This window comes from uncultured Comamonas sp. (assembly GCF_964277875.1).
Classification (GTDB): Bacteria; Pseudomonadota; Gammaproteobacteria; order Burkholderiales; family Burkholderiaceae_C; genus Comamonas; species Comamonas sediminis.
In genome coordinates, this window is record NZ_CAXYJV010000047.1 from 1 (window position 1) to 230,686 (window position 230,686).

The 230,686-nt window shown below is 62.9% G+C and carries 185 protein-coding genes, 1 tRNA gene, 3 pseudogenes and 1 riboswitch (1 of these 190 cut by a window edge); of the genes and pseudogenes, 110 read left to right on the top strand and 79 right to left on the bottom strand.

The genetic code is table 11. The features are described 5' to 3' along the window. The first annotated feature begins 31 nt into the window (after positions 1–31). Positions 32–116, top strand: a tRNA-Leu gene (locus ACHWUQ_RS18945). A gap of 189 nt (positions 117–305) precedes the next feature. Here ACHWUQ_RS18945 and ACHWUQ_RS18950 read toward each other — a convergent pair. Together ACHWUQ_RS18950 and ACHWUQ_RS18955 are read right to left on the bottom strand one after the other, a co-directional pair. Continuing rightward, on the bottom strand, positions 306–3,059 hold the full coding sequence (locus ACHWUQ_RS18950) for a DUF349 domain-containing protein (protein ID WP_394682065.1): 2,754 nt from the start codon (positions 3,057–3,059) through the stop codon (positions 306–308). Between the two features lie 390 nt (positions 3,060–3,449). Then, positions 3,450–7,418 (bottom strand): DUF748 domain-containing protein, encoded by a 3,969-nt coding sequence (locus tag ACHWUQ_RS18955; RefSeq protein ID WP_394682066.1) that lies wholly within the window; start codon positions 7,416–7,418, stop codon positions 3,450–3,452. Positions 7,419–8,609: 1,191 nt separating this feature from the next. On the opposite strand from ACHWUQ_RS18955, the gene ACHWUQ_RS18960 reads away from it, so the two are divergent. The 3 genes from ACHWUQ_RS18960 (at position 8,610) to nrdR (ending at position 11,684) form a co-directional block, all read left to right on the top strand. Further along, on the top strand, positions 8,610–9,581 hold the full coding sequence (locus ACHWUQ_RS18960) for a lytic transglycosylase domain-containing protein (RefSeq protein ID WP_239811586.1): 972 nt from the start codon (positions 8,610–8,612) through the stop codon (positions 9,579–9,581). 126 nt (positions 9,582–9,707) lie between these two features. Next, positions 9,708–9,870, top strand: a riboswitch (ZMP/ZTP riboswitch). 57 nt (positions 9,871–9,927) lie between these two features. Continuing rightward, entirely contained in the window at positions 9,928–11,172 is a 1,245-nt protein-coding gene (glyA, locus tag ACHWUQ_RS18965; protein ID WP_239811585.1) for a serine hydroxymethyltransferase, read from the top strand. A 20-nt stretch (positions 11,173–11,192) separates the two neighbouring features. Continuing rightward, positions 11,193–11,684 carry a transcriptional regulator NrdR gene (gene nrdR, locus ACHWUQ_RS18970; protein WP_313335543.1) on the top strand — a complete coding sequence of 164 codons (492 nt, stop codon included), beginning with the start codon at positions 11,193–11,195 and terminating at the stop codon, positions 11,682–11,684. Between the two features lie 77 nt (positions 11,685–11,761). Here nrdR and aroC read toward each other — a convergent pair whose 3' ends face one another. Together aroC and ACHWUQ_RS18980 are read right to left on the bottom strand one after the other, a co-directional pair. Further along, a complete protein-coding gene (gene aroC / locus ACHWUQ_RS18975) occupies positions 11,762–12,865 on the bottom strand; it encodes a chorismate synthase (RefSeq protein ID WP_239811583.1) in 1,104 nt (367 codons plus the stop codon). Between the two features lie 48 nt (positions 12,866–12,913). Continuing rightward, positions 12,914–14,389: a CoA transferase gene (locus ACHWUQ_RS18980; RefSeq protein ID WP_394682067.1), complete on the bottom strand. Its 1,476-nt coding sequence runs from the start codon at positions 14,387–14,389 to the stop codon at positions 12,914–12,916. Positions 14,390–14,501: 112 nt separating this feature from the next. On the opposite strand from ACHWUQ_RS18980, the gene ACHWUQ_RS18985 reads away from it, so the two are divergent. Continuing rightward, the gene (locus ACHWUQ_RS18985; RefSeq protein ID WP_394682068.1) at positions 14,502–15,848 is read left to right on the top strand and encodes a citrate synthase family protein; all 1,347 of its coding nucleotides are present in this window, start codon (positions 14,502–14,504) and stop codon (positions 15,846–15,848) included. Positions 15,849–15,947: 99 nt separating this feature from the next. Here the strand turns inward: ACHWUQ_RS18985 and ACHWUQ_RS18990 are convergent, their stop codons facing one another. Further along, positions 15,948–16,400 carry a CBS domain-containing protein gene (locus tag ACHWUQ_RS18990; RefSeq protein ID WP_230771119.1) on the bottom strand — a complete coding sequence of 151 codons (453 nt, stop codon included), beginning with the start codon at positions 16,398–16,400 and terminating at the stop codon, positions 15,948–15,950. 139 nt (positions 16,401–16,539) lie between these two features. Between ACHWUQ_RS18990 and ACHWUQ_RS18995 the strand changes: the two genes are divergently transcribed. From ACHWUQ_RS18995 to ACHWUQ_RS19010, 4 genes are all read left to right on the top strand, one after another. Beyond that, positions 16,540–17,838 carry an O-acetylhomoserine aminocarboxypropyltransferase gene (locus ACHWUQ_RS18995; protein WP_394682069.1) on the top strand — a complete coding sequence of 433 codons (1,299 nt, stop codon included), beginning with the start codon at positions 16,540–16,542 and terminating at the stop codon, positions 17,836–17,838. After that, positions 17,838–18,260 (top strand): GNAT family acetyltransferase, encoded by a 423-nt coding sequence (locus ACHWUQ_RS19000; RefSeq protein ID WP_394682070.1) that lies wholly within the window; start codon positions 17,838–17,840, stop codon positions 18,258–18,260. The genes ACHWUQ_RS18995 and ACHWUQ_RS19000 overlap by 1 nt, the downstream gene beginning before the upstream one ends. A 17-nt stretch (positions 18,261–18,277) precedes the next feature. Continuing rightward, positions 18,278–19,111 carry an alpha/beta fold hydrolase gene (locus tag ACHWUQ_RS19005; RefSeq protein ID WP_394682071.1) on the top strand — a complete coding sequence of 278 codons (834 nt, stop codon included), beginning with the start codon at positions 18,278–18,280 and terminating at the stop codon, positions 19,109–19,111. Between the two features lie 231 nt (positions 19,112–19,342). Beyond that, positions 19,343–20,206, top strand: coding sequence for a PoNe immunity protein domain-containing protein (locus ACHWUQ_RS19010; RefSeq protein WP_239811578.1), 864 nt, complete (start codon positions 19,343–19,345; stop codon positions 20,204–20,206). A 106-nt stretch (positions 20,207–20,312) separates the two neighbouring features. Here the strand turns inward: ACHWUQ_RS19010 and ACHWUQ_RS19015 are convergent, their stop codons facing one another. Further along, entirely contained in the window at positions 20,313–21,710 is a 1,398-nt protein-coding gene (locus tag ACHWUQ_RS19015) for a YihY family inner membrane protein (protein WP_312455892.1), read from the bottom strand. 20 nt (positions 21,711–21,730) lie between these two features. Between ACHWUQ_RS19015 and ACHWUQ_RS19020 the strand changes: the two genes are divergently transcribed. Beyond that, positions 21,731–22,174: a DUF2069 domain-containing protein gene (locus ACHWUQ_RS19020; RefSeq protein WP_239811576.1), complete on the top strand. Its 444-nt coding sequence runs from the start codon at positions 21,731–21,733 to the stop codon at positions 22,172–22,174. Positions 22,175–22,206: 32 nt separating this feature from the next. Continuing rightward, positions 22,207–23,628 (top strand): FAD-binding oxidoreductase, encoded by a 1,422-nt coding sequence (locus ACHWUQ_RS19025; RefSeq protein WP_312524919.1) that lies wholly within the window; start codon positions 22,207–22,209, stop codon positions 23,626–23,628. Between the two features lie 69 nt (positions 23,629–23,697). On the opposite strand, the gene ACHWUQ_RS19030 is transcribed toward ACHWUQ_RS19025, so the two are convergent. Further along, positions 23,698–24,171, bottom strand: a complete 474-nt coding sequence (locus ACHWUQ_RS19030; RefSeq protein ID WP_313332493.1) for a hypothetical protein — start codon at positions 24,169–24,171, stop codon at positions 23,698–23,700. Positions 24,172–24,512: 341 nt separating this feature from the next. On the opposite strand from ACHWUQ_RS19030, the gene ACHWUQ_RS19035 reads away from it, so the two are divergent. Then, positions 24,513–25,493 carry a thymidylate synthase gene (locus ACHWUQ_RS19035; protein WP_394682072.1) on the top strand — a complete coding sequence of 327 codons (981 nt, stop codon included), beginning with the start codon at positions 24,513–24,515 and terminating at the stop codon, positions 25,491–25,493. A gap of 51 nt (positions 25,494–25,544) precedes the next feature. Here ACHWUQ_RS19035 and ACHWUQ_RS19040 read toward each other — a convergent pair whose 3' ends face one another. The 11 genes from ACHWUQ_RS19040 to ACHWUQ_RS19090 form a co-directional block, all read right to left on the bottom strand. Next, positions 25,545–25,961, bottom strand: coding sequence for a DUF4124 domain-containing protein (locus ACHWUQ_RS19040; RefSeq protein ID WP_394682073.1), 417 nt, complete (start codon positions 25,959–25,961; stop codon positions 25,545–25,547). A gap of 70 nt (positions 25,962–26,031) precedes the next feature. Continuing rightward, positions 26,032–27,012, bottom strand: coding sequence for a tripartite tricarboxylate transporter substrate binding protein (locus ACHWUQ_RS19045; protein ID WP_394682074.1), 981 nt, complete (start codon positions 27,010–27,012; stop codon positions 26,032–26,034). 111 nt (positions 27,013–27,123) lie between these two features. Then, complete coding sequence (locus tag ACHWUQ_RS19050) at positions 27,124–28,113, bottom strand: Bug family tripartite tricarboxylate transporter substrate binding protein (protein WP_394682075.1); 990 nt, start codon at positions 28,111–28,113, stop codon at positions 27,124–27,126. A 120-nt stretch (positions 28,114–28,233) separates the two neighbouring features. Beyond that, positions 28,234–29,226, bottom strand: a complete 993-nt coding sequence (locus ACHWUQ_RS19055; protein WP_394682076.1) for a Bug family tripartite tricarboxylate transporter substrate binding protein — start codon at positions 29,224–29,226, stop codon at positions 28,234–28,236. Between the two features lie 29 nt (positions 29,227–29,255). Then, positions 29,256–29,957: a carboxymuconolactone decarboxylase family protein gene (locus ACHWUQ_RS19060; protein WP_394682077.1), complete on the bottom strand. Its 702-nt coding sequence runs from the start codon at positions 29,955–29,957 to the stop codon at positions 29,256–29,258. Beyond that, positions 29,950–31,224, bottom strand: coding sequence for an SDR family oxidoreductase (locus ACHWUQ_RS19065; RefSeq protein WP_394682078.1), 1,275 nt, complete (start codon positions 31,222–31,224; stop codon positions 29,950–29,952). Before ACHWUQ_RS19065 ends, ACHWUQ_RS19060 begins: the two co-directional genes overlap by 8 nt. Positions 31,225–31,236: 12 nt before the next feature. Beyond that, the gene (locus tag ACHWUQ_RS19070) at positions 31,237–32,007 is read right to left on the bottom strand and encodes an SDR family NAD(P)-dependent oxidoreductase (protein WP_394682079.1); all 771 of its coding nucleotides are present in this window, start codon (positions 32,005–32,007) and stop codon (positions 31,237–31,239) included. After that, positions 32,004–32,975 carry an acyl-CoA dehydrogenase family protein gene (locus ACHWUQ_RS19075; protein ID WP_394682080.1) on the bottom strand — a complete coding sequence of 324 codons (972 nt, stop codon included), beginning with the start codon at positions 32,973–32,975 and terminating at the stop codon, positions 32,004–32,006. The genes ACHWUQ_RS19070 and ACHWUQ_RS19075 overlap by 4 nt, the downstream gene beginning before the upstream one ends. A gap of 4 nt (positions 32,976–32,979) precedes the next feature. Further along, positions 32,980–34,179, bottom strand: coding sequence for an acyl-CoA dehydrogenase family protein (locus ACHWUQ_RS19080; protein ID WP_312525034.1), 1,200 nt, complete (start codon positions 34,177–34,179; stop codon positions 32,980–32,982). Positions 34,180–34,216: 37 nt separating this feature from the next. Next, entirely contained in the window at positions 34,217–36,352 is a 2,136-nt protein-coding gene (locus tag ACHWUQ_RS19085; protein ID WP_394682081.1) for an acetate--CoA ligase family protein, read from the bottom strand. 2 nt (positions 36,353–36,354) lie between these two features. Beyond that, the gene (locus tag ACHWUQ_RS19090) at positions 36,355–37,125 is read right to left on the bottom strand and encodes an enoyl-CoA hydratase/isomerase family protein (protein WP_394682082.1); all 771 of its coding nucleotides are present in this window, start codon (positions 37,123–37,125) and stop codon (positions 36,355–36,357) included. 305 nt (positions 37,126–37,430) lie between these two features. Here ACHWUQ_RS19090 and ACHWUQ_RS19095 point away from each other — a divergent pair, with 305 nt between their 5' ends. Further along, on the top strand, positions 37,431–38,309 hold the full coding sequence (locus ACHWUQ_RS19095; RefSeq protein ID WP_394682083.1) for an SMP-30/gluconolactonase/LRE family protein: 879 nt from the start codon (positions 37,431–37,433) through the stop codon (positions 38,307–38,309). Here the strand turns inward: ACHWUQ_RS19095 and ACHWUQ_RS19100 are convergent, their stop codons facing one another. Then, positions 38,310–39,233 carry a LysR family transcriptional regulator gene (locus ACHWUQ_RS19100; protein ID WP_394682084.1) on the bottom strand — a complete coding sequence of 308 codons (924 nt, stop codon included), beginning with the start codon at positions 39,231–39,233 and terminating at the stop codon, positions 38,310–38,312. Positions 39,234–39,337: 104 nt separating this feature from the next. Between ACHWUQ_RS19100 and ACHWUQ_RS19105 the strand changes: the two genes are divergently transcribed. The 3 genes from ACHWUQ_RS19105 to ACHWUQ_RS19115 are packed head-to-tail and all read left to right on the top strand — an operon-like array spanning position 39,338 to position 42,093. Next, the gene (locus ACHWUQ_RS19105; protein WP_239811534.1) at positions 39,338–40,402 is read left to right on the top strand and encodes an LLM class flavin-dependent oxidoreductase; all 1,065 of its coding nucleotides are present in this window, start codon (positions 39,338–39,340) and stop codon (positions 40,400–40,402) included. A gap of 12 nt (positions 40,403–40,414) precedes the next feature. Then, positions 40,415–41,209, top strand: a complete 795-nt coding sequence (locus ACHWUQ_RS19110; RefSeq protein ID WP_312525043.1) for a flavin reductase family protein — start codon at positions 40,415–40,417, stop codon at positions 41,207–41,209. Next, a complete protein-coding gene (locus tag ACHWUQ_RS19115) occupies positions 41,209–42,093 on the top strand; it encodes an SDR family NAD(P)-dependent oxidoreductase (RefSeq protein WP_394682085.1) in 885 nt (294 codons plus the stop codon). Before ACHWUQ_RS19110 ends, ACHWUQ_RS19115 begins: the two co-directional genes overlap by 1 nt. Positions 42,094–42,099: 6 nt before the next feature. Here the strand turns inward: ACHWUQ_RS19115 and ACHWUQ_RS19120 are convergent, their stop codons facing one another. Genes ACHWUQ_RS19120 through ACHWUQ_RS19130 form a run of 3 tightly spaced genes read right to left on the bottom strand, consistent with a single transcriptional unit; the run spans position 42,100 to position 45,495 of the window. Next, positions 42,100–43,032, bottom strand: a complete 933-nt coding sequence (locus tag ACHWUQ_RS19120; protein WP_394682086.1) for an N-carbamoyl-D-amino-acid hydrolase — start codon at positions 43,030–43,032, stop codon at positions 42,100–42,102. Then, positions 43,029–44,465: an amidohydrolase family protein gene (locus ACHWUQ_RS19125; RefSeq protein ID WP_394682087.1), complete on the bottom strand. Its 1,437-nt coding sequence runs from the start codon at positions 44,463–44,465 to the stop codon at positions 43,029–43,031. The genes ACHWUQ_RS19120 and ACHWUQ_RS19125 overlap by 4 nt, the downstream gene beginning before the upstream one ends. A gap of 46 nt (positions 44,466–44,511) precedes the next feature. Beyond that, entirely contained in the window at positions 44,512–45,495 is a 984-nt protein-coding gene (locus ACHWUQ_RS19130) for a Bug family tripartite tricarboxylate transporter substrate binding protein (protein WP_394682088.1), read from the bottom strand. Positions 45,496–45,509: 14 nt separating this feature from the next. On the opposite strand from ACHWUQ_RS19130, the gene ACHWUQ_RS19135 reads away from it, so the two are divergent. Further along, on the top strand, positions 45,510–46,595 hold the full coding sequence (locus ACHWUQ_RS19135) for a LysR family transcriptional regulator (RefSeq protein ID WP_394682089.1): 1,086 nt from the start codon (positions 45,510–45,512) through the stop codon (positions 46,593–46,595). A gap of 53 nt (positions 46,596–46,648) precedes the next feature. On the opposite strand, the gene ACHWUQ_RS19140 is transcribed toward ACHWUQ_RS19135, so the two are convergent. Then, on the bottom strand, positions 46,649–46,882 hold the full coding sequence (locus ACHWUQ_RS19140) for a hypothetical protein (protein ID WP_239812669.1): 234 nt from the start codon (positions 46,880–46,882) through the stop codon (positions 46,649–46,651). 281 nt (positions 46,883–47,163) lie between these two features. On the opposite strand from ACHWUQ_RS19140, the gene ACHWUQ_RS19145 reads away from it, so the two are divergent. After that, positions 47,164–48,555: a PLP-dependent aminotransferase family protein gene (locus ACHWUQ_RS19145; RefSeq protein ID WP_394682090.1), complete on the top strand. Its 1,392-nt coding sequence runs from the start codon at positions 47,164–47,166 to the stop codon at positions 48,553–48,555. Between the two features lie 341 nt (positions 48,556–48,896). Beyond that, complete coding sequence (locus ACHWUQ_RS19150) at positions 48,897–50,426, top strand: FAD-dependent monooxygenase (RefSeq protein ID WP_394682091.1); 1,530 nt, start codon at positions 48,897–48,899, stop codon at positions 50,424–50,426. Between the two features lie 28 nt (positions 50,427–50,454). Here the strand turns inward: ACHWUQ_RS19150 and ACHWUQ_RS19155 are convergent, their stop codons facing one another. Together ACHWUQ_RS19155 and ACHWUQ_RS19160 are read right to left on the bottom strand one after the other, a co-directional pair. Continuing rightward, complete coding sequence (locus ACHWUQ_RS19155; protein WP_239811526.1) at positions 50,455–50,853, bottom strand: hypothetical protein; 399 nt, start codon at positions 50,851–50,853, stop codon at positions 50,455–50,457. Between the two features lie 35 nt (positions 50,854–50,888). Then, positions 50,889–51,407, bottom strand: a complete 519-nt coding sequence (locus tag ACHWUQ_RS19160) for an O-acetyl-ADP-ribose deacetylase (protein ID WP_312409452.1) — start codon at positions 51,405–51,407, stop codon at positions 50,889–50,891. A gap of 593 nt (positions 51,408–52,000) precedes the next feature. On the opposite strand from ACHWUQ_RS19160, the gene cobW reads away from it, so the two are divergent. From cobW to ACHWUQ_RS19180, 4 genes are all read left to right on the top strand, one after another. After that, positions 52,001–53,077 (top strand): cobalamin biosynthesis protein CobW, encoded by a 1,077-nt coding sequence (gene cobW, locus ACHWUQ_RS19165; protein WP_394682092.1) that lies wholly within the window; start codon positions 52,001–52,003, stop codon positions 53,075–53,077. Next, positions 53,077–56,895, top strand: a complete 3,819-nt coding sequence (gene cobN / locus ACHWUQ_RS19170; protein WP_394682093.1) for a cobaltochelatase subunit CobN — start codon at positions 53,077–53,079, stop codon at positions 56,893–56,895. The genes cobW and cobN overlap by 1 nt, the downstream gene beginning before the upstream one ends. Continuing rightward, a complete protein-coding gene (locus tag ACHWUQ_RS19175) occupies positions 56,892–57,992 on the top strand; it encodes an ATP-binding protein (protein ID WP_394682094.1) in 1,101 nt (366 codons plus the stop codon). The genes cobN and ACHWUQ_RS19175 overlap by 4 nt, the downstream gene beginning before the upstream one ends. Positions 57,993–58,123: 131 nt before the next feature. Continuing rightward, a complete protein-coding gene (locus ACHWUQ_RS19180) occupies positions 58,124–58,630 on the top strand; it encodes a VWA domain-containing protein (RefSeq protein WP_394682095.1) in 507 nt (168 codons plus the stop codon). Between the two features lie 367 nt (positions 58,631–58,997). Here ACHWUQ_RS19180 and ACHWUQ_RS19185 read toward each other — a convergent pair whose 3' ends face one another. Further along, positions 58,998–60,827 (bottom strand): AAA family ATPase, encoded by a 1,830-nt coding sequence (locus ACHWUQ_RS19185; RefSeq protein ID WP_394682096.1) that lies wholly within the window; start codon positions 60,825–60,827, stop codon positions 58,998–59,000. A 683-nt stretch (positions 60,828–61,510) separates the two neighbouring features. Between ACHWUQ_RS19185 and ACHWUQ_RS19190 the strand changes: the two genes are divergently transcribed. The 3 genes from ACHWUQ_RS19190 to ACHWUQ_RS19200 all read left to right on the top strand — a co-directional run bounded on the left by ACHWUQ_RS19190 (position 61,511) and on the right by ACHWUQ_RS19200 (position 68,648). Beyond that, positions 61,511–63,658, top strand: coding sequence for a TonB-dependent receptor family protein (locus ACHWUQ_RS19190; RefSeq protein ID WP_394682097.1), 2,148 nt, complete (start codon positions 61,511–61,513; stop codon positions 63,656–63,658). 91 nt (positions 63,659–63,749) lie between these two features. After that, positions 63,750–65,933, top strand: a complete 2,184-nt coding sequence (locus ACHWUQ_RS19195; protein WP_394682098.1) for a TonB-dependent siderophore receptor — start codon at positions 63,750–63,752, stop codon at positions 65,931–65,933. 42 nt (positions 65,934–65,975) lie between these two features. Then, positions 65,976–68,648: a PepSY domain-containing protein gene (locus ACHWUQ_RS19200; RefSeq protein WP_394682099.1), complete on the top strand. Its 2,673-nt coding sequence runs from the start codon at positions 65,976–65,978 to the stop codon at positions 68,646–68,648. Between the two features lie 151 nt (positions 68,649–68,799). Here the strand turns inward: ACHWUQ_RS19200 and ACHWUQ_RS19205 are convergent, their stop codons facing one another. Further along, a complete protein-coding gene (locus ACHWUQ_RS19205; RefSeq protein WP_239811515.1) occupies positions 68,800–69,732 on the bottom strand; it encodes a LysR family transcriptional regulator in 933 nt (310 codons plus the stop codon). Between the two features lie 160 nt (positions 69,733–69,892). Between ACHWUQ_RS19205 and kduD the strand changes: the two genes are divergently transcribed. The 8 genes from kduD (at position 69,893) to ACHWUQ_RS19245 (ending at position 76,689) form a co-directional block, all read left to right on the top strand. Further along, positions 69,893–70,669 carry a 2-dehydro-3-deoxy-D-gluconate 5-dehydrogenase KduD gene (gene kduD / locus ACHWUQ_RS19210; protein ID WP_394682100.1) on the top strand — a complete coding sequence of 259 codons (777 nt, stop codon included), beginning with the start codon at positions 69,893–69,895 and terminating at the stop codon, positions 70,667–70,669. A 28-nt stretch (positions 70,670–70,697) separates the two neighbouring features. Further along, the gene (locus tag ACHWUQ_RS19215) at positions 70,698–71,684 is read left to right on the top strand and encodes a Bug family tripartite tricarboxylate transporter substrate binding protein (protein WP_394682101.1); all 987 of its coding nucleotides are present in this window, start codon (positions 70,698–70,700) and stop codon (positions 71,682–71,684) included. Positions 71,685–71,722: 38 nt separating this feature from the next. After that, complete coding sequence (locus ACHWUQ_RS19220) at positions 71,723–72,475, top strand: SDR family NAD(P)-dependent oxidoreductase (RefSeq protein WP_394682102.1); 753 nt, start codon at positions 71,723–71,725, stop codon at positions 72,473–72,475. Positions 72,476–72,535: 60 nt separating this feature from the next. Further along, positions 72,536–73,153 carry a glutathione S-transferase family protein gene (locus ACHWUQ_RS19225; protein WP_394682103.1) on the top strand — a complete coding sequence of 206 codons (618 nt, stop codon included), beginning with the start codon at positions 72,536–72,538 and terminating at the stop codon, positions 73,151–73,153. Positions 73,154–73,156: 3 nt separating this feature from the next. Beyond that, on the top strand, positions 73,157–73,939 hold the full coding sequence (gene pcaD / locus ACHWUQ_RS19230) for a 3-oxoadipate enol-lactonase (RefSeq protein WP_394682104.1): 783 nt from the start codon (positions 73,157–73,159) through the stop codon (positions 73,937–73,939). Positions 73,940–73,977: 38 nt separating this feature from the next. Next, positions 73,978–74,745: an enoyl-CoA hydratase/isomerase family protein gene (locus ACHWUQ_RS19235; protein ID WP_369458720.1), complete on the top strand. Its 768-nt coding sequence runs from the start codon at positions 73,978–73,980 to the stop codon at positions 74,743–74,745. Between the two features lie 130 nt (positions 74,746–74,875). Further along, entirely contained in the window at positions 74,876–75,682 is an 807-nt protein-coding gene (locus ACHWUQ_RS19240) for an alpha/beta fold hydrolase (protein ID WP_394682105.1), read from the top strand. Positions 75,683–75,720: 38 nt separating this feature from the next. Continuing rightward, a complete protein-coding gene (locus ACHWUQ_RS19245) occupies positions 75,721–76,689 on the top strand; it encodes a Bug family tripartite tricarboxylate transporter substrate binding protein (protein WP_394682106.1) in 969 nt (322 codons plus the stop codon). Positions 76,690–77,137: 448 nt separating this feature from the next. On the opposite strand, the gene ACHWUQ_RS19250 is transcribed toward ACHWUQ_RS19245, so the two are convergent. Continuing rightward, positions 77,138–77,332, bottom strand: a complete 195-nt coding sequence (locus tag ACHWUQ_RS19250) for a hypothetical protein (protein ID WP_312525120.1) — start codon at positions 77,330–77,332, stop codon at positions 77,138–77,140. Positions 77,333–77,629: 297 nt separating this feature from the next. Between ACHWUQ_RS19250 and ACHWUQ_RS19255 the strand changes: the two genes are divergently transcribed. Both ACHWUQ_RS19255 and ACHWUQ_RS19260 read left to right on the top strand, forming a co-directional pair. Next, the gene (locus tag ACHWUQ_RS19255; RefSeq protein WP_312834557.1) at positions 77,630–77,818 is read left to right on the top strand and encodes a DUF3606 domain-containing protein; all 189 of its coding nucleotides are present in this window, start codon (positions 77,630–77,632) and stop codon (positions 77,816–77,818) included. 250 nt (positions 77,819–78,068) lie between these two features. After that, positions 78,069–78,215 (top strand): hypothetical protein, encoded by a 147-nt coding sequence (locus ACHWUQ_RS19260; RefSeq protein WP_394682107.1) that lies wholly within the window; start codon positions 78,069–78,071, stop codon positions 78,213–78,215. Between the two features lie 185 nt (positions 78,216–78,400). On the opposite strand, the gene ACHWUQ_RS19265 is transcribed toward ACHWUQ_RS19260, so the two are convergent. Further along, positions 78,401–78,991, bottom strand: coding sequence for a hypothetical protein (locus ACHWUQ_RS19265; protein WP_394682108.1), 591 nt, complete (start codon positions 78,989–78,991; stop codon positions 78,401–78,403). A 430-nt stretch (positions 78,992–79,421) separates the two neighbouring features. On the opposite strand from ACHWUQ_RS19265, the gene ACHWUQ_RS19270 reads away from it, so the two are divergent. Further along, on the top strand, positions 79,422–79,595 hold the full coding sequence (locus ACHWUQ_RS19270) for a hypothetical protein (RefSeq protein WP_394682109.1): 174 nt from the start codon (positions 79,422–79,424) through the stop codon (positions 79,593–79,595). 894 nt (positions 79,596–80,489) lie between these two features. Beyond that, on the top strand, positions 80,490–82,301 hold the full coding sequence (locus ACHWUQ_RS19275; protein WP_312525129.1) for a hypothetical protein: 1,812 nt from the start codon (positions 80,490–80,492) through the stop codon (positions 82,299–82,301). A 544-nt stretch (positions 82,302–82,845) separates the two neighbouring features. On the opposite strand, the gene ACHWUQ_RS19280 is transcribed toward ACHWUQ_RS19275, so the two are convergent. Further along, positions 82,846–84,771 carry a delta-60 repeat domain-containing protein gene (locus ACHWUQ_RS19280; protein ID WP_394682110.1) on the bottom strand — a complete coding sequence of 642 codons (1,926 nt, stop codon included), beginning with the start codon at positions 84,769–84,771 and terminating at the stop codon, positions 82,846–82,848. A 603-nt stretch (positions 84,772–85,374) separates the two neighbouring features. Here ACHWUQ_RS19280 and ACHWUQ_RS19285 point away from each other — a divergent pair. The 4 genes from ACHWUQ_RS19285 (at position 85,375) to ACHWUQ_RS19300 (ending at position 91,767) form a co-directional block, all read left to right on the top strand. Next, positions 85,375–85,902 carry a sigma-70 family RNA polymerase sigma factor gene (locus ACHWUQ_RS19285; protein WP_394682111.1) on the top strand — a complete coding sequence of 176 codons (528 nt, stop codon included), beginning with the start codon at positions 85,375–85,377 and terminating at the stop codon, positions 85,900–85,902. A 1-nt stretch (position 85,903) separates the two neighbouring features. Then, positions 85,904–86,965 carry a FecR domain-containing protein gene (locus tag ACHWUQ_RS19290; protein WP_394682112.1) on the top strand — a complete coding sequence of 354 codons (1,062 nt, stop codon included), beginning with the start codon at positions 85,904–85,906 and terminating at the stop codon, positions 86,963–86,965. Positions 86,966–87,180: 215 nt separating this feature from the next. Beyond that, on the top strand, positions 87,181–89,685 hold the full coding sequence (locus ACHWUQ_RS19295; RefSeq protein ID WP_394682113.1) for a TonB-dependent siderophore receptor: 2,505 nt from the start codon (positions 87,181–87,183) through the stop codon (positions 89,683–89,685). Positions 89,686–90,375: 690 nt separating this feature from the next. Beyond that, complete coding sequence (locus tag ACHWUQ_RS19300) at positions 90,376–91,767, top strand: IPTL-CTERM sorting domain-containing protein (protein ID WP_394682114.1); 1,392 nt, start codon at positions 90,376–90,378, stop codon at positions 91,765–91,767. 211 nt (positions 91,768–91,978) lie between these two features. Here ACHWUQ_RS19300 and ACHWUQ_RS19305 read toward each other — a convergent pair whose 3' ends face one another. After that, positions 91,979–92,335 carry a PRC-barrel domain-containing protein gene (locus ACHWUQ_RS19305; RefSeq protein ID WP_239811495.1) on the bottom strand — a complete coding sequence of 119 codons (357 nt, stop codon included), beginning with the start codon at positions 92,333–92,335 and terminating at the stop codon, positions 91,979–91,981. Positions 92,336–93,156: 821 nt separating this feature from the next. On the opposite strand from ACHWUQ_RS19305, the gene ribA reads away from it, so the two are divergent. Further along, the gene (ribA, locus tag ACHWUQ_RS19310) at positions 93,157–93,708 is read left to right on the top strand and encodes a GTP cyclohydrolase II RibA (RefSeq protein WP_312807712.1); all 552 of its coding nucleotides are present in this window, start codon (positions 93,157–93,159) and stop codon (positions 93,706–93,708) included. Next, a complete protein-coding gene (locus ACHWUQ_RS19315; protein WP_394682115.1) occupies positions 93,705–95,387 on the top strand; it encodes a hypothetical protein in 1,683 nt (560 codons plus the stop codon). The genes ribA and ACHWUQ_RS19315 overlap by 4 nt, the downstream gene beginning before the upstream one ends. A 213-nt stretch (positions 95,388–95,600) precedes the next feature. Here the strand turns inward: ACHWUQ_RS19315 and ACHWUQ_RS19320 are convergent, their stop codons facing one another. Further along, entirely contained in the window at positions 95,601–95,738 is a 138-nt protein-coding gene (locus ACHWUQ_RS19320) for a hypothetical protein (RefSeq protein WP_369458736.1), read from the bottom strand. A gap of 124 nt (positions 95,739–95,862) precedes the next feature. On the opposite strand from ACHWUQ_RS19320, the gene ACHWUQ_RS19325 reads away from it, so the two are divergent. After that, positions 95,863–96,378, top strand: coding sequence for a hypothetical protein (locus tag ACHWUQ_RS19325; RefSeq protein WP_394682116.1), 516 nt, complete (start codon positions 95,863–95,865; stop codon positions 96,376–96,378). Positions 96,379–97,548: 1,170 nt separating this feature from the next. Here the strand turns inward: ACHWUQ_RS19325 and ACHWUQ_RS19330 are convergent. After that, positions 97,549–97,788: a hypothetical protein gene (locus tag ACHWUQ_RS19330; RefSeq protein ID WP_394682117.1), complete on the bottom strand. Its 240-nt coding sequence runs from the start codon at positions 97,786–97,788 to the stop codon at positions 97,549–97,551. A gap of 370 nt (positions 97,789–98,158) precedes the next feature. On the opposite strand from ACHWUQ_RS19330, the gene ACHWUQ_RS19335 reads away from it, so the two are divergent. From ACHWUQ_RS19335 to ACHWUQ_RS19355, 5 genes are all read left to right on the top strand, one after another. After that, positions 98,159–98,746 (top strand): hypothetical protein, encoded by a 588-nt coding sequence (locus tag ACHWUQ_RS19335; protein WP_394682118.1) that lies wholly within the window; start codon positions 98,159–98,161, stop codon positions 98,744–98,746. Positions 98,747–100,402: 1,656 nt separating this feature from the next. After that, positions 100,403–102,556: an autotransporter outer membrane beta-barrel domain-containing protein gene (locus tag ACHWUQ_RS19340; protein ID WP_394682119.1), complete on the top strand. Its 2,154-nt coding sequence runs from the start codon at positions 100,403–100,405 to the stop codon at positions 102,554–102,556. Between the two features lie 107 nt (positions 102,557–102,663). Continuing rightward, the gene (locus ACHWUQ_RS19345; protein WP_394682120.1) at positions 102,664–104,589 is read left to right on the top strand and encodes an autotransporter outer membrane beta-barrel domain-containing protein; all 1,926 of its coding nucleotides are present in this window, start codon (positions 102,664–102,666) and stop codon (positions 104,587–104,589) included. 1,254 nt (positions 104,590–105,843) lie between these two features. Further along, the gene (locus ACHWUQ_RS19350; protein WP_394682121.1) at positions 105,844–107,805 is read left to right on the top strand and encodes an autotransporter outer membrane beta-barrel domain-containing protein; all 1,962 of its coding nucleotides are present in this window, start codon (positions 105,844–105,846) and stop codon (positions 107,803–107,805) included. Between the two features lie 289 nt (positions 107,806–108,094). Further along, positions 108,095–108,841: a hypothetical protein gene (locus ACHWUQ_RS19355; protein WP_394682122.1), complete on the top strand. Its 747-nt coding sequence runs from the start codon at positions 108,095–108,097 to the stop codon at positions 108,839–108,841. A 14-nt stretch (positions 108,842–108,855) separates the two neighbouring features. Here the strand turns inward: ACHWUQ_RS19355 and ACHWUQ_RS19360 are convergent, their stop codons facing one another. Further along, the gene (locus ACHWUQ_RS19360) at positions 108,856–109,008 is read right to left on the bottom strand and encodes a hypothetical protein (RefSeq protein ID WP_394682123.1); all 153 of its coding nucleotides are present in this window, start codon (positions 109,006–109,008) and stop codon (positions 108,856–108,858) included. 1,063 nt (positions 109,009–110,071) lie between these two features. On the opposite strand from ACHWUQ_RS19360, the gene ACHWUQ_RS19365 reads away from it, so the two are divergent. The 3 genes from ACHWUQ_RS19365 (at position 110,072) to ACHWUQ_RS19375 (ending at position 115,736) form a co-directional block, all read left to right on the top strand. After that, positions 110,072–113,683, top strand: a complete 3,612-nt coding sequence (locus ACHWUQ_RS19365) for a response regulator (protein WP_394682124.1) — start codon at positions 110,072–110,074, stop codon at positions 113,681–113,683. Positions 113,684–113,690: 7 nt separating this feature from the next. Further along, positions 113,691–114,533 (top strand): CheR family methyltransferase, encoded by an 843-nt coding sequence (locus ACHWUQ_RS19370; RefSeq protein WP_312525820.1) that lies wholly within the window; start codon positions 113,691–113,693, stop codon positions 114,531–114,533. Positions 114,534–114,605: 72 nt separating this feature from the next. Next, positions 114,606–115,736 carry a hybrid sensor histidine kinase/response regulator gene (locus tag ACHWUQ_RS19375; protein WP_312834581.1) on the top strand — a complete coding sequence of 377 codons (1,131 nt, stop codon included), beginning with the start codon at positions 114,606–114,608 and terminating at the stop codon, positions 115,734–115,736. A gap of 140 nt (positions 115,737–115,876) precedes the next feature. Here ACHWUQ_RS19375 and ACHWUQ_RS19380 read toward each other — a convergent pair whose 3' ends face one another. After that, positions 115,877–116,245, bottom strand: coding sequence for a response regulator (locus tag ACHWUQ_RS19380; protein WP_239811484.1), 369 nt, complete (start codon positions 116,243–116,245; stop codon positions 115,877–115,879). A gap of 498 nt (positions 116,246–116,743) precedes the next feature. Between ACHWUQ_RS19380 and ACHWUQ_RS19385 the strand changes: the two genes are divergently transcribed. The 4 genes from ACHWUQ_RS19385 to ACHWUQ_RS19400 all read left to right on the top strand — a co-directional run bounded on the left by ACHWUQ_RS19385 (position 116,744) and on the right by ACHWUQ_RS19400 (position 121,747). Further along, the gene (locus ACHWUQ_RS19385; RefSeq protein WP_133855691.1) at positions 116,744–117,376 is read left to right on the top strand and encodes a response regulator transcription factor; all 633 of its coding nucleotides are present in this window, start codon (positions 116,744–116,746) and stop codon (positions 117,374–117,376) included. A 153-nt stretch (positions 117,377–117,529) separates the two neighbouring features. Continuing rightward, entirely contained in the window at positions 117,530–118,042 is a 513-nt protein-coding gene (locus tag ACHWUQ_RS19390) for a sigma-70 family RNA polymerase sigma factor (protein WP_394682125.1), read from the top strand. A gap of 4 nt (positions 118,043–118,046) precedes the next feature. Beyond that, a complete protein-coding gene (locus ACHWUQ_RS19395; protein ID WP_394682126.1) occupies positions 118,047–119,066 on the top strand; it encodes a FecR domain-containing protein in 1,020 nt (339 codons plus the stop codon). Between the two features lie 95 nt (positions 119,067–119,161). Then, positions 119,162–121,747, top strand: a complete 2,586-nt coding sequence (locus tag ACHWUQ_RS19400; protein WP_394682127.1) for a TonB-dependent siderophore receptor — start codon at positions 119,162–119,164, stop codon at positions 121,745–121,747. A gap of 162 nt (positions 121,748–121,909) precedes the next feature. Here ACHWUQ_RS19400 and ACHWUQ_RS19405 read toward each other — a convergent pair whose 3' ends face one another. Continuing rightward, positions 121,910–122,305 (bottom strand): hypothetical protein, encoded by a 396-nt coding sequence (locus ACHWUQ_RS19405; RefSeq protein ID WP_394682128.1) that lies wholly within the window; start codon positions 122,303–122,305, stop codon positions 121,910–121,912. A gap of 1,403 nt (positions 122,306–123,708) precedes the next feature. Here ACHWUQ_RS19405 and ACHWUQ_RS19410 point away from each other — a divergent pair. Continuing rightward, positions 123,709–124,254: pseudogene (locus ACHWUQ_RS19410) on the top strand (Ig-like domain-containing protein); the annotation flags it as partial. A gap of 91 nt (positions 124,255–124,345) precedes the next feature. Here the strand turns inward: ACHWUQ_RS19410 and ACHWUQ_RS19415 are convergent. Further along, positions 124,346–124,522: a hypothetical protein gene (locus ACHWUQ_RS19415; protein ID WP_394682267.1), complete on the bottom strand. Its 177-nt coding sequence runs from the start codon at positions 124,520–124,522 to the stop codon at positions 124,346–124,348. Between the two features lie 446 nt (positions 124,523–124,968). On the opposite strand from ACHWUQ_RS19415, the gene ACHWUQ_RS19420 reads away from it, so the two are divergent. Next, positions 124,969–125,067, top strand: coding sequence for an IPTL-CTERM sorting domain-containing protein (locus ACHWUQ_RS19420; protein WP_394682268.1), 99 nt, complete (start codon positions 124,969–124,971; stop codon positions 125,065–125,067). A 137-nt stretch (positions 125,068–125,204) separates the two neighbouring features. Here the strand turns inward: ACHWUQ_RS19420 and ACHWUQ_RS19425 are convergent, their stop codons facing one another. Next, a complete protein-coding gene (locus ACHWUQ_RS19425) occupies positions 125,205–126,182 on the bottom strand; it encodes a LysR substrate-binding domain-containing protein (protein WP_394682129.1) in 978 nt (325 codons plus the stop codon). A gap of 187 nt (positions 126,183–126,369) precedes the next feature. On the opposite strand from ACHWUQ_RS19425, the gene ACHWUQ_RS19430 reads away from it, so the two are divergent. From ACHWUQ_RS19430 to ACHWUQ_RS19445, 4 genes are read left to right on the top strand one after another with little or no spacing between them, the layout of a single operon-like run. Beyond that, positions 126,370–127,044, top strand: coding sequence for a cupin domain-containing protein (locus ACHWUQ_RS19430; protein WP_394682130.1), 675 nt, complete (start codon positions 126,370–126,372; stop codon positions 127,042–127,044). Then, a complete protein-coding gene (locus ACHWUQ_RS19435; RefSeq protein WP_394682131.1) occupies positions 127,038–128,177 on the top strand; it encodes a flavin monoamine oxidase family protein in 1,140 nt (379 codons plus the stop codon). The genes ACHWUQ_RS19430 and ACHWUQ_RS19435 overlap by 7 nt, the downstream gene beginning before the upstream one ends. Continuing rightward, on the top strand, positions 128,174–129,199 hold the full coding sequence (locus tag ACHWUQ_RS19440; RefSeq protein ID WP_394682132.1) for a zinc-binding dehydrogenase: 1,026 nt from the start codon (positions 128,174–128,176) through the stop codon (positions 129,197–129,199). Before ACHWUQ_RS19435 ends, ACHWUQ_RS19440 begins: the two co-directional genes overlap by 4 nt. Further along, entirely contained in the window at positions 129,196–130,377 is a 1,182-nt protein-coding gene (locus ACHWUQ_RS19445) for an MFS transporter (protein WP_394682133.1), read from the top strand. The genes ACHWUQ_RS19440 and ACHWUQ_RS19445 overlap by 4 nt, the downstream gene beginning before the upstream one ends. A 16-nt stretch (positions 130,378–130,393) precedes the next feature. Here ACHWUQ_RS19445 and ACHWUQ_RS19450 read toward each other — a convergent pair whose 3' ends face one another. After that, positions 130,394–130,786: a hypothetical protein gene (locus ACHWUQ_RS19450; protein WP_394682134.1), complete on the bottom strand. Its 393-nt coding sequence runs from the start codon at positions 130,784–130,786 to the stop codon at positions 130,394–130,396. 197 nt (positions 130,787–130,983) lie between these two features. Continuing rightward, entirely contained in the window at positions 130,984–131,850 is an 867-nt protein-coding gene (locus ACHWUQ_RS19455; RefSeq protein WP_394682135.1) for a response regulator, read from the bottom strand. Between the two features lie 585 nt (positions 131,851–132,435). Between ACHWUQ_RS19455 and ACHWUQ_RS19460 the strand changes: the two genes are divergently transcribed. Together ACHWUQ_RS19460 and ACHWUQ_RS19465 are read left to right on the top strand one after the other, a co-directional pair. Beyond that, positions 132,436–134,358: a DUF11 domain-containing protein gene (locus ACHWUQ_RS19460; RefSeq protein ID WP_394682136.1), complete on the top strand. Its 1,923-nt coding sequence runs from the start codon at positions 132,436–132,438 to the stop codon at positions 134,356–134,358. A 120-nt stretch (positions 134,359–134,478) separates the two neighbouring features. After that, the gene (locus ACHWUQ_RS19465; protein ID WP_394682137.1) at positions 134,479–135,147 is read left to right on the top strand and encodes a DUF4375 domain-containing protein; all 669 of its coding nucleotides are present in this window, start codon (positions 134,479–134,481) and stop codon (positions 135,145–135,147) included. Between the two features lie 63 nt (positions 135,148–135,210). Here ACHWUQ_RS19465 and ACHWUQ_RS19470 read toward each other — a convergent pair whose 3' ends face one another. Then, positions 135,211–135,732 carry a hypothetical protein gene (locus tag ACHWUQ_RS19470; protein ID WP_394682138.1) on the bottom strand — a complete coding sequence of 174 codons (522 nt, stop codon included), beginning with the start codon at positions 135,730–135,732 and terminating at the stop codon, positions 135,211–135,213. 371 nt (positions 135,733–136,103) lie between these two features. Between ACHWUQ_RS19470 and ACHWUQ_RS19475 the strand changes: the two genes are divergently transcribed. Continuing rightward, entirely contained in the window at positions 136,104–137,351 is a 1,248-nt protein-coding gene (locus tag ACHWUQ_RS19475) for an MFS transporter (RefSeq protein ID WP_312834597.1), read from the top strand. 63 nt (positions 137,352–137,414) lie between these two features. On the opposite strand, the gene ACHWUQ_RS19480 is transcribed toward ACHWUQ_RS19475, so the two are convergent. Beyond that, on the bottom strand, positions 137,415–138,980 hold the full coding sequence (locus ACHWUQ_RS19480; RefSeq protein WP_394682139.1) for a hypothetical protein: 1,566 nt from the start codon (positions 138,978–138,980) through the stop codon (positions 137,415–137,417). Between the two features lie 201 nt (positions 138,981–139,181). On the opposite strand from ACHWUQ_RS19480, the gene ACHWUQ_RS19485 reads away from it, so the two are divergent. Continuing rightward, positions 139,182–141,371: a TonB-dependent receptor gene (locus ACHWUQ_RS19485; RefSeq protein WP_394682140.1), complete on the top strand. Its 2,190-nt coding sequence runs from the start codon at positions 139,182–139,184 to the stop codon at positions 141,369–141,371. Between the two features lie 98 nt (positions 141,372–141,469). Here ACHWUQ_RS19485 and ACHWUQ_RS19490 read toward each other — a convergent pair whose 3' ends face one another. Both ACHWUQ_RS19490 and ACHWUQ_RS19495 read right to left on the bottom strand, forming a co-directional pair. Next, on the bottom strand, positions 141,470–141,766 hold the full coding sequence (locus ACHWUQ_RS19490) for a hemin uptake protein HemP (RefSeq protein WP_394682141.1): 297 nt from the start codon (positions 141,764–141,766) through the stop codon (positions 141,470–141,472). A 239-nt stretch (positions 141,767–142,005) separates the two neighbouring features. Beyond that, on the bottom strand, positions 142,006–143,664 hold the full coding sequence (locus tag ACHWUQ_RS19495; protein ID WP_394682142.1) for an ATP-binding protein: 1,659 nt from the start codon (positions 143,662–143,664) through the stop codon (positions 142,006–142,008). Positions 143,665–144,161: 497 nt separating this feature from the next. On the opposite strand from ACHWUQ_RS19495, the gene ACHWUQ_RS19500 reads away from it, so the two are divergent. Then, positions 144,162–144,308, top strand: coding sequence for a hypothetical protein (locus ACHWUQ_RS19500; RefSeq protein ID WP_394682143.1), 147 nt, complete (start codon positions 144,162–144,164; stop codon positions 144,306–144,308). A 44-nt stretch (positions 144,309–144,352) separates the two neighbouring features. Here the strand turns inward: ACHWUQ_RS19500 and ACHWUQ_RS19505 are convergent, their stop codons facing one another. After that, a complete protein-coding gene (locus ACHWUQ_RS19505) occupies positions 144,353–144,673 on the bottom strand; it encodes a type II toxin-antitoxin system RelE/ParE family toxin (RefSeq protein WP_394682144.1) in 321 nt (106 codons plus the stop codon). Then, positions 144,670–144,936: a YlcI/YnfO family protein gene (locus ACHWUQ_RS19510; RefSeq protein ID WP_312463064.1), complete on the bottom strand. Its 267-nt coding sequence runs from the start codon at positions 144,934–144,936 to the stop codon at positions 144,670–144,672. Before ACHWUQ_RS19510 ends, ACHWUQ_RS19505 begins: the two co-directional genes overlap by 4 nt. Before the next feature lie 126 nt (positions 144,937–145,062). On the opposite strand from ACHWUQ_RS19510, the gene ACHWUQ_RS19515 reads away from it, so the two are divergent. The 3 genes from ACHWUQ_RS19515 to gudD all read left to right on the top strand — a co-directional run bounded on the left by ACHWUQ_RS19515 (position 145,063) and on the right by gudD (position 148,707). After that, entirely contained in the window at positions 145,063–146,109 is a 1,047-nt protein-coding gene (locus tag ACHWUQ_RS19515; protein WP_394682145.1) for a LacI family DNA-binding transcriptional regulator, read from the top strand. Between the two features lie 174 nt (positions 146,110–146,283). Continuing rightward, on the top strand, positions 146,284–147,279 hold the full coding sequence (locus ACHWUQ_RS19520) for a Bug family tripartite tricarboxylate transporter substrate binding protein (RefSeq protein WP_394682146.1): 996 nt from the start codon (positions 146,284–146,286) through the stop codon (positions 147,277–147,279). 75 nt (positions 147,280–147,354) lie between these two features. Then, positions 147,355–148,707 (top strand): glucarate dehydratase, encoded by a 1,353-nt coding sequence (gudD, locus tag ACHWUQ_RS19525; protein ID WP_394682147.1) that lies wholly within the window; start codon positions 147,355–147,357, stop codon positions 148,705–148,707. Between the two features lie 66 nt (positions 148,708–148,773). Here gudD and ACHWUQ_RS19530 read toward each other — a convergent pair whose 3' ends face one another. Then, positions 148,774–149,622 (bottom strand): IclR family transcriptional regulator, encoded by an 849-nt coding sequence (locus tag ACHWUQ_RS19530; protein ID WP_394682148.1) that lies wholly within the window; start codon positions 149,620–149,622, stop codon positions 148,774–148,776. A gap of 141 nt (positions 149,623–149,763) precedes the next feature. Between ACHWUQ_RS19530 and ACHWUQ_RS19535 the strand changes: the two genes are divergently transcribed. The 8 genes from ACHWUQ_RS19535 (at position 149,764) to ACHWUQ_RS19570 (ending at position 157,732) form a co-directional block, all read left to right on the top strand. Next, positions 149,764–150,768 carry a Bug family tripartite tricarboxylate transporter substrate binding protein gene (locus tag ACHWUQ_RS19535; protein WP_394682149.1) on the top strand — a complete coding sequence of 335 codons (1,005 nt, stop codon included), beginning with the start codon at positions 149,764–149,766 and terminating at the stop codon, positions 150,766–150,768. 256 nt (positions 150,769–151,024) lie between these two features. Continuing rightward, positions 151,025–151,711 carry an RraA family protein gene (locus ACHWUQ_RS19540; RefSeq protein ID WP_394682150.1) on the top strand — a complete coding sequence of 229 codons (687 nt, stop codon included), beginning with the start codon at positions 151,025–151,027 and terminating at the stop codon, positions 151,709–151,711. Continuing rightward, positions 151,708–152,637, top strand: a complete 930-nt coding sequence (locus tag ACHWUQ_RS19545) for an NAD(P)-dependent oxidoreductase (protein WP_394682151.1) — start codon at positions 151,708–151,710, stop codon at positions 152,635–152,637. Before ACHWUQ_RS19540 ends, ACHWUQ_RS19545 begins: the two co-directional genes overlap by 4 nt. Before the next feature lie 140 nt (positions 152,638–152,777). Beyond that, complete coding sequence (locus ACHWUQ_RS19550) at positions 152,778–153,785, top strand: tripartite tricarboxylate transporter substrate binding protein (protein ID WP_394682152.1); 1,008 nt, start codon at positions 152,778–152,780, stop codon at positions 153,783–153,785. A 15-nt stretch (positions 153,786–153,800) separates the two neighbouring features. Further along, a complete protein-coding gene (locus ACHWUQ_RS19555) occupies positions 153,801–154,793 on the top strand; it encodes a tripartite tricarboxylate transporter substrate binding protein (protein ID WP_394682153.1) in 993 nt (330 codons plus the stop codon). A 47-nt stretch (positions 154,794–154,840) separates the two neighbouring features. Next, positions 154,841–155,797, top strand: a complete 957-nt coding sequence (locus ACHWUQ_RS19560) for a tripartite tricarboxylate transporter substrate binding protein (RefSeq protein WP_394682154.1) — start codon at positions 154,841–154,843, stop codon at positions 155,795–155,797. Positions 155,798–155,857: 60 nt separating this feature from the next. Beyond that, positions 155,858–156,757 carry an amidohydrolase family protein gene (locus tag ACHWUQ_RS19565; RefSeq protein ID WP_394682155.1) on the top strand — a complete coding sequence of 300 codons (900 nt, stop codon included), beginning with the start codon at positions 155,858–155,860 and terminating at the stop codon, positions 156,755–156,757. Positions 156,758–156,814: 57 nt separating this feature from the next. Beyond that, entirely contained in the window at positions 156,815–157,732 is a 918-nt protein-coding gene (locus ACHWUQ_RS19570) for an SMP-30/gluconolactonase/LRE family protein (RefSeq protein WP_394682156.1), read from the top strand. Between the two features lie 57 nt (positions 157,733–157,789). Here ACHWUQ_RS19570 and ACHWUQ_RS19575 read toward each other — a convergent pair whose 3' ends face one another. The 3 genes from ACHWUQ_RS19575 to ACHWUQ_RS19585 are packed head-to-tail and all read right to left on the bottom strand — an operon-like array spanning position 157,790 to position 161,527. Next, the gene (locus ACHWUQ_RS19575) at positions 157,790–158,731 is read right to left on the bottom strand and encodes an alpha/beta hydrolase (protein ID WP_394682157.1); all 942 of its coding nucleotides are present in this window, start codon (positions 158,729–158,731) and stop codon (positions 157,790–157,792) included. Positions 158,732–158,738: 7 nt separating this feature from the next. Continuing rightward, complete coding sequence (locus ACHWUQ_RS19580; RefSeq protein WP_394682158.1) at positions 158,739–161,231, bottom strand: TonB-dependent siderophore receptor; 2,493 nt, start codon at positions 161,229–161,231, stop codon at positions 158,739–158,741. Then, the gene (locus tag ACHWUQ_RS19585; protein ID WP_394682159.1) at positions 161,228–161,527 is read right to left on the bottom strand and encodes a hypothetical protein; all 300 of its coding nucleotides are present in this window, start codon (positions 161,525–161,527) and stop codon (positions 161,228–161,230) included. Before ACHWUQ_RS19585 ends, ACHWUQ_RS19580 begins: the two co-directional genes overlap by 4 nt. 29 nt (positions 161,528–161,556) lie before the next feature. On the opposite strand from ACHWUQ_RS19585, the gene ACHWUQ_RS19590 reads away from it, so the two are divergent. The 3 genes from ACHWUQ_RS19590 (at position 161,557) to ACHWUQ_RS19600 (ending at position 164,759) form a co-directional block, all read left to right on the top strand. Then, a complete protein-coding gene (locus ACHWUQ_RS19590) occupies positions 161,557–162,483 on the top strand; it encodes a restriction endonuclease (RefSeq protein ID WP_394682160.1) in 927 nt (308 codons plus the stop codon). 81 nt (positions 162,484–162,564) lie between these two features. Continuing rightward, positions 162,565–162,993 carry a DUF4124 domain-containing protein gene (locus tag ACHWUQ_RS19595; RefSeq protein WP_394682161.1) on the top strand — a complete coding sequence of 143 codons (429 nt, stop codon included), beginning with the start codon at positions 162,565–162,567 and terminating at the stop codon, positions 162,991–162,993. Between the two features lie 50 nt (positions 162,994–163,043). Next, complete coding sequence (locus ACHWUQ_RS19600; protein WP_394682162.1) at positions 163,044–164,759, top strand: DUF4041 domain-containing protein; 1,716 nt, start codon at positions 163,044–163,046, stop codon at positions 164,757–164,759. Positions 164,760–164,779: 20 nt separating this feature from the next. On the opposite strand, the gene ACHWUQ_RS19605 is transcribed toward ACHWUQ_RS19600, so the two are convergent. The 3 genes from ACHWUQ_RS19605 to ACHWUQ_RS19615 are packed head-to-tail and all read right to left on the bottom strand — an operon-like array spanning position 164,780 to position 167,061. Continuing rightward, on the bottom strand, positions 164,780–165,700 hold the full coding sequence (locus ACHWUQ_RS19605) for a PDR/VanB family oxidoreductase (RefSeq protein ID WP_394682163.1): 921 nt from the start codon (positions 165,698–165,700) through the stop codon (positions 164,780–164,782). A 7-nt stretch (positions 165,701–165,707) separates the two neighbouring features. Next, the gene (locus ACHWUQ_RS19610) at positions 165,708–166,640 is read right to left on the bottom strand and encodes a pyridoxamine 5'-phosphate oxidase family protein (RefSeq protein ID WP_394682164.1); all 933 of its coding nucleotides are present in this window, start codon (positions 166,638–166,640) and stop codon (positions 165,708–165,710) included. A gap of 49 nt (positions 166,641–166,689) precedes the next feature. Then, positions 166,690–167,061, bottom strand: coding sequence for a hypothetical protein (locus ACHWUQ_RS19615; RefSeq protein WP_394682165.1), 372 nt, complete (start codon positions 167,059–167,061; stop codon positions 166,690–166,692). 134 nt (positions 167,062–167,195) lie between these two features. Here ACHWUQ_RS19615 and ACHWUQ_RS19620 point away from each other — a divergent pair, with 134 nt between their 5' ends. Next, complete coding sequence (locus ACHWUQ_RS19620; protein WP_394682166.1) at positions 167,196–168,116, top strand: LysR substrate-binding domain-containing protein; 921 nt, start codon at positions 167,196–167,198, stop codon at positions 168,114–168,116. Positions 168,117–168,139: 23 nt separating this feature from the next. On the opposite strand, the gene ACHWUQ_RS19625 is transcribed toward ACHWUQ_RS19620, so the two are convergent. Further along, a complete protein-coding gene (locus ACHWUQ_RS19625) occupies positions 168,140–169,054 on the bottom strand; it encodes a LysR family transcriptional regulator (protein WP_312834625.1) in 915 nt (304 codons plus the stop codon). A 136-nt stretch (positions 169,055–169,190) separates the two neighbouring features. Between ACHWUQ_RS19625 and ACHWUQ_RS19630 the strand changes: the two genes are divergently transcribed. Next, complete coding sequence (locus tag ACHWUQ_RS19630) at positions 169,191–169,946, top strand: SDR family oxidoreductase (protein WP_394682167.1); 756 nt, start codon at positions 169,191–169,193, stop codon at positions 169,944–169,946. Between the two features lie 130 nt (positions 169,947–170,076). Here the strand turns inward: ACHWUQ_RS19630 and ACHWUQ_RS19635 are convergent, their stop codons facing one another. From ACHWUQ_RS19635 to ACHWUQ_RS19650, 4 genes are all read right to left on the bottom strand, one after another. Next, a complete protein-coding gene (locus ACHWUQ_RS19635) occupies positions 170,077–170,523 on the bottom strand; it encodes an IPTL-CTERM sorting domain-containing protein (RefSeq protein WP_394682168.1) in 447 nt (148 codons plus the stop codon). A gap of 571 nt (positions 170,524–171,094) precedes the next feature. Next, on the bottom strand, positions 171,095–172,003 hold the full coding sequence (locus ACHWUQ_RS19640; RefSeq protein ID WP_394682169.1) for an ABC transporter permease: 909 nt from the start codon (positions 172,001–172,003) through the stop codon (positions 171,095–171,097). A 20-nt stretch (positions 172,004–172,023) separates the two neighbouring features. Further along, positions 172,024–172,884 (bottom strand): ABC transporter ATP-binding protein, encoded by an 861-nt coding sequence (locus ACHWUQ_RS19645; protein WP_239811442.1) that lies wholly within the window; start codon positions 172,882–172,884, stop codon positions 172,024–172,026. A gap of 82 nt (positions 172,885–172,966) precedes the next feature. Continuing rightward, entirely contained in the window at positions 172,967–173,923 is a 957-nt protein-coding gene (locus ACHWUQ_RS19650) for an ABC transporter substrate-binding protein (RefSeq protein WP_312410630.1), read from the bottom strand. Positions 173,924–174,174: 251 nt separating this feature from the next. On the opposite strand from ACHWUQ_RS19650, the gene ACHWUQ_RS19655 reads away from it, so the two are divergent. Both ACHWUQ_RS19655 and ACHWUQ_RS19660 read left to right on the top strand, forming a co-directional pair. Then, positions 174,175–174,855, top strand: coding sequence for a response regulator (locus ACHWUQ_RS19655; RefSeq protein ID WP_394682170.1), 681 nt, complete (start codon positions 174,175–174,177; stop codon positions 174,853–174,855). Further along, positions 174,856–176,343 carry a sensor histidine kinase gene (locus ACHWUQ_RS19660; protein ID WP_394682171.1) on the top strand — a complete coding sequence of 496 codons (1,488 nt, stop codon included), beginning with the start codon at positions 174,856–174,858 and terminating at the stop codon, positions 176,341–176,343. Between the two features lie 48 nt (positions 176,344–176,391). Here the strand turns inward: ACHWUQ_RS19660 and ACHWUQ_RS19665 are convergent, their stop codons facing one another. Next, positions 176,392–177,768, bottom strand: a complete 1,377-nt coding sequence (locus ACHWUQ_RS19665) for an aldehyde dehydrogenase family protein (protein ID WP_394682172.1) — start codon at positions 177,766–177,768, stop codon at positions 176,392–176,394. A gap of 244 nt (positions 177,769–178,012) precedes the next feature. Beyond that, a complete protein-coding gene (locus ACHWUQ_RS19670) occupies positions 178,013–178,921 on the bottom strand; it encodes a LysR family transcriptional regulator (protein ID WP_394682173.1) in 909 nt (302 codons plus the stop codon). 149 nt (positions 178,922–179,070) lie between these two features. Between ACHWUQ_RS19670 and ACHWUQ_RS19675 the strand changes: the two genes are divergently transcribed. The 3 genes from ACHWUQ_RS19675 to proP all read left to right on the top strand — a co-directional run bounded on the left by ACHWUQ_RS19675 (position 179,071) and on the right by proP (position 182,949). Then, entirely contained in the window at positions 179,071–180,054 is a 984-nt protein-coding gene (locus ACHWUQ_RS19675) for a DUF1852 domain-containing protein (RefSeq protein ID WP_394682174.1), read from the top strand. A 153-nt stretch (positions 180,055–180,207) separates the two neighbouring features. Further along, complete coding sequence (locus ACHWUQ_RS19680) at positions 180,208–181,233, top strand: methionine synthase (RefSeq protein WP_394682175.1); 1,026 nt, start codon at positions 180,208–180,210, stop codon at positions 181,231–181,233. Between the two features lie 144 nt (positions 181,234–181,377). Continuing rightward, positions 181,378–182,949, top strand: a complete 1,572-nt coding sequence (proP, locus tag ACHWUQ_RS19685; protein ID WP_394682176.1) for a glycine betaine/L-proline transporter ProP — start codon at positions 181,378–181,380, stop codon at positions 182,947–182,949. A gap of 69 nt (positions 182,950–183,018) precedes the next feature. Here proP and ACHWUQ_RS19690 read toward each other — a convergent pair whose 3' ends face one another. The 4 genes from ACHWUQ_RS19690 to ACHWUQ_RS19705 all read right to left on the bottom strand — a co-directional run bounded on the left by ACHWUQ_RS19690 (position 183,019) and on the right by ACHWUQ_RS19705 (position 187,269). Further along, on the bottom strand, positions 183,019–184,110 hold the full coding sequence (locus ACHWUQ_RS19690) for an NAD(P)H-dependent flavin oxidoreductase (protein WP_394682177.1): 1,092 nt from the start codon (positions 184,108–184,110) through the stop codon (positions 183,019–183,021). 27 nt (positions 184,111–184,137) lie between these two features. Then, positions 184,138–185,133: a tripartite tricarboxylate transporter substrate binding protein gene (locus ACHWUQ_RS19695; RefSeq protein ID WP_394682178.1), complete on the bottom strand. Its 996-nt coding sequence runs from the start codon at positions 185,131–185,133 to the stop codon at positions 184,138–184,140. Between the two features lie 82 nt (positions 185,134–185,215). Further along, positions 185,216–186,370 carry an acyl-CoA dehydrogenase family protein gene (locus tag ACHWUQ_RS19700; RefSeq protein WP_312525285.1) on the bottom strand — a complete coding sequence of 385 codons (1,155 nt, stop codon included), beginning with the start codon at positions 186,368–186,370 and terminating at the stop codon, positions 185,216–185,218. Between the two features lie 59 nt (positions 186,371–186,429). Continuing rightward, entirely contained in the window at positions 186,430–187,269 is an 840-nt protein-coding gene (locus tag ACHWUQ_RS19705) for an IclR family transcriptional regulator (RefSeq protein ID WP_394682179.1), read from the bottom strand. Positions 187,270–187,396: 127 nt separating this feature from the next. On the opposite strand from ACHWUQ_RS19705, the gene ACHWUQ_RS19710 reads away from it, so the two are divergent. From ACHWUQ_RS19710 to ACHWUQ_RS19720, 3 genes are read left to right on the top strand one after another with little or no spacing between them, the layout of a single operon-like run. Next, positions 187,397–188,614, top strand: coding sequence for a CaiB/BaiF CoA transferase family protein (locus tag ACHWUQ_RS19710; protein WP_394682180.1), 1,218 nt, complete (start codon positions 187,397–187,399; stop codon positions 188,612–188,614). 25 nt (positions 188,615–188,639) lie between these two features. Next, on the top strand, positions 188,640–189,641 hold the full coding sequence (locus ACHWUQ_RS19715; protein WP_394682181.1) for a YhdH/YhfP family quinone oxidoreductase: 1,002 nt from the start codon (positions 188,640–188,642) through the stop codon (positions 189,639–189,641). A gap of 54 nt (positions 189,642–189,695) precedes the next feature. Continuing rightward, positions 189,696–190,103, top strand: a complete 408-nt coding sequence (locus ACHWUQ_RS19720) for a hypothetical protein (protein ID WP_394682182.1) — start codon at positions 189,696–189,698, stop codon at positions 190,101–190,103. On the opposite strand, the gene ACHWUQ_RS19725 is transcribed toward ACHWUQ_RS19720, so the two are convergent. Then, positions 190,096–191,751, bottom strand: coding sequence for a hypothetical protein (locus tag ACHWUQ_RS19725; RefSeq protein WP_394682183.1), 1,656 nt, complete (start codon positions 191,749–191,751; stop codon positions 190,096–190,098). The genes ACHWUQ_RS19720 and ACHWUQ_RS19725 overlap by 8 nt on opposite strands. 5 nt (positions 191,752–191,756) lie before the next feature. Here ACHWUQ_RS19725 and ACHWUQ_RS19730 point away from each other — a divergent pair, with 5 nt between their 5' ends. Beyond that, entirely contained in the window at positions 191,757–192,077 is a 321-nt protein-coding gene (locus ACHWUQ_RS19730; RefSeq protein ID WP_394682184.1) for a hypothetical protein, read from the top strand. Positions 192,078–192,214: 137 nt separating this feature from the next. Here ACHWUQ_RS19730 and ACHWUQ_RS19735 read toward each other — a convergent pair whose 3' ends face one another. From ACHWUQ_RS19735 to ACHWUQ_RS19745, 3 genes are all read right to left on the bottom strand, one after another. Then, positions 192,215–193,171 carry a FecR domain-containing protein gene (locus ACHWUQ_RS19735; RefSeq protein WP_394682185.1) on the bottom strand — a complete coding sequence of 319 codons (957 nt, stop codon included), beginning with the start codon at positions 193,169–193,171 and terminating at the stop codon, positions 192,215–192,217. After that, complete coding sequence (locus ACHWUQ_RS19740; protein ID WP_394682186.1) at positions 193,171–193,674, bottom strand: sigma-70 family RNA polymerase sigma factor; 504 nt, start codon at positions 193,672–193,674, stop codon at positions 193,171–193,173. Before ACHWUQ_RS19740 ends, ACHWUQ_RS19735 begins: the two co-directional genes overlap by 1 nt. A 124-nt stretch (positions 193,675–193,798) precedes the next feature. Continuing rightward, positions 193,799–194,461 carry a TetR/AcrR family transcriptional regulator gene (locus tag ACHWUQ_RS19745; protein ID WP_312409595.1) on the bottom strand — a complete coding sequence of 221 codons (663 nt, stop codon included), beginning with the start codon at positions 194,459–194,461 and terminating at the stop codon, positions 193,799–193,801. A 258-nt stretch (positions 194,462–194,719) separates the two neighbouring features. On the opposite strand from ACHWUQ_RS19745, the gene ACHWUQ_RS19750 reads away from it, so the two are divergent. The 7 genes from ACHWUQ_RS19750 (at position 194,720) to ACHWUQ_RS19780 (ending at position 206,996) form a co-directional block, all read left to right on the top strand. After that, positions 194,720–195,796, top strand: coding sequence for an alcohol dehydrogenase (locus tag ACHWUQ_RS19750; RefSeq protein WP_394682187.1), 1,077 nt, complete (start codon positions 194,720–194,722; stop codon positions 195,794–195,796). Between the two features lie 25 nt (positions 195,797–195,821). Next, the gene (locus tag ACHWUQ_RS19755; protein ID WP_394682188.1) at positions 195,822–197,252 is read left to right on the top strand and encodes an NAD-dependent succinate-semialdehyde dehydrogenase; all 1,431 of its coding nucleotides are present in this window, start codon (positions 195,822–195,824) and stop codon (positions 197,250–197,252) included. An 80-nt stretch (positions 197,253–197,332) separates the two neighbouring features. Further along, on the top strand, positions 197,333–200,614 hold the full coding sequence (locus ACHWUQ_RS19760; RefSeq protein ID WP_394682189.1) for a carboxyl transferase domain-containing protein: 3,282 nt from the start codon (positions 197,333–197,335) through the stop codon (positions 200,612–200,614). Between the two features lie 66 nt (positions 200,615–200,680). Next, positions 200,681–202,306 carry an AMP-binding protein gene (locus ACHWUQ_RS19765; protein ID WP_394682190.1) on the top strand — a complete coding sequence of 542 codons (1,626 nt, stop codon included), beginning with the start codon at positions 200,681–200,683 and terminating at the stop codon, positions 202,304–202,306. Next, positions 202,303–204,117, top strand: coding sequence for an AMP-binding protein (locus ACHWUQ_RS19770; protein ID WP_394682191.1), 1,815 nt, complete (start codon positions 202,303–202,305; stop codon positions 204,115–204,117). Before ACHWUQ_RS19765 ends, ACHWUQ_RS19770 begins: the two co-directional genes overlap by 4 nt. 110 nt (positions 204,118–204,227) lie before the next feature. Then, entirely contained in the window at positions 204,228–205,439 is a 1,212-nt protein-coding gene (locus ACHWUQ_RS19775; RefSeq protein ID WP_394682192.1) for an ABC transporter substrate-binding protein, read from the top strand. Positions 205,440–206,141: 702 nt separating this feature from the next. Then, positions 206,142–206,996 carry a hypothetical protein gene (locus tag ACHWUQ_RS19780; protein ID WP_312462027.1) on the top strand — a complete coding sequence of 285 codons (855 nt, stop codon included), beginning with the start codon at positions 206,142–206,144 and terminating at the stop codon, positions 206,994–206,996. A 72-nt stretch (positions 206,997–207,068) separates the two neighbouring features. Here the strand turns inward: ACHWUQ_RS19780 and ACHWUQ_RS19785 are convergent, their stop codons facing one another. Beyond that, positions 207,069–208,172, bottom strand: a complete 1,104-nt coding sequence (locus tag ACHWUQ_RS19785) for an acyltransferase family protein (RefSeq protein ID WP_394682193.1) — start codon at positions 208,170–208,172, stop codon at positions 207,069–207,071. A gap of 867 nt (positions 208,173–209,039) precedes the next feature. Here ACHWUQ_RS19785 and ACHWUQ_RS19790 point away from each other — a divergent pair. The 3 genes and pseudogenes from ACHWUQ_RS19790 to ACHWUQ_RS19800 all read left to right on the top strand — a co-directional run. Then, positions 209,040–209,168: pseudogene (locus ACHWUQ_RS19790) on the top strand (phage integrase central domain-containing protein); the annotation flags it as partial. 12 nt (positions 209,169–209,180) lie between these two features. Further along, on the top strand, positions 209,181–209,549 hold the full coding sequence (locus ACHWUQ_RS19795) for a tyrosine-type recombinase/integrase (RefSeq protein ID WP_394682269.1): 369 nt from the start codon (positions 209,181–209,183) through the stop codon (positions 209,547–209,549). A gap of 62 nt (positions 209,550–209,611) precedes the next feature. Continuing rightward, on the top strand, positions 209,612–209,818 hold the full coding sequence (locus ACHWUQ_RS19800) for an integrase (RefSeq protein ID WP_394682194.1): 207 nt from the start codon (positions 209,612–209,614) through the stop codon (positions 209,816–209,818). Between the two features lie 84 nt (positions 209,819–209,902). On the opposite strand, the gene ACHWUQ_RS19805 is transcribed toward ACHWUQ_RS19800, so the two are convergent. After that, a complete protein-coding gene (locus ACHWUQ_RS19805) occupies positions 209,903–210,757 on the bottom strand; it encodes a hypothetical protein (protein WP_394682195.1) in 855 nt (284 codons plus the stop codon). A gap of 409 nt (positions 210,758–211,166) precedes the next feature. Between ACHWUQ_RS19805 and ACHWUQ_RS19810 the strand changes: the two genes are divergently transcribed. From ACHWUQ_RS19810 to ACHWUQ_RS19820, 3 genes are all read left to right on the top strand, one after another. After that, positions 211,167–211,358, top strand: coding sequence for a helix-turn-helix transcriptional regulator (locus ACHWUQ_RS19810; protein WP_394682196.1), 192 nt, complete (start codon positions 211,167–211,169; stop codon positions 211,356–211,358). A 369-nt stretch (positions 211,359–211,727) separates the two neighbouring features. Further along, positions 211,728–212,408: an inovirus Gp2 family protein gene (locus ACHWUQ_RS19815; protein ID WP_394682197.1), complete on the top strand. Its 681-nt coding sequence runs from the start codon at positions 211,728–211,730 to the stop codon at positions 212,406–212,408. Between the two features lie 628 nt (positions 212,409–213,036). Continuing rightward, entirely contained in the window at positions 213,037–213,228 is a 192-nt protein-coding gene (locus ACHWUQ_RS19820) for a hypothetical protein (protein WP_394682198.1), read from the top strand. Between the two features lie 156 nt (positions 213,229–213,384). Here ACHWUQ_RS19820 and ACHWUQ_RS19825 read toward each other — a convergent pair whose 3' ends face one another. The 3 genes from ACHWUQ_RS19825 to ACHWUQ_RS19835 all read right to left on the bottom strand — a co-directional run bounded on the left by ACHWUQ_RS19825 (position 213,385) and on the right by ACHWUQ_RS19835 (position 216,100). After that, entirely contained in the window at positions 213,385–213,855 is a 471-nt protein-coding gene (locus ACHWUQ_RS19825) for a helix-hairpin-helix domain-containing protein (RefSeq protein WP_394682199.1), read from the bottom strand. A gap of 511 nt (positions 213,856–214,366) precedes the next feature. Continuing rightward, positions 214,367–214,879: a DUF5979 domain-containing protein gene (locus ACHWUQ_RS19830; protein WP_394682200.1), complete on the bottom strand. Its 513-nt coding sequence runs from the start codon at positions 214,877–214,879 to the stop codon at positions 214,367–214,369. A 248-nt stretch (positions 214,880–215,127) separates the two neighbouring features. Further along, positions 215,128–216,100, bottom strand: a protein-coding gene (locus tag ACHWUQ_RS19835) for an IS5 family transposase (RefSeq protein WP_394682201.1) whose coding sequence is annotated in 2 segments (ribosomal slippage) — positions 215,128–215,838 and positions 215,840–216,100 — 972 coding nt in all. Because the reading frame shifts where the segments join, the coding sequence is not laid out codon by codon here. A 55-nt stretch (positions 216,101–216,155) separates the two neighbouring features. On the opposite strand from ACHWUQ_RS19835, the pseudogene ACHWUQ_RS19840 reads away from it, so the two are divergent. Next, a pseudogene (locus tag ACHWUQ_RS19840) lies at positions 216,156–217,132 on the top strand (IS3 family transposase); the annotation flags it as partial. 20 nt (positions 217,133–217,152) lie between these two features. Here ACHWUQ_RS19840 and ACHWUQ_RS19845 read toward each other — a convergent pair. The 3 genes from ACHWUQ_RS19845 to ACHWUQ_RS19855 all read right to left on the bottom strand — a co-directional run bounded on the left by ACHWUQ_RS19845 (position 217,153) and on the right by ACHWUQ_RS19855 (position 220,195). After that, the gene (locus ACHWUQ_RS19845) at positions 217,153–217,365 is read right to left on the bottom strand and encodes an EamA family transporter (protein ID WP_394682202.1); all 213 of its coding nucleotides are present in this window, start codon (positions 217,363–217,365) and stop codon (positions 217,153–217,155) included. A gap of 263 nt (positions 217,366–217,628) precedes the next feature. Beyond that, positions 217,629–218,660: a DNA helicase UvrD gene (locus ACHWUQ_RS19850; RefSeq protein WP_394682203.1), complete on the bottom strand. Its 1,032-nt coding sequence runs from the start codon at positions 218,658–218,660 to the stop codon at positions 217,629–217,631. After that, positions 218,645–220,195: an ATP-dependent endonuclease gene (locus tag ACHWUQ_RS19855; protein ID WP_394682204.1), complete on the bottom strand. Its 1,551-nt coding sequence runs from the start codon at positions 220,193–220,195 to the stop codon at positions 218,645–218,647. Before ACHWUQ_RS19855 ends, ACHWUQ_RS19850 begins: the two co-directional genes overlap by 16 nt. Before the next feature lie 610 nt (positions 220,196–220,805). On the opposite strand from ACHWUQ_RS19855, the gene ACHWUQ_RS19860 reads away from it, so the two are divergent. Then, positions 220,806–223,022, top strand: a complete 2,217-nt coding sequence (locus ACHWUQ_RS19860) for an IPTL-CTERM sorting domain-containing protein (RefSeq protein ID WP_394682205.1) — start codon at positions 220,806–220,808, stop codon at positions 223,020–223,022. 450 nt (positions 223,023–223,472) lie between these two features. Here ACHWUQ_RS19860 and ACHWUQ_RS19865 read toward each other — a convergent pair whose 3' ends face one another. Genes ACHWUQ_RS19865 through ACHWUQ_RS19875 form a run of 3 tightly spaced genes read right to left on the bottom strand, consistent with a single transcriptional unit; the run spans position 223,473 to position 227,804 of the window. Beyond that, positions 223,473–224,810, bottom strand: a complete 1,338-nt coding sequence (locus tag ACHWUQ_RS19865) for a hypothetical protein (RefSeq protein WP_394682206.1) — start codon at positions 224,808–224,810, stop codon at positions 223,473–223,475. Between the two features lie 16 nt (positions 224,811–224,826). Continuing rightward, a complete protein-coding gene (locus ACHWUQ_RS19870; RefSeq protein ID WP_394682207.1) occupies positions 224,827–226,866 on the bottom strand; it encodes an ATP-binding protein in 2,040 nt (679 codons plus the stop codon). Between the two features lie 20 nt (positions 226,867–226,886). After that, positions 226,887–227,804: a DNA adenine methylase gene (locus tag ACHWUQ_RS19875; RefSeq protein ID WP_394682208.1), complete on the bottom strand. Its 918-nt coding sequence runs from the start codon at positions 227,802–227,804 to the stop codon at positions 226,887–226,889. Positions 227,805–228,424: 620 nt separating this feature from the next. Here ACHWUQ_RS19875 and ACHWUQ_RS19880 point away from each other — a divergent pair. Both ACHWUQ_RS19880 and ACHWUQ_RS19885 read left to right on the top strand, forming a co-directional pair. Then, positions 228,425–229,627 carry a dsDNA nuclease domain-containing protein gene (locus ACHWUQ_RS19880; protein WP_394682209.1) on the top strand — a complete coding sequence of 401 codons (1,203 nt, stop codon included), beginning with the start codon at positions 228,425–228,427 and terminating at the stop codon, positions 229,625–229,627. Then, a protein-coding gene (locus ACHWUQ_RS19885; RefSeq protein WP_394682210.1) for a hypothetical protein crosses the window boundary here: on the top strand, positions 229,624–230,686 show its 5' portion. The gene runs 662 nt beyond the window's last position; only the first 1,063 of its 1,725 coding nucleotides appear in the window; it begins with the start codon at positions 229,624–229,626; its stop codon lies off the right edge, out of view. The genes ACHWUQ_RS19880 and ACHWUQ_RS19885 overlap by 4 nt, the downstream gene beginning before the upstream one ends.

The following is a 230,686-nucleotide window of genomic DNA, read 5'->3' on the forward strand; positions in this document are numbered from 1 at the left end:
AACACCGCCCTATAATTGCTCCATCCTGAAAGCCCAGGTGGCGGAATTGGTAGACGCACTAGTTTCAGGTACTAGCGGGTAACTCCGTGGAGGTTCGAGTCCTCTCCTGGGCACCAAACATCAAGCCATTGCACCCACGTGCAATGGCTTTTTTGTTGCCCGCGCGCCAGCATGCGGGCGGGCGCGCTGCACAGCCCCGCCCCTCCCAGCCACTCCTGCCTCTGCGCCGATAAGTCCAACGCCAGGCCCATAAAAAAACGCCCTGGCGTTTCAGCACAGGGCGTTGTGGGATCGCTGCGGGAGCTTTACTTCTTCAGCAAGGCCTTCAAGGCGTTTTGCAGACGGCGGGCCGAGGCCTCGTCGCTGCTGGTGGCCAGTACCTTGGCCACATCCTGCTGCCAGGTCTCTTGCGGCGAAGGGTCATTGCGGCGCGTCAGCAACTGCAATTGCAGCGCACGGCGGGCATTGATGTGCTCAGCCGGGGTGGGCACCTCGGCGGCCATCTCCAGGCGCAGCATCGCTTCGCTGCCGTCACCGGCGGCAGGCGCCGCAATGGCCTGGCTCCAGCTGTTGCGCGAGCCGCCGGCCAAGCGTCCCAGATCCTGCGCCTGGGGCAGCAGCGCAGCATCGCGCTTGCTCCAGGCCTCCATCATCTGCGTCAGTGCCTGGCCGTGGGCCTGGGTGGCCAGCTTGCGCAGCGCTGCCTGGGCGTGCTCCACCGCATCGCGCTGGGCGCGGAAAGCGGCATCGCCCAGACGCGGGCCACGGTCTTCGCGCGGCGCGCGGTCCATGCGGTCACCACGGCCAAAGCGGTCGTCGCTACCACGGCGCTCCTGGCCCCGGTCGCTGCGCGGGCCACGGCCGTCGCGTCCATCCCGGCCGTCACGGCGGTCGCCGCCGGGCTTGCCCGTGCGGCCAGCAGCTGCGGGTGCATCACGGCGCATGCCAGGGCGGTCATCGCCGCTGCGCTGGGCAATCACAGGCTTGGGCGGCACAGGTGCGGGGGCCGGAGCCGCCACTTCTGCGCCGCCCGCACCGCCACCGTCTTCAGCGGCAGCTTCCTCTGCCGGAGCCGCCTCAGCAGCAGCGTCCTTGTCCGTTGCAGGTACGGCTGCTGAAGCGGGTGCAGCAGCTGCCGGCTCCGCCGACACGGGCGCTTGCTGGGCCTGCAGCGCTTGCTGCAAGCCGTCCAGCGCAGCCTGGATCCGCGCGGCATCGCCGCTGTGGTTGGCCGCTTCCAGCGCCTTGGAGGCATCGAGTACGGCCTGATCGCGGGCGCTCAGCTGGTGCTGCACGCGCTCGCGCTGCTGCGTCTTGCGGGCAAAGGCTTCATCGAGCGGCTTGCGGAAGGCATCCCAGAGCTTTTGCTCATGGCGGCGGTCCATCGGCACGGACTGGGCCTCGGTCTGCCATTGGCGCTGCAGCTCTCGCACGGCGTCAATGTTCAGGTTGGGCGCAGCGGCCAGTTCCACCGCCTGGGCCACCATGGCTTCGCGGCGGGCAATGCTCTGCTTCTGGGCCGCATGCAAAGGCGCAGAGGCCTCGTGCAGCGCAGCCTTCCAGGCCTCTTGCAGTTCCGCATAGGCCTTTTCGCCCACATGGCCGCTGGCACGCCAGCGGTCACCAAACTGGAACAGGTCCCGCTGAATGCGCTTCCAGTCGGTCGAAGGCTTGTGCGCTTCCACCCAGGCCTTGAGTTCGGCGATCAGCGCTTCGCGCTCGGCGCGGTGCTTGGCGCCCTCTTCGCGCACCTTGGCCAACCAGACCTCGACATGCTTGTAGGCGGCGTTGCAGGCTTCATCAAACTTTTTCCACAGCGCATGGTTGGTGGGGCCGCTTTGGTCGGCCTTCTTCCAATCCTCGCGCAGCTGGCGCAGCGCTTCTTGCAGCTTGCGGCCACCGAGCTCCTGGCCTTCGGGGCGGGCGAGCAGGCCCTGGGCCTTGGCCAGCAGCTCTTCGCGCACCTTGTCGGCGCTCCAGCGTTGCCAGCCTTCCAGTTCACCGGCAGCAATCAGCGCGGTATTGACCTGGGATTCCAGATCCTGGTCGATCAGCTTGCCATGCTGCTTGAGGGCAGCGCGCAGCTGCTGCGCCGCGCTGGACGCACCCTTGCCATGGCCTTCGGCCGTGTGGGCCTGCAAGGCTTTCAGTGCTTCCTGCACCACTTGCTTGGCGCGCTTGGATTCCTGCGGGTCGGCAGCGGGCTTGGCAGCGGCCGCACGGGCGGCGGCCTGCTCCACTTCGGTCGGCAGACCGCGGCCGGCGCGGATCTCGTCCGCCCAGACGGGCACCGTGGGCAGCGGCGCCTGCGCATCGTCAGCGGCGGCCAGCGTTTGCTTGAGGGCCGACTGGAAAGCATCCCAGACCAGCAGCAGCTGCAACTTGGAGGCCTCCAGCATGCTGGGGTAGCGCGCTTCCACACTGCCCCAGCTGGCATCGCCTTCCAGCACCGCAGCCTGGTCCTGCCAATGCTGCACATCGGTGGCCAGTGCCGCCTCGGCAGACTGCGCATCCTTGTAGGATTTGGTGGAGAGCACTTCGACGCGCTGGGCCAGCAGCACCGCCGCCTCACGCTGCACCTGCACGCGGTGCTGCAGGTCTTCAATCGTCTTGACACGGTCGGCCAGCTGGGTCTTGAGCGCAGACAGCGGCTCGCGCGACAGCGGCGCACCGGCCTTGGCGGCGTCGCGCTGCCAAGCCAGGGCGTCGGCAATGTTCAGCTTGGAGGCGCCCAGCAGTTTGTCGGCCTTTTCAGCCCATTCCGCAGCAATCGCTTCCTGGCCCTTGGCGCGGCGCATCTCGTCCATGCGCTCACGGATGGCCTTGGCGGCACCCTTGTCGCGGGCAGACAGCTCCTTGAACACTTCCTGCAGCTGCTCGGCACCGGGATTGGTGGCCAGCCATTCGCGCACCTTGGCTGCACGCTCGCCCGAGGTGGCAGCCGAAAAAGCACCACCGGTGACACCATCGAGGGGATGGGGGGCAGCGGCCGCCTTGGCGGGTGCGGGTGCGGGCTCAGGGGTTTCGGGCGTCTTGTTGCGCGAGATAAAGGGGAACATGGAGTCAGTTCAGTCGTAAATACGGCCTGCATCGCGGGGCAATGCAGCCATTGGCACATAAAAAAGAGGGCAGCAGGCATGGGCCCACCGCCAGGAATCCTCTGCATCCCCCCTCGCCCAGCGGCATGGACGGGGATCGGCATGCGACTAAGCGTCATTTGCAATCCATAGCCAGACGTTGACAACAAAGCCAACGCAGCGGATCGCCCGAGTCCGGCTTCAGGCCGAGGCAGGGAGTGGTGCAGAGGGTCCCTGGGTGCTATTTTGACCCGGTTTGGCGAGGACTCCAAGCACACGGGGCATCGCTATAAGGTAATTCAACCGCAGTATGGCCAAAAACAAAGGGCTGGTACCCTGCGGCCCAGCCCTTGATCGGTGGCATATCAGCGCTCAGCGTGGCGCCAGACTCAGCTCGGCATGCGGCGTCCAGTCCTTGTCATCGCCAAAGCCCTCGGTTTTGGCATTGCCCAGGAACAAGCGTTCCAGCTTCACGCCCTTGCCGGCCAGGTAGTCGCGCACGGTCACGCCCCGGGCCAGCGCCAGCTCGCGCATCGCGTTGTCGGGCACGCTGATGCTGGTCAGCAGCAAGGTTTCCATCTCGGCCACAGGGATGTCGCTGGCCATGCCGACCAGGTTGCGCGGCTTCTGGATATCGGCACGTTTGTACACATCCTTGAGCAAGGCGGGGTACTCGGCAGCGCTCACTGCCTGCACGTCTTCGGGCTTGCCGCCGGCGCGTACCGTGGCACGGCGCTTTTGCGCCAGCACCAGGTCATCGATGCGGGCCTTGCGCCAGCCGTCCTTCTCGCGCTCCAGGTCGGCCTGGCCGGAGACGGTCAGCTGCAGCGCCGGGCGCTCTTCCAGCGCCTTGGCCACCTTGTCCAGGCTTTGCTTGCTGTCCGCATCCAGCACCGCGCTGCCGGGGGCAAAAGGCACATGGCTGGCCTCGCTGCTGCCACCGAAGGCGCCCGACAGCAGCGCGAACGGCGAAGTCACCGCCTTCATGATCAGGTTGCCAATGACCTTGAAGATGATCGGCGCGAGACGGAACTGCGGATCGTTGAGCGAGCCACTGATCGGCAGGTCCAGGTCGATCACCCCATTGCGGTCGGCCAGCAAGGCCACGGCCAGCTTGACCGGCAGGCTCGCCGGCGCACCTTGCACGGCATCACCAAAGGTCAGCTGGTTCAGCACCAGCTTGTTGCTCGCCGTCAGCATGCCTTCGGGCGTCACGTCATACTGCACATCGACGCTCATCTTGCCGCGCTCGATGCCGTGGCCGGCGTACTTGATGCTGTAGGGCGTCAGCGGCGAGAGCTCCAGATCGCGCACCTTGCCATGGATATTGAGCGCCAGCGGCTTGACCAGCGGATTGAGCTTGCCGGTGATCTCCAGCGACGCGGTGCCCTCGGCCTTGCCGCGCAGCTCCAGCTCTGCCAATTGCAACTGGCCAGCGGTGGGCTCGGACGAGAAGGCGCCCATGCGGCCGGCCAGCTCGGACAGGTCGGCCGAGTAGTTGGGCCGCACAAACTGGTCGCTGAACTTGACGGTACCACCTGCCAAGGTGATCGGCCCCATGTCGATGATCGGCCCGTTGGCCGGCTCCGGGCTGGCTGCAGAGGCCGGGGCGCTGACCGCTGCACCGCCCGACGCTTCGACCACCACGCCTTCAGGCGCTGCCGCCTCACCCGCTGCAGCCGCACCACGGCTTGCGCCCAGATCCTGCAGGTTGAGCTTGCCGTTCTCCTGCACCACCAGACGGGCGTAGAAATCGGTCAAGGCCGTCTCGCCGACCTGCACCTTCATGCGCTGGCCGGGCACCATGTCCAGCGCCAGCGCGCGCAGACTCAGCAGCTTCCAGTTCAGCAGGTCATCGCCTGCGCCCATCAGCCCCATGCGCAGCGCTCCGGCACCCCGGCTGGCGGCCGGGGCAGCCGCTTTACGCCCAGCGTCGCCTGCGCCATTGCCATCGTCGTCGCCCGCATCGTCTGCAGGCGCCGGGGATGCGGCGGCCGCCAAGGGGCGCACACGCACATCATCGAGCCCGGCATCACCTTTGACATGCACCACCGGCCCCTTGTCCGTTTGCGCAAAATCCACCGTGCCCCGGAAATTGGCATCCGCCCGCATCAGCCGCACCGGCAGCAAGGCCGCCGCATAGGGCTCAAACGCATGGACGGGCAGCTGGCTCACATTCAGGCGCCCTGCCGCCGACAGCGGCGTCAGACCCAGGCTGCCTTCATAGGCGACCCGGCCCGGCTCGGCGCGGCCGCTGCCAATGCGGCCCGAGAGCTTCAGTGGCGAGGGCTTGGCCTTGGCCGCCAAAGGCGCATAGTCGCGCAGCTCCAGATCCCAGCCGGTCAGGCGAAAGGCCACCTTGCGGGCCGTGGACTCGTCCTGGAAAGCCAATTGGGCACCCTTGATGCTGACCAGGCCCAGCTGCACATCCCAGGATTTGCCGGTGGCCGCCTGGGCGGCCGGCTTGCGGTCATCGGCTTTGCGGGCCTGCGAGGCCACCAGCCAGTCCTCAAACATCATGCGGCCGTCCTTGGCCCGCGAGACGCCCAGCACCGGCTCCACCAGCTGCACCGAGCCCAGCTTGACCTGCTGGGCCTCCGTGTCCAGCACGGCATCCTGGACCAGCAACTGGCGCAGCTCCAGCAGGTTGTTCTTGCCCTTGAGGCCGATGGCCGCACCATGGGGCGGCGCACAGTTGGCCTTGATATTGCACTGCAGCGCCACATCGGACACGCGCATCTGCGCGAGCGTCACCTTGAGGGCGGTGCCCTGGCGGCTCAGCTGCATCTCGCTGTCTATCGTGCCCAGCAGGCCCGGCTCGATCACGCCGGTCAGATAAGAAGCGCCCAGCTGCAGCGGCAGGCCCGTGGTGCGCACATCCACCTCCGCCATCTGGTCGGTCGCCTTGCCCGAGAACACCAGACGGCCGGTGGACGGCACGCCCTGGGCACCCGAGAGCCCTGATGAACCCTCAAACTGGAAAGGCTCCTTGAAGGGCCAGGCGATGTGCTGCGCCTCCATGCTGAAGTCATCGAGCTGCACGCGCGCTGGCAGCGGCACGCTTTCATCCACCCACACGCCTTTGAGGCGGCTGAGCTTGAGCGCATCGATCCGCACCGACCAGCTGGGCTGGCCAGTACTGGCTTTGCCTGCGGATGCGCCAGAGTCGGCCATTGGCACCTGCGGCTCTGCCTGGTCTTCGTTGGCGTCGCTGCTTGCAGCGTCTGCACGGGCGACGGGAGGACCAGGCTCCGCCTTTTCCGTGGCAGCGGCTGCCTCAGTCCGCCCCGGCAGCGCCTGGCCCTGGGCATCGAGCAGGCTCAGTTGGCCATTCTTGCCCCGTTTGAGCGACAGCTGCGCGCCATCCAGCGCCAGTTGGGCGATATGCACCTGCCCCAACAAAGGCTGCACATCGGCCAGTTGCACATCCAGCCGCTCCCAGCCCAGCAATTCACCGTTGGCCGCATCACGCACCTGCACGCCGCTGGCATGCACTTCGCCGCTCAGGCGCACCTGGGTCTTTTCTTGCTGCTCAAAGGCGAGCGCCAGATCGGCATTGAGCACACCGGCAGCCAGCTTGACCGGCAAGGACGCGGGGAGATAGGCCAGATAAGGCTGGAGGTCGAGGTCCTTGATCGCAAACTGGGCTTCTGCCTTGCGGTCGTCGGCAAAAGGCGTGGCCTCGGCATGGCTCGCAAACTGGCTGCCATTGAGCACAAAGGCCAGTTGGGGCAGCACCTTGATCTCGCGCTTGGACTCCAGATTGCTCAGAAAGGGAATGCCCAGTTGCAGATCCTTCAGTTCGTGGGTCTGGCCCACGGTGTCGTCGCGAAAGGCCACCTGCCCGTCCTTGAGCTCGATGTTGTAGAGCGCAAAATGCGCCGTCTTGCCGTCATCGGGCTGGGGCTGCGGGCTGCGCAGCTTTTGCAGCACCTCGTCAACATCAAACTCGCCGGGTGCGGTTTGCGCCAGGTGCAGCACCGGCTTGTCGACCTGGATCGCGTCGAGCACCGGCGCCAGCCGGAAAACGGACTGGATATCGGCATCCACATAGAGGCGCTCGACCGCGAGCATGGCCGGGCTGTCGGGCTGGGGGCCCGCGATCTGCAGGTCGCGCACCGTCAGTTCCAGCGACCAGGGCTTGAACTCCACCGCGCCGATATGCACCGCCCGCCCCAGCTTTTCGGTGCCCAGCTTCTCACCCTGGGTGCGCAGCAGCCAAGGCAGCAGCAGCCACGACAGCGCCCACAGCAGCAGCAGCGCCAGCAGACACCATCCCAGCCGGCGCAACCAGCGCACCGCTGTGGTCTTTTTCTTGTTTGTTTCTTGCGTTTCGCTCACGGCGACGTTCCTCAATCAGCGCCCATACGGCCACAACAAGGCCGGTTGGCAGTACCAAGAGCCATTGTGCCCAAATAAGCTGCCGCAGCGGCATTGGCTTAGCACACAAAAGCGCGATCTGTGGCGGGTTCACAATCGTTCAAAACTAGCCGGCCTGTCCCAGAAGAATGCAAGCCTGCATATATATAGAGGAAAGGCCTGGTTTCCATGGACACCTGCAAGGGCTGCAGCGCGCCGGAGCGGGCGGCGCCCTGCCCTGCCGAACGCGAAGAAGCTCGGCGGTGTGACCTGGCCGGTCCGGGCGCGACCGACCGGCCTTCCCGCCCGAGCAGGCTGCGTGCTGCCGCACGCGGCGCGGCCCAAATGGGTCGGCAAAAACACCACGCCGATGAGGAATTTAGGCATTTGCACTATTTTTACCCAGGTACAAATACCAAAAACCTGATGGGGTTCTAGGTTATTGCGGCATTTAACCTGGTTTTTATACAGTTTTTTGGCAATTTACTGTGAAACCGGTGGCCGCTGCGATGACCGTTTGATGACGCGAGGCCCCTGACCCAAATCAAGTCAGCAATCGCCTTGTCGGCGCGGGTCCGACAACGTTGTCAGTTCGCCGCTTCGGCTGGGCGGCTGTCACCGCTGATACGCGAATGGAACCGCTGCTGTGCATAAAAACAGAGCAGAAAAGCTGCGCGGCATTTGATAAAGATTGACTTTTCATCGAATCCTTTATACCAATCACGTTATTAAAAACATTAAATACAGACTATCAAGACCTATGCCTTACGCCGCGATGGCACCCAAGCGGCGGTGCTTTTTCTGCCGGACATACGGCGCGCTGCGGCCCGGTCGCCACCGACCGGATCCGCGCCGGCGACGCGCCGCTATACACGTTTTTTTATTACTTTTTTTTCTAATTTCGCCATTTAATAGTGTTGACTGTGTATTAAGCAAGCTTCTAGAATTCAGCCCATTGCATTGATTGCTGATTTTTTAGTCAACACCCTCCCGGTGTTTTGATCGTAGCCCCTGACACGCAAGAGCGTGCATGAAACGACAAGGGCCGTCTGCTGCGCAGATGGCCTGCCGGTGGCCGCACAGGACAGTGCGGCCCCACCCTGCCAGACCCCCGCCCGATGTAGGACCTACCGGGCGCTTGGAGGTGGTGGGACTTTGAAAGGAAAAATCCCTATGACGGCTCCCGCGCAAGTGGATGCCGGTGTGCGCTCGTTGAGCGCCACCATCAGCCGTGGTCTGATGACCATGGCACACAACAGTTTTGCTTTGATCGGTCTGGTGGTGGCGTTCTGCGCCCTCACCCTGGTGTCGCGTGATGACCTTCGCCATGCGGGCGAAGCGCAGTTGCGCAGCTGGTTGCAGGCACGCACGCAGGCGCCGGCGGCTGATGCCGCTATTGCCGATGCGGACGTCAGCGCCGCCGATGACGCGGCAATGATGGCCGCCGTGGACCGCGCCACTGCCAGCAATCCCCAGCAGCTGCCCCGCAACCAGGCCAATGTCGCCTACTGGCTGGCCAAGAAATACCGGGTCGCACCCGAGCCACTGGCCGTGCTCGTCTCTGAAGCCTACCAGGTCGGCAAGGACACCAAGCTCGACCCCACCTTGATCCTGGCGATCATGGCTGTGGAATCGAGCTTCAACCCCTTCGCCCAGAGCTCGGTGGGTGCGCAAGGCCTGATGCAGGTCATGACCAAGATCCACACCGACAAGTACGAGCACTTCGGCGGCCACTTTGCGGCCTTTGACCCGGTGACCAATCTGCGGGTGGGTGTCAAGGTGCTGCAAGAGTGCATTGAACGCGCTGGCTCGCTCGAAGGTGGCCTCAAGTACTATGTGGGCGCTGCCAACCTGCCCACCGATGGCGGTTACGCCGCCAAGGTGATGGCCGAGCATTTCCGCATCAAGCAAGTCGCCGAAGGCCGCAGCAACACCCCCAAGGCACCGGTGGCTCCCGCCGCCAAGCCATCGCTGTCTGCCCAGGCAGATATGCCGGCAGCAGCCGCTACCGTGGCAGACAAGGCCAAGGCGGCCAGCAACAGCGCTGCTGCCGCGGCCGCCGAGACGGTGGCACTGGCTGACAAGCCAGCTGCGCTGCCTGCCGCTGCCAAGGCCGAGGCCACCGCTGTGGCCATGGGCTCCTGAGCGCAGGCTTTCCTCTCACCCCCTGGCAAAGCACCCCTTGAGGGTGCTTTTTGCTTGGGGGCCCGGTCTTTACCGCCGAACGCGATAAACCCATTGCCTCCAGCGCGCTGTGGCCTCGGCTACACTAGCCGGGTACGCGACTGGCGATAGACATCTGTATGACCGGATTGTTGACGTGGAATGCAGGCCCGGCCTGCAGCAACCACCGGGGAGCGTACCGTGCAGTGCCAGGGCGGGCCCACCGTCCCCCGCACCCGCCACGTGTTAGCCGTGCGCCTGGGCAGCCCCTGTTTTTGCCACCCTCAACGTTGGCAGGCAGGGCTCACTTCTGACTCCAACGACCGCCATGTACCAACGCAACATCCTTGTCGAACAGACCGACGCCGAACTCTTTGCAGCCATCCAGGCCGAAAACCAGCGTCAAGAGCAGCACATCGAGCTGATCGCCAGCGAGAACTATGCCTCCCCTGCCGTGATGTGGGCTCAGGGCACCCAGCTGACCAACAAGTACGCCGAAGGCTACCCCGGCAAGCGCTACTACGGTGGCTGCGAATTTGTCGATATCGCCGAGCAACTGGCGATCGACCGCGTCAAGCAGCTGTTTGGCGCTGAAGCGGCCAACGTGCAGCCCCATTGCGGCGCCTCCGCCAACGAAGCAGTCTTTCTGGCCTTCCTCAAGCCCGGCGACACCATCATGGGCATGAGCCTGGCCGAAGGCGGTCACCTGACCCACGGCATGCCGCTGAACATCTCCGGCAAGTGGTTCAACGTCGTCTCCTACGGCCTGAACGCGAAGGAAGAGCTGGACTACGACGCCATGGAAAAGAAGGCGCACGAGACCAAGCCCAAGCTGATCATCGCTGGCGCTTCGGCCTACTCGCTGGAAATCGACTTCGCCCGCTTTGCCAAGGTGGCCAAGGATGTCGGCGCGATCTTCATGGTGGACATGGCCCACTATGCCGGTCTGATCGCCGCAGGCGAGTACCCCAACCCCGTGCCCCACGCTGATGTGGTGACGACGACGACCCACAAGAGCCTGCGCGGCCCACGTGGCGGCGTCATCCTGATGAAGGCCGAGCACGAAAAGGCCATCAACTCGGCCGTGTTCCCCGGCCTGCAAGGCGGCCCGCTGATGCACGTGATCGCTGCCAAGGCCGTGGCTTTCAAGGAAGCGCTGTCGCCCGAGTTCAAGACCTATGCCCAGCAGGTCAAGACCAACGCCCGCATCGTGGCCGAGACCCTGACCGAGCGCGGCCTGCGCATCATCTCCGGTGGCACGCAAAGCCACGTGATGCTGGTGGACCTGCGCGCCAAGGGCATCACCGGCAAGGAAGCCGAAGCCGTGCTGGGCGCTGCCCACATGACGATCAACAAGAACTCCATCCCCAACGACCCGGAAAAGCCGATGGTCACCAGCGGCATCCGTATCGGTACGCCTGCGATGACCACCCGTGGTTTCAAGGACGAAGAAGCGCGCCTGACCGCCAACCTGATCGCCGACGTGCTGGACAACCCCCGTGATGAGGCCAACATCGCCGCCGTGCGCGCAAAGGTCAATGCCCTGACCGCACGTTTCCCCGTCTACCGTTGATCTGAGCAGCGCCCGCGCCTATGAAATGCCCCTTCTGCAGCCATCCCGATACCCAGGTGGTGGAGACCCGTGTTGCAGAAGACGGCGGCTTTGTACGGCGCAGGCGCCAATGCGGCCATTGCGAAAAGCGCTTCACCACCTATGAGCGGCCCGAAGTCAGCCTGCCGGTCATCGTCAAAAAGGACGGCCGGCGCATCGACTATGACCGCAGCAAGCTGCGCGGCTCCTTCAGCCTGGCGCTGCGCAAGCGCCCGGTCAGCATCGACAAGGTGGACATGGCACTCGAGCATGTCGAAGACAAGCTGCGCACCCTGGGTGCGCGCGAGGTGCAGACCCATCTGATCGGCGAGCTGGTCATGGCCGAGCTGCAAAAGCTCGACAAGGTGGCCTACATCCGCTATGCCAGCGTCTACCGCAGCTTCGAGGACATTGACCAGTTCAAGTCCATCGTTGACGAGGTGACCACCCCGCCGCCGGCTGCCAAAAAAGACGGCGCCCGTAAAAAGGACTGAGCGATAAAAAAAGCGAACCCCAGGGTTCGCTTTTTTTCGTGGGTGCGCCAGACCGGTGCCGGTCCGGCCCCTGCGCGTCAGGACTGCGGCGCCTCCGCAGCGATCGGGCCCACATCCAGCTGCACATCGCTGTTCTGTGCGCGGTGGCGCAGCGCATGGTCCATCAGCACCATGGCCAGCAAGGCCTCGGCAATCGGTGCGGCGCGGATGCCCACGCAGGGGTCGTGGCGGCCCTTGGTGATGACCTCGGTGCTGTTGCCCTCGGTATCGATGGACTCGCGCGGGCTGATGATGGAGCTGGTCGGCTTGATGGCGATGCGGATCTCGATGTCCTGGCCGGTGCTGATGCCGCCCAGAATGCCGCCGGCATTGTTGCTGCGAAAGCCCTGGGGGCTGAGCGAATCACCGTGCGTGGTGCCACGCTGGGCCACACTGTCAAAACCAGCGCCGATCTCCACCGCCTTGACGGCATTGAGGCCCATCATCGCGTAGGCGATGTCGGCATCGAGCTTGTCATACAGCGGCTCGCCCAGGCCCACCGGCACACCGCTGGCCTGCACCCGGATCAGCGCGCCGCAGGAGTCGCCCGCCTTGCGCAGCGCATCCATATAGTCTTCATAGCGGCTGACATCGGCCACCGGTGCAAAAAACGGGTTGTTGGGCACATGCGCCCAGTCCTCGAACGGCAGGGCCACCTCGCCCACCTGCAGCATGCAGGCGCGGAACGCGGTGCCGAACTTCTCTTTCAGCCACTTCTTGGCCACGGCGCCGGCCGCCACGGTAGGCGCCGTCAGCCGGGCCGACGAGCGGCCGCCACCACGCGGGTCGCGGATGCCGTACTTGTGCCAGTAGGCATAGTCGGCATGGCCCGGGCGAAAGCTCTGCGCAATATTGGAGTAGTCCTTGCTGCGCTGGTCGGTATTGCGGATCAGCAGCGCAATCGGCGTGCCCGTGGTCTTGCCCTCGTAAACGCCCGACAGAATCTCCACGCTGTCGGGCTCATTGCGCTGGGTGACAAATTTGCTGGTGCCGGGGCGGCGGCGGTCCAGATCCTGCTGGATGTCTGCCTCGCTCAACGCCATGCCCGGTGGGCAGCCGTCAATCACGCAGCCAATCGCCGGGCCATGGGATTCGCCAAAGTTGGTAACAGTAAATAAGGTGCCGAAGGTATTGCCGCTCATAGCCCGCCATTATCACTGATGCCAGTGCCCCGCACAGCCCCGCAGGGCTCACCAGCAGGGCTGGTCACCCCCGGGCGGCTGGCCGGCATGGGGCCAGCCACTGGGCAGGCCCTGCAGCACTGCACTGTGGCGCACCGCGCGCAGGCGGCCAAAGCCGGTGTCCATGGTTTCCAGATAGGCTTCCGGCGGTACTGCGGCCGGTGCCGGCGCAGCGGCTACTGGCCGCTGGCTCATGGATTGCAGCCACTGCGCCACCCGCGCCAGCGATACCTGCACATGCCAGCTGCCGCCTTGCGTCGCCTGGCGGTACAAGGCCGCCTGGATGCCAAAGGCCAGCAAAAATCCCGCGCTGTAATCCAGAATCTGCAGCGGCAGCGCCCGCAGCCCCGTGCTGCCAAAAGCCTGGCCCTCGGCCCAGTTGATGCCGCAAACGGTCTGCACCAGCGAATCAAAGCCACGCCGGTCGGCCCAGGGGCCGCTGCGCCCGTAGGCCGACAAGCTGGCATACACAATGCCGGGCCGCAGCCGGGCGACAGACTGCGGCTCCAGCCCCAGCGCATCCAGCGCGCCAGGCCGGTAACCCGGCAGCAGCACATGGGCCTGGCCCAGCAACGCGGCCATGTTGCGCTGGCCTGTCTGCGTTTTCAGGTCCAGCAACGCCGAGCGCTTGCCCCGGCTCATATCGGCAATGGCGTCGATATTGGGCAGGCCCGGGCCATTGACCATCAGCACATCGGCCCCTTGCGCGGCCAGGCTGCGGGCGGCCACGGGTCCGGCCAGAATGCGGGTCAGGTCGAGCACGCGCAGGCCATCCAGCGGCCGGTGCCGGGCAGGCGCAGGCCAGCCACGGGCTGCGGCGGGCTGGCCGCTGTCCAGTTGCGTGATGGACACCAGGGGCTGCGCTGCCACCGCCGCACTTTGGGGGTGGGCCTGCCAGGCCTGCGGGCTGCGGGCGGCTGCGACCACCAGGCCAAGCGCTGCGGCCCGCTCTTCCACCGCCTGCGCCGTCCAGCCTTTGAGCGCATCGGCCACCGCCTGGCGCGGAGTGGCTGCGCCGGTGGGCAGGCCCAGCAGCCGCAGCAAGCCATCGCGGTGGTGGTCAAAATTGGCATGGATGCGCAGCCAGCCCGGCTCGCCCAGATCGGCGCCGCAGGCATACAGGCCCGAAATGGGGGCCCACAGGTTGGGCTGCTCACCGTCTATCGTGAAATAACCGCTGCATTCGGCCAGCACATGGCCCACATCCACATTGACCGGGGGCATGGGCAGCTGCTGGCGGTGCTGGTCGATCCAGGCGCTGGCCAGGCCGCTGGCAGCCACTGCAGCCGGGGCCGCCACATCGATGCAAAAGCTCGACGGGTAGGCTGTGCCGTCGCCGCTGAGCGCCAAAGCGCCTGGCTGCAAAGCCTGCGCTGGCAGACCCGCTTGCTGCCACAGCGTGTGCACGCTGGCCTGGATGGCGGCATGCAGCGGCAGCTGCGCCAGGGTTTGGGTGGCGGCGGTGTTGTGGTCAGTGGTTGGCAAGGCGTTCTCCTGGTGGGCACATGGCCGCCATTGCATACCTGCCGCCCGCTCGGGTCAATCTTGATTGGCTCGGTACACCTGACTTATGTCCCGCACTGCATTAGCATGGCACATGGTTCCTGCACGCCCCGCCCCCACCCCGCCTGCCGACAACGACAGCCCCTGGCTCACCAGCCAGCAGGCCGCCGCGATGCTGGGCGTGCAGCGCGCCAGCCTCTATGCCTATGTGAGCCGGGGGCTCCTGCGGGCGCACAGCCAACCGGGCACGCGCGGCCATGTCTACGCCCGTATCGATGTGCAGCGCCTGGCGCGCCAGCGGCAAGCGGTACGCAACCCCGCGCAGTTGGCCCGCTCCACCTTGGATTGGGGCACACCGGTGCTGCGCTCGGCCATCACCCAGGTCAGCCAGGGCCAGCTGTATTACCGGGGCCGCCATGCGCTGCAATGGGCGCAGCATGCCAGCCTGGAGGACACGGCTGCGCTGCTGCTGGACCAGCCCCTCGCGGCAGCACCCCCCAGCGCACCCATGCCAGGCACTGCAGGCACGACAGGCACCGAAGTCACAGCAGCCGCGACACAGCCCGTGCCACAACCCCGCCCGCCCGAGCAGGCACTGCGCGCCTGGCACAGTCTGCCTGCTGGCGAGCCCACGCTGGCCCATCCTGGCTGGCCTGGGCCGCTGCTGCAGCAGATGCTGGGGGTGCTGACCGGGTGGCCAGCCACGGATACGGCAACATCTGCGGCCGGCGGGCTCATCCACCAGCAGCTCGCAGCCCTTTGGCAAGTGGATGCAGCGGGCGAAGACACCCTGCGCCAGGCCTTGGTGCTTTGCGCCGACCATGAGCTCAATGCCTCCAGCTTTGCGGCCCGCGTGGTGGCCTCCACAGGCGCCAGCCTGCATGCCAGCCTCGGCGCCGGCCTGGCGGCACTCAGCGGCCCGCTGCACGGCGGGATGACGGCGGTGATCGACCGGCACTGGGACGACTGGCATGCGGCGCCGCAGGCCGACGGCACGCTGCCGCCCTCGCTCGCCCAATTGCTGGCCGGCACCCGCATCCACGGCAGCCCCCACTACTGCGCAGGCTTTGGCCACCCGCTCTACCCGGCCGGCGACCCGCGCAGCGAGCGGCTGCTGCGCCTGCTGCCTGCCGATGCGGCCCGCAGCGCCTTGCTGGCCAGCGTCCACCGCCACACCGGCCTGCACCCCAGTCTGGACTATGCGCTGGTGGCCATCCAGCGCGGCCTGGGCCTGCCAGCGGGCGCCGCCTTTGTGCTGTTTGCGCTGGGCCGCACCGCAGGCTGGCTGGCCCATGCGCTCGAGCAGCGCGCCAGCGGCCAGCTGATCCGCCCCCGCGCGCAGTATGTGGGCCTGCCGGCTGACACCGCACCCCCGCCTGCGGACACGGGCCCTACCGGCAACCCCGCCAGCAGCATCCCGGGGCGGATCATCCGTTTCTGACCGGCACCCAAGCCCAGACGCAAAAAAGCGGCCTCGCAGGCCGCCCGTGTTGCAGGTGTTGAGCAGAACCGGCGCACCGCAAGCTGCGCCGGCGGTGCATCAGGAATCGGTCTCGCCTTCCACCGGCCAGTCGCGGATATAAGCCTTGAGCATCTTGTTCTCGAAGTTCTGGCTGTCGACGACAGCCTTGGCCACGTCATAGAAGCTGATCACCCCCATCAGCATCTTCTTGTCCATCACCGGCATGTAGCGCGCATGGCGGTCCAGCATCATGCGGCGCACCTCGTCCATGTCGGTCTCCATCGTGCAGGTCAAAGGTGCGTCATCCATCACGCTGCGCACCAGGATGCTGCCGGCGGTACCGCCGTTGTTGACGATGGCGACGATCACCTCGCGGAACGTCAACATGCCCACGACGTCGCCGTGCTCCATCACCACCAGCGAGCCAATGTCCTTCTCTGCCATGGTCTGGATCGCGTCGCCCAGAGGGTCATTGACGCTGGCCGTGTAGAGGGTGTTGCCTTTGAGGCGGAGGATATCGCTGACTTTCATGGGTGTCTCCTTGTACCGTTCTCCGATGCTGGTGGGACCCGCCTGCATGCAAACGCATCGGCGACAGGCCTGCCAATCCGGGTCTGCTAAATATAGCCGACAATGCCCGTCCAGAACGACAACATCGCGGAGATACGCCATGCCCGGTTATACCGATCCCGGCTTTGACACCCTGAGTCTGCACGCCGGCGCCCAGCCGGACCCTGCCACCGGCGCCCGTGCCGTCCCCATCCACCTGACCACGTCCTTCGTCTTCGAGTCGAGCGACCACGCGGCCAGCCTCTTCAATCTGGAGCGGCCCGGCCATGTCTACAGCCGCATCAGCAACCCCACCAACGCGGTGCTGGAGCAGCGCGTTTCCGCACTCGAAGGGGGCGTCGGCGCGATCGCGGTGGCCAGCGGCCAGGCCGCGTTGCACCTGTCGATTGCGACCCTGATGGGGGCGGGCAGCCATATCGTTGCCAGCACCGCGCTTTACGGTGGCAGCCAGAACCTGCTGCACTACACGCTGGCCCGCTTTGGCATCGAGACGACTTTCGTCAAACCCGGCGATATCGACGGCTGGCGCGCTGCGGTGCGGCCCAATACCAAGCTGTTCTTTGGCGAGACCGTCGGCAACCCCGGCCTTGATGTGCTGGACATCCCCACGGTCTCGGCCATCGCCCATGAGGCCGGCGTACCCTTGCTGGTCGACTCCACCCTGACCTCGCCGTGGCTGATCAAGCCCTTTGCGCATGGCGCCGACATCGTCTACCACTCGGCCACCAAGTTCCTCTCCGGCCACGGCACCGTCATCGGCGGCATCGTCGTCGATGGGGGCAGTTTTGACTGGGAGAAGTCCGGCCGCTTCCCCGAGCTGACCGAGCCCTATGACGGCTTTCACAACATGGTGTTCAGCGAGGAATCGACGACCGGCGCCTTCTTGCTGCGCGCACGGCGCGAAGGCCTGCGCGATTTCGGCGCCTGCATGAGCCCGCACAGCGCCTGGCTGATTCTGCAAGGCATCGAAACCTTGCCGCTGCGCATGGAGCGCCATATGCGCAATACCGAAAAGGTGGTGCAGTTCTTGGCCAGCCACCCCATGGTCAGCCGCGTGGGCCACCCCCTGCTCGAGAGCCACCCCTCGCACGCGCTGGCGCAAAAGCTGCTGCCGCGCGGCGCGGGCTCGGTGTTCAGCTTTGACATTGCCGGCAACCGCAACCAGGGCAAGAAGTTCATCGAGACGCTCAAGGTCTTCAGCCACCTGGCCAATGTCGGCGACTGCCGCTCGCTGGTCATCCACCCGGCCAGCACCACGCACTTTCGCATGCACGACGACGCGCTGGCGCAGGCGGGCATCAGCCAGGGCACGATCCGCCTGTCCATCGGCCTCGAAGATGCCGACGACCTGATCGACGACCTCAAGCGGGCGCTCAAGGCCGCAGAGAAGGCTGCATGATGGAAATCCGTGTCTTTGCACTGCAGGATTCCGAAGCCGTTGTGCAGCTGTGGCATGACTGCGGCCTCTACCGCCCCTGGAATGATCCGCACAAGGACATCGCGCGCAAGCTCAGCGTCTCGCCCGAGCTGTTCTGGGTCGGTGTCGATGACCAGGGCGAGGTGATGGCCAGCATCATGGTCGGCTATGACGGCCACCGGGGCTGGATCAACTACCTGGCCGTGCACCCCAAGCACCAGCGCCAGGGCCATGCGCTCCAGTTGATGCAGCGCGCCGAGGCCGAGCTGACCGCGCTGGGCTGCCCCAAGCTCAACCTGCAGGTGCGTGCCGGCAATGAGGCCGTTATCGCCTTCTATGAAAGCCTGGGTTACAGCGACGACCACACCGTGAGCCTGGGCAAGCGGCTGATTGCAGACATCTAGACCATCGGAGCACAGACATGCGAATCCAAGTTCAAGGTGCCGACCTGTATGCCTACACCGGCGGCAAGGCGCTCAATGCCAACCAGCCCACTGCCATCTTCATCCACGGCGTGCTGTGCGACCACAGCGTCTGGGCGCTGCAAAGCCGCTACCTGGCCAACCATGGCTGGAATGTGCTGGCCATCGACCTGCCAGGGCACTGCAAGAGCGGTGGCGCGGCGCCTCAAAGTGTGGAGCAGGCCGCCGACACCATCGCCCAGCTGCTCGATGCCGCCGGGCTGGAGCGCGCCGCCCTCATCGGCCACAGCTGGGGCAGCCTGATTGCGATGGAAGCGGCCGCACGCCTGGGCGAACGCATCAGCCACCTGGTGCTGGTCGGCACTGCCGATCCGATGAAGGTCGCGCCCGCCTTGCTGGAGCAAGCGTTGAACGCCACTGACCAGGCCATTGGCATGGTGCAGACCTTCTCGCGCGCGACCTTGGCCCCCCCTTCGGGTGCCGGCAGCTGGGTGTTTGGCGCAGGCATGGCGCTGGCCCGCCGCGTGCAGGCGAGCAACAGCGATACCAACCTGCTGCACACCGGTTTTGTCGCCTGCGACAGCTACCGCAACGGCCAGGCCGCCATGGCCGCGCTGGCCTGCCCGGTGCTGTTCGTGCTGGGCGAGCAAGACCTGATGACCCCAGCCCGCGCCGCGCGCAGCCTGGTGGATGCAGCCCAGGCGGCCGGCAAGCAGGTGCAGGTCCGCATGGTGCCCTGCGGTCACAACCAGATGACCGAGTCGCCCGATGAGACCTTGTTCGCCATCCATGATTTTCTCAAGGCCCGGCCCGCCTCCCAGCGCGCCGCCTGAGAAAGTGCTGCGGCGCGACAATAGCTGCGCTAAATGGCGCCACCAGTTTTGCTATGGTGTGATTGCTTTTGTTTTTGTAGCAGTCCATCCCGTATGTATCTGGCGTAAGAAGGCGTAAGCCTCCGCAGAAAATGCCGCAATCTAGGCAGCAAATGCGTTAGCCTATCCACTAGGCTGATGGAGGCCCAGACAGCTGCATCTGAAAAGCTGCAGACCGGATACATACGACTTATGCAATACAAGGCCCTTCCCTGTTTGCTGCAGCACTGCCAGGCACAACCCTGGCACCTGTTGCGGCCACGCGTGGACATGGACCTGGAGCGTTGGGCGGAGACCTGGGCGGACCAGTTGTCAAGCCTGCATGAATTCTCCAGCCATGGCTACTATGGTCTGGACGTGCAGGATCTGGACGCCGACAGCCAGCGCGCAGCGCGCGCCGGCTGGTGCCGGGCTGCGCTGCAGTCGCTGGCGCTGCTGGACCTGGCCTACAGCCGTGGCCTGCCCCCGCGTGCGATGGAAGGTCTGTTCGAGCACGTGTTGCACTGGTGCAATGAATACGCAGATTTCATGCGCAGCGCTGCGGCCACGCCTGCGCAGGCGGTGCAGCCGTTCAACCCCGCCTCCAACAACTACCCGGCTGCTGTGCAGCTGCTCGCTTTGCCGATCCTGCTGGAGCGCCAGGAACTGATCCCGGGCATCGTCAAACGGCTGCTGGGCAACCGCTGTGACTGCCTGCTCGACTACCTGAGCGCCGTCGCCTGCGACAAGGACGAGGCCTCCGCCCAGGTGTTCTGCCCCAAACCTTATGCCGATCTGGCCGCCTTCTTCGAGCAGACCGAGCTGGGCACCGCGCCACTGCAGCACTATCTGGAAGAACATTACAGCAGCCAGCCGCACCCCGCGCTGGCGGCCATTGGCCGGCTGATCGGCATGGGCGAACACCATCCACGTTGGGCCTGGGAGGTCGCCGCGCTGGTGGTGCTGTATGAACTCGACGACAGCGCACTGACCGCCTTCAGCTGCTACCCCGCCGACATGGTGGCGCTGGCGCGCCAGCGGCTGGCATTCAACGAGGCCAGCTTCGCCGTCCACTGAAGGGCGTGTAGCGCCCCTCCGCGCAAGCGGGTGCAGGTGGCGGCCGGCGCAGCCAAGCCAGCAAGCGGCCTGAAGGACGCAGCACCTTCGGCCCCTGAAACAACGCTCAGGCCTTGGCTGGCACGGCCTGGTCCCCCTCATCACCCGGCACCGTCGCCAGCGCCTGCGCTGGCGCTTGCTCCTCGGGCTCCGGTGCCGCATCAGGCAGCCACTGGCGGCGCTCCAGCAACGCAATCAGCACCATCTGGTCCAGGCCGCTGTGCCACCACAGCGGCTCGGTGGCTTCATTGCGATCGAGCATCAGCGCAGCCACCAGCGGCGCGGCCAGGGTCTGCGCAGGCTCGATCAGCAGCACATAGCGCATGTCATGCTGGCTCTCGGGCGCACCCGTGCCGGTTCGGCGTTCATCGACATCCACCACAGCGCCCACCCAGTCGAGCTGGCACAGCACATCGAGTGCGCGATGCAGCTGCACATCCTCCACCTGCAGGCGGGTGGCAAGCTGGTGCAGGTACAGGCCCTTTTCGGGCTGGTAGCGCATCAGGTTGAGCGCGCGCAGGCATTCCAGTGCCAGCTGAAAATCCCAGCTCTGCGCCAGCGGCAGCCGCGCCACGCCGGCCAGCAGGCTGGGCAGGTAGGCAGCCACCACCGCGCCCAGCAGCACGATCACCCAGGCCACATAGATCCAGATCAGCAAGATTGGCAAAGTGGCAAAGGTGCCATAGATCGTCGAATAGGTCGGCACATGCACGAGGTACAAGGTCAGCACCTTCTTGGCCACCTCGATGCCCACGGCCACGAACAGGCCGCCGGCCAGCGCATCGCGCCAGCGCACATGGGTGTTGGGCACATAGCGGTACATGGCAGTCACGCCCGATGCCAGCAGCACAAACTCCAGCGAATCAAAGGCCAGCCGGATCAGGTACGGCAGCTCGCCAAAGGCGCTGCGCGAGGCCGCCACCACCGACGACGTCAGCACCAGGCTGGAGGCCAGCACCAGCGGGCCCAGCGACATGGCCGCCCAGTAGATCAGCACGCGCTGGCCCAGCGGCCGCAGCTGGCGCACGCGCCAGATGTTGTTCAGGGTACGGTCCATCGTCAGGATCAGCGCCAGCGCTGTCACCAGCAAAAAGCTCAGGCCGGCCAGACCCAGGCGGCTGGCCTTGGACGCAAACTGCGTGATGTAGCCCAGCACCTGGCTCGCAATGGTGCTGGGGATCAGGCTCTCGATCAGCCAGCGCTGCAACTGCGCCTCGACCGTCGCAAACATCGGAAAGGCGGTGAGCAAGGCCAGCGCCACCGTGAAAAAGGGCACCAGCGCCAGCATCGTGGTAAAGGTCAGGCTGCTGGCCGTCAGGCCCAGGCGGTCCTCGCCGAAGCGCGTGCGCAAGGTGTTGACGGTATTGCGCCACGGAAACGCCGCAAACTGCTGCCACCACAGCGCCCATCCCTGGCGCCGATGCACCTGCAAAGATGCCGCGTTTTTCTCATCACTTACGTACATACCGATATGATGCCATTTCCATGCCTGTATCCACCCCTGATCCTGCGGCAAATCTGCCTGAATTGGTAACGCCTGCGCCGGCCGGTGCGGCTGCGCAATACTCGCGCTGGCTGGCGGTGGCGGCGCTGCTGGGCCTCGTGGTGCTGTGCCTGGCCTGGGAGCTGTGGCTCGCCCCGTTGCGGCCGGGCGGCTCCTGGCTGGTGCTCAAGGCCTTGCCGCTGTGCCTTCCGCTGGCCGGCCTGCTCAAGCACCGCATGTATACCTACCGCTGGCTGAGCCTGCTGGTGTGGCTGTATTTTGTCGAAGGCGTGGTGCGCGCCTGGGGCGATGCCGCGCCCAGCCGCTGGTGCGCGCTGGCCGAGATCGCACTGTGCCTGCTGCTGTTTGCCGCCTGCGTGGTGCATATCCGGGGCCGCCAACGCGCCGTGGCCCCGGCGCCCAAGCCGGCCGCTGCCGCCTCTTAGATTCTTTTTCTTTTCATTTGCTGAGACCTCCAATGACCGACCTGATAGCGAGCTTGCGCCAGATAGTGGGCGATGCCCATGTGCTTACCGAGGGCGACCTGAGCGCCTACGAACAGGACTGGCGCCGCCGCGTCCACGGCAAGGCGCTGGCGGTGGTACGCCCCGCCACGACCGAGCAAGTGGCGGCCGTCGTCAAGGCCTGCGCGGCCAACGGCACCTCCATCGTGCCCCAGGGCGGCAACACCGGCCTGGTCGTGGGCTCCACGCCCGATACCTCGGGCCAGCAGGTGGTGCTGAACCTGGGCCGCATGCAGGCCATCCGTGCGATCGACAAGGACAACCTCACCGTCACGGTCGAGGCCGGCTGCATTCTGCAAACCCTGCAGGAGCGCTGTGAAAGCCAGGGCTACCTGTTCCCGCTGTCGCTGGCGGCCGAAGGCAGCTGCACCATCGGCGGCAACCTGGGCACCAATGCCGGCGGCACCCAGGTCGTGCGCTATGGCAATACCCGCGAGCTCTGCCTGGGCCTCGAAGTCGTCAATGCGCAGGGCGAGATCTGGAACGGCCTCAAGGGCCTGCGCAAGGACAACACCGGCTACGACCTGCGCAACCTCTTCATCGGCAGCGAAGGCACCTTGGGCGTGATCACCGCCGCAACGATGAAGATCTACCCGATGCCGGCGAGCCAGCTCACCGCCTGGGCGGCTCTGCCGTCGTTCGATGCCGCCGTGCGCCTGCTGGCGCTGGCCCACCAGTACCTGGGCGCGGGCCTGACCGGCTTCGAAGTGATGAACCGCTTTGCGCTGACCTTGGTGGACAAGCACATGCCTCAGCTGCGCGTGCCCTTTATCGACAACCCCGCCTTCCCCTACGCCGTCGTGCTGGAGAACTCCGACAGCGAATCGGAAGAACATGCCCGCAGCCGCTTTGAGGCGCTGATGGAGGCCGCCTTCGAGCAGGAGATCGTGCTCGACGCCGTCGTGGCCGAGAACCTGGGCCAGGCCCACAACCTCTGGCATATCCGCGAAAGCATTCCGCTCGCCCAGGTCGAGGAAGGCCTCAACATCAAGCACGACATCTCGGTGCCCATCTCCCGCATCCCCGAGTTTGTCGAGCATGCCACGCAGGTGCTCAACGACAAGGTGCCGGGCATGCGCCTGGTCAACTTCGGCCACCTGGGCGACGGCAATCTGCACTTCAATGTGCAGGCGCCCGAGGGCGTCGACGCCAAGCAGTTCCTCGACGAGCGCGAGCACGAGGTCAACCACATCGTCTATGACGCAGTCGCCGCGTTTGGCGGCTCCATCTCGGCCGAGCACGGCATCGGCACGCTCAAGGTCGACACCCTGCCGCAGTACCAGTCGCCGGTGGCCTTGTCGATGATGCGTGCGGTCAAGGCCGCGCTGGACCCGCAGAACATCATGAACCCGCATGCGATGGTCACACGCGGCTAAATAAGCTGCACACCACCAAACAGGGCGGCCCTCGATGAGGTGCCGCCCTGTTTTTTGCGCGCCGAAGGATCAGGACGCCGGCGTGCCCACCGCGTTGCTGATCATCTGGTTCACATCCTTGGGCCAGGAAAAGGCCGCGCCCGGGTCCTGCACCACGCGGGGCTGGCCGTCCTGCAGCCACCAGATGCGCATGGTGTTGCTCTTGGCATCCAGTGCCACGGCGGCGGCATTCTGGCCGCCGTCGTGCTGGCGGTTGCCGGTGATGTAGTAGACGGAGCCCTGCTTGCTCAGCGGCCCGGTCACCTGCAGGTTCTGCATGAAGGCCGCACGGTGCTCACCCAGCAGGTGCTGCATGCGCGCAGCCATCACGCCCTGCTGCAGGAAAGCGGCATCGTGCGGATACTGGCCCACCTGGGCCTGCAGCTGGTTCCAGGCCTGCTGGCCGTTGGGGTCCATGCCAGCGGGCGCCGTCTGGCAGCCGGCCAGCGCCAGCGCCGCAGCAGCGCCCAGGGCCAGGCCCCATTTCTTCGTCATCGTCCACATATCGGTGTCCTTGTCAGCGTTTGCAGCGCCCTCTCCTGCGCCCAGCAAACTGTCGATGTCCCGGCGCCCACCGGCTTGGGCCACGGCGGCGTGCCGCCGGCTCCGGTGGGCCCGGGCGCCAAAGCCGACACCCTACACCAATTTTTGCGCGGCGATGGCCATCGCAGGTATCTCCGACAGGCGCTTATCCTTACGGCCTACGCAAGCAACCCGGCCGTCGTACAGTACATCCTTTGGGCCTTGCCACCTGCCCCGCCGCCTTGGCGCGCATGCCCGCGCCGGGCCCGGCGCCCGCCCCGGGCGGCGATGCGGCCAGGCCCCCCGAACAGCCCCAGAAGAACATGAAGCAATACCTCCAACTCGTCCAAAACATCCTGGACCAAGGCTCCTGGCAGACCAACCGCACAGGCATCCGCACGCTCAGCATACCCGGCGCCATGCTCAAGTTTGATCTGCAGCAAGGCTTTCCGGCCGTCACCACCAAGAAGCTGGCTTTCAAATCCGCCATCGGCGAGATGGTCGGTTTTCTGCGCGCCGCGCGCAGCGCCGCCGATTTCCGCGCGCTGGGCTGCAAGGTCTGGGACCAGAACGCCAATGAAAACCAGGCCTGGCTGGCCAACCCCTACCGCCTGGAGGCCGACGACCTGGGCCCCGTCTACGGCGTGCAATGGCGCCAGTGGCCGGCCTACAAGCTGATCGACCTGGCCCGGCCCCACAGCCAGGCCCAGGTGGCCGACGCGCTCGCCAAGGGCTACACCCAGATCGGCGAAGTAGCCGAAGGCGGCAAGCGCCAGATCGTGCTCTACAAGGCCATCGACCAGCTGCGCCAGTGCCTGGACACCATCATGACCGACCCGGGCAGCCGCCGCATCCTCTTCCACGGCTGGAACTGGGCCCAGCTCGAAGAAATGGCCCTGCCCCCCTGCCACCTGCTCTACCAGTTCCTCGTCGACCAAAGCAAGCGCGAGATCTCGCTGTGCCTGTATATCCGCAGCAATGATGTGGGCCTGGGCACCCCCTTCAACCTGACCGAAGGCGCCGCGCTGCTGCACCTGATGGGGCGCCTGAGTGGCTACACGCCGCGCTGGTTTACCTACTTCATCGGTGATGCCCACATCTACGAAAACCACCTGGACATGCTGCAGGAGCAGCTCAAGCGCGAGCCCTTTGAATCCCCCAAGCTGGTGCTGTCGGACCGCATCCCCGACTACGCGGTGACCGGCCAGTACCAGCCCGAATGGCTGGAAAAGGTCGAGCCCTCGGACTTCTGGCTGGAAGGCTACCAGCACCATGCGCCGTTGACGGCGCCGATGGCGGTATAAACAGAAACGCCCGCTATCGCGGGCGTTTGCTCAGGTGGGAGCCATAGGGCCTCAGCCCCCGCAACGCGCCTTCAGCGCCTCGAACGACGCCCGCTTTTGCTTGCGGATCGGCAGCGGCAGCGCAATCGACTCGGCTTCGATCTGCATGCTCTTCATGCGCTCCGGATCGGGGCAATCGGCCGGACGCGGCTCGGGGGCATCCGCGGGTGCTGCTGCCGGTGGTGCGGACGCCGGTGGGTTATCCGCCGGGCGGCTGGTGATCGGGCGGTCATGCTCGCGCGGGTTGATGCCCTGGCTGGACGGTGTCACGGTGATGGTCTCGGCCTTCTGCCCGGCCGCGCAGGGCTCATCCTGAAAGCTGGTGCGGCCCTGGGCATCAACGCATTTGTTGATGGCCCATGCCGGTGCGCTCAAGCAGCACGCTGCCGCGAGCAATCCGGCAGCAAAGGTGGGGCGGGCGTGGGGCATGGGGCAGTCCAGACAAATGGCGAAAAGCCCATTATGCGGCAGGCCACCACGGCGCCCTGTAGTCCCATCCTCAATTCAACTCGATGCGCACGCCGCTCCTGACCAGCGCCTGCAGCTTTTTGGTTTCGGCCTGCAGATACTGGCCAAAGGCCTCGGGGGTGGACAGCGCTACCAGCAAACCGGTCTTGGCAATCTGCGCGCGCACTGCAGGGTCTTCCACGGCGCGGTGCAGATCGGCATTGATCTGCTGCACCACCGCATCGGGTGTGGCGGCTGGTGCCAGCATGCCAAACCAGCTGCCGCTGACAAAGTCCATACCCAGCTCCTTGAAGGTCGAAATCTCGGGCGCGTCCGGGTGGCGCTGCTCGGAGGCGATGGCCACCGCCGCCACCTTGCCGGACTTGACCAGTGCATACGACGACATGCCGTCAAACATGCCATCGACCACACCGGCCATCAGATCGGTCATCGCCGGGCCCTGCCCCTTGTAAGGCACATGGGTAAAGCCGATACCCGCCTTCGTCGCAAACAGCTCGGCGCCCAGATGCGGGCTCGACCCGGGGCCGGATGAGGCCAGCTTCAGCGATCCGGGCTCGGCCTTGGCGCGGTCGATCAAGTGTTGCAGCGACTGCCCGCGCAAGCGGTTGGTGACCAGCAGCACATTGTGGCTGGAGCCCAGCAGGCCCACGGGCCGGAAGGCATCGGGCCCATAGGGCAGCTGGCGGCGCAGCACCGGGTTGGAGGTGTAGGCATAGCTGGTGAACAGCAGCGTATAGCCATCGGCCGGGGTGCGTGCCACTGCGCTGGTCCCTATGATGGTGCCCGCGCCGTCGCGGTTCTCCACCACCACCGGCTGGCCCCAGAGCGTAGCGAGCTTGACCGCCAGCGACCGGGCCAGCGTATCGGTCAGGCCGCCGGCCGAATACGGCACCACGATCGTCACGCGTTTGTTGGGGAAAGCGGCCGTCGCCTCGGCCGCGGACGCGGCTGCAGCGCAAAAAGCCAGACCCAGCCCCAGGGCTGTAGCGCGCCAAGAAATCCATGAAGACATAAGACCTTCCTGAGGGACACTCTGCAAAAATTGGCGGTGCCGTTGCGGCACAGCGGGTGTCTGGGCAGAGCGGCGCAGCCTGCGGTCGCCGCTGACCGCCCATGGCGCCGCTCAATCGACCTTGAGCTTGGCCACCTTGGCCAGCTGCTGCCACAGCGCCATGTCGCGCTTGACGACCTGGCTGAACTCGGCGGCCGACTTGTGCGCAGGGATCAGCATGTTCTGCTCGGCAAACTTGGCCTTCATCTCGGGGCTGCCCAGCGCCTGGCCCAGATCGGCGTTGAGGCGGTCGATGATCTTGGGGTCCGTCTTGGCGGGCGCGAACACGCCATACCAGCCGTCGGCATCGAAGGTGTAGCCCTGCTCGGTCAGGGTCGGCACATCCTGCAGCGCCGGGCCGCGCGCCGAGCCGGTGGCGCCCAGCGCACGCAGCTTGCCGCTGCGCACATGGGGAATCGGCGAGGCAATGTCCATAAAGCCCACGCCAATCGTGTTGGCCAGCAGATCGCCCAGCTCCACGGCGGTGCCCTTGTAGGGCACATGGGGCATGTCCAGGCCGTAATGGGCCTTGATGCCTTCCATCACCAGGTGGCCGGTCGAGCCACTGCCCCAGGAGCCATAGGCCAGGCGGCCCGGGTGGGCCTTCGCGTACTGCACCATGTCGGCCAGGTTCTTGAAGCCGGTCGCCGGGTTGGCCACCAGCAGCACGCCCGCTGCACCCACCTGCGCCACGGGCGCCAGGTCGCGCATGGCGTCATAGGGCATCTTGGGCTGGATGATGGGGTTGATCGCAATCGAGGACGACGGCGAGAACAGCAAGGTATAGCCATCGGCCTGGGCCTTGGCCACATGGTCATTGCCGATGATGCCGTTGGCGCCGGCCTTGTTCTCGACGTAGAGGCTTTCCTTCAGCGAGGTCTGCAGCGGCGGCAGCAGCATGCGCGCAAAGATGTCACCGCCCGATCCGGCCGGCCCCGGCACAATCATCCGGATCGCCTTGTTGGGCCAGGCCGTATTGGCCCACGTTGTGCCGGCGCCCGCTGCGGCGAGCAGGCCCAGCAGCATCTGCCGTCGGTTGAAGTTTGCGCATGAATCGGTCATTTTTTGTCTCCTGTTGACTGCGGATAGCCGGCCCTTGCCGCAGCTACCCCCTGGTTCTATCGCTGGCCATGTCAGCGCTGCCCGGACTTGTTGCGCCCGGTGCAGCTGCCAGCGCTCTCGTTACGGCATCTTCAGATCGGCCAGCTTGGCCAGCCCACCCCAGATCTTCATATCGGACTGGATGGAACGGGCAAACTCTGCCGCCGGTTTGACGGCCGGCAGGGCCATGTTCTGGTCTTCAAACTTTTTGCGGATATCGGCGCTCTGCGCCACCTGCACCAGAGCCTGGTTCAGGCGCTCCACCATCTCGGGGTTGGAGCTGCCAGCCGGCAAAAACACGCCATACCAGCCGTCCGCATCAAACTTGAAGCCCTGCTCGGTAAAGGTCGGCACCTGCGGCGTGGCCGGTGCGCGCTGCGTGCCGGTCACACCCACGGCCAGCAGCTTGCCATTGCGGATATGCGGCACGGGTGACGCGATGTCCATGAAGCCCATCGGAATGTTGTTGCCGATGATGTCCGACAGCTCGGTGGACAGTGCCTTGTAGGGCACATGGTGGATGTCGATGCCGTAATGGGCCTTGAGGCCCTCCAGCGCCAGATGGCCCGACGAGCCATTGCCCCAGGAGCCGCAGGACAGCTTGCCCGGGTTGGCCTTGGCATAGCGCACCAGGTCGGCCAGGGTGGCAATACCGGTCTCCGGATTGGCCACCAGGAAAATGCCCGACAGCCCTATCTGGCCCACCGGCAGCAGATCGCGCTGCGTGTCATAGGGCAGCTTGGGCTGGATAAAGGGGTTGATGACGATGGCCGACGACGGCGCAAACAGCACCGTGTGAGCATCATTGCTTTTGACAACAAAGTCATTGGCGATGATGCCGTTGGCACCCACCTTGTTCTCCACATAGAAGGGCTGGCCCAGCGCTGCCTGCAGGCCGGGCGCCAGCAAGCGGGCAAACACATCGCCGCCCGATCCCGGCGAGCTGGTCACCACCAGGCGCACCGGCTTGCTGGGCCAGGGTGCGGCCGCCCGCGCCAGCGGAAGGGCGGCAGGCAGAGCGGCAGCCATGGCCGCCATCAGCAGGGTGCGGCGCTCGCTACGCAACTGGTTCATGTTTGTCTCCTTGTCCTTGTCGTTCGATGTCATGCCGCCTCCAGCTCAGCCAGCACCGTGATACCCAGCGCCGTGCCATGCACCGCCAGGTGCGCGCCCATCTGGATGACCTGCACCACCGCATCGCGCGCCACGCCCAGGCCATGGGCCTGCTGCAAGGCTGCGCGCAAGGCCTCGGGCTGGTTGGCGGTAAAGCAGGCATGCAGCGCAATCGTGATCAGGCAGCGCTCGCCAGCGCTCAGGCCCTGGCCGCTTTCTGCCGTGCGGGCCAGCGCCTGCAGATGGCCAAAATAGGCGGGGTCCAGCACCTGCAGCCGCGCCCACAGGTCGGGCGGCAGGTTTTCCCCCGCCGTGGTCTCTGCGCCGGGCAGCAGACCATACACCTGGGCCACCTCGTTCAGCGCCGCCGCAGTCGCGCCTGCGCCTTGCAGGCAGACGAGGGTCAGCACATCCAGCAAGTCGTCATCGCTGGCGCCGCAGGCCAGCGCCTTTTGCATGTGCAGCTTCAAGCCGCTGGCAAACAAATGGCTGGCGGAGGCATCGAGCGCCACATAGACCAGTTCCACCATGCGCTCGCTCAGCCCGCCGCTGCGCGCCGGGTAGCCGGCATAGTGCGCATAGGCCTGCAAAAATGCCGGGCGGCGGGCGAGCAACTGCGCGTTCCAGGGCCGCCAGTAGCCACGCTCCTGGCGGTACAAGGCTTCAACGGCGGCGGTGTCCCATTCAGCCATGGTGGCGCTCCTTGGTGCCTGAGATATCCAGGCTCTGCCCGGTCACAAACTGCGCCTGCGCCCCGGCCAGAAAACGGACCAGCGGCAGCAGTTGCGCCACAGCCGCCTCCGTGGCCTGCTCAGGCGACAGCAGCAGCGCATTGATACGCAGGCCCTGCGTGGCCCATTCGCAGGCCAGGGTCGCCACCAGCATGCGCGCGGCAGCCAGCGCCGTCTGGTGCTGCCAGGCAGGCACATCGCCGGGAGCGCTAGCCGGCAGCAACAGCAGCAGGCTGGCATCGCGCGCATGGGCAGCCGCAAACTGCTGGCCAGCGTTCAGCACGGCTTCCACAAGATCGCCGCCAGCCAGCGCCTGGGTGCTGACCACCCCTTGGCATGCCGCGCCTGTGGCAGCCGCATGCGCAGGCGCATCCGCCTGCAGCGCTTGCAACCAGGCGCCATCACAAGCAGCATCGCTGCCTGCTTGCAGCTGCAGATGCAGCGGCGTCTGCAACGGTGCAGGCACGGCCGGGTTCAGCGCACAGCGGCTGCTGCCGCCATAAATGCCCGATCCGCCATCCACCGAGACGATCTGGCCCGACAGCACATGCGCCTGCGGCTGCGCCAAAAACACCAGCGCTGCGGCCATTTCTTCGGGCTCGGCCAGGCGGCCCAGCGGAATCTTCGCAACGGCATCGGCCAGCGCCAGGCGGCCGGCATCCATCAGCCCTTGCACCAGCTCGGTACGCACAAAGCCGGGGCACAAGGTGGTCACCCCCAGCTGCGGGTAGCGCTGCGCCAGGCTGTGCGACCAGGCGATCAGCCCGGCCTTGCTGGGGCTGTACAAGCCGCGCCAGGGAATGGCCTTCTGCCCTGCGCCGGAGGACACATTGACAATGCGCGCATCCGGCTTCAGTCGCGGCAGGCAGGTGTCGAACAAGGCCTGCGGTGCCTGCAGGTTCAGCCGCAGCAGGCGCTGCCACTGCGCGGGCGCCTGCTCGGCCAGCGGCCGGCCGCTGCTGTCCGAGATACCGGCGTTGTTGACCAGCGCATCGAGCGCTGGCAACTCAGCCAGCTGGCGGCCCAGCTGGGCCAGCGCCTGCGCATCGGTCAGGTCCAGCGCAAAGGCCTGCGCACTGGCGGCGCCCTGCGCCAGGCAGTGCGCAGGCAGCGCGGCAATCGCCGGGCTGATGTCGACCAGCAGGCAATCCCAGCCCTGCTGCGCAAACTGCAGCGCGGCAGCGCGGCCAATGCCAGAGGCAGCACCGGTGATCAAGACAGCGGGCATGGAGCGGGCGCCTCAGATGTTGGTGAAGGTAATGCCGCCGTCCACCACCAGCGCCTGCGCGGTGGTGAACTGCGCAGCATCGCTGGCGAGAAAGCAGATGGTGCCGGCAATGTCGTCCACCGTGCCCAGGCGCCCCATCGGCGTCTTGGCCACGCGGCCCGCATCGCGCTCGGCATTGCGGTTGCGTTGCGTGCCCTCGGTCGGCACGGCCGAGGGGCAGACCGCATTCACGCGGATGTTGCGCTCACCCAGCTCCGCCGCCGCAGCGCGGGTAATGCCCAGCACACCCGCCTTGATGCCTGAATACACCATCGAGCTGCCGGCAGAGCGCAGCGCCGCCACCGAGGCCACATTGATGATGGCGCCACCGCGCTCGGCATCCATACGGGCCGCAGCGGCCTGGATGCCCCAGAGCACGGCCTTGAAGCCGATGTCCAGCATGCGGTCCACCGTCTCGGGCATGATCTCGCTCACCGATTGGTAGCGCACCCAGGCGGCGTTGTTGACCAGGATGTCCAGCCGCTGGTGGCGGGCATAGGCCTCGTCCACGGCGGCGGTCATCTCTTCCCGCGTCGCCACATTCTTCACCACGCCAAAGGCCTGGCCGCCTTGCGCGATGATCGCGGCCACGGTTTCCTCGACCAGCGCATCCTTCAGATCATTCACCGCCACCACTGCACCGCGCGCGGCCAGCTGCAGCGCCGTGGCGCGGCCAATACCGGCACCGGCGCCGGTGATCAGGGCCACGCGGCCTTCCATATCTCTCGCGATTACCCCTGTCATTGCGTCACCTCACAACGGTCCATAAAGTCAGCTCCCAGCTTGCGCATCACGGCGCCAGCTCCCAGGCAGGCGTCCAGCTTCTTGTGCTCGCGCAGGCTGCGGTGCAGCCCCAGCTCCCAGGTAAAGCCCATGCCACCATGCAGGTGGATGGCCTTTTCCAGCACCCAGGCGCCCTGGTTCAAGGCAGCGGCCAAGGCGCTGTCCGCTTGGCGGGTATTGCCCCACTCATCCGGGCGCAGTGCACGCCAGGCCTGGGCACTGGATGCCTCCAGCAGCAGGCGCATGCGCGCCAGGTGGTGGCGCACCGCCTGCTTGGCCGACAGCGGCCGGCCAAACTGCACGCGGGCCTGCAGGTAATCGGCAGTGCGTTCCAGCGCACCGGCACACAGCCCGTTCACATACTCGGCCCAAAGCAGCTGGATATCGGCGCAAAAGGCCTGCGACTGCGGCGCGTCCAGGCTCAGCAGCGGCGTGGCGCCGGTGGTGGATACCCACAGCTGGGGCACTTCCGGGTCCAGCATTTCCTCGGTCTGGCAGCGCAGGGCCGCCTTGTCGTAGAGCGCAAAACCGGCATCGGTTTGCACCAGCACATAGTCGGCTTGCTGGCCATTGCGCGCCACCCCGCTCCAGTCGCCAGCGGCCTGCGCGGCCATCACCACGCAGAGCGATTTCTCACCGCGCAGCAGCTGGCCTCCGGCCTCCGTGCCCTGCAGCGCCTTGCTGGCGGCAATCTGCTCGGGCAAGGGGTAGGACAGTTGCATCTGCCCTGCTACCCGCACCACCGGCATCGCAAATGCCAGCGGCAGGCCCAGGCCGCCCTGCGCTTCATCGGCGCAGATACCAAACAGGCCGGCATCGGCCATGGCGGCGGCCGCCTCGGCCGGGCCTTGCCCTTGCAGCGCTGCGATGACCGCCTGCGCCGCCTGCCCAAACTCCTCGGGCTGCAGCTCTTCACTTTGCATCGTCATCCCCTCAGTCCTTGGTCAGCTGTTGAATGCGCTGGGCAATGACATCCAGCTGCACTTCGGTGGTCCCGGCATAGATGCTCTCAGCGCGCGAGAACAGGTAGGCCTGCGTGAAATGGGCCTTGGCGCGTTGCGCCAGTGCGCTGTGGCCGGGGTTGATGTCGGCCACCAGTGCCAGCGCCAGCGACGCAAAGGCCTGGTGGCATTCGGACCAGTACAGCTTGGTCAGCGATCCGCGCGCACCAATCGGCTCACCGGCCTGCAGCTGCTCCACACTGCGCTCGACCAGGCCCTTGAGGCCATCGATCTGGCTGACCACCTGGCCCACCGCCTGGCGCAAACCCGGCTCTTGCAGGCGGCCGCGCAGCGCGGGCTCGGACTGGTAGGCCCGCACCAGCTGGCGCAGCTCGCACTCAAAGCGCCAGGCGCGGTACATGCGGTTGGTGGCGCGCTCGATCGACAGCACGCGAATCGCCGCGCTCCAGCCTTCATCGGCAGCGCCCAGGCGGGCCGAATCGGGCACGCGCACCTGGTCAAAAAATACCTCGGCGAACGACTGCTTGTTGTCGATGGAGCGGATCGGCACCACGCGGATGCCGGGCGTGTCCATCGGCACCGCAAACATCAGCAGGCCCCGGTGCTTGTCGGCCACCGTGCCGGTGCGGGTCAACAGCAGGCAGTAATGGGCCTTGGCGGCGCCGCTGGTCCAGATCTTCTGGCCCTGGATGAGCCAGCCATCGCCATCAGGCGTGGCCTTGGTGCGCAGCCGCGCCAGGTCCGATCCGGCCTCGGGCTCGGAAAAGCCCTGGCACCAGTACTCGCGCATCTCCAGAATCGCCGGCAGAAAGGCCTGTTTTTGCGCCTCGGTGCCCACGGCCATGATGATGGGGCCGGCCAGCTCCTTGCCGATCGAGCTGACGCTTTCGGGCATCGCCAGCGCGCCCACTTCCTGGTTCACCGCCAGGTGCTCGCGCAGGCTCAGGCCATGGCCGCCATAGGCGGCCGGCCAGGTCATGCCGGCCAGGCCCGCCTGGTACATGCGCGCTTCCCAGTCGCGGCACTCGTCCAGGCTGGGCGTGCGGTAGTCCACGCTGTCGGCGCGCATATGGGCGGGCAAATGGCTGTGCAGCCATTCACGCGCATATTGCCGGTAGGCGCCCGGGCCCGATGCGGCATCGGGGCGGGCGAAATTCTCTTCCTGTTTCATCGCATAGTTCCGATCAAAATCTCCGTGGCGCTGTGCATCAGGCCTGCGGCGGGGCGGCCACCATCAGCGCATCGACCGCAATCACGCCCTCGCCGGCGGGTTGGACCAGCACCGGGTTCAGGTCGATCTCGGCAATCTCGCCGGCATAGGCCAGCGCCAGCTCCGACAGGCGCGCCACCGTGGCGGCCATGGCCTGCACATCGGCAGCGGGCTGGCCGCGCACCCCTTGCAGCAGCGGGTAGAGCTTGAGCGAAGCAATCATCTGCAGCGCCTCGGCCTGCGTCACCGGTGCCACCTGCACCGCCACGTCTTTCAGCACCTCGGCATAGATGCCGCCCATGCCCACCATCACCACCGGGCCAAAGGCTGCGTCATGCGATATGCCGGTGATCATCTCCACACCGCCACCCACCATCGGCGCCACCAGCACGCCATCGATCTGCGCCTGCGGCGCGCGCTCTGCCACCCGCGCCAGCAGCTGCGCATGGGCCGTGCGGGCCTGCGCTGCGCTGCGGATGTTGAGCTCGACGCCGCCGACTTCGGTCTTGTGGGCAATGTCGGGCGAAACAATCTTGAACACGACCGGGAAGCCGATCTGCTCGGCAGCGGCCACCGCTGCATCGGCGGACTGCACCACCTGCTCCTGCGTCACCGGCACACCGGCCCGCGCCAAAAAGGCCTTGGCATGGAACTCGTTGCGGAAGACCTGGGCATCCAGCGCCTCCCAGTTCTGCGCGGCAGCGGGCGCGGTGGGGGGCTGGCCCAGCGTCTGGCCCAGGCGCACCATACCGGCCAGCCCACGGGCTGCCGCATCAATGGTCGGAAAGATCGCAATGCCCGCGTTGGCAATGCGCTCGGTCACATCGGCAGGGCCCTGGCCAATCAGCACGATCAGGCGGTCGGGGTAGTCGCGCCGGATCTGGGCCAAGGCCTCCTGGTACACACCGCTCAAACGCGGGTTGTGCAAGGACAGCGACAGCAGCAGCACCAGGGTGCTGCGCGATGCATCTTCCAGCAAGGCCGTCAGCAGCTTGTACAAGATATCGGGCCGGCTGGACATCTGCGCCGTCGCATCGACTGGGTTGCGGGTGCCGGCCACCGGCACGGCTTCCTGGATACGGGCACGGGTCGCGTCCGACAGCTCGGGCAGGTCCAGGCCTGCCTGCACCATCGCATCGGCCATCATCACGCCAAAGCCGCCCGATGCCGCCACCAGGGTCACGCCCCGGTTGCGCGGCAGCAGTGCCTGCGGCACCACCGACAGCGCCGCCGTCAGCTCCACCATGTCTTCGATGGACTGCACCGTCAGCGCACCGGCGCGGGTCAGCGCCGCCTCGATCACCGCGTTCGATCCGGTCAGCGCACCGGTGTGCGAGGCGGCAGCCGCCTGGCCTTGCTCGGTCGCGCCGATCTTGAGCACCACCACCACCTTGCCGGCAGCGCGGGCCGCTTCCAATGCCTGCAGCAGCTGGCTGCCATCGCGGCAGGTTTCCATGCAGCACAGGATGATGCGGGTCTGGCTGTCGCGGGCCAGCGCGGCAATGCCGTCGGCAATGTCCACATCCGCCTCGTTGCCCGTTGCCATGAAGCGGCTGATGCCCAAGCCCCGGCGCACCACCGACTGCATCGTGAAGCTGCCCAGGTTGCCCGACTGCGAGACGATGCCCACATGGCCGGCGGCGGGCAGCTTTTCTTCCAGCGCCACCGAGAAGGAGCCAATCACCCGCTCCTCGATGCCCACCGCACCCAGGCAATTGGGGCCCAGCACGCGGATCTGGCGCTCCCGCGCAATCTGGCTCAGCTGGCGCTGCAGCGCAGCGCCCTCTTCACCAGCCTCGATAAAGCCTGACGACAGCACAATCGCTGCCTGCACGCCTTTGTCAGCGCATTCGCTCAGCGCAGCGGGCGCCATGGCTGCCGGCACCGCGATGATGGCCAGCTCCGGCACCTGCGGCACATCGCGCACGCAGGTATAGGCGGGCAGCGACTGGATGCTGCCGCCCTTGGGGTTGATGGGAAACACCGCGCCGGCAAAGCCATGCTTTTGGAGCAGGTGGACCGGCCGCCCGCCAATCTTGGTGGGATCGTCGGAAGCCCCAATGATGGCAATCGCGCTTGCACTAAAAAACGGATCAAGGCCTGCACCGGGCTGCAGGCGGGTGGTCTGCAGCATGCTCAGCGTCCTTTGAAAACTGGGGCGCGCTTTTCCAGGAAGGCCATGCGCGCTTCCTTGGCGTCTTCGGTCTTGGCCAGCGCCATCGTGAACTCCTGCTCAAAACGGTAGGCATCGCGCTGGGGCATCAGGTCCACCATGTTGGCGGCACGCTTGGCGTAGATCACCGCCAGCGGTGCCTTCGACGCAATCTCGCGAGCCATCTCCATGGCCTTGGGCAGCAGCGCTTCGGGTGCCAGCACCTCTTCGACCACATTGCGCTGCAGCATCTCCTGGGCCGTCAGGCGCTGGCCGGTAAAGAACATGCGGCGCATCGTCGAGCGCCCCAGCAAGGTCTTGAGCATCGATGCCCCGCCCGCCAGGCCCACATTGATCTCGGGCATGCCAAAGGTGGCATTCGACGAGGCATAGAGAATGTCGCAGGCCGCGGCCAGGCCCATGCCTGCGCCGAGGGCCGTGCCATTCACCGCTGCAATCACCGGCTTCGCGCATTCCTTGATCGCATTGCCGGTTTCACGGGTGATGCGGTTGTGCTCCAGAAAATCGCCCGGTACATCAGCGCTGGGCCGGTCCTTCAAATCAGCGCCAGCGCAGAACACCGAGCCGGCGCCGGTCAGCACCGCACAGCGCACATCGTCGCGCTCGGAGATGGCATCGAAGATCGCCACCAGCTCGCGCCGCATCGCCCGGTTGAGGGCATTGACGGGTGGGCGGTTCAAGGTCACCAGGGCCACGCCATCGGCGACTTCCAGCAAAACGGAGGGCTCAGACATGGCGGCCTCCCCGGGTGTGGGCCGCTACCGCAGTAGCCAGGGGGCGGACGGCGGCGCAGCGCGCAGCCTGCGCAATAGGCGCTATCACTTGCATGTTGTCTCCTTGGATCTTGGCTGCTCATGGCGAGCGCCTGTTTCGAATCTGTGTTTGATTCTAGGAAGGAACCCTGCAAATGATTTCCCCCCGATTGGTTGAATCTGTTCTGCGTTCCCCGGGGTAGTGGCGCTCTGGGGCAACCCTATGATGGACCGCAACCTACGTGCAGCGCGGCTCCACCCCAGGAGCCCCAACCTGAAGCCACCCCATGCATATCCAGCCCCTGATCCCGCAACGCCTGGCCCTGGGTGAATGCCCCAACTGGGATACCGCCACCGGCCAGCTCTGGGCCATGGACTGCCGGCGCGGCCAGCTGCTGCGCATTGATCCGGCCAGCGGCCAGACCGAACTGCACCTGCTGCCAGCGCCCACCGGCTCGTTCGCGCTGAACGCCGATGGCCGGATCGTCATCGCGATGAAGGAGGCGCTGGGCCTGTACGACCCTGCCAGCCGCCAGCTGCACACCCTCGCCGAGCTGGACGAGCACCTGCCCCATCTGCGCCTGAACGATGGCTGCGCGCTACCCGATGGCCGCTTTCTGGTCGGCAGCATGCATCTGCATCTCGAAGCAGGCGAAGCGCCCAAGGGCGGCATCTACGTGTTGGAGCGGGATGGCCAGCTGGCGCGCATAGGCCCAGCCCTCAAAACTGCCAATGGACCGCTGATCCACCCGCACAACGGCCGCCTCTTCATTGCCGACAGCGCCGCGCAAAGCATTTATTCGTTTGATATCAGCAGCGGGCAAGCACAAGACCAGCAGCTGTTCATCAGCACCCAGCCCCAGCAATCGGCCCCCGATGGCTGCTGCTGGGACCGCGATGGCGGCCTGTGGACCGCCCTGGTGCGTACCGGCCAGCTCGCCCGCTACGATGCCCAAGGGGCGCTGAGCGAGCTGATCAGCCTGCCGGTGGCCCACCCCAGCGCGCTCTGCTTTGGCGGGCCGGATCTGGCGGAGCTGTATGTCACCAGCATCTCGGACAGCGGCCGCCTGCGCGCCAGCGGCCCGCTGGACGGCGCCATCCTGCGCATCACCGGCCTGGGCTACGGGGGGCTGGCCAAGCCCCAGGCGCGCATCCTGAGCGACTAGTCACTGGGGCAGCGCAAAGCGCTGCGCCTCCCCTGCCACCTGGCTGGCGACAAAATCCAGAAACAGCTTGACCTTGGCCGGGATAATCGCCGAATCCACAATCGTGGCAAACATGCCCTCTTCAAAAGTGGTATTGCTCACCACATAATCGGGCAAGAGTCGCACCAGATTGCCCGCCGCCAAATCGGGATAGACGGTGTAATCATCGAGCAATGCAATACCCTCGCCCAATTTGGCCAGCTCCAATAAGGCAATGCCATTATTGGTCAAATGCCGGGGCGAAAATCTAATATCCTCCACCCCGGCATCATTCTTGAAATGCCAGATATGGTCCCGGCCCGGCAAATAATAGGCCAGGCATTGCGCCTGCAATAAATCAGCCGGCTTCTGAATGGCAGGTATCTTATCGACATAGGCAGGCGACGCCACCAAATAGCGCTGGCTGTGGAACAGCATGCGCCGTTTGACGCCCGCCTCGACCGGCGGCGATATTCTGAAATCAATATCGATATTGTTCTTGACCAGGTCCACCTTGGTCTCGGACAGCAGCAGCTCCACCAAAATCTCCGGGTGGGCCTGGCGGAAGCGGGCGATCAGGCCGGGCAGCACGCGTTGGCCGAACATCGTGCGGGCGTGCACGCGCAGGCGCCCCTGCGGGGCGGAGCTGATGGCGGTGATGCGGGTGTGCGCCTGGTTGATGGTCCAGAGAATGCCTTCCAGTTGGGCGGCGTACTCCTGGCCCGATTCGGTCAGCGACACCTGGCGCGTGGAGCGCAGCAAGAGCTTGACCTGCAACCCGTCTTCAAACTCGGTAATCATTCTCGACACCGCGGTGGCCGAGATGCCAAACAGCCGCGCCGTCTCAGAAAAACTGCGGGTCTGCGACACCGACAGGAACAGCTCCATCGCTCTCAGACGGTCCATGATTCCTCCAGTTTGCGCAGTACTGAATCTCGAATTTCACGCATACAGATCTCCTGACCCCACCCCTAGAATGATTCCATATTGCCCATCATCAAGGAGACATCATGGAATTTGGCGTATTCATTCTGGCGCAGCAGCGCGGCTACCACCAGCGCTCACAGGACGTTATCAACAACTCCATCGAACAAACCGTGGTGGCAGAACAAGCGGGTTTCAATACCGCCTGGTATGCCGAACACCATTTCAATAATTATTCGCTGTCGCCATCGCCGTTAATGACCGTGGCCCATGCAGCAGCGAAAACCAAAACCATTCGCCTGGGCACGGCGGTGTGTATTTTGCCACTCTACCACCCGGCCCGCTTCCTGGCCGAGGTCGGCTTTGTCGACACCGTGTCCAATGGGCGACTCGAACTGGGCGTGGGCTCGGGCTACCAGCAATTTGAATTTGAGCGCTTTGGTGTCGAGATCGCCAATTCCGGCGCGATCTTCAATGAATTTCTCGACATTATTCCCAAGGCCCTGACCCAGAAAATATTCGAATACCAGGGTGAGTTCCTGAATATCCCCCCCAGCTCCATCGCCGTGCGCTGCGTGCAAGACCCAATGCCCCCGCTGTGGGTCACCTCGGGCAACCCGGTCACCCTGGGCCGGGGCGTGCGCGAAGGCCACAACCTGTTTGTCACCGCGCTGCTCAACGGCAATGACGCCATTGCCGGCCTGCGCACCAAGCTGGAGAACATTGCCACGGCCGAAGGCAAGGACCTGGACAACGATGTGAAGTTCGGCTTTCTGCGCTGCGGCTATGCCTCGGACAATGCATCGGAAATCAACGCCTACCTCGACTGCGCCCGCTTTCAGCGCCGCATCTCGGAGAGCCTCAAATTCCGCCGCGCCCAGTCGGAAGACGGCTACATGGTCAAGGAAGTGCCGACCGACACCGACCCGACCTTCGAGCAGCTGCGCAAGAACCTGCCCGTCGGCTCGGTCAACGAAGTGATCGACAAGCTGCTCGAAGAGATCAGCATCCTCAAGCCCAAGCACATTGCACTGCAGACCCAGCTGGGCGACTTCGACCAGAAGACCATGCTCAAGCAGATCGAGCTGTGGGGCGACAAGATCATTCCCGCCGTGAAAAAAGAAGTGGGCCAGGCCGTAGCGCTGGCGTGAGGAGACAGGGCCATGCGCGTTCACCTCAGCAACTGCGGCTCCATCAGCCTGATGGATGCCCACAATTTTCGGGCACTCGATGTGCTGATCGACCCCCAGCCAGAGCCCCAGCTCGCGCAGGCCCTGACCCGCATCGGCACGCGCGACGGCGACAGCCATGTCTGGCTCTTCCCCCAGGTGCTGCGCTTTTTGGCCGGCCAGGCTGCAGACAGCGCATGGGACACGGGCTTTGCCGCCATGCTGGCCTATGCGCAGCAGCACGGCTGGGTCAACGGCCAAGGCCAGGTGCGCGCGCACATCACCTTGGCGGCGGAAGACCAGGTCGTCTCGGTTGCCGACTTCAAGGCCGCAATGCGCGCGCTGCCCGCCGGCATCAGCGCCGTGACCACCGGCCAGGGCAAGGATGTCGCCGGCATGATCGTCTCCAGCCTCACCTCCATCTCGGCCGAGCCGCCGATGGTCGGCTTTTTTGCACACAGCGCCTCGTCGATGGGCGATACCTTGCTGCAAACCGGCAAGTTTGTGGCCAATGTGCTGGGTGAGGAGCACAGCCAGATCATCGCCAGCTTTCTGAGCCAGCCGCAGGGCGAAGCCCGCTTCAAGGAAGGCCGCTGGCACAGCAGCGAACACCAGTTGCCCGTGCTGAGCGATGCGCTGGCGAGCATGGAATGCGACATCGTCTGCACCCACACCCTGGGCACGCACAAGCTGGTGGTCGGCAAGATCCGCAAGTCGTCGTGCAACAGCGCGAGCCCGGTGGTCAACTTCAACGCCAGCACCCACAAGCTGGTGCCCTTGGCGGCCTGATGCAGACCAGAAAGGCCCACGACATGGACTGGTTGCAATTGGACCAACGCATCTGCATCGTCACCGGCGGCGCCAAAGGCCTCGGCGCCGGCATCGTGCAAGCGCTGCTGGCCAGCGGCTGCCGTGTGGCCGTACTCGACCACGACAGCGATGCGCTGGCGCAGCTCGCCGCCACCCATCCCGATGCCAACCGCCTGCTGCCCATCCGCGCCGATGTCTCATCGCCCGCTGCGGTAGAGGCCGCCTTTCAAACGCTGCAGCAGCACTGGGGCGCCGGCCCCAGCGTGCTGGTCAACAACGCCGCCATCACCAGCGCCGCGCCGCTGGCCGAGCTGGACCCCGCTGTCTGGGAGCGCCAGCTGCAGATCAACCTGGGCGGCTACCTGCGCATGGGCCAGGCCTTCCACCGCCACTCCGACGCCAGCCTGCCGCGCGCGATCGTCAACATCGCCTCGATCTCCGCCCAGAATGCCCAACCGCTGAGCGGCGGCTACAGCATGAGCAAAGCTGGCATCCGCATGCTCACCGCCCAGATGTGCCTGGAATGGGGCCCCGCAGGCATCCGCTGCAACACCGTCAGCCCCGGCCTGTTTGTGACCCCGCTGAGCGAGCGCTTCTACCGCAACCCCGACGACCGCGCCCGCCGCGAGCAGGTGGTGCCGCTGCGCCGCATCGGCCAGATCGACGAGCTTGCCCAGGCGGTGGTCTTCCTCGCCAGCCCCCGGGCCAGCTATGTCCATGGTGCGGATCTGGTGGTTGACGGTGGTTTTAGCCATTCGCTGATGACGCATATTCCTCGGGCTTATGGGCAAGGGGAGTGGAGCGCTGGGAAGGCGCAGCCTGGATTGGAGCAAGCCACCAGTCCAGGTGTCAGCAACAGGTGATTCCGGTCAGGGCAGCGGGTCGCCCGCACCCACCCGGTCCACAATCAGGCGGTAGTGCTCAGGCCTGCGGTGCTTGGCGAAATTGAAGACGTGCTGGCGGAAATGTTCACCCAGCGAGAGATCGGCGCTGACGCAAATCACCTCATCCTCTTCCGTCAACGTGCGCGCCACGATCTCACCGGTGGGAGCAACGATCACAGAGCTGCCAATCATGTGGTGGCCATCTTCCGAACCGCATTTAGCGGCCGCCGCCACCCATATTCCATTCTGGTAGGCATTGGCCTGCAATGAAACCAAATGGGTGGTTGTGCGCAAATGCACCGGCTCATTCCAATGGATATTGAGCGACGGCGTGTTGTAGCCCAGCATGACCACCTCTGCACTTTGCAAAGCCATCACGCGGTAGGTCTCCGGCCAGCGGCGGTCGTTGCACAGGCACATGCCGTACTTCACGGATTCGGACTCGAACACCCTGAATCCCAGGTTGCCCACATCGAAGTACTTTTTCTCCAGATGCTGGAATGGCGCCTCCGGCTTGTGCTCCATATGGCCTGGCAAATGGATCTTTCGGTACTTGCCGGTGATTTCTCCCTTCCGGTTGACCAGTACCGCTGTGTTGTAGGGTCGCCCGTCTTCTGCCAATTCCGCATAGCCCAGATAGAAGCCCACGCCCAACTCACGGGCGGCATCAAACAGCGGCTGTACCTCCGCGTTGGGCATCTGCGCTTCGAAGAATCTCGCTTGTGCTTCCGCTTCTTCCATCCAGTAACGCGGGAAGAACGTCGTCAGTGCCAATTCAGGAAACACCACCATCTCAGCGCCACGGGCCTTGGCCTCGCGCAGCATGGCCACCAAGCGCCGGACCACGGCGCTCCGGCTATCGGACAAATGTACCGGCCCCATCTGGGCGACGGCCAAACCTAGTTTTCTCGTTGTCATTGCACGCACTCCTTTTGCGTTTTCTCTTGAGGCTCTGTTCGGCGAAGTACTTGCCCTGGGCGCGCACCTGTGGGTTGGTGACCATCCCACACCTGGCGGCCATTGACCCAAACTTGTTCGATCCCCTGGCTGGCCTGCACGGGCTCCTCAAAGGTGGCCTTGTCCGAAACACGTTCAGGATCGAATACCACCAAGTCGGCAAACCAGCCGGGGGCCAACCGCCCGCGTTGCGCCAGCCCGTATTGCTCTGCTGCCAGACCCGTCATGCGATGGATGCCTTCCTCCAGCGACAGCAATCCACATTCGCGCACCATGCGCCGCAGCACACGGGTAAAGGTGCCCCACTGGCGTGGATGGGGATGCGGATCGAAAGGCAGGCCATCGGATCCGACCATCGTGAGTGGGAACGCAAAGATGCGGTCCACATCGTCCTGGTCCATCAAGAAATAGATGGCCCCGGCCGGTGACAGCCGCGCCAGCAGCGCTTCATCGTCCAAGTCCCATTCCTTCTGCAGGTCGGCAAAGTCCCGCCCTTTCGCTTCAGGACAAGCGCTGGACCAGGTGATCATGGTGCGGCTTGCCAGGCGAACCCGGTCGAGTCGCAGCATGGTGGACGTGGCGGGATAAGGATGGCAGTCCACACAAACGGGCTGTTTGCTGCTGGCCTCCCGGATCAGCGCCAGCGTCTCCTCCGAACGACCGTGGTTGCGCTCCCCGGCCAGTTTGTGGTGGGAGAAAACCACGCGGCAGTCCGCCTCGCGTCCCACCGCCAATGCTTCTTGCATCGCGGGGACGATGTCATCCGCCTCATCCCGCAGATGGGTGGCATACACGGCCTGGCGGCCTCGCAGCGGCTGGCAGACCTCCAACAGTTCTCGTGTTGAGGCGTGGCGTGCTGGCGGGTAGAAGGTACCGGTCGAGATGCCGAAAGCGCCCTCATCCAGCGCTTCCGTCAGCAGGTCACGCATCTGCGCACATTCGTCATCGGTGGCTTCACGTTGGTGGTCGCCCATCACCTTGACGCGCAAGGTCGTATGGCCCACCAAAGGAATCACGTTCACTGCAGCCGGCTGCGCTTGCAAAGCCTGCATCCACTCCCCAAAACGCCCAAAGCGAAACAGCTCGGGAGGGCCCAGCAGGTCCAGCGGCTGCGGCAGGCTTTGTTGCACCAGCGGCGCGAGGCTGATGCCACAGTTGCCGGTGACCACGGTCGTAATACCTTGGGAGACTTTGGGCACCATGTCGGGATGCACCAACAAGTAGCCATCGTCGTGGGTATGTGAATCGATAAAGCCCGGTGCAATGGCCAGGCCCTGCAGGTCGATAACGGTATCACCGGCTTGGGCCTTTACCGCTCCCACCTGGGCAATCCGCTCCCCATCGACCGCAAGGTCTCCGCTGAACGCCCGTTGGCCAGTCCCGTCGATCACCATCGCATTCTTGAATATCAGCACGTTTGCCTTCTCTTTCAGGGGCTGATCAGTTCAGCTTCTCGATCTTGCTGGACTGGATGATGTCCGTCCATTTCTTCGTCTCGCGGGCAATCAGTTGCTTGAAATCTTCGGGCGTGCCCCCTACCGGCTGGGCGCCCAGGCTATTCAGGCTTTCCCGCACGTTGGATGTCTTCAACACCTTGTCCAGATCGGCCGCCAGCGCCTTGGCTTGCTCAGGTGTCATCTTGCGATTGCCCACCACGCCGCCCCATGAGACGATCTCGTAGCCCTTGACACCCGCCTCGTCCATCGTCGGCACATCGGGCAACTGGTCGATACGCTTGCCCAGTTGGGTGACCGCCAACGCACGGACCTTGCCCGACTTGATGAGCGGCACTGCTTCAGAGCTATTGATGAACATATAGTCCAGGCGCCCGCCCATCAGATCCTGCAAGGCAGCCGGCCCACCTTGGTAGGGAACAAAAACCGTGTTCAGCTTTTCCAGGTGGTTGAGCAGCTCACCACTCATGTGGCCAGTGGTGCCGACGCCCGATGCCCCGTAAGAAAGCTTGCCAGGGTTCTTGCGCGCTTCGGTCAGCAAATCCTTGACGGATTGGACACTTGACGCCACTGGAACAATCAGCACGTTGTAGAGGTTGAAGAGATGCGACACCGGGACCAGGTCCTTGTCTACGTCATAAGGCAAGGTGGAGAACAGCGCGCGGTTGACCGCGAGGGTGTTGATATTGCCGTAGCCCACGGTGAGCTCGTTGCCCCGGATCACCTGCACCATGCCGATATTGCCTGCTGCTCCAGGCTTGTTTTCTACAATCACGGGACGGTGGGCGTTCTGCGACCATTGGTTGGTGATGATGCGGCTCAGCACATCAGGGGAGCCGCCGGCAGCGGAGGGCACGACAAAGGTGATGGCTTGGCCAGCGTTACCCTGGGCATTGCTAGGGCCCGACTGCACAGCCCATAAAACAAGGGGCAACAGCAGGGCAAAACGGTTCAGAAGGCGGCGGTTCATGGCTTGGTTCTTTCATGGGTCTGAATATTGCTTGCAGCGTAAAGGACAAGCCGAACGCGCCCAAATTGAAAAATGTCGGTGCATTCACAAACAAAGTTATATCGACCAGGGGTTTACACCACATGCCAAGCCATTCGCCGGAAGCCAGCACGCCCGCCATCCGCGCCCGCGCACTCAACATGCGGCAGCTGGAGGTGTTCCACGCCATCATGACCACGGGCACCATCAGCGGTGCAGCCTTGGCCTTGCATGTTTCGCAGCCGGCCCTGAGCCGCGCGCTCGCACACTGCGAAGCCCGCCTGGGGTATTTGCTGTTTGAGCGGCAAGGAAGGCGGCTGCAGCCTACGCCTGAGGCCCAGCGCCTACATGAAGAGGCACGCGATCTGTACCGGGGGCTGGACCGCCTCAATACCCTGGCCCAGCGCATCGGTCAGGCGGGTGGGGCCACCTTGCACCTGGCCTGCAGCGCCACGTTTGCCAACACCTTGATTCCGCAGGCGCTGCAGCAACTGATGCGCTACAGCCCACAGTTGCGCGTCGACTTTCGCACCGCGACCTATGACGAATTGCCGGAGTATTTGCTGTCTGGGCAGGCCGATGTCGGCGTTTCCCTGGTGGAGTCCAACCATCCAGGCTTGAAATCCCGCTTGATCGGGCGCCAGCACCTGGTATGCGTACTTCCGCCACAGCATCCGCTTGCGGACAGGGCGCTGGTTGATCCCGTGGAGCTGTGCGAGACGGCATGGATCGGATACCCCCCAGACACCCCGCTGGGACGGCTTTGTGCCTCAGCGCTAACTATGGATATCAGCTCGGCGAGTATTCAGGTACGGTCGCCCGCCATTGCACTCAGCTGCGTTCAGACCGGCTTGGGGGCCGCCATCGTGGACGCTTCGTGCATCCCACCCATTCCCCGAGACGACATTGTCGTCAGGCCGTTGACGGCTGACGTGTACTCCGACATCTGGGCCATCACCTCCGCCCGGCAGCCTTGCGCGGCAGCAGGCCAGCAGTTCATCGACGCGCTGCATGCGGTACTCAGACAGCTGAGTGCCTCTGCACCTCAACCGCCCGCAGCCAGGAGGCCGGGCACTGCCTGAGGATTTTTTCAGGCCCCCGCGCCGGGATCGAAGGAGCGGCTCGGGGCTGGGCATCAAGAAAACGTTAAATCCAAGCCCATCGTTCGTACCAGGGTGAAAGTCAGCAGCCCCAGCAACATCAATGCCGCCATGAAAATGGCCGCCACCTTGCCACCAGCGCGCAGCACCGCGCGCGGGTTGCCGCCTTTTTTGCCCTGGTCGTAATGCCACTTGATGGCAAAGAACATGCAGGTGCTGAACATGCCCAGCTTGAAGATCACGAAGACTACGGGGATCCAATCGATCATTTTGCGAATTTCCAGCCAATGACTTGGCACTGTCCGGGCCTCTGCGAAGCAAGAGGCCACCACGCCAGCGATTGCCATACCAGCATGGGCCGCTGCACGTTCTGGTGCATATTACGCAAAAGCAATTTCCATACATGCGGACAAATTGTCCCAGGGACCGTTTGCAGTACCCTCGCCCAATGGGATGGATGCGGAACGCCGAGACCGCATTCAGACCGGGGCGGTGCGTATTGCAGAGGATTCCAGCCGTCCATACATCCATACATTCGCAGAGCAAAACCATGCAAGAAGACGATACCCTCCGCTGGCTGCCGCGACTGGCTGCGCGTGGCGGGCCGCGCTTTTTGCAGATTGCCGATGCCTTGCAGAGCGCCGTGGCCGATGGGCTGTTGAAACCCGGGGACCGGCTGCCGCCGCAGCGCCACCTGGCAGCCTTGCTGGATGTGGACCTGACCACCATCACCCGTGCTTACGACGAGGCCAGGCGCCGCCATCTGCTTGAAGGGCGTGGTGCCCGGGGTACCTATGTGGCGGCCCCCAAGGTTGAACTGACGGCGGTGCTCGACCTGGGCATGAACACCCCGCCGCCGCCGGCGGGGCTGGACTTTGACGACCTGTTGAAACAAGGCCTGTCGCAGGTCTTGATGGGGGCAGATTCGGCGCTGTTGATGACCTACCACCTGGGCGGCGGCAGTGATGTGGACCGCCAGGCCGGCGCCCAGTGGCTCCAGCCGATGTTCGGGCCGCTCGATGCCGAGCAACTGGTCGTCTGCCCCGGCGCGCAGGCGGCGATCGCTGCGTCCATCCTGGCGCTGACCGAGCCCGGCGACGTGATCCTGGCCGAGCCCGTGGGTTACCCGGGTCTGCGCTCGGCTGCAACGCAGTTGGGCCGGCAGCTCGTCGCCGTGCCCGCTGACCAGCATGGCATGCTGCCCGATAGCCTGGAACAGGCCTGCCGCCAGCACCAGCCGGCCCTGCTCTACCTCAATCCCACGTTGCAGAACCCCACCGCCATCACGATGCCGCTGGCCCGGCGCCAGGCGCTGCTTGCCGTCGTGCAGCGCTGCAAGGTGCGCATCGTTGAAGACGATCCCTACTGGCTGCTGGCCGAGGCGCCACCGCCGCCGCTGGCACGCCTGGCACCAGAGCAGGTGCTCTATATCTCCACCCTGTCCAAATGCCTGAGCCCTGGGCTGCGCGTGGCCTTTGTGCTGGTGCGCGATCCTGTGCTGCGCGAGCGCTTCCAGACCGCCCTGCGCTCCTTTGCGCTGATGGTCTCGCCGCTGTCGGCCGCGCTGGCCACACAGTGGATCCTGGGCGGCTCGGCCTACGGGCTGATGGAGGGCGTGCGCAAGGAAGCCCGCCTGCGCCACCGCATGGCGCGCGATCTTCTCGCCGGCCGCTACAGCGGCGCGGGCGATGGCCTGCACGTCTGGCTGGAACTGCCCGGGTATTGGAGCGCTTCCCAGCTCGCGCAAGCGGCGCACAGCGAGGGCATCGCCATCACCCCGGCAGAGGCCTTCGCCACCGATCCAACCGGCACCCCCACGGTCCATGCCATACGCATCTCACTGGGCAGCATCAAAGACAGGAGCCGCCTGCAGGCCGGGCTGCAGCGCCTGTCGCAGCTGCTGGCACGGCGGCCGGATGCATTCAGCACGGCGGTGGTTTGACGACCTATCTATTGACATCCCATGAAGCTACGCCCCGCCGATGCCAGCGATATCTCCAGGCTGTTTGACAGCCACCGGCTCGCCGTTCAACGGATCCATCAGCTGGGCCAGCGCCCTCGGTAAATCGCCTCTGCACTGCCAACGCTATAATCCGCCCGTCGAAAAAGGCAGACTTGGTTTGGTAAGCCCAAGTCCTTCCGCACGGAAGCGCTGACTCTGCCCGCGCATGGGTCCCCGCGACGAACTTGCACCGCATCTCCATGCGGCCATCGGTTCGTCCCAGGGGTTCTCAAGACAAAGAATCACTCCGGCCGAACGGTCAACCGAGCGAGGACATGTCCATGCCTACGATCCCCCATTACGACGTCATCATTGTTGGCGCAGGCCCCGTGGGTCTGCTGCTCAGCTGCGAGCTGCGGCTCGCCCATTGCTCCGTGCTGGTGCTGGAGCAGGCTCCCGATCCGCACGCCGCCCTCAAGCAGGCACCCTTTGGCATTCGCGGCCTCAATATCCCCTCGCTGGAGGCGCTGCAGCGCCGGGGCTTGCTGGATGCCGTTACCGCGCCCGTGCACAGCGACAGCGCCCTTGCTGCATCGCGCCCCCACTGGATGCAGCATGCGCGCCGGCCCGGCGGGCACTTTGCGGGCATGCAGTTCTTCCAGGACCAGATCGACACCGCCGCCTGGCCCTACCGCCTGCCCAGCCGCGCCAGCGAAAGCATGCCCACGACGATGGAGCGCCTCGAATCGGTGCTGGCGCAGCGTGCGGCAGAACTGGGCGTCGAAGTGCGCCGAGGGGTGCGCGTGACCGATATGGCGCAGTGGCCCGACGGCGTGCAGGTGCAAGCCGGTGGTGCGCAGCTGCAAGGCCACTGGCTGGTCGGCTGCGATGGTGGCCGCAGCCTGGTCCGCAAAGCCGCCGGTTTTGACTTTGCCGGCACCGGGCCCGAGTTCACCGGTTACTCGGTAGAAGCTACGCTGGACAACACCACCGGCCTCAGGCCCGGCCGCCATTACACGGATACGGGCATGTACACCTTCCAGCCGCCCGGCACCATCGCGATGGTCGATTTTGATGACGGCGCGTTCCACGGCAGCACCCCCATCACCGCCGAGCATGTGCAAACGGTGCTGCGCCGGATCAGCGGCACGGATGTCCGGGTCCCATCGCTGCAACTCGCATCCACCTGGACCGACCGTGCCCGCCAGGCCACCCGCTACCGCCAGGGCCGCGTGCTGCTGGCGGGAGATGCCGCCCATATCCACTCGCCGTTGGGCGGTCAGGGCCTCAACCTCGGCATCGGCGATGCGATGAACCTGGGCTGGAAGCTTGCCGCCACCGTCCGTGGCGGTGCGCCAGCAGGCTTGCTGGACAGCTATACCGCCGAGCGCCACCCCGTTGGCGCCCAGGTGCTGGACTGGTCCCGCGCCCAGGTCGCTCTGATGCGCCCCAGCCCCGCCACACGCGCCCTTGCCGATATCGTGCGCGACCTGATCGCCACCCGCGATGGCGCCACCTATTTCGCCGACCGCGTCTGGGGCGCCACCCTGCGCTATAACCTGGGCGACCCCCACCCCTTGGTCGGCCGCAGCGCGCCAGACTTTGCACTGGCCGATGGCTCGACCCTTGCGAGCCATCTGCAGACTGGTCAAGGGCTACTGCTGGACTTGGATACCGCTGCACCTTTGCGTGGCCTGGCGATGGGATGGCAAGGCCGGCTCCGCTATATCGCCAGCCCTGCCGCTGATGAACTGGGGTTGACATCGCTGCTGGTCCGCCCGGACGGTATTGTGGCCTGGGTGGCTGACGGTGTGGCGCAGTCGGAACCAGCCGCAGCAGCTATCCAGCGCTGGTTTGGCACTACCCCATAGCGCTACTGCACTGGCTGTGAGCCGGACCTCAATCCGGCTCCGGCCAGAACATCTTTCTGACCTTGTCGTTAAAGTAAGGCAGCATCAAGGTCAACCCACCCAAGGCATTGGCCAGAAAGTCCAGCACCTGGGCCCAGGACGACTCCACCGACAGCCAGTTGTTGCCGACGATGAACAGCAAGCCGCAGGCGGTCGTGACCAGGTTGAGCGCAGGCGCCCAGGGGCGAAAGCGCATGCAACCATAAAAGCCGGCGGTCCAACCCACGATGATCAGGCACAGCAGCACCACCATCTCCCCCTCCAGCGCCATCGGGTCCCGCAGCGGGTGTTGTGAGGACAGCAGCTCGGTGCGGAAATCCATGCGGATCGACAGCACCAACAGGAGGACGGTGGCGATGACGAGCAGGCGGTAGCGGTTTTGGGTCATGGGGTTCCAGCCAATAGAGCAGGTTGGCCCGGGCCTCAGGCGGAGGGCGCATTCAACACCGCTTCATACTGCAGCAGATCCGCTGGCGAGAAGCAGCAGAAGACCACCTCTGCGATGGAGGTCTGTGGCGACAGGCTTTCCCGAACCGTGCGTACAGCCACTTGGGCAGCCAACGCCAACGGATAGCCATAAATGCCCGTGCTGATGCTTGGAAAAGCGATGGAAGTCACCGACTTTTCTTCGGCCAGTGCCATACAACGGCGGTAGCAAGCGGCCAGCAGCTCCGGCTCGCCATGGTCCCCGCCGCGCCACACGGGCCCCACCGTGTGGATGATGTAGTCCGCATGCAGCCGGTAGGCCTGGGTCAGCTTGGCGTCTCCCGTTTTGCAGCCGCCCAGCAGCCGGCATTCGTGCACCAGCTCCGGGCCTGCTGCACGGTGGATGGCGCCATCCACCCCGCCGCCGCCCAGCAGCGATGAGTTGGCGGCGTTCACCACCGCTCCCACATGGAGCTGGGTGATATCGGATTGGACGGCGTGCAGACGTGTGGACATGGGCGTGCAGTTCAAAGGGGGAAAATCAACGGCCTGGCAAAGGACAGAAGGCCCTGCAACAGAACAAGCCTCCTTTATAGCAATAGGCGGGGGCAGGCTGGCGCTTCGTGCCAGCGCGTGTCCCGGATCAGCGAGAAGCCATGCCCGGCACCATGCTGGCGGCCGCTATCCACGCCCCATACGCAGTAGAATGGCCCGCACTTGTTGCAAAGAAGCCGGTGACAATCCGGCACGGTCGCGCCACTGTATCGCTGCCGCAGGCCCTGGGCTCGCCCCAGGTCTGCGCTGCCAAGTCAGACCTTTGTGCCAAGCCACCCCCTGAACCAGCTCCCGCCGGCATCCGCCCGCTGGTTTGCCTAGGACGCGTTTTTCCTGGAGTTCCGATGCAGACACCTGCCCCCAGCCGCCGCTTGGCGCTGCCCCTTCCTCCTGCGCTTTGGCGCACCGGCCTGGCCCTGCCGCTGGCTCTGCGCTGCGGCCGCTAGGCCATCCACGCGCCCCTTTTTTGTTCCAGACTGCCGCGCGCACCACGCCCACCGGCCCCGCCCCAGGCTTGCCCGGCAGCCCGCCCCCCTTTCCTTGGAGACCTCCCCATGCGCACCAGCCAGAAGATCCCTGCCACCATCGTCACCGGCTTTCTCGGCAGCGGCAAAACCACCTTGCTGCGCCACATCCTGTCCAACGCCAATGGCCGCCGCATCGCGGTGATCGTCAACGAGTTCGGCGAGCTGGGCATCGATGGCGAGATTCTGCGCGGCTGCGGCATTGGCTGCGATGACGACGGCACCGAGCAGGCCGGCCAGCTCTATGAACTGGCCAATGGCTGCATGTGCTGCACCGTGCAGGAAGAGTTCTACCCCGTGATGCGCAAGCTCATCGAGCGCCGTGGCGATATCGACCACATCCTCATCGAGACCAGCGGCCTGGCACTGCCCAAGCCGCTGGTGCAGGCCTTCAACTGGCCCGAGATCAAGAATGCCTGCACCGTCGACGCGGTGATCACCGTCGTCGATGTGCCCGCCGCCGCAGCCGGCCAGTTTGCCGCCAACCCCGCTGCGGTCGATCTGCAGCGCAAGCAGGACCCCAACCTCGACCACGAATCGCCGCTGCACGAGCTGTTCGAAGACCAGCTCATCTCCGCCGACCTGGTGGTGCTGAGCAAGCTCGACCAGGCCAGCGCCGCTGACCGCGCGGCCGTCGAGGCGCTGGTGCGCGAAGACATTCCGCCTGCCGTCAAGATCGTTGCCGCCGACCATGGCCGCATTGACCTGGATGTGGTGCTGGGCCTGTCCAGCGCGTCCGAGGAAAGCATCGAATCGCGCAAGGGCCACCATGAGCACGAAGCCGGCCATGTGCATGACGAGCACGACCATGACGATTTCGACTCCGTCGTCGTGCAGCTGGGCGAGGTGGACCGCGAAGCACTGCTGGCCCAGCTGGCCGAGGTGGTTGCCGGGCAGACCGTCTACCGCATCAAGGGTTTTGTGGCCCTGCCCGGCAAGCCGATGCGCCTGGTGGTGCATGGCGTGGGCAAGCGCTTTGACAGCTACTTTGACCGCCCCTGGCGCGCCGATGAAAAGCGTGGCAGCCACCTGGTCTTCATCGGCCATAACCTGGACGAGGCCGCGATCCGCGCCCAGCTCGCCGCCAGCCCGGTCGGAGCGCGCTGATGCATTTGCTCGCGGTCCAGCCCGGTGGTTTTGTCGACGACGAGGCCTTTGTCTCCAGCCTGGGACAGAGCCCGGCCGACATCGTGGTCCTGAGCGCCGCAGACACCACCCTGGCCCTGCTCGCGCAAGCGTACGCGCAGCTGCGGGCCGGCATGGATGGCGAGCAACTGCCCAGCGTGCGGCTGGCCAATCTGATGTACCTGCGCCAGCCCGCATCGGTCGATCTGTATGCCGATGAGGTGCTGCAGCATGCCAAAGTCATCATCATCGACCACCTCGGCGGCGAGAGTTACTGGCCCTATGGCACCGAGCGGGTCATGTCGCTGTGCCGCGCCCACAAGATTGCGCTGGCCATGTTCTCGGGCGACAGCAGCGAGGACCTGAACCTGCTGCAAAAAAGCACGGTGCCGCAGCAAGACTGCCGCACCTTGTGGCGCTACCTGCGCGAAGGCGGCCTGGCCAATGCGCGTGAGCTGTTCCGTTTTGTCTGGCACGGCCTGCTGGGCGGCCCGCATGCGGCGCTGCCCCCGCGCCCCTTGCCAGCGGTGGCTGTGTACCACCCCAGCAGCGACGAGGCCACGGTCGCCACCTGGCAGCAGCCAGGCCCGCTGCAGTGGCAGCCCGGCGCGCCGATGGTCATGGTGCTGTTCTACAAGGCGCATCTGCAGTCGGGCAACACCCAGGTGTTTGCCGACCTGTGCCAAGCCTTGCTCGCCCAAGGCATGAACCCGCTGCCGCTGGCCCTGCAATCGCTCAAGGATGCCGGCTGCCTGGCGGCCTTGCAGGCGCTGTGCGCCAGCGAAGAGGTCGCGCTGATCCTCAACACCACCGCCTTCTCGCAGGCCTCGCTCGATACACCGGGCGACCATGCACTGGCCGGCGATATCCCCGTGCTGCAGCTGATCCTGTCGGGCAGCAACGAGCAGACCTGGCTGGACAGCACCCATGGCCTGCAGCCGCGCGACATTGCGATGCATGTGGCAATGCCCGAGGTCGATGGCCGCATCATCACGCGGGCCATCAGCTTCAAGGGCCTGTCGCACCGCAGCGATCTGACGCAATCGGACGTGGTGCAGTACCAGGCCCACCCCGAGCGCATGGGCTTTGTGGTGGAACTGGCCCAGCGCTGGTGCCAGCTGCGCCGCAAGCCCAATGCCGACAAGCGCCTGGCCCTGGTGCTGGCCAACTACCCCAGCAGCGAAGGCCGTATCGGCAATGGCGTGGGGCTGGATACCCCCGCCTCCGTGATCGAAATCCTGCGCGCGCTGGCGGCCGATGGCTATGCCGTCGATGCCATGCCCGCCGACAGCCAGGCGCTGATGGACTTGCTGCAGCAAGGCATCACCAACGCGCCCGATTCCTGGGCCACGCGCGCCGCCTGGCAAAGCCTGAGCCTGGACGACTACCTGCAGTACTTCAGCACCCTGCCAGCGGCCAACCAGCAGGCCATCACCGAGCGCTGGGGCGCGCCTGCGCAAGACCCGATGCTGCGCGAAGGCCGCTTTATGGTGTCCGGCCTGCGCCTGGGCCAGATCTTTGTCGGCGTGCAGCCTGCGCGCGGCTACCAGCTCGATGCGCTGGCCGCCTACCACGACCCCGACCTGGTGCCACCGCACTACTACCTGGCCTTCTACCACTGGCTGCGCAGCCAGTGGCAGGCTGATGCGATGGTGCATGTGGGCAAGCACGGCAACCTCGAATGGCTGCCCGGCAAGAGCGTGGCACTGTCGGCCAACTGCTGGCCCGATCTGGTGCTGGGCCCCCTGCCCCACCTCTACCCCTTTATCGTCAACGACCCCGGCGAAGGCACGCAGGCCAAGCGCCGTGCGCAGGCCGTGATCATTGACCACCTGATGCCGCCGCTCACCCGTGCCGAGAGCTATGGGCCCACGCGCGATCTGGAGCGCATGGTGGACGAGTACTACGAGGCTGCCACCCTCGACCACAAGCGCGCGCAAATCCTGCGCCAGCAGATCCTCGCCCACATCGTGCAGCATGACCTGCACCAGGACCTGGGCCTGCAGGCCCCCGGCAGCGAAGAGGAAGAGCAGCAGCTGCTCAACCGCACCGATGCCTACCTCTGCGAGCTCAAGGAAAGCCAGATCCGCGACGGTCTGCATATCTTCGGCGTCTCGCCCGCTGGCCGGCTGGAGACCGACACCCTGCTCGCCTTGGCCCGCCACCCGGTAGGCGGTGGCAAGGGCGCGAACCAAAGCCTGGTGCGCGCACTGGCCCGCGACCTGGGCCTGGACTTTGACCCACTCGATGCCGACTGGGCCGCTGCCTGGACCGGCCCGCGCCCTGCCCTGCTTCAAGACCTTCAAGATCTGCATGAGCAGCCCTGGCGCCACCACGGCGACACACGCGAGCGCCTGGAGCTGCTGGCCTTGCAGATCCTGGCCCCCGACGCGGCCCTGCCGCCCGCACTGGCCGAGCTGGCCGACGGCCACACCCAGGCCGTGCTGCGCCGGGTGCAGCAGGATCTGCGCCCGCGCCTGGCCGCCTGCGGCCCGCAAGAGCTGCAGCAGCTGCTGCGCGGCCTGGCGGGGCGCTTTGTGCCCGCCGGCCCCAGCGGCGCGCCCACACGCGGCCGGCCCGATGTGCTGCCCACCGGCCGCAATTTCTTCTCGGTCGATACCCGGGCCATCCCCACGCAAACCAGCTGGGGCATGGGCTTCAAATCTGCGCAATTGCTGGTCGAGCGCTATACCCAGGAGCATGGCGAATACCCCGTCACCATCGGCCTGTCGGTGTGGGGCACGGCCACCATGCGCACTGGTGGCGACGATATCTCGCAGGCCTTTGCGCTGATGGGCGTGCGCCCCACCTGGGCCGATGGCAGCTGGCGGGTCAGCGATTTTGAAGTGCTGCCGCTGCATGTGCTGGGCCGCCCCCGGGTGGATGTGACCTTGCGCGTCTCGGGCTTTTTCCGGGATGCGTTCAGCAATGTGATTCGCCTGTTTGACGCCGCCGTGCAAAAAGTGGCGGCGCTGGAGGATGAAGACGCCACGCAGAACCCGATCCGCGCCCGCGTGCTGGCCGAGGCCGCACAGCTGCAGCAGCAGGGGCTGGATGCCAAAGAGGCGCGCCACCAGGCGGGCCTGCGCGTGTTTGGCGCCAAGCCCGGCAGCTATGGCGCCGGCCTGCAGGGCCTGATCGACAGCGGGCAATGGCAAAGCGATGAAGACCTGGCCACCGCCTACCGCAACTGGGGCGCCTATGCCTACGGCCAGCACGACGAAGGCAGCCAGGTGCCCGAGACCTTTGTGCGCCGCCTGTCCGAGATGCAGCTGGTGCTGCACAACCAGGACAACCGCGAGCACGATGTGCTCGACTCCGGCGACTACTACCAGTTCCAGGGCGGCATGGCCGCTGCCGTGCGCCACTACAGCGGCCAGCAACCGGCCATGTACTTTGGCGACCACAGCAACCCCGAATCGCCGCGCATGCGCAGCCTGCAAGAAGAGATCAGCCGCGTGGTGCGCTCGCGTGCCACCAACCCCAAGTGGATCGAGGGCGTGCAGCGCCATGGCTACAAGGGCGCGTTCGAGATCGCCGCAACGGTGGACTACCTCTTCGCGTTCGATGCCACCGCCCGTGTGGTGCGCGATGACCAATACGCCCGCGTCACCGATGCCTTTGTCGCCGATGACACGACGCGCGCCTTCATGCAGCAGCACAATCCGCAGGCCTTCCACGGCATGTGTGAACGCCTGCTTGAAGCCATACAGCGCGGCCTATGGCAAGAGCCCGGCGACTACCCCCAATTGCTGGAGACCCATTTGCTCGACACCGAACACCTGCTGGAGATGCGATGAGCGCCCCCACCGATCTCCATTTTCCGTTCAGCGCCATTGAGGGCCAGGCCGCGCTGCAGCAGGCCCTGCTGCTGCTGGCGGTCGATCCGCAACTGGGCGGCGTGCTGGTCGAAGGCCCACGCGGCACCGCCAAATCCACCAGCGCCCGCGCGCTGGCCGAGCTGCTGCCCAGCGGCCATTTTGTGAACCTGCCGCTGGGCACCACGGAAGAACAACTGCAAGGCGCGCTGGATCTGGAAGCTGCGCTGCAGTCCTCAGCCGTGCAGTTCCGCCCCGGCCTGCTGGCCCAGGCGCACCAGGGCATTTTGTATGTGGACGAGGTCAACCTGCTGCCCGATGGCCTGGTGGACTTGTTGCTCGATGTCAGCGCCAGCGGCACCAACCGCATCGAGCGCGATGGCGTCTCGCACCAGCATGCCGCGCGCATTGCGCTGATCGGCACGATGAACCCCGAAGAAGGCCAGCTGCGCCCGCAGCTGCTGGACCGCTTTGGCCTGTTTGTGCGCCTGCCCAATGTGCCCGATGTGGACACGCGCAAGCGCATTGTGCGCACCCGCATGGCCTTTGATGCAGACCCGGCCCGGTTCTGCGCCCAGCATGCGCAGGCACAAGCCCAGTTGCGCGCGCAGATTGCGGCCGCACGCACACAGTTGCCCCATGTCGTCTGGCCCGATGCCGTGTTTGATGCCGTCGCACAGCTGTGCCAGCAATCCGGAGCCGAAGGCGTGCGTGCCGACCTGGTGATGCTGCGCGCAGCCTGCGCCCAGGCAGCGCTGGCGGGCCATGCCGAGGTGAGTCTGGCCGATGTGCAGGCCGTGGCCGAGTTGGCACTGGCCCACCGCCGCAGTGCCGATGCGGCGCAGCCGCCATCGCCCACCGGCCAGGCCAACGACCCCAACGGTCAACCAGCCCAACAGCAGCCGCAGCCGCAACGGCAACAGCCCAACCAGGCACCAGCCAGCAATACGGACGCCGCCAGCAGCAGTAACAACGCCCACCACAGCCAGCCCGATGGCTGGGGCGGCATGGCCGCGCCGCGCCACACCGGTATCGAGCCCGTCAAGGCCCTGCGGCCCTTTACCGCAAAAAAAGCCTGACGCGCCCCAGCCTGGCCGGACAGGCCAAGCTGGGGCGCGCGCAGAGCACGCAGCGTGCCGGCCGCCTGCTGGCAACGGCCAGCCAGCGCATTGACTGGCCCCGCAGCCTGGCCGCCAAAGGCCAGGCGCCATTGGCGCGCCCGCACCTGCGCTACCGCAAGCAACCCGCCGGTGCGCAGCTGCTGCACTGCGTGCTGCTCGACACCTCCGCCTCCATGCTGCGCGGTCAGCAGCTCGCCCGCGCCAAGGGCTACCTGCAGGCCATTGCCGCGCAGGCCTACCGCCAGCGCGACCAGCTCTGCGTGCTGGGCTTTAGCGGCGACAGCGCCTATGTGATCCAGGCAGGGGCCAAGGCGCAGGCCTTTAACGACGGCTGGATCCGCCCGATTGCGGGCGGCGGCGGCAGCCCGCTGGCCAGTGCCATCAGCCTGCTGGAGCGCCTGCTGCAGCACGCCCGCCGCCAAGGCCCCGTGCATGCCTGCGTCTGGCTGCTCAGCGATGGCCGCTTTGCCCAGGTGCCCGAGCGCCCCAGCTGCGCCGAGCAGATCACCGTCGTCGGCTTTGACCAGGGCGGCCTGCCCTTGCAGCTGAGCCAACGCCTGGCAGCGCGCTGGCACGCGGATTGGATACCGGCCTGAGCCAGTGCCTTGCGCCACTGCAGCATCTTATTGACCGCACAAATCCTCTTACTGCATGCAAATGGAGAACGGACGCTCACCCTGCTGTAGGTTCTCCGTGCGTTTTGAATTTCTCTCACCGAAGTTTGAACTCGGAGTGCTCTGGGCTCACCCAGAGGGCGTACCGGGGCGACTTTCAGCCTGTCGCAGCCCGTGAGGTTGCAGCGAGGTTGCTGCTGCGCTTGGTCAATTTGAAGGTGGGATGGCTGCTATCGGCCAGAAGCGGGCTGTCAACCAGTTCGCTAAAAGCAGACGCTGAATCATTAATTGTCCAGCGTTGAATAAGGCCGACAGCAATCCAAAGCATTTGCATTGGCCTTTACTTTCTTCAGTTCGCAAGCACCGTTAGCTGTGCAACAAGTTCCTTCAGTTCAGACCTCTCGTTTCCTTCTTCCTCATACAGCGAGCGCTGGATGATCTGTTCGGCAGTCATACGCGGCCAGAACTTGTCGATAACGTCGTCTGGCTTCATCCCAACTGCGTTGCCTATAATTTTCTTGGCATCACATGTGTCGGTGAATGCAACATGCAGACCAGCTTCAGCAAAAATTAGGTCCGGACAGAGGTAGTTTTCGATCTCCCGTTTTCGAGTCGAGTAAAAGGCTCGCCCTTTTAATTCAACCTCCTGCTGACGTTTCTTGATTGACTTCACTTGACTCGGATCGCCACCTATATCGGAGTCGAGGAACACGCACCATGGCAGTCCGAGATCTTCGGCGAGGTTTAGTGTCACCCAATGTTTCACGCTGCCGCAACCACCAATCAGAATTGGGACGATCCCTACGTCCTCGAAGTTGGACTCTAGATGGCCGGCTTCCTTCAGCGCTCTTGCTGTATGGCGCAGGAAAGTCACATCGGACTTGCCTTCAACCAGCACGACTCCCTTTGCCCGCTCCATACCAGTTTCTGGAAGTACGCCAAGACTCTCTGCAGCTTCCTTGAGTACGTCGGCATGCGGCATCTTGACGATTGGGATGCCGCGTTGGTCTTTGCTGACATATCGAATACCTTCTGTCGGCATCAAGCCGGCCAGGGCAGGCACATGTGTCGTTACTATGATTTGCCGATTGGGCTGGTTGGCAAGCGTCAGGAGTGCCCGCATCAGCATCATCTGGTAGTTAGGGTGCTGAGAGGTTTCCGGCTCTTCGATAGCATAGATCACATTGCGCTGTGAACCGACTACCGCCTTCTCCGCTTCGGCACGGAAAAAGTTCAGCAGAATCAAGCGACGCACGCCGCTGCCGCGTTTATTGATCGGGATGCCATTCTCACCATCGAGGGTGAAACTGAAGGTCCATTTGGGCTTTTCCTTGAAACGCGGTGTAAGTTCACTGGCCAGTTCCGGTGCCATTTCTCGTAGCTTCTCGAGGGTTCGTGAGGCTACATCCAGCACACTGGCTTCGACCTGCTGCTCTAGAGCGTTGATCTGTGCTTGCAACGCAGTCTGAGCTTCCTTCACCGCCTGCTGCAGTGGGTTCTTCGCTTCGGTATCACCATCACTGCTTTCCCGATCTGCTTTGAAAAGAGCGAAGGTAGGTAGCAGTTCCTGAACCTTCCCCCAAATGGACTTGCTATCTGTCGAAAGCCCTTTTTCCACATCCAGCAAAGTCTCCTGGACGGCCATCGGTGCGGCGGAATTTCGAATAGCCTGTCTCCAGAGCGAGGCAACTCTTTTGTCCGCAACAGCATCAACCACCCCTCTTTGCTCACCTAACTTTTTCAGTTCAGGCATCTTTAAGCTGAGTAGCGTACTCAGCACTTGATCGGAAGGATGCTGGCAACGAATTGCGGTGCGCTCCAGTTTCCCGCTAGTGGCCTTGAAGGTCTTGACAATCTCCAATGCACCTTCTGCATTGAGCAGATATTCCTGAGACAGGGAGGTTTCCGCGTTGTCATCAAGCACTATCGCTTCGGGCAGCTCGTCAAATTCACAGGCGATCTCGAATTGCTCTGCGCCTTCTAGCAGGCTAAAGCAATTAATGTCGTTCTTGTCCGCTTTAACTCCCTCGGTTTCGAAAAAGATAGAGAGGGCTTCGAGGATGGTTGACTTTCCATAGTCATTGCGACCAACGATTCCGGTCATGGCCTCGTCGATAGGAATAACGGTGGTGTCGCGATAACCACGAAAATGGGTAAGCTTTGCCGACTTCAAACGCATGGGGTCTCCTTATCAACATCTAACCAAAATGACACATTTTTTAACAAATAGCATAATGGCATAGGTAGAAATCAGAAGCAACCTCCCGCTTTTGGCGCGACGGCTACAGCAAGCCGTGGCATCGGCGCGTTGATTCTTGAACGTCTGCTTTTGTTCACTGCTACGTCCGAATTGGGTCGCGAGCCGCCATCGGAACGAGCTCGGCCAGCCAGGTAGGATCTTTACGCAAGCTGCCATCGACCAGTCCGTTCGTAGCACACGCTTGGATTGGCCTGTAGGACGTTTGCAAGAGTGTGAGAATGGCTGGATCAACCGTTATCACTGATTCTGCAAATGTCCTTGATCGACTAGGACACGAATTTGCAAGAGCAATGAGATCCTAGAGCTGGATGGCGCCGAAGCAAGGATGGCGCCCCGTTGCCGCCCTGCCCGGCACCCTTCTACGAGTAGGGAGATGCCCCGCTTAGTTGCCCCAAAGCAACATACATACGCAGGCCACAAGTAGGTATTCACACTGGATCGCCGCTTTTTAGGCCGCCAGCGGCACTGAATGTGTAGGACAAGCCCCGCTTTTAAATACAATTCGTTCTCATTCCTAACACCAATCCCCTGGCTAACCTCGCTGCGGCGCCTCTGACTGGCGCCGTTGTGCTGTGCCCGCCTCGTTTTTTGCTGCCTTCACCATGTCCGCATTCACCAGCACCTCGCGCAAGCCATCGGGCCCCCGTCCAGCCCTGAGCCAGATAACAGCAGCCGTCCTGATCAGCCTGGCGCCCGCTGCCAGCGTGCTGGCCCAAACGGCAGATGTTGCGGCTGCAGCGCCTGCCGATGACGAGCCGGTGGCAGAGAGCACCTTGGAAACCATCCAGGTCTCCGGCGATCTGCTGGGCAGCGGTCTGCAAAACCAGCTCAAGACCTTTGCGGGGGCACGCACCATCGTCGACAAGGATGTGATCGAGAACAGCGGCGCCGCCAGCATTGGCGATGTGATGCGCCGCATCCCCGGCGTGCAGAGCAGCGACAACTCCGGCACCGCAGGCAGCGCGGTGTCGCTCAATATCGGCGTGCGTGGCTTGACCGGCCGCTACTCGCCCCGCTCTACCGTGCTGCTCGATGGCGTGCCGCTGGCTGTGGCGCCCTACGGCCAACCCCAGCTGTCGTTTGCGCCGGTGAGCCTGGCCAATATCGAATCCATCGATGTGGTGCGCAGCGGCGGCGCCGTGCGCTATGGCCCGCAAAACGTGGGCGGCATCATCAACTTCAACACCCGCGCCATCCCCACCAGCAAGGACATCACTGGCGATGTGACCCTGCGCTACAACGGCTTTGGCAAGGGGGGAGAGAACAACACGCTCTACAGCACCTTCCTGGGCTCGCAGCTGGACAACGGCCTGGGCTGGGCGCTGCTGTACTCGGGCATGACCGGCTCCGAATGGCGCAAGGACAGCGATGAGCGCCTGAACGATGTGGCGCTCAAGTTCCGCTATGCGCTGTCGGGCACCTCCGAGGTCTACGGCAAGCTGTCTTACTACGATGTGCGCTCCAACACGCCTGGCGGCCTGACGGTGGCCCAGTACAACGCCAACCCCTTCCAAAACACCCGCCCCACCGACATGTGGGATGGCGAGCGGAAGGGCCTGGACCTGGGCTATATCAACACCTTGTCGGACACGCAGGAGTTCGAGATCCGCGCCTACTACAACGACAGCTCGCGCTCCAGCCGCCTGATCAATGCCGCACAGACCCAGATCAACTACCAGCCGCGCAACTACCAGACCCTGGGCATCGAGCCGCGCTACACCCAGCGTTTTGCGCTGGGCAGCAGCACGCATGATGTGACCGTGGGCTACCGCTTCATCCGCGAGCGCGGTGACGACAACAGCAGCCTGCTGAACCTTGCCACCGGCGTGATGGGTGCCACTACCTCGTTCGACAATGCCACCGATGCCCATGCCGGCTACATCGATGACCGCATCGCGATCGGCGCCTGGCGCATCACCCCGGGCGTGCGCTTTGAGCACATCCAATCCGAGCGCGATGACCGCAGCGGCGCGCAAAGCTTTGACACGCGCAACAACAAGTGGCTGCCCTCAGTCAGCGTGTCCTACCTGGTCAACCCGGCCCTCACGCTGTTTGCCAACTACACCACCTCGTTCGGCCCGGTGCAGAACATCCAGCTGAACTCGCAAACCGCCGCCAACCCGCTGCGCCCCGAAGTGGCCAAGACCAAGGAAATCGGTGCCCGCTGGCAAGACAAGCAGTGGCGCGCCGAAGCCACGGTGTTTGACCTGCGCTTTGACAACCAGATCCTGCAGACGCCGGGCGTCGTGCCCGTCACCTTTGCCAATATCGGCGCCACCAAGCACCAGGGGCTGGAGCTGGCACTGGAATACCGCTTTGACAAGGCCGGCGCGCTGGCAGGCACCACCGTCTACGGCAACTACACCTATACCAAGGCGATCCAGCAATCCGGCACCACCGCTGGCCTGGACGTGCCTTTCTACGCACGCAATACCGACACCGTCGGCGCCCGCTATGAGCGCGATGCCTGGGGCTTCAACCTGTCGACCACGCACCAGAGCAAGCAGTACGCGGACCTGGCCAACACCGAGGCCGAATCGGCCAATGCCAATGTGGGCCGCATCCCCGGCTTCCGCCTGTGGAACGCCCAGGTCAGCTGGAAGGTGCCGCAGTACAAGGGCAGCGAAATCATGGTCGGCGTGAACAACATCGCCGACCACCGCTACTACACCCGCAATGTCGACGGCAACCCCGGCCGCATGGTCGGCGCGCCGCGCACCTTCTACGTCCAGGGCCGCTACGCGTTCTGATCCACCCATTACCGGCCTTGGCATGACAAGACCCGCACTCGCCCGATGCGGGTCTTTTTGCCGATGGCCCCGCCTGTTTTGTGACCCTCTGATGTCCCTCTCTCGCACCTCCGCCCGCTCCGTTTCCACCCACCCGCTGAGCTGCCTCAGCGCCATCCCGCTGGCGATCCCGCTGGCCATCGCCGCCTGGCCTGCAGCCGCCCAAACCGCGCCGGGCGCCGCCGCGCCCGATGCCGCCGCCCCCGCCCCGGCCGCCGAAGCCGTGCTGCCCCAGGTCATCGTGCAAGAAAAGGCGCAGGAAGTGGGCTACCAGCCCAAGCGCGCCACCGCCACCCGCAGCGATGCCGCGCTGCGCGATGTGCCCCAGGCCATTGCCGTGGTGCCCGCCCAGGTGCTGCAGGACCAGCAGGTGCGCTCCATCGACGAGGCGCTCTACAACGTCAGCGGCATCACCCAGGCCAACACCCTGGGCGGCACGCAGGATGCGGTGATCAAGCGCGGCTTTGGCTTCAACCGCGATGGCTCCATCCTGCGCGATGGCATCCGCACCGTGCTGGCCCGCAACCTCACCTTCACGACCGAGCGGGTCGAGGTGCTCAAGGGCCCCAGCTCGGTGCTCTACGGCACCATGGACCCGGGCGGCGTGATCAACATGGTCACCAAAAAGCCCCAGCTCAGCTTTGCCGGCCAGGTGGGCGCCTCGCTGTCGAGCTACGGCGGCGGCGGTGCCTCGGTCGATCTGACCGGCCCCCTCGGCGAGCAAGGCCTGGCCTACCGCTTCATCGCTGATACCAGCGATGTCGACTACTGGCGCAACTTCGGCAAGAACCGCCAGACGGTCATCGCCCCGTCGCTGGCCTGGTATGGGCGCGACACCTATGTGCGCATGTCCTACGAGCACACCGACTACGAGCAGCCCTTTGACCGGGGCACCGTGATCGACAGCCGCACCGGCCGCCCGGTGGCCACCGGCCGCCGCGAGCGCTTTGACGAGGCCTACAACCGCACCCTGGGCGATTCGGACTTCTTCACCGTGCAGGCCCAGCACCGCCTGAACACGCAGTGGAAGCTCAATGCCGCCTACAGCTACAACCGCAACGGCTATGACGACTACCAGGCCCGGCCGGTATCGCTCAACCCCACGACCGGCATCCTCACGCGCCGGCCCGATGGCACGCGCGGCGCACTCAGCCAGCAGCATGTGGGCCAGATCAACCTCGAAGGCCAACTGCAGGCGGGCGGCATGGCGCACGAGATCCTCGCTGGCCTGGACGCCGAAGACAGCAATATCTTCCGCCGCGACATCATCCGGGGCAGCAACAGCGGCGGCTTCAATGTCTACGATCCGGTCTACGGCAACCTGCCCAACGCCACCTCGATCGACGAAGCGCAAAGCGCCCAGAGCGACAAGATCCGCCAGCAGGCGCTGTTCGCGCAGGATTCGATCCGCCTGTCGCCGCAGTGGCTGCTGCAGCTGGCCGGGCGCTGGCAGCACTATGACCAGATAGCCGGCAAGGGCCGGCCCTTTGTGGTGGGCAGCGAATCGGATGGCAGCAAGTTTGTGCCGCGCGCCGGCCTGGTCTGGCAGCCCAGTAGCGAATGGTCCATCTACGGCAGCTACAGCGAATCCTTCAAGCCGCAAAGCAGCATTGGCAATGTCATTGGCACCTTGCCGCCCGAGACCGCCAAGGCCTGGGAGCTGGGCACCAAGTGGGAGTCGCCTGCCGGCATCACCGCCACTGCGGCGCTCTACGACATCCGCAAGCGCAACGTGGTGATCAGCGAGACCATCGACGGCCAAAGCTATGCCCGCGCCGTCGGCGGTGCCCGCTCACGCGGCCTGGAGCTCGATGCCGCCGGCCGCCTGGGCAAGCAGTGGCAGTTGATCGGCACCTATGCCTATACCGATGCCGCCGTCACCGACGACCCGCAATACCAGGACAACCGCCTGGCCAATGTGGCCCGCCACACTGCCTCGCTCTTTGCCGCCTATGATTTTGCCGCCAGCAGCAGTGGCCGCTGGCGTGCCGGCGCCGGCCTGCGCCATGTGGGCCGCCGCGCGGGCGATGCGGCCAACAGCTTCAACAACGCCGGCTACACGGTGGCCGACAGCTTTGTGAGCTGGGAGCGCCCCTGGAGCGGCCGCATCGTCAAGCTGCAGCTCAACATCAAGAACCTGTTCGACAAGAACTATGTCAGCTCCTCGGGCAGCCCCATCTATGTGTCACTCGGCGAGCGCCGCCAGGCCCTGCTGCGCGCGGTCGTCGATTTCTGATCCATCGCCGACAATCAGCAGCTATTGATAACAAAGACAGGCATGTGGAGTTTTAAAAATATCTGGTTCCAGATCCACTGGCTGATCGGCATCACCGCAGGCACGGTGCTGATCGTCATTGGCCTCACCGGCGCGACCTATTCCTTCCAGGAGGAGGTGCTGGACTGGGCCAACCCCGGCACCGCCAGCGTGCCGCTGCAGCCCGGCCCGGCACTGACGCCGCCCCAGCTGGTGGCAGCGCTGCAGGCCGCAGGCGAGCAGCGCCGCATCGACCGCATCACCCTGTATGCCGAGCCCGGGCGCAGCGCCCAACTGGCCTTTGTGCCAGAAAAAGGCGAGCGCCGGGGGCAGAGCGTCTACCTCAACCCCTACACCGGCGCGCTACTGCCGGCACAGCGCGGCCGCGAATTCTTTGAATGGAACGAACGCCTGCACCGCTGGCTGCTGCTGCCGCGCGACGATGGCAAGCCGATCACCGGCAGCCTCTCGCTGTGCCTGCTGCTGCTGTCGCTGTCAGGCCTGTACCTGCGCTGGCCGGCCAAGCCACTGTCCTGGCGCAGCTGGCTCACCTTCAACGTGCGGCGCAAGGGCCGGCCGTTTCTCTGGGGCCTGCACTCGGTGGCCGGCACCTGGGTGCTGGTCGTCTATGTGATGCTGACCCTCACCGGCATGTACTGGGCCTTTGATGCAGTGCGCACGCCAGTGGACCGCTGGATGGGCGCACCGTCCCGCGCGGCCGCCCGCGCCGAGCAATCGGCCGCGCAAGAGGCCGCCCGCAAGGCGCCACCGCTGGAGCTGGCGCCAGCCACCCTGGCGCCCGCCTGGCAAGGCTTTGCGCAGCTGGCCAGTGGCTGGCAGTTCGTGCAGATGCGCCTGCCCCAGCGGGCCGACCAGCCGCTGCAGTTCAGCTGGTGGGCGGCCAACGCCCCGCATGACCGCGCCCGCAACCAGCTCAGCCTGAACCTCGATGGCGCGGTGCTGCGCGATGACCGCTTTGCCGACCTGCCCGCAGGCCGCCGTGCGCTGGCGGCGATCTTCCCGCTGCACACCGGCACCTATTTTGGGATCACCGGCCGCATCATCGTCACCGTTGCAGCGCTGATGATGCCGCTGTTCGCCATCACCGGCTGGCTGCTCTACCTGCAGCGGCGCCGCAGCTCGCGCGCCGCCGGCCAGGCCCAGCGCGCGCTGCTGGCGGGCGATGGCCCGCAGCCGGGCCCCGCCACCGGTGCCAACACAGGTGCCAGCATTGCCGTGGTCTACGCCAGCCAGGCAGGCCATGCCCAGCAGCTGGCGGTGCGCACCGTCGCGCGCCTGCGCAGCGCAGGGCTTGCCGCGCAACTGCTGCCTGCCGCCAGCCTGGACATGGCCCAGCTGCAGCCGCAGCGCCAGCTGCTGTGGGTGGCCAGCACCTTTGGCGAAGGCCAACCGCCCGACAGCGCCCGCCGCTTGGCCCGCCTGCTGCAACAGACCGAAGGCAAGCCCCTGGCCCACCAGCGCTTTGGCATGCTGGCCCTGGGCGACCGCCAGTACAGCCAGTTCTGCGGCTTTGGCCTGGCACTGGCTGCGCAGCTCGAACGCCTGGGCGCCCAGCCCGTGTTCGCCCCGATCACGATGGACGCCGAAGACGACGCCGCCTGGCAGGCCTGGCTGCAGGCCCTGGCTGCGCATTGGGGTGTGAACGCCGCGCCCGCGACTGCGGCAGACCATGCCGCAGCCAGCGTCGCCGATTCCGATGCGCCCGATGCCCTCTTCCTGCCCGCCCAGCTGATCAGCCGCCACCACCTCAACCCCGGCAGCAGCGGCCAGCCGCTCTACCAGGTGGAACTGGCCTTGCCGCCCGGGCAATCCTGGCAGTGGCAGGCCGGTGCGCTGGTCGAGGTCAAGGCTGCGCACGCGCCCGCCCAGGTCGATGCCTGGCTGCAGGCCCACCAGCTCGACGGCAGCGCCGCCGTGCAGTGGCGCGGCAGCGCCAGCAGTTTGCGCGATGCGCTCAGCACCTCCGAGCTGCCCACGCTCGCGGCCCCTGCAGCATCTGCCCAGGCCGTCGCCGACCAGCTGCACCCGCTGGCGCCGCGCAGCTACTCGCTGGCCTCCTTGCCCGCCGATGGCCGCATTCGCCTCTATGTGCGCCAAACCCTGCGCGCGCAGCCAGGCGCCGCCCCGCAGTTGGGCCTGGCCTCGGGCTGGCTCACCGCGCATGCGCCGCTGGGCAGCAGCATCGCACTGCGCCTGGTCGACAACCCGGGTTTTGCGCCGCTGGCTGGCGATGCGCGGCCTGCGATCTTCATGGGCAATGGCTCGGGTTACGCCGGCCTGCGCGGCCACCTGCGCCACCGCATCGCCCAGGGCCAGTTCGACAACTGGCTGGTCTTTGGCGAACGCCGCCGCGCGCACGACTCCTATGCCGAAGACGAGGTCTGCGTCTGGCAGGCCCATGGCCAGATCGCGCGTGCCGACTATGCCTACTCGCGCGACGCCCGTGATGCCAGCCACCAGGCCCCCGGCCAAGGCCCGCACCGTTATGTGCAAGATGCCCTGCGCGCCGCCGCCGAGCCCCTCAAAGACTGGCTGGCCCGGGGCGCCGTCATCTACGTCTGCGGCAGCTATGACGGCATGGCCACCGGCGTGGACCAGGCACTGACCGAGCTGCTCGGTGAGGACGGGCTGAATGCCTTGATCGACGAGGGGCGGTACCGGCGGGATGTGTACTGAGCCGGATACGGCAGCAGACGGACTGCAGCGTAGATAAAAAGGCGTGGGCCCTCAGGTCCACGCCTTTGTGCTTTATGCGTACAGGTGCGTGCATGGTGCAGCGCCCACCCCGGTGCGCAGTTCAACAGCGCCGCAAGACACACATCCGTTTTCAGGTGTTTTCCCGGCCCGTCGTCCCCCAGGCGCCTTGCTCTGCCAGGTCTTCCACAATGCCGCGTAGCGCGCGCGCCACTTCTCTGGTCGCCAAGGTGGACGGCCGCTGCGTCGTCAGCTGCAACGTCAGCCAACGCTCAATGGAAGGCTGGGTGATCACACTGGCCTGCAGCTGCCCGTTTTGCAGCTGCGGCACAACCGCATGAAACGGAATGATCGTGTAGCAGCCTCCGCTGGCCACCAGCTGGAGCTGCACCTGTATCGAGTTGGCCTCGATGACAGGGTTGAGCCGTATGCGCCTGCGGTGGGCCAGGGCTTCCAATGCGACGCGCAGCGCACTCGGTGCCGAAGGGAGCACCAGCGGCAGGCCGTCGAGGCTGTCAAATGGCAGCTGCGCGCTGCTGGTGAGCGGGTCGCCGTGGCAGGCAATCAAACAGGCATCCACCGGCGCGAGCAGGTCCTGGTTCTGGGGGATGCCCTTGCCATAGTGAAACACCACGGCCACGTCGATCTTGCCTTGGTCCAGCCACTCCTCCAGTTGCCCGGTATAGCCCTCATACAACGCCAGCTTGACCTGCGGAAAGCGGGACTTGACCTCGTGGAACAGCTGGTTGGCAATGACCATGGCCACCGTGGGCAGCAGGCCCAAGCGGACCTCGCCCGAGGGGATACCCGCCATCGACTGCGCCTCCGCCCGCATGCCTTCGGCTTCGGCCAGTATGCGCTGCGCGCGGGGCACCAGGCGCCGCCCCAGCTCACTGGGCACGACGCCACGGCCCGTGCGGTGGAACAAGCTCCCCGCGCATTCACGCTCGAGCTGCGCAATTCTTCTGCTCAGCAGCGAGGCACTGGTGTCCATCACCGCAGCAGCCCGCGTCAGGCTGCCCTGCTCCAAAACCGTAAGAAAAAGTTTGAGTCCCTCCGTGTCCATCTGCCTCCCTCCTTAGTAGGTGGATTCAAGCAGTCTCAGGTGTGCAAATTGTGCAAATCTGATTGACGTTTCATTGCGTTGCTCGCTCTGCGCGGTTGGTTAAGACTGCGTCTATCCATCTGACGCCAGATGCAGATATCTCTACCAAGCAGGGGACTCCATGAACACAGCCGCATCGCCCGCATCCGCTTTTAGCCTCCAGGGCAAAGTCGCCATCGTCACCGGTTGCGGCGGTGGCCTGGGCCAGGGCATTGCCCAGGGGCTTGCCCATGCCGGTTGCGACGTGGTGGGTGTCGATCTGAAAGACATCACCGAGACGCAGCACCTGGTCGAATCCGAAGGCAGACGGTTTCTGGGGCTGAGCAACGATATCTCCCAACTGCCCGAGATCGACGCCGTCATCGCACAGGCGGTTCAGGCCTTCGGCCACATCGATGTGCTGGTCAACAACGCCGGCGCCATCCGGCGCGGCGATGCGCTCAGCTTCTCGCAAGCCGACTGGGACGAGGTGATGGATCTCAACATCCGCACGGTGTTCTTCTTTTGCCAGGCCGCTGCCAAGCAATTCATCGCGCAAAAGACCGGCGGCAAGATCATCAACATCGCCTCCATGCTGTCGTTCCAGGGCGGCATCAAAGTGCCGTCCTATACCGCCTCCAAAAGCGCGGTAATGGGCCTGACGCGTTTGCTGGCCAACGAATGGGCAGGCATGAACATCAATGTCAACGCGCTGGCGCCCGGCTACATGGCCACCCCGATGAGTGCCGACCTGCGCAGCGATACGGCGCGCAACCAGGCCATCGTCGAGCGCATTCCCGCCGGCCGCTGGGGCACTCCGCACGACATGGCCGGGCCGGCTGTGTTCCTCGCCTCCAGCGCGGCCGACTATGTACAGGGCTACACCATTGCCGTCGATGGCGGCTGGCTGTCCCGCTAATCCACGCTGTGCACAGCCAAAGCCCAGCATGCCCATACCAAAGCCGCTCCGCCTCGCACCCTTCATCCTCGCCTGCATCATGGCCAACACCTGCCTGCCGGCGCTGGCCAGTGATTTCCCGGCGCGCCCGGTGCGCATCGTCGTGCCAGTACCTGCAGGCGGGCCGATGGACGCGATGGCACGCGCACTGGCGACCGAGCTGGCGGCTACCTGGAAACAGCAGGTGGTGGTGGACAACCGCCCCGGCGGCAACGAGATCATTGCGGCCAACCTCGTGGCCCATGCACCCGGCGATGGCCACACCCTGATGCTCGCCAGCGACTCCACGCTGTCGCTCAACCCACAGCTCTACACCCAGCTGCCCTATGACCCCGTCAACGGCTTCACGCCCATCGGCCGCGTGGCCGTCTCACACATGGTGCTGGTGGTGCCGCCCTCGCTAGGCGTGCGGAGCCTGCATGCGTTCATTGCACACGCCAAAGCCCATCGTGGCGAAATCGCCTATGGTTCAACCGGGCTGGGCAACATCACCCACCTATCGATGGAATGGTGGGCGCAGCAAGCAGGCATCCAGGTTCTCAACGCCCCGTACCAAGGCCTGGCGCCGGTCATCACCGCGCTGCTGGGCAACCAGGTGCAAGCGGCATTCGGCGCCGTGTCGGTCCTCGCCCCCTATGTCGACAGCGGCAAGCTGGTCGCACTCGCAGTGTCCGGGCCGAACCGCGCCCAATCCTTGCCCCACGTTCCGACCTTCAAGGACTCAGGCTTTGCCGATTTCGAAGCCAGTTTCTACATGGCCATCCTGGCGCCGGGCAAGTTGCCCGCGCAGCTCAGAGACAAGATCAGCCGGGACATCCAGGCCATCACCGCCAGAGGCGATTTCCAGCAACAGCACATGGCCCCGTACGCGCTCCATGCGGTCAGCGAAACGCCAGCCCAGTTCAAGCACTACCTGCAGCAGGAGCGCGCTGTCGTGCAAAACAAGGTGAGGCTCTCGGGCGTGAAGCTGAACTGAGCCTACCCACCGTTTACCCCACAACAACCAGGAGCAGCATGATCGATTTCCATGGAAAAACCGTTCTGATTACCGGCGCGGGCGGGGGCATTGGCGCAGCCACTGCCCAGCTCCTGCACCGGGCGGGCGCCCAGCTGGTGCTGACGGACCTGAGCGCAGAGATGCTCAAGCCCACGCTGCAGGCCTTGGCAGAGCAAGGCGCATCCCCCGACCGCATCCTGGCCTTGCCGCTGGATGTCTGCAACGCCAAAGCATGCGCCTCTGTGCTGGCCCAGGCGGCTGCCCGCTTCGCCGGTATCGACAGTGTCATCCACTGCGCCGGCATCTATATCTACCGCGAAGGCCTGGTGGCCGACTTAAGCACGGAGCAATGGCAGCGCATGCTGAGCGTCAACCTCGATGGCTGCTTTCATCTGTGCCAGGCCGCCATCCCGCACCTGCGGCCCCACAGCGCCATCGTTTTGGTGGCATCCGTTGCCGCCAGCCGTGGCAGCGCCATGCATGCCGGTTATGCCGCCGCCAAAAGCGGTGTCATCGGCCTGGCCAAAAGCCTGGCGTTGGAGCTGGCCCCTGCCACCCGCGTCAACGTCATCTCTCCCGGCTTGATCAACACCGCCATGGCCAGCGCCATGGTGGCGCACCGGGGCAGTGCCGTCAAAGACGCCATCCCGCTGCAACGCTTTGGTGAGCCTGAAGAAGCCGCCTCGGTCATCGCCTTCCTCTGCTCCGGCATGGCCAGCTATGTGACGGGCGAAACCATCAACGTCAATGGCGGCATGTACATCGGCTGAATCGCCAGCCGCGCCGCCGCCTGCCCCTTGGTCCAGTTGCTCCCTACTCTGCTTTATTCCATGCCACTCCAACTCATTGGCTCCCATGCCAGCCCCTACACCCGCAAGGTCCGGGTGGTACTCGCTGAAAAAAACATCCCCTTCGAATTCACGATCGGCGACGTCATGGCGGAGGATTCCCCCATCTTCCAGTTCAACCCCTTGGGCAAGATCCCCTGCCTGGTGCTTGAAGACGGCACTCCGCTCTACGACTCTGCGGTGATCGCCGAGTACCTCGACGCCCTCTCCGACCGGTGCCCCCTGATTCCCGCGCATCCGCGCCTGCGCGCCGACGTTCGCTGCTGGGAGGCGCTGGCCAATGGCGTGCTCGATGCCGGCATCCTCGTGCGCTGGGAGGCCCATGTCCGTGAATCGCATTTGCGCGACGCCAGCTGGACCCAGCGGCAAAACACCAAGATATCCCACGCGCTGGCCACCATGTCCGAGCAGCTGGGCGAGCAGCGCTTTTGCATGGGCGATGTCTTCACCCTGGCTGATATTGCCGTGGGCTCCACGCTGGGCTGGCTGCTGTTCCGTTTCCCTGAGCTGGACTGGCCCAGCCAGCTGCCCAACCTGGCATCGCTGCACCAGCGGCTGCTGCGGCGCCCCTCGTTCTCCAACACCTTGCCCCGAGTCTGAAGCATGCCCACTGCCCACCTGAACCACAGCCACATCCATTACGCGTTTGACGAGACGGCCGGCGCAGACAAGCCGGTACTCGTGCTCTCCAACTCGCTGGGCACCAGCATGGCCATGTGGGAGCCGCAGCGCCCGCTCTTCGCCCACTACCGTGTGCTGCGCTATGACACCCGGGGCCACGGCGCCTCGTCGGGCGAGCCGGGGCCTTACACGATGGCGCAACTGGGCCAGGACGTCATCGCGCTGATGGACCATCTCGGTATTGCCAAGGCGCATTTTTGCGGGCTGTCAATGGGCGGCATGGTCGGCATACACCTGGCCATCCACGCTGCCGATCGCTTTGACAAGCTGGTGCTGGCCAACACCAATGCCCATACCGCCTCGCCGCAGTTTTGGCAAGCGCGCATCACCATCCTGCGCAGCGAGGGCGGCATTGCCAACATTGCCGATGGCGTGATGGCACGGTTCTTCTCGCCCGAATTCACCCTCTTGCATCCCGATACCGTCGCACGTTTCAAGGCCGACATGCTCGCCACTTCTCTTGCGGGCTACACCGCCTGCTGCGCCGCTATTCGCGACATGGATTTTCGCGCCAGCCTGCCCAACATTGCCCATCCCGTGCTGGTCATCGTGGGCAACAAAGACCAAGCTGCCCCACCAGAGCACGGCCAGTTCCTCGCAAACCAGGTGCAAAGCGGCGCAGTGCTGGCGCTGGATGCCGCGCATATCTCCAACGTCGAAGCCGCTGACGCGTTCTCGCAGGCGGTGCAACGGTTTCTGGGTTGACAGGCACTGCTATCCCCCACCAGGAAAGGCCCACCACCATGAGCAAATTTGCGTCCTATGCGGATCAGTATTCGATGATCAAGATGCGCCGCGAAGATGGCATCCTCGAGATGCGCTTCCACACCGATGAGGGCCCGCTGCACTGGAGCCTGGAGCCCCATGCGCAACTGGAGCAGGCCTTTCTGGATGTAGGGCGCGACCCGGACAACGAGGTCATCATCCTCACCGGCACCGGTGATACGTTCAGCGGCCCGCGCGTCGGCGCCGAAGGCCACAACCACAAGCGCAAACCAGTCACCCCTGCGCAGTGGTACCCGATTGGTTGGGAAGGCAAGCACCTGCAGATGAACCTGCTCAACATCGAGGTGCCCGTCATCAGTGCCATCAACGGCCCCGCCTACCGCCATGCCGAAATCCCGCTGCTGAGCGACATCACCATTGCCTCAGACACCGCTGCGTTCCAGGACTCGGCCCACTTCACCGCCGGCTTGCTGCCCGGTGATGGCGTGCATGTCGTCTTTCCGCACCTGATGGGTGCCAACCGAGGGCGCTATTTTCTGCTCACCGGGCAGACGCTGAACGCCGAGCAGGCGCTGGCCTGGGGCCTCGTCAATGAGGTCGTCGCGCCGCAGCAGGTCTTGCCGCGCGCCTGGGAGCACGCGCGCTTGCTGATGCAGCAAACCCCGTTGCTGCGGCGGCATGCCCGCGTGCTGTTGACGCATGGCCTGAAAAAAAAGATGCACGACCTGTTGGCCTACGGCCTGGCCCTGGAAGGCTTTGCCGCATCACAGCAAAAAACTGCCTAGCCTGCAGGCCCAGCGTGCTTTCTACAACGGCGCGTTGAAACCGGCACCCACGCGGGCCCTCTGCCAAGGCCCCGCTGGTCCCCCTTCTGCCAACGGCGCTGCCCTTTCACCACGGTCCACCACAAGCCCTATGCCATTCCCCGCCACCACTGCCAAAGTCATCCATCCCGGCCCCGCCACGCTTGCCTACTTCGACGAAGGCAGTGGCCCGGCGCTGGTTCTGCTGCCATCGGTGGGGCGCGGCCCGGCGGATTTCGACCAGCTGACCCGCCTGCTGGCCGCAGAGGGCTTGCGCATCATTCGCCCGCTGCCGCGCGGCATTGGCGCGAGCCAAGGGCCCATGCAGGGGCTCAACCTGCATGACCTGGCAGCCGATGTTGCAGCAGTGATCGAGGCCGAGGCCCTGGCACCTGTGGCGGTGGCGGGCCATGCCTTTGGCAACTTTGTCGCCCGCACCCTGGCCACTGACCGGCCCGAGCTGGTGCGCGGTGTCGCACTGCTCGCAGCATCTACCGGCAAGACGCCCGAGGGCGGCTCTCCGTTCGACCCCGAAGTGCTGCGCTCGGTCTACGCGAGCGGCGACCTGTCGTTGCCCACGGTGCAACGCCTCGAACACCTCCGCCATGCGTTTTTTGCGCCAGGCCATGACCCATCGGTATGGCTGGAAGGCTGGCATCCCCAGACCAAGGCCATGCAGCGGGAAGCCGAGGCCGCCACACCGGTCGATGACTTCTTTGCCTGTGGCAGCGCACCCATTCTGGATCTGCAGGCCGCGCAGGACACTGTTGCGCCGCGCCGCCTGGCGCAGTTTCTCCGGCAAAGCCTGGGCGAGCGGGTGACCATCCAGGTCATTGACAACGCCGGCCACGCACTGGTGCCCGAGCAACCCGAGCAGGTCTGCCAGGCGCTGGCAGCCTGGATCAAACGCTTGCACTGAAGCAGCTGCACCGATCCACCGTCCCCAGGAGACCACCGATGAAGACCATCCCGACATTGATTCTCAGCGCTGCATTGGCGGCGATGGCCGGCTCCGCCCTGGCGCAGGCATGGCCCACCAAGCCTGTCAGGTTGGTTGTATCCCAGCCCCCCGGCGGCACGATGGACATTGTCTCGCGCCAGATCGCCGATCAGCTCGGCAAGGTGCTGGGCCAACCCGTCGTGGTCGACAACAGGCCCGGCGCGAACGGCATCATCGCCACCCAGCAGGTTGCCCGCGCTCCGGCTGACGGCTATATGCTGATGATGGGCACCGGGGCCACCCACACGATCAACCCCTATATCTACCCGAAGGTAGGTTATGACCCGGTCAAGGACTTCACACCCGTCGCCAACCTGGTGAGCGCGCCCAACGTGATTGCTGTCCATAGCCGTGTACCTGCCACCGGTCTCCAGGCCCTGATTGATGCAGCCAAAACCAAGCCAGGCGCACTGAACTACGCCTCCCCGGGTGTCGGCGGCACGGGCCAGCTGACGATGGAGCTGCTCAAGGCATCGGCGGGCATCGACATCACGCATATTCCCTACCCCGGCATTGCCGCATCCGTGCAAGATACCATCGCCGGCCGCACCGAGATGGTGGCACTGCCCCCCACCGCGTTGCTGGCGCATTTCCAGTCGGGGGCGCTGCGCCCCCTGGCGGTCACCAGCCCGCAGCGAACGGCCTTGCTGCCCGATGTTCCCACCGTGGCAGAGTCTGGTTTCCAAGGCTTTGAGGGGGTCGCCTGGTTCGGTATCCTGGGCCCCGCCGAGCTGCCGCCAGAGGTTGTCAACACCCTGCAGCAAGGCCTGCGACAGGTGATGAACATGCCCGCGCTGCGCAAGCGCCTGGCATCCCAGGGCCTGGACATCATCTACTCGGAGGGCGCCGCCTTCGCCAGCTATATGCAAAAAGATGCAGACCGCTGGAAAGAAGTCATCCGCCTGTCTGGCGCGAAGGTCGAATAGACAGCGGCGACGGCTTCCCATTCACCCGCGCCGCCAAAGCCACATTGCGCGCATCGCCATACAGGCCAACGCCGGTGCAGGCCGGCAGATAGCGCTTGTGGGACAGCTACTTTAGCTTCAGCACAACGGGGAGGAGCCCATTGTTCGGCTATGACTTAACAAACCGTTGGCGGGTCTGTCGAAAGCAGAGACGCGCTTGCTGGCTGCCGCCGAACAGGTGCATGCCGGAGCCCATCCAGCGTGGATGCGTGGATACTCAGCCGGTGCTGAAGGCCATGGCGGAAAAACGTAACAAACGCAGATCAGAGGCCTAGCCCTGTGTTGTCCACCATCAGCCATGGCGGCTCCTCTTTGAGCCATTAGCCCACACTGAACACCTCGGCTTCAACCTCCATGGCAAGGTACCAGCAACCCATCGGCGCCGAACCTGCCCAAGGCCTCACAGTGCTCAAACCTGACGCCCTCCCCCGTACCCACCCGTCATGGGGCGGGTCAGCTGGTCAATCTTCGCATCAATCACCGACAGCCGTGCTCTGGCATGCACATCGTCCTTGCCCGCATGCATCAACAGCTCGGCGCCTTCCGCCTTCAACGCCTTTAAATAGGAGTCCGGCGTTCCCTCATCTTCAGCAGAATCTGACATGCTTGTCTCCCAGGTCCCATGGACAGAAATGTTAACGGGCCTGCAACAAAATACAAGCATTACGCACACGAAATTTAAGCTAAATCAATAACTTATTTCATCCCTGATTGCTCGACAATCGCTACCGTTTGTCCGGTCGAAATCACTTGCTTGCGCAACAATCTGCAATGTCCACAGGTCCATCTGTAGGTGTCTGCTGGCAATGGAATAGTGGCCCCTCTGGCCGCTGCAGCCCTGCACACCGTGGACGATGTGATGGCGCATGGCATCCCAAGCCATGGACAAAGGAGACCCTTCATGTCCGATGACAAGACCAAGCCCGGCGGCCAAGACCGCACGCGAATCAATGTGAACGAAGACTACGAACTGCGAGATTGGTCGAAAAAATTCAACGTCAGCGCTGAACAGCTGAAAGCAGCCGTCCAGGCAGTGGGAACCAGCGCAGCGGCGGTGGAGCAGCATCTGAAGCAATCCAAAAAGGGATGACGCCTGAAGACGGCCGGTGGCCCGATGGCCGCTGGCACGCGCACGCGCAGCCACGCCCGGAGCCACGCCCACATCCGCGCATACCTCCGGGGCACGCCGTCCGTTGCCGCCAGGCGGCCGCGCAGTTGGCTTCCATGGGGCGGCGGCTCCGCGCATCAGCGCCCTGAAATGGGCAAGGATTCAGGCGTCAAAACAGCTTCAGGTACCGCCATGCCCATGGGAACATGGGCTTTTTAGGAGCATTCACCCCATGAAGGCTGTGCGGCTCATCGCTGAGGTGCTAGGTGCTGTTGCGCTGGTGGTCGTGTCCGTGGTCCTGGTGAACGGCCTGTATTCCGCATGGGCTTTGCTGGAGCTGGCCTGGTCGGCGGTTGTGCATTTCGTCAATCTCTTTTGAGGGGAAGGCCGACAGTGCCCGGCCCTCCCCGCCCTCCCGGCCCAACGCTGCCGTAGCGCACCACTGCCGTTCAACAGACCCTCGGGACATTGCCTGGCGAGCCCCTTTAATCGGTGGCAGCGCGCGCCGGCCAGGGGCACACATTCGCGATGGAGCCCACGCAACTATTGCGCTCTGGCCCCCTGTCACTCGCTTCGACGGCGATAGGCGATGACACCGAACCATGCCATCAGCAGACCGATGCCCCAGGTGCCCAATGCCGGCACGGCCTTCACACCGCTGACGCTGGGCGTTTGCGCAGCGGTGATGGTAATGCGCTGCACCACCTGGCTGGCTGCCGGATACGTGACACCCCCTACAACGCCTCCGGGTTGGTCGGCCGCCACCGTGCAGGTGCCTGCGGCCAACGGGGTCACGATGTTGCCTGCGACGGTGCAAATGTCAGGGCTAAGGCTGGTGTAGCTGACAGGCAATCCCGCGTTGGACGTAGCGGCAAATTCGACCGGGAATGGGCCACCGTCTGTCTGGTGAGCAGTGGGTTGCGGCGGAAAAGTAAGGGTCTGGGCGCCAGCAAAGCTGATCTTCACCAGGCCCGGCTGACCCGGCTGGCCGCCCGCGCCGCCGCTGCCGGCGTCCGCACTGGGGCCTCCCGCACTGCCTCCATTGGCGCCAGCACCATCGGCGCCGCCCAGTCCTTCACCGCTGCATGCCTCCACCGCCAGCGGCCCTGCCAGGGTCTCGCCGTCAGCGCCTGTGGTGCCAGGTGTGCCGTCCATACCTGGATTGCCGTTGGGCCCCCACCCCTCTCCTGGGGAGCCTTCACCCCCTGTCCCCCCCGATCCGCCAAATCCGGCTGTTCCTCCGGCACCGCCTGCGCCGGGAACGGTACCAGCGCCCCCTGGGCCCCCATCGCCGCCATCGCTACCGTCTCCTCCATCCCCACCCGCAATACCTGGGCCTATAAACACCCCATCCCAAGGTCCCCCGTCAGACCCCTGGCCACCATTGATTCCCGCGCCACCCCTGCCCCCTGCCCCTCCGGTAGCGCCTGCTCCGCCGCCCCCGCCAGGAGCCGATTTGTACGGACCGTTGTTGCCTCCATCACCTCCTGCGCCTCCGCTCACTGCAGTTGCACCGCGTCCTGGTTGGCCTCTCCCAAAATCGTAGTCGCTCCAAATCGTGCTTCCCCCTCCGCCACCTCCCCCGTTGGCCGTCACACCACTGACACCCACACCGGTAACGGCGGAAAGCCCGCCACCGGTACTGGAGGTGCCAGGGCGCATCCAATCACCCGCGCTGGGCACACCGGCAGTGCCGCCCGTGCCTACCCGCACCGTCAACGTGCTCCCCGGCGTGACCTGGGATGTCACCTTGCAGTAGGAGCCCCCTCCGCCGCCAACACCATTGCTTGGCAAGCCAATGGAATTAGCGTCCTTCGATCCGCCCCCGCCGCCGCCGCCCCACACCTCAAAGACGGCTGTGGTGGCGCCCGCAGGCACGGTGCAGGTGCCCGCGGCGTTTATGCCGACCACGCAGTCGGCAGCCCATGCCTGGGAAGCGGCCCCCAAAGAAAGCAATATAAAAACCTTTGAGAAACTGGTATTCATCATTTTTTCCTAGCGTTTGAGTTTCGCGGCAACGAAAACAATTCAACCCTGGCGGGTTGACCAAGCCACCCACGGAGTCATATATATCAAACGCATGGAAATTTGCAACAATCATTTAGAAAATGTTGCAAACCTCGAACTCACCAGCAATAAATCCAAAGATTTTTAAACAAAAGCAAATGTTTTACCGCCGCCGGTAGCCACGCCGATGGCGCGCATGCATGGTCACAGAGCGATTTTTAAAACAAAGACTATCTGCATTAAACCAACGATCAATAATCTTCAGAAGGTATTGATTAAATAATATATTTCCGGTTGCACCATAGAGAATGCACAAGGCTTCAGCGCGCCTGCCATCTGTTGTTTTCTTACTATTTTTATAGTCAGCCTCGTTAAAGCAAATCCTTTTGAATATTTCCAAACATTCACAACCAGGATTAGAAATACATATTACAGCGACAGGCTATATGCGCTCAAAGGTGATGGCCAACCTGCTTTTGGACAAGAGAAATAGTCTCTGCCCCAAGCCTTTCCAAACGGGTTCTGTTTCTAACGCGAGCAGGGGCAGGAGGCCCCAGCAAGCGCCGCGATGGCTCCCGTCCGGTCTTGCGTCATCGGTTTGCAACTTTGGGCTGTCAACCCTATTTTTTTCACGAGAGAGTAATGAATGAAGAATGCTCGAATCACAGGTGCGCCGACCCTGCACAAAGCGGTAGGACCGATCACGGTTACGGTTCTGGGGCTGTTCGCCATGGGGGCCGTGCAGGCCGCCACCTTGGCTTGTGGCGCCCCGTTGCGGGTCAGCACCACGGCGGCATCGGGCTGGACCAGCGATGCCAAGTATGTGACTGATCCAGGCGGCAACCCCATGGCCACCGTGCTCGACAAGCGCTGGACGGGGTTGGGCACCTATTTCGATCCCACCGGTGTGACCCATGGCACGGGTGCGGGCACATTGGCCGGCCAGCCCTTGCAGGGTCACTGGCTGTCCTTCGGTACCGGCGGAGACGGGGATCCGGTCGTGAACGTCACCGGCGACACCGCCAATGGCGCCTGGACTGCCGGCCGCGTGGCATTCATCCGCACCGAACCCATTACCGTGGCCTCCGATGTGGACCTGGCCTCCATCAAGATCGTCGGCACGGGCGGCGCTGACTTTGATGGCCGTCTCCTCGTCAAACCCACGACATTGCCCGGCGGCGTCTCCAACACCACCAACTGGTTCAAGAGCACGGCCATGATCAATGGCTGGACCTCGCCGCAGGCCATCAACATGGACGATGGCAACCTCGGCTTTTACTACGGTGACAACACCATTGCGATTTCTCTGGACGGCGATGGCACGACGGCGACCTGGCCCACCGGCATGATGCTCGACATGGAAATCACGGCGGACTGCCTGACTCCGCCACCGCCGCAACCCACGGCAGCGCTGATCTGCCCTGCCGGCAATACCGCAGGCCAGACCGTTCGCGTCGGCCCGTTCACCACCAACGCACGTGATTGGAAATGGACCTGGCGCACGAATGCGGCTGGCACCGCCCTGGAGAATGTCGAGCAGCCCTTGTTCGACGACTACAGCTGGGCGGGCGCCTACGTCAAGCCTTCTTCGCTGCCAGCAGGCCAGGAAACCAACGCGCGCTGGATCAGCCCTGGCACCACCAACCCGGCCGCCAGCGATGTGCCCGGACTGCCTTACCCCGCTGCGAGTGGGCAGGCCAAGGCCGGTTACCACGCCTCTGTGTTCGTGATGAACCAACCCATCAACGTGGGCAACAACGTCGATCTGGCGTCCATCAAGCTCGATGGCCGGTTTGCGTTTGACGACTATGGCAATTCCGTGTTTGTGCAGCCTGCAGGCGGCGCTCCGGTGTTCGACAACGCCAGCCTCTACCTGCCTAACGGCTATGGTTCGTTCCAAGCCACGACGACGCCTGCCATCCCCGGTTTCAGCCGTGGCCAGAACACCATCGGCCTGATGCTCGATGGTCTGCAAGCCACCAATGACTGCGCCAATGGCGTGTGCGCCATGGCGGCGATGGCCGACTTCTATGTGACCGCAGCATGTACCGGCGAGCCGCCTGTTGCCACGGACCAGACCATCACCTTCCCCGCGCAAACCAGCCCACGCCGGATTGCCGATGGTGCTTTCCCGCTGAACCCGGTGGCCACGGCCAGCTCGACGCTGCCCGTGACCTACACCAGCTTGACGCCTGCAGTCTGCACGGTATCGGGCACGACCATCACGCCGGTGGCCGTCGGTGAATGCCAGATCGCTGCCGACCAAGGCGGTGGCACGGTAGGCTCCACCATCTATAACGCAGCGGCCCGCGTGGTGCAAAGCGTGACCTTGCAGACTGCGCCCGTGGTCTCGCCCGCTACCCCAGTCCCCACGCTGGGCGCTGCCGGCCTGGCCCTGCTGGGTCTGCTGAGCGCTGGCCTGGGCGGCCTGGCACTGCGCCGCCGCCAGCGCATCTGATCGCGCAGGTCTTCGCTAAAAAGGGAGTTGCAGGGTGCAACTCCCTTTTTTTATCGGAGGGCGGCCGGCCCGTCCGTATTCACACTGGTACGCCAGACACTGCTGTAGGGAGGGCCAAGAAAGCGTCTGCCACCCCGTGGACACGCGCGGTTGGCGGCGCCAGGCCTGCTCTCCGGCATGCGGCAAGCCCCGCAGCTTCATGGCCCCATGCCCTCATCGAGCGATGTGGGCCCGCGCTGGGCTTCCAGACAACGGCCCACCGCCCCCACGGCGCCCTGCCCGCCTCCGCCTCCGCCTCCGCACCCCATGCGCAAGCCACCCTGCAGCGCTGCAGCCATCGCGCAGCGGCCCTGCATGGCCGGCCTCCACCCCATGGCGGCATCCAGCCGGTCTGGACTGCCACGATGGACCGGTCTGCGACTGCCATCATCCCGACCTGGGTCTGCCGCTGACGAACCCATAAAAAAAAAGAGCCACCTCAGGTGGCTCCAGAGAACTGCCCAACCCGCCCGTCCAACGGCGGGTTGGTGCATACCGGCAAGGGTTACAGCTGGCGCTGACGGCGGCGCAGTGCCACTGCCCCCAGCAGGGCGCTCATGACGCCCAGCAGACCCAGGCCCGTAGCGCCCAATGCGGGCACCGGCGTGGCAACTGTGGGTTGCTGGGGCAGCTCACCGCCCGCGCCAGACAGCGCAATGTCCGCCACCGTCTGCTGGGCCGGCGAGAACTCGCTATTGCCCGCCTGGTCGGCCGCAATCCGGCAGGTACCGGCCGCCACTGGCGTCACCACGCCTGCAGCGGTCACCGTGCAGATGCTGGGGGTCAAGCTGCTATAGGCCACGGGCAGACCCGAATCCGCCGTGGCGGGCGTGGTCAGCGGGAACGGACCTGCCGACACATCCTGCCCGGCTTGCGATGGGAAGCTGATGGTCTGGGCTTTCAGCAGCACAATGCGCAGACTTTGCGTCACCGGGGTGGCCTTGCTCACCTGGTAGGTCGTGCCACCCACCACCTGCTCGCCCGCTTCTGCATTCGCGGTGATCGTGCAATCGCCGTCGGCCGTTGGCTTCGGAGCAGCCAAGGTCACCACGCCGGTATTGGCATCCACGGCACAGATGGCCGGCGTTGACGTGGTATAGGTCACCGGTAGATTGGCGCTGCTCGTCACCGGTGGCGCAGACTGCCAATTGATCACAGCACCGGCCGCCGCCCCTTGCACCGAGTACACAGAAGGCTGGGGCGCCAGGAACGGAATGACCTGGGTCGTCGGGTCCAGAGGCGCCAGACGGGCGACGCCGTGCCGCACCGTACCCGTCACCACATTGAAGGTGCCGCCGATGTAGACCTTGCCATCATTGTTGGGCAGCACCGCCCACACCTTGGTATCGGTGCCGGCAGAGGTATCGAAGGTGTCGTCCACGGTACCGTCTGCGTTGAAGCGCACCACGCCCCGGCGCGGCGAATCGGTGCCCACCACGGCGTCCGTGGCGATGGCACGCTGGCCTGCGACCGTGAAACTGCCGCCCACCAGAATTTTTTCTTCGCCGCTCACCGATTGAACGGCCACCGAGGTGCCCCAGTCATTGACGGCCGATTGGAAGGAGCTGTCTGCGGTACCGTCGCTGTTCAGGCGCGCTACGCCGCGATGCACCTCAGCACCGTATTTCAGCGTGCCGCCGGCATACAGGATCTGTCCGTTGCTCTGCAATGCCAACTGGTACACCGGCCAGCTGCCGCCATTGGCGCCATTCGGGCTCGCATTGGCGTTGAAGCTCGTATCCAGGGAGCCATCGGCCTTCAGCCGGGCGACACCCCAACGCTGGGCCGTTTGTACCGACGTGAACCATCCGGAAATCAGAATATTGCCGGCCGCGTCCAGCTTCACATCTTCCACATAGCCATTGACGGCGGGCGTGAAACTGGTATCGAGTGAGCCATCTGCATTCAAGCGGGCGAGGTAGTTGCGCGCAACGCCATCGATCTGCGTGAAATAACCGCCAATGATGATCTTGCCATCGGCCTGCACGGCAATACCGCGCACATTGTGGTTGGATTTGACCTTGCCTGCCGGTGCATTTTGGAAGCTGGCGTCCAAGGTACCGTCGGCGTTCAAACGGGTAATGCCCCAGAAAGTCGTATTCGTGGAGCTGCCCGTGGGGCGCACCCAATGGAACTGGCCACCAATCAGGATCTTGCCATCGGGCTGAATGGCAATGGCTTTGACGAAATCATCGGTCATTACCTTGAAAGCCGTGTCCAGCGAATCATCGGTATTGAAGCGCGCCACACCCTGGTAGCCGGCCTGGCCTTCGACGGTCGTGAACAAGCCTCCCACCATCACACGTTGGCTCGTGTCCTTGACCATGACCATCGTTTCAAGGTTGGTGCCACCGGCAGCAGCGAAGCTGTCCGGGGCATAAACTTCGCCATAGGCCATGCCGATCGAGCAGGCAAGTACGGTCGCGGTCAAGCTTTGAAGGACTGCCTTACGTCGGCGTGTGCGGTTCAAGGCATCATGCATAGTGTTTCTCCATTTTGCGTTGGTAACTAATTTCTCTGGAGATTGTGTTTGCAGGACCGGCTTTTCTCATTTTGCTTTTTTTAATTTCTCATTGGTTTTTGAAAAAGTTCTGGAAAAAAGATCAATTTAGTGAATGAAGTGGGATTTCTACCTCTTTGTTTTGGTTGACGGAAAGAATCCATGGTAGGGAGTGGCGCGCGGCAAAATGCAGCGCGCCCATGCGCAGTAATCGCTTGCGCCATCGCCAAGCCCTGGCAAGCACTGCAAATCCGTTGCCAGGGGCGTGGCTGTGTGATGAGTGGGCATCAACATAGGGCGCACACCGGCATGCGCCATGGACGGCGATAAGCGTTTGGGAGGGTTCATCCAGCCGCACGGTTGCGCGGACCGGCAGCCAACAGCAGCAGGCCGTCACCTCCCCGTGAATATTCCTGTGCCCCCCATCCGCCGCCGCCACTGACCCGGTGCAGACCGCCATCGCCGCGCATGCAGTCCGGACCTGAAGACACCTATAATAAGAACCATTCTCATTTCGCAACCACCCGGCACACCATGCCCTCCCTCAGCGGCCACCCGCCCTCTCCTTCCGTCGATCCGGTGCAGGCCCTGTACGAGGCGCACCACAGCTGGCTGGTGGCCCGGCTGCGGCGCAAGCTGGGCTGCGCCTGGGATGCGGCCGATCTGGCCCAAAACACCTTTGTGCGCGTGCTGGGCACCCAGCGCCAGCAACTGCAAGCGCTGCTGGAGCCGCGCGCTTACCTCACCACGATTGCGCAGCGCCTGCTGTCCAACCACCTGCGGCGCCGGCAGATCGAGCGCGCCTACCTCGATGCACTGGCGCTGCTGCCCGAGCCCGTGGCCCCGCCGCCCGATGCGCAGCTGATGGTGCTGGAGACCCTGGTGGCGATGGACCGCCTGCTCGGCGGCCTGCCCGTTGTGGCCCGCCAGGCCTTTTTGCTGTGGCGGCTGGAGGATTTGACGCAGGAAGAAATCGCCCAGCAGCTGGGCATCTCGCGCACCAGCGTGCGCCGCCACCTGGCCGCAGCCGCAGAGCGCTGCTATTTTGCGGACCAGGACTGAGATGGCCCCACCCGACGACCTGCCCGGCGCGCTGCCGCTGGGCGCAACCCCGCTGGCCGGTGCCATGCCCTCCGCCATCCCCCCAGCGGTCGCCCAGGCCGCCGTGCGCTGGCTGCTGGATCTGGAGCCCGGCGACAGCAGCGCCGCCCGCCGCAAGCGCCAGCAATGGCAAAGCTGGCTGGATGCCGACCCGCTGCACGCCCAGGCCTGGCAGCGCATTGCGCAGGTCGATGGCCAATTGCGCGGCGTGCCCACGGCAGTGGCGGTGCAGACTTTGGCCTCACCCGCCTTGTCGCGCCGCCATGCAGTGCGTTTGGCGGTGGCGATCGGTGCCGGTGCCGGCGGCTTGCTGGCCCTGGGCCAGAGCCCGCTGGGCCAGCAGGCCTGGCGCAGCGCCAGCGCTGATCTGGCAACCGCCACTGGCGAGCAGCAGCGCACGGTGCTGGCCGATGGCACCCGCCTGCTGCTCAATACCGCCTCGGCGGTGGACCTGCGCTACAGCAGCAGCGAACGCCTGATCGTGCTGCGCGCCGGTGAGATCCAGATTGAAAGCGCTGCCGACCCCAGCCCCGACCCGGCCACCGGCCAGGCCCGCCCTTTGCGCGTGCGCAGCCGCCAAGGCTGGGCACGCGCCATTGGCACCCGCTTTACCGTGCGCCAGTATGCGGACGACACCCTGGTGCAGGTGCAAGAGGGCCAGGTAGAACTGCAACTGCGCAACGACATGCGCCAGACCCTGCGCCTGGCTGCTGGCGAGCAAGGCCGCATCGCCGCCGACCGATTGCTGCGCGAGGCCGCCGCCCCCGCTGCCGACCTGGCCTGGACCCAGGGCATGCTGGTGGCCGACGATATGCGCCTGGGCGACTTCATCGCCGAGCTGGCCCGCTACCGCCCTGGCCGCCTGCACTGCACGCCCGAGGCTGCAGCCTTGCGCGTATCGGGCAGCTACCCCTTGGCGGATACCGACAAGGTGCTGGCAGCGCTCAGCCGTGCCTTGCCCGTGCGCATCAGCAGCCGCACGCGCTGGTGGGTGACGGTCGAGAGGACGGCCGAGAAAAGTTAGGGACCCTCTGCAAAACTCCCTGCGGTGGTCTGAACGCGGGCTCGGACGATTCGCGTCCATCCCGCTTGGCGAGGGTCCCTAGTTTTCATACGCATCACCAAGCGCTTCCAAAAAAAGGTGGCCAATTGGCTCAACCCGCGTGTCAAGCCCTGCAGAAGTGCCGCAAAACCATTGCGGCGCGCTGCAACCAGCTTGTACCAACCGGGACTCTCCGCATGCTCCGCTCTCGTTTCTCCGCCCCCGCCGCGCCCCGTGGCACCGCGCTCTCCGCCCACCTGCTGTGCCTCAGCCTCGGTGTGGCCACCGGTGCCAGCCTGGCCGCCTTGCCGCACACCGCGCAGGCCCAGCCCTCCGCCAGCGCCTCTGCCACCCCAGTAGCCCCAGCCACCCGCAGCTATTCCATCCCCGCCGGCCCGCTGGCCGCAGCGCTCAACCGCCTGGGGCAAGAATCGGGCACGTTGATCTCCTTCGCGCCCGGTACCGTTGCCGGCCTGCAAAGCCCAGGCGTGCAAGGTGCCGCAGATGTGGGCCAGGCGCTCAGCAGCCTGCTGGCGGGCTTGCCGCTGCAGGCCCAGCGCGATGCCAGTGGCAGCTATCTGGTGCGCCGGGTGGCACAAGCCGCACCCCAGGCCGCAGCGGCAACAAGCGCCGCAGAAGGTGCAGACGGCGCGCCCAGCATCACACTGCCCGAGCTGCGCGTGACCGCCCAGGCCGAGCGCAGCGCCACCACCGAAGGCACCGGCAACTACACCATCCGCAGCACGGCGGCCGCTACCGGCCTGCAGCTGTCGCCGCGCGAAACGCCGCAATCGGTCAGCGTGCTCACGCGCCAGCTGATCGAGGACCAAGGCATCACCAGCCTGGGCGAGGCCGCGCGCCACATCACCGGCATCTCGGTTATCAGCTCCGACAGCGACCGCACCGATCTGGATGCGCGCGGCTTCTACATCGACAACTACCAGTACGACGGCGTACCCACCTATGTCGCCAATGACTTCTTTGGCGCCTCGATGCTCGACCCCATCCTGTATGACCGCATCGAGGTGGTGCGCGGCGCCACCGGCCTGATGACCGGCGCCGGCAACCCTGGCGCCTCGGTCAACCTGGTGCGCAAACGCGCCAGCAGCAAAACCTTCACCGGCTCGGCCACCGTCAGCCTGGGTTCCTGGAACGAGCGCCGCGCCACCCTGGACCTGAGCACGCCGCTGGCGGACGACGGCCGCATCCGCGCCCGCGTCGCGGCGATGGCCGACGAGCGCGACTCGCACCTGGACCGCTACCACACCCGCAACCGCGCACTGTTGGCTACGGTGGAGGCCGATCTGACCGCCGACACCACCGCCTGGATCGGGCTGGAGCACCAGGCCAAGCGCCCCACCGGCGTTACCTGGGGCGGGCTGCCGATGGTTTACCAGGATGGCAGCGCCACGCACTGGCCGCGCTCTTTCAGCATTGGCGCCGATTGGACCGAATGGAACACCACCAGCAACACCACCTACGCCGGGCTGGAGCAGCGCTTTGACAATGGCTGGTCCATCAAGGCCAACGCCAGCCGGCTGGATGCGGACTACACCTCCAAACTCTTCTACCTGCTGAACGAGCCCGACAAAAACACCGGCCTCGGCCTGGGCCCCTACCCCAACTACTCGCGCCAAAGCTTTGCGCAAAACAGTGGCAGCCTGCAGGCCAGCGGGCCGTTTGGTCTGCTGGGCCGCCAGCATGAGGCTGTCGTGGGCCTCACCGGCAGCCAGTCCAACTACGCCTACGGCAACCATGCCTACACCGCCACACCGGTCGGCAATATCTTTGAATGGGATGGTTCCTACCCCGAGCCGGTCTGGGGCGACTTCCGTCCGCTGGGCGATGACCGCACACGCCAAACCGCCGTTTACGGCGCGCTGCGCCTGTCGCTGGCCGATGACCTCAAGCTCATCATCGGTGGCCGTGAAACCCGCTGGCAAAGCCAGAGCCTGACGGAGACCCGCAAGCACAACGTCTTCACGCCCTACGCCGGCCTGCTGTATGACCTCAACCCCACCTACACCGTCTACGCCAGCTATACCGACATCTTCCAGCCGCAGAACTACCAGGACAGCCAGGGCCGCTACCTGGACCCTGTGACTGGCAAGTCGTACGAGGCCGGCATCAAGGCCGCCTACCTGGACGGCAAGGTCAACGCCTCGCTGGCCGTCTTCCGCATCGCCCAGGACAATGTCGCCGTGCAAGATGGCGACAACATGATTGGCGGCACCGGCAACCCCGCCTACCGGGGCGAGAAAGGCGTGACCAGCAAGGGCTTGGAGGCCGAGGTCTCCGGCGAGCTGGCCCGGGGCTGGCAGCTGATTGCAGGCTTTGCCCGGGCCGACGCCCGCGCGGCCGACGGCTCGCGCCTGCAATCGCAGCGCCCCAACAACATGGCCCACCTCTACACCACCTACCGCCTGCCCGGCCACTGGAACGCCCTCAAGGTCGGCGGCGGCCTTACCTGGAAAGGCGGCACCTATGCCACCACCACCACCTCCACCGATGTGCAAGCACGCCGCGACCAGGGCGCCATCACCCTCGCCAGCCTGATGACCAGCTACGACATCTCGCGCCAGCTCTCGGTGCAGCTCAATGTCAGCAACCTGTTTGACAAGACCTACTTCGACTTTGCCGGCAGCCAGATCTACTACGGCGCGCCGCGCAAGTTCACGTTGACGGCGAAGTACGAGTTTTAAAGGCCCTGCGGCCACACAACTGCCTGCTGAAACACCAGGGGCTGACCCATCAGCGGGCTGATGGGCTGCCTCCGGTAAAGCACAGTTTCAGCGCAGATTTTCTTGCGCAACGGTGCCAGCGTCGGGTCTCGGAGGGGAGATACAAATCAGAGCTTCGCAGCATTACAGTCATTTTCATAATGGGAGCCAACATGTGCTGCTTGCAAAATGGCGCATACGCTGAAGATACTGGATAGCCACCGCGCCCAAGGCAGAAATATCGCCAGCCGCATGCTTAAACATTTTGAATAACCAATATTCTTATAAAAGTGTGCTTTGCATAAAAATCATAAGACTGATTTATGATTATCCACAAACGAAACCAATCGTTTAGCGGTTGATGCAGAAATTCCCGTCCAAAATCAAAACCTTGCAGATATCTATAGCGCTTGCTATGTCACATCGATTGCCACTGTTTTCATCTATTACACCGCAGAGGTTCAGGGTGGCATATGTTGGTATAAAACACATATCCGTTTGCCGCAGCCGTACAACGCTGTGTATAAATCTAAGGCGAAGGCGACCAGGAGTGCGCACCAAATACAACAGTGACCAATTATCAATATAGACAATTGATATCACCAATACCTTGCCGCATCCCAGAATGCATGTCACCTCGATCGCAATCTTTTGAAATCTCCAAGGAAAGATATGTCATTCAACTACTTCAAAAAACATGTGCTGCTGGCTGGGATTGCATTTTTACCGGCGATCGCCTGGTCACAGTTTGTCGTTCCACCCGCCTTCCGCAATGCCAGTGAACCTCAGTGGGAACTGACGGGTACGGCAAAGCTGACAGCCGCATCGCCACCGGGATATGACGCCGTTGGTAGCGGATGGTTGAGACTTAACGAGAACATCCAAACCCAAAACGGGTCTGCGTCATACAAAGGCGCAACCTTCTCTGCTGAGGAAGGCGTAATCGTAGATTTTGACTACGTCATGTGGATGAAACACACGCCGCAGAATTTGGCTGCAGATGGCCTGTCCTTCTACCTGTATGACGCATCACGAGGAATGAATGGCTCTAAAGCTGGAGCAGATTTGGGCTACTGCGGAGGTGAAGGTGGCTATTTGGGTGTAGGTTTTGATGCATATGGCTATTTTTCCACTACCGTATCCTGCGGAGAAAACATCAGCGCCACACGGGTTCCCAACACGATAGGGGTTCGAGGCCCCATATCTCAACGCAATCCGTTGGTTGCAAGCGTAAATGTCCCCGCATTGAACAATCCAGACGCCACTTCCCGCCCCACCGAGCGCTCTGCACGCATTATTTTGACCCCGACCGGCGACACCAATTCACCATTTTTGGTTAGCGTCTTGGACGGCCCTTTGGGCGCGCCCATACCTGTCATTACCAACCAGCCCTTCCCTTACGCAGCACCTGAGCAGCTCAGCATCGGGTTTTCCGGCTCCACTGGAGGCGCTACCGAGATCCACGAATTGCGCCTCAACAGTGTGGCGGTACCCGCCGATGTGCAAATCGACCTGGCCATGACCAGCCCCAGCATCCGGCGGCGGGGGGACACCGTCAGCTATTCGCTCAGCGTCAAAAACAATACTTTGAGCAATTCACCACTGTCCGCCAAGATCGACGATCCCGCCAGTGCGCCGCTGATCAATGACCGCATCGACGCGCTCGTCAACAAAACCTGGACCTGTACGGCCACCGGCGCGGATACCAGCTGCCCTGCAGCCAGCGGCAGCGGTGATATCGCTGACCTCGGCCATTACACGATGGGGCAGGATGGAGCGCTGAACTTTGTCTTCCAGGGCGCGGTGGACCAGAACGCCGCCTGCAATGCATCGGTCGGCAATAGCGCCACCATCCACTTCGCAGACGACGCCGGCTTTGTTGACCAGGACCTGAGCAACAACCGGTCCAGCAGCGCCGCGTTCGTGGTGGACTGCACAGAGCCACCCATCACCGTTAAACCGCCCCACCGTATCCCCACCGTGGGCGCCTGGGGGCTGGGCCTGCTATCGCTGGGTCTGATGGGATGGGGTCTGCATAGCCAGCGCCGCACGCGCAATCGCTGAGTACATCCCAATGATCCCGTCTGACCATTGAGCACCCATGAAAAAGCCCGCTGAAAAATCAGCGGGCTGTTGCGTCATGGGCACCAAGCAACTGCGCTACCCATTTAGTGGGGCCAATACAGCGCTGGAGGTCAGGCGCCCGGGCATGGGCCGTACTGCAAGTACAACAAGCCCGGATGGCGACTTACCAAGTGCTTTAGCCCCCGCTACCTTAGATCCAAGGCACGCCGTAGTATTCGTTTACCTTGCGGCCGTACTCGTCGTTGTAATCCTGCGTGGTTTCACGCGCATAGCGGGGGGCGCCTTCCAGTTGTTCCTTGGTCAGCGACACGACATAGCCACCCAGGCCGGTGTCGTACTTCAGGGTTTCCCATGGCAGCGGGTACACATCGGTGCCCATGCCCAGAAAGCCGCCAAACTCCATCACCGCGTAGCGGACCTTGCCGGTCAGCTTGTCCAGCAGCAGGCTTTCCACCGAGCCCAGCTTGTCGCCATTGGGGTTGTAGACCTTGGTGCCTTGCACCTTGTCCGAAGAGATCACGCTCGATGCAGTGTTTACGGTGTTCATATCGTTCTCCTGTGTTGGAAAGAGTGATTGCAAAAGGGGCCGGCTGGGGGTGCTTCGTAAAGCGGTTCCGCTGTGTGCCGGCCTTGGAATCAATGCTAAACAGCTGCCTCGGCGTGGCAGGTAGTCATCGCCGTCCGATAGCCGTAGGACGGGCCGCACCCGGTTTGCAGGACGGCCAAATCCCCCCGGTGTACAGCGGTGGGGATAGGCGCAGAACACCTGGATGCCGGCCGATGCAGCCTTCGCCGAAGCTGCAAAGCGGGCACGCTTGCACGCCCCATGGACCCCGCAAGCCGTGTGCCTGCGATCCTTCACGCGCCTCAGTTTGGGGGCTGGGCACCGACAGACGCCGTAGCCCACCGCGCCAGCCGCTGCGCTCGCCGCCAGACCGTCCCCCCCAACGCATGGCACCACCCGCTGGATGGCCGCCTGCCCGCTCGATACACCCCATCCCATCTCCTGCGATGGTGAATGGTCGGTGGTCAATGGCCAGTGGCCGTAGGTTATCGATCCGCAGAATATCCAACCCGCTGACTGCCAGTTCCACCTTATATATAAAAGCAGACGCCAACGATATTATTAATCCGCAGCAGAAATAATTTAACGCTAGCCCATTAAATCCACCGGTGTTATCTTGGCCTTTCACGATTCCCCACCCGGTTCATAAACCATCCACTTCAAGAAAGAAGATTATTATGAATTCATACGGATTAGAGAAGAAATGCCCGGATAAACCCGAACGCCCCAAAAACACCGCCGTCATCCGCAGCGTGGCACGCCTGCCCATTTTGCTGGCCCATGGCGCAGCGGCCCATGCCAAAATCATCAGCTTTCGCCATTTAAGCGATAACGGCGAGCATTTTGCACTGCAGTTTGAGCGCATTACCACCGATGTACCGCTGGTACGCCTGCATTCCGAGTGCCTGACGGGTGACGCGCTCGGCTCTGCACGCTGTGATTGCGGGCCCCAGCTCCATGAAGCACTGCAGCGCCTGCACCAGGAGGGAGGCCTGCTGCTGTACCTGCGGCAAGAGGGCCGGGGCATTGGCCTTTACCGCAAGCTCGAGGCCTACTGCCTGCAGGAGCAAGGGCTCGATACCTTCAGCGCCAACCGTGCGCTCGGCCACAAAGACGATGAACGCAGCTACCAGGTGGCGGCCGACATGCTCTACGCGCTGGATATTCCCAAAATACGCCTGTTAAGCAATAACCCCGACAAGGCCAACCAGTTAATGGATGCCGGCATCCATATCGCCGCATGCCTGCCCACCGGCGTTTACTGCAATGCCGACAACAGCGATTACCTGTCCTCCAAAGTCAGGTTCACATCGCATGCGATGGAATTACCCCGCATTTACAAGGACACGCCATGATTGCCCACCAATCCCCGATCAGCGGCGTTGCCGCCTATAGCGGCCAATGGGTGGCCACCGCCGGTTATGACAACCAGATCATCCTGTGGGATGCAGCGCACAAAATAGCGCTGGCACGGGTGTGGCATGACCACCTCGCCAACCAGCTGGCTTTCAGCCCCTGCGGCCAATACCTCGTCAGCGCCTCCAGCGATACCAGTGCCCGGTTATGGTCGGTACCCAGCCTCAAACTCATCGCGGTATTGTCCGACCATGACGACGATGTCGAAATGGCCGCTTTCCACCCCACCGCAGCGCTGATTGCCACCGCGTCCCGGGACCACCTGGTGCGCGTATTCGACTTTGAAGGCCGGCTGGTGGCCCGCTTTGCGGGCCACACCGCCGATGTGATCTCCATCGCCTGGACCCAGGCCGGTGATGCGCTGATGTCATCGAGCGACGACGGCACGCTCAAACAGTGGTCACTGGCCACGCAAACGCTGGTCAGCGACATCGACCTGGGCGGCATCGAGACCGACACCATCGCGATCGCCAGCGGCGGCACCATCTACGCCGGCAATGACGAAGGCCAGATCATCGTGCTGCAGGGCTCCGGCACCCATAGCATCGCCGCGCACGACTCGGGCATCAAACAGCTCACCTATGACGAAGACGAAAAACTGCTGGTCAGCCTGAGCTATGACCGCTTGCTCAAGCTATGGCACTGTGATGCGGGCCGCATCGAACCGGTCACGCAATCGGCCATTCCGCCGCAGATATGGCCCCGGTCCTGTGCGTTCCTCGACAGGGACACCCTGGTCTTCGCCACCTTCGGCTCGTCCTACGCGAGTTTTGACATAGGCAGCGGCACCTGGGACCTGCGCCTGGTCGAACCCACCCAGGGCGTCAATGCGGTGATCGCGCAGCAGGCTGACTGCATCAGCATCGGCGATGCGGGCATCCTGCGCATCAACGGTGAGCCCCGCAGCCACACCGGCAGCCTCTGCAACTTCCTCACCGCTGCCGGCGGCATGCTGTTTACCGGCGGCCAGACGGGGCAGCTGTTCAATGCCCGCACCGGGGAGGTCGTGTACCAGCACAAGTCGCCGTTGAACTGCGGCGCCGCCTTCACCCGCCACGGCGTGCCCCATATCATCATCGGCACCTACACCGGCGAAGGGCTGGTTTTTTCGGTATCCGGGCAAGGCGGTGCAACACTGGTGGCCCACTTGCAGCTGCATGACAATGCCGTCAAGGCCGTCGCCGCCTCCGACAGCCTGCTTTTCTCGGTCTGCGCTGATACCAGCGCCGCCTGGTTCCAGATCGCTGATCTGCAGGAAAAAGCCAGAAAAAACCAGGCCCATGGCCGCATTGCCAACGGCTGCGCGGCCTTGCCGGGCGACCGCTTCATCAGCATCAGCCGCGACCGGCAACTGCGCATCTGGGAGGACTTCAGCGCCACCGCGATCCCCACGCCCCACAGCCATTCGATCAAGTGCGTGGCTGCATCGGCCGATGGCCGGTACATTGCATCGGGCTCCTACGGCGGCTGCGTGGCTATTTTCGATAGGCAGCACCGGCACTGGCTGCCCTATGCCCGCCCCACCGCCGCCGGTATATCGTCGCTGTGTTTTGATGCCGGCGGGCGGCAGTTTCTGGCAGGCTCGTATGACGGGCAGATTTACAAGCTGAAGATTTAAACAGCGCCAGCACCAGAATCTGGCCACACCCAGGGCCAGCACCTCGACCCAGGCCAGGACCGCAGACGCAACCAGCAAAGGCCGCCCGCGCCACCGCCCTGCCATCCCTCACATCGACATCAACACCCCCAAAATCACCCACAACAACACCCCACAACACAACGGGCAGCCCAAAGCTGCCCGTGCTGTTGAACGGTCGTACTACCGGCGCGATCAATACGGCACAAAGATCGCAATCAGCAGAAAAGCCAAAATCACCGCGCCAATTATGGCAAAACGCTTGTTGGCGAATCGCCCAGCGCGGGTGTGGGAATTGGTAGGCTTGGTAGGTTTGGGGTCTGGTGGGTTCATAGCTGTGAATCTATCCAAGCGCCTGGCGCGCGTGCGTCAGACAAGGGGCAGAAAACATGCCAGCCCGGCAGGGGCTGGGCATGTCGGCAGCGGGGCCGTACACACCCGGCAGAGGACAGAGAGAATGCGCAGTTGGACGATAGCGGCAGCACTGCTGCTGGGCTTGGCAGCACAGGCAGGCATGGCAGTTGCCAGCGATGCGGCGGGCCAGCGCGGCCCGCAGGCTGAAAAGCCCGCTGCAGGCGCCGCAGCAGCGTCCCCCTCCACCCCCACCTCCAAGTCCACCTCTACTCCCCGCTCGGAACCCCATTCCCGCTCTGATTCCGCGTCCACATCCCCGTCCCATGCCGCCAGCGGCGACGCAGCGCCCGAGGCCAATGGTGCCGATAGCGCTGATGGTGCCGATGACGCCGATGGCCAGCGGGCGCCGCGCACCGAGCGCTCCAGCCCCGCTGCCAGCCCGGCCACCGCTGCACCGCCGCAAGCGGTGTTCATCATCAGCTGCAATGCCAGTGGCTGCAATGACAACCAAGGCCGGTTTCTAACCCGCTCCGGCCCCCAACGCCTGGTGGGGCCCAATGGCCTCAGCTGCCAGCTGATGGGCGGCAACTGGCAATGCAGCCCCGGCACCCCGCCTTGACGCTGCCTGCCTGGCAAGCTTGCGGGGGATAGCGGCCAGGCGCCTCCCGGCCGCCCTGCGCGCACAGTCCGGCGCTTGGCGCAAACCACCAACACATTGCCCAGGTCACGGCGCCACCCCTCGGCTGCCCCGCCCCGGCCCACGGGGCAGTGCCAGCCCCTGCCACCCTTTCAGCCCCGGTTAGCGCCTGCCAGCCGCAACGGTGGCAACGGTGGCAGCGGTGGCAGCGGTGGCAACGGTCGCAGCGCCCCATGCTGCAGCAGCACTGCAGCGCTCTGAATTACTTCATATGCTCGGCTTTGTCTGTGGCTGTTACAGGCATTTTCATCAGCGCCTTCGCCACCACGCCTGCCCACCCCGTTGGGTGGTAGCGCATCCCCTAGCGCGGTGGCACCCACCGCTGCCTGGCCTGCGCTGACCCGTTACTGGCGCAACCAAGCCGATTGGGGCTGTTCCTGCCACCGCAGCAAGGCAGGTGTAAGCCTATCGCCTCTTCTTATAAACAGAGCTATTTATCGGGATTGACAAAATTTAATCCTTATAAAGGCGAACGTTATATACAAATAATAAGCGATAGTGATAATCTATGCAGAACAGCCAAGTTTGCATACCGTTTATGCACACAGTAAGCGCCGTGATGGAGCGGCGTGCCGGCATAAACCTGCCGCCGCTGTTGGCGTGTTTGCCCCCCCAGCAGCATGGCATTTGCCGCATGGCCAACGCCTTTTACCGCTGGCATTGAGCCCCCTATTCCCTGTAGCCGGTTTTCCTTTTCAACTGCACTGCGCCCCAACCATAGCCATCTACAACAATCTTTAAAATTTATATAAATTTAGACTATTTATAAGTTCTGACTCAAACCCTGACGCAGCGCCCCGCTGCCCCGCGTCACCGGCGGCCCCACACCACCGATGCATCCCCCTCCCGATTAGGAAACATAATGAAACAAAAAACCTTCAACCCCTGCAGCACCGTTGGCGCTGCCATCTGTTCTGCGCAGCCTTCCCCTGCCATGTATTCATCGGCCCCTACCGCGCATGCTTGGGCACTCCGGAATCAATAGCAAAACACCAACCCCTTGCCATGCATATCGCCAAAGGCTATGGGATTAAATAATCCCATATATCCAACATTCGCCTTTGGTAAATGACATTAATTATTAATTAACGATTATTGTTGATTCGCAGCCACCGTGCCTGGGAGGTGAGGCTGTGGGTCTCTTATAGTTTGCACATCAACGCAAACAAAACCATAGATTTTATTTAATATGGAGAGAAAAATGCCAATTCTGAGCTTTAACACCTTGCGCCGGTATGCCGTTATCGGTTTTATCGCCTGCGCTGCATCTTGGGCGCCTTTCGCATCGGCGCAGAGCCAGCCGCCTGTGGTTGTGATGAATAGCTTGCCCATGGACTCGCCAGCAGCCTATCAATTCACCGGCACAGAGCAGCGCGGCCCCATTTTTCAAACTGGGCCTGTGGCAACCCTGATTCGAGAGTTGACTTTTGGGTTCGACGTGGAAACCTTTAACAGAACCGCAACCCTCAGCCTCTACCAACTGGACAACACCACTAACTTCCCCTCAGGCCCAGCCCTGGCATCCACCACTATTGAACTGTTGGGCAGTGGCGAGGCAACTACTGAGATTACCTACAACGTAGCTCAGCTAGGTACCATTGCTACCACTGCCATGCAGCCGAACCAAAAATATGCGCTGATTCTGTCGAATGCCAGTGCATACGCCGGGTTAACTGATGGATCTGGGAGTTTTGAGTTCGACATGACCTATAGCGAGGGTTTCAGCCTCGCAGGGCTTGGCTCCATCGACAGCGATGATGCAGGGGCAACCTGGCAGGATGAACCAACCATTCCCGCCTTTCGCATGAGCGTATCGCCTGTAGACCCCGTGGTCCCCCCCACCGCCACCCTCACCTGCACCCCCACCGAGCTGCTCGCCGTTGCCGGCCAGGTCTCCACCTGCACCGTTACCCTCAGCGCCCCTTCCACAACAGACACCCCCATCAACCTGACCTTGCCAGCGGCCAACCCAGGCTATACGACCACCTGCACGTCGCCGCTGGTGGTGCCCGCCAACGCCACCCAGGCCGCTTGCACGATCACGGCCGTGGCCAACACCACGCCGGGCGCACCCGATGTGACTGCTGACTTGGCGATTGCCCCGCCCACGACGCCGGATGCCTATACGGCCGAAGGCCCTGCGGCACAGATCACCATCCGCGCCGACGATACCGCCGTGCCTCCTGTCACCAACCCCACGCCTGTGCCTACCCTGGGCACTGTCGGCCTGGTCTCTCTGGTCTCCGTCATGGGCCTGCTGGGCCTGCGCCGCTCGCGCAAGCCGGCCTGATCAGGCAGAACCCCACTACCCCAGGCGCATGGCGGTGGCCATGCCCCTGGGGTTTTTTGCGCTCCACGCGCGGTGTGGCGGTAGATCTGCCGGGCAGCGTATCTGCCGGGCAGCGTATCTGCCGGGCGGCGTATCCGCTGGGCAGCACATGCCGGGCGGCGCATCCGCTGGGCAGCACCTGCCGGGCTCCTTTGCCGCAGCGCCCAACGCGCTCAGCCTGCAGCGCGTAGAGGCCACCCGCACCCCCAAAGCCCCATCCCGGGGGTCTGGGGCCCTCGGTAAAGCTCCTTGCAGGGGTCTGCACGCGGGCGGCCCCTTGCACCGCCTTCCTGGCCCCAGCTGTACGGCCGCCGGGTGCCGAAACCACCCAGCAGTTCAGCGCTATCGCCGCCCATCCGGTGGGCCGGTGTTCGCGCCCATGCCCGCCCGAGGCCGCGCAGCCCCTACCGCTGTTGGCCAGCCACCACCCCCAAGTGCGCGCCCACTTAGCGCAGCAGGTGGCGCAATGTCGCCTGCTGTTACCTGCTTTTTCATCTACGCGAACAAAGTGCGCCCCCACTTTTCGGCCCCCATCCGCCGGCACCCCGGGGGTGCGCGCACAAGCCCGCCATAGCGGGCACCCAGGTGCCGGGCGCGGCACGCGCTGCCAGCCAAGCATTCAGCATTTGGCTGCCAATCAGTCCATTTCGCAAAGCTATAAGCACGGTGCATCAGGAATGTTTAACGACAGCAATATCCTATTCAAAATCCAGTTTTTATAAAAAATAACAATCCATAGTGTTAGCCTATGCCAAACTTCGCTGGGCTTGCATACATCATTTGTCCGCATGCTGCCATGTGCTGGCGCATAGGGGCGTGCAATACCGGTTCACCGTCCGCCGGTATCTGCATCCGATTTGATTTATAGCAATCATTCTCAATCAGGGCTTGGTCTGCGGCGGGTGCGCCCACTTTCGCAATCACCAACGTTTTCTACCGGGGAGGTCCATTGGCATTCTTAATCTCATTAATAGCTTCGGCATAGCAACACTGGCCACTAGATACACGTTTGTTATCAATCACATATAGGTAATTGCCCTAATCTATAGCCCTTACTGCTTTACATCGTTGTGCTGGGGATCGGAAAGTCTCAGCGCCACTTACCAGAACAGGAAACATTATGAAAAGATCCTTCCTCCCTCTAAGGACATATATTGCCGCTGCCGTATGGGTAGCTGCGATGTATGGAGGCTCCCTGGCCACTGCGCAAACGCCTAACGTTCCCGTAGTTGCTGCGGACAGCGCAGGCCCCGATTTCCATTCCACTGATGAACTTGGTGCGCCCCAAGGGCAAGCGCCTGCCTTCAAGCCAGCTGAACTACCCACGCAAATTACCGGAGTGGTTTAGACCTGGCCCATACCGACCTTGCCGCGCAGGCATATCTGCAGTTTTACCCGTTGGATGGCAGCGCTGATCTGCAGACATAACCGGCTTTGGCGAGCGCCCGTGATGGGCTTTGCAGATGTGTGCCGCATGCGTCCATGCCGCTGATCCTCCACACATCCCGCGCCGCGCCTTTCCCTCGCCCCTCCCTCCAGAGAATCTGGCATCCGATGCATAGAAGGCATCAGCCTCGTATTGGATAGCTTTTAACAACATATAAATTGAGAATCGATATGAAAAAATCCTCCCTCCCTCTCCGTCCCTGTGCATTACTGGTGGCCTGGCTCATGGCAGGCGCTGCGCAGGCGCAGGTCAGTTTCAGCGGTGATTCGACACCCACAGGCAATATGGGCATGAGCTACAGCGCTGCCGATGTGACCGTAGGCAACACGAGGCCCGGCACGCTGGAAGTGACCGCCGGCGCCACACTCAGCACCACGGGCTTGGTCAACCTCGCAATGGTCTGGGATATTGCTGGCACGGCCAATGTGTCCGGCAATTCCCGCTGGAATGCCGAGGACCTGGTCGTGGGCAAAATGGGGCGCGGCTTCCTCAATATCACCAACGGGAGCCAGGCGACCTCTGCCACTGCGGTGATCAGCGAGGGGCCGATGAGCGCTGGCGTTGTGACCGTAGATGGCGCCAATTCCACTTGGACGCTTCCTGCCAATGCAGCCTCGTCATTGGTGTTGGCAAAAAATGCAGGCGCGGGCTCGATCGTTGTATCGAATGGCGGCGCGGTGAACAACGGCCAAACCGTTTCTGCGTCGCTGGACAACGGCGGCTCCAGTTCCAGCATACAGATCAGCGGCAATAACTCCAGCATGACATCGCTGGCTTGCTACCTGGGAGAAGCCGGCCATTCCAACATCCGTGTTGACCAAGGCGGGCTCATGGAATGCAAGGAGGCATCCCGGCTCACCTTTGGTGCGATCACCGTAGCAGATGCAGACTCGCTGCTGCTGATCGGCGCGGGCCTGGATATTGGCGCGAGCGACAAGATGCCGGTGAGCCAAACCAGCCTTTCCGTGACAGAAGGCGGGCGGGTAGTGGTGAAAGATGAGATCCGCCTGCCCTTTGTAACCAACGCCGCAGACCAGAATACCTGGGCCTCTATCTTTGTTCTCGGTGCGGTGCCGGGCACTATTGATGCCAAGGGCATCTTGTTCGGCGCCAATGCCTCGGGCAGCATCAGTTTTTACCATACCGATAACTCCGGCAATTACCAGTTCCCTACCCCTGTTTCCGGCCCAGGCACGGTCAACGTAATGCCCTACGCTGGTAGTGAGATTGGCTTTACCACGATGACCGGCAACAACACCTATAGCGGCAAGACCAATGTGGAAGCCGGCACCCTGCGTGCAGGCGCAGCCACGGGCCTGAGCGCAAACTCGGACTTTGTGGTTGCCAGCGGCGCCACGCTGGACACCAACACCTTCAACGCCCGCATCAATAGCCTGGAGAACTCCGGCACGGTGACGATGGCGGCGGGCGGCACCACGGGATCGTTGACCGTTGCCCAGAACTACAGCAGCAATGGTGGCAAGCTGGTGCTGAACACCCGCCTGGGCGACAGCAACTCGCCTACCGAGAAACTGGTGGTAGGTGGCAACACCAGTGGCGACACCGTTTTAGATATTACCAACCTGGGCGGCACCGGCGCGCCATCGACAGGCAATGGCATCTTGGTGGTGCAGGTCAACGGCGCATCGAACGGCACGTTCCGCCTGCCCGCACCGGGCTACCTGCAGGCCGGCAGCTTCCGCTATGACCTGGTCAAAACCGGCAACCACTGGTACCTGGTGAGCGAAGCGCGCGCCGAAAGCGCCCCTGCGGTGGGTGTTGTCTGCAGCCCTGCCGAGCTGAGCGATGCAGCCGGCCAGGCCGCCACCTGCAAGGTGTCGCTGAACGCCGCGTTGACCAGCGACCTGAGCGTCAACCTGGCCTTGCCGGCCGCCAGCGCCCGCTACACCACCACCTGCGCCTCGCCCATCGTCGTGCCCGCCCATGCGACCGAGGCATCGTGCACGATCACCGCCGTGCCCAACAACACCGCCAATGATGGCGATGTGACGGCCACGTTGGCGATTGCGCCGCCCACGGTGGCCGATGCCTATACCGTCAACGGCCCGGCCGCACAGGTGCTGATCAAGGACAAGGACAAGACCGGCGGTGAAGGCCCTGGCGAAGGTCCTGGTGAAGGCCCTGGTGAAGATCCTCGTGAAGGCCCTGGCGATAACGGTGGCAGTAACGGCGCCACGCCCCACAAAGTACCCACCCTCGGCACCTTGGGCCTCGTATCGATGGCGTCCATGCTGGGCCTGGTGGGCCTGCGCCGCACGCGCAAGCCAGGCCAGCCGCGCGCAGCATCCTGCACAACGGCTTAACCCCTCTCCCCCTCTCTCCTCCCTCCAGAAGAGCCCTGCCATCCGGTACACAGAAGGCACCAGCCTCGCACCGGATAGCTTTTTACAACCTTTAAAACGTACCAATGATGAAAAAGGCGATCCTCCCTCTGCGCCCCTGCGCGCTGCTTGTTTCTTGTTTTATCGCTGGTTTGGCGCAGGCGCAAACCATCTCGATCACCGGTGATTCCACGCCGGCGGGTGAGATGGGCGCCAGCTATGACACGGCCCGCATTATTGTCGGCAACACCAGCGCGGGGGCCTTGGATGTGCGCGGTGGCGGCAAGTTGACGTCTACCGATGTATTTCTAGGTATTGCCGAGGGCAGCAATGGCACGGCAGTGGTGGATGGCACCGGTTCCTCGTGGGTGATCAATGCGCCTTTTGACGTGGGTTTGATCATCGGCCAGGGACAAGGCTCGGGCAGCTTGAGAATCACGAATGGCGCATCGGTAATCAACAACAAAAGTCTAACGGCATCGAATGCTCCCAACTCCATCGCGTTGATAGAAGTGGATGGCGCCAATTCCACACTGACCAATGGAGGGCTTTGCGCCATGGGCGGATCGGATACGTCGACCATGCGTATCAGCAATGGCGGCATGGTTCGCTGCGGCGGAATTGGCCGTATTGGATTTGGCAGCGCAACCTTGGCGGGCGCCGGTTCAAAGTGGGTGATAGGCACCGATCTGTATATGGCGGCCGCCACCGATATGCATTCCACACTGAATATCGGCGAAGGCAGCGTGGTAGAAATTGGCGGCACCGCGGAAGTGCCAAGTTTCGCGGACGCAACGATATCGACCAGCGCCACCGTCAATATTGAAGGCAGCACCACACCCGGCGCGCTGGCCGCAGCCAGACTTTTGTTTGGCCCGAATGAAGCAGGCGTCCTCAACTTCAACCACAGCGACACCTCCGGCAACTACCAATTTGCGACGCCGATGACAGGCCCGGGCAAGGTCTATGTGCTGAATGGTGGCACGACCACCCTGACCGGCAATAACAGCTACACAGGCGGCACCAGCGTGACCGAGGGCACCTTGCGCGCGGGCTCTGCCACGGCACTGAGCAGTGCAACGGCGTTCTCCATTGGCACCAACGGCACGCTCGATACGGGCACTTTCAGCCCCACCCTGAGCAGCCTGCACCACGGAGGAACGGTGACGATGCTGGCGGGCGGCACCAGCAGCACCTTGACGGTGAGCGGCGAATACTATGGCCACCTGGGCAGCATAGCGCTGAACGCCGTGCTGGGCGACAGCAGCTCCGCATCGCAAAAGCTGATCGTCAATGGCGATGCGATGGGCGTCACCACGTTGAACATCACCAACCTGGGCGGCGCGGGCGCACAGACCACCGGCAATGGCATCTTGGTGGTGCAGGTGGCGGGTACGTCATTTGGCAATTTTGAGCTGCCCGAGCCCGGCTATATCCAGGCGGGCGGCTTCCGCTACAGCCTGGCCAAGGTGGGCAACAACTGGTACCTGCAGTCGGAGGAGCAGCTCGAAGCCGCCGCACCGGCCGCCAGCGTCGTCTGTGACCCTTCCGAGCTGAACGGTGCAGACACCCTGGTCGCCACCTGCAAGGTGTCGCTGAGCGTGGCCGCCACGGCCGACCTGCCCATCAACCTGACCTTGCCTGCCACCCACCCGCGTTACACGACGACCTGCAGCTCGCCGATCACCGTGCCGGCCAACGCCACCGAGGCATCGTGCACGATTACCGCCGCCGCCAGCGAGGGTGCCAATGGTGCCGATGTAACGGCGGTGCTGGCCATCGCCCCACCCACCGTGGCCGATGCCTACACCGTCACCGGCCCCGCAGCGGAGGTCGTTATCAAGGCCGTAGAAGGCAGAGAGGGCGGTGGCGGTGACAACGGCGGTGGCGACAACGGCGGTGGCGCCGTGCCGCACAAGGTGCCGACGATGGGCGCCGCAGGTCTGATGGCGATGGCGTCGATCCTCAGCCTGTTGGGCCTGCGCCGCGTGCGCAAGGATCGCACAGCGGTTTGATCGCTGCGCTGGCTTCGTCACTGAACAGCCCTGGCGCTGGTGGCTGGCTGGTATATAGCCAGCCGCTATAGCCCGCTTTTGAGCCCCGTTGGACACGGGGCTTTTCTTTTTGCTTGCGCTTTGATGTCCACCCTCACCCCTGCCCTCTCCCGCCAGCGGGAGAGGGAGTTTGGGGTTGTTTTTCTCCCCTCTCCCGCGAGCGGAAGAGGGAGTTTGGGGAGATGTGGGCTGGTTTTTTACCCTCACCCCCGCCCTCTCCCGCAAGCGGGAGAGGGAGTTTGGGGACGGCGGTTGGTTTTCTCCCCTCTCCCGCGTGCGGGAGAGGGCTAGGGTGAGGGTGACTGCAAGGGTGAGTGCCAGGGTAAACATGAGCGCAAGGCGGACCCAGTATCTGCACTGCACTTCGGCCTTTGATGCGCTGGCCATTTATCGCACTTTCCCCACAGCATGCACCCCAGCTGTTGCGGCCCGGCCCCATGCAGCCGGTTGACGCGGTTACAGCCTTTTGCAGAGATGTAAGTAATTCGCGCCGCTCCCCATCGGTGAATCAAACATTCTTGGCCGCAGACGTAGCAATTTCTCTGCAACGCCGATCCAACGATTCCAGCAATACCCTCTACCGAGGGCCTCTACACGCGCCAAGCCATATCCATTGACCCACATCAATTTATCAATATCAAATCATTTGATTTGCGCTCTTTATTAACGTCAGTACTGCCTATCTCTGCCCTGCGCATTAGTCCATCAAATTAGTAAAATTTATAATTTTTATCAATAACGAGTGTTAATCTTTGTCCCTATGCATGACTTGCATAGAAATGTGCATGACATGCATCAAACATGTGTATATTTCCATTCAAGAAATAGAACTTTTATGATGAAAAACAAATATGTGGATATGAGGGGAAAGGCGGTGATGGGGGTGCCAGGCACCTGCGGAAAGGGTTGAAGTTAAGTTGGTTATAAATTTATCTAACTTTTTTAAACCCGTGCGATTGGACAGTCGAATGATCTTATTTGAAAAATCTAATCACAAGCCATCACCCACTTAATCCACTCATAGTCTTATGACGCCATGGTCATCGTTTGCGTTGCGAAAACAATAGCGCTATTCAGACACCTCTGAGCCTCGGCAGTCATTTTTTATATATTTCCAATCATCCAGCTGTGTGACCGCTGCAGCGCAGCGCCAACCATGCTGCAAAGCGGCGTCCATCACAACGATAGCTTTTTACAACACCAAAATTCAACATGATGAAAAATTACATCTTCAAGCCAACTCCCGTCTTTCTAGCCTGCTTGCTGATTGCCGGCGGTGCCAACGCTCAAAGTATCACTTTTTCGGGTGACACCTTCCCCAGCGGAGATTTTGATGGGCGGCAAGACCTGAACCAAAGTCTTATCATTGGTGATCTTGACATCGGCAATCTCGCGCTAAGTGCAGGCGCAGTGCTAAATACCGGTCTCAATCAAACAACGATCGGACAAACCGCGGGAAGCACTGGGACCGTGACCATTTCGGACGGAGGCCAGTTAAATGCGTCCCAAATGTATATCAGCCGGTCTGGTAATGGGGAATTAAATATTTTACGCGGTGGCAAACTCGTATCACACCATGCCTATGTCGGTCAATCCGTGGGTGGCACCGGTTTGGTAACCGTCAATGGACAAGGATCATCTTGGAGCATCTCACCTGAAAGCACAGGCGGTATTGCCTTAGGCTTGTATGGAGGTACAGGCACCCTGAGGGTCATTAACGGCGGAACAGTATCTGTACACAACAGTCTTCTCACCTCACGCGACAGTGCCAGCACTGGGCATATTGAGATCGATGGCCCAAATTCCATCTTGCAAGTCGGCAAGCAATGCGCTTTGGGTCCGCTAGGCGCGACCTCTGTAAAAATCACCAACCGTGGCTTATTTCGCTGTGGACAAGACAATTATCTGCATTCGGGAGTGGTTTCTCTGAGCGGAGCAGGTTCCATGTGGGTAGTGGGCTCCGACCTAGATGTGGGAAATAAGGCCATTGGATTTCGCGGTGCCCGGGGGGAGCGTGGTGAAAAAGCTGAGCTGAATATTGGCGACGGCAGCGTGGTCGAGTTGGCCGGCAATCTGCGCTTGGCTGTGGATTCGTACAATGCTTGGGGTGGCAGCGGTACGCTCAACATCGAGGGAGCGGGTACTCCAGGAGTATTAAAGGCACAGAATGTAGTTTTCGGCAATTCCGGCGTAAGTATTATTAACTTCAAGCATTCCAATTCCTCGGGCAGCTATATTTTCACCCCTGCCATTAGCGGCACTGGGTCCATCAACGTCATTGGCACTGGCACCACCGTTCTGGCAGGCAACAACACGCACAGTGGACAGAGCAGCATTCAATCCGGAGTGCTGCGCGCTGGCTCTGCGGCAGCACTGGGCAGCGCGTCGTATGACGTCAGCCGTGGCGGTACGCTGGATATGAATCAATTCAGCCCTGTTTTCGGCCGTCTGCGTAATGCTGGAACCGTTATCTTGGGAGAAGGAAATACCAGCGCGGTGACCACTGCCAGCCATTACCAGGGCTACGGTGGAAATATTCATCTCAATGCTGCATTAAGCGGCAACGCATCTCCGACGCAAAAGCTGTTAGTTAGGGCAGACACCAGCGGAACCTCCACGCTGCATATCCGCAACCTGGGCGGCACCGGCGCGCAAACCACTGGCAATGGCATTCTGGTCGTGCAGGTGGGGCTGGCATCGAACGGCCAGTTCACCCTCCCCGCCCCGGGCTATATCCAGGCAGGCGCTTACCGCTATACCTTGCACAAGGTCGGCCGCAACTGGTACCTGCAATCGGCGCCCGCCAATGCCAAAGCGGCTGCGGCCGATGACAGCGCTGCCTGCGTAGCTGACCCGCTGGCACAGGGCTGTGCGTTGGCAGCAGGCCAGGGCGCAGTGGCAAAGGCCCTGCCGGCAGCATTGAAGGCGGGCACCGCGAACGCGGCGGCGGCCGCAGAGGCAGAGGCAGAGGCAGAGGCAGAGGCAGCAGCGCCTGCGGCCGATGCCTCTGCGCAGCGGGAGGCAGCGCTGAGCGCGGACGACCTCAAAGACGATGGCGCCGTGGGCTTTGCCGGGGCGGTGCCGGTGCCTGGTTTGGGCATGGTGGGGATGGTGTCGCTCTCGTCCCTCATCGGCGTGGCGGGCCTGCGCCGCAGCCGTAAAGGCACCACGGCGTAACAGCAACGGGGTGCAACGCGGGCTTCGCCCAGCGCTTGCACCTTGAAGTGCCTCGGTGCCCACGACGGCCAGCCGCTGCACCGGTATCGGAATGGCGCCTAGGCTGCCACAGGTGCAGCGGCTGGCGGGCAGACCGATCCCACCGATCCCCTATGAACGAGAGCCCCCCCGTTTCGAGCACGTGCCGATGGCCATCACACTGAAAACACCTCACTGCGCCGGGCCGGTATGGACGTTGAATGCGTCGCTCCTCTGCGCAGCATCAGCCGCGCTCCCACTACCTGTACAAGTGCATGCACAAGCAGCGCCCGCGCCGCAGTTGGTCATCGACAGCAGTGCCAGCGACAGCGGCCAGGGGCATACCGTCAGCGCCCAGCGGTGGATGGGGCCGGCTTTTTACACCGGCGCCACACCCACCCGGATCAGCGCGCTGTCACTGGCCTTGCACGCTGCCACGCCTGCCGCACCTGCCACATCCGGCCCACCGCCCCCCGGTGAGGCCGCTGTGCCTCCCGCACCGGCCACTGAGCCCCCGCACTGCAGTCCGCAAGACCCCTGCCCGACCCGCACGTTGCTGCGCCTGTACCGCCTCGATCCAGTCACCGAACTGCCGGTGGGCGCCGCGATCGCCAGTGCCAGCCTGCTGGTGGACATGCAGCGCATCGACCACCGCGCACTGACCACCTTTGGGCCCGAGCAGCTGGGCGATATCGCTTCGGCCACGTTGCGGGCCTTTCACAAATATGCGCTGGTGGTGAGCGCCGCCGAAGGCGAGCGGCTAGAGATCATGGACAACCGCGGGCCCGCCAATGCCTATTTTTTTAGCGGCGGCTTTTCTGGCGCCGCCACCGGCTACCTGCATACGCTGGACGGCGGCGCCCACTGGATCAAGGACGCCACCGTGACGCCCGCGATCCGGCTGGTGGTAACGGGAATGCCGGGCACGGGCATGCCACCGCAAGCCCTGCCACCGCCAGCGGCCTTCCCCGCACCGGGGACGCTCCCATGGACGCACTGGCCTTGGTTTGTCTGGTGATGGCGGGCGGCTGGCTACCCCCAGTGCGCGCTGCCGATAGCTGCGCGGCGCAGGCTCTCACCGAAGCGCTGGATTGCAGAGATGGCCGCGATGAAGACCACCCCGGCAGCACCCTGGGCCGCATTGGTGCCCACCGTGGGCGCAGCCGGGCCGGTTGACCATTGCATCGGTGCTGGGCCTCCCAGGGCTGCGCCGGGACTGGCAGACCGTCAAAAAAGCAAACGGCAGCGAGCAACCAACAACTACCGATCCCATTTCGCCCCGTCGCTGACGGGGCTCTTTTTTGGGCCGGTCCGCATGGGCTGGGTGGTGGCTGCCCGGTCTGCGCAGCCATCGCCTCGCGGACTCAGAGGCTTGTCGCGGCCCTTGCTGACGGAAGGGGGTACAGGAACCCCGGTTGCGGGCGTTGACGGCCGCACTGAGCGGCACCGAACGCCCATCAACGCACCGGGGCCCGTTGCGCTGCATCACGGCGCCCACTGAGACCCGTCTGATCATCCGGTGGGCCGCTCCGCCCCGGTTCGCGCGCCACCCGTGGAACCGCACCCCAGGCTCACCTTTGCTTGCATACCCAGGTAGCGCGTCTACAACAGTCAGTTTGCAATTGCGCTGCGCTGCCGGCTGCAGCCCTAAGGCCTTGATCCGCAAACGTTTGCGGGCCCCCAGGAAGGGGCTTTACGGGGCGGGGGCGGCATTCTAGGCCGTTTACCTTACAAAAAACTTACATAATTCATAGCTATTGCCCTGGGTTAGTAATAATTTTAATTTATGATCGAGCTTCCTCTGGAGGGAGGAAAAGTGCTTCTTAGGAAGACGACCTTTGGGCCCGCCTTGTGCGGGCCCCTTTTTTGCCGCCTTGGTTGCGCATACAACTAGCTACATCCGTACATCTATATACGGCTCGGCACCCTGGCAGATGCGGTAGGCTCGGGCAGCCCTGCAAAAACACATGCGCGATACCGCCCGCGTTGCAATGCTGGATGGCCGCTTGCCAATAGGCGCATGGCGCCGGCACCTATGCAGCGCAGCTGCAAAGCGCGGGTGTGCCTCCGGCCGGGGAGGTCCGGCCGGGTAGGCCTCGCCGGGCAGTCCCACGCGGTGGGAGCACCTGCTGGTTTGTAGGAACTCACTGACATCTTTGTAAACAATGGTACAAGTACAATTTGCGCGGCCCGCCCGCGCTTTGCGGCGGCCTGTTCCTGCCTTACTTCCTCCCTCCTCCCTCCTTCCATGCCCCATTCTTCTTCTCCGCAGCCGCGCAGCCTGTTCCCCTTGCCGCTGCCGATGCTGCTGGGGTTTGCCGCTGCGGCCATCGCCGCGCTGGTGATCGCCATCGTCAATGTCTACTCGGCCGATGTGCGCGCCCAGGCGGTGACCAGTATTGGCCGCATGACGGCGGCGATGCGCCAGCTCAATGAGTTTTCCGCATCGCTCAAGGATGCAGAAACCGGGCAACGGGGCTTTTTGCTGACCGGCGATCCTTCGTACCTGCAGCCCTACCGCCGCGCGCAGGACGCGCTGGAGAGCCAGTTGCGCGGGCTTGCGGCCAGCAATGACAATGCGCCGCTGCGCCAGGAGCGCGTGCAGGCCATCGATACGCTGGCGCACCAGAAGCTGGCCGAGCTGGAGGCCACGATCGACCTCAAGCAGGCCGGCCGGGGCGATGAGGCGCTGGCGCTGGTGCGCACCGACAAGGGCAAGCAGGTGATGGACAACCTCAACAACGAGGTGGCCGACCTGTACCTGCTGCAAAACAATGAGCTGGACCTGCGCCGCCGCGCCTGGGAGCAGGCGGCCACCACATCGACCTATATCACCTGGGGCGGCTCGCTGGTGATGCTGGCGCTGGTGCTGGCATCGGCGGCGGTGTCGATGCGCGAGTTCCGCGCCAAGGCGCGCCAGACCTGGGTGTCCGACGGGCTGTCGGGCCTGGGCCAGCGCCTGCAGGGCGACCATGGCCTCGAAGAAGTGGGCGCGCGGGCGCTGGATTTTCTGGCGTCGTACACCGGCGCCAAGGTGGGCGCCGGCTACGCGCGCCATGGCATGGACGACCGCTACCAGCTGTTTGGCGGCTATGCGCTGCCCAAGGATGCATTGCAGGAGCATTTGCTGGCCGGCGAAGGCCTGGCCGGGCAGGTGCTGCGCAGCGGCAAGCTGCTGCGGGTGGGCGGGCTCGACCAGAGCCACTTGAAGATCAGCTCCAGCACCGGGCAGTCGCAACCGCTGGAGCTGGTGCTGGCGCCGGCCGTCGAGAACGGCAAGGTGCATGCGCTGATCGAGCTGGGCTTTGTGCGGCCGACCACGCAGGCGGAGCTGGAGCTGCTCGAAGGCGCGTCGTCGATCCTGGCGGTTGCAGTGCGCTCGGCGCTGGACCGCACGCGCCTGGAGAAACTGCTGGAAGAGACGCGCCAGCAATCGGAAGAGCTGCTGGTGCAGCAAGAGGAAATGCGCGCCAGCAATGAGGAGCTGGAGCAGCAAAGCCAGGCGCTGCAACGCTCGCAGGCGCAGATGGAGCAGCAGCAATCGGAGCTGGAGCAGACCAATGCCTACCTGGAAGAGCAGACGCAAAAGCTGGAGCACCAGCGCGAGCAGCTGCTGCGCGCCAAGGATGCATTGACCGACAAGGCGCGCGAGCTGGAAGTGGCCAGCCAGTACAAGAGCGAGTTCCTGGCCAACATGAGCCACGAGCTGCGCACGCCGCTGAACTCCACGTTGATCCTGGCCAAGCTGCTGGGCGACAACAAGCCCGGCAACCTGACGGCCGAGCAGGTCAAGTACGCGCACACGATCTACGCGGCCGGCAACGACCTGCTGGCACTGATCAACGACATTCTGGACCTGGCCAAGATCGAGGCCGGCCAGGCGACCGTGGTGCTGGAGCCGGTCAATCTGGCCACGGCGATGCAGTCGCTGATCGAGCCGCTGCGCCCGATGGCCCAGCAAAAGGGGCTGGCGCTGACCTGCCATATTGCACCAGGCGTGCCGGCCTACACGCAGACCGATGGCCAGCGCCTGGGCCAGATTCTGAAGAACCTGCTGTCCAATGCGATCAAGTTCACGGACCGGGGCAGCGTCAACCTGCAGCTGACGCAAAACCAGCCCGGCACGTTGACGTTTGCGGTGCACGACACCGGCATCGGCATTCCCGAGCACCAGCAGCAGCTGATTTTTGAAGCCTTCCAGCAGGCCGATGGCAGCACCCACCGCAAGTACGGCGGCACGGGCCTGGGCCTGTCGATTGCGCGCGACCTGGCGCAGCTGCTGGGCGGCCAGATCACCGTGCAGAGCACGCCGGGCCAGGGCAGCGTGTTCAGCTTCCACATGCCGCTGGTCAATGCCGGCACCCCCGCAGCAGAGGTGCCGATGGCACCGAAGGCGGCCGATGCGCTGCGCCCGGCATCGCCAGCGCTGGCGGCAGCCGGTGCTGCGGCAGCCGGAGCAGCAGCAGCTCCGGTGGCGGCGCCGGGCAAGAGCGGCGCGGCCGCTGTGGCCCCCCGCGCCACGGCGGCGTTCCAGTCCGCCAACACCGCAGATACTGCAACGGCCTTTGCAAGCACCTCGGCCACCGCCAGCACGGCAACCTTGGATGCGGCCGCGCACAGCATGCCTGCCAGCGCTCCAGCCACGGCGGCGGCGGCGGTGCTGGAGCTGCCGACGATCATCCAGGGCCGCCACCTGCTGGTGGTCGAAGACGACCCGCGTTTTGCCGACATCCTGCAGGAGCTGGCGCGCGAGATGGGCTTTAGCTGCCAGGTGGCGCGCAATGCGGCCGAGGGCCTGGCCGCTGCGGTGCAGTTCCTGCCCAATGCGATCGTGCTGGACATCAACCTGCCCGATTTCTCGGGCCTGGGCGTGCTGGACCAGCTCAAGCGCAACCCGGCCACGCGCCATATCCCCGTGCATATCGTCTCGGTGGCCGATTACTCGCAAGAGGCGCTGGTGCGCGGCGCGCTGGGCTACGCGCTCAAGCCCGTGCAGCGCGAGGAACTGGCCCAGGCCCTCAAGCGCCTGGAGGCCAAGTTCACGCAGAACATCCACCGCGTGCTGCTGGTGGAAGACGACGAGCGCCAGCGCGACAGCGTGCACAGTCTGCTGGGCAACAGCGAGGTCGATGTGGTCTGCGCCGGCACCGCCGGCCAGGCGCTGGAGTACCTGGCCCAGGGCACCTATGACTGCATGATCATGGACCTGAACCTGCCGGACATGAGCGGCTTTGCGCTGCTCGAGCGCATGTCGGAGCAAGATGGCGTGTCGTTCCCGCCGGTGATCGTCTACACCGGCCGCGCGCTGTCGCGCGACGAGGAGACGCAGCTGCGCCGCTTCTCGCACTCGATCATCATCAAGGACGCACGCTCGCCCGAGCGCCTGCTCGACGAGGTGACCCTGTTCCTGCACCAGGTCGAGTCGCGCCTGTCGCCCGAACACCAGCAGATGCTGGCCCAGGCGCGCAGCCGCGAGGCGGCGCTCGAAGGCCGCAAGGTGCTGGTGGTGGAAGACGATGTACGCAACGTGTTTGCGCTGACCAGCATCCTGGAGCCCACCGGCATCAGCGTGGACATTGCGCGCAATGGCCGCGAAGCGCTGGAGGCGCTGGACCGCGAGGACAGTGCCGTGGACCTGGTGCTGATGGACATCATGATGCCGGAGATGGACGGCTATACCGCCATGCGTGAAATACGCAACCGCCCGCATTTGAAGCGCCTGCCGATCATTGCGCTGACCGCCAAGGCCATGAAGGACGACCAGGAAAAATGCCTGGCCGCCGGTGCCAACGATTACATTGCCAAGCCGCTGGACGTGGAGAAACTGCTGTCCCTGGTGCGGGTGTGGATGCCCAAGTAAAACGCCGATGCCATTACGCAAGAAGGCCGAGATTGCCGAGATTGAGCAGCGCCTGCTGCTCGACGGTATTTATTACCGTTACCACTATGATTTTCGCGGTTATGCGCAGGGGTCGATCAAACGCGGGCTGGAGGCAGCGCTGGTCTCGTTTGGCTGCAAGACCCTGTCGCAGCTGCAGGACCGGATCATGCATGACCCGGCGGCGTTCACCGCGCTCCTGGGTTATCTGACGGTGCAGGTCAGCGACATGTTCCGCGACCCGGCGTATTTTCTGGCGCTGCGCCGCGAGGTGGTGCCGCTCTTGCGCACCTACCCGTCGCTGAAGATCTGGGTGGCCGGCTGCAGCACCGGCGAGGAGGTGTACTCGCTGGCGATCCTGCTGCACGAGGAAGGCCTGCTCGAGCGCAGCCTGATCTATGCGACCGATATCAACTCGCAGGCGCTGCGCATCGCCGAGCAAGGGATTTTTGCGATCGAGCGCGCTGAATCATTCTCGCAAAATTACCTGCGCGCGGGCTGCAAGCATTCGCTCGCCGATTATTACACCGCGCACTACGGCCATATTGTGCTGGACAAGGAACTGCGCAAGAACATGGTATTTGCCGACCACAGCCTGGCGACCGACAGCGTATTTGCGGAAATGCATTTGATATCCTGCCGCAATGTGCTGATTTATTTTGATTCGGATTTACAGAACCGGGCGCTGGACCTTTTCCGGCAGTCGCTGTGCCACCGCGGTTTTCTGGGGCTGGGGATGAAGGAATCGCTGCGATTCTCGAACCAGGCAGCGGCATTTGAAGATGTGGCGACGGTTGAAAAAATATACCAAAAGAAACCAACCCTTGAGTAGTTTATAAAATACCCCCCGGGGCGGGCAGCAGGCGCTGCAGGGTGCTGCGGGGATTGTTTTGAGTTGTAGTTCATGAACACCACTGACGGCATCAAGTGCCTGATCGTTGACGACATTCCGCAGAACCTGGTTGCGCTGGAAGCGCTGCTCCAACGCGACGGGGTGCAGTTCCTCAAGGCGCACTCGGCCCGCGAGGCGCTGGAGCTGCTGCTGCAGCACAGCGATATCGCGCTGGCGCTGCTGGATGTGCAGATGCCCGAGATGAATGGCTTTGACCTGGCGGCGCTGATCCGGGGCAGCGAGCGCACACGCCATATTCCGCTGATCTTCATGACGGCGGGCACGCACGAGCAGAACTGGCAGTTCCAGGGCTACGAGAGCGGCGCGGTCGATTTTCTGTACAAGCCGATCGACCCGGACATGCTCAGTGCCAAGGTCAGCATCTTCTTTGAGCTGCACCGCCGCAAGCAGGAGCTGGCCCAGCAGTTGCAGGAGCGCACCGAGGCGCTGCGCGTCAACGAGATGTTCATGGCTGTGCTCAGCCACGACCTGCGCACGCCGCTGCAGTCGATCAAGGTGACCGCCAGCCTGCTCAAGCGCCAGCCCGATGCCAGCAGAAACGAGGAGCTGGCCGAGCGGCTGCTGAGCAACAGCCAGCGCATGGGACGCATGGTGGAGGATCTGCTTGATGTGACCCGCATCCGCCAGGCCGGCGGCCTGCGGCTGACCTTGACCGACATGGACCTGGCCAGCCTCTGCGCAGCGGCGGTCGATGACGCGCGCCACAGCGCGGCCGACCGGGTGCTGCACTACGAGGCGCTGGGCGGCACCGAAGGCCGCTGGGACAGCGAGCGCCTGGCGCAGGTCATCGGCAACATTCTGGGCAATGCGCTCAAGCATGGCACGGCAGACGAGCCGATCACCGTGACCATCGATGGCAGCGCAGCGGCAGAGGTGGTCGTGGGTATCGAGAACGGCGGCACGATCCCTGCGGCCTTGCTGCCCGATCTGTTCAAGCCGTTTCGCGGCGGGGAGCGCCAGCCCGGTCAGCGCGAAGGTCTGGGGCTGGGCCTCTATATTGCGCAGCAAATTGCGCGGGCGCATGGGGGCGGCATCCAGGTGCAGTCCGCAGACGGGCGGACCCGCTTTGAGCTGCGGCTGCCGCGCCAGCCGCTGGCATCGCACCGCCAGGCGCTGCTGTAGCGCGCCTGGGCGCCAGGCGCTGCGCTGGCCTGAACAGGGGCTCGGGCCAGCGGCGGTCATTCGGGGGGGGAGAGCAAGCGGCTGGGAGGCGGCAGGTCCGTGGCGGGCGCCGGCAGCAGCGCCGGGCGCCCGGCTGGTACTTACTGGAGGGTACCGGTGTGCTGGGTCTGGATGTGGCCGAGCAGATCTTCCAGCTCTTCGATCTCGAACGGTTTGAGCAAGGTGCGCACGTTCGGGCCCCACTGGCTGGGGTAGTGCCCCAGGTCATAACCGCTGCACAGCACAATCCAGCGCTGGGGCGCCTGCTGCAACAGACTTTGCGCCAGGTCGGTGCCCGATTGGCCAGGCAGGCTGACATCGGTGACCACCAGGTCAAACGGCGCCTGGCCATCGAGCTGCAGCGCTTCTTCCGCATTGGCGCAGCAGGTCACGCTGCGGCCCGGCCCTTCCATGAGACAGCCAATCGTCTCTCGCAGCTCGTCATTGTCTTCTATGTAGACTATTCGCATTGCAAACCCAATAATCAATGTTAATTGCAATAAAAGCTATTGCCGACTGAGATTTGCATGAAGAAATTTATCCATGTAGGACATTTTCTTTTTATGCCGCTGGAATATAGCACAGGACGGTTTCAGAAAATATGCGTGGTACCACGAAAACCCCTGGCAAAAATCGGATTTGGCACTGTAGTCCTATTCTGACAATGACCGTATATGCGCACCCACAAACGGTTTGCAAACCATCGTTAAAATGAAGTCCTGCCATTGAGGCTTTTGAAAAAAGGGTATGGAGCTGACCATTGCGGCCAGTCCATACCCGGCATCAAATTAATAAATAAGCAATACGGCTCTGGATATTCTCGCAGCGCATTACAGTCGCATTATCTGCAGGCCGAAATTAATAGGTCTGCGGTTCCCCATCTGCGGTTATCAGGTCCGGTTGCGCCGTTTCAAAGAAGACCGCGAGCAAGCCAGCCAACGCTGTGCTGCCGCCACCAAGGAAGACCAATGATCAACGTAGGACTTGTCGATGACCACGCTATCGTTCGCTCGGGGCTGAAGCAATTTCTGGCGGATTTCGTGGATATCCGCGTCGTAGGAGAGGCTTCCAACGGACGCGAAGCCATTGACCTGGTACGCAATGAATCGATTGACGTGCTGGTAATGGATTTGTCGATGCCGGGCCAAAGCGGTATTGATGCGCTGACGATGTTGCGCGCCAAGGAGCCCGATATGGGCATTCTGATCCTGAGCGGCTACCCGGCCGAGCATTACGCGATCAACCTGATCCGCCAGGGTGTCAACGGCTACCTGAACAAGGAATGCGACCCGAGCGAGATTGTCGAAGCGATTCGCACCATCTCGCTGGGCAAGCGCTACCTGACCCCGATGGTGGCCAACCTGCTGGCCCAGCAGCTGGGCCGCAAGGACGATGCGCCGCCGCATGAGCACCTGTCCGAGCGCGAGTTCCAGGTGTTCCTGAAGCTCGCCCAGGGCGAAACCGCCAGCAATGTGGCCGAGCAGCTGTCGCTGAGCGTCAAGACCGTCAGCACCTACCGCACCCGCTTGATGGAGAAGATGACCCTGAACTCCAACAGCGACCTGACCTACTATGCGTTGAAGAATGGTTTGATCAGCTGATCGCCCTCCCCACCCCGCTCCAACACACGCCACCTTCGGGTGGCGTTGTCGTTGGCGGGGCGCGGCGCTTGCTTGGCCCTGTGCCGCACGCTGCCTTGCAGAGCGGCATAAAATGCGATTAATTCTCATTTGACATTGCTTGGTGCTGCGCGCATGCCCTCCCCGGATCTCTCCATCGACGATGACTTGAGCGGCCTCTATGCCGCACACAGCACCTGGCTGCAGCAGTGGCTGCGCAGGCGTCTGGGCGACAGCTTTGCAGCAGCCGATCTGGCGCAGGACACCTTTGTCAGCCTGCTGTCCAGCGCCACCCCCCGCGAAGCGATCCGCGAGCCCCGGCCGTTTCTGGCGACCATTGCCAAGCGGCTGGTGGCCCACCGCCACCGCCGCCAGCTGCTGGAGCGCGCCTACCTGGAAGCGCTGGCCTGCCTGCCCGAGGCGCTGGCCCCATCGCCCGAGACCCAGCTGATCGCAGTGCAGAGCCTGCAAGAGATAGACCGGGTGCTGGACGGCCTGCCCCCCAAGGTGCGCGAGGCCTTTTTGCTGGCCCACCTGGCCGGGCTGAGCTATGCCGAGATTGCCGGCAAGCTGGCGGTCTCCGCCAGCTCGGTCAAGCAGTACCTGGCGCGGGCCAACCGCGAATGCCTGTTTGCGATGGCGCTGTAGCCGCATGCCTGCCTCCACCACCGTAACCCTGCCCGGCGGCCGCGTGATCAGCCGGGCCACGGCCGATGCGGCGGCGGACTGGCTGACGGTGTTGATGTCCGGCGATGCCGGCACTGAAGAGCAGCTGCAGTGGACCGCCTGGCGCCAGGCCCATGCGGACCACGAGGCCGCCTGGCAGCATATCGAAGCCGTGACCGGCCGCATGCAGGCCTTGGGCCCGCACCCGGCCTACACCGCGCTGACGGCCCGGGGCGCGCGCAAGCCGGTATCGGACGCGCGCCGGCGTGCCACGCGGCTGCTGCTGTGGGGCGGCATCGCCACCGGTGCGGGCCTGCTGGCATCGCGCACCACCGCCTGGCAGCGCCAGGTGGCCGATTGCCGCAGCGCCACCGGCGAGCAGCGCCGCCTGGCGCTGGACGATGGCACACAACTGCTGCTGAACACCGGCAGCGCGCTGAACCTGCGCTTGGGTGCAACAGAGCGCCGCCTGGTGCTGCTGGCCGGGGAGATCATGGTGACGACCGCCCATGCGCTGGGCGCTCCCGCCGACCCGCGCCCGCTGCTGGTGGAGACGGCGCAGGGCAGCATCCGCGCGCTTGGCACCCGGTTTACCGTGCGCCAGCAGGCAGCGCACACCGAAGTAGCGGTGCTGGAGAGCGCGGTAGAGATCCGCTGCCGCGATGGCGCGGGCGGCACGCGCTTGCTGCAGGCCGGCGCGCAAACCCGGTTCAGCCACAGCGCCATCGATGCGCCCAGCGCGGTAGATGCGCAAACGCAGGCCTGGACGCGGGGCCAGCTGATGGCCGATGCGCAGCGCCTGGACGACTTTCTGGCGGAGCTGGGCCGCTACCGGCCGGGTGTGCTGCGGGCCGATCCGCAGGTGGCAGGGCTGCGGCTGTCGGGGGTGTTTCCGCTGGGCGATACCGACCGCATTCTGTCAACCTTGCCGAGCGTGCTGCCGGTGCAGGTGCGCACACGCAGCCGTTACTGGGTGACGGTGCTGCCGGCAGAACCCGGGCCTTGAAAAAATATTTGCAGTAAAAGCTGCCCGATTCGCTGGCTCGCGGCACCTAGCTGATGAGGGACCTGCATTTGCCCAGGCCCGCCCAGAGGAACCACATGCCGACATTGCCACCCGCCCGCCATGCAGGGCGCCCCCATCCTTCCCCTATCGCGCTGGCTTGCCTGGCCTTGGCGCTGGGCTTGAGCGCTGGCGCGCCCAGCCTGGCGAGCGCGCAGAGCAGCACAGCGAACGCCCCTACAGACAGCAACACCGCCGAGCTGCACATTCCCGCCGGCCCCTTGGCCCCTGCGCTGCGCCAGCTGGCCAGCAGCACCAACACGATGCTGAGCTTTACCGCAGCGCAAAGCGATGGCAAACAGACCGCAGGCCTGAGCGGCCGCCACACGGTGGCCGAGGCCTTGGCCTTGCTGCTGGCGGGCACGGGCCTGCAGGCGGTGCAGCTAGACAATGGCGCCTATGTGCTGCGGGCCACGAGCACGGGCAGCACGGGCAGCACGGCAAGCGCGCCAGCGGTTGCCACCAGCGCCGATGCAACTGCCAGCTACACCTTGCCGCAGATCACCGTGACCAGCACGGCTCCAGGCCTGGGCAGCAGCGATGGCCGCACCGAGGGCACGCAGTCGTACACGACAGGCAGCATGCGCACGGCAACGCGCCTGGACCTGTCGATGCGCGAGACGCCGCAGGCGGTGACCGTGGTCACCCGCGAGCGCATCCAGGACCAGGGGCTGGCAACGGTCAATGATGTGGTGCAAACAGCGCCCGGCCTGACCTACCGGCGCTTTGGGCCCGAGCGCGCGTCGTTCTTTGCGCGCGGCATGTATGTGGACAACATCATGTACGACGGCCTGCCGGTGAGCCTGGACAGCTCCAACCTGTCGCAGGACCTGCTGGCCACCGACATGGCGATTTACGACCGGGTGGAGATCGTGCGCGGCGCCACCGGGCTGTCGCAGGGGGCAGGCAACCCGTCAGCCGCGATCAACCTGGTGCGCAAGCGGCCCACCCGGGAGCGGCAGATATCGGCCAGCGTCAGCGCCGGCAGCTGGGACCGTTACCGCGCCGAGCTTGATGCCGCTGGGCCGCTGTCGGACGACGGCAGCCTGCGCGGCCGGCTGGTGGCGGCCACGCAGGACTACGGCAGCTACAAGCGCGGCGAAAGCAGCCAGGGCCAGACCTTGTACGGCATTGTGGAAAAGGACCTGACGGCCCGCACCACGTTGACCCTGAGCGCGCTGCACCAGGAGAGCAAGCTGCATGGCAACGGCTTTACCGGCCTGCCGGTGGCCAGCGACGGCAGCGACCTGGGCCTGCCCCGCTCCACCTCGTACGCCAATGACTGGGAGCACTGGGACAAGACCACGAACTCGGCGTTCCTCGGTCTGGACCACCGCTTTGACAATGACTGGCGCCTGCAGCTGTCGGCCTACTACGCACAGGCCGAGATGGACATGCAAGGCCACTACCTGAGCCACAACCTGACGACCGGCCTCTACAGCCAGCTGGGCGCGCGCAATGCGCACCAGGAAAAGCAATCGAGCATCAACCTGTATGCCAACGGCCCCTTTGCGCTGCTGGGCCGCCAGCATGAGCTGGTGCTGGGCGCCAGCTACCGCCATATCGACTTTGATGGCAACAGCCGCCAGGGCCTGGTGCTCAACAGCAACCTCGATCTGCGCCACTTCAACCCCAGCGCCGTGGCCAACCCGCAGATTCCGCTGCGCGACTGGATGGACGCCAAAATCACCCAACAAAGCCTGTATGCGACCACGCGGCTGAACCTGGCCGACCGCCTCAAGCTCATCGTCGGTGGCCGGGTGGACTGGTTTGACTACCGGGACACCGTCAACACCTACCCCAACTTTGCCGCGAACACGCCGTCCGTCAGCGCCCACAACCGTTACGAGATCGAACACCGCCTGAGCAAGTACGCCGGCCTGGTCTACGACCTGAACGACCAGCATGCGCTGTACGCCAGCTACACCGATATCTTCAAGCCGCAGAACTACCTGGATGCGAACAACCAGCTGCTGAGCCCGGTGGTGGGCCGCAACTATGAGCTGGGCATCAAGGGCGAGTACTTCAACGGCAGCCTGAATGCGTCGGCCAGCGTCTTCCGCATGGATCAGCAAAACCGCGCCTACCGCGCCAGCGACCAGACCCAGTGCGCGAGCTACCCCGCCACCACCTGCTACGCCGCTGCTGGCGAGGTGCGCAGCCAGGGTGTGGAGCTGGAGCTGCAAGGCGCGCTCACCCCCAACTGGCAGCTGGGCGCCGGCTACACCGTGGCCATTGCGCGCTACCGCAAGGATGCCAATGCCGCCAATGTGGGCGCGCTGTTTGATACCGACACGCCCCGGCATTTGTTCAAGCTCTCGACCATGTACCGACTGCCCGGCGCGCTGCAGGGCTGGCGCATTGGCGGCACGGTCTACCGCCAGGGCGGCATCTACAACCAGGGCACCACCAGCGGCGTGCCCTTTAACATCCGCCAGCATGCCTATGCCATTGCCGACCTGGTGATCGGCTGGCAGGCGACACCGCAGCTGGACCTGCGCCTGAACATCAATAACCTGTTTGACAAGACCTACTACAACGCCTTGTCCGGCACGGCGACGTTCCCGAGCAACGTCTATGGCGAGCCGCGCCATGTGATGCTGACTGCGCGATACCAGTTCTAAGCCACTGCGCCAGCAGATGTGCTGAGGCCCCCGCCCTGAACCAGGTGGATGGGCAAGGGCCAGTCAGCCTCTCCTCCATCCGCGACAAAGAGCTCGGCTCCGTTGGGGGATGTAGAGCGGTGTGGCTCGGCGTGGTCTGCGGAGGATACCCAGCGCTGTGATTTACGCTGCGCTGCCTTTGTGCGCTTGGGCAGCTTTCTCATGGGCACGGTGCAGCACCGCCTGGGCATCCTCGGTCAAGGCATACAAAGCGCTGTGCAGGCCGCCCTGCAGCCACCGGCTCAGCTTGAATGCCCCCTCCTCATCGGCGCCCACCAGCAGCGCCGCTATCGCACTCATGCCATACAAGCGTGTGTTTATCGCTTGGGCTTCGCACTCGGTCAGCGCCAGGTCTTCCGTCAAACCGCAGGCCCTGCGGCGCCTGCAAATGTCGTGAATGTCCAAAGGCGGCTCGCCCTGGTCTGCGATGGCCTGGAGGGCATCGGCATGGGCGGTATCCAGGCGGGAGGTATCCGAGCTGGCATCCGCATACGCGGCGGTTTTGGCCGTGCTGTTCATGAGGACGCCTCCTGGCTCGGGATGCTTGCGGTGGAACCGCCAGGTTGTGGCGGGCACCGCTGGTAGAGGGCCCTATTCAGCGCGTGGTGCGCGTCGACATGCCGTTGGATGTGGGCGGTTTCGCCTAGGGAGATGGGCGCGGAAATGCGCACAGGAGAAGACTGAGCCATGGTGGACTCCAGGAGGGTTCGGTTTACAAAAACCGCCACTCCGAGACCAATCAGGGCGGCAGCTCGACAGGTTGGTCTACTGGGAACCCTCTTGCGAGAACCAGCCAGGCTTGCGCCTGCCTGTCGAGCCGCCATAAAAGGGGGCACGACTGACAAAGCCGCATTCCATTGCGGGTACTGCGGCTTACGTCGCAGAGGATTCAACGGGAGACCAATCCCGGCTGCGCTTTACCGGCGCAGCGCCATGACTGTAGCACGGCAGAAATGGCATGCCTTAGCCAGGTCTGCATGCAGCGGCTGGGCGTTTTTGGTCATGCCTGTGCTCCCTTGGCTTGGGTCAGCGCCAGCAGATGGATGGCCAGTTCGCGCAGGCTCGATCGGGAAGCGGCATGGTGCTGGTGGGTGCGGGCGTCCACCTTACACCTTGTGTAAATTTTGTCATTAAATGTGATTTTTGTTTTAAAATTGCTTTTTTCGATGGGCCTCACCCTTCGCGCATAGCCGCTGGCGCCCGCCAGCCCCGTGTTGGTGATGCCGCTTTTAACCGGATCCGGCGCCCCGCTGGTTCGGCCACCCCACCCCTTAGGCACCTATTGACGATCGCTCGCCGGCGTCCGCGCGAGCGGGTTTTTTTCGCCCACATCGATACACATAAACGATCAGCACCGGGTGCTCTCTTTTTAATAATTTATGCGTTCTATAAGAAAAGTTTGCCAGGCTTCGTCCCTGGCCTGCGTTGCAGCGCTGGGCCTGAGCAATGCCCTAGCCAGTGAATTGACCCTCTACATTTCCCAGCCTGTGCGCAACGCAGCCCTCAACGCCGCCGTGCCCGAGGGCGCGCTGCCGTGGTCAGACACTTACGGCGAGTCGTACACCATCGAGACCTTCAACGGCGAGACGCTGGGCGCGAAAACGTCCGGCAACTGGGCCATCGGAACGTACGAGGTAGGCACCGGCGGCAACACCAATGTGGCCGCTGCCAATGTGTATGGCGGCGCAGGCACCGGTACGGCAGTGGGCAGCGGGGGTTCCAACTTCCTCAATGCAGGGACGACCGGCAACCCGTTAGGTGTCACGGTCACGTTGACCAACCCGGCGCGCTATGTCGGCTTCTGGTGGTCGGCAGGCTCGAACGGCAACAACGTCGAGTTGCTCGATGAGAACGACAACGTGCTGACGGCGATGACCACCGACGGTCTGATGGCGTTTTTGAATTCGCCCTCCAACCGCACGATGAAGGCATTGGACGGAACCACCACCTACAGCCGCGCCCAGTACAACGGCAATCCCTTTATCGAGGGCAACAACGGTGAGCCCTATGTCTATCTGAACTATGTGCTGAAGGACACCACGGCATTCGGCTCCACGACGATCAAGAAGATCCGTTTCTGGGGGGCGGGCTTTGAGCTGGACAACATCGCAGTGCGGGCAGAAAAGCTGCCCGGTCTGCCGGCAGAAACGGGGCTGCCGCCCAGCTGGGTGCCGACCGAGATCAAGAATGTTTTTGCCGATCCGCCGGCCACTGCCGACGACAACGCGAGCACGCGCATCAACACGCCCTCTGCGCCATTGGACCTGACCGCCAACGATCCCCATGCGCCAGCGGGCAGCTCGGTGACGCCACAGGCGTCGTCTGCCCACGGCGGCACGATTGCGGCCGATCCCGCCCATCCTGGCCAGTTCATCTACACGCCTGCCCCGGGTTTTGTCGGCACCGACACCTTCAGCTACCAGGTGTGCCTGGCGGCGCCCGACCAGACCAAATGCGCGACGTCGCTGGTCACGATGACGGTCACGGCCCCGGATCTGGCCATCGACCTGAGCGGCATTGTGGCGACGGCGACCGTGGGTGTGCCGTACCAGGGGCAATTCAGCTGCACGAACCTGGGCAATGCGGATGCGCTGTCTGACACCACCTGCACCATCGGTGCGCTGCCAGCGGGTCTCCAGGTTCAGGCTTGCACGCTGAGCCCGGACAACAGCGCCTGGACCGCGGGCAACCCGATAGCGCAGGGCGCGGTGGTGACCTGCACGGTCGGTGGCACACCGGCGAATGTGAAGAAAACGACGACCACCACCGGCACGACCGGCACCACCGGCGACAGCGACCTGCGCAACAACCTGGCGAGCCAGGACATCACGGTCGTGGGCGCCCCAGCCATCGCCATCGACCTGGGCGGTTTGCCAGCCACCGGCACCATCGGCACGCCCTATAAAGGCAGCTTTACCTGCACCAACCAGGGCAGTGCCGACCAGCCCGATGCGGCTTGCACGGTCGCGGGCCTGCCAGCGGGCATCCGCCAAGGCGCCTGCACCATCGTGACGCCAGCGGTACCCGCAGCCAGCAGCTGGACATCGCCCTCTGCGATCCCCGAAGGCGCGGTGGTGACCTGCCCCGTGGAAGGCAAACCGACCGAAGCCGGAACGTCGTTGGTCAGCGGCTCGGGCCTGACGAGCAAGGCGAGCCGGGACATCACCATCACGGCGGTCCCCGTGCCCACCCCGGTTCCATCGCTGTCCATGTGGGCGCTGATGCTGCTGGCCGCCTGCCTGGGCGTTACCGGCATCGGACGCGCACGCAAGCAGCGCTGATCCGCGCGCTGCTGCCAGAGACACGCCAGTCAGTGCAACGCTGACTGGCGTTTTTTTGGTTATGTCGCTGGGGCCTTGTGCGCAGGGTCAGCCCGCTGACCATGCATGAGGGAAGCGCAGCCGGCCTTCCGTCAACCTTATGCAGTTGGGCGCTTGCGGAGCGGAGCATCGGTCTTGGATCTGGCCGGGGTCTTGAGCGCAGCACAGTCCATCGACGCCTCGTGCTTGAGCCAGTCCAAAAAGGCCTGCAGGCCCGGCTTGGCCGCGGTCTCTTCACGGTAGACCGCGTAGTAGGCCAGGGGCGAGAGCACAGCGATGTCGGGGAACAGACGGACCAAACGTCCCGAGCTCACATCGTCACAAGCCATGACGCCACGCGCCAGCGCAATGCCCTGGCCGTCAACGGCCGCTTGCAGCACGGCGGCCGAGTTGTTGATGCGGTGGCCGCGATGGACGCTGGCCTGGCCCACACCCGCATGCGCAAACCAGGCCGCCCAGTTGACATAGTCCTGGCTGCCTGCGCCGGTCATGTCGTGGATGAGGGGATGCAGCAGCAGGTCTTGCGGCTTGTGGAACTTGTGCGTTTTGGCATAGGCGGGTGAGCAGACCGGGAAGACCAGCTCATCCATCAGCTTGTCTGCCACCAAGCCGGGCCAGCGCCCTGCCCCATAGCGCACGCCCACATCTATTTGCTGCGCGACAAAATCCACCAGGCGCTGGCTGGTGTCCATCAGCAGGTCGGTATCGGGCACCTGTGCGGTAAAGCGCTCAATACGCGGCAGCAGCCACTTGGCCGCAAAGGCCGGGCTGACGGTGAGCTTGATCGACCCATTGGCCACCGGTTGCGCCAGCTTGCTGGCCCCCAGCTGCAAGCGCACAAAGCCGGCGCGTAGATCGGGCAGCGCCGACAGCGCCAGCGCATTGGGCAACAGACGCTGCCGGCCACTGCTGGCACGGCTGAACAGCGGGGCGCCAATGGCGTCTTCCAAGCTGCGCACCAGCTGCCCCACCGCCGCCGAGCTGACATGCAGCTCCTCAGCCGCTGCCGAGAAACTCTGGTGACGGGCAGCGGCTTCAAAAGCGCGCAGTGCGTTGAGGGAGGACAAGAGGCCCATGGGAAAGATTTTCTTTAAAGCTGGCAAAGAATAAAGCGTTTGTCAGGTGTCCAACAACGCAGAACAATCCTGCCATCCTAGTGCTTTGCATGGCCGGTGAAAAGCTCAGCCTGCTTTGACTGACAAAGACCAGATTTTCCATCCCAGCGCTGCCCGCACCGCCCTGGCTACCCCACCGCCTTCTGCCATGCATATCCACGCCGACCTGAACCAAGCGGTACACATCACCCCCAGCGACTACCAATGGAGGCCGTCGCCGCGGCCCGGTGTCGAGCGCATGATGCTGGACCGGGTAGGTGCCGAAGTGGCCCGCGCCACCAGCCTGGTGCGCTATGCGCCGGGCTCGCACTTCTCTGCCCACCAGCACCCGGGCGGAGAGGAGATTCTGGTGCTGTCGGGCGTGTTCTCTGATGAAACCGGTGACTACCCCCGAGGCTGGTACTTGCGCAATCCACCGCAGTCGGCGCACCGGCCACACACGGAGCCCGGCGCACTGATCTTTGTGAAGCTCCACCAGATGCGCCCGGATGACACGGCGGTAGTACGCATCCATGCGCTGGACCGCGCGAACTGGTGCCAGGCCGATGGGCGCGCTACCTGTGCGCTTTTTCAGAACGACGAGGAACGGGTCTACACAGAGCAGGTTCCCGGACAAGGCCGATTGCGCTGGGATGCCAGCGGCGGGCTGGAGCTGCTGGTGCTCGCGGGTGCGCTGTCTGTGCGCGGGCAGCATTACCCGGAAGGCAGCTGGTTGCGGCTGCCGGCCGGGTCACAGCCAGACATCCAGGCCGTGTGCGACACAATGGTTTTTGTGAAGACCGGGCACCTGGCCGCCCTGGCCCGCCGTGGTGCACCGTGCTGAGCCGCGCATCTATCGCGATTGTGGGCGGGGGCTTGAGCGGCCTGTATGCCGCCTATTTGCTGGAGCAGCAAGGCATTGACCATGTGCTGTTGGAAGCCCAGGACCGCAGCGGTGGCCGTCTGTTGGCCGCCGACCACCAGGGCGCCCAGGTGGACCTGGGAGCAACCTGGTTCTGGCCCGAGATACAACCGGCGCTGTGGGCCTTGGTGCAGGCACTCCCACTGCGCACCTTCAGGCAGCCCGAGGCCGGTGACTTTCTGATCGACGCATCGCCGCATCTGGCGCCGAGGCGCATCAGCGCGGGTACGCAAGATTCCACCGCCTCCATGCGCATGGCAGGCGGCCTGGCCGCTTTGGCCGATGCACTGCGCGCCCGGGTGCCCAGCGCGAGGTTGCGCCTGGGCCATCGGGTGTCGGCCATCCACCGGCTGGACAGTGGTGCTGTGCGCATCCACGCCATCGGCCCGCAGGGGCCGTGGGAGCTACAGGCCCAGCAGGTACTGCTCGCCCTGCCGCCCCGGCTGGCCGTTGACAGCATTACCTTTGTGCCGCCTTTGCCTGCAGCGCTGGCCAACGCCTGGGCCGCCTGCCCCACCTGGATGGCGCCGCATGCCAAATATGTGGCGCTGTACCCCCGGCCCTTCTGGCGCACGCAAGGCCTGAGCGGCGCGGCGCGCAGCTATGCCGGGCCGATGGCCGAGATCCATGACGCATCGCCCCCGCAAGGGGCGGGGGCGCTGTTTGGCTTTATCGGCATCGGCGCCAGCGCGCGCCGCCAGTGGGGCGAGCAGGCGCTGCTGGCCCATTGCAGGCAACAGATGGGCCGGCTGTTCGGGGCCGAAGCGCTGCAGCCCAGCGCCGAATGGATCAAGGACTGGTCGCAGGATGCCTACACCGCCAGCGCGGCCGATACCGATGGCGCGGCCGGCCATCCCACGGCCCCTGCCATGGCCGCCCATGACGGCCCTTGGCAGGCTTGCCTGCGGGGCATTGGCTGCGAATGGTCCGCACGGTTCCCCGGCTATGTGGCCGGCGCGGTAGACGCCGCAGCGCATGGCGTTCAGGCCGCGCTCGCTGCAGCCACCCTCACTCAAGAACAACCAAGCATGCCAGTTAAGAAGGAGACGCCATGAAACCCACCTACCACGCGATGCAGGTGACATCCCCCGGGGTGCTGGAATGGGTAGAGCGCCCACGGCCCATGCCGGGCGTTGGCGAAGTGCTGATTGCTGTGGAAGCCTGTGGCATGTGCGGCGCCGATCTGGCTGATGTACATGCACAGCGCCATGGCCCGCGTGTGCCGGGGCACGAAATAGTCGGCCGGATTGCAGCGCTGGGCCGGGATGTGCCGCCGATGTGGTCGCCGGGCATGCGTGTAGGTGTGGGGCGCCTGGGCGGCCACTGCCATGCCTGCAGCCTGTGCCGGCAAGGGGTGTTTCAACTTTGCCGCAACCAGCAGGTGGTGGGCAGCAGCTGCGATGGCGGCTATGCAGAAATGATGCTGGCCCGCGCCACCGGCCTGGTCGCGATACCTGACGCACTGGACACTGTGCAAGCCGCGCCGCTGCTGTGTGCGGGCTTGGCGACGTTCAATGCCATGCGCAAGTCGGGTGCGCTGGCCGGCGACCTGGTCGCCATCCAAGGCATGGGCGGCCTGGGCCATCTGGCGCTGCAGTATGCCCGCAAGATGGGCTTCAGGGTGGCGGCGGTAGGCCGGGGCGCAGACATTGCCGCCGACGTGCGGGCACTTGGGGCGCACCACTATATCGACACGAACAGCGAAAACCCCGTGCAAGCACTGCAGGCCATGGGTGGTGCGCAGTTGCTGCTGACCACCATCACGGACAGCGCAGCAGTGTCTCAACTGTTGCCGGCTTTGGCGCCGCAGGGCAAGCTGCTGGTGCTGGGTGTCGGCAAAGAGGCGATCAGCGTGTCGCCCGGCTTCATCGTTGCCGGTGAGCGGGCCATTGCCGGGTCCATCACCGGCAGCCCCTACGACGCCGAGAAGACACTGGACTTCAGCCTGCTGGCGGATATTCGCCCTTGGATCGAGACCATGCCGCTGGCGCGTGCGCCTGAGGCCTTGGCCCGCCTGGCATCAGGCCAGGTCAAGTTCCGCATGGTGCTGACGATGAACGCAGGAGCACAACCATGAATATCAATCCTTCGGTAGCGCGCCTGGCGCTGGCACAGGCGCTGTCGGGCGCCAATACCACGGTGGTGTATGCGACGGGCGCCATCATCGGCCATATGCTGGCGCCCCGGCCCGAGCTGGCGACCTTGCCGATCACGATGTTTGTCGTGGGCATGGCGATCTCCACCTTGCCGGCGGGCCAGGTGGCACGGCGCTACGGGCGTGCCCGGGCCTTCCAGTTGGGCAATCTCAGCGGGGTGCTGATGGGGCTGATCGCCAGCCTGGCGATCGTGCAAGGCTCGTTTGCGCTGTATTGCCTGGCCACGCTGTTTGGCGGCGCCTATGCGGCGGTGGTGCTGAGTTTTCGGTTTGCCGCGGCCGAATGCGTATCGCCTGAGGAGAAGCCCAAGGCGCTGTCTACCGTGCTGGCGGGCGGCGTGCTGGCCGGCGTGGTGGGGCCGCAGCTGGTAAGCGCCACGATGAATGCCTGGCCGCCCTATGCCTACAGCCTCACCTATATCTGCTCGTCCATCGTCGCGGTGCTCTCCGCCATCGTGCTGCGGGGCGTGAAGTTCCAGACCATCCCGCCACGCAGCGGGCCGGCAGTGGTGCGGCCGCTCGCCCCCATCGTGCGGCAGCCGCAGTTTGTGGTGGCCCTGCTCTGCGGCACCGTCAGCTACCTGCTGATGAACTTCATGATGACCAGCGCGCCGCTGGCGATGGAGCTGTGCGGCATCTCGCGCGCGCATTCCAACTACGGTATCGAAATGCATGTGATCGCAATGTATGCCCCGAGCTTTTTTACCGGCAGCCTGATCAAGCGCTTTGGCGAGAGCCGCATCATCTTCGCCGGCCTGGTGCTGACCGCCCTTGCGGCCATCACCGGTCTGGCCGGTATCAGCGTTTCGCACTTTTGGGTGGGCCTGGTGCTGCTGGGCCTGGGCTGGAACTTTGGTTTCCTCGGCGCGTCGGCCTTGGTGCTGAAATGCCATGCGCCCGAAGACGGCCCGCGCGTGCAGTCGCTCAATGACTTTGTGGTCTTTGGCGCGATGGCTGTGGGCTCGTTCGCATCGGGCAGCCTGCTGACCACCTATGGCTGGGACTGGGTGGTCGGGCCCATGCTGCCGCTTGTGCTGCTGGCGGTGTTGTCGCTGGCGTGGTTGGCGCGGGTGCGGAGATCGGTGAAGACGTCGCCGTGAGGCCAGTGCGAGCGGCTTACCCCAAACGCCACTGCACGGGCACCACATCAGGCGCGGAAGCCGCAAACACGCTGACGCAGCCGTTGCCTGTTACCACCAGCCATTCGCGCTGGTGGTAGTGGCGCTGTTGCAGTACGACTTCTTCATCAAGCCAGCCTCCCTGCTGCACTTCCAGCACCGGATAGCCGCGCACAAAACCGCGCGAGCGCCAGTACCTCTGCAAGTCCAGCTCATCGAGATAGCGGAACGCACAGGCATCGGGAAAGGCGATATCCAAGCCTTCCACCATGTTCTGCGGGCCAAGCCCAAGCGCTATGCGCAGGGCCAGTCCCTGGGATGAAAAGCGCAGGCTTTCAATGCCAGAGCCGGGTTGCATTTCGCAAGGTTCGCCACAGGGCAGCGTCGTCAATGGCATGGGCGGCAGTATGGTAAGCATCTCAATAGGCCCCTCAGACCGCAGGGGCGATCAGGGCCCGGCAGGACCGTGACGTTCCGAGCAGCCTTTTGGTGGAATGCGGCTGGCACCCCGACGCCACCAGCCAGCGGCCCCAGGCGCTGATCCCAGATATGGGCAGTGCATTGGCGGCGGTGAATTCCGCCAGGCCATCACTGCGGGCCGGGGTGTCCGTCTGAAGGCTGGTGTCCCATCGTCTTTTCCCCCGCATTTTGGCTTTGCACCAGACCGCTTGGGTCGCGCAGGGCCACACGGTACTGCTTGGGTGACTTCTGCCAGAACTTCTTGAACTCGGTCGAGAAATTGGCCGAGTTCGGGTAGCCCACCTCGGTCGCGATATCGGCAACGCCCAGCGTGGTTTGCTCCAGCATGCGCGCCGCCCGGGTCATGCGCTCGTTGCGGATGAACTCGAACACGGTGATGCCGTCGACCGCTTCAAACACCATGTTCAAGCGGTGCATCGACAAGCCCAGCGTCGCCGCGACACCACTGCCTTTGAGCGCCGAATCACTGATGCGGCTCAGGATGAATTCCGTCGCGATTTGCTTGATGGTCAGATTGGCGGGCAGCAGCTCCGACACCGGCTGCGGCGCGATGGGGCTGGCACCGCGCAAAGCCGCCGCACGTTTTTGCGCCAGGGTGATGTGGATGTGAATGCGCTCCTGGACTTCCTCGACATAGTAGGGCTTGAGGATGTAATCCACCGCCCCGGCCCTGAGCCCCATGACCCGGTCGTTTTCTTCATAAAGCGATGACAGAAAAATAAGGGGTATGTGGGCGGTCGCGGGGTTTTCCTTCAGCAGGCGGGCGACTTTGAGGCCCTGGCGCTCCGGCAATCGCAGATCCAACACGATCAGATCCGGCAGCTGGTACTGCGCACGGCTATAGGCCTGATTTTCATGCTCCAGCACCGTGATGTCATAAGGAATACTGCGAAGCGCCGCGACCAAAGGACGAAGCTGCTGCAAATCACGGTCAACGATCAGTACATGGGGTATTTTCCCCGCGCTATTACTCATATATGTTTTTACAGAACCATGGCTAAAACTACAGCCATCCTCTGAAATCAATATCTGAGTCTCCAACCCCCTGCGCCAGATTCGAATCCATCCCGTTTCAGCGCCATCCGATGGCGCATATAAAACCGGTTCGGCACAGAATATCCACCACCTTTTCAGCAGATGGCCGATTAATCATGGCGGTCTCAATAGCGAAAACGACGAAAGCGAGGCGAGTGCACACCGGCGAGCCATGCACTGGCGGGAGGGGGTGGCTGACCGGCAAATCAGAAGAGGTGCAGCGATTCGCGGTCAATATAGAGGGAGTCAGGCCACTAACATTACTATTTTAAAAATTACAATCAGAGACAGTCACCCATCGAATAATTAAATAGCAATAATCAAAAATGCGGCAAGAAACCAAATTGATTTAGATTTAAACAAAAAAACATTCCGTATTTAAATGCTAGATTGGGATGCGTTTATGCATATCTACACGCTCGATAGACATTTTAAATGATCACATGCCGATGATTGTTTGGATTGATATGGAGCGGCAAGTTTCCGTTTACTTGTTCTGGCGATGGAGTTTTATAGATGAGAGCAATGAATAAACAAACTGCATTTTTTGCGGTGTCGGTACTGGCGCTGGCCGCTGCCAGCAGCGTGCAGGCGGCCACGCTGGCCTGCGGCACGCCATTGCGGGTCAGCACCGCCAATGTGGCGAACTGGTCCACCGATGCACGCTATGTGAGCGCTCCCGCTGGCGCACCCGCGACCATCCGTGATGACTACAAATGGCGAGGCTGGTTTGACCCCGCTGCAGAAACCCATGGGACAAGCTCCGGCTCCCTCAATGGCCAGCCATTTGCGGGCAAATGGTTCTCTTTTGGGGACAGCGAGTTTGTGGATGGCGCTGCCAACGGTGGCAATACCGGCAGTGGCACCTATCCGGCCGTGATTACCAACGGCGATACCGACAACGGAGCGTGGGTTGCGGGCCGCGTGACCTTTATCTACAACGAGCCCATCAATATCGCCAGCAACGTTGACCTGTCCACTATTCGTATCCGGGGTGCGGGCGGCTTTGACGACAATACGCAGTTGGTGGTGCGCCCTGTCACCCCGCCATCAGGCGCTACCGACTGGCTGAGAACGCAGAACCTGGGCGGCACCTACAGCTCGCCTAGTATCGTGAATGAGGATGGCAGCCAGGTAGGCCTGGGCTTTTACTACGGCGATAACACCATTGGTTTTGCGGTACAGAATACTTTTTCGGCTCCCACCACTTCGCAAGGCAATCCCACCGGTCTGATGGCCGATATTGAGATCACCGCCGATTGCGCAACCGAGCCCGCTCCTCAGCCCACCACCATTCTGGCCTGCCCCGCAGGCAGCCAGGCCGGCGATGAAGTGCGCGTGGGCCCGTTCACGACCAATGCACGCGACTGGAAATGGCTCTGGCGCACGAACGCGGCGGGTACTGCGGTGGAGAATGTCGAGCAGCCCTTGTTCGATAACTACAGTTGGGCCGGTGCCTATGTCAAGCCGGCTTCGCTGCCGGCGGGTCAGGAAACCAATGCACGTTGGATCAGCCCTGGCACGACCTCCCCGAGTGCAAGCGATATCCCTGGCGTGCCCTACCCTGCAGCGTCTGGTCAGTCCAAATCTGGGTTCCACGCTTCTGTCTTCGTGATGAACCAGCCCGTGACCGTGGGTAGCAACGTGGATCTGGCATCCATCAAGGTAGATGGCCGGTTCGGTTTTGACAACTATGGCAATTCCATCTTTGTGCAACCTGCAGGAGGAGCGCCCGTCTTTGATAATTCGGGTCTGTACCTGCCTAACGGCTGGACCTCGCTCCAAACGGCCACGACCCCTGCCATTCCAGGCTTTGCGCGCGGCCAGAACACCATTGGGTTGATGTTGGATGGCGGGGAAGCTACCAATGACTGCGCCAATGGCGGCTGCGCGATGGCTGCGATTGCCGACTTCTATGTAACCGCTGCCTGCACCGGCGAGCCACCGGCTGCGGACCTGTCCATTACCAACACCAGTGCCTCCACCAGTGTGGCCCCGGGTGCGACGGTGACCTACACCATCACTGCAAGCAATGCCGGCCCGACGGATGCCACCGGTGCCACGGTGACCGCCACGCTGCCAGCGGCATTGACCGGCGCCACGTGGACCTGCGCCGGCGCGGGCGGTGGCACCTGCGCCGCATCGGGCAGCGGCAATATCAGCGACACGGTGAACCTGCCGGTGGGTGCCACCGTGACCTACACGGTGACCGCCAAGGTGGCTGCCACTGCATCGGGTTCGCTGACCAGCACCGCCAGCATTGCCGCCCCCGCAGGCGTTGATGACCCGACCCCCGCCAACAACAGCGCGACCGCCAGCAGCGTGGTGGCCACGCCGGGCGCTGCAACGCCCGTGCCGGCCCTCGATCTGGCCGCGTTGGCGCTGCTGGGCAGCCTGAGCGCGGGTATTGGCGCCTTCGCGCTGCGCCGCCGCCAACGCGGACAGTGACCACGCTGATGTACGGGCCGGCCAGCCCGTAATGCCGGCCGCGAACCGCTTCCTTCGGGAGGCGGTTCTTTTTTTATACTCGCCGGTGGTGGGCCAACTCTGGCCCCGGAAAGGCAAACCATGCAGCGCAACGGCCAGGCCGTCGTCGGGTCTCCGATCGCCGATGTGATTTTTGAAGACAAACGGGTATTGCTGCTGCTGGACGATGGCCGCCAGCTGGCCGCACCGCTGTCCTGGGTGGGGCCCAAGGTAGTCGCGATGAACGCGCGAGAACGGTCGCAATGGGTGGCTACCGCAGACCGGCGCGGTGTCAACTGGCCCGGCGCCGGCCAGACCTCTGCCGATGGCGCGCTCCATGTCTGGATGCTGGAGCAGGATGCGCTGTTTGAAGCGGCGCTTGCGGAGCTGAAGGCCTTGGACTGGAAGACAGACCAGCTCCCTCACCGCAGCCGGGCGCTGGTGGCGCTGTGGCGCCTGGTGGCCGATGGCTATAACGGCGGGCTGCTGCAGTTTCTGGGCAACTGGGGCATCGCGGAGATGGAGCTGGCGCTGGCCGCACTGGCGGAGATTCAGGCCCGCGCAACGCTCGATGTGGTGACGGAGTTCTGGCGGCTGGTGGGCCCCATCGCTCAGTCCGAAGAGGTCAACAGCATCGACGATGTGTACCGTGCCGTGGCGGGTGCGCTGTCGGACCAGATCGAGGCGCTGGACGAACAGTTCTGGGAGGCGGCTGAGGAACTGGTCAAACGGGTGCCGGCGTTTTTTGGGCCCGCGCCGTCGGCTGCCTGATTCGCGACCAAGCACAAACCCACAGCCCTCAACGTGAAGTGAGGGCTGTTGTGCGCCTGGGCGCTACTTGTCGTGGTTGGCGCTCAGGTTGTCCAGCAGGTCATCGAGCGACTTGAATTCGATGGTCTCCACACCGTCGTTCTCGTCGATGGAGATATCTTCCAGCGCCAGTTCTTCGCACAGCTGCGCGCGTACCCAGCACTGCGGAAACTGCTTGGGCGCGACAAAGGACAGCAGCACGGCATCGGCGAACACGGCCACCGAATGCAGGCTCAGGTCATCGCGCAGGTCGGTAGGCTCTTCAACCTCGTCTTCTTCCACGGCCTCTTCCACCTCCACCGCAATATCGTTGATCAGCCGCTTCCAGTCGTCGGCCGGCATGGCCAGAAAACGCTGGGTATTGGCGATCAGGGCTTCCACATCCATCTTGGGGTTGTCGGCCAGCTCCGGGTCGACATTGACATGGATATCGGCACCGGCCGCCTGGAAGTGCACGCTGCCAACCACAAAGCCGTCGTCGGCCTGCACGTCGTTGAGCAGCTGGCTCGCTGCCATGGCGTCACGAAGATGGGCAATCTGGGTCATGGGGGCCGTCCTTGCGTTGAATGGATGGGCCATCATAAGCGGCTGCTTTTGAAAGCTCTACCGTAGCGACGAATGACTGTCATTCGGCGAACTGGCAGGAACTCAACATTTCTTGTCCTGCTTGCGCGATTGCGCCAGCGCATCTTCCCTTACGCTTGCCGGTTGCTTGATCCCTTAGGGATCCTCTGCAATACCCTCGCCAAGCGGAATGGACGCGGATCGGGATGAGACGCAAGGCGTCTTTTGCAGTGAATAGCCGTAGCTATTCACAAGGAAGACAACGCAGCGGATCGCCCGAGCCCGCGTTCAGACCACGGCAGGGAGTGTTGCAGAGGGTCCCTTAGCCTTTGCAGGTTTGCCTGCCCGACGCCATGACTGCTGACACCGCCACCCTCAACCCCTCACCCGCCTTGGCTGCCGCACCTGCGGCCCCTGCAGATAGCCAACAGCACGGCTTTTTATTGCCCATCGTGGGCGGCGCGGCGCTGGCCCACCTGCTCAACGACATGATCCAGGCGATGCTGCCGTCGATCTTTCCAATGCTCAAGGCCAGCTTCTCGCTCAGCTTTGGGCAGATTGGCGTGATTGCGCTGGTCTACCAGGTCACCGCATCGCTGCTGCAGCCGTGGATTGGCATGTACACCGACAAGCATCCCAAGCCCTACCTGCTGCCCTCGGGCATGGGCATGACCTTGATCGGCATTGGCCTGCTGGCCACTGCACACAGCTACGAGATGCTGCTGGTGGCTGCTGCGGTGGTGGGGGTCGGCTCGGCCACCTTCCACCCCGAGGCCTCGCGCATTGCGCGCCTGGCATCCGGCGGGCGCTTTGGCACCGCGCAGTCCACCTTCCAGGTAGGCGGCAATACCGGCTCTGCGATTGGCCCGCTGCTGACGGCAGCCATCGTCATCCCCCACGGCCAGCCAGCGGTGGCCTGGTTCATGGTGGTGGCCCTGGTCGCCATCTTTGTGCTGTACCGCCTGACCATCTGGGTGCGCCACAACGGCAGCGCCAAGGCCAAGAGCCTGGCCAAGAACCATGCGGGTGAAGGCCTGAACCGCGCGGGTGTCATCCGCGCCGTCACGGTGATCTGCATTTTGATGTTCGCGAAGTTTGTCTACATCGCCTCCTTCACCAACTACTTCACCTTCTACCTGATCGAGCGCTTCCAGCTCAGCGTGCAGTCCAGCCAGCTGTTTCTGTTCATGTTCCTGGCCGCAGTGGCAGCGGGCACCTTTGCTGGCGGCCCGGTGGGTGACCGCATCGGCCGCAAGGCCGTTATCTGGATCTCGTTCCTGGGCGTTGCACCGTTTGCGCTGGCCCTGCCCTATGTGGGCCTGGTGTGGACCGCTGTGCTCGCCATCGTCATCGGCCTGGTGATGTCGTCGGCCTTTGCCGCGCTGGTGGTTTACGCACAAGAGGCTGTGCCTGGCCGCGTGGGCCTGGTCTCGGGTTTGATGTTTGGGCTGATGTTTGGCATTGGCGGCGTGGGTGCCGCTGGCCTGGGTGAGCTGGCCGATGCGCATGGCATCGTTTGGGTCTACGGCCTGACCTCGTTCCTGCCGCTGCTGGGGCTGGCGACGGCGTTCTTGCCGGATACGCGGAAGAAGCGGCAATAAGGTTTTGGCGCGCGCCTGGCATCAGGTGCGAGGGGCTGGTTGCCCAGCCCCTGATCGTTGGTATCACTGCAAGGGAACGTCGCCCAGGCCCATCAGGTTGCCATGGCGATCGCGGACTTGCAACGAATACGCGCTTCGGTTATTGGCCTCCTGGAACAAAGTCGCCTTGTAGGCCACACCGTCCCGGTTCCACTCGCAAATCGCTTGGGCAGGGGACTGCGGGTTGGAGCGTGAGCAGCGCACCGCTCCATCGGCGCTGACGGCCTCGTCTGCCTCCACCCGCGACAAGGTGACGGCTTCCACCACCCGCTTATTGCTGTCTGCGACAAATCGCAGCCACCATTGTCCCAACAGCCCCTGCGCATCCGATGCACCGGGCTCCAACGCCATGCGGACCATCGGTTTGGGAGATTCGTTGGGGAACGCCACCTGGCCCAGAACACGCGAGGATACCCATTGGGGAAACGCACCGCTCCGAAACGTCAGCGCCAGGGTACCCGTGGCCTCGGCCAACTCCCCACTGGCGGGTGGACCGCCCAAAGTGCGACCGCCCTCGTAGCGGTTCAAGGCCAAGCTGGCCTCTACCCCTTGGTAGCTGGTGCTCCCCATATGGAAGGTGGGCGAGCCATCTGGAAGATAGTTGAAGATCTGAGCCAATGCCATGCCATTTTGCGCATCAATGGCGATGCCGCGCCCAGGCTTGAAGGTCAGCTCGTCCTGCACCACCCAGGTTCCACTGCTGGGTCTCACCGGGCCAGTGCAATGGCCCATATCGCCCACGTACAAATCTGCCCAGGAGGTGCAAAAACCGATGGTCACGACACTGCCCCCGCTTACCGCAGTGCCCATCAGGGTGTAGGTCTGTAATGCACCCTGGTTCAGCACTTCTACCTGCCCCGCCAGATCAACGTTGGCTATATGCAGTTTCATGGATTGCACAAGTGGGGTGGGGCCACCCGATTGCGAAGCTTGCCCAGTGGTGCAATGGTATTCATCCTTGCCCACGACCCGGCTGCAATCGAGCGTCTGCGTTGCAGCGTCTTGCAAGCCCTCTATCCGTACCTGCCACTGCAAGGTTTCTGATGCCTTGTACACCGAGATATTGGCAAATCCATGGGGGTTCTGGTCGGCATCCAGCAGGGTGCCTAAAAACGACCGACGCACGCCTTTTTCCCAATAGCTGGAAACATAGTCATTACTGCGCATCTCGAAGCGTTGCATCGCCCTCACCGGCTCACCGGGAAACTGCACTGTGCCCTGCAGCCCATTGCTAAAACTGACGGTCACATTGCCCGGTGATCCCAGCACTTCCGCATCCCGCGCGTCACTGCCAAAGCTGCGTCCGCCTTGGTATTGCATCAGCGGCACGGTGATGGAGTCACCATCCAGTTGCCCCGTGGCCGTGTAGAAAGTGGCATCGCCATTTGGCGCGTAGCCAAACACCTGCATAAAGAAGGTATTGCCTTGCACGTCGATCGCCAGGCCCCGGCCTGGTTTGCCATCCAGTTCTTCGGTAATGGCCCAGGTGCCTGCCTGGGGGGTAAAACTGCGCGCAGCCCACGTGGCGGCGCACGATAAAGCCAGCACGGAGGCCGTGACTGTAGAGCTGATATATCTCGTTTTATTCAATGCTGTCTCCTGGTATGCGAGTCAGTATATGGAGCGATCCCCTTCCTATCCTTACAGAAACTGTCCAGTCTGCAGAGAGCTCCAGCATTGGGAGCGTCGCTTGAGTAGATGCCTTAAATACAACAAAAAGTTGCAAAGGCAATAAACGATGAATACGATTGAGAATGATTCTTGTTTGATTTTTATAAAGTCGTCACTCTCATGTCACACACAAAGCAACGCATACACCAACCCAACCTGATCGTGATGGCTCTGATGGCGGCAGCCGCCACTGCCAGCGCATCTGCCCAACAAGCCCAGCCTGCTGAACCAGCACAAAACGCAAGTACCGCTGCCGAAGCAACCGCCAGCCCATCGGTCAACCTGCCCCAGGTAACGGTGCGCGACCGCTATGAGCGCGAAGACCTGCCCGCACTCGCCCCCGGACGCAAGGCGGCCAAGGGGGCGCGGCTGGGCATTCTGGGGGCGACCTCGATCATGGAAGCGCCGGTCCATGTCAATGCCTATACCCGCGAGCTGGCCGAGGACTGGTCGGCGCTGTCGCTGCAGGATGTGCTGGAGAACGATGCGGCGGTGGTCTTCACGACCAACAAGGGCCATTTGCTGCAGAACTTCAACCTGCGGGGGCTCGATGTGACGGCGATGGACATAGCGACGAATGGGCTCTACGGCATTGCGCCAGCCAACTCGGTGCCGATCGAGATGTTTGAGCGGGTCGAGGTGATGCGCGGCCCCAATGTGCTGCTGTCTGGCATGCCGCCGCTGGCCAGCGTGGCCGGCTCGGTCAATATGGTGACCAAGCGCGCACTGGCCCAGCCGATTGCCGACTTGACCGCCACCTATGTCTCCGATTCCTACTACCAGCTGCATGCCGATGTGGGCAAGCGCTTTGGGCCGGAGCAGCGCCTGGGCCTGCGTTTCAATGGCGTTTACGGATCGGGCGATATGGGGGCCGAGGACGAAAGGCAGAAACGCAATGTGGGCGCGCTGGGCCTCGATTACCTGGGCGATAACTACCGCCTCTATTTAGATGTGTACAACAGCGTCAACAAGATCGACGGTGGCAGCCCCGGCATGTTCAGCTTTCTGGGGAGTGCGGCCATCCCCGGTGTGGGTTACCTGCTGCCGCCGCCCGATGGCGATGTGAACCTCTTCAAGGGCACCCACGGCAAGTACGACAACAGCGGCTTGCTGGCGCGGGCGGAGTTCGATTTCAACAAAACCTGGCAAGGCTATGTGGCGGCCGGCGGCTCGGAGGCCGAAGGCCAGGGGCTGCTGTTTGGCACGCGCGCCATCGTGACCGGCGCTGACGGCACCACGCGCGGCGCGATCTACAACGTGCACACCAAGTCGGAGCGCCGCACCGCCGAGGCGGGCGTCATCGGCAAGTTCGGCACCGGCAGCGTGCAGCACCGCCTGCAGCTGTCCTTCAACATCCTCAAGCACAAGGAAGGCACGGTCAACACGGCCTGCAACTACTGCTACACCACCAATATGTACCGGCCAGCCGAGCCGGCCTTCCCGGCAGCGCCAACCTGGAAGGACTACACGACGGAGAACGAATTCCGCTCGTTGGCGATTGCCGACACGATGGGCTTCTGGGAGGAAAAACTGCTGCTGACCCTGGGCCTGCGCCACCAGACGGTGAAGACCCCGCTGGTCAATGGCGTGGCCTCCAACTACAGCGAAAACCGCGTCTCGCCGATGGTGGCCGCCGTGGTGCGCCCCTGGGGTGACCACATCGCGCTGTTTGCCAACTACACCGAAGGCCTGGAGCCCGGCCGCACCGTGGGCGCGGGCTATGCCAATACCGGTGACACGCTGGCCCCCATGCAGACCAAGCAGGGCGAAGTGGGGGTGAAGCTGCAGGCGGGCGAGACCACGCACACCGTCAGCGCATTCCAGATCAAGAAGCCGTCGATCGTGACGAACAGCGCCAACTTCCAGGTACTTGATGGCGAGCAGCGCCTGCGCGGCCTGGAATGGAGCGCCTTTGGCAAGCTGAGCGAGACGGTGGCCTTGCTGGGCGGAGTGGAATACATCCAATCCAAGCAGATCAACACCGGGCTGGAGAACTACGGCGTGCCCAAGCTGCGCACCCGCATCGGGCTGGACTGGGACACCCCCGTGCAAGGGCTGTCGGTGGGCGGGCGCCTGTTCCACACCGGCTCGCAATGGGCCGATTCGGGCAACCGCCTCAAGGTGCCATCGTGGAACCGCATCGATGCGATGGCCCGCTATGCCACCAAGTTCGGATCAACGCCTGTGCGCTTCAACGCCAGTGTGGAGAACCTGACCAACAAGAACTACTGGATCGGCATGTTCAACGATGGCTTTGTGATGCCCGGCGCGCCGCGCACCTACCGCCTGTCGGCCACCGTGTCGTTCTGATCACCACCAAGGCTCTGGCTGTGGCCAGGGCCCACCAACACCACAGCCCGCTGGCACGTGCATGCCAGCGGGCTGTTTTTATCAGCGTGTGACGCGCTTTACTTGGTCAGGATCAGCTTGCCCAGCTTGGTGGCCTGCAAGGTGTAGACGGAGCCGTTATGGGCAATCTGCACGGTCTTGTGGCCGGCCAGCAGGCTGGCGCTGTCCACACTGCGCACCTGCAGGTTGGCATCGTTCAGCGGCCGGGGCTGCAGCGCAATGGTCAGAGGCTCGGCAGCATGGGACCCGGCCTCGCAGGCAGTGGGCGTATCGGCTGCGTCCTGCGGCTGTGGCACAGCGGGGCGGCGGAGTTGCAAGGTACGGCGGGCGCTGGTGGCGGCATGCAGAGTGGTCATGGTGGCGCTTATGGCGGGTTGGAAGGTGGTCAGGCACATTACTGGGAGCGAGTCTAGCATCAAATGAGATTGATTATCATTCATAACCATGCCAACGAAGCAGTTTGAGGTCCGTCCCACCCTCTTCGGCACGACCCGGCAGCCCGCTGCGCCAAATCTTGCGGATCACAGGGTCTGTCGTAGACCGACGCCGAACTTGCGTTCCACCGCCATGCGCCTATGGAATCAGGTAAAGATGCTCAGGTGCCTGACCTTCGCTGCTCCACCAAGGCAAGCGTATGAATTCCTGCAAAGTCGAACTGATCTAACAGCTCATGGAGCAAGGTCGCGAATTGGGATGCGGCAATCTCCTTGGCATGGCGTTCCATCCAGTTTTCTATGTCCGTCAGACGTCCGTGAAGCGCATAGCTGGCCAGTTCCTCGAGCGATTCAGTGCCTACGTGGTCCTTGATATCAGTGGGGCTGAGAGATCTCGTTTCTACGGCACGTGCAGGGAACGGATCGGTCGGTTGAGGGGTACTTAAGCTGGCGTCAGGCCGGTAAGAACCAGTGATGGAGACAGGAACGCGAAGGTTGAAGGAGAACCTGCAACCATGGCCGGGACTACTCTCCACGCTCAGAGTCCCTCCCATTTCTGAAACGATGCGCTGGGCAATAAATAGCCCCAGCCCGGTGCTATTGCTAGTGGCCTGGATTTGTTGAAAAGCTCCAAAGATATCGACCCCTTGTGTGAGATCGATTCCTGGGCCTGTATCACTGACAGCGAAGTAAAGCCTGCAATACCCACTCGTAGTTTCGGAGGTGACCGATAGCGTCACGGCCCCATCATGCGTGAATTTAGCGGCATTCGATAGTAAATTCAGGAGCACCTGTTGCAAACGATTGCCATCCATTTGGACTGCAACCGGAAGGCCTGGAAATGGTTCATAGTGGTAGCTATTGCGCTGTTGAGAGCACAACGCCAATGCATATTCCGAAATCTCGTTTAATAGACGTGGCAAATCCGTAGGTATGGGTTTGAGATGTAGCGGCTGCAGCTCTACCTTTGAGAATACCTGCAATTCATCGACTAAGCCCAGCTGATAATCAATACTGCGTTGGATGGACAGCAGCGACTTTCGCTGCTCATCGTTGGCATCCTTGAGGAGCATCGCTGTATAGCCAGATATCGTAGCCAGCGGAGCTCGTAAGTCGTGGCTGATAAAACCAATCGTTTCCGTTTTTTGCTGGCTCTTCTTTTTTTCTTCAGAGATATATTTTTCTTGTAGCAAGTGGGCGCCATTGATCATCAAGCATATAGCTGTTAGGGGCACCACCGCAGAAAAAACGAAAATATAAGATATCTGGATAATTGAAAAAGCAACGGGGCTACTTGGAACCAGATGGGCAATAAATAAGGTACTGAAGCGGATTAAATATACTAGAAATTCTATGCCCAGCGATGCCGACAAAAGCCGGTTTGTAAATGATTTGCTACCATACCGGATGACAGTATAAAATTGAATAAAGACAAAAATCGCCAAGAAGAAAGTGAAACATTTCAACCGACTCGGGTAGTGGGGATCTATACGGAAAAAATAAAAACCCAACACTTCAGATGCCAGGGTGCAGGGTACTATCAGCAACCACAGCGACGATTGGTTGTAAAATTTTCTAATACCGATAGTTTGTATAGCCACTCCCAGCGTTAAAAAATAGTTTCCCAATGAAAAAACAGAGTGATCATTAAAAAAATTTGCGTAAAGAAAAAGCGCGAACGTTACGATGAAAAATCCTAATGCATAAATACCTATTTTCTTTATTCCGATCGGCCGGACGGAAAAAAGCAATGGGATAAGCACCAAGGATGAAACGAACGCGGATACTGCAAAAAATAGCTTGTGATTGATGACGATCATTTTGAGTTCATCGTTATTTTTGGTATTGCAATATCATAAGTCATGACCCCTTCCACATGCCTATTCGATATCACAATTATTTGGATTGACCACACTGCTTAAGTCGGCGCGCAGTAATTACACAGTAGGAGCCTGACTTTGGCAAAGCTCCCAATGCTAACGCTTCATACAATGTATTTCTTACTCGGTTTCCCTCGGTCGCTAGGGTTTGATTGCGGATTGGTGAGTGATGGCTATTGGCACAGAGTGGCTACCACCGATCCAACATCGTCCAAATGCAGCCCAAATCCCGCTGCACCGCCCCGCAGCACCCAGGGATCTTCTGCATAACTCCCTGCCTTGGCCTGAACGCGGATTCGGGCGATCCGCGCCCCTCCCATTCGGCGGGGGGTTTGCAGAGGATCGCTGGCATGGACTAACCCGGAGACCTTGCAGCGTGTGCGCGATGCCATCGCCAGCATGCGCTGTGTGCCCAATGCGCAGCCCATGGCCTGGGCGTGATCCTGGGGCCCTTGGTGGGCACCCTGGTCTATGACCTGCACCCCGGCGCGCCTGATTTGCTGGTGGCGGTGCTGCTGGTGTTGGTAGCGCTGTGGCCGACGGATGCGCCGGAGTCGGCGCTGGAGGCGGGGCGGGTGGGCTAAACCGTCACGGCGTTTGAGACTCCGGCTGGATAGCGGTAAAGCAGCTAGAGGTAATCGCTTTCCAGCTGGTGCCGGATGGCACCGATGATCACCGTGGTTACATCGTGGATCTCGAAAAGCGCTACGTAGCCAGCGCCACCAAAAGCAATGACTAACTCGCGCAAAAACGCGCTAGACCCGGCTTTGCGACAGCTGAACGGACTGTGCTCCAGGAAGCGGAAGGCGCGCCTGATTGCATCAAGCGCACGTGCAGGTGTATCCAGGTCTCCTGTCGCACTGGCCAGCTCCCGCTCCAGGATGTGGTCAAACAAGCGTTCCAGATCTTCTGCCGCTTCCGGGCTGAATATCACCTGGTACTGGCTCATGCGCGTTGCTTGGCTGCTGCGAGTTTGGCCTCCAGCTTGGCGATCACGCTGTCGGCAGGGATGCCGCTGCCTGCCGCAACTGTGGCCTGAATCGATGCAAGACCGCGCCGCATGAACTCCGATTGGACTTGTCGGCGCTTGACCTCATTGCGGACAGCTGTTTCTACCAGCGAGGCCAGGCTTTCGTTGGTCTCCAGAGAACGCTCCATTTCCTGACGGAACGAAGGTTCTACGCGGACGGGTGGGATGGTAGCGGTTTTCATCGGCAAATTGTATTGCATTTGTGATTCAGACCACAAGCCTGAGAAACCAGATCGCTGTAGGCATTGGGGGACTCTGGCCCGCTAAACGCGAGAGGAATCCCGCTGCACCGCCCCGCAGCCCCTGGCATGGACTACGATAGCGGCACTTTCAGCCACCTTCCCCACCAGCCCGTGCAAGCCAGCAACCGACCGTCCAAGATCCAAGATGTAGCCCGCGCTGCGGGTGTGTCTGCGATGACGGTGTCGCGGGCGATCAACCACCCCGAGCGGCTCAACCCGGAGACCTTGCAGCGTGTGCGCGATGCCATCGCCAGCATGCGCTATGTACCCAACGCGCTGGCCAGCGGGTTGCGGCTGTCGCGGGCGCGGCTGGTGGCGGCCTTGCTGCCGACCTTGGTGGGGCCGGTGTTTCAGGAGCTGATCCAGTCGCTGGACCATGCACTGAACCAGCATGGCTACCAGCTGATGATTGGCCGCACCGGCTATGACGCCGCGCAGGAGGCGGACCTGATCCGCGCCATCATCCAGCGCCGGCCTGATGGCATTGTGATGATCGGCATGGCGGCATCCGAAGAAGGCCGGGCGCTGTTGCAGGCTTCGCGCATTCCGGTGGTGGAGACCTGGGACCTGACCGATTCGGCGATCGACATGCTGGTGGGCTTTTCGCACAGTGCCATTGGCCAAGCGGTGGCGGCGCATTTCATTGGCAACGGGCACCGGCAACTGGGCATGGTCAGCGGCGATGATGCGCGTGCCCGCGTACGCGTGGCCGCCTATGCACAAGCGGCGCAAGCCGCCGGCCTGCCCGAGGTGACGGTGGCCTACACGCCGGCGCCCAGCACCTTGGGTGGCGGCCGGCGCGGGCTGGCCGAGATCCTGGCGCAGCGCCCCGAAGTGACCGCCGTTTTCTGCAGCTCGGACACGCTGGCCCTGGGCGCCTTGGTCGAGGCGCAGCACCAGGGCCTGCAGGTGCCCCAGCAGCTGGCCGTGGTGGGCCTGGGCGACCAGGAGTTTGCCAAGGACACCGACCCGCCGCTGACCACCGTGCGGCTGGATGGCACGCGCATTGGCCAGCTGGCCGCCGACATGATCGTCGCCCGCACCTTGGACCAGCCGGTGGATGCGCCGCGTGTCGATATCGGCTTTTCCATCACCCAGCGCAGCAGCGGCTAGACAGCTCTCCGACAAAATTTGCTGCCCCGCCCCACTGGCAATTTCGGGTAATTACTGATTTCTCAGCCAAAGTTAACGTTAACAATACGACAAATTCCAATGTTAACGTTAACTACACGAAGCGAACCATCGCTCAGCCAGATTTCAGCAACGCCTTGAAAGCAGGAGACAAACATGACCACCCCCCCAACCACCGGATGGAGAAAAATAGCGGCCCTCGTCTGCGCCAGCGCTGCGGCCTTGGCCGCCAGTCCGAGCGCCTGGGCCTGGCCGGACAAGCCGATCACCATCATCGTGCCCTTCCCCGCGGGCGGCGCGACCGACACGGTGGCCCGCGCGATTGGCAACAACCTGGGCCAGCAGTGGGGCCAGTCGGTGGTGGTGGAAAACAAGGCCGGAGCGACCGGCAGCATTGGCGCCGCGCAGGTGGTGCGCGCCCCGGCCGATGGCTATACCTTGCTGGTCTCGTCCTTGGCACCGCTGGTCGTCGCGCCCCATCTGATCAAGGGCCTGCCCTATGACCCGACGCGCGACTTCAGCTACATCACCGTGGCGGTACAAACGGCCAATGTGCTGGTGGTCAACCCCAGTCTGGCGCCCAAGGTCAACAACGTGCAGGACGTCATCGCGATGCTCAAGGCCAAGCCCGACACGGTCAGTTTTGCGACCTCGGGCGCGGGCTCGTCGGACCACCTGACCGCCGAGCTGTTCTGGCAGAAGACGGGCACCAAGGGCCTGCATGTGCCCTACAAGGGCGGCGCGCCGGCCACCGCCGATCTGCTGGGCAGCCAGGTGGACATGTCCTTCCAGAACGTGAACAGCGTGTTCCCGCACATCAAGTCGGGCAAGCTCAAGGCGATTGCGGTGACGGGCAACAAGCGCTCGGCCGTGCTGCCCGATGTGCCGACGATGGCTGAGGCCGGCATCGATGGCATGGACGTCTATGCCTGGCAGGCCTTTGCCGCCCCCAAGAATCTGCCGGCCGATGTCAAGGCCAAGCTCTACGACGGCATTGTCAAAGCGCTGCATGACCCTGCCGTCAGCAAGCAGTTCACCGACATGGGCCTGGAAGTGGTCGGCAACAGCCCCGAGGTCTTCACCGAGTTTCAGCGCAAGGAGTTTGCGCGTTGGAAGCAGGTGATCACCACCGGCAACATCACCGCACAATAAACAGAAAACGGACCCCGCAGCGGGCCAGCCAACACGCCCGCTGCACATCCCCCCAACATTCAACCTCTGCCCACCATGCAAGCCACCCCCAGCACCTCCCCCAGTTCCACCCCCCGCATCACCGGCTACCGCGTGGTGCCGGTGGCCGGGCATGACAGCATGCTGCTCAACCTGAGCGGCGCCCATGCGCCGTTCTTCACCCGCAACCTGCTGATCCTGACCGACAGCGAAGGGCACACGGGCGTGGGCGAGGTGCCCGGTGGCGAGAGCATTCGCAACACCCTGGAAGACGCGCGCGAGCTGATCCTGGGCCAGCCGGTGGGCCACTACAACGCGATGCTGAACGCGATGCGCAGCAACTTTGCGAACCGCGACAGTGCTGGCCGGGGTCTGCAGACCTTTGACCTGCGCACCACCATCCATGCGGTGACCGCTGCCGAATCGGCCCTGCTGGACCTGCTGGGCCAGCACCTGGGCGTGCCGGTAGCGGCGCTACTGGGCGAAGGCGTGCAGCGCACCTCGGTGCAGATGCTGGGTTATTTGTTTTACGTGGGTGACCGCAACCTGACCGACCTGCCCTACCAGAGCTTCCCCGACGAGGCCGATGACTGGAAGCGCCTGCGCCATGAAAAAGCCATGGACCCGCAGGCCATCGTGCGGCTGGCCGAAGCCGCCTATGCACGCTATGGCTTTGAAGACTTCAAGCTCAAGGGCGGCGTGCTGCGCGGTGAGGACGAGGTCGAGGCCATCCGCGCGCTGCACGAGCGCTTTCCCAAGGCCCGCATCACCCTGGACCCGAATGGCGGCTGGTTGCTGAAAGATGCAGTACGCATCACCCGCGATCTGCACGGCATCCTCGCCTATGCCGAAGACCCCTGCGGTGCCGAAGAAGGCTTCTCCGGCCGCGAGGTGATGGCCGAGTTCCGCCGCGCGACCGGTCTGCCGACGGCGACCAATATGGTCGCCACCGACTGGCGCCAGATGGCGCATTCGCTGTCGCTGCAATCGGTCGATATTCCGCTGGCCGACCCGCATTTCTGGACCCTGTCGGGCTCGGTACGCGTGGCCCAGCTCTGCCAGGCCTTTGGGCTGACCTGGGGCTCGCATTCGAACAACCATTTCGATGTGTCGCTGGCCATGTTCACCCATGTGGGCGCCGCCGCGCCCGGCAAGGTCACCGCCATCGACACGCACTGGATCTGGCAGGACGGCCAGGGCCTCACCAAGCAGCCGCTGCAGATCAACGGCGGCTACATCGCGCTGCCGCAAAAGGGCGGCCTGGGCATCGAGCTGGACATGGATGCGGTGGAACGCGCCCACCAGCTCTACCTGCAGCACGGCCTGGGCGCGCGCGATGATGCGATCGCGATGCAGTACCTGGTGCCCAACTGGCGCTTTGACAACAAGCGCCCTTGCATGGTGCGCTGAGCCGCTGCGGCAATCCCCCGTTCGGCAGGCAGCACGGGGCACGCGCCACGGGCATCCGCGCTGGACTCAGGGGTGCCAGTGGCTGGCCCGGACCAGGCTTGCCGAAGGCCCCGCATTGCCGGCCAATTCGTAGGAGATCTGGTTGGCGGCGGCGATGACGGTCTTGGACATTTCCTCCAGCTTGTGCTGCGGCAGGCGCGATGCAGGACCGGACACACAGACGGAGCCCAGCAGCCGCCAGTGCTTGCCGAACACCGGCGCAGAAATGGTGGCCACGCCCTGCTCGCGCTCGCCAATCGACCAGTGGTAGCCGCGCTGGCGTATCGCTTCGTACAGAGCCCCCGGCTCGCCGGAGAACGCCAGAATCACCCGCCCGGGAGAGCCTTTGTCCAACGGCAGGCCCTCGCCCATGCGCGCATGGTGGCGCAAGGCCTGCGGGCCTTCGACCCGCACCAGGCATGTGCGTACATTGCCTTCGCGCACATAGAAGGCAGCGCTCTCGCCGCTCGCCATCGTCAATGCGCGCAGCGCCGGCTCCAGCACGTTCTGCACATCAAAACCGGCCTGGTAGCGCGCGCCCAACCAGCCCGCTGCCGGGCCCAGGCGCCAGTCGCCATCGTCGCGCTGCACCAGGTAGCCGGCCTGCGCCAAGGTGCGCGCGATGCGCAGCGCCGTGGTCTTGTGCAGGCCGCAGCGCCGGCTCATCTCGGCCAGTGGCAGATGGGATTCACCCAACGCAAAGGCGTCTATCAATTGCATGGCACGCAGCACCGCCGTGACGGTGCTGGTGGACGATGCGCCCTCTTCTGGCAGGGCCTCGGCATGGGCCGATTCCAGCACCGGCGGCGGCGCAGCAACAGGCGCGGTTTTGGCCTTGGGCCGGGGGCTTTTGGGGCGCTGAGAAGGGTTGCTCATCGTGCAATGTGTTTCATTGGTTGAAACGGCATTGTATCCCTTGAAACTTTTTTTTAAAGTGGCGCACCGATTGGTCATCGAGGCTTTGAACAGGTTTTGAACCAAAAGGAATAAATCAACAGAACGATACGGAGACAAGGTATGACGATCACGACACGAGCGATTTCGATCTCGGCGCGCCTGGGCAGCCTGGTGCTGGGTACGGCAGTGCTGGCGGCAGCATCCACCGGCGCCTACGCCCAAAGCAACTACCCGGCCAAGCCGATTCGTTTGCTGGTGCCCTTTCCGCCCGGCGGCGGCACCGACATGATTGCCCGCGCCGTCGCCCAAAAGATCACCGAGAAAAACGGCTGGAGCATCGTCGTCGACAACCGGCCCGGCGCCGGTGGCAACCTGGGCGTGGATGCCGCCGCCAAGGCCGCCCCCGATGGCTACACGCTGGTGATGGGCCAAACCAGCAACCTGGCCATCAACCCGGCGCTGTACAAGAAGCTGCCCTACGACCCGCTGAAGAACCTGACCCCGGTCGCCCTCGTCTCCTCGTCGCCGATCCTGATGGTCAGCGGCGCCGGCACCCCGCTGCACTCGATCGCCGAAGTGCTGAAGGCCGCCAAGGCCAAGCCCGATACGGTCACCGTCGGCTATTCCGGCAACGGCACCGTCGCCCACCTGGCCGTCACCCAGGTCGAGCAGGCCACAGGCATCAAGCTGCGCCATGTCCCCTACAAGGGCATTGCGCAGGCCATCACCGACCTGTCGGGCGGGCAGATCGACCTCTTTGTCGGATCGATCCCCTCGCTCATCGGCCAGGTGCGCAACGACAAGCTCCAGCCGCTGATGGTCACCTCCAAGCAGCGCTCGGGCGAGCTGCCTTCGACCCCGACGATGGCCGAATCCGGCAGCGCGGGCTTTGAGGCGATCACCTGGTTCGGCATCCTCGCGCCGGCCGGCACGCCGGACGCCGTGGTGCAAAAGCTGAACCGGGCGATCAATGCCGCGCTGGCCGAGCCGGACGTGAAAGAAAAGCTGCGCTCCGAAGGCGGCGATATCTTGGGCGGCAGCTCGGAAGACTTTGGCAAGCTGATGCGCGCCGAAGTACCCCGCTGGGCCAAGATCGTCAAGGACTCGGGCGCCAGCCTGAACTAAGGCCTCCGCACAGCCGGCTCGCACCACCCTCTTTTCCACCCTATCCGCTGAGAGACCGCGCCATGCACTGCGCCAGCTTGGCTGTGCCCGTCCGTTTCTCGGCGGGCAGCACAGCGCCCTGCGCCCAAGCGCTGGGCGCGCTGCAAAACGCCGGCTCCGCCAACGCAGTGCAGGCCATCCCCCACGGAAAGACCCATGCGGCGCCCAGCGCCAGCCCAACCCCTTTTTTCTCCATCCCTCCCAACGGACCCACACCATGAGCCAACTTCCCGACATCATCCGTGACATCGAGCGCATCAGCGCCGAGGTCGTTGCCAAGGCCAGCAGCTTCCAGGCCGCCATTCTGGCCGACGTGGCCGGCCGCCGCGGCACCATGCATGCGCGGGTTGCACCGGTGCAGCACAACATGCAGGTCGCCGGCCCGGCCTTCACCGTCGAAGTGCGCCCCGGCGACAACCTGATGATCCACGCCGCCATTGCGCTGGCCCTGCCCGGCGATGTGCTGGTGATCGATGGCAAGGGTGACCAGACGGCCGCACTGATGGGCACCTTGATGCTGAGCGCCTGCAAGAAGCGGGGCCTGGCCGGCGTCATCGTCGACGGCGCCATCCGCGACAAGCTCGAGATCCTGGAGCTGGACTTCCCGGTGTTCAGCGCCGGCTTCAACCCCGCCGGCCCCACCAAGTTTGTGCCTGGCCGCATCAACCACTCTATCTCGGCCGGCGGCACCACGGTCAACCCCGGTGACCTGGTCGTGGGCGACGCCGATGGCGTGGTCGTGATCGAGCGCGCCAAGGCGCCTGCGATGCTGGCGCTGGCCGACAAGAAGGTCGCCGATGAAGCCGCCCGCATCGACGCGATTGCCCGTGGCGACACGGCATCGAAGTGGCTGCCCGCTGCACTGCGTGCGGCAGGCGTGCTCAAGGAAGGAGAATCGCTGTGAACCCCCGCATCATCGTCACCGGCGCCGATCTGGCGCAGCAAGCGCTGGACCTGCTCGGCGGCTATGAAGTCATCTACGCCGGTAAAACGCCGACCGAAGACGACCTGGTCGCACTGGCCAAACAGCATGACCCGGTCGCCATCATCGTGCGCTACGGCAAGGTCGGCGCGGCGGTGATGGACGCGGCGCCGTCGCTCAAGGTGATCTCCAAGCACGGCAGCGGCACCGACACCATCGACAAAGTCGCGGCCAAGGCGCGTGGCATTGAAGTCGTAGCCGCCGTGGGCGCCAATGCTGCAGCCGTGGCCGAGCAGGCCTTGGCGCTGCTGCTGACCTGTGCCAAGTCGGTCGTGGCGCTGGATGCCCGCATGCATGCCGGCCACTGGGACAAGGCCACGCACAAGAGCCTGGAGCTGGGGGGCCGCACCGTCGGCCTGGTAGGGCTGGGCGCCATTGGCCTGCGCTTTGCCAAGATGGCCGATGCGCTGGGCATGCGCGTGATCGGCTTTGACCCCTTTGCCAAGACCCTGCCGGCCTATGTGCAGAGCGTGGACCTGGAGACGATCTGGCGCGAGGCCGATGCGATCTCGCTGCACTGCCCGCTGACCGACGAGAACCGGGGCATGCTCAACGCCACCACGTTGGCGCAGTGCAAGCGCGGCGTCATCGTCGTCAACACCGCACGCGGTGGCCTGATCGACGAGGCCGCCTTGCTCGATGCCGTGCGCGCCGGCCAGGTGATGGCTGCCGGCCTGGACAGCTTTGCGGTGGAGCCGATGGCCGCCGGCCACCCGTTCCAGCGCGAGCCGCACTTTATCCTCAGCCCCCACATCGGCGGCGTGACCAGCGATGCCTACGTGAACATGGGCGTGGGCGCTGCCCAGAACCTGCTGGCGGTGCTGGCCAAGGCGCCCGCCACGGCTTGAAGCGCTGGCGGGAGCACGGGCAAGCCAGCGTTGCTTGCCCGGGCAGCAAACCGGGCCGGGCATGGTCCCGGTCCACACACACCAAGAGGCTGCAAGCATGCGGCCCGCTACCGAACCCCTGAGCAAGACAGGAGACAACCATGAAGCAGGTTTTTAACCGCCGCTGGCCGATGGCGCTAGCGGCCCAGGCGCTGGCCGCCACCGCCGTCACAGCAGGCATTGCCGCTGCGCTGCCCGCCCAGGCGCAGAGCCCCTGGCCCGACAAGCCCATCAAGCTCGTCGTACCCTACCCGCCCGGCGGCAATGCCGACAACACCGCGCGCCTGCTGGCCACGCAGCTGGGCAACCGGCTGGGCCAACAGGTAATAGTAGACAACCGCCCCGGCGGCAGCGGCACCATTGGCGCGGCGGCCGTGGCCAAGTCTGCGCCCGATGGCTATACGCTGCTGCTCGATGCGACGGCCTTTACCGTCAACCCCAGCCTGTTCGCCAAACTGCCCTACCAGCCGGCCAAGGACTTCGCGCCGATCTCGCTGATCAACCAGGTGCCCTTGCTGCTGGTGGTGCCGGCCAACTCGGCACTGCATTCGGTGGCCGACCTGGGCCGCGCTGCGCAGGCAGCACCGGGCAAGCTCAGCTATGCGTCGGCCGGCAACGGCGGCGCACAGCATCTGGCCGCCGAGCTGTACAAGCAAGGCGCCAAGCTGGAGATGACGCATATCCCCTATCGCGGTGGCGCACCGGCGCTGACCGACCTGATCGGCGGCCAGGTGGATGTGATGTTCAGCGCCACCACGGCCAGTGGCCCCTTTGTCAAAGGCGGCAAACTGCGCGCGCTGGCCATCACCTCGGCCCAGCGCAGCGAAGGCTGGGAGCCAGTGCCGACGATGGCCGAATCCGGCCTGGCCGGTTTTGAGGTGAACGAGTGGAACGGCCTGTTCGCCCCGGCTGGCACGCCCCAACCAGTGCTGCAGCGGCTGGAGGCCGAAACCCGTGCCATCGTGGCCAGCCCCGAGATGAAGAAACGCTTCGCCGAACTGGGGGTACAAGGCGTAGGCTCCAGCGCGCAGGCATTCACGAGCTTTGTGCAGGCCGAGACCGCCAAATGGGCCGGTGTGGTCCGCGCCAGCGGCATTCGCATGGATTGAGAAAGAGACAAGCACATGTTCAAGAAGAAAAATCTGCCCGCACTGGCGCTGCCTACGCTGGTGGCGGCTGCAGCGCTGGCGGCCAGCACCAGCTTTGCGCAACCCCCCGCCTACCCGGCCAAGCCGGTGCGGCTAGTGGTGGGCTTTGCGGCAGGCGGCCCCACCGATGTGGTGGCCCGCGCCTTTGCCGACTACGCAGGCCGCAGTTTGGGCCAGCCTTTTGTGGTGGACAACAAGCCTGGCGCCAACACCATCCTGGCCGCCCAAGCGGTGGCCAGTGCCCCGGCCGATGGCTATACCTTGCTGTTTGCTGCGACCAACCACACGATGATTCCGGGCCTCTACAGCGGCCGGGTCAAGTTTGATGCGGTCAAGTCGTTCCAGCCGCTGTGCACCGTCAGCACCAGCCCGACGGTGTTGGTGGTGCAGCCGGGCTTGCCGGTCAAGAGCCTCGCCGATTACATGGCCCGCGCCCGCAAAGAGCCTGGCCGCACGACGGCCGGCACCGCCGGCATGGGCAGCTCCGGCCACTTTGCGACCGAGATGTTTGCCCGCGCCAATGGCCTGCAGCTGAACCATGTGCCCTACAAGGGCGCCGCCCCGGTGGTGACCGATCTGATGGGCGGGCAGCTCGACAGCTCGTTTGCCACCCTGGGCTCGGTGCTGCCGCAGATCAAGAGCGGCAAGCTCACGGCGCTGGCTGTGGCATCGCCCAAGCGGTCTTCGCTGCTGCCCGATGTGCCCACCTTTGCCGAGGCCGGTGGCGGCAAGTACGCAGCCGATGTCTGGTACGGCGTGATGGCGCCTGCCGGCCTGCCCGCCGCCATTGCCCAGCAGCTGGAAAAAGCCGCCCGCGGCTTTGCCGGCAACGCCGCCACGGTGGAGAAGCTGCACAGCCTGGGCCTGGATGCCGACTCGACCTGCGGCCAGGCCTTTGGCAGCCAGGTGGCGCGCGAAGTGACGACCTATACCCAGATTGCCCGCGACCTGGACCTCAAGGCCGATTGACCCAGACCTCGCACCCCAGACATACCTAGACCCCTTCAGGAGACAACATGCCCCGCTTTATCCAACCGCTGATCGCCGCTTGTGCACTGGCCGCCAGCATCGCCCATGCCGCCTTCCCCGAGCGCCCCATCACCATCGTCGTGCCCTACGCCCCGGGCGGCGCGGCCGATGCGGTGGCCCGTGTGCTGGCCACCCGCATGGGCAGCAAGCTGGGCACCAGCGTGATCGTCGAGAACAAGGCCGGCGCCAGCGGCACCATTGGCGCGAGCTTTGTGGCCAAGGCCAAGGCCGATGGCTACACCATGCTCTATGACGCGACGCCCTACTCGGTCAACCCGCACCTCTTCGCCAAGATGCCCTACGCCGCCAACGCGTTGCAACCGCTGTCGCTGGTGCTGCTGGCACCGAATGCGCTGGTGGTGAAGGCAGAGTCGCCGCTGAAGAATATCAACGACCTGATCGCCAAGGCCAAGGCCGAACCGGGCAAGATCAACTTTGCATCGGGCGGCAGCGGCACGGTGCAGCGCCTGGCGGCTGAGCTGTTCCGCCAGAAGCTGGGCCTGGACATGGTGCATGTGCCCTACAAGAGCGGTGGCCCGGCGATTGCCGATGTGATGGGCGGCCAGGTGGACTTCATGTTCGCCACCGTGGCCGCGTCCTACCCGCTGGTGAGCGGCGGCAAGCTGCGTGCGCTGGCCGTGTCTTCGCCCCAGCGCTCGGCCCGTCTGCCCGATGTGCCCACGGTGGCAGAGACGGTCATCCCCGGCTACGAGGCCTATGAATGGAATGGCGTGCTGTTGCCCGCCGGTACGCCAGACGCTGTCTCCCAACAACTGCACCAGGCGATTGCCGAGGTGCTGAAGGAGCCTGAAGTGCAACAGCGCCTGTCGGACCTGGGCGCACAGCCCGTGGGCTCGACACCGGCAGAGTTCAGCGCCTTTCTGAAAAAGGAAGATGCCAAATGGGGCGAGGTGGTGAAGAAGGGCAATATCAAACTCGACTGAGCTCCGCCCCACTGGCCGCTGCAGCAGCGGCCAGCCCCTTCATGAAACGCCTGCACCGCGATGACCTTGCCTGATCTCTCCACTCCCGTGCCGCATTCGGTCGGCCTGAACCGCCCTGCGCGCAGCCTGCCTGCGCTGGCCTGCGACAGCCATATGCACATCTTCGACACGCGCTTTGCGCCGTCGGCACACTGGCCGCGCACGCCACCCCATGCGCCGGTAGCTGCCTACCGGCAGCTGCAACAGCGCCTGGGCACCTCGCGCACGGTGGTGGTCACGCCATCCACCTATGGCACTGACAATGACTGCACCTTGGATGCACTCGACCAATTGGGCGACAGCGCGCGCGGCGTGGCGGTGGTCGATGCCGATGTGAGCGATGCCGAGCTGGCCCGCCTGGCGGCGCGGCGCGTTTGTGGGCTGCGGGTGAACTTTGTCTCGCCCCAGTCCTGGGGCACCACCACGCCCGGGATGCTGCAGACCTTGGCGCAGAAGCTGGCGCGCCACCCGGACTGTGCCGGCTGGCATATCCAGGTGTTTGCCGAGGCGGCGCAGATCATCGAATTGCAGCCGGTGCTGCAGCAGCTGCCGGTGCCCTTGGTCATCGACCATATGGGCCGTATGGATCCGGCCAAAGGCCCATCGGCCGAGGCCTATGGTGTGCTGCGCCGCTTGCTCGATGGTGGCCGGTGCTGGGTCAAGCTCTCTGGCCCCTATATGCGCTCCCAGGTGCATGGCCCCAGCTATGCCGATACCGTGCCGCTGGGCCGCGCGCTCGTGCAGGCTGCGCCCGAGCGCTTGGTGTGGGGCTCCGACTGGCCGCACACCACCGAGCGGCCGGGCAGCGTTAACGATACGGACCTGGTCAATCTGCTGCAGGTCTGGTCGGCTTCGGATGCGATGATGGACCGCATTCTGGTCGACAACCCCGCCCAGCTTTACGGCTTTCAGTCTTGCTGAACCCTGGCAAGATCCTGCACACACCCCTCCCGTTTTTGATGCCAAGAAGGCCGACCCATGTTTCTGCTGCAATCCCCTGAAGTCCGCACCCTGGAGACCTTCAGCGCCATGCCCGAATCCTTTCGCCGCCGCGAGCGCAGCGCCTGGGCCGATGCCAACCGGGCCGGTACGATTACCGATTCGTTTCTGGAAGGCCCGGTGTTTGACGAGGCCGGCAACCTCTATGTCAGCGATATACCCTGGGGCCGCATTTTTCGCATCGATGCGCAAGGCCAGTGGAGCCAGGTGGCAGAGTACGACGGCGAGCCCAATGGCCTGAAGTTTCTGGCGCCGGGCAAGCTGCTGATCACCGACTACAAGAACGGCCTGATGCAGCTGGATGTGGCCAGCGGCGCGGTGACGCCCTATCTGGAGCGCCGCAACAGCGAGCGCTTCAAGGGCGTGAACGACCTGATTTTTGATGCCGAAGGCAACCTGTACTTCACCGACCAGGGCCAGAGCGGCCTGCATGACCCGAGCGGCCGCCTGTACCGCCTGCGCCCCAATGGCCAGCTCGATCTACTGCTGAACCATGTGCCCAGCCCCAATGGCGTGGCGCTGTCACCCGATGGCCGCGTGCTGTATTTGGCGGTGACGCGTGGCAACTGCGTCTGGCGCGTGCCCCTGCTGCCCGATGGCAGCGTTGCCAAGGTGAGCCAGTTCTTCACCTCGTACGGGCCCAGCGGCCCTGATGGCCTGGCCGTCGATGCCCAGGGCCATGTGCTGGTCGCCAACCCGGGCCTGGGCTATGTCTGGGTGCTGAACCACCTGGCCGAGCCGGTGCAGGTGCTCTGCGGCATCAAGGGCAGCTCCACCACCAACCTGGCTTTTGGCGGTGCGGAGCGCAAGCAGCTGTTTGTCACCGATTCCACCTATGGCCGTATCTTGACGACGACCTTGGCCACCGCTGGTATGCCCATTCACCAGGGGGTCTGAACGCGGCCTCGGGCGATCCGCGTCCATCCCTACGGGCGCAGGTTTGACAGAAGCGCCCTAACGCAAGGTAAACGCAAAGCGCATCGTGTCATTCGCCGCCTGCGCCGGCACGCTGGCATGCACCTCGTTGGGGTAGCGCTGCAACCGCACGCGCAGGCCCCAGCCGGACAGTGCTTCCAGGCGCTCGGCCAGCATGCGGGCCGATTCGGGATCGCCATCGGCATCGTGGTCGCCCACGACCACCATCAGGCGGCTGGTGGCCCCCACCTTGCCGGCCTGCACCTTGTCGCGGAACACGCGCTCCTCGTCCAGAATGCTCTGGCCGTTCCACTCCATCGAGGGGCTGGCCGCCACAATCGCCTCAAAGGCCTGGGGGCGCTCGTACAGCGCGTAGAGCGCAAACAGCCCCCCAAACGAATGGCCAAACAGCGACTGGCGCTCCAGGTTGACAGGGTAGCGCTGGGCGATCTCGCGGCGCAGCTTGCCGGTCAAAAAATCCAGAAACGGCGCGCGCGCACCGCTTTTGTATTGGGCAAAAGGGCGCACCTCGGGCGACAGCGGCTCGCGCAGCTGCGCCGTGTAGTCGGCCATGCGGCGCACATCCCAGGGCTTGTCGCCCGGGTAGCCCACGCCGACGATGATGGCCTTGCCCACGGGCAGGTAGTCCTGCACCCAGCGCGCCTGCGCGAAGGAGCCAAAGTAGGCATTGCCATCGAGCACATAAAGTACCGGGTAGCCGCCCTTGGGGGGCTCGCCCTTCTCCGGTGCCGAGACAAAGATGCGGTAGACCTCGCCGTTGTCCGATGGCATGTCCCAGACCTGGGTGGCGGGCATCACATAGGGGCTGGCGGGTGTGGCTGCTGTGCTGGGCGTGGCCGCAGCGGGTGCATCGGCTGCAGTGCCTTGCTGGGCGGTTTGCGCCCCCGCCTGCGGCGCCGTGGCCAGCAAGCCGGCCAGCAGCACCGCGCAGGCGCTTGGGTAGAGGGTGGACAAGCGCATGGGTGGCTTAGAAATCATGGCGCAGGTTAGCACTGAACTTGCGCGGCTCGCCAAACGGCGCGTACTCGCGGCCATACAGGTGGCGGTAGCTGCGGTCCGTCAGGTTGCTGACGACCAGGTTCAGCTGGGTCTTGGGGGTAATGCGGTACTTGGCGTTCAGGCCCACCAGCACCAGCGCGCCTTGCTCGATGGTCCAGGCATTGGCGCCCGAGCCGCCGTTTTTATAGGCCTTGCTGGTGGCAGACACATTGCCGCCCAGCGACCACTGGGTGCCCGGCAGCTGGTAGTTCGCGGCCAGACGCATGCTATGGCGCGGCTGCTCGGTGCGGAAGCGCTGGTCCTTTTGCGGGCCGGCCACATACTCGGCCGAGGTATAGGTATAGCCCGCTGCCAAGTTCAGCGCGCGGCTGACCTGGCCGTTCACGCCCAGGTCAATACCTTGGCTGACGACCTTGCCCGCTGCGGTATAGCAGGCACCACCGCAGGCATTGCTGGGGTTGTTGGGCACCGAGGAATCCAGCACCGCCAGGTTGGACTGCGCCAGGCGGAACAGCGCGGCCGACACATTGAGGCGCTTGTTCAGCAGCTCACCCTTGATACCCACTTCGTAGTTGGCGCCGACCACCGGGTCGAGCACATTGCCATCCTGGCTGCGGTTGGTCTGGGGGTTGAAGATGTCCGAGTAGCTGAAGTAGGCCGAGTACTGGGAATTGATGTCATAGACCAGCCCGGCATAGGGCGTGACCACGCCCTTCTCTTTGGGCGCAACCACACCGGTCAAGGTATTCTTGCGCTCGTAGTTGCTGATGCGGGTGCCGGTGATCAGCTTGAGCGAGTCGGTCAGGCTCCAGCGCGCGACGCCATAGACGCCCATATTGCTGGTCTTGGTCTTGCTGGTCGATGCGCGCAGGCCATCGGGGATGGGGCCCAGGCCTTCGGGATCAAAGGTGTAGACATTGATCGGCGTGGTGGACGAGTAGCCGGTGCCGGCGTTCTCGTCGCGGTAGCTGGTGCCGTTGACGCCCAGGGTCAGCTCGTGGCGGCGGCCCAGAAAATCAAAGGGTCCGGTGGCATAGACATCGACCACCTGGGCGCGCATCACCGAGGTGTAGTTGCGCTGGCGGCTGCCGATGAACAGGCCATCGCCAGTGACAGGGTTCAGGCTGCCCGAGAGGCTGCTGAAGTTCTCGATATCATTGTTGGTCTTCTGCCAGGCGTAGTTGGCCTTCAGGCTCCAGGCGCCGGCCAGCTGCTGGGCCAGGCCCACGGTGTAGATGTTGTAGTCGCGCACCGAGCGATGGTCGGCATCGCCCCAGAAGGACGAGCGCGGCAGGCCGGCATCGCTGCCATCGGCCGCCAGCGGCACGCCAAAATGGCCCCGGCTGGTGTCCTTTTGCAGCTGCACGCTGGCGCTCAACGTGGTCGTGGGGCCCAGGTCGGCCTCGACAATGCCGTAGCCCGCATAGCGGTCGCGGTAGACATAGTGGGTGAAGGACTCGCTGTTATCAGACACGGCCACCAGGCGGCCCCGGATCACGCCCGAGTCGATCAGCGGGCCGGACACATCGCCGACCAGGCGCCGCTCTTTCCACGAGCCCAGCTGCACCTCGCCCTGCGCCTGGAAGGTATCGGTCGGGCGCTTGAGCACCATGTTGACCGTGCCGCCCGGGCTGCCTGCGCCGGCCAGCAAACCGGCCGCGCCTTGCAGCACCTCGACCCGGTCGACAAAGGCACTGTCGAACTTGGGCGAGCGGTTGCCGCTGTCGATGCCCGAAGGCGTGGCCATGCCATCGACCTGGGCCTGCATGCTGAAGCCCCGGCTGTAGTAGTTGCTGCCAATGCTGCCGCCATCGACCGCAAACACACCGCTCACTGCGCGCAGCGCGTCATCGACCGAGGTCATGCCGGCATCGTCCATCTGCTCGCGGGTGATCACCGTCAGGGTCTGCGGGGTTTCGCGCTGGCTCAGGTTCAGTTTGGCGCTGGTGCTGGACTGGGTTGCCGCATAGCTTCCGGTGCCTTCGGTGGTGCCGCTGCGGTGGGCCGCTGCCGTCACGGTGACGGTGTTCAGGGTCATGTCCGATGCCGCTGCGCCAGCCGCTGCCGCAGGGTTGGCCGCCGGCAGCTTGCGCAGCACATAGGCGGCCCCGCCTTGCTTGACCACCTCAAAGCCACTGCCGCGCAGCAGCTGGGCAAAGCCCTCCGCCTCGCCATAGCTGCCTTGCAGGCCGGCACTGCGCAGCCCCGCCAGGATGGACGGCTCAAACACCAGCTGCACACCGGCCGTTGCCGCGTACTGCGCCAGCACATCGGACAGCGGGCCCGCTGCAATCGCATAGCTCTTGGCGCCGGCTGCCGGCTCGGCCGCCATGGCAAACGGCGCTGCCAGCGCCAGGCCTGCGGCACTGCCCCCGACGAGGGTGGCGCGGATGGCGCCATGCAGCAAAGCCAGCGCAAAGCGTTCACGGTGCCGGCTGTGGCGTTGGGAAGAGAGAGTCATGGTTCGTTGTCCTGGTGATCTGGGAAAAGAGAGCGGCACTGCATGGCGCCATTGCCCTGTACACCGAACGAGATCCAAAAAGTGATCACATGGATTGAAAAATAGTTGAAAAATTTTTCCCTGCCGCCAACAGCAGCCTCTGTTGCGCCCCCTGTCCCCCAGGCGATGCCCCAGGCCAGCGCGTCAGCCAAGCGTAAGATCACAAAGATACATTTTGTAATATAAGGCAGCTCATGATCTGTGCGCAGCGTTTCAAGCGTCGCACCCCCATCAGCCAGCCGCACAAAGACAAGCATCCATCAGCAAACCAGGACAGGGGGACACCATGGCAAGACGCAAGAAAAGCAGCGGGTTCGAAGACATGCTGGATCTGCTGGCGCTTCTCCCCTGGTGGATCTGTGTGGCACTGGCGGGGGCCAGCTATGTGTTCCTGCACCGTCTGGCGGTGGTACTGCCAACGGCAGACCTGGTGGGCCGCCCCGGCGACATGATGGCGGCCGTGATTCAAAAGGGCTTCATCTATGGCCTGGCCTCCATCGGCCAGTACCTGCTGCCCTTGATGTGTTTGATAGCCGCCGCTATGTCGGCTTGGCGCAGAAAGCAGCGCAAGGCCCTGGTCAGCACGGTGGCTCAGGCGCAAGACGCCGCCGCGCTCGACGGCATCAGCTGGCGCGAGTTTGAGCTGCTGGTGGGCGAGGCCTACCGGCTGCAGGGCTTTCGCATCATCGAGCTGGGCGGCAATGGGCCCGATGGCGGCGTGGACCTGGTGCTGCTCAAGGGCAGCGAGAAATTCCTCGTGCAGTGCAAACAATGGAAGGCCCAGCGCGTGGGCATTGCCACCGTGCGCGAGCTCTATGGCGTGATGGCCGCCAGGGGCGCAACAGGTGGCTTTGTGGTCACCTCCGGCCGATTCAGCAACGATGCCCAGGAATTTGCACGGGGTCGCAATATCACCCTGGTCGATGGCCACCAGCTGTTTGCGATGGTGCAGCGCGCACGGCAATCGCTGGTGAAGGGGCCCAAGGCTACGCAAGCCAGCAGTACCCCAGCTGCTGCGCCAGTGCGCACCGCTGTTGCGACGGCCTCGGCTACCGCCCCTGTTGCAACCAGCCCTGCCCCGGCCCAACCCGCCTGCCCGCGCTGCAGCGCCGCAATGGAGCTGCGCACCGCACGCCAGGGTGCCAATGCCGGCAAGTCCTTTTGGGGCTGCTCGACCTTCCCCGGTTGCCGTGGCACGCTTGCGGCGGCGTGATGGATGGCTGAAGGTCTGTCGATGCGCTTGTTCTCCACGCCTCTCCATGCAAGCCGCGGCCCATCCACGCGGTCGCTGCTATTGCTGGCCCTGGTCTGCTGCGCCGCGCCTGCCTTTGCACAAAAGCCTGTCTACCGCTGCGAAACGGCTGGACGTGTGAGCTACTCGGATGCGCCCTGTGTAGGCGCGACGGAAATCGACGCCACTCCTACCCAGGGCATGGACAAGATGACGGGTAAGAGCCGCAAGGGCAAAGATGTGCGGCGCGACGAGTACAACACCGCCCTGGCAGAAGCCATCCAGCCCCTGACAGGAATGAACGCCGATGAGTACCGGGTGTACCAGCGCCGCTTCAAGCTCAGCCCCGCAGACAAGCTTGAATGCGCATGGCTGGACTCCCGCCTGCCGGCGCTCAATCAATCGGTGCAAACAGCGGCAGCCAATGATCTGGCACGTGCTGAAGTAGATCTGTACAAGGCGCGCAAGCGCTTCCATGATCTGAACTGCTAAGCGCTGCGTTCTCTCCCAGTTCAGTATTTTTCAAATCACAAGGAGCTTTCGTGGCATTTCTGTTATTTCTGGCCGTCTGCTACATCATCTTTGTGCACGTGCAGAAAGCCAAGTCTGACAAGGTCAGTGCTAGTACCCAAACGGCTCTCCAGGCAAAGCTGAAGGACAACGAGAACCTGATCAAAAATTTGCGGGCGCTCATTGTCGATAAAACGCTAGACCTTCAAGCACACGAGTCCACCATCGCGACCATGAACGCAAAAGTAAAGGCCTTGGAACCATTCCAAGCTTGTGCTGATGCAGCACAGGAGGCCAAGCGCATTCTGCAATCCGCCCATGACTCGCGCATTGAATCTGACCGTCAGGCAAGAGAGCACTATGAATCCCTTGCTCTCCAAGGGACCATTCTCCGTGATGAGGCCACCCGACTGTCCAAAGACCGCCGAGCTAAAATCGAACAACTGACCAAGGATGCCAACGACCAAGCCACGATGATTATCAACAGCGCCAAGGAAAGTGCGGAGCGAATTGCTGGTGACGCTTATCGCGCCCTCAAAGAGGCGGACTCTTTGAAGGCCACCTCTGAAGCGATACACAACATCATTCAAGGCTATGGCGACCGGTATCTAAAACCTACCTTTGGCTTGATCGACGAGCTCGCAGATCTGTACTCATTCGATGACGCAGGCAAGCAGCTCAAGATGGCAAGAGAGCGAACCTTTTTATTGGCGTCACATTTCAAAGCGGCCGAATGCGGCTATGTGGAGGCAGTCCGACGCACCACAGCCATCCACTTTGTCGTCGATGCATTCAATGGCAAGGTCGACACCATTCTGACCAGGGCTAAACAGGACAACTTCGGCACCTTGGAACAACAGATTAAAGATGCGTTCTCTGTGGTCAACCACCACGGCAGTGCATTCCGAAACGCCAGGATCAGTGACGAATATCTGGATGCCCGACTGCAAGAGCTACGCTGGGCTGTGGCAGTACATAGCTTGCGCGAGAGAGAAAAGCAGGAACAACGCGAGATTCGTGAGCGGATTCGCGAAGAGGAACGGGCTCGCAAAGAAATCGAGAAGGCACTGAAAGATGCCGCTAAAGAGGAGGAAGCTATTGAAAAAGCCATGCTGCGCATGCGCCATCACATCGAGAAGGCGAATGACGAACAACGCAGCAAATACGAAGTCCAGCTAGCCGAATTACAGCAACGATTGACCGAAGCAGAAGCTCGTAGCCAACGTGCACAGTCCATGGCGCAGCAAACCCGTGCAGGCCATGTTTACATCATTTCCAACGAGGGATCTTTTGGTGAGAGCGTGTTCAAAATTGGTATGACACGCCGCCTGGACCCTATGGACCGTGTCCGGGAACTGGGGGATGCCAGCGTGCCATTCTCATTTGACGTGCATGCCATGATCTGGTCGGATGATGCCCCAGGTCTTGAGCGCGCCATGCACATGGAGTTCATCAAGACCCAACTGAACAAAATCAATCCTCGAAAGGAGTTCTTTCGCATTGGCATTGGCGCACTACGCGAAGCCGTTGAGCGTCGAGGTATCGACGCATCATGGACAATGGCTGCCGCCGCTGCGGAGTACCGAGAATCGTTGGCCATCGAGGCAACCATGCATGCCAACCCATCGTTGGAAAATGAGTGGATGCGTCTACAAAATGACTATGAAATTCAGCAAGAAGCGGACTTGAACTCCTCCATGACTGACGATGGCGAGCTTAAGAATCTAGAACTGGCCGCCACTGAATAACGTGATGCAGTAGGCACTTATCAAAGATTCAACGCCAACTCCGGCCCCTCCGCCCAGGACACACAGGTACACATCGCATTGCCGCGCAATGCAGGTGCGATGCTGTCGCGGTGGATGGGGGTGCCGCTGACCACCTCGGTCAGACAGGCACCGCAGACGCCGCGCCGGCACTCGTAACCCGTCCAGGCGCCTGCAGCCAGCAAGGCATCCAGCAAGGATTGGCCGGGCGCCACATCCATGCTCAGGCCCGACTGCACCAGGGTGACCCGCAATGGGCCATCGCTGGCATCGGCAGCGGCGCCAAAGCTCTCGCTGTGGATGCGTCCGGGCGCCCAGCCCAGTTGCGCTGCGGCGGCGCGCACGGCGCCGACCAAGCCGGCAGGCCCGCAGACATAGACCTGGCTGCCGGGCACTTGCGCGGCCAGCAACCCGGGCAGGTCCAGGCTGCTGCGGCCGATGTGGGTCTGGGCCGGCAGGCCGGGTGCCAGCGGCCACAGCCGGGTCGTGTCGTGCACGATCTGGTGCAAGGCAAAGCTCTGCCCTGCTTGCTGCAGATGCTCGGCCATGCTCAGCAAGGGAGTGATGCCAATGCCGCCGCCGATCAAGAGCGCATGCGGCGCATCTGGCAGCAGTGCAAATTCGTTGGCCAGCTCCAGCACGCGCAGTTGGTCCCCCACCGCCAGCTGGTCGTGGACAAAATGTGATCCGCCCTGGCTCTGCGCAGTGCGCAGCACGGCGATGCTGTAGTGGTCCAGTGCCGGGCCGGTGTGCAGCAAGGAGTAGCGCCGCACCAGGCCGTCCAGATCCAGGGCGACGTGGGCACCGGGTTCTGCGCCGGGCAGCAGCTCGCCTTCGGGGTGGCGCAGAACCAGGCGCACGATGTCGGTGGCGATGGCTTGCTTCTCAGCAACCACCAGGTCCAGGCTTGTCAGGAGTTCCATAACAGTCTCAAGGGTTGTAGGGCGAGGCTTCCAGCAGGCGCCAGCGTTGGGGCAGGGTCAGCGGCGTGCTGCGCCAGCTGTGCACCTGGAACTCGATCCAGCGCCCGGTTCCTCCTGTCTGGTCGATGTCGGCCTCGACACCAAAATGGGCGCGCGCATGGCCGGTCAGCTGCAACTGGCGCGCGCGTTCAAAGTCCGGAAAGACCAGGCCACAGCGAGGCTCCAGCTCCAGATTGCCCAGGGTGTTGAACATGCTGTTTCCGTTGAAATCAGGAATGCGCAGCACCTGGCCCCGTTGTTGCACAAAGCCAGGCCGGCCACCCCGGTGCGATACATCGGCGTCCCCGCTGGGGCCCAGGCTGGCGATGAACAAGGTGTCGGCGCGAGCAATCCAGGCGGATGTGGCCTCGTCCAGCACCGTGCCCGAGGTGGCCGTGGCGCCGGCGCAGTGGTCAGGTGCGGATGCTGCCTCCAGCGGCAGCAGTTCGCGCTTTTGGATATAGCGGGGGCACAGTGCAAAGGCCTGGCCCACCGCCACCTCCAGCGCCTGCGCGGATGCCTGTGTCACATGGCCATTGATACGCAGGCGCCTGCGGGTCTGCAGCTCGATCAACAGCACGGCGACGGATTGCCCGGGCTGCAAATCTGCCATCGGGGCCATGCGGGCCAGCACACCCTGCGGGTCGCTGCTGGTCACCTGCAGGCTGCGCAGGTCATCGCTGGCCTGCACAAAGCCGGGCTCGACACTCAGCAGGCAAGCCCACAGGGCGCCTGCCGCATCGGCCGCGCCCACTATGCACCAGCGCTGCTGGGCGACAAAGTTGCGTGCGGCCGCTGGGATGCCGGTGCTGATGCTGCGGCTGTTGATCAGCGCCGTGCCGCGCTCGCCCGTGCGCTCCTGCACCAGGCGTTCGCCAGCGTGAAAGATGTTGTCGTCCATAGGGGCTCCTGGTCAGGTACAGGCTCGCAACAGGTGTCAGCAACCGGGCTTAGAAGGTGACCAGGGTGTGGCCCGCGTCCAGGTGGAGCGACAGATCCAGCACGCCGGTGGTGCCAGGGATGGACTTGTCGCGCACCAGTTCGATACCGGTAGGTGCCAGGCCTGCGCCCGCACCAAACACGTCGGCGCAGCCGCCGCAGGCAACGATATGGTCCAGCACGGCTTCGTACAGCGCATGGCCGGGGTGCTCGGGCTTGACCAGCTCGGCAGGCCAGCGCACGCCCGTGCCTTGGAACACCAGGTCGAAATCCCGGTTCTTTTCCTTGAGCTCGTAGGCCAGGAACAGCGCGTTCACGACGCGGCCCAGCGCTTCTTGCGTGCCGGATTGGGGATCGGAAAAAACAACGATGACGGTTTTCATAAATAGTCCTTGCGGCGGCGTTGAGACAAAACGAAGGTTGCCGCCACAGAAGTAAATTTATCTATTTACTCAAACGTGATAAATGTCAGAGAATTGATTTAATTCTTCCATTTTTTGCAGTAATCACCCGTACCATGGACCGCCTCCACGCGATAGATGTCTTTCTGGCCATTGCCGATTTGGGCAGCCTGACCCGCGCTGCCGAGGCGCTGGAGCTGTCCCTGCCCAGCGTGGTGCGCACTCTGGCTGCGCTGGAGAAGCACCTGGGCGTGCGCCTTTTCAACCGCAATACCCGGCGCCTGGCGATCACCGATGAGGGCCGGGCCTACCGTGTGCATGCGCTGGCCATCCGCGCAGCGGTTGCCGATTCGGAGCAGGCGATGCGCCGGGCCCAGGCCGAGCCCTCGGGCAGCATCAGCCTGACGGCCTCTGTCAAATTTGGCGAGTTGCATGTGGCCCCGCTGGTGGCCAGCTACCTGCAGCGCTACCCGCAGGTGGACGTGCAGCTCTTGCTGCTGGACCGCGTGGTCAATCTGGTCGAAGAAGGCCTGGACCTGGCCGTGCGCATTGCGCCGTTGCCCGATTCAAGCCTGGTGGCGCGCCATGTTGTGGACATCCACCAGGTGATTGCAGCCAGCCCCGCCCTGGTCGCCGCCTGCGGCCTGCCCCAGCAGCCGCAAGATCTGGCCGCCCTGCCCTGTATAGAGTTTGGCGGGGTGGGCGATGCCAACCTCTGGGAGTTTGTCAGCAAGGGCCGGCTGGAGCGGGTCAAGGTACAGGGCCGCATGCGCTGCAATACCGTCGGCGGCAATATCGCCGGCTGCATCGCCGGCCAGGGCTTTGGCCGTTTTCTGCACTACCAGGTGCTCGATGCGATTGCCCGTGGCGAGCTGGTCCGCATCCTGCCCGGCCTGGAGCCTGCGCCGCGCCCGCTGTCGCTGGTCTACCCCAGCAAGCAGCATGGCACGGCAAGGGTGGCAACGCTGGTCGAGCATCTGGCTGAGCATTTGCGTGCGCGGCTGGGGGAGTTTGCGCTGCCTACAGAACCGCGCTAGCTGACGTGGCTGAAGCGCCACGGCTAGTTCGCCGTTGCGGTATCGGCCAGCTCCCCCTTGAAGCGCCCGGCAAGATGCTCGATAAACGCCCGCACCACCGGCGGCAAGCCCCGCCTGGTGGTGAACACGATGTGCACAATGCCGGTCTCCGTACGCCACTGCGGAAACACATGGACAAGGCTTCCACGCTCCAGCTCCTTGCTGCAAAAGTGCTCGGGCAACAGCGCAATGCCCAGGCCAGCCAAGGCCGCTGAGCGCAGCGCGCCAAAATCGGCGCAGGTCATGCGGGGCGCGTGGCTGATGGCACGGGGCTGGCCATCGCCATCCCAAAACTCCCAGGTGATGGTGCCGGTCTGCTCGGTGCTGGCCAAGGTAGGCAGCTCGCCCAGCAGCTGCAGATCGCCCTTTTTGCACTGCTTGGCCAGGCTGGGCGCAGCCACCAGAATGCGGCTTGAATGGCCCAGGGTGCGCATCACTAGCGCGGCATCGGTCGTCAAGCTGGTGCGCACGCGGATGGCCACATCGATGCGCTCATCGATCAGGTTGACGGGCCGGTCGGCGGCCACCATCTGCAGCTGCGCCTTGGGGTAGGTCTGCAAAAAATCGGTCAAGGTGGGCGAGAGGATTTCCATCAGCCCCAAGGGGCAGCTGCAGCGCACGACGCCATGGGGCTCGCCCAGCGCATCGGACACCACAGCATCGGCCTGCTGCACATCGAGCACGATGGTGCGGCAGCGCTCGTAAAAGGCCTGGCCGACCTCGGTCACCCGAAAGCGCCGGGTGGACCGCTCGATCAAGCGCACACCCAAGCGCGACTCCAACGCTGCAATGCGCCGGCTCAACGTGGACTTGGGCATGCCCAGCGCACGGCCTGCTGCGGCAAAGCCGCTGTGCAGCACCACCTCGGCGAACAGCGCGTAGTCGTTGATATCTCGCATGGGCCTCGCTCCTGTTTTTTGTCTCAATATTGGAACAATGATATCCATTTTGGCCATCTACTCAAAACTTTGTTCCACCTGCATCATTGCACCACTGCGACGAACGGTTCGCCGCACACATCAAGGAGTAGGAAAAATGGAACGCAAGTTTGACAACAAGGTCGTCGTCGTCACCGGTGGCACCAGCGGTATTGGCCTGGCCACCGCCAAGAAATTTGCCAGCGAAGGCGCCTATGTGTTTGTGACCGGCCGCCGCCAGGAAGAGCTGGACAAGGCCGTCAAGGCGATTGGCCCCCGCGCTACCGGTGTGCGGGCCGACATGTCCAAGCTGGCCGACATTGACCGCCTCTACGACGCCGTGCAGCAAAGCCACCCGCAAATCGATGTGCTGTACGCCAATGCCGGCGGCGGCTCGATGCTGCCCCTGGGCGCCATCACCGAAGCGCATTTCGACGCCACCTTTGGCACGAATGTGAAGGGCCTCGTGTTTACCGTGCAAAAGGCCTTGCCGCTGCTGCGTGATGGCGCCTCCGTCGTGCTGACCGGCTCGGTCGTCGGCTCCACCGGCACCGCCGCCTTCAGCATCTACAGCGCCTCCAAGGCCGCCGTGCGCAATCTCGCCCGCAGCTGGACCCTGGACCTGAAGGAGCGCGGCATCCGCGTCAATGTCGTCAGCCCCGGCCCCATCCGCACCCCTGGCCTGGTGGAGCTGGCCGGCAACGATGCCGCGCAGCAGCAAGGCCTGCTGGACTACATGGCCAGCCAGGTGCCGATCGGCCGTGTCGGTGAAGTCGATGAGATCGCGGATGCGGTGCTCTTCCTGTCCTCGCCTCAGGCAAAGTTCATCGCCGGTACCGAGCTGTTTGTCGATGGTGGCTTGGCGCAGGTTTGAAGCATGGGACACAAATGCCAAGCAGCGGGCGGCAAGCGTAGCCTGCTGCCCGCAGCCCGCAAGGACTGCATGCTGCACCCAACAGCAAAAAGGCCCGCAATGGCGGGCCTCGTCTTGCCAGCGCAAAGGCTTAGGCGGCAGGGCGGCCAGCGCGCTTTTTGCGCATAAAGGCAAAGAAGCCAATACCGGCCAGCAGGCCCGAGGTCAGCATCAGGCTCCAGTCGGACAGCGTAGGCACGGGTACGGATACTGCGGGAGCGACCGGTGTGGTCACTGCGCCATCGTCGGCACAGACCTGGATCCAGCCCGGCCAGCCCCCGCCCATCGCCACAGTGATGCTGTTGACGGTGGCTGGTGGATTGTTGGTCAGCGTCAAAGTACCGGACGAGAAGGGGGATGCCGTGCCGGTATACCCAGTGTCCTTGATCACCAGGGGGTTGGTTGCAGTGCTGCCCGCCAGCGGCTCGCCGATGTCTGCAGCAACGGATTGGTATAGATCGCCGTTGAGGCGCACACGCAGCGACGAGCCCAGGGTCCGGATTCCGTGGGCCTTGATGCTTACCGTGCTGGTCTGCAACGGCTTGTCAAAGGTGTAGGTGCACGACTGCGCGCCGCCTGTGAGCTGGGCCGTCCCTGGCTCAAAAGGGCCTGCAGTGACTGTGTTGTCTTGGCAAGTTCCGCTCACGGTTGCAGTGACGGCGCCATAGGTGGTAGCGCCACCGCTTCCACTGACAAAACACTGTTGGGCGGCATGGGCTGCATGGAGCGTGCCGAGGCTAAGAAGTACTGCAGAGGCCAAACGGAAGGTGGGGAACATACTGATACACACAGTTGCACTAGGAATCAATATGTTAACAGCAGACCCAGCGCAGTTACCGCAAAAATTGACATATATCAATTCATTTATTCTAATAAAAACAATAACAATCGACGTTTCAACCGAGATAGACGTCTTCTGTAAAAATGCAGGCAAAGCATATTTTTTGACCGAATTGTCAATTATCCAAGTCTGATTGATTCACAAAAAAACGCCAGCTCGGTTGGCGGAGCTGGCGTAAGGCCGGTAAGCGAGAGAGCGCTTGTTCCACCGGCGAGGAGTCGGGCAAGCGGGCCCCGGGCCGCGCTTGCATCGGGGTCAGGTCAGGGCATCAGAAGGCGGCGGGGCGCCATTTGAGCAGGCGTTTTTCCAGGCGGGTGAGCAAGAAGTCGGCGCCCAGGGCCACCACGGCCAGCACGATCATCGCGGCGAACACACCGCTGGCGTTGAAAGCTCCCTGCGCGGTGGAGATCAGCAGGCCGATACCCTCCTTGGCGCCGAGGAACTCGCCCACCACGGCGCCGACCAGCGCAAAACCAAAGCTCACATGCAGGCTGGCCAGAATCCAGGACATGGCCGAAGGAATCACCACCGACATGGTGACCTGGCGCGGCGATGCACCGAGGATCTGGGCATTGGCGATCATGTACTTGTCGGCTTCACGCACGCCCTGGAAGGCATTGGCAAACACCACAAAGAAGACCATCACGACAGCCAGTGCCACCTTGGACGCCATGCCCAGGCCCAGCGCAATGACAAACACCGAGCCCAGCACCACACGGGGGATGGAGTTGGCGATCTGGATGTAGATGGAGAACACATCGGACAGCAGCTTGTTGCGGCCCAGCACAATGCCGCAGATGACGCCAGCGATGGAGCCGATCAGAAAGCCGATGACCGTCTCTTCCAACGTGACCAGCACCTGCTGCCACAGCGGGCCTTGCGATGTGCCGTCACGCACCCATTCCACAATCTGGTTCCAGATCATCGAGGGCATCGAGTAGAAGAAGGGGTCGATCCACTTCATGCGGGCCGAGACTTCCCAGCCGCCCAGCACGGCGACCAGCACCAGCAGGCGCAGACCGATGATGACGGCCTTGCGGCGTTTGATGGCCGCCTGCGCGGCCACCGATTCCTGCGCGAGCGCAGCGTCGCTCACGGCAGCGGGGATGTGGTCTGGCGCAGCCGGTGCGGGTGGCGGGCTGTGGGTGGCGGCGGGGTTGAGGGTGAGTTCCGACATGGTGTGTTCCTTGCCTTGTATTACTGGATATGGACTTCTTCGCGCAGGTCATCCCAGATGCGCTTGGACAGGTCGATGAACTGCGGGTCATAGCGCACCTCGCTCATCACGCGGGGGCGTGGCAGGTCGATCTCGTACACACGCTTCAACGTGGCGGGGCGGGCCGTCAGCACAAACACGCGGTCGGCCAGCGCAATCGCCTCTTCCAGGTCATGGGTCACGAACACGACCGAGCCGCCGGAGGCCGACCACAGGCGCAGCAGCTCGTCCTGCATCAGGGTGCGGGTCTGCATGTCCAACGCCGAGAAGGGCTCGTCCATCAGCAGGATTTCCGGCTGGTTGATAAAGGTCTGCGCCAGCGCCACGCGCTTGCGCATGCCGCCCGAGAGCTGGTGCGGGTAGTGGTTGCCAAAGTTGGCCAGGCCCACGCGGTGGATCCACTCGTCGGCCAGCTTGAGCGCCTGCTCGCGGGGGGTGCCGCGAAAGATGGGGCCGGCGGCCACGTTGTCGCGCACCGATTTCCAGGGGAAGACGGCATCGGCCTGGAATACGAAGCCGATGCGCGGATCGATCTGCTCGACCTTCTTGCCCATCACGCGCACCTCGCCCACCGTTGGTTGCAGCAAGCTCGTGATCAGGTTCAATGTGGTGGATTTGCCACTGCCGGTGGGGCCGACGATGGCGATGAATTCGCCCTTGGCCACCGACATCGAAAAATTGCGCAGGGCCAGGGTCGCTGTGCCGTCCGGCGCGATGAAGCGCAGCGACACCTTGTCGAATTCAATGGCCGCATCGGCTGATTTTGCAGAGGCAGCGGCGTTTTTGGGCTGCAGGCTGCTGGACGGTTGCTGGCTGGCAACCGCCTGGGTGGCATAGGACATGGTGGTCTCCCGGATGTGGGTGGTGGGGCGCGCGGGCTGCAGCACGGCGGGGCCGCGCTGCGGGGCGGGTTGCGCCGCTTTTTTACTTGGCGCTCAGGTAGGCGTTGGAATAGGTCTTGGCCAGGTCAATGTGCGCGCTCTTCACATTGGGCTTGTAGGCCGACAGCACCTTGAGCACCGTCTCGGGGCCGCCTTCGGGCATCTTGCCGTCCTTGGTGTACATCGGCAGCGAGGCCTTCAGCGCCGCCACATACAGCTCCTTGTCGTTGCCGTAGTAGTCCTTGGGCATCTTGTCGGCGATGTCTTCGGCGCTGTGGCTGCTGATGTACTGCATGGTCTTGCCAAAGGCGCGGGCCAGCTTGGCCGCCTGGTCCTTGTGGCTGGCGGCCCATTCGTTGCGCACATACAGGCTGGCGGCAGGGTACAGGCCGCCCAGTGCGGCCTGGGTGCCCTCTTCGCTGCGCATGTCGACGAGCACCTTGGCGTCGCCGGTCTTGAGCATTTGCGACACGGTTGGTTCGGTGGTCATGCCGGCCTGGATGCGGTCCTGCTTCATGCCGGCGATGAAGGAGTTGCCAGCGCCCACGGGCAGCAGCGAGTAATCCTTGCTGGCCACGCCCTGCTTGTCGACCAGGTAGCGGGTCAGGAACTCGGTCGACGAGCCCAGGCCGGTGACGCCCAGGGTCTTGCCCTTGGCATCGGCCATCGACTGGAAGCCGCCTGCGGCCGCCTTGGTGGACACCAGCTCCACCTCACCGGGCACCTTGCAGAACACGGCAATGGCCTGGATCTCCTTGCCCTTGGCCTGCAGGTCGATGGTGTGGTCATAGAAGCCCACCACGCCTTGCACGGCCCCTGCGATCAGCTGGTTTTCCGCATCCACGCCGGCCGGCTGCGATTGCAACTCGACTTTCAGGCCCTCTTCCTTGAAATAGCCCAGCGACTCGGCCAGCTTGGCGGGCAGGTAGATGATCTTGTTGATGCCGCCCACCATGATGGTGACGGTGTCGTCGGCCGCCTGGGCAGCCGTGCTGGCCATGCAGCAGACAGCGGCAGCGGCAATGGCGGCCAGCGCGTTGCGGCGGGTAGCGTGGAATGGGGTCATGCAGTGTCTCCTTGACGTTGTGGTCCTGGCATCTTCAGCACAGCCGCCCTGGGCGACCGCATAATGCACCGGATAGGAACAGAGTCTAGAAACTGCACCCTTTCAGTGCGCTTTCGCTGCACCGCAGCATTTTTAGTGGTTATCCCTGATCTTTTTTGCTGGCCTTTGGTGCGCCACCCCCTCCGATGAAGATCCTTCTGGTCGAAGACAACCTGGAACTGGCCCAGTCCCTGGCCGGGCTGCTGCGCCAGCATGCCTTTGTGGTGGACCATGTGGACCGTGGCGACGCCGCTGACCAGCTGCTGAGCCAATCGCACTATGACCTGCTGCTGCTGGACCTGAACCTGCCCCAGCTCAGCGGCAAGGCGCTGCTGCGGCGCCTGCGCGAGCGCGGTGACAGCCTGCCGGTGATCGTGCTGACGGCGAGTGATTCGCTCGATCAGAAAGTGCTGTGCCTGGAGATTGGCGCCGATGACTACCTGGTCAAACCGGTGGAAGTGCGCGAGCTGCTGGCGCGCATGCAGGCCATTGCCAGGCGCCAGATGCCCGGGCGTGAGAACCATGTGCGCTGCGGCAACCTGCAGCTTGATCTGCGCACCCGCTTGTTCAGCGTGGCGGGCGAGGAGCTGGCCCTGCCGCCGCGCGAGCGCAGCGTGCTCGAAGCGCTGATGCTGCACAACGGCAGCGCGCTGCCCAAGCAGCGCTTGATGGCCGTGATCTACGGCATGGACGAAGAGGCCAGCGCCGACGCGGTGGACCTGTACGTGCACCGGCTGCGCAAGAAACTGCAGGCGAGCGACACGACGATCATGACCTTGCGCGGCGTGGGCTACCTGCTCAAGCAAAAACTGGCCGGCGGGGACTGAATGTTGCACAGCCTGCGCGCACGCCTGGCCCTGTGGCTACTGCTGCCGCTGGCGGTGCTGGTGGGCCTGTGCGGCTGGTTTGCCCATGAGCATGCCGAGGATGCCGCGGACTATGTGCAGGACCATGACCTGCTGTCATCGGCCAAGATCCTGGCCGACCGCCTGATCTGGGAGGACGGCGATGTGCGCGCCAGCGTGCCGCCCTCGGCGCTGAGCCTGTTCATGTCGCCGGCGCGCGACCATGTCTACCTGAGCGTGATGGACGCGCAAGGCCAGCTGCTGGCGGGCCAGCAGAACTTTCCGCAGCCGCCGCAACTGACGCTGAGCGGCAGCGACAACGCCCAGTGGTATGACGCCCTGTGGCAAGGCCAGCCGATCCGTGCCGTGATCACGCGCCGGGCCATGTATGACGTGGCCGGCGCGCGCGAGATCACCATCCTGGTCGGCAAGACCACGCACAGCCGCGACAACATGGTCCAGACCTTGTGGTGGCCGACGATGGAGTACCTGCTGTGGGCGCTGGCCGTGGCTGTGCTGGTGAGTGCCACCGCGTTGACCCTGGAGCTGCGCCCGCTGCTGCGCATGGCGCGCCAGCTGGCCGGGCGCCCGGCTGGGGATGTGGATTTTCACCTCGACTCGCGCCAGCTCCACCAGGAGCTGCGGCCGCTCGCCGATACCGTCAACCAGTTTGCCCGCACCATCCGCGCGCAGGTGGCGCGCCAGCGCCAGTTCATCTCGGATGCAGCGCACCAGCTGCGCACGCCGCTGGCCATCCAGGCCCATACCTTGGAACAGGCCTTGGGCCAGACGCCGGCCGAGTTGGCGGCCCTGTCGGTTGCGCAGCGCCTGGCCGTACTGCAACGGCTGCAGCGCAGCAACCAGCAATTGCTGAATGTGGCCAACCAGTTGTTGACCTTGGCACAGGCCGAGGCCGGCAATGCCGCACACGCGGCCCAACCGCCGCAATGGGTGGACCTGCGCGCGCTGTGCCTGCAGTGCCTGGAGGCGATGGCGCCGGCGGCCGACCTCAAGCAGATCGACCTGGGTTGGGAGGAAAGCGAAGCGCCTGCTGCGGCAACGGCAGATGCGGCCACCCGCGCTGCCGGCCCGCATGTGTTTTCGCTGTACACCAGCAGCCGTTTGTTGCCAGAGCTGATTGCCAACCTGGTGGACAACGCCATCCGCTACACCCCGCCGCAAGGCCAGGTCACGCTGGGCCTGGAGGCCAGCGCCGACAGCCTGCTGTTGTCGGTGCAGGACAATGGCCCGGGCATACCGGCCCAAAGCCGCGATCGGGTGCTGGAGCGCTTTTACCGCCTGGCCAATGACACGCCCGGTACCGGCCTGGGGCTGGCGATTGTGCAGGAGGTGGCACGCGCGACGGGCGCCAGCCTGCAACTGGCCGATGCGCAGCAGCGCTACACGCCGCCCTTTGGCCCGGGCCTGCGCATCAGCGTGCGCTTTGCACGCACGGCCGGCGCCGGTTGATACGGCTCAGAGGGCAGCGCGGGAGCCGCTCGGCGGGCCTGGGGCGGCTCAGGAAAATATGCTGAGACTCCTGGCATTGTCCTTGCCCTCGTACGGCGGAAAGACATCCAGGTCCTGGTCGGGATTGCCGATCAGCATCGCCTTGGTGTTGCTCAGCGCGTCGAAGCCCGCCTTGCCATAGTATTTGCCCATGCCGCTGTAGCCCACGCCGCCGAAGGGCAGGCTGTCGATCCAGCAGTGCAGATTGGTCTGGTTCACACAGCCGCCGCCGAACGACAAGCTGCCCAACACATAGTCGATGTGCGCCTGGTTCTGGCTGAAGATGTAGGCCGCCAGTGGCTTGGGTTTGCGTTTCATGACGCTGACGATGTCCTTCAGATCCGTATAGGGCATCACCGGAAGCACGGGGCCGAAGACCTCCTGCTGCATCGCAGGGTCGTCCCAGGTGGACGGGTAGAGCACGGTGGGTTCGACATAGCGAGCCTCGACGTCATAGCGGCCGCCGTGCACCACCTTATCAGCGACGATGTAGGAGGCAACGCGTTGCGCGTCGTGGCTGCTGATCATGCGGGCCAGGTCCGGGCTGTGCTGGGGATCGCTGCCGTACATCTTGACAATGGATGCCTTGAGCTTGGCGAGGAATGCCCGGGCCACGCTTTCATGCACATAGACATAGCCTGGCGCGATGCACCATTGGCCGGAGATGGCATTGTGGCCCCAGGCAATGCGGTCTGCGGCGGTATCCAGGTTGGCGGTCTCGTCGACGATGGTCGGGTTCTGGCCGCCCAGCTCCAGGATGACAGGCGTCAGGTTCTCGGCGGCTGCACGCATCACCACCTTGCCAACCGCAGAACTGCCGGTAAAGAAGATGAAATCGAACGGCAGCTCCAGCAACGCGCCGATTTCCTCACGGCCGCCGGTGACGATCGCCACATTCTCGGCCTCGAAATACCGAGGCACAAGTGTCTGAAACAGCGCAGCCGTCGCCGGCGTGGTGTTGGCGGGCTTGAGCACTACCGGGTTGCCCGCTGCAAGTGCAGCAATGGCAGGGTCGAGCAGCAGCAGCACAGGCGCATTGGAGGGCCCGATCACGAGCGTCGGTCCGTAGGGCTCCTTCAACACCAGGCCCCGGTTGCCGGTGGCCTCCAGGCCCTTGGGAATCTGCACGCGCTGGGGCGCCATCAAGGTGCCCAGGTTCTCGCGGTAGTACTTGATATTGCCCAGCGGCACGGTGATCTCGAACAGCTGCTCAAACGAGGGCTTGCGAAAATCGTCGTAGAGCGCCGCGCAGAATGCCTGTTGGTGCTCCAACAGCATCCGCTCCATCCGTTCGAGCTGGTCCAAGCGCCATGCCGCTGATTTGGTCTGGTCACTGAGAAAACGCGCCTTCTGGGCATCCAGAATAGGTTGGAACTTGTTTGCCATGGCGATGCGCTCCAAATGAAGGGCTTCCATCTGCGGTCGCTGAGCGCTTGCCGTCAGCACCGCAGCCGGGGTTTTTCATTGTGGCGGTGTGGCGCCATGGGCGCATTTGCTCGTCGCCCATTTGCTTTGCTTTGTCGGTGATGCCGGGCGAAGGCCGCTCTGCGCGGCACCACCTGCGCCACCACACCCGCCATCCGCCTGCAAGGAGCGCCAGCGCCAAGTGGGTGCCAACGCGGGCCGGGCGCTAAGCGCTGGCGCCAGGCCCCGCAGCGCCTGGCTGGCGTGCCAGTTCGATAAAGGCGCGCACATAGTCGATGGCCACCTCCGATTCCCGCGCGCCCAGAAAAATCTGCTTGGCAATGCCGTGCGGGCCCAGCCGCACCGGTACCACTGCCATCCTCGCAGCGTACTCCTCGACCAACCAGCGCGGCAGGGCGGCTACGCCACGGCCGCTGGCGACCATCTGAACCATGATGTCGGTGGTCTCAATCGCCTTGTGGCGGCGCGGCGTGACTCCGGCGGGCAGCAGGAACTGGTTGTAGATATCGAGCCGTTCGATGTCCACCGGGTAGCTGATCAGCACCTCTTGCGTGAGTTGCTCGGGCTTCACATAGGTGGCAGAGGCCAGCGCATGGCCACGGGGCACCACCAGCACCTGTTCATAGTCAAACACCGGCTCAAACCGCAGCCCGGGTTTGAACAGCGGATCGGGCGTGACCAGCAGGTCAATCTCGTAGCCGAACAGCGCACCAATGCCGCCGAACTGGAATTTCTGCTTCACGTCCACCTCCACATCCGGCCAGGCGGCCAGATATGGCGAGACGACCTTGAGCAGCCACTGGTAGCAGGGATGGCATTCCATGCCAATGCGCAGCGCCCCGCGCTCGCCCTGCGCAAACTGGCCCAGACGCGCTTCGGCCAGATCCAGCTGTGGCAGCACACGGTTGGCCACCGCCAGCAGGTACTGGCCGGCCTGCGTCAGGCGCAGGCTGCGGCCCTCCCGCAGCCACACCGCTGTGCCCAATTGCTGCTCCAGCTTTTTCATGCTGTGGCTCAGTGCGGATTGGGTCAGGTTCAGCACACCTGCAGCGGCCGTGAGCGAGCCCTGCTTTTCGACCTGCTGGACGATGCTGAGATGGATACGTTCAAGCATTCAAATGAACCATATTCATGGATATATGAGATAAAACCATTTTACTTCATGGATTGCACGTTCTAACATCCGGCCCATCGACCTGAGCGGTCTGGGCTGAAACAGCCCATACGGCCCGAAGGCCCGCAGACATCCACGATCGGACCCGCATGAGCAGCGACTTTTCCTTCAGCATCGAGCGCCTGCGTTTTGATGAGCACTACCGGCCATCGGACAGCACGCGCATCACCACCAACTTTGCCAACCTGGCCCGGGGCGAAAACCGGCAGCAGAACCTGCGCAACACCTTGCGGATGATCGACAACCGCTTCAACGCGCTGGCGCACTGGGACAATCCAGAGGCCGACCGCTATGCGGTGGAGCTGGACATCGTTTCCGTGGCACTGCACTGGGGCACGCAGCAGCACGGCGAGGCGTTTCCGCTGATCGAGATGCTGCAGACCCACATCCTTGACCTGCACACGGGCCAGCGCAGCGACGGCATCGTCGGCAATAACTTCTCGTCCTATGTGCGGGATTACGATTTCAGCGTGCTGCTGCCTGCGCACAACCTGAACCGGACCGGCTTCAGCACGCCCGCGCATTTTGGCCTTCTGCATGGGCAGCTGTTCCAGCAGTTCATCCGGTCGGACACGTACCAGGCCAGTTTCCGCAAGGCTCCGGTGATCTGCATCAGCGCGTCGACCAGCAAGGTCTACCAGCGCACCGGCAACCAGCACCCGGTGCTGGGCATCGAGTACCGGCAAAACGAGGACTCGCCGACGGACCACTACTTTGCCAAGATGGGCATGCAGGTGCGCTTCTTCATGCCCGCCCACAGCGTGGCGCCGCTGGCCTTCTACTTCCACGGCGACCTGCTGGGCGACTACTCCAGCCTGGAGCTGATCGCCACCATCAGCACGATGGAGACCTTCCAGAAGATTTACCGCCCGGAGATCTACAACGCCAATGCAGCCGCCGGCGCGCGCTACCAGCCGAGCCTGAAGCACGAGGACTACTCGCTGACGCAGATCGTCTATGACCGCGAAGAGCGCAGCGCGCTGGCTGTCAAGCAAGGCCGATTTGCCGAAGAGCATTTCATCAAACCCTACCAGCGCATGCTGCAGCAAGCGAGCGCTGCGGCAACGGTCTGACGGCAGCGCCCGGCGCGCTGGACCAGCCGCATCGCCTTGCCCTGCCCTGCCCTGCCCGGTGTCACCTATGGCACCCGGTTGCGCGACCGGGTCAGCACAATGCGCTGGACACAGGCCTGCCTGACTCCCCATTTTTTTGAAAGGAAATCCCCCATGTTCGAAACCTCCATTGCGGGCAGTCTGCCCAAACCCGCCTGGCTGGCCGAAACCAACAAGCTCTGGCCCCAGTGGATGGCAGAAGGCGATGCACTGCGCCAGGCCAAGGCCGATGCGACGCTGCTGTGGATCAAGGCCCAGGAAGATGCCGGCCTGGACATCGTTGGCGACGGCGAGCAGGCACGCCAGCACTTTGTGCATGGCTTTCTGGAGCAGGTCGAGGGGATCGACTTCGACAACAAGGTGAAGATGGGCATCCGCGACAACCGCTACGACGCGATGGTGCCGCAGGTGGTAGCGGCCTTGCGCCTCAAGGGGCGCGTGCATGCGTTCGAAGCGCAGCTGGCACGCGCCCATACCCGGAAAAAGCTCAAGTTCACCCTGCCCGGCCCGATGACGATTGTGGACACCGTGGCGGACCGCTTCTATGGCGACAAGGTCAAGATGGCCATGGCCTTTGCCGAGTTGCTCAACCAGGAGGCGCTGGCACTGCAGGCCGATGGCGTGGACATCATCCAGTTCGACGAGCCGGCCTTCAACGTCTATATGAAGGACGCAGCCGACTGGGGCGTTCAGGCACTGGAGCGCGCCGCGCAGGGCCTCACCTGCACCACCGCCGTGCACATCTGCTACGGCTACGGCATCAAGGCCAATACCGACTGGAAGAGCACCTTGGGCGATGAATGGCGCCAGTACGAGACGGTGTTCCCCGCCCTGGCGCGCAGCAGCATCGACCAGGTCAGCCTGGAATGCATCCACTCGCATGTACCACCTGACCTGATGAAGCTGCTCGCCGGCAAGGATGTGATGGTCGGGGTGATCGATGTTGCCAGCGACACCATCGAGACGCCCGAGGAAGTGGCCGACACCATCGCCCGGGCACTGGAATTTGTGCCCAAGGAACGCCTCTTTCCCTGCACCAATTGCGGTCTGGCACCGATGTCCCGTGACGTGGCCTGGGCCAAGCTCAAGGCGCTGGCGGCGGGCACACGGCTGGCCAAGGAGCGCTTGGCCGCCGCTTGACCCCAGCCTAGCCTGCCGATGTCGGCCGGGCGATAGCGCAGCAGACACCAAGCGGGTTTTGGAGGCAGTGAAGCCCAGCCTCGTCCTACAGACGCTGGCAGGGCAATTGGCGAAGATGGCGGCCCACCATCACCGGGGAACCGCATGGATACCATCAACAACAACACCGCGGCCGATCCGACGCCTCCTTCGCCGCCCCTGATACCGACACAAAGCGGCACCTTGGAGCTGCACGACATCACCATCGTCGACAAGGTCAAGCTCAAGAAAGCCATCTCTGCAGCCGCATTGGGCAATGCGATGGAGTGGTTCGACTTCGGCGTCTACGGCTTTGTGGCCTTTGCACTGGGCAAGGTGTTCTTTCCCGATGCCTCGGCCAGCGTGCAGATGATTGCCGCGCTGGGCACGTTCTCTATTCCGTTCCTCGTGCGGCCTCTGGGCGGTCTATTCTTTGGCGTGATGGGTGACAAGTTCGGCCGCCAGAAGGTGCTGTCGATCACCATCATCATCATGGCCGCCAGCACCTTCTGTATCGGCCTGATACCGTCCTATGCCAGCATAGGCATCTGGGCGCCCATCCTGCTGCTGCTGTGCAAGCTCGCGCAAGGGTTTTCGGTCGGAGGGGAATACACCGGCGCTGCCATTTTTGTCGCCGAGTTTGCGCCGGACCGCAAACGCGGCTTTCTGGGCAGCTTTCTCGACTTCGGCTCGATCGTCGGCTTTGTCACCGGTGCCGGCGTGGTGGTCTTGCTGCAAAGCCTGCTGAGCGAAGCGCGCTTTCTGGAATGGGGCTGGCGGGTGCCCTTCTTCCTGGCCGCACCGCTGGGGCTGGTAGGCCTGTATCTGCGCCATGCGGCCGAAGAGACCCCTGCGTTTCAGCAGCAGCTCGACCAGATGGAAAAGGACGACCAGGAGGATGTGGAAAACCGCCCCCGCATCTCGTTCAAGGAAATCGCAACGCGTTACTGGCGCCCGCTGCTGGTGTCCGTGGGTCTGGTACTCACCACCAACATCACGTACTACATGCTGCTGACCTACATGCCCAGCTACCTGTCGCATAACCTGCAGTACTCGGAGGACCACGGGGTGCTGATCATCATCGCGGTGATGATCGGCATGCTGTTTGTGCAGCCGGTCATCGGCCTGGCCAGCGACCGCGTCGGACGCAAGCCCTTTGTGATCTTCGGCTCCATCGGCTTGCTGGTGCTGGCCTTCCCCGCATTCAAGCTGATCATCAACGGCCAGATCGCGCTGATCTTTGTCGGCCTGTTCATGCTGGCCATTGTGCTGAACTGCTTTACCGGTGTGATGGCGTCGACCTTGCCGGCCATGTTCCCCACCCGCATCCGCTACAGCGCGCTGGCGGCATCGTTCAACATCGCCATCATCGTCGCCGGTCTCACGCCCACGATCACCGCTGCGCTGGTCGATACCACCGGTAGCCTGTACCTGCCGGCCTACTACCTGATGTTCGTTGCGGTCATCGGTATCATCACCGGCATCTTCATGAAGGAAACCGCCAACCGCCCGTTGCGCGGCGCCACCCCGGCAGCCTCCAGCAAAAAAGAGGCCAAGGAGCTGCTGATTCAGACGCTGGACCATATCGAGCAAAGTGTCGAGGAGATCGATGGCGAGATCGCGAAGCTGCAAGCGCAGATCGCTGAGCTGGAGTTGCGCAAACAGAAGTACATCGACCTGCACCCTCGCCTGGATTGACAGCAGGCACTGCGCGTGGCGCGCAGTGGCCCGGTACCGCCTTCCACCGCCGCAGTGGCAAGGGCCCGGCTAGCGCACCAGCCCGCAGAGCCGATGGAACGCGCTGTCCATCTCCGCGACCAGTGCCTGCATCTGCGCGGCCACCGTCGTAGGCCCCCGAATGCCGAACACGCTCTGCCCGGCCGCCTCGTAGATCAGCGAGGCGCTGTTGTGTTCGTGGATGGAGGCAAACACATCGCCGGTCAGCGCCTGCTGGTGTGGCATGCCCAGCGGCGCCGGCGCATCGGCCTCTTCCCAGGCATCGATCCAGGCACTGCGCACCACGCGGCAAGGCTTGCCGCTGTGGGCGCGGGAGATGACGGTATCTTCGCTGCTGCTGGCGATCAGCCGGTCCAGCAACGCAGCGGGCGTGTGGTTCTCTTGCGCGGCCATCCACAAGGTGCCCAGCCAGGCGCCCTGCGCGCCGCTGCAGATGCTGCCCAGCACCTGCGCACCGGTGGCGATGCCGCCAGCGGCCAGCACGGGCGTGTTCTGTGCCACTTCCACAATCTGCGGCAGCAGCGACATGGTGCCCACCGTGCCGGTATGGCCCCCCGCGTCATAGCCCTGGGCCACCAGCACGTCTACGCCCATGTCCAGTGCCTTGCGTGCATGGCGTACTGAGCCGATCAGCGAGAACGTGAGCTTGCCTCGGCGCTTGGCCTCGGTAATCAGCTCGGCACGCAGGCCGATGGCGGTTGCTACCGCGCAGGCCTGGGAGTTCAGCACCGCATCGATCTGCGCTTGGAACAGCGCCTCCGAGCGCGCATGGGCGGTAAAAAAGCTGGGCTGGCTGGGCGGCTGGATCGCAAAGCGCTGCCGCAGCCCCGCCACAAACGCGACATGCGCGGGCGGCAGCGCCGCCTGCAGGCTTTGCGGATCGGCCTGGCTGGGCACATGGGCGGGCAGCATCAGGTCAATGCCATAGGGCAGGCCCGCCAGGCGCTGCTCGACATCGCGCACGATGGCCGGAATATCCTGCGGCGCATCGCGCGCAAGCCCCAGCACCGGAAAGCCGCCAGCCTTGGCAATGGCGACCACGACGTCGGGCTCGTGCGAGAAACCAAAGATCGGATGCGCTATGCCCAGGCGCTGGCAGAGCGGTGTTTGAAATTGCGGCATGGTGCTGGCCTTGTCAGAATGCTGCCATCAGTTCGGCTCAATGCCGGCCTGCTGGATGACCTGGCCCCACTTCTCGCTCTCCTGCGCGATGAAGCTATCGAACTGCTCGGCGTTCTGCGGTGCCAGCTCCATGCCCAGCGATTCGAGCTTGGTCTTGACATCGGGCTGCGCGAGGATTTGCGCAATATCGGCCGACAGCTTTTGCAGCACGGGCGCCGGTGTGTTGGCCGGGGCCACAAAGCCAAACCAGGTGCCCACGTTGTAGCGGGGCAGTTGCGCCGCTTCGGCCACGGTCGGCAGATCGGGCGATGCGCTGGAGCGCTTGGCAGTGGTGACGGCCAAGGCGCGCAGCTTGCCGCTTTTGACATGCGGAATCGCGAGCGCCGAGGTCAGCGGCATCATGTTGACCCGGCCGGAGAGCAGGTCGTTCAAGGCCTCGGACTGGCCTTTGTAGGGCACATGTGCGAGCGCGATATGGGCCTCTTGCGCCAGCAGCTCGCCCGACAGGTGGTTGGAGGTGCCCAGGCCGGCGGTGGCATAGGTCAGCGGTGGCGCGCTCTTCTTGGCCAGCGCGACGAACTCGGCCATGGTCTTGGCTGGCAGGCTGGGGTGCACGACGATGATATTGGGCACATAGCCAAAGCCGGCAATGGCCTTGAAGTCGCGCACGGGGTTCCAGGAGATGCTCTTTTGCAGCGCGGGCGCCACCGCATGGCTGGGGCTGACCGCCAGCAGGGTGTAGCCATCAGGCGCCGATTTGGCGACATAGTCGGTGCCGATGGAGCCGCCCGCGCCCGTCTTGTTCTCCACGATAAAGGGCTTGCCGTATTGGGTAGAGAGTTTGTCGCTGATGATGCGCGCGACCGAATCGACCACCCCGCCCGCCGAGAATGGAACAATGACCTTGACCGGCTTGGCGGGATAGCCTTCCGCCTGGGGCTGCGCCTGCGCAAGCGCAGTGGCGGCCAGACTGCACGCCAGCAAGGCGCGTGCCGCATGGGCGAGGGATGGGATGGTCTGCATGGCTGTGTCTCCTGAGAAGGGTGGATTGCGCTTTTGTCGGTCTGCTCTCGTTGTTGTCTCTGCGCGCGGTGCTGTTAAGCCGCTAAGCAGTCAGCGCCGCCATCGTGCGTTTGGCGATGTTGGTGATGTGGACCTGGCTGGTGCCTTCGTAGAGCCGGAACAGGCGCACATCGCGGTAGAAGCGCTCGGCCACATTGCCGGCCACATAGCCGCTGCCGCCGAAGATCTGCACGGCCCGGTCGGCCACACGGCCGCAGGTCTCGGAGGCAAAGAGCTTGCACATGGACGCTTCCATCGTCACGTCCTGGCCCTCGTCGCGCTTGCGGGCGGTCTCCAGCACCAGTGCGCGGGCGGCATGCACCTCGGTATTGCTCTCGGCAATCAGCTGCTGCACCAGTTGGAACTCGCTGATCGGCTGGCCAAACTGCTGGCGGCGCTGCGCTTGCTGGGCCATCTCCTGCACCAGGCGGATGGCGGGGCCCACGCAGAGACCGGCGAGGTTGATGCGTTGCTTGTTGAGCGCGCGCATGGCCGTGCGAAAGCCCTTGCCCTCCAGGCCGCCCACGATGGCGCTTTCATGCACGCGCACCTGGTCCAGTACCACCTCACCCACGGGCGAGCCATGCTGGCCCATCTTGCGCATCGCCGGTGGTGTGGACAGCCCTGGCGTGCCGCGCTCGATCAGAAAAGCACTGATGCCGTTGGCGCCCTTGCTGCCGGGCTCGGACCGGGCAAACACGGTGAACAGGTTGGCAATTGGCGCATTGGTGATGAAGCACTTGCGCCCGCTGATGACAAAATGCGCGCCATCGCGCACGGCGGTGGTCCGCAGCGCGGTGGCGTCAGAGCCGGCCTCGGGCTCGGTCAGCGCAAAGCAGCCCGTCACCTCGCCGCTGGCCAGCAGCGGCAGGTACTGGCGCTTCTGCGCCTCGGTCCCATCGACCACCAGCGACTCCGACGCAATACCGGTATTGCCGCCAAAGCGCGCGCGGAAGGTGGTCGCTACCTGCGAGACCTCAATATTGACCAGGGCCAGCTCCTCGGTCGTCAGGCCCGCGCCGCCATAGGCCTCGGGGATGCTGTGGCCAAACAGACCCAGCTCGCGCATGCGCTGCACCACCGGCTCGGGGATCAGGTCCTGCGCATCGACCTGTTCCTCGATCGGCTGGCATTCACTGCGTAGAAAGCTGCGCAGCTCGGCCAGCATCGCTTCAAACGTCTGGGGGTCTCGGATCATCACTCTTCTTTCTGAGGTTGTGGACCGGCGCTGGTTACCGGGCTTGGGGTTCTCAAGCCCTAGCGTATGCCCAGCGCCAGTTCCAGTTGAAAAACGGCTTCCTTGAGGAGCGGTGCCACCTCGCGGGTGAGTAGGTTCTTGGACGCACGGTGGGTGGACAAGGTGCAGTTCAGCGCCACCGGCAAACCGCCCAGATGGGTGCGCACCGGCACGGCAATCGCATGGATCTCCTTGCGCCAGTCGCCCTTGGAGTGGCAGTAGCCCTCGTCCTTGAAGCGCGCTACATCGGCCTGCCAGTTGGGCAGCTGGGCGTCGTACTCTGCACGGTCCTTGACCTGGAGGTAATTGAGGATGGCGCGCTGCTCGGCCGCCGGGCAGGCCAGGATCAGCGCCCGGCCTATGGCGCTGGACAGCAGCGGGCGGGTGGAGCCAATATCGGGCAGGTGCTGGTTGGTGGAATCAGCCCGCACTGAGTCGATATAGACCACCAGATCGCGGTCGCGCACGCCCATGTTGACGGTGCAGCCGGTGCTGCGCGCCAGCGACTCCATCAGCGGCTTGGCCGATTGGCGCACGGCCATGCTGGCCAGCAGCGGATGGCCGAGCGACAGCACGCCGGGGCCGAGCCGGTACTTTTGCAGCTGGCCGTCGCGGCTCAGATAGCCCAGCAAGGTGAGCGTATAGGTCAGCCGCGAGACGGTGGGCTTGGGCAGCCCGGTGCGGTCGGCAATCTCCCGGTTGCCCAGCACCGGGCTGGCCGGTGTGAACGCGCGCAGCACCTCCAGACCGCGTGCCAGGTTCATCGAGAACTGGCGGTCTTGCGTGAGGTCATGGGGGCTGACGAGGCCGGGCAGGGAGATGGTGTTCACGGGGCGTTGGGCGGTGGTTCGTGAGGTCATGATTGGGCGGCAGCCTTTCCAGGTCAATCGTTTGAGCCGAGTGTTTCGCTCAGCGAAACATGCTATTGCAGCCGCCATTCCGCTGTGGGACAAAGCGGCTATTGCGCTTACTGCACGAAGAGTTTTCATGACCCACCACAAGACCAAGACCCACCCGGGCTCGCTGGCCGGCGTACGCATCCTGGACATGGCCACGGTGCTGGCTGCACCGAGCGGCGCGACAATGTGCGCCGACCATGGCGCCGATGTCGTCAAGCTGGAGCTGCCCGATGGCAACGATGCACTGCGCCACATGCAGCCCATCAAGAATGGATCACCGCTGTGGTGGAAGGTGGCCAACCGGGGCAAGCGCGGCATCACCCTGGATGTGCGCAAACCGCAGGGGCGCGAGCTTCTGCTGGCCATGCTGGCGCAGTTCGATGTGCTGGTGGAGAACTTTCGCACCGGCAGCCTGGACCGCTGGGACCTGGACATTGCCACCCTGCACCGCGCCAACCCGCGCCTCATCGTGGTGCGGCTGACCGGCTTTGGCCAGACAGGCCCCTACCGCGCCCGCGCCGGCTTTGCGCGGGTGTTCGAGGCGATGAGCGGCTTCACCAACCTGACAGCACCGGCGGGCGGCGCGCCGATGCACAGCAACTACCCGATCGGCGATGCGGTGGCCGGCATCTTCTGTGCGTTCTCGATCGCCGCAGAAATGGCCCGCCTGCGTGCCGACCCCGAGGCCCGGGGCGTGGAGGTGGACCTGTCGGCCACCGAGGCGCTGTTCCGCATTCTGGACCCGCTGCCCGTCGAGCATGAACAGCTGGGCCTGGCCCGGCGCGGCGAAGGCAATTTGGCCACCTACACGGCGCCGTCGAATATGTACCGCAGTGCCGATGGCGTGTTCTTCTCGATGGTGGCCTCGTCCCAGGCCGTCTGGCTGCGGCTGTGCAAGGCCATGGACAAGGCCCAGCTGGCCGAGGACCCGCGCTTTGACAGCCTGCCCCATCGCGTGGCCCATGTGCATGCGCTCGACGCCATCGTCAGCGGCTGGTTTGCCGAGCATAGTTTTGCGCTGATCAGCCAGAAGCTGGAGGCCGGCGAGATCCCGTTCAGCAAGGTCTATGACATCGCCGACATCGAGGCGGACCCGCATTTTCAGGCACGCGAGGCCATCATCCGCCTGCCCGATGCCGACCATGGCAGCCTGCCTGCGCCCTGCATTGTTCCGCGCATTATCGGCCGCGACATGCCGGTGCCCCGCACCGGCCCGGCGCTGGGCGAGCACAACGCCGAGGTCTATGCGGTGTTGGGCGTATCGGCCGATGCGCTGGCACAGCTGCGCGCGCAGGGCGTGGTTTGACCGAACACCTTTTCAGGAGAACTGCATGAACCGCTATCAGGCCATGGTCACGCGCAGCGTGGACAAAACCATCCACTCCCAGATGGAGACCTTGCAGCGCGGCGAACTAGCGCCCGGCGAGGTGCTGGTCCAGTCCCACTATGCGGGCGTCAACTACAAGGACTGTTTGTCGCTGCAGGGGGCAGCCAGGATCATCACGCAGTTCCCCCGCGTGGCGGGGATCGAGGTGGTGGGCAAGGTGCTCGAATCGCGCAGCGAGCAGTTCCGGCCTGGTGACATGGTGCTCAGCCATGGTTTCCAGCGCGGCATTGATGTGGATGGTGGCTTTGCCGAGCTGGTGCAGGCGCCCGCCGAGCACCTGCAAGCGCTGCCCGCAGGCCTGAGCGCCGAGCAGGTCGCCATTCTGGGCGTACCCGGCTTTACCGCCGCCATGGCGCTGGAGCGCTTTGAAGAACTGGGCCTTCAGCCCGACAGCGGCCTGGTCGCCATCTCCGGCGCCGGCGGTGCCGTGGGCCGGCTGGCCATCCATATGCTGCACCGTGCCGGCTACCGCACCGCCGCGCTCACCCGCGACCGCAGCAACGAGGCGGCACTGCGCGCGCTGGGCGCCAGCGAGGTGATCGACATCAGCCAGGTCATCGGCTCCAAGCGCCCCATCGAGAAGCCGCAGTTCGCTGCCGGCATCGACAACGTGGGCGGCGCGGTGCTGTCATGGATGCTGCGGTCTCTGAGCGAGGGCGGCCTGCTGGCCAGTGTAGGGAATGCCTCGGGCAACAGCTTTGATGGCAGCGTGCTGCCCTTCATCATGCGCCGCGCGCAGATGTTCGGTATCGTCGCCAACGCCCCTTGGCCACAACGGCGCAGGCTGTGGGGCAAGCTGGCGGGCGACTGGAAACCGGACTTTGCCGCGCTGCAGCCCGGTGTGCGCTTTATCGGGCTGGACGGGTTGCTGGCGCATGCGGCGGGGCAGTTGGAGGGGGCAACGAGTGGGCGTACGGTGGTACGGTTTGGGGCTGCGCACGCATAAGCCCATACCGAGCCTCCATAGAATGGCCGATTTCACAGAGTGCTTGGATCTGCGATGAAGGTGGTAGCGCGAAAGGAATTTCAGGACATTCGACTTCCAGCTGGCGAGACCGATGTTTTTGACATCCGTCGTCAGGCCGCATCGCTGGAAATCGTCGTGAAAAGTCTGCTGGACGACACCGTCACTCTGCACATTTCGTTCCCACATTACGAAGCGCTGCTGGAGACCGATGAAGGCAACCACAGCGCCTACTGGTGCAGCGGGCAATTCAAAGACAGCATCGTCTATGAAATTGCAGCAGGCGGCCTGCTCTCGCGGGAGCAGGCCATGCCAGGTTTGCTGACATCGGCTGCGGCACTTTCCGGTGTTCGCGAATGGTTCATCGCCACCAGCGGAAGCTGCGTGTCGGTAGTTTCAACAGCGCAGCCTTCATGTCTCCTGAAGTCGCTGGGCGCTAGTTAAGTGGTACATCTCCCAGACCGGTCAGATTGCCATGACGGTCACGCAAACGGACGTAAGAGCTGGAGATGACAAATGCATCTTGCAGCGCTATCGGGCCTGAGGAACCTGACGTGCCCGTGGCCGTGGGCCACTGGCATTCGCCTCGCAGCAACTGCGTATTGAACTGGCACCGCACCGAGCCATCGTCATTGGTCACAAACTCACCCTCTCTGCGGTTGAGGGTCACGGTCAAAGGCCTTCCTGCATACGGCAAGCCCTGGAAATACCATTCACCAAAGAACTGGTCTTCCAATGTCTGCCAAGGCTGAAGGGGCAAGCGGAGCATCCGTTTGGCGGGCTCGCCCGGGAATTGCACCATCGCCTCTGCCAAGCTGCCAGCCGGCATGCCGGACCCACCCGAGAGGCCGGATACCTGAACCACGACTTCGCCTTCGTCCCGCACCAGCTCGCCACTGGCAGCGGCACCGCCCACACTGCGCCCACCCCGGTACTGTTGCAAGCTAAAACGGGCACTGCTGACATCTCTCAATTCTGGATCGGGTCCGAAGTCGCCCACTCCCATAGCGAAGGTCGGCTGTCCATCGGCCCGGTAAGCAAATACCTGCATGACCATTTTTCCGCCCTGCACATCCAGACTCACGCCACGCCCGGGCTTGCCCGTCAATTCGTCCGCCATCACCCAGGTGCCATTGCTGGGCTGGTAGGCAGGCCGCTGCGCATAACCAAAAGTGCCTGGCATAAACGATTCAAGCCCATTGGCGCAGCAGCCGGTGATGACCCCCCCGCGGTACGGATAATCCGCGCGCGTATTGAGGCCCAATAACTGCAATGGCGCAGCACCTTCGGCTTGCAGGCTGACGGCGCCAGCAACTTGAGCGCCCAGCAGGCGGAACTGCACCTCTTTCACCACGGGTGCTTGCCCAGCATCTGCAGCATTCGCAGCAACGCAGCGGATGCTGTCGCTTGGCGTAGCGAGGCTGCACTCCAGCGTCTCGCTCGTCTGGTCGTCGGACAGCGTCAGACGCATGGGTTCAGTGGGACTGGTCTTGAGCATCGCGAACCAGCTCTTCTCGACCTGGCCCTGCGCGTTCAACCCAAACCAACGCGCCATCCGTGACGAAGTCTTCCACTGCTCCGTCTGGTAATAGGCGGCATCTGGCGCGGTAAAAACAAAGCGCTCGATGTCCTTGGCAGGCTCGCCAGGCAGCTGTATCGTTCCCTGCAAACCGTTGCGAAAGCTGAGCGTGACATTGCCCATGCTTTTGTCTTCTTGCGCATCGCGTGGCTCGCTGCCAAAACTGCGTCCGCCTTGGTAGCGCATCAACGGGGCGGTGACGGTATCGCCCTCCATCTGGCCCGTGGCGGCATAGAAAGTGGCATCACCATTTTTCTCGTAGCCAAATACCTGCATGAAGAAAGTATTGCCCTGCACATCGATCGCAAAACCTCGGCCCGGTTTACCGTCTACTTCATCGATGATGACCCAAGTGCCTGCTTGAGGGGTAAAACTGCGAGCTGCCCAACTGGGAGATATGGACAGTGCCAATGCAGATACTGCGAGAATGGATGCCAGCTTTGGAATGCGCCTCTTGTGTGCCACTTTATCTCCTTGGATTGAATCAGTTTCAGATGCAAGTTGTTTGTACATACCATTTGGACGCCAGCGAACCAGATGAAGCCGGCTTCCATGAGTACCATTATGAGTATTACATCTACCAATTTTCTGATGGCGAAGAAAGTTTTTTTGCACGCAGTTATAGCGATGAGCTCCACAGGGCGCACTTTCTCAGTGCGGAAAAATCCGGCAGACCGCGCCCATTGACCAACAAGGATTTAGACTCGCCACTATTCCTGGAGGCGCAGGCTTATTTGAGGCAAGCGGGAAAAACCGCGCTGAGTTGGCTCAGTGGCAGGGGCAATGGCTATGAGCCGCTGCCGAATCCGATAATTCAGCATCCCACCAAGCCGCGCTGATTCTCTCAGAGTGCACAGCGGGAATGGAATAAAGCAATTGAATGAAATGCCAGTTGCCAAAATAGGTAGACCGCGTATTCGCAAAACAAGTCAGGGGGCGATTCAAAGCGATGCATACCGCAGAGCTACCGCCCTATTCAACGCCCCACCACCCTCACGACCCCATGCGCCTCTCGCTCAATCCGCACCGGCAGCGATTGCGCCAGCAGCGCCAGGCTGGCGTCCGTGTCCTTCAGCGACAGGGCGCCCGATAGCCGCAACTGGGCTACGGCGGGATCGCAGTGCAGACGCCCAGTCCGATAACGGGCGATCTCGGCCACAACGTCGGCCAACGGCATGTCCTTGGCCAGCAGCATGCCCTGCTCCCACAGCGCAGCACTGGCTTGCACATCGCTTTGCGGGCCGATGCCGCTGCTGCTGAAGTCGGCGGTGTGCCCCTCTTGCAGCAGCTGGGTGGCGCCTTGCTGGTTGGTGATGGCGACGGTGTGGCTGAATACGGCGACGCGGCTGGTGTCCGCATCCACCCGGCGCACGCTAAAGCGCGTGCCCAGCGCCTGCACGGAGCCTTGCCGCGTTTCCACGACAAAGGGGCGGTAGCGGGGCGAGGGGTCGGCTTGCGTGGTCACCAAGATCTCGCCCCCCAGCAGCCGCACCCGGCGCTCTTGCGCGTTGAAGCGGATGGCGACCGCGCTGGCGGTGTTGAGCGTCAAGGTCGAGCCATCGGGCAGCAGCAGCGAGCGTGATTGCCCCACAGCGGTGGCCTGGTCGGCCATCCAGTCGCGCCAGGACAGCTCACGCCAGGCCAGCCAGCCGGCGGGGGCCGCCACCAGCAGGCCACCCAGCCAGGCCAGGCTTTTGCGCCGGTCGGGCCGCTGCACGGCAGTCAAGGTTTGCTGGCAGACCTCGGCAGGCACTTGGGCAAATACGCCCAGCATGGCTTCGGCCTTGTGCCAGGCCGCCTCATGCGCGGGGCTTTGGCTGCGCCATTGTTCAAAGCGCGCCTGCTCCTTGGCAGTGGGCGTTTCATAGCGCAGCCGGATCAGCCAGTCGGCCGCTTCGCTGAGCAAGCTGTTTTGCGCGGCAACGCCTGCCATCACGCGGCCTCCAGGCAGCGCAGCAAGGCCTTGTGGATATGGCGGCGCACGGTGATCACCGGCATGGCGACATGGTCCGAGATCTGCTGCAAGCTCAGGCCATCGAGCTGCGCCAGCAAAAACACCTGGCGCGTGCGGGGCGCCAGGCCTGCCAGCAGCCGGTCGATCTGCACCAAGGCCTCGATGACCTGCAGCTGGGTCTCGGGCGATGGTGCATGCAGCTCGGGCAGGGCCTGCAGGGTCTCCAGGTAGGCGCGCTCGATCTCGCGCCGGCGCCATAAATCCACCACCAGGCCTTTGGCGACATGGGTCAGGAAGGCCCGCGGTTCATCAGCAGCGTCCACGTTGCGGGGCGCCAGCATGAGCCGAATGAAGGTGTCATGGGCTAGGTCGGCCGCATCGCCCGCATGGCCCAGACGGCGCCGCAGCCAGGACTGCAGCCAGGCATGGTGGTTTTTGTAGAGCGCTTCGATGGGCGAAGCCAAGTATCCGGGAGATGCCATGCGATGTCCACGCCCTGCTGCCACAGTCAATAGTTGAGAATGACTCTCAATTATATTCAATGGCAAAGACCGTCTTTACAAAGGACATTCGAGGCCATCCGGCGCGCCCCATGCGCCCGGCAGGTCAGCGTTGCGGAGCAGGCGGCGCGGGCAGCACGTACTGCCCTGTCCAGCCGACCAGACGCAGCGCCATCTGCGTCATCTCCTGGCACAGCGCCTCGATGGACAGCTTGCCGTTGGGCTGGTACCAGCGGTGCGTCCACTGCACCATGCCGCTGATGGCAAAGGCCGTCACCTTGGGATTGCTGACGTTGAAGACGCCGGCTTCCACGCCGTTGACGATGAGCCGCGTCACCAGCGCATCAAAGCCGTGGTATTTGCTGCGGATATCGCTGATTTTTTCCGGGCTCAGGCTTTTTTCCTCTTCGAGCAGGATGGCCGAGAAGCTGCTCAGCTCGATCTTGCGGCGCGTATAGGTGTCGATAAAAAACGCAAAGCGCCGCACGGGATCCTTGTCTTCCAGCTGTTCGCACTGGCTGACGGCCTCATAGAGCCCAGCAAACACCTTGTCGAAAAGCCGCTCCAGCAGCTCGTGCTTGGACTTGAAGCGCTTGTAGATGAAGGGCTTGGTCACGCCGATCGAGGCTGCGATGTCATCGAGCGTCGCGCTCTTGAAGCCGCGCTTGTAGAACAGCTCGGCGGCGGCATTGATGATCAAGGTGTCCTTGTATTCCTGGATCTGGTTTTTGGCATCGCCTGCGTTGGTGTCGGTGGGTGGTAGCTGCACTGCTGAAGGTCTCCTGGTGGGCGTGGGGCTGCGGCGATAACGCGCGCCAGCACGCTGTACACATGGCCCCAGCATAGTGGAAAGGCGGGCCGTTTTGTACAAGATGCCACCCCGCCATCCATGCGTGAAATCCCCAATAGTACCAATCGATACTGATCAGTATCTTTGGACTCTTCCAACGCTGAGCAGCCGTTTCAGGCCCCTGCCAAAGCGCCGCGCCAGCAGCCATTGAGCCCCGTTGATTGAGGAGACAAGCGCATGTCGAACGCAACCGCCAGCCCTGGCGAACAGCTGAGTTACCAGGTCGTCGATTTTGGCCAACCGCTGCAACTGGCGCGCCGCGCCATTGCTGCGCCTGAGGGCAGCGAGGTGCTGGTGCGCATCAGCGCCTGCGGCGTCTGCCACAGCGACCTGCACATGGCAGAGGGCTTTTTTGACCTGGGCGATGGCCGCCATTTCGGCCTGGAAAAAGTGCTCAAGCCGCCCCGCACCCTGGGCCATGAGATCGTCGGCACCGTGGCCGCCAACGGGCCCGGCGCCGAAGGCGCGCTGGGCCGCTCGGTGATCGTCTTCCCCTGGATTGGCTGCGGCCAGTGTGCGCTGTGCGCTCGCGGTGATGAGCACCTGTGCGCCCGCCCCGAGAGCCTGGGCACCACGCGGGATGGCGGCTTCAGCACCCATGTGCGCGTGCCCCACCCGCGCTACCTGATCGACCATGCCGGCATTGACGCCGCCTTTGCCGCCACCCTGGCCTGCTCGGGGTTGACGGCCTACTCGGCCCTCAAAAAGGTGGCGCCAGCGACCGAGCAGGCACCGCTGGTCATCATCGGCGCGGGCGGCGTGGGCCTGGCTGCGGTGGCGCTGGCCAAGGCCCTGCATGGCCTGGGGCCCATCGTTGTCGATATCGACCCGGCCAAGCGCCAGGCCGCGCTGGATGCCGGCGCCAGCCGTGTGGTGGACCCGGCCGAGGCGGATGCCGCCAAGACCCTGGCGCGCTCCAGCGCTGAGGGCGTGTCGGCCGTGCTCGATTTTGTCGGCTCCACACGCAGCTTCGAGTTTGCGAATGCCGTCGTCGGCAAGGGCGGAAAGATCCTCATCGTCGGCCTGTTTGGTGGCAGCGCCAGCATCCAGCTGCCGCTGATCCCCATGCGCGCCATCTCCATCGGCGGCTCCTATGTGGGCTCGCTGGCCGAGCTGCGCGAGCTGGTGGCACTGGCCCAGCAAGGGGTGTTGCCGCCCTTGCCGCTCAGCAGCCGCCCGCTGGGCGATGTGCAGACCGTGCTGGACGAACTGCGTGCCGGCAAGGTCACCGGCCGCGCCATTTTGCAAAGCTGAAGCCAGAAAGAACCAGGAGCACCGCATGAACTACCAAGTCCCATTGCTGATCGACGGCCAGTGGCGCGACAGCAGCAGCCAGGAATGGCTGGACATCACCAACCCCGCCGATGAGAGCAGCATTGGCCGCGTCGCCAAGGCCAGCCGCACCGACCTGGATGCCGCGCTGGCCGCCGCCCAGACCGGCTTTGCCGCCTGGCGCAAAACCTCGGTGATGGAGCGCTCGGCCTATCTGCGCAAGGCCGCGGCGCTGGTGCGCGAGCATGCCGAAGAAATGGCGCTGATGCTGGTGCATGAGCAAGGCAAGCGCCTGACCGAGGCGCGCATCGAGCTGTCGGGCGCCAGCGAGGTGCTGGAATGGTTTGCCGAAGAGGCGCGCCGCTGCTACGGCAGCATGATCCCCCCGCGCTCACCCGAGCTGCGCCAGTATGTGCAGCATGAGCCGGTGGGCCCGGTGGCGGCGTTCACGCCCTGGAACTTCCCGATCAACCAGGCCGTGCGCAAGATTGCCGCCGCACTGGCTGCCGGCTGCTCGATCATCGTCAAGGGCTCGGAGGAAACGCCCGTAGCGCTGGCCCGCTTCATCCAGGTGCTGGAGCAGGCCGGCCTGCCTGCCGGCGTGCTGGGCCTGGTCTATGGCGTGCCAGGTGATATCTCCGAGCACCTGATTGCCTCGCCCGTGGTGCGCAAGATCTCGTTCACCGGCTCGACCTCGGTGGGCAAGCTGCTGAGCGCGCAAGCGGGCGCCGCGATGAAGCGCGTGTCGATGGAGCTGGGTGGCCATGCGCCTGCCATTGTCTGCGACGACGCCGACCTGGCGCGCAGCCTGAAATTGCTGGGCGTGCAGAAGTTCTGGAACGCCGGCCAAGCCTGCATCTCGCCGTCGCGCTTTCTGGTGCAGGCGCCGTTGTATGACGAAGCCATTGCCGGTTTTCAGCGCATTGCCGAAGGCTATGTGATGGGCAACGGCCTGGACAAGGCCACCCGCATGGGCCCGCTGGCCAACCCGCGCCGGGTGGCCGCCATGCAGGCCCTGGTGGATGACGCGGTGGCCAAGGGCGCCCGTGTGGTGACGGGCGGCAAGGCGCCCGAGGGCAAGGGCTACTTTTTTGCGCCCACGGTGCTGGCCGATGTGCCGCAGGATGCGCGCATCTTCAACGAAGAGCCTTTTGGCCCGATTGCCGCGTTTGCGCACTTTGACAGCGATGCGCAGGCGCTGCAAGAGGCCAACCGCCTGCCCTGGGGGCTGGCGGCCTATGTGTTCACCGGCTCGGCCACGCGCGGCGAGTGGTTCAAGAACGGGATCGAAAGCGGCTTGGTCGGCATCAACTCGATCGCGATGGGCTACCCCGAGCAGCCGTTTGGCGGCGTCAAGGAGTCGGGCTATGCCAGCGAGGGCGGCGCCGATGCGCTGGCCTTCTACCTCAGCAGCAAGTTCGTCAGCCAGACCATTTGAACGCGCAGGCCGGCGCCCAGGGCATGCCGGCCCGCTGCCGCGCTGATGCGGGCAGCGCGATCGCAAAGAGAAGGATATCCATGCACAAGGTATTGATCGCCAACCGGGGGGAGATTGCGGTGCGCATTGCGCGCACGGCCGCAGACCGGGGCATCGCAAGCGTTGCGGTCTACGCCAGCGACGATGCAGCCAGTCTGCACCGCCGCACGGCCGACCAAGCCCGCGCGTTGGGCGCCCAGGGCGCAGCCGCCTATCTGAACGGCGCGCACTTGATTGAAATTGCACACCAGGAAGGCTGTGACGCCATCCACCCCGGCTATGGTTTTTTGAGCGAGAACGCCGCATTTGCGCAGGCCTGCGCGGCCGCCGGCCTGCGCTTTATCGGCCCCTCGGTCCAGGCGCTGGAGACCTTTGGCGACAAGGCCCGGGCGCGTGCACTGGCCCAGCGTGAGCAGGTACCGGTGGCACAAGGCACGCACAGCGCCACCAGCCTGGCGCAGGCCCAGGCCTTTATGCAACAGCTCGGCGGGCCGGTGATGCTCAAGGCACTGGCGGGTGGCGGCGGGCGGGGCATGCGCGCGGTGATGCATGCCGCAGACCTGGCAGCCGCGTTTGACCGCTGCAGCTCCGAAGCGCTGAGCGCCTTTGGCCGCAGCGATCTGTATGTGGAGCAGCTCATCAGCGGCGCCCGCCATATAGAAGTGCAGATCGTGGGCGACGGCAGCGGCGCGGTGCAGCACCTGTTTGAGCGCGATTGCACCTTGCAGCGCCGCCACCAGAAGCTGCTGGAGATTGCACCCAGCCCCTTCATCAGCCCCGCGCTGCGCGCGCAGCTGGTGCAGCATGCCTGCCGCCTGGGCGCCGCGATGCACTACCAAGGCCTGGGCACGGTGGAGTTCCTGGTCGACAGCCGCAGCGGCCAGTACATCTTTATCGAATGCAATCCGCGCCTGCAGGTGGAGCACACCATCACCGAGGCCATCACCGGGCTGGACCTGGTGGCGCTGCAGTTTGCGCTGGCCGATGGCGCCAGCCTGCAGGATCTGGGCCTGGACCAGGCACTGCCGCTGCCCCGCCAGCTGGCGCTGCAGGCGCGTGTGAACATGGAAAGCATGCAGCCCGATGCCCAGGCCCTGCCCACGGGCGGCACCCTAGCGCGCTTTGAGCCGCCCACCGGCCCGGGCGTGCGGGTGGACAGCTTTGGCTATACCGGCTACGAGACCTCGGGCAACTACGACGCCTTGCTGGCCAAGGTGGTCGTCAGCGGGCCCAGCCAGTTCGAGGTGCTCTGCGCCAAGGCCGACCGCGCGCTGGCCGAGTTCCATATCCAGGGCGTGGAGACCAACCTGGACTACCTGCGGGCGCTGCTGCGCGACGCGCAGGTACTGCACGGCAAGATCGACACCACCTATGTGGAACGCCAAGGCCCGGCGCTGCATGCGGCAGCCACAGCGCTGGCAGCACAGCGCCAGCCTGGTCCTCAAACCGCCGGCCAGAATGGCGTGCCAGCCGACAGCAACGACGAGCCCGCGCTGCCCGAAGGCGCACATGCGGTGCGCGCTGCGATGCGCGGGCGCTTGATTGCGCTGGAGACCGATGCCCATACCGTGCTGGCCAAGGGCGCATCGGTGGCGGTGCTAGAGGCCATGAAGCTGGAGCACAGCGTGGCCTTGGGCCAGGGCGGCCGCTTTGTAGCGCGCAGCGCGCTGCTGGGCGAGGTGGTGGCGACGGGCACCCTGCTGGGCTGGGTGCTGCCCGATGCATCGGCCGATGCGCTGGCCAGCGGGCAGCAGCAAGCTGACCTCGATGCGATACGCCCCGATCTGGCCAAGGTGCTGCAGCGCCAGCAGGGCTTGATGGATGCGGCCCGCCCCGAAGCGGTGGCCAAGCGCCGGCGCCATGGCAAGAACACCGCACGCGAGAACCTCGACCAGTTGCTGGATGCCGGCAGCTTTGTCGAATATGGCGGCCTGACCCTGGCGATGCAACGCGGCCGCCGCAGCGAGGAAGAGCTGATTCGCCTCAGCCCGGCGGACGGCACCATCACCGGCCTGGGCCGCATCAACGGCCTGCAGTTTGGACCCGAGCAATCGCGCTGCGCTGTGATGGCCTATGACTACACGGTGTTTGCCGGCACGCAGGGCTTTATGGCCCACCGCAAGATGGACCGCATCGTGCACACCAGCGAACGCCTGGGCCTGCCCTTTGTGCTGTTTGCCGAAGGCGGCGGTGGCCGGCCCGGTGACACCGACTATGTGGGCGTGTCGGGGCTGGAGTTCACCACCTTCACGCACATGGCGCGGCTGTCGGGCAAGGTGCCGACGATTGGCGTGGTCTCGGGCCGCTGCTTTGCCGGCAATGCCGCCCTGCTGGGCTGCTGCGATGTGATCATTGCGACGCAGGATGCCAGCATCGGCATGGCCGGGCCGGCAATGATCGAAGGCGGTGGCCTGGGCGTGGTGGCGGCCGACGAGGTGGGGCCCGTGGCCGTGCAGACGCGCAATGGCGTGATCGACCTGCTGGCCCGCGACGAGACCGAGGCGGTGGCCCTGGCCCAGACCTACCTGGGCTTTGTGCAGGGCAAGCTGCCGCCTGGCGAACATGCCGACCAGCGCCTGCTGCGCGCACTGGTGCCCGAGAACCGGGTCAAGGGCTACGACATCCGTGCCGTGGTGCAGACCTTGTTTGACAGCGGCAGCTTTCTGGAGCTGCGCGCCCAGTTTGGCCGCAGCGTGGTCACCGGCTTTGCGCGGCTGCAGGGCCAGGCCGTGGGCGTGCTGGCCAACGATGGCAGCCACCTGGGCGGCGCACTCGATGCCAATAGCGCCGACAAGATTTCGCGCTTTCTGGAGCTCTGCGACAACTATGGCCTGCCGGTCGTATCGCTGTGCGATACGCCGGGCTTCATGGTGGGGCCCGAGAGCGAGAAGGCAGCAGCCGTGCGGCACTTTGCCCGCATCTTTGTCACGGCCAGCCACATCAAGGTGCCGGTGCTGGCGATTGTGCTGCGCAAGGCCTACGGCCTGGGCGCGCAGGCCATGCTGGGCGGCAACCTGTTGGTACCGGTGGCCACGGTGGCCTGGCCCACCGGCGAGCTGGGGCCCATGGGCATCGAAGGCTCGGTGCGCCTGGCCTACCGGCGCGAGCTGGAGGCGCTGGAGGACGCTGCCGAGAAGGCAGCCTACTTCCAGGCCAAAACCGATGAGATCTATGCCCAGGGCAAGGCGCTGAACGTGGCCAGCTACAACGAGATCGACGATGTGATCGACCCGGCGCAGACACGCGGCTGGCTCGCCAGCATGCTCGCCAGCCTGCCGGCGGCCAGCCCGGGGCGGGCGGCATCGGGTGTATCGCCCTGGTAGGCACCAGGCACTCACCCAAAGACTGCGACCGAGATCCCAAAAAACACCAGGACCGTAGGAGACACCATGACCCCCATCGCGTACCGGCAACAAGAAAAGCCCTTGCATGAGTACCTGCGCCAGCATGCGCGCAGCCAGCCCGACAAGCCCGCCTTCATCTGGTATGGCAGCGCCCTCAGCTGGGCGCAGCTGGACCAGATGAGCGATACCTTTGCGCACCAGCTGCAGCAGCGCGGCGTGGTCAAGGGTGACCGGGTAGCGCTCTTCATGCAGAACTGCCCGCAGTACGTGATTGCGCATATCGGCATCCAGAAGCTGGGGGCGGTGGTGGGCCCCTGCAGCCCGCTGTTCAAGGGCCATGAGCTGGAGTACCAGCTCTCCGACCTGGGCGCCAAGGTGATCGTCGCCGCCGATGTGCTCTACGAGATCGTGCAGGCGGCGCGCCCCAAGACGGCGATTGAACATGTGTTCCTGACCCACTATGCCGATCTGCTGCCGGCCCAGCCAACGATCGACCTGCCCGCAGAAATCGACACACCCAAGCGCCACATCGAAGGCACGACAGACTTGATGGACTGCCTGCGCACACCGATGCCTGCGCCCGATGTGGGCGCGCTGGACATGGACGATGTGGCGCTGATGACCTATACCTCGGGCACCACCGGCCTGCCCAAGGGGGCCATGCTGACCTACCGCAATGCGCTGTTCAAGGCCCATGCAGCGGCAGACAACAACCCCATCCGCGATGACGACACCATGCTGGCAGTGGCGCCGCTGAACCACATCGCGGGCATGCTGATCGGCCTCAATGTCACGCTCTACACCGGCATCCCCTGCGTGCTGCTGTACCGCTTTGACCCGGTGCAGGTGCTGCAGGCGCTGGCGCGTTACCGGGTGACCTGGTGGTACAGCGTGGCCAGCATGAATGCGGCGGTAATGCAGGTCGAAGGCGCGCGCGACTATGACCTCAGTGCGCTGCGCATCAACCCCAGCACCAGTTTTGGCATCACCATCAACCAGGCGCTGGCCGAGCAGTGGCGCGGCCTGGCGCCGCAGTGCCAGCTGTTCGAGGTGACCTATGGCATGTCCGAGACCCACACCTGGGACACCTCGATGCCCGTCGATGCCATCAAATGGGGCGCGCACGGCATTCCTATCGAGGGGGTGGAATGCCGCGTGATCGATGCAAGCACCGGCCGGGACCTGCCCGCCGGCCAGGTGGGCGAACTGATTCTGCGCAGCCCGGGCAACTTCAAGGGCTACTGGAACAAGCCCGAGGCCACGGCCAGCACCTTGAAGGACGGCTGGGTGCATACCGGCGACATGGCCAAGATCGACAGCGATGGCTACCTGACCTTTGCCGGCCGCTTCAAGGAGATGATCAAGGTATCGGGCTACAGCGTCTTCCCGGAAGAGGTCGAGTCCATCATGATCAAGCACCCCTCGGTGGCGCAGGTGGCGGTGATCGGCATTGATGATGCGCACAAGGGCCAGGCGGTCAAGGCCGTCGTCATTGCCCGCAAGGGCGCGCCAGCGGTGAGCGCGCAGCAGCTGATTGACTGGTGCCGCGAGCAGATGTCGGTCTACAAGGCGCCCCGGGAGATCGAGTTCCGCGATGCGCTGCCTACCACGGGCACCGGCAAGGTGCTGCGGCGGCTGCTGAAGGAGCCGCAGAAAGCGAGCGCCACATGACCGCAGCTGCCCACCCCGTGGCCGCACTGGACAGGCAGGCCCTGCTGGAGCTGTTGCAGCGCGATGGCGAACTGGTCACCGAGCGCCTGGCGCACTGGGCGCGTACCAAGGGCGACCAGCTCTTCTACCTCTATGGCGAAGACGATGTGCGCCTGAGCTATGCCGAGTTTGACCGCATCACCGATGCCATCGCCGGCAACCTGGCCGCTGCCGGCATCGGCCGGGGCATGCCGGTGTCGGTGTTCATGCGCAACCAGCTCATCAGCGCCTTGGCCATGTTTGGCATCTGGAAGGCCGGCGCCGTCTTTGCGCCGATCAATTTTGCGCTGACCGAGCGCCTGCTGGCCTACCAGATTGGCGACACCCAGCCGGTGATGCTGCTGGCCGAGCGCGCGCTGGTGCCGGCCCTCAATGCGATCCGTGACGAGCTGGGCCAGGTCGCAGCGCTGGCCCATGTGGTGGTCTACGAGCCGCCCGCTGGCAGCCATGATGCGGTGGCGGACCGCGTGGCCTACAGCGGCCCGCATGCGGAGACGGACTGGGCCGCGCTGCTGCAGCCCGCGCCCAAGCCGGATCTGGCGCTGGCCTATAACGACCTGTGCAACATCATCTACACCTCCGGCACCACCGGGCCATCGAAAGGCGTGGTGCAAAGCCACCGCTGGATGAACCAGTACACCTACCTGTTCCGCCAGATGCTCAATGGCCATGACGTGGTCTACAACGACCTGCCGATGTACCACGTGGGCGGCGCAGTGTTCAATGTGGTGCGGGCGGTGTGGGCCGGCAGTGGCCTGGCCTGCTGGGACCGTTTCAGCCCCCATGACTTTTGGCGCCGCATTGCCGTCAGTGGCGCAACCAGTGCGGTGCTGGTGGACACGATGATCTCCTGGCTGGCCAAGGCAGCGCCGGCAGCCAACGACCACCACAACAGCCTCAACAAGGTCTACATGCAGCCGCTGCCCCAGCGCCATGCGGAGATTGCGCGCCGCTTCGGCTTTGACTTTGTGACGGCCGGCTTTGGCCAGACGGAGTCGGGTATGTCCTGCTTCACGGTCATTGAAGAGACGGACGCCAGCTGCGAATCGCCGCCCGCCTACCGGCGCGGGCAGACGCGCGAGGCGATCCGCGCGCAGGTGGCGGCCCTGGGCCTGGAGCTGCTGGGCCCGGCGCAGGCCGGCCAGGTGGGCAAGGGCTACCTGGGCCACCCGAGCCTGTTTGTGGAGGCCGCCGTGCTGGACGAGCGCGACGGCGAGTGCCCTGTGGGCGTGGCCGGGCAGCTGGCCTTTCGGTCGAAGCTGCCTTATTACCTGTTGGTGGAATACCTGGGCAAGCCCCAGGCGACTGCCAAGGCCTTTCGCAACCTCTGGTTCCACACCGGCGACTCGGCGCTGCGCCATGCCGATGGCAGCCTGAGCTTTGTGGACCGCATGGGCGACCGCATCCGGGTGCGCGGCGAGAACATCTCGTCCTTCCATATCGAGGACCTGGTCAACCAGTACCCGGCCGTGGAGATGACGGCCGCCTTTGCCATCCCCGCGCACGAGGGCGACGAGGACGATGTGGTGGTCTATGTGGTGGCGCGCGAGCAGCAGGTCATTGACCGCCAGGCGCTGCATGACTGGTGCGACCGCAAGATGCCCAAGTTCATGCGGCCGCGCCACATCCGCGTGGTCGAGCAGTTCCCGCGCACGCTGACGCAGAAGATCGAGAAGTTCAGGCTCAAGGCCATGATCCTGGCCGAGCTGCAGGGCCAGCCTGCCAACGAGACAGCGGCCACGCCACCCATAAAGGAGCGCCGCATGACCTGACCCCTCCGCCCTGCCCCAGTTTGCGCTAACCCCTTTGTGCGATCCGTTACACCGTGCCCGCCAGGCTACCTGGCCGAGGCCCACGATAAAAATACCAGGAGACCATTTCCATGAAGTTCAGAACCACTTGTTTGACGACCCTGTTTGCATCTGCTGGCCTGGCCTCTGGCGCCTGGGCGCAGGGCCTATCCGACAATGCCGTGCGCATAGGGGTGATCAGCGACACCTCGAGCGCCTACGCCGATATCGGCGGCAAGGGCACGGTCGCGGCGGCCACGATGGCGATCAAGGATTTTGGCGGCACGGTGCTGGGCAAGCCGATCGAGCTGCTGTCGGTGGACCACCAGAACAAGGCCGACATTGGCGCCACCCGCGCGCGCGAATGGTTTGACCGCGAGAACGTGGACATGGTCATCGGCCTGGGCAACACCGCCGTGCACAACGCAGTGGCCACCGTGGCCAAGGAAAAGAACAAGGTGCTGATCAACACCGAGGCGGGTTCGAGCTCGATCACCGGTGAGAACTGCGCGGCCAACATCGTGCACTACACCTACGACACCTATGCCACCGCCAACAGCACCGTGAAGGCGGTCACCGAGGGCGGCGCCAAGAGCTGGTACATCGTGGCGGTCGACTACGCCTTTGGCCAGGCGCTGTCCAACGACATCACGGCGGCCGTCGACAAGAACGGCGGCAAGGTGATCGGTACGGTCAAGCACCCGCTCAATGCGCCCGATTTCTCGTCGTACATGCTGACGGCGCAGGCCTCCAAGTCCGATGTGATTGCGCTGGCCAATGGCGTGAACGACACCATCAACTCGATCAAGAGCGCGCGCCAGTTCGGCATCACCGACAAGCAAAAGGTGGCCGCTGCGCTGATGTTCATCTCGGACGTGCATGCGCTGGGCCTGAAGACTGCCCAGGGCATGTATGCGACGACCGCCTTCTACTGGGACCGCACGCCCGAGAGCCGCGCCTGGTCGCAAAAGTACTTCAAGGTGATGAACAAGATGCCGACCATGGCCCAGGCCGGCACCTACTCGGCAGTGATGCACTACCTCAAGGCGGTAGAAGCCGCCGGCACCGACGAGACCGGCGCCGTGATGACCGCGATGAAGAAGATGCCCATCAAGGACTTCTTCAGCGACGACGGCAAGATCCGCGAGGACGGCCGCATGGTGCATGACATGTACCTGGTGCAGGTCAAAAAGCCCGAAGAATCGAAGGCGCCCTGGGACTACTACAAGATCATCGCCACGGTTCCGGGGGAGCAGGCCTTCCGGCCGCTGTCCGAAGGCAAGTGTCCGCTGGTCAAATCCTGAGGGTGAGCGCGGCGCCTGAAAGAAGGAGCGCTTCTGCACCACGGCTGGCCCCGCGCTGGCCGCTGGCAACGCCATAAGCCGCCCGGGCTGGGCGAACCGCGCACTCCGCCGTTGATCCCCGCCCCCGCTGCTCGTGCCCGAGGGGGGATGCCCGCAGCGTTCTTCGCAGGCAGTACAGCACCTTGCCACCCGCTCTGCTGGCGCAAGCAGGCTAGCACGACGGGTTTGAGAGAGCTGGGCGAAGGCACCCTCTGCAACGCCAGGCTTGTCTGGGGCGGGGTGGATCGGTCTCCCGCTGGCAAAAACCCGGGCAAGGATCAAACGGCATACTTCCGGCATCGCAGATTGCCCCGTTTTGCCGCGCATGGCCGTGGCCGCTTTTCTTCGCCGGATGCCCAAGTGCAATCGGAAGGGCGGAAGCGGCGGCCTTTCAGCGCCTCATCCGTATTCAGGGCAACGCACACCCGCAGCCAATGCTGCGGTATCGCATATGGTGGGTTGCGCCTTATGAGATTCTCCCCAAGCCACCATGCATCCATAAAAAAGACAGCATTAAAAGAAACCAAAAGTTTAAATCTGCTTTATTTGCGACATTGGTTGGACCCTCCGCACTGCATTTGTCAACAATAAGGCACATGGCGACTTGGCAAGGGCAATGTAAGGATTAGTTATTAGAATGTAAAGATCTACAACGGAGCTATGATGATCTTGAAGAAAATTGCATTGGTAGGTGCGTTGCTCGGCAGCGGTTTGGCGCAAGCATTTGCACCACAGACAGGCACCTGGATCATGACCAGCGAGGTCAATGGCAAACCTGGCCGTGGTTTGGCCATTGATGTGCAGGACAACACCTTGGTCATGCAAATGTATGCCTACGATGCCAGCGGCAATGCCACGTTCTATATGACGAGCGGCACCTTGGCCAATGACCGCTACTCTGCGCCTTTGAACAAATACCGTGGTGGCCGTTATTTGGGCAGCGGCGATCTGTCGGGCAAGGAGGACGGCAGCGCTGGCACCGTGTCGATGCGTTTTGTGTCGGGCACCAAGGGGTTTATTACGTTGCCGGGTGAAGCAGAAAAGGAGATCTCTCGATTCAACTTCGCCTATGGATTTGACCCACAAGGCCTCAAAGGCATCTGGCTGCTCAGCCCCCTTAATTCCACTACCCCGATATCTGACTTTGTTCGACTGGAGCGGACACTGGCCCCCACACAGGACGGCAATGGTTTGGTGACCACCGCCGAAGGTACCTTTGGCTGTGAATACCAGGTCAAGGGCACGGCGGCAGGTGCAGTGGTGTGCGCCAAGGTGACGGTGACCGGACGGCTCCAGTACGGCTACCAGTTCAACTACAGCGTGAACGACGGTGAGGGCTACTATGTGAGCCCCAGCTCGCAGGTGTACCTGGCAACGATGCGCCGCTTGACGGACCGCGCCGGCACGGGCACAGGCATCGTGTTGAAGTCTGAAACCCATGATGAAGCAGCAGCGCCAGCCATCGATCCCAACCTGTTGCGCCTGGCGATCGAAAGCGTGGCTGCACAAGCTGAGTAAATGCCCTGGCTGGCCCAGGCTTTAAAACCAAAACCGCCTCAGGGCGGTTTTTTCATGCCTTTATGGCAACGCTCAACCAGATACACCAACGACGGGTTTGCGCCGGAACGGCAGCGAGAAATCCTTCTTGCTCCATGTCTTGAACAGCCTCAAAGCAGGCTCTTCCACGAGCTTCCAGGACATCAGCGCGACGACCCAGGTCAAAGGGATCGCGATCACCGTCATCTGCAGCGGCGTGGCGGCAGGATAGAACTTGGCGATCAGCTGCTGTATCGGCCAGCCATACAAATAGGTGCCATAGGAGATATCCAGCAGCCAGCGCGGGGATGGCAGGCGTGGAACATAGGCGAGCCAGAAAACAAAATAAATGAGCGCGGTGGAACAGGCCAGCTCGTAGTGAACCGTATGCCGGCAGGCCCATGCCACCACGGCCAATACGGCCACGATGGACAGATGCAAGGGGATGCGCGTTTTATGGATGTAGAACAGCGCGCCACAGGCAAAGAACAAGGTCAGCCGGGCGGCCTCTTGCAAGGGGACGGATTGGAGCTGCGCAGCCTGGTAGGTCCAAATCGCAAAACCCGCTATCAAGGCGGTGGTCAGCCAGCGCCAGGAAAAAATGCCCAATAGCCCGAGCAGGCCCATATAGAGGTACATGCTGCCTTCAATCGGCAGTGTCCAGAGGGAGCCGTTAACGGCAGGGCTATAGCGGTTGCTTTCAAAAACCCCGGGCAGCAGCCACTGTATCTCCGCCAAAGAAGCGTTCGACCAGACATAGGTCCACGTCTGCGGAGACGACCAGTAATCGGCCTGCGATTGCACGGTAATCAGCGGACCCATCACCAGCGCGCAGACCAGCACGCAAACCCATAACCCGGGGAAAAGACGCATCGCGCGGGCCAGTGCAAACCGAACAATGGACTTGCTGCGCTCCAGGCTGCCCGCAACCAGAAAGCCGCTGATCAGAAAAAATACCGCCACCGCGACATCACCGGAATAGCGGTAGCCGAGGTACTGGGTAAAAAAGTCGCGCTGGCCACTGCCCAAGGCCGCAAGCGCAAAGCCATGGCCGTAAATCACCAGCGTTGCAGCCACCAGCCGGATCAGCAAAAAATTATCCTTGCGCCCCTCTGCGCCGCCGGCTGCCTCCAGGTAATGTCCGATGCTGTGTCTCATAGATATTCATAGTTCAGCCAAGCCGCGTTGGCATGTGTATTGACAGGGTGGCTCACCAAAAAGAAACCGGCCCAGGGACAGACCACTGACCAGCTTCCTGACACGCACTCCCGGCGTCGGCTGCACATGGCATAGGCAGCCATTCAGTCACTGGAGAGAGCGCCACCCAGCGCGACCCACGCAACTATGCCATGTTTACACTGCCTTTACAGGCTTATTCATGCGAATGCAACGAAACCACCTGGGCTTCCATGTGCTGGGGCAACGCAAAGCGGTTTGGCTCGCAGCTGGGCCATCTATATGGGGGGTGGTGTTTTGCAGCTGCGGCAAGTTCATCCGGGAAAAATGCCAGAAGCCAATACGAGCCTAAAGGCTGTTCAATAGACACGTGCGATTTCGGTGCGATTTCGGTGCGATTTCGGTGTGATTTTCTGGACAATCACAGACAACCGGCAGGCCAAAAAATAACGCCACACAGAGCCTTTCCTCTTGTGTGGCGTTGTCTTGTATGGTGGGCTGGCGTCAATTGAAACATACTTTAAATACCTCTAAAAATAATAAAATTACCAATTAAAACATCCTATTTGTACCCCCACTTGTACCCCCACAATCTAGAGCTTGTCAAGGTCACAACCAAAGCAAGGCCCACAGTCCCCTATTAGCCCCACCACACGGAAGCTACACGAAAGGATCTGTGAAGGTCATCGCCCCATCACCACATTAAAGCAACCAATCTAGCCATGGGGTCAAGGCCGCCTCCGACAGAACCCTCCTTTAGTGTTCCGACGCATTCTCAGGGTCAAGTTCCCATGGCGGAAGAAAGCTAAGGACCGCCAGCAATGGGAGAACACCCTTGAAGCGTAAGCGATGCTGCATCTGGAGCTAGTGAGCGTTTCGGCCATCGATCTGCCTCACATCTTGGCGTGCCTGGAGCCCATCTGGAACACCAAGAACGAAACTGCGAGTCGGCTGCGTGGAAGGATCGAGTCCATACTCGATTGGGCTACTATGCGCAAATACCGTAGTGGAGAGAACCCAGCTCGCTGGAAAGGCCACCTCGACAAGGTGTTGGCAGCACCAGGCAAGATCCAAAGGGTGGAACACCACCGTGCCATACCAGTAGATGACATGCCGTCCTTCATCGAGGACTTGCGTACGCGTGCTGGTATAGCAGCAAAAGCCCTTGAATTTTTAATCTACACCGCAGCACGCTCCGGCGAAGTACGTGGAGCCCTGTGGTCAGAAATTGACATTAATAAAGCCATCTGGACAATTCCAGCGGTACGCATGAAGGCTGGCGCAGAGCACCGCGTACCACTCTCTGAAGCAGCACTCAAACTACTTGCGGAATGCCTCGCATTGCGGATATTAACCTGATATTCCCTGGTACTAAAGGGCAGCCACTCTCTGACATGACCCTAACCGCCGTAATGCGGTGAATGAAAGCAAGTGCAGTTCCTCACGGCTTTCGATCAACATTTCGCGATTGGGCTGGAGAAAAAACCAACTTCCCTCGAGAACTGGCTGAACAAGCTTTAGCTCACACCTTGGAAAACAAGGTAGAGGCCGCTTATCGGCGAGGAGATGCTTTGGAAAATCGCCGAGAGATGATGAGTCAATGGAGTTTGTTTTTTGATTCGCACTAATACGACGCCACTCACAACACCATATCAATCGCTGCTAACTCAAATCAAAAGCAAACTAATACAGTGCTTAACATATAGCTTGAATTACCCTTTCAGGAGTAGCAATAACGCCTGTGTATTTTTTGGTTTAAATATAATCTCCAGCAATTCAGATCTAGAAATTTTGTTATCCTTGGAAAAGGAATCTATATATTCAATTGTTTTTTCTTCGATAGAAAAATTACACTGCTTCTTGTCTGATTTACGCCTACTCTTCCTATTAGCATACAAGCTACAGATATCTTTAAACACAATTCGCTTCCGATTAACGTCAATAAATGTGTTAAAGAAATATAATTCTAAAGCATCAATATCCTGTATAGCAAAAGAAGGGACAGGATTTTTTCCAAAAAAGTCTATGGCCGCCTGCAGTTTGGCATCATGCTCGCAGCCATCGCCAGCTCTAAACCATGAAAATCTCTTTTTAAAATAAGCCATAGAATCAATATTATTTTTTAGCGAATCAAGCCTTAAAGACTGATTCATGACACTCACATCACAAACGTCACTCAGATAATTCAAAATAATCCTTCTATCACATTCCCCATGAAAATAATTATCATACACAGGCTCTCCAAAAATACTAAATTCATTGATTTTTGAAACCAACAATTTATCACCATAACCATCGCACAAAAAATCAAATATTGAAGTTTTTAATTTAGCAGAATTTGCTATTCGAATCAATTCATGAGCAAATGACTGAATGTAGAGAGGATTATTAAACAAATACATTCCTATGTCTAAAGCCAAATAGTGCTTGCTCTTCTTCGTCACATCCAAAGGGAGCTTCATGAAGAGAGCCATAGACTGCAAAGTCCTAGTATCAAGCAAACTTCGCCAATGAGAACCAAATACCTTCGCCAGAGTTTCATCGACATGACCAATATGCAAAACCATAAATATACCTAGATATAATTTCGATAATATTATGATACATCCTACATGAAATTATGCTTTCATCTAGATGCAATCTATGACCGTGATCATTATAGCTATCATAGTCCAAGCGTACAAGCGCACAAAAACTAGGGAGATTTGAGTGTGACGAAGCAAACCACTCGCCGATCATAGGGTCATGTAGCTAGTTTCGCCGATACGTGTAGTGCTTGCTCTTCCACCACATCAAGGCAAAAATCAGTTATTTCATTAACGACTGCCATTCAACTCTGAAAACGGGAAATTAAAAACCGCGTCGCTATAAATTCTTCAAAAAAATGGAAACTGCAGAGCTTGGCCTTTGATCCTCAAACTCTTCGTTAAAACATAACTGCATAGAAATCTGGTGTCAGAAACACCGGAGTTCATCATGCGCATACTGAAGTTGAAAGACGTTCTTTCCAAAACAGGGCTGGGCAAAACGTCCCTCTACAAGCTCATCAGCCTTTCAGAGTTCCCGAAACCCATTAGTTTGGGCTTACGGTCCGTTGGCTGGCTTGAGAACGAAATTGAGGCTTGGATTCAGGTGAGAATCAATGCCCGAGATCAACAGGCTTCTTGATATTTCTCAAGAGTCAAATAAAATACAGAAAGCAACAGATCACCAAGGAATCGCTCTCGGCGATCTGTTGCTTTCGGCCCTTTCCTCGTCTCTTTTGCCGTAGGTTTAAGTTCTATTAATATAATTAATTATCAACTAGTATAGCGCTACTGATAATACTCGGAGCTATATAGCCTTCACAACCCCTCTGAGCATAAAGCTCAGATACAAGCTTATTACAGAGTCACGTGTCTAACTGGATTAATAAGATTCAATGCAGACATTAACTAAAGCAGGAAGGTATATGTTCCATAGCACTTTTTATCCATAAAAGGGCTTTGTCTTGCACATCAACCAACTGTGTGTCTCAACTAACCCATGACGCACAGCATGAGCCGCAATCCATTCAATACCAATCAGCACATCCACAATGAGCTTTACTTTCAAGGTTCACCAGTCATCTGTCATCATGGTGAGTTAATTTACAATCACCTTCAACGCATACATGAATGCCTAACTCAGGCATTAGAACTACATGCACGCATCTGTGTGATGCGATTTGACCTGTATGTGCCTGAGAACTTCTTTCAAGGTGCTTTGCATGACAATAGCCTTATCTCTAGATTCTTTAGTTCATTGCAATCAAAGCTTGAGCATGCACAAGAGAAAAGCAGAGAAGCAGGCCATCGAGTACATGAAACTGATCTTAAAAAATTATGGACTAGAGAAACCAGTGAAAATGGCCGCGTGCATTTCCATGTAGCAATAATCGTCAATCATGACGCCTTCGCCTTCATCGGGCGATTCGACCTCGATAGCAACAACATGTATGCGCGCATCCATCAAGCATGGGCATCTGCTCTTTCGATGTATCTCTATGACATCAAAGGCTATGTGCATATTCCCGATCAACCCACTTACCTAGTCATAAGAGGTGATGAAGAATCGTTCAACGAGGTCTTCTATCGGATGAGCTACTTCGCTAAGCTCAAAACCAAACAGTATCAAAAGGGTTTTCACACCTTCGGCTGCAGCAGGCCTAAGCGTATAGGGCAAGCGCAGTTGCGTTGACCGGGAGTTGGGTGAGCCGTCAGTTGGCAAACTAACTGATCGCTGCTCATGCAAGGTCTCAGACTATCCGGCCAGGAGATCCAATGAGGCTTCTAGAGGCCTCATCGCTGACTTTGCAGTAAGCAATTACTGAAGGACTGGAATGCAGCGTTAGGAGTCGTTTAGATGCTTTAGTCCTACGGCCGCTTCCCAGCGCAAAACTGCCCTTTGTAACGAGCGAAGCGCTGAGCATAAGCGTTGGAGTTTCCGCAGTCCCTCGGCTTCGCTATGCCATGACGTAATTTGGGGCATCCTGACGACACGCCGTTCCTGTACTCACAGCAATACTCCAGCAGTCGAGTCGGTGCTCGAACTTTCACGATGGTCTTCATTGCGGCTGCCGGGAGCCCTCCTCGTTATTGAGCTGATGCGTCAGACCTTCGCGCAACGCGACCGGTGCTCCAGTACAGATTCACCTACCCGCGTGTGCCACGTGGCGCTAGCTAGGTCGTGGAACCGATGCGAAATACTCGCGATGCGGCATTTTCTGGTCAGGAACTCGGCCTCGGCACCGTCGTGCGTAGACACGCATGATTTGGTAGCCCAGACCGGGCACCATCTGCAGAAGTAGATCCTTGAATTCACTGGCATGAATTACGTCGTTGTGTTGCAGCGGCTCACCCTGCAGGAGCCGAAGCCGACGCCGCTGCCCACAGTGATCTTGCAGATAAAGCCGCAGCCCTCGACCGCCAGCTTGCAGAAGGCCTTGGCGTGGTCGCAAGCCTCGGAGGCGACCTTAAACGACGGGATGCCGAAGTGCCCGCGCTGTGCGACCAGGTGAACATAGAGCGCCGGCTGAGCGGTGACGACAGCGACCAGGCCTGCAGCCAGAAATAGAAAGAGCCTCCCGGGGGCCACTACGGCAAGAGGGAGGCTTTTTTTTCCGGTTGTGGAGCCATTCTTAAGTGGCGGAGTACAAGCGCCCCACATTCACAAGTCAGGCAACGTCGTCCACTGCCATCTGCTTCCTGACGCGCGGGATCTCGTAGTGTTGACCTGGAAAGAAGGCGCTCTCGATCTCGCGAAGCCTGTTCACACCGAGGCCTTTGATCTTGAGAAGCTCTGCCGGCTCCACCGCCTTCAGCTGCTCAGGAGTGGTGATTCCAGCCCTCAGCAAGGCCATGACTATGGATGGGTCGAGGGCGCCATTAAGAGATGAGCCGTGGATGTGTCGCACTGGCGAATAGACCCGTGCCGGTGTGAACGACTTACCTGGGAAGAACGCTCTCTCAATCTGACGGAAGCGGTACATGCCCAGGCCCCACATCTTCACGAGCTGATGCGGATAGGCCGTGCGCAGCGCTTCCACCGTATGAATCCCATTCCTTTCGAGAATACGCTTCACTCTTGGTTGAAGTATGTCGCCTAGGGGTGTTTCGGCTTGCGGCGTGGTTGTGTCTTCTTGCATGTTGCATGCATCATAAATTTGAATGCGGAGTCATCCTAGCTCCTGGATCCAGCTTGTGCCGACTCCCTATCTTCCCTCTGCAGTTCCATGAGCGCGCGCCATAGAGCAGGGCGGTACTTTGATTTCCCATCCAGAGCATCGTTCTTCAGATCGTCCCGGAAGTGAGGCACGTAGTACTGACCAGGGAAAAGAAGGGCTTCAATCTTTCTGAATGTTCGGGGGCCTATATCGGGCATTTGTAGCAGTTCTTCCGGGTAGAGCCGTCGTACCTCTTCCATGGTTTTAAGCCCGTTTCTCGCAAGGGCCCTCCAAAGTCTTGGAGGCAAAATTTCCTTCAGCAATGCGTCTTCTTGATTGTGTGATGTATGGATCATCCAATTCATGAATAAGATCATACAAATCATAACTGACGAACACTTACAAACCCTTCTATTTAGTTGTTAACGCAACAGAATCGGATGGAAGATGTGATCAATGCCCAAGAAAAAGCCCTCCGAAGAGGGCTCCCAGATCAGCTAGATTTCCGTCGGCGCACGAGGCCTGCCATACCAGCAACTAGACCAGTGAGCAGCATCGCTCCCATACCACCGAGTCCCGGCACCGGTGTTGGAGTCACAGGCGCAGTGCGCACCAGCGTGTTGACGAAGGAGGCTGTGTTGCCATTGGCTGCCGTGACCAGCGTCACCGGCGCGGGCAGGCTGGTGCTCCAGGTATAGCCCGAAGGGGCCGCGGGCATGGTGGGCGCTTCGCTCACGGTGCAGCTGGCGCCCTGAGGCACGTTGGTGATGGCGATTGCCCCTGCGTTGCTGCCGCTCAAGCTCACTGCCGTTGTGAAGCTGCCGTCTGCACCGCAGTTGGCGGTAAAGCTGAAGCTGCCGCTGATACCTGCTGCCGGGCCGCCGGCCACGGTCTTGCTGATCGTAATGTCGGTGTTGGCACGCGCCAAGGTGTTGACCAGCTGCGCGCTATTGGCCGCTGAGAATGCTGCCATCGCCACGGAAACACTGGGCGCGGGGTCTTCCATCCACGTTCGCTCACAACAGCATATCGGTCATCTGCTCACTGAAGTTCGAGCCGAAGCTGTGACGGCTTTCAGGGTAGCAGCCGACGCTGACCATCAACCATCAGTGCCCTAAGGATCCTCTGCAAAACCGCTGAATTCAGACTGGCCAGTTAGCTCACAGCCGATTTGCCCGCTTATGCGCGGTTTTGCAGCCAAGCTTCTACCCGCATCTGCGGCTTTTTGCCCTTTTGGGCCATCTGCAGGCGCACTCAGGCCTGCATCCTCATCAACTGCTCTCGCACCAGCCACAGGTTGGCCAGCGCAAACATCGTTTGGAGCTTGTTGTCGTTCTTGGCGATGCCCCGGTAGCGCACCTTACTGAACCCAAACTGCTGCCCGGCGATGCGAAACGGGTGTTCCACCTTGGCTCGCATGCTGGCCTTGGTTTGCTCGTATTTCTCTTTTAGCATTCCCAGCTCGGTGCCCAAGTCCAGCTTCTTGCGCAGCCCTTTGCGCATGGCAATGTGCCAGGTCACTTGGCTCTTTGCCGCCTCTGCGCGTTTGTCCACGCCTTGGTAACCGCTGTCGCCCAGCGCATGTCTCTCTTGCCCATGCAAGAGACTATGGGCATGCGATACATCGGCTTCGTTGCCTGGTGTTGAAACGACGGTGTGCACCAGGCCCGAGTTGCTATCGACACCGATATGGCACTTCATCCCAAAGTGCCACTGGTTGCCCTTCTTGCTCTGGTGCATCTCAGGGTCCCGCTCACCGCCTGCATTCTTGGTGGAGCTGGGAGCTGCAATCAGGGTGGCATCGACCACGGTGCCGTGTCTCAAGAGCAGGTTCTTGTCTGTCAGGATGGCGTTGACCAGCGCCAGGATCTGCAAGCCCAGCTGGTGAGTCTCCAAGAGGCGACGGAACCGCAAGATAGTGCTCTCATCGGGCATGGTGCTGATGCCCGGATCGAGCCTGGCAAAGCTGGCGAAGACGGGGGGTGTCGTAGAGCGCTTCTTCCACTGCCGGGTCCGAGAGGTTGAACCACTGCTGCAGCAGGTGGATACGCAGCATGGACTCGACTGCAAATGCGGGCCTGCCGGTAGCTTTGGGCGGGCTGTGTGACTCAATGAGTGTCACCAGCTCGTGCCAGGGAACGACCAAGTCCATCTCGTCCAAGAACTCACGCTTGCGCGTGCGTTTGGACTTCTTCTCGAATCCGGTAGCCAGGCTCATTTGCTTCATGCGCGGATCATCCCATGCGGTGGGGCGGGCTGGGACTTTTGCAGAGTTTCCCTAGGTTGAGATATTGCGCCGCGAAGTCAGGCAACTGCGCCTTGAGCAGGACCTCTTGAACAAGGCCAATGAACTGTTAAAAAATGTCTAGGCGTCGATCTTCAGCTCCTGTCCAACCGGGAGGAGACACTGCTGATTGACGCCCTCAAGGTGCACTACCGCCCACCAGAGCCCCTTGCACAGTTGGGTATTGCACGCAGTTCATCCTTCTACCATCGGTCCCGCACAGCGGTCGGCGACAAGTACCTTGTGGTGCGCCAGTCCCTTACCGAGATCTTTGAGTCCAACCACCGCTGCTACGGCTACCGCAGGCTGCAAGCCTCTCTGGCCAGAGAGCAAGGCCCGATCTCCGAGAAAGTGGTGCAGCAGCAGATGAAGCAAGAGAATCTGGTCGTCGCAAAGCCCAAGCGGCGCAGGTTCGCGTCCTACCTCGGGGAGATCAGCCCGGCACCAGATAACATCATCAACCGTGACTTCCAGGCGGCCACCCCAAATGAAAAGTGGCTCACGGACATTACAGAATTCCAGATCCCAGCAGGCAAGGTATACCTGTCACCCATCATCGATTGCTTCGGCGGAATGGTGGTGAGCTGGAACATTGGAACGAGCCCGGACGCAGAACTGGTCAACTCAATGCTGGATGCAGCTATTGAGACAGTGGCTGACACAATCGACCTTCCAGTGGTCCACTCTGATCGTGGTGGCCATTACCGTTGGCCAGGCTGGCTATCTAGGATGAGCGAGGCGAATCTCACCCGTTCGATGTCTCGCAAGGCCTGCTCTCCTGACAACGCGGCTTGCGAAGGCTTCTTCGGCCGCCTCAAGAACGAGTTGTTCTATCCTCGGGACTGGAAGGGCACGACCATCGAGCAGTTAATTGAGGTGGTCGACTCGTACATCCGCTGGTACAACGAGAAGCGGATCAAGATATTCCTTGGCTCTCTCAGCCCTGTCGAATACCGGGCGAGCCTTGGACTTGCGGCGTCAACCAGTCCAAGTTTTTATCCGCATCCCCGGTGGGTCAGGTTTGCATGGAAATCAACAGTCATGGGATTCACGAGAACGAGCACGCCCAGAATGCCCAGGCCGGTGCCGACGAATTGTCTAGGCGAAGGCCGCTCCCCGCCAAAGAGCAATGCAGCGGGCGTGACCCAAAGTGGCGTTGTGTAGGCAAGGATGGCGGAGCGCCCTGCGGAGACTTCCTTCATCGCCATCGCCCCCGAGAACCATGAAAGCGAGCATTTGAAAGACGCCGACGCCGACGCTCAGGACCAGGGGCAGGTCGCGCCTCGCCGGCAGGCGCAGGCTCCAGTTCCCACATATTTCATTCCCAATGGGCGCAATTCTGTCAATGGCAAGTTTGACCAATGATGATGGGCGCATCAGGCATCCAATGCTCGCCTCCCAGCGAGCGTCAATGTGATAGGAATGGTGCAGCACCCCAGATACCAGTTCCTCAACTGCGGCGCGGCAGAGCTCAAGACCGCTTGTGCACCTTCAGCAAAGCTTCTGGGACCAACGTCAGATTCCCTCGAGCGCGGGAACAGGCGACGTAGAGTTTGTTGCGCGTCTCTGGGTTGATGTCCCGGAAACTACCAGCGTTCCAAGCCTTCACAGTGCCAGGATTTAGCGCTACGCACACGTCTTCGTAGCAGTCCATGCCTTTGGATGCGCCCCAATTCTGGGAAAAGCAGTCGTACTTCTGGTGTTCCTTGTAAAACAGCTTGACCGTCACCGGATCTCGGTAGAGCGCTGCAACTGCGACAGGGTTATCCTCGAAGCGTACGACACTGGTTCGCTCATCATGCGCCTGAATGTCGATGCCTATCTTCTCCGTGATGAAGTCACAGACGCTCTTGCTGCAGCGTCGACTGCGCTTGAGGCTGTCTGTATCGACCTTCAACCGAGCTCGCTCAAACTTTTTTTTGTAGGTATCGTAGTTCTCATGCAAGTTGGAATTGACATTACCGTCGCGGCTCGTGTCGAAGGTGTGCTGGTAGAAGTCGCCGACGAAGTTCATATTCATCTGCGCCGCGCTGATGGACAACAAAAAATTGAAGTCATGGCCACCGAAATCCTGTACCTCATCTACGCAGAAGACATCGAAGTACTTTTCCATGCGGGTCACCACTGCACCAACTAGGCCAGACTGCTCGATGAACTTGGCGAGTCGGTTCGCATAGAGCCAACGGTTAGGCGACATGTAACGTCGATCGTCAGTCAAGGGGTAGACGGGAAACCGTTCAGGCGCGTTAAAAGTGATACCGCGGGTGTCTTTCTTGGAGCGTAGGAACGGCCGGTAGCAAAAGCTGTGCAAGAACCTGAAGTATGTATAGATCGCAATGTTGGGTGGCAAGTAGCCGAAGCGCTCAATGACCTTGGCACGCAGGTTGTCGTGGTTAGCCTCGGTATATGTGACCAGAAGGAAACGCTGCACCTCGTCCAACGAGGCGACCAAACGGGTGGTCTTGCCAGATCCAGCGACTGCAAAGACTACGCTCTTATCCATACCACTGCCTGTTGTACGTAGTCCGGTGCGGTTAGCGCGGTGCCCTTTTTTTCCAGCAATTGGAATGCAGCGTCGGTCTTGTTCTTAAGCATGTAGTCCTCAACACTGAGGGTCTTACGGCCTGCAGCGAACAGATCCTCGCAAGCGATTCGATTGTCTTGGTACATGCAAATCTCGAAGGTATGGCGGGCATTGTCAGGGTCCGCAAAGACCTTGATAGAGGTCGACACGTAGTCTGAGTAATTCGCAATGCAATTGGCCGCATGATCTTTGTCGTTGTCGCGGATCGCCGCCACCTTAATGCCCAGCAGTTTGGCAAGTTCGAGATAACGTTTAAAGCTAGTGCCATCGACCGAGATCACATGAATGCCATCGGCATCCAAGCTGTACCCCGGGGCGATGTTCTTGTAAAGCGCCTCCATCAAGATGAATTCTGCGTCGCCCTCGACTAGGATCGTTCTTTTGGACAAGGCTAGCTCAAGAACGTTGTTATCGGGTGCTTTCATGAAGAACTCAGCCGTTCCCGGACTGAGATCCTTCAGGCTGGCCGGTCTCGACGGGTTCTCCTCGCTCAGGATTAGGACCTTCCGGAGATTTAGCCGCGTAGCGATGAAGCTGCTGTGCGTGGCGACAAAGAGCTGCTTCTTGACGGAGGCGCGGATACGCTCAATCAACTTGCGCATATGCACCTGGCTGAGATGGTTCTCCGGCTCCTCCAGCAGTAGCACGTGAAGCGCGTGCTCCCGGTTGCGCAGTGCGAACTCGGTCTTGATGAAGCATTGGCGGCCCTTGCCCTTACTGTCTACCGGGATGTCGTCCTCGGTGAGGATGATGTCCGTCTCGACGCTGGCCTTCGGGCTAGTCCTGACGTCGAATTGGTAGGCATCTAAACCGTCATTCATCGTCTTGAAGACGTCGTCTTTAAATTTTGCCTTCGCCTTTCGGTACTCGAAGCCATGCAGGTTGCGTTGAGCAACGGTCGCATGCGCGGCATACATTGAGCGCGTGTACTCGCGCGTGGCGTGGTCATTGTTGATCAGAGAGCTGTCGATCAGCAGATGTCGAAGCGGCTTCTTGTACGGAAAGACGGCATCGTCGGTGAACGTCAGAAAATGCACTCCGTAATACTCGAAGGGGAAGTTTTTGTGCTTCTCGGCGAGGATGGCTTGGATCTCCTTCGTGTACTCGTCGACCGGCTTGCATACCATCTTGATACCTAGGTGGTCGGAACCCTTGCTGTTGTTCCGCCCATCCAGATCGTGGCGACCCGGGAGGCCATCGAAATAGACCTCGATAAGTAACTCGGGTAGGTCGACAATTTTCCTTGCGCCGGAGAGGAACTCGGTGATGCAGTCAGTGTTGAACAGCGCCTCCAGCCCAATCCCCTCGACCTTGCTACGACTAGTGCTCAGGACGATGTCTATTGCTTGCAGCACCGAACTCTTGCCTGCTTCGTTGCCGCCAACCAGAATGTTCAACTCCGGATCGAATTCCAACTCCAGCGTCTTGAAGCGTTTGAAGTTTTTGAGTACCAACCGCCGTATTGTTCCCACGTTCTTTTTCTCCCCTTCAGTGCCGAGTCAAATCGGAAATGCTTGTAATGCCGCCGTAATCCACGGCGATTTGATTGAATTCGATGCAGCCCAAGACGTGCTTCTCGTGAATGTAGCCCTGCATACTAACAAGCTTGGCGGGGAGCGATGCTAACTCTTACACGCATGTCTGCTGAACTTGAATACGCTCCTTTCTACATTAAATAATTCAGTGATATCCCAGATGAACGCCCGCTATCGGCGTCAGCGGTCATTGAGCTTTGAATGCTGAACGACTGCAATCAGCCTGAAGCAGGCTCTCGAACACTCACTTCAGCTCTGCAGCGGTTGCTGCCGCTCGCATGCGAGGCTCGAGCGGAAGCTATGAGGCTGGCAGCAGACAGCTGGCCTGGCACCTTTGCGCCATATATATGTTTCTACGTGTGTATAAAATGTTAAAAGCAGGGGTACAAGTATCCCCAAGTGTCACGGTCTACTTGAGGGGACAATGTTGAGTACAAAGCTTTCAACGTTCGCGACAGGCGCTTATTTAACCGCAGTGTCTATGGCGTTTAGTCATGCGGCTGTAGCTGCCTGGGTACCAAGCGCCCCCATGTTGACCGAGCGTGCGCAGCATGCAGGCGCGTTGCTCGATGATGGCACCTTTGCGGTGTTAGGAGGAGTTAACCGCACCGGATTCGTTACTACAGCAGAGCGGCTGACAGGCAATACGTGGAGCGCAATCGGCTCCATTGGCATTACTGGCAACGTAATGGAGGCAGTGACACTGGGTACTGGCCAAGTGCTTGTGCGCGCAGACGGTAGCCGGCAGGCTCGTCTGTACGACCCAGAGTCCAATTCTTGGTCAGATGCGGGAGTTCAGAGTGTTACGCGCAGCATGCCCTCCATGACACTGCTGGCCAATGGCAAAGTTCTTTTGGCCGGTGGGGTGAGCAGTGGTGGTGTAAGAGAGACTTCGGCGGAAATATATGATCCTCGAACTCGCACGTGGACAATGACTGGCAGTATGGCAATGGGAAGAAACGCCCACGCCGCCGTGTTGATGTCTGACGGCCGTGTATTGGTGGCGTCGGGTTTCGGAGGAGCTGGAGAAGTCCTGGGTGCAGAAATCTACGATCCTGTTGCAGGCACGTGGTCACTGGCCGCACCGCCCCTGGTGCCGCGCCACTATGCAAGCATGAATCTACTGCCTGACGGGCGCCTGCTACTGGCGGGGGGATTCACATCCGCTGGTGTGACCAATCATGCAGAACTCTATGACCCGGTCGCCAACACTTGGACAGCCACTGGTTCTTTAATTTATCCGCGCAACGGCACGATGGGCTCTCCAATGGCGCATGCAACCGTACTGCCGTCCCGCAAGGTATTGATTGCTGGCGGCTCAGACGGGGCACGCAATGCCCAGGCAGTGGCGGAAGTTTATGACCCTGCAACTGGCACTTGGTCCAACTCAGATGCAGTCACTCAAGCGCGGGAAAATGGAACAGCGAATCTTTTGCCAAGTGGCGAGGTGCTGATTACGGGTGGTTTCAGCTCGAATCCCAGCTTGACTTTTTTTGCGAACACAGATCGCTATCAGCCTCCTGTGCCGGTCAGTACTCCAGCCGTGCTGGATCCCCTGCCGCTTTTGCAACGGCGAGGGGGCGTACTGACTCTTACAGGTACTGGGTTCAAGGGCGCTGGAGGTACCGACATACCGAGACTTGAGCTACAACGTGTAGAGAATGGATTCATCTACCAGATAGGTTTTACTTCTCATTCAACGACACAGTTCGTGTCGACGCCGTTGCCCGATCTGCCTGCAGGGCTGTATATGGCGCGCCTGATTGTGGCTGGCGAACCCTCTACGGTCGCCCAGTTAGTTCGATTCACCGATCCAGCAGGTGCGCCAACAGGCACTGCGGGTGAACTGCAGATCGCCGTAAGCTGGACTGCACCTGCCGATGATCGAGGCAATCCTCCGGTCGGCTATGAAGTGACTTCCAATCCAGCGAGTGCAGGCTGTACCGCAGTCGCGCCAGCGACACAATGCACCGTTAGCGGGTTGACCGCTGGTACGGACTACACGTTCACCGTGCGTGCCAAGCACGCCAATGGCCTGGGGCCAGAGTCCACATCTTCTCCACCTGTGACGCCCCTTGCGGCACCTGGTCCTCAAACCATCAACTTTGCGCCACCAGCGCCGCATCAATTTGGTACGACCTATCAGCCGCAAGCTACAGCCACTTCGGGGTTGAGCGTGAGCTTTGTGGTCGATTCCGGGCCTTGTGTAGCCCAGCAGCCATCAGGCCCCATCACATTCGCTGGTGTTGGAAGCTGCACGATTCGTGCAACGCAACCAGGCAACGCCGCTTATCAAGCAGCGCCCGACGTGACGCATGTCTTGGTTGTGGAGCAAGCGATGCAGACGCTTCGCTTTAACCCGCTTCCGCCCTCGACTGTGCAAGTGGGGGCGCGCTACACACCCGTTGTAGAGGGGGGCGCGTCAGCAAATCCTGTTATCGTTACGGCAAGCGGTGTGACCAAGCAGCAGCGCCTGATGCAAAAGGCCGCAGGCGACGTGTGCACGCTTGACGCAGGCACGGTGACCTTTGGTGCAGAAGGCACCTGCACGATTACCGCCACACAAAACGGAAACGCCAACTATGCACCCGCACAAGCTCAGTCTTACGACATCACGGTAACGCCCGCTGCGGTTGTGACACAGCCAACACCGGTCCCGTCGCTGAGCCAGTTAGCGCTGATGCTGCTTTCCGCTGCAATGGCGGGACTAGCTGCCATTGGCTTTCGTCGCAAACGGCTAAATTGATGGCTATGTCCCCGTTGAGTGTGGAAAAACGCCAATAGCCGTGAGCTGCAGTGACTGGCGGGATCCTCAGATGCTGTGTATCCACTGGGGCCATTTATAGAGAGCTAAACGTTAGCTTCTTGTTTTGAAATTTTGCACTGAATTTCTTAGTTTGTGAGGCGCGAGCATGGGAGTGCGAGCTGCACAAAAGAGCTTGGCGATGTTATGTATCGGTTCTGACCGGCGAAGACTCCTTCGCAGCGTTTGCCGCCAGTCGCCAGCGGCGTTCGAACACACCATATGGGCGAGCAAGCAGACATCGACTCCCTAGGGGGCACGGCCGCACGCCGGCAAAGTGACAGAATGCGGCTCTTAACACCAAGTATCGTCCCATGGCTTGCCCCGGCCAGCTGCCGCAAGTAATGATGCTTAGGGCGAGTTAGCCCACATCGACCCCTGACAAACTTGACGTTATGCCCGCTCCATAAACCTTTGAAGTATGGCTGCCGACGGATAGCTCGACATCGAGGCGATTCCATTTGCGAGTTCAACGGGATAGAGCGCTCCTTCAAACTTGTGACTCACTAGCGCGGGGAGCGTGGCGAGTATGCGATTGAGCCCAATTAAGTCCGCTGTGACAGGCCTGTCTTCGGACGGCAGATAGGTGCCGGTCGGGACATTCAGCACCATATAGGCACCCGGATCTACCTTTAGGTACAGCTTCTCGCCCCAGTTCGTCTTCAGCCCGTATGGGTTCGCTGCAGCCGGAGTGCGGTACACCTCCTTATGCACGTATCCGTGCGTCAGCGGCGCGAAGGTCAAGGGCTCACCGCGATTGTGGGGCGCGGCGAACCGGACGATGGACGTCAGGTGGTCGAAGAAGGCGCCGCTCTTCTCCTGGCCAATGATGTGAACTGGCCTGCCGACATCCTTGGCGTGCTGCAGGAACTCCCGGATGTTCGGCACCATCTTGGAGTATTGACTGCGAAGCGTCAGCGGGCCGTCTTTGATGAAAAGCGTGTCCGACACCAGCTCCCGGTCACTGTGGTCCCACATGAGGCGTATCGCTGTGAACAGCATCAGATGCTCCATCACCAGCATGTAGGACGATGCCAGCGACTCCGGCGCGCTGTCCTCCCCCATCTCCATGTGGAAGCCCCACAAGTCAGATAGATAGACTTGGCCGCTGCACGCGCTGCAATAGCCCTCTTCACTGTCGTGCGGTAAGCCGCTTGCGACATCCTCGGGGCAGTGCGGACACTGGAATGCCGGCGAACCAGCTTGGCTTCCCGGCATCCACTTCTTGTAGGCGAGCCACTTCATGGTTTCATGAAAGCACCCGCCTTGGTCAGCACGGATGGAGTCGCGGACGATGTTGCGAATCGCCTCGAAGTTTGTGCCCATGCTGGTGCGCACGTTTTTTAGCGGGAACACCGTCGCATGCTGCACGCCCGTGTCCTTTAGCGCATCTCGCAGAAGCAACGGGTGTGGCAGATCCTTATCGATGACTTCGAGCTTGGCCCTATCGAGCATCAGTAGCGCAGTCTTGACGAAGGCAACCTCCCGCGGCGGCATATGCTCCGAGCGCACTGGGACAAACGACCCGTCTACTGCCCAAATGTTGCGCAGCGGCTCAATGCCCGCGGGGGTGAATGCCTGCCACACAGTTCGGGAGGGGTCCCCGCCTACAGGTGGCGCTCCCTCGAAGTCCTCGACGAGTGAGCGAACCCAGGGGCTTTCGATGACGGCCAAGTGGCCGAGTTTCGAGGCGGACTCCCCGGGCAGGCGTGTTCCTTGGGCATAGGGCATCGCAGATCCCTCCTCCTCAGCGTTGTGTAGGAGCCGCGGCGGGTGCTCCCGCAGCGGGACGTGCCTCGAACCGGAAGGCTTGGGTAGGAATGACGAACCGGTGGGACATAGTCAGCATCCGCATGTAGCCCGGTGTCTTTGCTCGCAAGATGTCGTCTTCGACACCCGAGAAAGCGATCTGGACCCGGGCCAAGGACTTGACCTCATCCTGACTCGAGAGGTGCCCTACGAAGAAGTTCTCGGTCTGCGCCAGCAGTTCTTTGTTGATAGTCGAAGGCGACTGAGTCGAGTAGACCATTCCAATGTGGAACTTGGCCCCTTCTTTGGCGAATCGTGCGTAGACGCCCGTCAGATCCTTGCTCTCAGGCGGGAAGAGGTTATGCGCTTCTTCGAAGTACAGTTGGACGTAGCGGTTTCCCAGGTCATTCGAGACGAACTTGGCCTCCTGAGCCCGAAACACCGCGGTCGATAGTAAGTTGGAGAAGTACCGCCTGATGCTGTCCGTGGCATTGCCCAAGTCGAGGATAACCGTCTTGCCCTCGTCAAGGAGCTGGAGGATTTCGGTCTGGAAATTCCCGGCATCTGCCGAGTGATACTGCTGGTAGGCGCGTAGCACAGAGGGCCCGGAGCCAGTCGCCGGGTTTAAGAACTCTAGCAACGCCGTCATCTCTGGGTCGAAGACAGGACGACCACTGCTACTGGTGAACAAAGCGTTGTTTGGGTCCTCCCGGCGGAACTGAGCAATAACTTCCAACTCAGACTGCAATTCGTCTAGGTTGGCTGGGGCGTTCGGTGCTGCAGCGCCATTTCGAACGGCGACGTATGCAGCTGTGCGAAGCTGGGAGCTGAAGTGGCAATCGAACCTTTGAACATGCTGGGTAGCTCGCAGCCGCAAAGCTCCCAGCCGTGTCTCGTTTGAGTGAAAGCCCGCCTTGTTCAAACAGGCCCAGTAGGCTTGAATCTTCCGCACGGCACGAGTGCGATCAGACTCGTTCATCGCAGCAATATCCCCGAGGTCAGGGAGACTTACGCTCGCAAATGACCGGATGTAGTTTGAACGCTGGTTGTCTTGGTCTAGAAGCGATGCGAGGACTTCGAGGCAAGCGGCAGGCTGCTCGTAGAAGTTCAGCCTGAGCGACCGAGAGGGAGTGCCGGTACGCGTAGTCAGCGCATAAACTTGGCACCGAGCCTCGTTGGCTGAACGAATCGACCGGTTGCCATCCTGCGGGTTGTCGTTGGCGTACTCGCCGTTGATGTCGAAAATGAGCTGACCGACCGAGTTATCACCAGCAGTCGCGTCGAGCATTGCCTGGGTGAGCAGCTTGACCACGTTGGACTTGCCCAAGCGCGTCTTGCCGAACATGGCCGTGCGACATCCCTTGAAGTCCTTCATAGAGATTGAAACTTCGATGCCCGTGACGGCACCGGTGCTAAACAGCCCGCACTCCATCGTCCGCAGGTTGCCGATAGCGGCCTGCTGCTCGGGCTTGACCATTCCGTTGACGATGAGCTTAAGCAGAGCTTCGTCAGGTGCGAATACCTTGTAGCGGTGTGCGCTGACGACGTTGTTGACGTCGCCAGAGAAGTGCAGTTCGCGCATGTTGGCGGGGTTAGCGTAAAACATACCCAGCACATCGCAATCCAGCGCGCCCCACTGCAGCTCACTTTGCGTCCAGACGTCCAACTCGGGCATGGACTTTTTGTGCAACTCGAAGTAGGTCTGCTGCACCTGATTGGACAGCGGTGTCGGCGACACGCCTGTGACTCGAAGCAGGGTGAAATGCGGTGGTGCAGCTTGGGCGCCACCGTTGGCACCCGTGGGGGTCATGATGAGAAAAGTTCCGCGAGGGATACCGCCGACAGCGATTTTGTAGGGGTCGCTTGTAATGATTTTCGCGGAATCGAACCCGAGCTCAAGGACATAGCCAACAAAGCGCATGTCGGCAGTGCGGCGGGCCGTTTCCATCTGTTCTTCGCGCTGCAAGAACGTGCGAAGCGCGTCAATCGGATTACCTTGCGTCGCAGCGACGTTGACGAGATTGCCAAGATCCGGCATTCAAAATCCCCCTGTGAACTTTAGACGTTAGCTCGAATGATTAGTTCTTCGAAATGGCTGCGCCCGATATTGTCAGCCGAAATTCGCGAGTATCGGGATACCACCCGGCATTCAAAGAGCGCGCTGTTGTAGAGTTCCCGAACCGATTCGTGGTTTGCATTCGTGCATACGACTTTCACACCGCGCAACGCGGCACGGGTCAGCGCTTGTGCCAAGCGCTCTTGGTCGGCCCAGGAAAACAAGACCTCGTTGTATTTCCGAAAGCCGTTGTAGTTGTGCCGGACCGTATAAGGCGGGTCGCAAAAAGCGAAGTCGCCACTATTAGCCCTGTCAATAAGCGCCTCGAAGTCGCCCGCGACCAGCTCGGCGCCAGCAAGAATTTTGGACATTGACTCGAAATCATCCGTTTCGATAACGACCTTATCTTTGCTGCCTCGCGGGACGTTGAACTCGCCCTGCCGATTCACCCGATAGATGCCGTTAAAGCAGGTCCGATTAAGATATATGAGCCTGGAAGCCCGCTGCACCAGCTCGCTAGGAACCTTGGCGCGAAGCCAGTAGTAGTAGGTGTCAGGGTCCTCTCGGTGCCGCCTCTGGCGGTAGCGAAGGCTGGACTCGAGCGCCTGCCAGTCGTCTTTGATTGCGCGGTAGGTCTCCACGAGGTCAGCGTTGAAGTCGCCGAGCAGCGCCCGCGTGGGCTTGAGGTGGAAATAGACGGCCCCTGCACCCAGGAAGGGCTCAACGTAGGTGCAGTATTCTGATGGAAGCAGGTCGGCGTGATTCCAGACGAACCAGCGCTTGCCGCCGGCCCACTTTAGGAATGGCACGAGCCCTGGCGGGGAGACGTCTAGTTTCTCCTCAAGCGCCGATGTAGCATGCCCAGTCGGCTTAACCCCGGAGGGACCTTCAATCGACCCGGCTGCTGTGCGATCAACCATTCCTGACCCACCTGCCAGTGCGCGCCTGGACTTGTCGAACCCTAGCCCGGCCGCAGTGGTCAAGAGGCCTTTGCTAAGCGCCTGCGCTTCCAGCGACACATACGTTGTTATCCGGCGGACCACCTATTACTCCCTCTTAATTGCTTTATAGGTCGAATCAGTCTGGCTGATGATACCTTAGTCAAGCCGCTAACCTCAGTCCGGAAGCCAGGTACGACGGATTAAGCCGCAGGCCTCGTGGCCGCGAGCTGTTCGCACTCAATGCAGTGGATGATCGATTGCGTCCGCACGAAACAGATGGCTAATTAGCGAACCAAGCTTCCTTCCGACTGCTTTCGGCCATCGCTGACATTCGCCGGTCAGAAGCGAATGTCAACATGCAGGAGCGGCCCGCTTCGCAGCGAGTACCGCTGCTCTCCCATCTCATCCAAGGGCAACTACCGGCCAGCATCAAACATGATCCTATAACCAAGGTATCACAAACTGTCCTGAGAGCCAGAGAAAATCATGTATCCTGTATCAAGATGTCATAGGCGACCAGTCCCACTGCACGTGCTGCACGACAGAGATGGCTAAAGCGTGGCTGCTGGAGAGAAGCAGGATAAATCGAAGAACGATTGATGTCACAACGAACCTCAGCGAGGCGGCCGGAGAATGGTCAGGACAGCCTGGATCTTGTGCTCCGTGACCGCCCAATAGACGAGAAGAATGGCGTTAATGCCAGCTTGGGTTTCACCTTTCAACAATGGTGGGCCGCGTTGTCTATCGCCGAACTTCTTGGAAGCGGGGATGACTTCGCCGTCGGCGTTGAGGTCAAGGAGGACATCGCAATCCTCGATTCCGCGCAATCGCCAACGAAGGTGGAGTTCTGCCAGGTCAAAAAACATGAGCGCGACGGCGTCTGGGTCTTGAAGGATCTTCATAAGAAGGGCAGCAAGCGCAAGGATGGCACGCATGAGAATTCCATTCTCGCCAAGCTGTACGCTCGTCGGCAAGAGTTCGGTGCCTCGCGTGCCAACCTGAGATTCGTCTCAAACATCGGCGTGAAGCTGCCCAATGAAGCCGGCGCGGACTCTCTTACGACGAACACAGATCTGTCCACCCTGACGACCGAGCAGCAGAAGCTTGTGAAAGCGGCCGTCAGCACCCAATTGGGCATCCCGGAAGAAGATATCGATCTGGCAGGTGTGCTGGTGCACAAGACCAATCTCCCGTTGGGCGAGCCAGAGATCTTCGTCAGTGGAAAGCTCGAACAGCTATCGTCAACGGGACAGTTGCCGTTTCAACTCAGTCATACATCAGTAGCGGCACGGGTTCTTGCCAGCGAAGTACAAAGCCGGGCGTCGAGCACCACCTACGCGCGGAGTTTCGAAGATCTCAAGCTGCGCATCATCTCCAAGTCGCAGGCCTTAAATATTTTGGCCAGCGTTGCGCAATCCAGGGCACCATTGAGCCAAATCCTGGAGGAAGCCACTGCTGAGTTGGATCGAGAGGGGCACCCTTTCATCGAACGCAAGGACATCAAGGCTCAGAGGGTTCGGGTGTGTGCGGATGCGTCCGACCGGACCAACATGATCTTCATTGGAGTAGCGAGCGCGCTTCAACTAGCCCGTATTCCCATTGAGGCTGCCATTGGTGCAAAAGCAACCTTGGGCGAGCTGATGAATGAGGTTGTTGAGGAGGCTCGGGTTTCAAGCCCTGCTGAATTTAATGGCCTTCCCCTGGCCTACATACGCGCTGTGGCGCTACTGGTGTTATCCGATGCAATCGACCTCACCGTATTCACTGCTCCGGCTGGTCCGGAACCTAAGGAAGATGAATGAACCGGCGCGTGACATACAAGACGCTCTGGCTCGTGTCCGCGAGAGACGAGAGCGCCAGAAAGCAGCTGTTCAGTCAGAAGACGCTGCTTCTGGGGCCCAACGGAACGGGTAAATCCCGCATCATCAAGAACCTCTACTGGGTTTTTGGCTGCAAGACGAGAAAGCGTGATGCAGGAACCTGGGATCCCGATACGGTTGCTGCACTGGAGTTTACCTATCGAGAGAACGACTACATGGTTGTTCGCGACGGCAAGCGGCTGGGGATGTTTGGTGCCAACGGCCAGTTGCTGTTCTCTGCAGAGAACATGAGCGCATGGTCCAAAGCGCTCGGTGCGTTCTTTGGATTCGAACTCCGACTCAAACGCCCTCAGACTGCAGTCTTCTCGCAAGCCGGTCCAGAGTATATGTTCATGCCGTTCTATATGGACCAGGACGGCAGTTGGGGCGCAGGCTGGGACACCTTCGAGCAGTTGACGCAGTTCTCTGACTGGAAAGGTGCGACATTCGAGTCCTTCATCGGAATGCGGCCGAACGCGTACTTCCAGGCGAAACATCTCTCGACGGAAATCGGCGAGCGAGTCACCGATAGGCGCAAGGAACTTGAAGCGCAGCGGGCGGCTTTCAAGAGGGTACAAGATGTGTTGCCTAAGAACCTGCCATCTCTGAACTTCGCTGCATTTCGCACTGAACTCGCGGAGTTGGGCCGCAAAGCGACCAAGCTCCAGCAGGAACAAGTTCGCATCCGTGGCCAACTTCTCGGGCTGGTCAACACGCGTGAAAAGGTGCATTCGGAGTTGAAGGTCGCGCTTGCCGCCTACAACGAGCTGAAAGGCGACTTCGCATACCTGACGGACCGTGCTGGAGAGGCCATCGAGTGCCCGACGTGCGGCACAGTCCATGAGAATTCCTTCCACGCTCGAATTCTTCTTTCGAGCGACGCAGAGTCCTTGGGCGGACTCATCATGGAGCTTCGGGCACAAGCAGATGAAATCGGCGGCAAAGAGGCCAACATTCGTGCAAGCTTGCGAGTGGTGGAGCGCAACATTGCCGAACTCGACA

Coding starts and splice junctions, on each gene's coding strand:
- ACHWUQ_RS18950 (WP_394682065.1), bottom strand. CDS start 3,059: ATGTTCCCCTTTATCTCGCGCAACAAGACGCCCGAAACCCCTGAGCCC.
- ACHWUQ_RS18960 (WP_239811586.1), top strand. CDS start 8,610: ATGACGGCTCCCGCGCAAGTGGATGCCGGTGTGCGCTCGTTGAGCGCC.
- glyA (WP_239811585.1), top strand. CDS start 9,928: ATGTACCAACGCAACATCCTTGTCGAACAGACCGACGCCGAACTCTTT.
- nrdR (WP_313335543.1), top strand. CDS start 11,193: ATGAAATGCCCCTTCTGCAGCCATCCCGATACCCAGGTGGTGGAGACC.
- aroC (WP_239811583.1), bottom strand. CDS start 12,865: ATGAGCGGCAATACCTTCGGCACCTTATTTACTGTTACCAACTTTGGC.
- ACHWUQ_RS18985 (WP_394682068.1), top strand. CDS start 14,502: ATGGTTCCTGCACGCCCCGCCCCCACCCCGCCTGCCGACAACGACAGC.
- ACHWUQ_RS18990 (WP_230771119.1), bottom strand. CDS start 16,400: ATGAAAGTCAGCGATATCCTCCGCCTCAAAGGCAACACCCTCTACACG.
- ACHWUQ_RS18995 (WP_394682069.1), top strand. CDS start 16,540: ATGCCCGGTTATACCGATCCCGGCTTTGACACCCTGAGTCTGCACGCC.
- ACHWUQ_RS19000 (WP_394682070.1), top strand. CDS start 17,838: ATGGAAATCCGTGTCTTTGCACTGCAGGATTCCGAAGCCGTTGTGCAG.
- ACHWUQ_RS19005 (WP_394682071.1), top strand. CDS start 18,278: ATGCGAATCCAAGTTCAAGGTGCCGACCTGTATGCCTACACCGGCGGC.
- ACHWUQ_RS19010 (WP_239811578.1), top strand. CDS start 19,343: ATGCAATACAAGGCCCTTCCCTGTTTGCTGCAGCACTGCCAGGCACAA.
- ACHWUQ_RS19015 (WP_312455892.1), bottom strand. CDS start 21,710: ATGTACGTAAGTGATGAGAAAAACGCGGCATCTTTGCAGGTGCATCGG.
- ACHWUQ_RS19020 (WP_239811576.1), top strand. CDS start 21,731: ATGCCTGTATCCACCCCTGATCCTGCGGCAAATCTGCCTGAATTGGTA.
- ACHWUQ_RS19025 (WP_312524919.1), top strand. CDS start 22,207: ATGACCGACCTGATAGCGAGCTTGCGCCAGATAGTGGGCGATGCCCAT.
- ACHWUQ_RS19030 (WP_313332493.1), bottom strand. CDS start 24,171: ATGTGGACGATGACGAAGAAATGGGGCCTGGCCCTGGGCGCTGCTGCG.
- ACHWUQ_RS19035 (WP_394682072.1), top strand. CDS start 24,513: ATGAAGCAATACCTCCAACTCGTCCAAAACATCCTGGACCAAGGCTCC.
- ACHWUQ_RS19040 (WP_394682073.1), bottom strand. CDS start 25,961: ATGCCCCACGCCCGCCCCACCTTTGCTGCCGGATTGCTCGCGGCAGCG.
- ACHWUQ_RS19045 (WP_394682074.1), bottom strand. CDS start 27,012: ATGTCTTCATGGATTTCTTGGCGCGCTACAGCCCTGGGGCTGGGTCTG.
- ACHWUQ_RS19050 (WP_394682075.1), bottom strand. CDS start 28,113: ATGACCGATTCATGCGCAAACTTCAACCGACGGCAGATGCTGCTGGGC.
- ACHWUQ_RS19055 (WP_394682076.1), bottom strand. CDS start 29,226: ATGAACCAGTTGCGTAGCGAGCGCCGCACCCTGCTGATGGCGGCCATG.
- ACHWUQ_RS19060 (WP_394682077.1), bottom strand. CDS start 29,957: ATGGCTGAATGGGACACCGCCGCCGTTGAAGCCTTGTACCGCCAGGAG.
- ACHWUQ_RS19065 (WP_394682078.1), bottom strand. CDS start 31,224: ATGCCCGCTGTCTTGATCACCGGTGCTGCCTCTGGCATTGGCCGCGCT.
- ACHWUQ_RS19070 (WP_394682079.1), bottom strand. CDS start 32,007: ATGACAGGGGTAATCGCGAGAGATATGGAAGGCCGCGTGGCCCTGATC.
- ACHWUQ_RS19075 (WP_394682080.1), bottom strand. CDS start 32,975: ATGACGATGCAAAGTGAAGAGCTGCAGCCCGAGGAGTTTGGGCAGGCG.
- ACHWUQ_RS19080 (WP_312525034.1), bottom strand. CDS start 34,179: ATGAAACAGGAAGAGAATTTCGCCCGCCCCGATGCCGCATCGGGCCCG.
- ACHWUQ_RS19085 (WP_394682081.1), bottom strand. CDS start 36,352: ATGCTGCAGACCACCCGCCTGCAGCCCGGTGCAGGCCTTGATCCGTTT.
- ACHWUQ_RS19090 (WP_394682082.1), bottom strand. CDS start 37,125: ATGTCTGAGCCCTCCGTTTTGCTGGAAGTCGCCGATGGCGTGGCCCTG.
- ACHWUQ_RS19095 (WP_394682083.1), top strand. CDS start 37,431: ATGCATATCCAGCCCCTGATCCCGCAACGCCTGGCCCTGGGTGAATGC.
- ACHWUQ_RS19100 (WP_394682084.1), bottom strand. CDS start 39,233: ATGGACCGTCTGAGAGCGATGGAGCTGTTCCTGTCGGTGTCGCAGACC.
- ACHWUQ_RS19105 (WP_239811534.1), top strand. CDS start 39,338: ATGGAATTTGGCGTATTCATTCTGGCGCAGCAGCGCGGCTACCACCAG.
- ACHWUQ_RS19110 (WP_312525043.1), top strand. CDS start 40,415: ATGCGCGTTCACCTCAGCAACTGCGGCTCCATCAGCCTGATGGATGCC.
- ACHWUQ_RS19115 (WP_394682085.1), top strand. CDS start 41,209: ATGCAGACCAGAAAGGCCCACGACATGGACTGGTTGCAATTGGACCAA.
- ACHWUQ_RS19120 (WP_394682086.1), bottom strand. CDS start 43,032: ATGACAACGAGAAAACTAGGTTTGGCCGTCGCCCAGATGGGGCCGGTA.
- ACHWUQ_RS19125 (WP_394682087.1), bottom strand. CDS start 44,465: ATGGTGATCGACGGGACTGGCCAACGGGCGTTCAGCGGAGACCTTGCG.
- ACHWUQ_RS19130 (WP_394682088.1), bottom strand. CDS start 45,495: ATGAACCGCCGCCTTCTGAACCGTTTTGCCCTGCTGTTGCCCCTTGTT.
- ACHWUQ_RS19135 (WP_394682089.1), top strand. CDS start 45,510: ATGGGTCTGAATATTGCTTGCAGCGTAAAGGACAAGCCGAACGCGCCC.
- ACHWUQ_RS19140 (WP_239812669.1), bottom strand. CDS start 46,882: ATGATCGATTGGATCCCCGTAGTCTTCGTGATCTTCAAGCTGGGCATG.
- ACHWUQ_RS19145 (WP_394682090.1), top strand. CDS start 47,164: ATGCAAGAAGACGATACCCTCCGCTGGCTGCCGCGACTGGCTGCGCGT.
- ACHWUQ_RS19150 (WP_394682091.1), top strand. CDS start 48,897: ATGCCTACGATCCCCCATTACGACGTCATCATTGTTGGCGCAGGCCCC.
- ACHWUQ_RS19155 (WP_239811526.1), bottom strand. CDS start 50,853: ATGACCCAAAACCGCTACCGCCTGCTCGTCATCGCCACCGTCCTCCTG.
- ACHWUQ_RS19160 (WP_312409452.1), bottom strand. CDS start 51,407: ATGTCCACACGTCTGCACGCCGTCCAATCCGATATCACCCAGCTCCAT.
- cobW (WP_394682092.1), top strand. CDS start 52,001: ATGCGCACCAGCCAGAAGATCCCTGCCACCATCGTCACCGGCTTTCTC.
- cobN (WP_394682093.1), top strand. CDS start 53,077: ATGCATTTGCTCGCGGTCCAGCCCGGTGGTTTTGTCGACGACGAGGCC.
- ACHWUQ_RS19175 (WP_394682094.1), top strand. CDS start 56,892: ATGAGCGCCCCCACCGATCTCCATTTTCCGTTCAGCGCCATTGAGGGC.
- ACHWUQ_RS19185 (WP_394682096.1), bottom strand. CDS start 60,827: ATGCGTTTGAAGTCGGCAAAGCTTACCCATTTTCGTGGTTATCGCGAC.
- ACHWUQ_RS19190 (WP_394682097.1), top strand. CDS start 61,511: ATGTCCGCATTCACCAGCACCTCGCGCAAGCCATCGGGCCCCCGTCCA.
- ACHWUQ_RS19195 (WP_394682098.1), top strand. CDS start 63,750: ATGTCCCTCTCTCGCACCTCCGCCCGCTCCGTTTCCACCCACCCGCTG.
- ACHWUQ_RS19200 (WP_394682099.1), top strand. CDS start 65,976: ATGTGGAGTTTTAAAAATATCTGGTTCCAGATCCACTGGCTGATCGGC.
- ACHWUQ_RS19205 (WP_239811515.1), bottom strand. CDS start 69,732: ATGGACACGGAGGGACTCAAACTTTTTCTTACGGTTTTGGAGCAGGGC.
- kduD (WP_394682100.1), top strand. CDS start 69,893: ATGAACACAGCCGCATCGCCCGCATCCGCTTTTAGCCTCCAGGGCAAA.
- ACHWUQ_RS19215 (WP_394682101.1), top strand. CDS start 70,698: ATGCCCATACCAAAGCCGCTCCGCCTCGCACCCTTCATCCTCGCCTGC.
- ACHWUQ_RS19220 (WP_394682102.1), top strand. CDS start 71,723: ATGATCGATTTCCATGGAAAAACCGTTCTGATTACCGGCGCGGGCGGG.
- ACHWUQ_RS19225 (WP_394682103.1), top strand. CDS start 72,536: ATGCCACTCCAACTCATTGGCTCCCATGCCAGCCCCTACACCCGCAAG.
- pcaD (WP_394682104.1), top strand. CDS start 73,157: ATGCCCACTGCCCACCTGAACCACAGCCACATCCATTACGCGTTTGAC.
- ACHWUQ_RS19235 (WP_369458720.1), top strand. CDS start 73,978: ATGAGCAAATTTGCGTCCTATGCGGATCAGTATTCGATGATCAAGATG.
- ACHWUQ_RS19240 (WP_394682105.1), top strand. CDS start 74,876: ATGCCATTCCCCGCCACCACTGCCAAAGTCATCCATCCCGGCCCCGCC.
- ACHWUQ_RS19245 (WP_394682106.1), top strand. CDS start 75,721: ATGAAGACCATCCCGACATTGATTCTCAGCGCTGCATTGGCGGCGATG.
- ACHWUQ_RS19250 (WP_312525120.1), bottom strand. CDS start 77,332: ATGTCAGATTCTGCTGAAGATGAGGGAACGCCGGACTCCTATTTAAAG.
- ACHWUQ_RS19255 (WP_312834557.1), top strand. CDS start 77,630: ATGTCCGATGACAAGACCAAGCCCGGCGGCCAAGACCGCACGCGAATC.
- ACHWUQ_RS19260 (WP_394682107.1), top strand. CDS start 78,069: ATGAAGGCTGTGCGGCTCATCGCTGAGGTGCTAGGTGCTGTTGCGCTG.
- ACHWUQ_RS19265 (WP_394682108.1), bottom strand. CDS start 78,991: ATGGACGGCACACCTGGCACCACAGGCGCTGACGGCGAGACCCTGGCA.
- ACHWUQ_RS19275 (WP_312525129.1), top strand. CDS start 80,490: ATGAAGAATGCTCGAATCACAGGTGCGCCGACCCTGCACAAAGCGGTA.
- ACHWUQ_RS19285 (WP_394682111.1), top strand. CDS start 85,375: ATGCCCTCCCTCAGCGGCCACCCGCCCTCTCCTTCCGTCGATCCGGTG.
- ACHWUQ_RS19290 (WP_394682112.1), top strand. CDS start 85,904: ATGGCCCCACCCGACGACCTGCCCGGCGCGCTGCCGCTGGGCGCAACC.
- ACHWUQ_RS19295 (WP_394682113.1), top strand. CDS start 87,181: ATGCTCCGCTCTCGTTTCTCCGCCCCCGCCGCGCCCCGTGGCACCGCG.
- ACHWUQ_RS19300 (WP_394682114.1), top strand. CDS start 90,376: ATGTCATTCAACTACTTCAAAAAACATGTGCTGCTGGCTGGGATTGCA.
- ACHWUQ_RS19305 (WP_239811495.1), bottom strand. CDS start 92,335: ATGAACACCGTAAACACTGCATCGAGCGTGATCTCTTCGGACAAGGTG.
- ACHWUQ_RS19315 (WP_394682115.1), top strand. CDS start 93,705: ATGATTGCCCACCAATCCCCGATCAGCGGCGTTGCCGCCTATAGCGGC.
- ACHWUQ_RS19320 (WP_369458736.1), bottom strand. CDS start 95,738: ATGAACCCACCAGACCCCAAACCTACCAAGCCTACCAATTCCCACACC.
- ACHWUQ_RS19325 (WP_394682116.1), top strand. CDS start 95,863: ATGCGCAGTTGGACGATAGCGGCAGCACTGCTGCTGGGCTTGGCAGCA.
- ACHWUQ_RS19330 (WP_394682117.1), bottom strand. CDS start 97,788: ATGGGCAAGCTATTCATCACAACCACAGGCGGCTGGCTCTGCGCCGAT.
- ACHWUQ_RS19335 (WP_394682118.1), top strand. CDS start 98,159: ATGACCTATAGCGAGGGTTTCAGCCTCGCAGGGCTTGGCTCCATCGAC.
- ACHWUQ_RS19340 (WP_394682119.1), top strand. CDS start 100,403: ATGAAAAAATCCTCCCTCCCTCTCCGTCCCTGTGCATTACTGGTGGCC.
- ACHWUQ_RS19345 (WP_394682120.1), top strand. CDS start 102,664: ATGAAAAAGGCGATCCTCCCTCTGCGCCCCTGCGCGCTGCTTGTTTCT.
- ACHWUQ_RS19350 (WP_394682121.1), top strand. CDS start 105,844: ATGAAAAATTACATCTTCAAGCCAACTCCCGTCTTTCTAGCCTGCTTG.
- ACHWUQ_RS19360 (WP_394682123.1), bottom strand. CDS start 109,008: ATGCAATGGTCAACCGGCCCGGCTGCGCCCACGGTGGGCACCAATGCG.
- ACHWUQ_RS19365 (WP_394682124.1), top strand. CDS start 110,072: ATGCCCCATTCTTCTTCTCCGCAGCCGCGCAGCCTGTTCCCCTTGCCG.
- ACHWUQ_RS19370 (WP_312525820.1), top strand. CDS start 113,691: ATGCCATTACGCAAGAAGGCCGAGATTGCCGAGATTGAGCAGCGCCTG.
- ACHWUQ_RS19375 (WP_312834581.1), top strand. CDS start 114,606: ATGAACACCACTGACGGCATCAAGTGCCTGATCGTTGACGACATTCCG.
- ACHWUQ_RS19380 (WP_239811484.1), bottom strand. CDS start 116,245: ATGCGAATAGTCTACATAGAAGACAATGACGAGCTGCGAGAGACGATT.
- ACHWUQ_RS19385 (WP_133855691.1), top strand. CDS start 116,744: ATGATCAACGTAGGACTTGTCGATGACCACGCTATCGTTCGCTCGGGG.
- ACHWUQ_RS19390 (WP_394682125.1), top strand. CDS start 117,530: ATGCCCTCCCCGGATCTCTCCATCGACGATGACTTGAGCGGCCTCTAT.
- ACHWUQ_RS19395 (WP_394682126.1), top strand. CDS start 118,047: ATGCCTGCCTCCACCACCGTAACCCTGCCCGGCGGCCGCGTGATCAGC.
- ACHWUQ_RS19400 (WP_394682127.1), top strand. CDS start 119,162: ATGCCGACATTGCCACCCGCCCGCCATGCAGGGCGCCCCCATCCTTCC.
- ACHWUQ_RS19405 (WP_394682128.1), bottom strand. CDS start 122,305: ATGAACAGCACGGCCAAAACCGCCGCGTATGCGGATGCCAGCTCGGAT.
- ACHWUQ_RS19425 (WP_394682129.1), bottom strand. CDS start 126,182: ATGGGCCTCTTGTCCTCCCTCAACGCACTGCGCGCTTTTGAAGCCGCT.
- ACHWUQ_RS19430 (WP_394682130.1), top strand. CDS start 126,370: ATGCATATCCACGCCGACCTGAACCAAGCGGTACACATCACCCCCAGC.
- ACHWUQ_RS19440 (WP_394682132.1), top strand. CDS start 128,174: ATGAAACCCACCTACCACGCGATGCAGGTGACATCCCCCGGGGTGCTG.
- ACHWUQ_RS19445 (WP_394682133.1), top strand. CDS start 129,196: ATGAATATCAATCCTTCGGTAGCGCGCCTGGCGCTGGCACAGGCGCTG.
- ACHWUQ_RS19455 (WP_394682135.1), bottom strand. CDS start 131,850: ATGAGTAATAGCGCGGGGAAAATACCCCATGTACTGATCGTTGACCGT.
- ACHWUQ_RS19460 (WP_394682136.1), top strand. CDS start 132,436: ATGAATAAACAAACTGCATTTTTTGCGGTGTCGGTACTGGCGCTGGCC.
- ACHWUQ_RS19465 (WP_394682137.1), top strand. CDS start 134,479: ATGCAGCGCAACGGCCAGGCCGTCGTCGGGTCTCCGATCGCCGATGTG.
- ACHWUQ_RS19470 (WP_394682138.1), bottom strand. CDS start 135,732: ATGACCCAGATTGCCCATCTTCGTGACGCCATGGCAGCGAGCCAGCTG.
- ACHWUQ_RS19475 (WP_312834597.1), top strand. CDS start 136,104: ATGACTGCTGACACCGCCACCCTCAACCCCTCACCCGCCTTGGCTGCC.
- ACHWUQ_RS19485 (WP_394682140.1), top strand. CDS start 139,182: ATGTCACACACAAAGCAACGCATACACCAACCCAACCTGATCGTGATG.
- ACHWUQ_RS19490 (WP_394682141.1), bottom strand. CDS start 141,766: ATGACCACTCTGCATGCCGCCACCAGCGCCCGCCGTACCTTGCAACTC.
- ACHWUQ_RS19495 (WP_394682142.1), bottom strand. CDS start 143,664: ATGATCGTCATCAATCACAAGCTATTTTTTGCAGTATCCGCGTTCGTT.
- ACHWUQ_RS19505 (WP_394682144.1), bottom strand. CDS start 144,673: ATGAGCCAGTACCAGGTGATATTCAGCCCGGAAGCGGCAGAAGATCTG.
- ACHWUQ_RS19510 (WP_312463064.1), bottom strand. CDS start 144,936: ATGAAAACCGCTACCATCCCACCCGTCCGCGTAGAACCTTCGTTCCGT.
- ACHWUQ_RS19515 (WP_394682145.1), top strand. CDS start 145,063: ATGGACTACGATAGCGGCACTTTCAGCCACCTTCCCCACCAGCCCGTG.
- ACHWUQ_RS19520 (WP_394682146.1), top strand. CDS start 146,284: ATGACCACCCCCCCAACCACCGGATGGAGAAAAATAGCGGCCCTCGTC.
- gudD (WP_394682147.1), top strand. CDS start 147,355: ATGCAAGCCACCCCCAGCACCTCCCCCAGTTCCACCCCCCGCATCACC.
- ACHWUQ_RS19530 (WP_394682148.1), bottom strand. CDS start 149,622: ATGAGCAACCCTTCTCAGCGCCCCAAAAGCCCCCGGCCCAAGGCCAAA.
- ACHWUQ_RS19535 (WP_394682149.1), top strand. CDS start 149,764: ATGACGATCACGACACGAGCGATTTCGATCTCGGCGCGCCTGGGCAGC.
- ACHWUQ_RS19540 (WP_394682150.1), top strand. CDS start 151,025: ATGAGCCAACTTCCCGACATCATCCGTGACATCGAGCGCATCAGCGCC.
- ACHWUQ_RS19550 (WP_394682152.1), top strand. CDS start 152,778: ATGAAGCAGGTTTTTAACCGCCGCTGGCCGATGGCGCTAGCGGCCCAG.
- ACHWUQ_RS19555 (WP_394682153.1), top strand. CDS start 153,801: ATGTTCAAGAAGAAAAATCTGCCCGCACTGGCGCTGCCTACGCTGGTG.
- ACHWUQ_RS19560 (WP_394682154.1), top strand. CDS start 154,841: ATGCCCCGCTTTATCCAACCGCTGATCGCCGCTTGTGCACTGGCCGCC.
- ACHWUQ_RS19565 (WP_394682155.1), top strand. CDS start 155,858: ATGACCTTGCCTGATCTCTCCACTCCCGTGCCGCATTCGGTCGGCCTG.
- ACHWUQ_RS19570 (WP_394682156.1), top strand. CDS start 156,815: ATGTTTCTGCTGCAATCCCCTGAAGTCCGCACCCTGGAGACCTTCAGC.
- ACHWUQ_RS19575 (WP_394682157.1), bottom strand. CDS start 158,731: ATGCGCTTGTCCACCCTCTACCCAAGCGCCTGCGCGGTGCTGCTGGCC.
- ACHWUQ_RS19580 (WP_394682158.1), bottom strand. CDS start 161,231: ATGACTCTCTCTTCCCAACGCCACAGCCGGCACCGTGAACGCTTTGCG.
- ACHWUQ_RS19585 (WP_394682159.1), bottom strand. CDS start 161,527: ATGCTTGTCTTTGTGCGGCTGGCTGATGGGGGTGCGACGCTTGAAACG.
- ACHWUQ_RS19590 (WP_394682160.1), top strand. CDS start 161,557: ATGGCAAGACGCAAGAAAAGCAGCGGGTTCGAAGACATGCTGGATCTG.
- ACHWUQ_RS19605 (WP_394682163.1), bottom strand. CDS start 165,700: ATGGAACTCCTGACAAGCCTGGACCTGGTGGTTGCTGAGAAGCAAGCC.
- ACHWUQ_RS19610 (WP_394682164.1), bottom strand. CDS start 166,640: ATGGACGACAACATCTTTCACGCTGGCGAACGCCTGGTGCAGGAGCGC.
- ACHWUQ_RS19615 (WP_394682165.1), bottom strand. CDS start 167,061: ATGAAAACCGTCATCGTTGTTTTTTCCGATCCCCAATCCGGCACGCAA.
- ACHWUQ_RS19620 (WP_394682166.1), top strand. CDS start 167,196: ATGGACCGCCTCCACGCGATAGATGTCTTTCTGGCCATTGCCGATTTG.
- ACHWUQ_RS19625 (WP_312834625.1), bottom strand. CDS start 169,054: ATGCGAGATATCAACGACTACGCGCTGTTCGCCGAGGTGGTGCTGCAC.
- ACHWUQ_RS19630 (WP_394682167.1), top strand. CDS start 169,191: ATGGAACGCAAGTTTGACAACAAGGTCGTCGTCGTCACCGGTGGCACC.
- ACHWUQ_RS19640 (WP_394682169.1), bottom strand. CDS start 172,003: ATGTCGGAACTCACCCTCAACCCCGCCGCCACCCACAGCCCGCCACCC.
- ACHWUQ_RS19645 (WP_239811442.1), bottom strand. CDS start 172,884: ATGTCCTATGCCACCCAGGCGGTTGCCAGCCAGCAACCGTCCAGCAGC.
- ACHWUQ_RS19650 (WP_312410630.1), bottom strand. CDS start 173,923: ATGGCCAGCACGGCTGCCCAGGCGGCCGACGACACCGTCACCATCATG.
- ACHWUQ_RS19655 (WP_394682170.1), top strand. CDS start 174,175: ATGAAGATCCTTCTGGTCGAAGACAACCTGGAACTGGCCCAGTCCCTG.
- ACHWUQ_RS19660 (WP_394682171.1), top strand. CDS start 174,856: ATGTTGCACAGCCTGCGCGCACGCCTGGCCCTGTGGCTACTGCTGCCG.
- ACHWUQ_RS19665 (WP_394682172.1), bottom strand. CDS start 177,768: ATGGCAAACAAGTTCCAACCTATTCTGGATGCCCAGAAGGCGCGTTTT.
- ACHWUQ_RS19670 (WP_394682173.1), bottom strand. CDS start 178,921: ATGCTTGAACGTATCCATCTCAGCATCGTCCAGCAGGTCGAAAAGCAG.
- ACHWUQ_RS19675 (WP_394682174.1), top strand. CDS start 179,071: ATGAGCAGCGACTTTTCCTTCAGCATCGAGCGCCTGCGTTTTGATGAG.
- ACHWUQ_RS19680 (WP_394682175.1), top strand. CDS start 180,208: ATGTTCGAAACCTCCATTGCGGGCAGTCTGCCCAAACCCGCCTGGCTG.
- proP (WP_394682176.1), top strand. CDS start 181,378: ATGGATACCATCAACAACAACACCGCGGCCGATCCGACGCCTCCTTCG.
- ACHWUQ_RS19690 (WP_394682177.1), bottom strand. CDS start 184,110: ATGCCGCAATTTCAAACACCGCTCTGCCAGCGCCTGGGCATAGCGCAT.
- ACHWUQ_RS19695 (WP_394682178.1), bottom strand. CDS start 185,133: ATGCAGACCATCCCATCCCTCGCCCATGCGGCACGCGCCTTGCTGGCG.
- ACHWUQ_RS19700 (WP_312525285.1), bottom strand. CDS start 186,370: ATGATCCGAGACCCCCAGACGTTTGAAGCGATGCTGGCCGAGCTGCGC.
- ACHWUQ_RS19705 (WP_394682179.1), bottom strand. CDS start 187,269: ATGACCTCACGAACCACCGCCCAACGCCCCGTGAACACCATCTCCCTG.
- ACHWUQ_RS19710 (WP_394682180.1), top strand. CDS start 187,397: ATGACCCACCACAAGACCAAGACCCACCCGGGCTCGCTGGCCGGCGTA.
- ACHWUQ_RS19715 (WP_394682181.1), top strand. CDS start 188,640: ATGAACCGCTATCAGGCCATGGTCACGCGCAGCGTGGACAAAACCATC.
- ACHWUQ_RS19720 (WP_394682182.1), top strand. CDS start 189,696: ATGAAGGTGGTAGCGCGAAAGGAATTTCAGGACATTCGACTTCCAGCT.
- ACHWUQ_RS19725 (WP_394682183.1), bottom strand. CDS start 191,751: ATGTACAAACAACTTGCATCTGAAACTGATTCAATCCAAGGAGATAAA.
- ACHWUQ_RS19735 (WP_394682185.1), bottom strand. CDS start 193,171: ATGGCAGGCGTTGCCGCGCAAAACAGCTTGCTCAGCGAAGCGGCCGAC.
- ACHWUQ_RS19740 (WP_394682186.1), bottom strand. CDS start 193,674: ATGGCATCTCCCGGATACTTGGCTTCGCCCATCGAAGCGCTCTACAAA.
- ACHWUQ_RS19750 (WP_394682187.1), top strand. CDS start 194,720: ATGTCGAACGCAACCGCCAGCCCTGGCGAACAGCTGAGTTACCAGGTC.
- ACHWUQ_RS19755 (WP_394682188.1), top strand. CDS start 195,822: ATGAACTACCAAGTCCCATTGCTGATCGACGGCCAGTGGCGCGACAGC.
- ACHWUQ_RS19760 (WP_394682189.1), top strand. CDS start 197,333: ATGCACAAGGTATTGATCGCCAACCGGGGGGAGATTGCGGTGCGCATT.
- ACHWUQ_RS19765 (WP_394682190.1), top strand. CDS start 200,681: ATGACCCCCATCGCGTACCGGCAACAAGAAAAGCCCTTGCATGAGTAC.
- ACHWUQ_RS19770 (WP_394682191.1), top strand. CDS start 202,303: ATGACCGCAGCTGCCCACCCCGTGGCCGCACTGGACAGGCAGGCCCTG.
- ACHWUQ_RS19775 (WP_394682192.1), top strand. CDS start 204,228: ATGAAGTTCAGAACCACTTGTTTGACGACCCTGTTTGCATCTGCTGGC.
- ACHWUQ_RS19780 (WP_312462027.1), top strand. CDS start 206,142: ATGATCTTGAAGAAAATTGCATTGGTAGGTGCGTTGCTCGGCAGCGGT.
- ACHWUQ_RS19785 (WP_394682193.1), bottom strand. CDS start 208,172: ATGAGACACAGCATCGGACATTACCTGGAGGCAGCCGGCGGCGCAGAG.
- ACHWUQ_RS19795 (WP_394682269.1), top strand. CDS start 209,181: ATGCGCAAATACCGTAGTGGAGAGAACCCAGCTCGCTGGAAAGGCCAC.
- ACHWUQ_RS19800 (WP_394682194.1), top strand. CDS start 209,612: ATGAAAGCAAGTGCAGTTCCTCACGGCTTTCGATCAACATTTCGCGAT.
- ACHWUQ_RS19805 (WP_394682195.1), bottom strand. CDS start 210,757: ATGGTTTTGCATATTGGTCATGTCGATGAAACTCTGGCGAAGGTATTT.
- ACHWUQ_RS19810 (WP_394682196.1), top strand. CDS start 211,167: ATGCGCATACTGAAGTTGAAAGACGTTCTTTCCAAAACAGGGCTGGGC.
- ACHWUQ_RS19815 (WP_394682197.1), top strand. CDS start 211,728: ATGAGCCGCAATCCATTCAATACCAATCAGCACATCCACAATGAGCTT.
- ACHWUQ_RS19820 (WP_394682198.1), top strand. CDS start 213,037: ATGAATTACGTCGTTGTGTTGCAGCGGCTCACCCTGCAGGAGCCGAAG.
- ACHWUQ_RS19825 (WP_394682199.1), bottom strand. CDS start 213,855: ATGCAAGAAGACACAACCACGCCGCAAGCCGAAACACCCCTAGGCGAC.
- ACHWUQ_RS19830 (WP_394682200.1), bottom strand. CDS start 214,879: ATGGAAGACCCCGCGCCCAGTGTTTCCGTGGCGATGGCAGCATTCTCA.
- ACHWUQ_RS19845 (WP_394682202.1), bottom strand. CDS start 217,365: ATGGCGATGAAGGAAGTCTCCGCAGGGCGCTCCGCCATCCTTGCCTAC.
- ACHWUQ_RS19850 (WP_394682203.1), bottom strand. CDS start 218,660: ATGGATAAGAGCGTAGTCTTTGCAGTCGCTGGATCTGGCAAGACCACC.
- ACHWUQ_RS19860 (WP_394682205.1), top strand. CDS start 220,806: ATGTTGACCGAGCGTGCGCAGCATGCAGGCGCGTTGCTCGATGATGGC.
- ACHWUQ_RS19865 (WP_394682206.1), bottom strand. CDS start 224,810: ATGCCCTATGCCCAAGGAACACGCCTGCCCGGGGAGTCCGCCTCGAAA.
- ACHWUQ_RS19870 (WP_394682207.1), bottom strand. CDS start 226,866: ATGCCGGATCTTGGCAATCTCGTCAACGTCGCTGCGACGCAAGGTAAT.
- ACHWUQ_RS19875 (WP_394682208.1), bottom strand. CDS start 227,804: ATGGTTGATCGCACAGCAGCCGGGTCGATTGAAGGTCCCTCCGGGGTT.
- ACHWUQ_RS19880 (WP_394682209.1), top strand. CDS start 228,425: ATGTCACAACGAACCTCAGCGAGGCGGCCGGAGAATGGTCAGGACAGC.